Below are 176,608 nucleotides of genomic sequence, written 5' to 3'. Positions count from 1 at the left end.
CCCGCGCACACCACCATGGACTGCGCGTCGTGCGGAGCGAGAACCAAGCACGCACTGCCTCTTTCGGAACGTACCTACGCCTGCACCGCGTGCGCAGCCGTGTCCCCCAGGGACAAGAACTCCGCACGCGTGATGCTGGTCCGGGCTGGTCTCAACCCGGCTGGCGCTGAGGGCGCAAGACCCCCGGGAGCGCTGCTCCCGGAGGCAGCCTGAGCCAGGAATCCCCTCCCTTCAGGGAGGGGAGGATTCAAGGGTGACAATGGACCGCATGGACATGCGGCGCGCACAGGTGGCCGGCCCCGATCTGGCCTCCGTGGCGAAACTTCTGGCCGATGGCACGCGGGCAGGCATCTGTCTGGCCCTGCTCGACCGCCGGGCTTGGACAGCGACGGAACTGGCACGTCATGTGGGGGTGGCGCCCTCGACAGCGACTGAGCACCTGCACGCGCTCGTCCGGGGGAACCTGCTGGTCGAGGAACGGCAGGGTCGCCACCGCTACGTGCGCCTGGCTGGTCCGCACGTCGCCGAGCTGATCGAGAGCCTCGCCGCGATGGCACCCGAGCGCACCCCGGCACCCCGCTCCCTGTCGGCGGCTGGCCGCCGACAGGCCCTCGCCCACGCCCGCACCTGCTACGACCACCTCGCCGGGACCGTGGGGGTCGCGATCACCGATGCGATGCTCGAGCGGAGGCTGCTGGACCTGGAGCGCGGACTCGGGCTCACCAGCGCCGGAGCGACCTGGCTCGCAGACCTCGGCATCACCGTCCCGACCAGCACGCGCCGACCGGCGGTACGGCCATGCCTGGACTGGACCGAACGCCGCCCCCACCTGGCCGGTGCCGTCGGTGCCGCTCTGTGCCGTCACGCGTTCGACGCGGGTTGGATCACTCCCGTCGGTACCACGCGCGCCGTCGCCGTCACCACCGTCGGCCGACAGGCACTCCGCCGCCACCTCGGCATGTCCGAGGAGTGCCTGTCGCAGGAGTGAGTGGACCTGGGAGACCAGGACCACCGCCCGGGGGCATGCCGGACCTGTCCCTGATCGTCGTTCTTGCGGCCCCTCGCGGCACAGCCTTCGCGCAGTGCCCCGCGGGAGCGGCACGGGGCCGGCGCGCACCCCGCGCCGGCCCCGTGCCGTCAGAACAGGTGGACGATCAGAAGCGGCGCGTGATCAGGGCCCGCTTGACCTCCTGGATCGCCTTGGTGACCTCGATCCCCCGGGGGCAGGCGTCCGTGCAGTTGAAGGTGGTCCGGCAGCGCCACACCCCCTCCTGCTCGTTGAGGATCTCCAGGCGCTGCTCGCCGCCCTCGTCCCGGGAGTCGAAGATGAAGCGGTGCGCGTTGACGATCGCCGCCGGGCCGAAGTACTGCCCGTCGTTCCAGAAGACCGGGCAGGAACTGGTGCACGCCGCGCACAGGATGCACTTGGTGGTGTCGTCGAAGCGCTCCCGGTCCTTCGCCGACTGGCGGCGCTCCCGGGTGGGCTCGTTCCCCGTGGTGATCAGGAACGGCATCACGTCCCGGTACGCCTGGAAGAACGGCTCCATGTCCACCACGAGGTCCTTCAGGACCGTGAGGCCCTTTATCGGCTCGACGGTGATCGGCTTGTCCGGGTTGATGTCCTTGATCAAGGTCTTGCAGGCGAGCCGGTTGCGGCCGTTGATCCGCATGGCGTCGGAACCGCAGATGCCGTGCGCACAGGAGCGGCGGAAGGTCAGGGTGCCGTCGATCTCCCACTTGATCTTGTGCAGGGCGTCCAGGACCCGCTCCTTGGGGTCCATCTCGATCTGGTAGTCGACCCAGGCGGATTCCGCGGACACCTCGGGGTTGAACCGACGCACCCGCACCGTGATCGCGATCCGGTCGACGGAGGGGGCCGCCGCGGGGGCGGCGTCCGCCGGCTGGTCCACCGTTGCTGTGCTCATCAGTACTTACGCTCCATCGGCTGGTAGCGGGTCTGCACGACCGGTTTGTAGTCGAGTCGGATCGACACGGTCCCGTCGGCGCCCTCCTCGCGGTACGCCATGGTGTGCCGCATGAAGTTGACGTCGTCCCGGTTGGGGTGGTCCTCGCGGTAGTGACCGCCGCGGGACTCCTTGCGGGCGAGTGCGGACACCGCGAGGACCTCGGCGAGGTCGAGCAGGTTGCCCAGCTCCACCGCCTCCAGCAGGTCGGTGTTGTACCTGCGGCCCTTGTCCTGCACCGAGACCCGCTTGTAGCGCTCCTTGAGCTCGGCGATGTCGGCCACGGCCTGCTTCAGCGTCGCCTCGGTGCGGAAGACCATCGCGTTGACGTCCATGGTCTCCTGCAGCGCGGTGCGGATCTCGGAGACCCGCTCGCTGCCGGTGCTCTGGCGCAGGTCCTCCACCATGCGCACCACCTCGGACTCGGGGCTCTCGGGGAGCTCCACGTACTCGTGGGTGGCCGCGTACGCCGCGGCGGCGATGCCCGCCCTGCGGCCGAAGACGTTGATGTCCAGCAGCGAGTTGGTGCCCAGGCGGTTGGCGCCGTGCACGGAGACGCACGCCACCTCGCCGGCCGCGTACAGGCCGGGCACCACGTCGGTGTTGTTGGACAGGACCTCGCCCTCGACGTTGGTCGGGATGCCGCCCATGGTGTAGTGCGCGGTGGGCTGGATCGGGATCGGGTCCGTGTAGGGCTCGATGCCCAGGTAGGTGCGGGCGAACTCGGTGATGTCGGGGAGCTTGGCGTCCAACTGCTCGGGCGGCAGGTGGGTCAGGTCCAGGTAGACGTGGTCGCCGTCCGGCCCGCAGCCGCGGCCCTCGCGGATCTCGGTGTAGATCGCCCGGGAGACCACGTCACGGGAGGCCAGGTCCTTCATCACCGGCGCGTAGCGCTCCATGAAGCGCTCGCCGTCCTTGTTCCGCAGGATGCCGCCCTCACCCCGGGCACCCTCGGTGAGCAGGATGCCCATCCGCCAGATGCCCGTCGGGTGGAACTGGAAGAACTCCATGTCCTCCAGCGGCAGCCCCCGCCGGAACGCCACGGCCTGCCCGTCACCGGTCAGGGTGTGCGCGTTCGAGGTCACCTTGAAGAACTTGCCGCAGCCGCCGGAGGCGAACACGACGGCCTTCGCCTGGAAGATGTGGATCTCACCGGTGGCCAGCTCGTAGGCGACCACGCCGGCCGTCCGGCCCTCGTTGATGAGCAGGTCCAGGACGTAGAACTCGTTGAAGAACTCCACGCCCTCCTTGACGCAGTTCTGGTACAGCGTCTGGAGGATCATGTGACCCGTGCGGTCCGAGGCGTAGCACGAACGGCGTACCGCGGCCTCGCCGTGGTTGCGGGTGTGGCCTCCGAACCGACGCTGGTCGATGGTGCCGTCCGGGGTCCGGTTGAACGGCAGGCCCATCTTCTCCAGGTCCAGGACCGAGTCGATGGCCTCCTTCGCCAGGATCTCGGCGGCGTCCTGGTCGACCAGGTAGTCACCGCCCTTGATCGTGTCGAAGGTGTGCCACTCCCAGTTGTCCTCCTCGACGTTCGCCAGGGCGGCGGCCATGCCGCCCTGGGCGGCGCCGGTGTGGGAGCGGGTGGGGTAGAGCTTCGTCAGCACGGCGGTGCGGCTGCGCTTGGTGGCCTCGATCGCGGCGCGCATGCCGGCGCCGCCCGCGCCGACGATGATGGTCTCGTACTTGTGGATCTGCATGAGGTCGCGTCCCCTATCTAGAGCCAGGCAAGGGGGGTGGGCCCGGCCCTAGCGGATGTTCGGGTCGAAGGTGAAGATCACCAGGGTGCCTAGCAGGATGGTGAACACCGAGGCGGTGTACAGCAGCATCTTCAGCCAGAACCGGGTGTTGTCCCGCTCGGCGTAGTCGTTGATGACCGTCCGCATGCCGTTGGTGCCGTGGATCATGGCGAGCCACAGCATCAGCAGGTCCCAGACCTGCCAGAACGGCGATGCCCAACGGCCGGCCACGAAGGCGAAGCCGATCCGGGAGACGCCGCCGTCCAGCACGAGCTGGATCAGCAAGTGGCCGATGACCAGGACCACGAGGACGATGCCCGACAGCCGCATGAACAGCCAGGCGTGCATCTCGAAGTTGGTGCGCCGGTTGCGGGGCGTGCGCTTCGTCCGGGCCCGGGGCGGCTCGATGACCGGAGCCGGGTTGTCCGGGCCGTAGGCGGCGCTGGAGGCGGTCAGGTCCACCGAGGATTCCACCGACATGGTCGTCACTCCCCGAACAGGATTTCGGCGGCGTGGTGCAGGACCGGGTAGGCCGCACCAGCCATCAGCACGAGCCAGATGCCCATCACCGTCCACAGCATCTGGCGCTGGTACCTCGGGCCGTTGCCCCAGAAGTCAACGGCGATCAGCCGAAGACCGTTCAGCGCGTGAAACAGGACGGCCGCGACCAGCCCGTACTCCATCAGGGAGACGAGCGGTGTCTTGTAGCTGGCGATGACGGTGTCATAAGCCTCGGGGGAGACCCGAACCAGCGCGGTGTCGAGGACGTGCACAAACAGGAAGAAGAAGATGGTGACGCCGGTGACTCGATGAGCCACCCAGGACCACATGCCTTCCCGGCCGCGGTACAGCGTTCCAGCCGGCACGGAAATACCCTCCGGGTGCGGGGACAAGGGCCTGCCGGCTTCACTGTCGGTCGGGCCCGGCCGGATTACGGACCACCGGCCCCTGCCATCGTAGCGACGCGTCATCGCGTCAAGCCCTCGGGGTGGTCGAGGTGTGATCAACCCCGCACTCGCGGGTCAACTGGATCGTGCCGGGCGCGCCGGCCGTGGTCGGCGCGCCCGGGGCTCGGCGGGCGCCGGTGGTGCGGCGAACAGCCGATGGGTGGGGAACGTGAGGGTGGTCGGCGGTCGTGACCGTCGGGGCCGCCATCGGCGAAGCAATTCGTTCTGGTGTTCGAGTGGTTCCGGCGCCCGGAGGTGTCAGTCCTGTTCGGGATCGTTCGGGCGTTCCGGAGGCCGGCCGATCGGAGTTCGGCTCCGGAGGTCGGGGCCGTCCATGTGTGGGGGTCCGTGCCGGACGCCTGTGCGCGGGTCGCGCCGGGGGTGCCGGACCGCTGGGGGTGAGGGGATGCCTCGGTGGCGCCCGCGGCCGACCGGTGGGTCAGGTGGCGGGTGAGCCGCTGCCGGTCAGGGTGGGGGATGCGATCAGGTGCTCGAGGCGGTTCCGGGCGATCCGGTGCAGCTCTCGGGCGGCGACCGGGCGCTCCTGCTCGGGGGTGTGGTAGAGCCGGGTGTGCAGGGAGGTGAGGACCCGATCGAGTACCTCCTCCGGCGGGCAGCCGTCGAGGCTCACCACGAAGGCGTGCCCGAACCGGCTCTCGTAGGCGGCGTGCGCGGCGCGCAGTGCGGTGTGGGCGGCCTGGTTCCCGTGGAGGCGCAGGCCGGTCAGGGGCTGTGGGGCCTGGCTCTCGTCGGCGAGGGCCTCGCTGAGGTCGGCCTCGGTCATCGCGCGGGCCGCCTCGTCGGCGGTGACGAGGAGCGTGGCCATGTCCGGGTAGGGGCGGCGGTCGATGATGTGGGTGGCCCAGCGGCGCGAGCCGCAACAGCCGAGCAGGGCTGCCTCGGCGACACTCGGGGATGCGGTGTTGAAGCGGTGCAGCCCTGTGGGGGCGGGCACCGGTGTCGTGGGGATCAGCGGAACCTCCCGGGCTGGACGGGGTGGGAAGCAGGGCCGTGGGGACAACACGGCGCTGGGGGGAGGGAGTTGTGAGTTGGCTCACTCTAGTGTGCCTCAAGCACCCCCGGTTGGGGACCGTCTGAAATTCACCCGCTCGGGAATGTGTGATGTGTCGGACCGCGTTCCTTGGCGGAGGGCGTGACCCTCATCGGTCCTATAGTTGTGACTATGCTACGAAATGCCCTTCTGGCCCCTTCCCGTGCTCTCGCCATGGGAATGGTCAGTGGGCTGATGGTCCTGACGGCCGGTGCCTGCGACAGTTCCTCCTCGCCCACCCCCTCAGCCAGCTCCGCCGCCCCGTCCTCCCGGCCCCCGAGCCCCTCTCCCGAGCCCGCCCCGCCCACCACCGCGCCGCTGCCCCGGGGCACGGCCCCGCTGGCGACGATCCCGTCGGTGCGCTCGTTCACCGGCAGCGACTCCGGCCGTGGCTGGTGGCCGAGGCCCGGCACCCGGGTGATCGCCGGGTCCGCGGAACTGGTTGACGAGGCCCGGCTGCTCGCCGGCGAGCTGGACGTCACCGCGGCGGGGCCGGACGGGGGAACGCCGCCGCGGGAGGGCGACGTGCGCCTGGTCCTCGAAGCGGGCAGCGCCCCGCCCGAGGGCTACCGGATGGACAGCCGCCGTGGCCGCCTGGTCATCACCGGCAGCACCGACGCCGGCGTCTTCTACGGCACCAGGACCGCCCTGCAGGCCCTGCGCGCCCGCGGCCACGTCCCCCCGGGCGTGGCCGAGGACCACCCCGACCGTCCGCAGCGGGGCCTGTCCGTGGACATCGCCCGCAAGCACTTCACCGCCGCGTGGCTCAGGGCCCGGGTGCGCGAGATGGGCGACCTCAAGCTCAACCAGCTCCACCTGCACCTCTCCGACGACCAGGGATTCCGGGTGGAGAGCAGCAGCCACCCCGAGATCGTCTCGGCCCGGCACCTGACCAAGCGCGAGGTCCGGGGCATCGTCGCCCTCGCCCGCTCCCGGCACATCACCGTCGTTCCGGAGATCGACAGCCCCGGACACCTCGGTGCGGTGCTCAGGGCCCACCCCGAGCTCCAGCTCAGGGACGTGACGGGGACCCCGCTGCGCGGTGCGGTGGACATCTCCCAACCCGCGGCCGGCCGGCTGGTGGACGACCTGATCCGGGAGTACGCCGACCTGTTCCCCGGGCGCTACTGGCACCTGGGCGGGGACGAGTACCTGGCGCTGCGGGCCGAGGACCCGGAGCGCTCCTACCCGCAGCTCGCCGCCGACGCCCGCCGCCGCTTCGGGCCGGACGCCACGGTCGCCGACGCGGCCACCGGCTGGCTCAACGACCGGCAGGACACGGTCCGGGCGGTCGGCAAGCAGGCCAAGGCCTGGAACGACGGCTTCCACTCCGGGCCCCGGGTCGCCGCCGACCGGGACCGGGAGGTGGAGTACTGGACGGGCCGGGAGTTCGGGCAGCGGGAACCGCAGGAGTTCCTCCGCGCGGGGCGGCCCGTGGTCAACGTCAACGACGAGTTCCTCTACTACGTCCTCGGTGAGCCCAACAACTTCACGTATCCCACCGGTGAGCGGATCTACCGCCAGTGGTCGCCCGCGGTGCTGCGCGGCACCCGGCCCGTCCCCCGGGACCTGGCGGGACCGGACCAGGTGCTCGGCGGCCGGCTCGCCGTGTGGTGCGACTTCTCCGACGCCCAGACCGAGGCGCAGGTGGCCCGGGGCATCCGGATGCCGCTGCGCGCCCTCGCCCAGCGGGTGTGGGACCCGGAGCCGCCCTCGCTGCCGTGGACCTCCTTCGTCCGGCTCGCCGACCGGGTGGACGGCGACTGAGGGGCGGGACACGCCCGTCCTCCGCGCCCGTGCCGCGCCCCCCGCGCCGGTACCGTCAGTTCCGGGGCGGGCGTGGCGACGGACGGCGCCGCCCGGTGTGAGCAACGTCCCAGCCGGCCTCCCTCCACGGCCGAGACGTCGGGACTACAGTCCGCCCCGAGCGGTGGACGACCACACCGGCTCAGTGGTGCGCACGGGGAAACGGTGGATCACCGGAAACCGGCGGGTGCGCACGGGGAACGCGCGGCGACCGGCACGCGCGGCACGGAGACGAGTGGAAGGCTGGGATACCTATGACACACCAGTCGGAGTCGGGACTGCCCATCGAGCCCGTGTACGGCCCCGAGGCACTGACCGGCTGGGACCCGGCGGTCCAGTTGGGCGAGCCGGGGCAGTACCCGTTCACCCGCGGCGTCTACCCGACCATGTACACCGGACGGCCGTGGACGATGCGGCAGTACGCCGGGTTCGGCACCGCGGTGGAGTCCAACGCCCGGTACCAGCAGCTCATCGCCAACGGCACCATGGGCCTTTCCGTCGCCTTCGACCTGCCCACCCAGATGGGGCACGACTCCGACGCGCCGCTGGCCCACGGCGAGGTGGGCAAGGTCGGGGTGGCCATCGACTCGATCGAGGACATGCGGGTGCTGTTCCACGGCATCCCGCTGGACCAGGTCTCCACCTCGATGACGATCAACGCGCCGGCCGCGCTGCTCCTGCTGCTCTACCAACTCGTCGCCGAGGAGCAGGGCATCCCCGCCGGACGGCTCACCGGCACCATCCAGAACGACGTGCTCAAGGAGTACATCGCCCGCGGCACCTACATCTTCCCGCCCAAGCCCTCACTGCGGCTGATCGCCGACATATTCCAGTACTGCCGGGCCGAGGTCCCCAAGTGGAACACGATCTCGATCTCCGGCTACCACATGGCCGAGGCCGGCGCCAGCCCGGCCCAGGAGATCGCCTTCACCCTGGCCAACGGCATCGAGTACGTGCGCACCGCCCTCGCGGCGGGCATGGACGTCGACGACTTCGCACCCCGGCTGTCGTTCTTCTTCGTCTCCCGCACCACCATCCTCGAGGAGGTGGCCAAGTTCCGCGCCGCCCGCCGGATCTGGGCCCGGGTGATGAGGGAGGAGTTCGGGGCCCGCAACCCGAAGTCGCAGATGCTGCGCTTCCACACCCAGACCGCCGGGGTGGCGCTCACCGCCCAGCAGCCCGAGGTGAACCTGGTCCGGGTCGCCGTCCAGGGCCTGGCCGCGGTCCTCGGCGGCACCCAGTCCCTGCACACCAACTCCTTCGACGAGGCCATCGCGCTGCCCACCGACAAGGCCGCCCGGCTCGCCCTGCGCACCCAGCAGGTCCTGGCCTACGAGACCGACGTCACCGCCACCGTGGACCCGTTCGCCGGCTCCTACGTGATGGAACGGATGACCGACGAGGTGGAGGCCGCGGCGGTGGAGCTGATGGCCACCGTGGAGGAGCTCGGCGGCGCGGTCAACGCGATCGAACGGGGCTACCAGAAGAACGAGATCGAGCGGAATGCCTACCGCATCGCCCAGGAACAGGACTCCGGCGAACGCGTCGTGGTCGGTGTCAACCGGTTCACCCTGGACGAGGAGGAACCGTACGAGCCGCTGCGGGTCGATCCGGCCATCGAACGGCAGCAGGCCGACCGCCTCGCCAAACTCCGCGCCGACCGGGACAACGCCGCCGTCACCGGCGCCCTGGACGCCCTGCGCGCCGCCGCCCGCAGCACCGACAACGTCCTGCCGCCCATGAAGCGGGCGCTCGCCGCCAGGGCCACCGTCGGCGAGGTCTGCAACGCCCTGCGCGAGGTCTGGGGCACCTACGTCCCCTCGGAAGGAGTGTGATCGACATCAGTGGGACGCCGACCCCGGTCCTGCCCGTGGTGGTGGTGATGGGCGTGGCGGGGACGGGGAAGAGCACCGTGGGCCGGCTCCTCGCCGAGTTGCTCGCGGTGCCGTTCGCCGACGCCGACGACTTCCACCCGCCGGCGAACATCGCCAAGATGTCCGCGGGCAAGCCCCTGGACGACGCCGACCGGGAGCCCTGGCTGGACGCCGTCGGCGCGTGGACGGCCCACCGCGGGACCACCGGCGGGGTGGTCGGGTGCTCCGCGCTCAAGCGCTGCTACCGCGACCGGCTGCGGACGCACAACCCCGACGTGTTCTTCCTGTACCTGCACGGCGACCCCGACCTGATCGCCGCCAGACTCGACGGACGGCGCGGCCACTTCATGAAGACGGGGATGCTCCGGTCGCAGCTCCGCGACCTGCAACCCCTGGAGCCGGACGAACGCGGCACCGCCGAGGACGTCAGCCAGGCGCCCGCAGTGATCGCCGACCGCGTCGCCGCCGTGCTGCGCACCCGGTGAGGAGGGGCCGCCCGCCGTGTCGCCCGCCGCGGCGGTCCGGCTGCTGAGACGGTCAACTGATCCCACATCACCGGTGGCCGTCGCCGCGTTGTAGAGGTCGTGAACGCACCACGCACCAAGGCCCGGCGGCCCGCCGAGCCCTCTCCGGGGTCCCGTTTCAGTTGCCTCCCCGGCCTGCTCCTCGCCTACTTCATCCTCGCCGTCATCGCCGTCGGATGCGTGGCCCAGCAGGTACCCGACTGACGTCCCCGCGGGCCCCGCGGGCACACCCGCGGACCCGCTGACGCCCCCGGGGGGCGTTCCGCTCGTCGCGGCGTGCTGTTCATCGCGCGTACAGATGTCGTTGCACGGAGTATTGGAATCGCTTCCTACGCTCCGAGGCGTGCCAGCAAGCCCACCGAGCCCCACCGCGCAGCACGCCAGGGTCCTCGTCCTCGCCGACTCGGACACGCGCTGGAAGTGGGGAGCCCTGATCGCCAGACAGCTCGCCCCCGGAGCCGAGCTGCACGGCAGGCTGCTGCGCGGCCGGGCCACCCCCACCGTGCGGCAGTTGCGGGAGGTCGGCGTCGACCCCGCCTCGCTGGACGAGGTGACCACGGCCCGGTTCCTGCACGAGCTCGGCCCCGGGTCCGGGCCGCGGCCCGACGTGGTGGTGCTCTCCCTGGTCGGCGGCGCCGTCCAGGCGGTGCTGCACGGCCTCGGACGGGTCTGGCACGGGCAGGAGCAGCGGCCGGTGGTGGTCACCGGATACGTCGGCGTGGTCTACGAGAAGCTCACCGACGGGTTGCTGCTGCGCGCCGGTGCCGACCTGGTGCTCGCCAACGGCGCCCACGACGCCCAGCGCTTCCGCGCCGTCTACGCCGGTGTGGGCCTGGACCCCGACGCCGTAGTGGAGACGTCGCTGCCGTTCCTCGGCGGCCAGCCGTACGCGCCCGGCGACGACCGGCCGTTCACCGTGACGTTCGCGGTGCAGCCCAGCGTCCCCGGTGACCCCCGCGACCGGATGTACCTGCTGCGCCGCGCCGCGGACCACGCACGACGGCACCCGGACCGGGACGTGCTGGTCAAGCTGCGCAGCAAGCCGGGGGAGCACACCACGCACCTGGAGGAGAGCCCCTACCAGAAGCTGGTCCGCCGGCTCGCGGACCGCCCGGACAACCTGCGCCTGGTCTACGGGAACATGGGCGACGTCCTGGACCGCACGGACCTGATGGTGACCGTCAGCTCCACCGCCGCGCTGGAGTCGATGCACCGCGGCGTCCCCACCGCGGTCCTCGCCGACCTCGGGGTGCGCGAGGCCCTCGGCAACCACCACTTCCTCGGCTCCGGCTGCCTGACCTCCTGGGACCGGCTGGACCAGGGCCACGTCCCGCGGGCCGACCCGGACTGGCTCGCCCGGCACGGGGTCACCCCGGGCACGGACCCGTTCGCCGCCGCCAGGGAACGGGTGCGCCTGGTCGCCGGCACCAGGCCCGCCCCGGCCCTGCGCACCTACTACACCCCGGCCGTGGCCGGCGGTTACCTCCCCGGCCTCCTGGCGCGTTACGGCCTGGACCCCACCGGTGGGCCGCTGCGGGACCAGCCCGCCACGACCGCCCCCGCCGACCCCGGGCCGGTGCGCAGGGCCGTGCGCGGCGGCGCCCGCTGGGCCTACCGCTCCGGCGTGCAACGCGTCGCCCCGCTGATCCGCCGGGTGGGGGAGCTGTGACCCCCCTCGCCCGTCCCGCCGGGACGCGCGGCGTGCCCGCAGGGGCCGCCCGATCCGTGTCCTTCCCCCAGGAGCGAAGCCGATGAGTGCCGTGCTGGCCGTCATACCCGCCAGGGGCGGGTCCAAGGGAGTCCCCGGGAAGAACGTGCTGCCGGTCGGCGGCACGCCGCTGGTCGCGCGGGCCGTCCGGGCCTGTGTGGCCGCCCGACGGGCCACCCACGTGGTGGTCTCCACCGACGACGGGACGATCGCCGACGCCGCGCTCGGCGCCGGAGCGGAGGTGGTGCGGCGTCCCGCGCGGATCGCCGGGGACGGTGCGAGCAGCGAGTCCGCGCTGCTGCACGCCATGGACGAGTTCGCGGCACGGCACGGCGCCGACCCGGAGGTGGTGCTGCTGGTGCAGTGCACCAGCCCCTTCCTCACCGCCGCCGACGTGGACGGGGTCGCTGCCGCGGTGCTGGACGACGGAGCGGACACCGCCCTGACCGTCGCTCCGTTCCACGGGTTCCTCTGGCGCGCGGTGGACGGTGACGGACAGGGGGTCAACCACGACCGGACGGGCCGTCAGCTCCGCCAGGAACGGCCGCTCGACCTGCTGGAGACGGGTGCCGCCTACGCCATGCGCGCAGCGGGACTGCGCGCCGCCGGGCACCGCTTCTTCGGCAGGACCGCGCTGGTGCGGACCGATCCGGCGCGCGTACTGGAGATCGACGAACCCGCGGACCTGCACCGGGCCCGCGCGCTGGCCCCGCTGCTCGACACCGGGGGCGGCGGTGCCCTGCCCGGCCGGGGCGACATCGACGCCGTGGTCCTGGACTTCGACGGCACCCAGACCGACGACCGGGTGCTCGTGGACGCCGACGGGCGCGAGACCGTCGCGGTGCACCGCGGCGACGGGCTCGGCATCGCCGCGCTGCGCCGGGCCGGGCTGCCCGTCCTGATCCTGTCCAGCGAGCAGAACCCGGTGGTCGCCGCGCGGGCCCGCAAACTGCGCGTCCCCGTGGTGCACGGGGTGGACCGCAAGGACGTGGTGCTCAAACAGTGGTGCCAGGAGCAGGGCGTCGCTCCTGAACGGGTGCTCTACGTCGGCAACGACGTCAACGACCTGCCCTGCTTCGACCTCGTCGGCTGGCCGGTCGCGGTCGCCGACGCCCACGGCGTGGTCCGCGCCGCCGCCCGTTCGGTCACCGCCGCGTCCGGCGGACACGGGGCGATACGCGAGATCGCCTCCTGGATTCTCGGAAAGGACCTCCACTCATGACCAGCTCCCCGCAACGCCTGCGCACCCTGGGGCAGCGACTCGTCGGCACCGGCCGCCCGGTCTACGTCACCGGCGAGATAGGGATCAACCACAACGGCGACCTGGAGAACGCGTTCCGGCTGATCGACATCGCCGTCGAGGCCGGCTGTGACGCCGTCAAGTTCCAGAAACGCACCCCGGAGATCTGCACCCCGCGGGACCAGTGGGACGTCGAGCGGGACACCCCGTGGGGACGGATGACCTACATCGAGTACCGCCACCGCGTCGAGTTCGACGAACAGGGCTACGCCGCCATCGACGAGTACTGCCGCAAGCACGGCATCGACTGGTTCGCCTCGCCCTGGGACGTGCCCAGCGTGGAGTTCCTCGAGCGGTTCGACGTCCCGGCGTACAAGGTGGCCTCGGCCTCGCTCACCGACGACGAACTGCTGCGCGCCATGCGGGCCACCTCACGCACGGTCATCCTGTCCACCGGCATGTCCACCCCGCGGCAGATCAGGCACGCGGTCGAGGTCCTGGGCAGCGAGAACATCGTGCTCTGCCACGCCACGAGCACCTACCCGGCCCGGCCCGAGGAGCTCAACCTGCGGATGCTGCACACGCTCCAGCAGGAGTACCCCAACGTGCCGATCGGCTACTCGGGACACGAGGTGGGGTTGCAGACCACGCTGGCGGCGGTCGCGCTCGGGGCGGTCTTCGTGGAACGGCACATCACCCTGGACCGGGCCATGTGGGGGTCGGACCAGGCCGCGTCCGTGGAGCCCCAGGGGCTACAGCGGCTGGTCAGGGACATCCGCACCGTGGAGAAGTCGCTGGGCGACGGGGTGAAGCGGGTCTACGACAGCGAACTGGGCCCGATGCGCAAGCTGCGCCGGGTCCCCGGGGTCGTCGCCGAGACCGAGGCGCGGGAAGCGGGGTCCGGGGAGTCCGGGTCCGGGGAGTCCGGGCCCCGGGAGTCCGGGGCGCGGGGCGCCGCGGCCCGACAGGGTGCGGGCGTTCCGGCATGACCGGCACCCTGGCCCTGGTGGAGAGCCCGGTCCAGTTGCTCAACGTGCTGGAGTGGGCGCACCGGCGCCGCGACGGCGGTGCCGGAGGGGCGACCGTCCCCACCACACCGACGACGGGCCCGACCGGGCCCCGCACCCCGGGGCCCGAGGGGGCCACGGCCGCCCGCCGTCCCGAAGACCCCCCCGACGCCGAGGGCCGCGGGGAGGGGACGCTGCGGATCGCGGTGCTGCCGCCGAGCGACGCGGTCGGACGCGGTCAGTTGATCGCCATGGCCGGCCTCGCCAGGGCCGAGGGCCACCCCGTGCGTGGGTACCCGGCCCGGGGTTCGGCGTCGGCCCTCGCCCGTTGCCTGCTGGCGCTGGCCCCCGCGGTGGCCACGGCGCGGCACCTGGTGCTCGGTGACCCGTTCTCCGGTCTCGCCCAGACCCTGCTGCCGCTGGCCCGCGGCGCCCGGGAGATCACCGTGGTGGACGACGGCACCGCCACCATGGAGTTCGTCTCCCTGCTCGGGGCGGGCCGGCCCCTGGTGCGCTGGCACCACACCGGGGACGCCAGGTCCTCGGCGGCCCGGGCGACCCGGCTGCTCAGCCCGCGCCGCGGCCGGCGGATCGAGTTGTTCAGCTCGATGCCGGTCACCGCGCCCCCCGACGTCCTCCACACGGTCAACGCCTACGACTGGGCCCGGTCCCGCTACGGGCCGCCGCGGATCACCCCGGGCGTGGACATGGTGGGCAGTTCACTGGTGGAGACGGGGGTGGTGGACCGGGACCGCTACCTCGACGGCGTCGCCACCCTGGTCCGCACCCTGGGGGTGACCCGCTACCTGGCGCACCGCCGCGAGGACGACGACAAGTTGGCCGTGCTCGCCGGAAGGACCGGGGTGCGGGTCGTCCGCCCCGAGCTGCCCCTGGAGCTGGAGGCCAGGCGCGGGCCGACCGCCGCCAGGATCGTCAGCTTCCCCTCCACCGTGGTGCACACCCTGCCGGTGGCGCTGGCCGGCACGGGCGCCGCCGTGGAGGTCCTCGACGTGGACCCGGCCTGGTTGACCAGCACCGCGTCCGACCGGGCCAGGTCGTTCCTGGCCACGGTGGTCGGCACCGCCCGCGGCCCGCGGCGGCTCGACGCCGTCCGGGCGCCGACCCGGCTCCCGGCCACCTGATCCCGCCCTGCTCCGCTACGCGGGCGCCCTGGGGGGCCGCGGGACGCCCAGGGCGCCGTTCGGGGACGTCCGCTCCCCTTTCGGGTGAGTCCGGACGAGTGACTTTCGGGTCGTGGCGCCTGTCCCGTTGACGGTCCCCCCGCGGGCCGGGGCCCCGGCCCGCGGGGGGCCGGGCCGAGGTCGCCACCGTTCCAACGGGCAGTCAGCGCCGTGGTCGACGGGGAACGGGAGGGTGTGCGGTGGCCGCCGGGTCGGCCGTGACACCCCCTTCCGCGCGCCCTCGAGGGAGCTTCGAGACGCTCGGCTCACGGTGGAACGGCGGCACAGCGACGCTGGCGCGTTCGCCCCTGACGCGGGTGCCGCAGTAGTCTCAGAAGTACCGAGGACGCAAGCGGACCCAAAAGGCTTCCCTTACCCGTGCGTCATGTTTGATATGCCCCAAGCGGGCAACTTTTCTCACTCCCATGGCGCAAATTTTGTCGATCACCCAACTGGAGCGGTCATGCGGCCTAACCTGTCGGGGGTGAACCAGTCACTTCCCGGTGCGGCTGGTCGTCCAGAGGATGATCCGGCCGAGCAAGCCCGGGCGCAGTCCCAAGCGCCCGTCCCGTCCGAGGCGGCCCTGCCCGGCGTCCTGCCCGCGGAGCTCAACGCCGAACTGATCGAGTTCCGGCGTGACCTGCACATGAACCCCGAGCTGGGACGTGAGGAGTTCCGCACCACCATCTCCCTCAAGGCCCGCCTCGAGCTCGAGGGGCTGCGCCCGGTGGTCCTGCCCGGCGGCACCGGGCTGCTCTGTGACATCGACCCGGTGGACCCCTCCGCGGCGGACCGTCCCCGGATCGCGTTGCGCGCCGACATCGACGCCCTGCCGATCCCGGACACCAAGAACGTGCCCTACCGCTCCACCATCCCCGGGCGCGCCCACGCCTGTGGGCACGACGTGCACACCACCGTGGCGCTCGGCGCCGGCCTGGTGCTGGCCGGGCTGGCCCGCGACGGCGTGCTGAACCGGCCGGTGCGGTTGGTGTTCCAGCCGTCCGAGGAGCAGTTGCCCGGTGGCGCCCTGGACGTGATCAAGGCGAACGGCCTGGACGGTGTGAGCCGCATCCTCGCCCTGCACTGCGACCCCAAGGTGGAGGTCGGTCGCATCGGCATCCGTCCCGGTCCGATCACCTCGGCCTGTGACCGGCTGGTCATCGCCCTGGACGGACCCGGGGGGCACAGCGCCCGCCCGCACCTGACCACCGACCTGGTGACGGCGATGGCGAAGATGGCCACCGAGCTGCCGGCGGTGCTGGCGCGCAGGGTGGACCCCCGCAGCGGGCTCAGCCTGGTCTGGGGTCGGATCACCGGCGGCCACGCCTGCAACGTCATCCCCCAGCACGCCGAGCTCGAGGGCACCGTCCGCTGCCTGGACCACACCGCCTGGCAGGAGGCTCCCGACCTGGTGCACGAGGTGATCGACCAGATCGCCGCGATGTACCGGGCCAAGGTGGAGCTGACCTACCACCGCGGGGTTCCCCCGGTGGTCAACGACCCCGGCTCCGCGGAGCTGTTCCGGGACGCGATGACCGCCCGGGCCGGTGCGCACACCGTGGAGGACACCGAACAGAGCCTGGGCGGTGAGGACTTCTCCTGGTACCTGGAGCACGTGCCCGGTGCGCTGGCCCGGTTGGGGGTCCGTCCCGTCGGTGACACAACCCGTCGTGACCTGCACCAGGGCTCGTTCGACGTGGACGAGAAGGCGATCGAGGTCGGGGTGAACCTCCTCACCGCCGCCGTCCTCCTCGACGGCTGATGCCCACTCAGGGACCAAGCGAGTGAAGCTCGACTACGCGGTTGGGAGGATCCTCCCAACCGCGGTGGAGCGTTAACGTCGGGAAGACGACGATCCGATAACGGCGTGTGGGTTTCCCACCGGCAGCCCTTTCCCCTAGTTCTACGCGCGTTAAGCTGCGGCCGACCAGCGCCGCCACGGCGCGCTATGCACAGAGGGGGAAAACCCGTTGCGCCAGGTAACCAAGCTCGCCGCGGTGACGATCGCTGGGGCGCTCGCGCTCACCGCTACCGCCTGCGGCGGCAGCAGCTCCGACGACAGCGGCTCCAAGGACAAGGGCATAGGCCTGGCCTTCGACGTCGGAGGCCGCGGAGACAACTCCTTCAACGACGCCTCATACGCCGGTATGGAGAAGGCGATGAAGGAGTTCGACATCAAGGGCAAGGCCCTGACGCCCCGCGATGGCGAGTCCGAGGACGACAAGGTGCAGCGGCTGACGCAGCTCGCCAAGGAGGGGTACAACCCCGTCATCGGCGTCGGCGCCGTCTACTCCAAGTCCGTCAAGAAGGTGGCCGACCAGTTCCCCAAGACCAGCTTCGCGGTGGTGGACGCCTCGGACAACACCGGCGACAACATCGCCAACCTGGTCTTCACCGAGGAACAGAGCTCGTTCCTCGTCGGCATGGCGGCGGCGCTGGAGACCAAGACCGGAAAGGTCGGCTTCATCGGCGGGGTGAAGATGCCGCTGATCGAGAAGTTCGAGGCGGGGTACCGGCAGGGCGTGGAGTACGCCAAGCCGGGAACCAAGGTGCTGGTCAAGTACCTGGCGAGCCCGCCGAACTACAGCAAGGGCTTCGGTGACCCGGCTGAGGGCGCCAACGCGGCCAAGGGCCAGTTGGACAGCGGCGCGGACGTGATCTACTCCGCCGCGGGCGCCTCGGGGGACGGCGCGATCAAGACCATCTCCCAGGCCAAGAACAAGTGGGCCATCGGCGTGGACCAGGACCAGTACAACCAGAAGAGCCTGGCCGCCTACAAGAACGTCATCCTCACCTCGGCGACCAAGAACTGCTCAGGCGCCGTCTACGACTTCATCAAGAGCGTCGTGGAGGACAAGAAGCCGATGACCGGGGTGCACGAGTTCTCCCTGAAGGACGACGGTGTGGGCTTCTCCGTGTCCAACCCGGACTTCGCCGCCAAGAAGGAGACAGTGACGAAGATCGAGGCGGCCAAGGAGAAGATCATCTCCGGTGAGCTCAAGGTGAACGACAAGCCGTAGGCCCCAGGTGAGCCCGGGGCGCGACGCACCGCCACCTGCCCCGGGCACTCCGCACGGCTGACTTCGGCGTCACGGCGGCGGGCCCCCGCCGCACCCCCGGCACCCAGGACCGGCCCGGAGGAGCGGCGGTCCCCCTCCTCCGGGCCCCGGCGCACGCCCCGGCCCCGACCGGGAGACCGGCCGGGAACCCGGTCCCCTCGTGAACCACCGCCGTTCCCCAGACGGTTGACTCCACGTCCGCCGCTCGACTCCGGTCCGCCCGGGCGCCGGGGCCGGCGCTGCCCGGCCAAGGCACCCTGACCCGCCCCGTCCCGCCACCCCCTGGAGAGTGCGCCATCAAAGCCGACGGAGCCCACGCCGGCGGCCTCGCCGGCAGTCCGCCCACAGCCGTCGAACTGCACGGCATCACCAAGCGCTTCCCCGGCGTCGTCGCCAACCACGACATCGACATCACCGTCCGCCGCGGCACCGTGCACGCCATCGTCGGCGAGAACGGAGCCGGCAAGTCCACCCTGATGAAGATCCTCTACGGCATGCAACGGCCGGACGAGGGCACCATCGCCATCGACGGCGAGCAGGTCTCGCTCCACACCCCGAGCGACGCCATCGCCCGGGGCATCGGGATGGTCCACCAGCACTTCATGCTGGCCGACAACCTCACCGTGCTGGAGAACACCGTCCTGGGCGCGGAGAAACGGCACGGCATCCGCGACGCCGCGCGGGCCAGGATGCGGGAGATATCCGACGCCTACGGCCTCGGCATCCGGCCCGACGCCCTGGTCGAGGACCTCGGTGTGGCCGACCGGCAGCGGGTGGAGATCCTCAAGGTCCTCTACCGGGGGGCCCGCATCCTGATCCTGGACGAGCCCACCGCGGTCCTGGTCCCCCAGGAGGTGGACGCGCTCTTCGCGAACCTGCGGGAGCTGAAGTCCGAGGGACTCACCGTCATCTTCATCTCGCACAAGCTGGACGAGGTGCTGTCGGTCGCCGACGAGATCACCGTCATCCGGCGCGGCACCACCGTCGCCTCGGTGCTCCCCGGCGACGTCAACGCCCGCCAGCTCGCCGAGTTGATGGTGGGCAGCGAACTGCCGTCCCCGCAGACCCGCGAGTCCACCGTCACCGACACCCCGATGCTCACCGTCACCGAGCTGGGCCTGGGCGGCGACGAGAACGGACGCCGGCTGCTGGACGGCGTGTCCTTCACCATCCACCGTGGCGAGGTGCTCGGCATCGCCGGGGTGGAGGGCAACGGCCAGACGGAGCTGATCGACGTGCTGATCGGTGCCCGCCCGGCCGACGAGGGCACGGTGGTCCTCGGTGAGCAGGACGTGACCGCGTGGCCCACCCGGCGCCGGCGCGAGGGCGGCGTCGGCTACATCCCCGAGGACCGGCACCGGCACGGGCTGCTGCTCGAGTCCCCGCTGTGGGAGAACCGCATCCTGGGCCACGTCGGGGAGAGCCCCAACAGCAAGGGCCCCTGGCTCGACCCCAGGGCGGCCCGGGCGGACACCCGGCGCATCGTCGAGGAGTACGACGTGCGCACCCCGGGCATCGAGGTCACCGCGGCGTCGCTGTCCGGTGGCAACCAGCAGAAGCTGATCGTCGGCCGGGAGATGAGCCACCACCCCAGGCTGCTGATCGCCGCGCACCCGACCCGGGGCGTGGACGTCGGGGCGCAGGCCCAGATCTGGGACCAGATCCGGGCGGCGCGCCGCGAGGGCCTCGCGGTGCTGCTGATCTCCGCGGACCTCGACGAACTGATCGGCCTGTCCGACACCATCCGGGTGATGTACCGGGGACGGCTGGTCGCCGACGCCGACCCGGCCACCGTCACCTCCCAGGAACTGGGCAGCGCGATGACCGGGGCCGCCGCGGGCCACCTGGAACACCACGAGCCGGGCGACGCCGACACCGAAGGCGGCACGGCCCCCGAGGGCGCACCGCCCTCCGGTGGCACGGCCGCTCCCGGAAGCGGGGCCGGCGCCGACACGAGCCCCGACACGGGCCCTGACGCGGGCCCCGACACGAGCCCCGACGCGGGCCCCGACACGGGCCCAGACGCGGCCGCGGACACGGGGGAGGAGCGATGAAGCGGATCGACAAGGAGAAGCTGGTCCTCGCGCTCGCCGCCCCCGTTCTGGCGGTCGTGGTGGCCATGGCGCTCAGTTCGGGCATCGTGGCGGCCTCGGGCAAGGACCCGATCGAGGCGTTCCGGCTGATGCTCGAGTACTCGGCCAACGCCGACACCCAGGTGCTCATCCTCAACCGGGCCACCACCTACTACCTGGCGGCCGTCGCGGTGGCGATCGGCTTCCGGATGAACCTGTTCAACATCGGGGTGGACGGCCAGTACCGGATCGCCGCCATGCTGGCCGCGGCGGTCGGCGGCGCGGTCACCCTTCCCGGGCCGTTGCACATGACCCTGATCCTGGTCACCGCGATCCTGGTGGGCGCGGTCTGGTCCGGGGTGGCGGGCGTGCTGAAGACCCACCGCGGGGTCAGCGAGGTGGTCTCCACCATCATGCTGAACGCCGTGGCCACGGCGCTGATCGCCTATCTGATGCGGGACTCGCTGCTGGGCGTGCTGCCCCAGGGCAGCGACCAACTGACCACCGAGCCGCTGGCCGACTCGGCGGACTTCCCCGGCATCCCGGTGGACGTGGACGGCCGGACGATGGAGGTCTACGGCTTCATCTTCATCGCGGTCGCCGTCGGCATCGGCTTCCACTACCTGCTCAACCGCACCACCTTCGGGTTCGACCTGCGGGCCGCCGGCGCCTCGGAGTCCGCGGCGGTCGCCAGTGGCGTGGACACCAAACGCATGGTGCTGTACAGCATGCTGCTCTCCGGCGGCATCGCCGGGCTGATCGGCATGCCGCAGCTACTCGGCGAGAGCCACTCCTACGGCGTGGCGGACTTCCCGGCCGGTGTCGGTTTCACCGGCATCGCCATCGCCCTGCTCGGCCGCAACAACCCCCTGGGCATCGCCTTCGGCGCGCTGCTCTGGGCGTTCCTCGACCGTTCCGCGCCGAACCTGGACTTCAACGGGTTCGAGAAGGAGATCGCCACGATCATGCAGGGCCTGATCGTGATCTCCGTGGTGGTCGCCTACGAGCTGGTCCGCCGCTACGGACTGCGGCGCCAGCAACAGCGCGTGGGCGAGGAACTCGCCCAGGCCGCGCGGCGCAACGTTACGGAGGTGGCGGCGTGACCAGTACGCCGACGACCACGACCACCACGAGCCCCAAGGCTCCCAAGGCTCCCGCGGCTCCGACGGCGCGGAAGACGATCCGCCGCCAGATGAGCCTGCCCGTGGTGCTGCTGTTGGTGGCGGCCGGTCTTGTGCTGTTCTCCGCCGTCCGGGTGGTCACCGGGGCGCACGACCTGACCTCCGACGGGCAGGCCGCCGCCGCGCTGCAGCTCGCCGTCCCGGTCGGTCTCGCCGGCCTGGGCGGGCTGTGGGCCGAGCGCGCCGGTGTGGTCAACATCGGTCTCGAGGGCATGATGATCCTGGGCACCTGGTGTGGGGCCTGGGCCGGGTACCAGTGGGGCCCCTGGGTGGGCGTGCTGGTGGGCGTCCTCGGGGGCGCGCTCGGCGGCCTGACCCACGCGGTGGTCACCGTCACCTTCGGGGTGAACCACATCATCTCCGGTGTGGCCATCAACATCCTGGCCGGCGGGGCCACCCAGTACCTGTCCCGGCTGGCCTTCGACGGGGTCCAGGGCGGCACCCCGGTGCAGTCCCCGAACATCGACCCGCTGCCCCGCTGGACCGTGCCCCACCTCGCGGACTGGTTGACCGACATCAACCGCGAGCACTGGTTCCTCGTCTCCGACCTCGCGGGGCTCTGCGGCGGCCTGGTCAGGGACATCTCCGCGCTCACCGTGATCGCGGTGACGCTGGTCCCGTTGAGCTTCCTGGTGCTGTGGCGCACCCCGTTCGGCCTGCGGCTGCGGTCCTGCGGTGAGGCACCGGTCGCCGCGGAGAGCCTCGGCGTCAACGTCTACCTCTACAAGTACATCGGCGTGATCACGTCGGGGGCGCTGGCCGGCCTCGGCGGTGTCTTCCTGGCCGAGGTCACCGCGGACTTCTACCGGGAGGGGCAGACCAGCGGACGCGGCTACATCGGCCTCGCCGCGATGATCTTCGGTAACTGGCGGCCCGGTGGCCTGGCCATGGGCGCCGGCCTGTTCGGCTTCACCGACAGCCTCCGACTGCGGAACAACGACAACGTGCGGGCGCTGCTGCTGCTCCTGGCGGTGCTGCTGGTCCTGCTCGCCCTCTGGCAGCTCTACCGGCGCAGCTATCTGGCGGCATCGTTCAGCGTGGTCTTCGGAGCCGGCTCCGCGGTGTGGTACGTGCTGTCCGACGAGGTTCCCGCCGAGTTCATCCAGGCCGCGCCGTACCTCACCACGCTGCTGGTGCTCGCGTTCTCCTCGCAGCGACTACGGATGCCCAAGGCCGACGGCATCCCCTACAGACGTGGAGAGGGCACGTAGATGGACCAACGACCAACCGTCGACTGGGCCGGTCTGCGGGCGGCGGCGCGGGAGATGATGTCCCGCGCCTACGCCCCGTACTCGGGCTTCCCGGTGGGTGCCGCCGCCCTGGTGGACGACGGCAGGACCGTGGCGGGCTGCAACGTGGAGAACGCCGCCTACGGGGTGTCCCTCTGCGCCGAGTGCGGCCTGGTGTCCGAGCTGTACGCCACCGGGGGCGGCCGGCTGACCGCCTTCTGCTGCGTCAACGGCGACGGTGACCCGTTGATGCCGTGCGGCCGGTGCCGGCAGTTGCTCTGGGAGCACGGCGGGCCGGAGCTGCTGGTGGACACCCCGCGCGGCATCCGTCCGATGAGCGAGATCCTGCCCGACGCCTTCGGCACCGCCGACCTGGTGGCCGCCGACCACTCCAAGGCCCGCTGACGCCCCGACCGGGGCGCCCCGCCGGTGCCACCACGTGAGGAAAGCACACCGCATGGACGCCATCTCCGTCATCCGCACCAAGCGCGACCGCGGCCGGCTCAGCGACCAGCAGATCGACTGGGTGATCGACGCCTACACCCGGGGCGAGGTCGCCGACGAGCAGATGTCCGCGCTCGCCATGGCGATCCTGCTCAACGGGATGACCCGCCAGGAGATCGCCCGCTGGACCGCCGCCATGATCGCCTCCGGCGAGCGGATGGACTTCTCCGGGCTGCCGCTGCCCACCGTGGACAAGCACTCCACCGGCGGCGTCGGCGACAAGATCACCCTGCCGCTGGCCCCGCTGGTGGCGGCGTGCGGCGCCGCCGTCCCCCAGCTCTCCGGCCGCGGCCTGGGGCACACCGGTGGAACCCTCGACAAGCTGGAGTCCATCCCCGGCTGGCGGGCCTCCCTGTCCAACGAGGAGATGCTCGGCGTGCTCCGCGAGGCCGGGGCGGTGATCTGCGCCGCCGGGGAGGGCCTGGCCCCGGCGGACCGCAAGCTGTACGCGCTGCGGGACGTCACCGCCACGGTGGAGTCCATGCCGCTGATCGCCAGCTCGATCATGTCCAAGAAGATCGCGGAGGGGACCGGCGCGCTGGTGCTGGACGTCAAGGTGGGCTCCGGCGCGTTCATGAAGAACCTGTCCGACGCCCGGGAGCTCGCCCACACCATGGTCGGACTCGGCCACGACCACGGGCTGCCCACCGTGGCCCTGCTCACCGACATGTCCACCCCGCTCGGGCTGACCGCCGGCAACGCCCTGGAGGTCCGCGAGTCCGTGGAGGTCCTCTCCGGCGGCGGCCCCGACGACGTGGTGGCGCTCACCCTGGCCCTGGCCCGGGAGATGCTGGCCGCGGCGGGGGCCACCGGGAAGGACCCGGCCGACGCGCTGCGGGACGGCACGGCCATGGACCACTGGCGCCGCATGGTCACCGCCCAGGGCGGTGACCCGGACGCCCCGCTGCCCACCTCCCGGGAGCAGCACGTGCTCACCGCGGACCGGGACGGGGTGCTGACCACGCTGGACGCCTACGCGGTCGGTGTCGCCGCCTGGCGCCTGGGCGCCGGCCGGGCCCGCAAGGAGGACGCGGTCCAGCTCGCCGCCGGCGTCGAGCTCCATGCCAAGCCCGGCGCCGCGGTCCGTGCCGGGCAACCGCTGCTCACCCTGCACACCGACACCCCGGAGCGGTTCCCGCACGCCCTCGAGGCCCTCGCCGACGGGGTCGTGGTCTCCCCGCCCGGCACCGAGCACCAGCGGGGCGGGACGGTGCTCGAACGGATCGCCTGACCGGGCGGGCCCCCGAAGGGACGAACCCCCACCGTTGGGCCGGCCCGGGTCCGTTGGGCGTGCTTCGCTCGGTGACGCACCGAGCGAAGGGAACCCATGAGCGCACTCGCCGCCGAGCACCGGCTGGAGCACGGCCCCGGCTGGGAGGAGCTCGTCGGGGTCTGGGAGCGGACGGACGGGCCCGAGGGCTGGACGGTGGAGGTCGTCGAGGGGATCGTCACCATGGCACCGCCGCCCACCAACGACCGCGGTGCGACGGCTCAGCGACTCCAGCGGTCGTTGTACTCCGTCATCCCGGGGGACTGGGGCGCGTACCAGACGCTGGGTGTCTCCGTGCCCGGTCGTCAGGGGCTCTACGTCCCGGACCTCGTGGTGCTGCCGGAGACGGTGGTGGCGCGGCCGGGACACCACGTTCCGGCCAGTGAGGCCGAGCTCGTGGTGGAGATCACTTCCCCGGGCAACGCCCACAACGACCGGATCGCCAAGGTGCACGGCTACGCCCCGGCCGGCGTCCCGCTCTACCTGCTCCTCGATCCCTGCCGTTCCGGCTGCCCGGTCGCCACCCTCCACGGCGAGCCGGAGAACGGCACCTACCGCGTGCTGTCGAAGGTCGAGTACGGGGAGCGGATCACGCTGCCCGAACCGTTCGGGCTGGCCGTCGACACCGGTGAGTTCCCGCTCCCCTGACCGCCCTCAGGCCGTCCTGGCCACCCGTTGGGCCGCCACCGCCCGGCGGGTGGCGTAGAGGGTGATCCCCGCCGCCCCGGTCAGCGCCGTCAGGCCCATGGCGACCGTGCCGCTCCAGCCGGCGGCGTGGTAGGTGGAGGCGCCCAGGGTGCCGCCGATGCCGTTGCCCACGTAGTAGGCCGTCAGGTACAACGCCGTGGCCTGGGCCCGGCCGCGGACCACGGCCCGGCTCACCGAGGAGGAGGCGACGGTGTGCGCGGTGAAGAACCCCGCCGTGATCAGCACCAGGCCGAGTAGCACCGCGGCGAGGTGGTCGGTGACGCTGAGCAGCAGCCCGGCGGCGGCGGTCAGGATGCCGGTGTAGAGGGCGCCGCGGCGCCCCAGCCGGCCGGCCAGGCGCCCCGCCGCGGCCGAGCTGGCCGTGCCGACCAGGTAGACCAGGAACACCAGGCCCGCCACGCTCTCCGGCAGGCCGAACGGTTCGGCGAGCAGCCGGTAGCCGAGCACCGTGTAGACCCCGCCGAAGACCGTCATCAGCAGCAGCCCGATCGCGTACAGGCGGGTCAGCAGCGGGTTGGCGAGGTGCCCCCGCACGGTGTCCCACACGGCCCGGGGGTGCACCGGCGCCGGCTGGAACCGGGCGGCCGGGGGGATGAGCAGGCGGAACGCGACCGCGCACAGCAGGGACAGCACCCCGACGACCGCGACCGCGGCACGCCAGCCGTAGCCCTCGCAGACGGTCCCGGTGATGATCCTCGAGCTCATCCCGCCGACGCTGTTCCCGGCGACGTGGAGTCCGACGGCGGCGGTGATCGCCCGCGGGTGCAGTTCCTCGGCGAGGTAGGCCAGGGCGGTCGCCGGGAGCCCGGCCAGCGCCATCCCCTGCACGGCCCGCAGGACGACCAGGCTCGTCAGGTCGGGAGCGAACGGCACCAGCAGGGCCAGCACCGCCGCGGTGAACACCGACGCCGTCATCACCCTGGTCCTGCCCCACCGTTCGGACAGGGCGCTCAGCGGCAGCACCGCGACCGCCAGGCCGGTGGTGGTGGCGGAGACGGTCAGGCTGGCCCGGCCGGGGGACACCCCGAGGTCCGCGGAGATCGCGGGGAGCAGGGCCTGCGTCGCGTACACCAGGGCGAACGTGGCGACGCCCGCGGCGAACAGCGCCAGGTTGGCCCGGCGGTAGCCGCGGCTGCCGGGAAGGTGCCCGTCCTTCGGGGGCGCCGGGGTGGCGGCGGGAGCAGCCGCCCGGCGGACCGCCGGCGCCGCGGTGGTGGTGGACACCGGGGACGAGGTGCGCGGGAACGACGAGGTGGGGGCGCCCGTCGTGACGGGCGCCCCAGTACTGTCACTGGGCATGCCTCGACGGTAGGTGCGCCGATTGATGCGGTCCAATCCACCATTGACCAGTGATTCATGCATTAATGCATGAGTGCTCGTCAGGGGCGGTCACCGCGCGTCGATCCGAGGGAGAAGTCATGCACACCACACCCGTGGAACTGGCGTCCGGCTCGTGGGCGACGGTCCTCGCCCCCCAACTCGCCCAGTTCGTCGCCGTCGCCCGCACCGAGCACGTCTCCCGGGCCGCCGCGCTGCTCGGCATGCCCCAGCCCACCCTCAGCCGCTCCATCGCCCGTCTGGAGGCCGAGCTGGGGGTGGCGTTGCTGGCCAGGCACGGCCGTGCGGTGAGCCTCACCCGGGCCGGCCGCGAGCTGCTGGCCTCGGCGGAACGCGCGCTGGCCGAGGTGGAGCGGGGTGCGGAGGCCCTGCGTGCGGACGCCGACCCGGCCACCGGGCTGGTGTCGTTCGGCTTCCTGCACACCCTCGGCCCCGAGACGGTGCCGGGGCTGCTCCACGACTTCCGTGCGGCCAATCCCCGCATCCGCTTCCAGTTGGTGCAGGACCACGGTGCCGCGATGGTGGCCAGGCTGCTGGCGGGCGGCCTCGACCTGTGCCTGATCTCCCCGCTGCCGCAGGACCCCAGGGTGGCGGTGCGACGCCTGGACGAACAGCGGTTGAACCTGGTGGTCCCGGCCGGCCACCGGCTCGCCGGACGGCGGCGGGTACGGCTGGCAGAGGTGGCGAAGGACCCGTTCGTGGTGCTGGAGACCGGCTACGGACTGCGGCGGATCACCGACGAACTCTGCGCCAACGCCGGCTTCGCCCCCCGGATCGCGTTCGAGGGGGAGGAGACCGAGACCCTGCGCGGCCTGGTGGCGGTGGGCCTCGGGGTCGCCCTGCTGCCACCGCCGGTCCTGCCCCGGCCGAACGTGGTGGAACTCGCCGTCACCGCGCCCCGAGCGGTGCGGCAGATCGGACTCGCCTGGCGGGAGGGGCAGCCGGACACCCCTCCGGTCGCGACGTTCAAGCGGTTCCTGCTGGCCCGTCGCGGAAGCCTGCTGCCCGGGGAACCGGAACCGCCACCGGCGCGGTGACGACACGGTTCGGCCGGGGCGGGCCCAGCCGGGTCCGGGCGTTCCACCGGTCGCCAGGCGGACCGTTCAGACGGACGCGTCCGGGCGGACGCGTCCAGGCGGACGCTTTCAGGGGCGCAGACTGCGCCCGAAGCCGGAGGCGAGCGGCATCCTCAGACCCAGCGGCGGAGGCGCGGCCAGCGCGTCCGCCACCGGCCGGGACAGCCGCTGGGCGAAGAGCGTGCCCAGGAGGAAGTCCGAGGTCAACGCGAAGATCTCGGGCCGGTGCTGATAGAGCGTGTGACCGTCGGAGTGCACCTCGAACCGGCAGATGTCCGGGTTCACCTTCTTCACCCGCTGGGCGAAGCGGTAGGAGAGCTCGGGGTCGGCCTCGGCGTCCCTGGTGCCGTGGGCGATCAGCACCTTGCGGCCGGCAAGCTGCCTGACCGGATCGGGGTCCGGGACCACCGGCAGCCACGGCGCGAGCGCCACCACCGAGACGACCGCCTCGTGCCCGGCCACCCGCAGCGCGGCCCGCGCGCCCATCGCCATGCCCACCAGGCAGACGGGAACGTCGCCGTAGCGCCGCACGACCTCCTCCACGGCCCACGCCGCGTCCTGCGCCGGGTGGGCGCTGTCCCCGTTCCAGCCGCTGTGCCGGTAGTGCACGATGTGCCCGACCAGCCCCTCCTTCCTGCCCGCCCGGGCCAGGTACCGGCCCAGCGGCCACAGCGCCGCCGCGGCCAGCCCGGTGGGCCTGCGGGTGCCCATCACCTCACCGCCGGGCAGCAGGAGAACGGCACCGCGCACGGTGCCGGCCGGGGCACCGCCGACGGGTCTGCCCAGCCGTGCCCCTCGCGTGGGTAGCGTGTCGGATCCCATCAGTCCTTCTTTCCGGGGCAGCGGCGCCAGCTTCGGCTGGTGGGGGAATCGAGTCGCCGGTTGCCTGCGCACGGGCCCGGCCACCGGCGCGGGGAGCCCGCGCGTCCAGGTGCGGGTGGAGTCACCGGGTTCCTCCGGGGACGTCCCGGCCTCGAGGCCGGGGAGGAATCGGACCCTTGCGGAGCAGGGCGGGGAACGGCCGATCGCCGTCAGGGCGACGGGTCGTCCCCACCCGTCGGGCCGAGTGCGACCTCGAGCAGGTGGAGGATCCCGGAGTTGGGGGACCGCCGGTCGGTACCGGCTGCCCCGACGAGGCGTGCATGGAGGTCCGTTGGCAGGCGGGGAGAGATCCGCTTCTCGTCGTCCATGCTGGAATGATGCCGTGGCGGCACCGCGGCAGGCAGTGGGGGGTACGCGGATGACGGCCCGCCGCCGCCCCGCCCGCCGGCTCGGGCACCCCGCGCACACCACCAAGGGCCGCGCGTCGTGCGGAGCGAGGACCAAGCACGCCTACCTCTTTCGGAACGCACCCACACCTGCGCCACCTGCGGAACCGTGTCCCCCAGGGACAAGAACCCCGCACGACGCTCGCCCGGGCTGGTCCCACCCCGGCTGGTGCCCAGGGAACGAGACCTCCCGGAGCGCCGCTCCGGGAGGCAGCCCGAGCCAGGAAAGCCCCGCCCCCAGGCGGAGGAGCAGTCAAGGCAGCACTCTCCCAGGTGCGGACGGCAGGGTGAATCCCGGGTCGCGAGGCCCCGGCCGTCGCCCACCTCCGCAGGACAGCCACTCGGCGGGGCCCCCGTCAGGCGTCATGGCCGAGCCCACATCGGGTGCACCTTCCCCCTGGCCCGCCGCCGAATGAGAATCAACCATGACTGCGAACCAAGACCCGTCGGCGTCCCCTCCCACGGTGCTGCGCTACGCGGCCTTCACCGGCGACCCGGCCGGCGGCAACCCGGCCGGTGTGGTGCTCGACGCGACGGGGCTCGACGACGACGCGATGCTCGCCGTCGCGTCCCGCGTCGGCTATTCGGAGACGGCCTTCCTGACCGCGCGGCCCGAGGGTGCGGACGGCGCCGGAGTGGCCGGACGGACCTTCACCGTCCGGTACTTCAGCCCGAAGGCCGAGGTGTCGTTCTGCGGACACGCCACCGTGGCGTCCGCGGTCGCGCTGGCCGACCGCTCAGGACCCGGGGAGTTCCTCTTCGCCACACCGGTGGGCACGGTGCCGGTGTCGGTGGTCGCCCAGGACGGCTCCCTGCGGGCGACGCTGACCAGCGTCGAGCCGCACACCGAGGAGGTCGGCGCGCCGGAGCTGGCCGAGGCGCTCGCCGCCCTGCGCTGGTCCCCCGCGGAGCTGGACGGCGCCCTGCCGCCGCGCATCGCCTACGCAGGCGCCCGCCACCTGGTGGTCGCCGCGGCCACCCGGGACCGGCTGGCCGACCTCGACTACGACTTCGACCGGTTGGCCGCGTTGATGGCCTGGCTCGACCTGACCACGCTCCAACTGGTCTGGCGGGAGTCGGAGACCGTCTTCCACGTCCGGGACCCGTTCCCGGTGGGTGGGGTCGTGGAGGACCCGGCCACCGGCGCCGCTGCCGCGGCCCTCGGGGGCTACCTGCGCGAGTTGGGCCTCGTTCGCCCCGACGCCCGCCTCACCCTGCACCAGGGGCACGACATGGGGCGTCCCGGCGAGCTGACGGTCGAGCTGCGCCCCGGTGACCCGCGCGTGCGGGTGACCGGAACGGCGGTCCGCATCCCGGAGTAGTCGTCGGCCTGCTGGCCTGCTGGCCCCCGGTCTACGGCCCCCGGCCCCCGGTCTACGGCCCCCGCCCCGGCGCGCGGGTCGGGGACCGGGGGCCGGGCCCCGTTTTCCGGGGTGATGGAGGCGTTGCGGATGTGTGCTACGCGCGTAGGTACTACGTTTCAACAATGCAGAGCCATGACTCCACCACCACGTCCAGCGCCCCGGCCGAGGGCCCCCGCACCAAGCCCACCCCGGAGCAGGTCCGCCGGGCCCCCAAGGTGTTGCTCCACGACCACCTCGACGGTGGCCTGCGGCCCGCCACCATCGTGGAACTGGCCCCGGCCAACGGCTACCAGGCGCTGCCGGAGACCGATCCCGAGCGGCTCGGGGAGTGGTTCCGGGAGGCCGCCGACTCCGGGTCGCTCGAGCGGTACCTGGAGACCTTCTCGCACACCTGCGGGGTGATGCAGACCCGAGAGTCCCTGGTGCGGGTCGCGGCCGAGTGCGCCGAGGACCTCGCGGCCGACGGCGTCGTCTACGCCGAGGTCCGCTACGCCCCCGAGCAGCACCTGAACGGCGGCCTCACCCTGGAGGAGGTGGTCGAGGCGGTCAACGAGGGCTTCCGGGAAGGGGAGAGAACCGCGCGGGCCAGAGGCCACCGCATCCGGGTGGGCGCCCTGCTCACCGCGATGCGGCACGCCGCGCGCTCGCTGGAGATCGCCGAACTCGCCAACCGCTACCGGGACGTCGGGGTCGTCGGGTTCGACATCGCCGGCGCGGAGGCCGGGTTCCCGCCCACCCGCCACCTCGACGCCTTCGAGTACCTCAAGCGGGAGAACAACCACTTCACGATCCACGCCGGGGAGGGCTTCGGACTGCCCTCCATCTGGCAGGCGCTCCAGTGGTGCGGTGCGGACCGGCTGGGCCACGGCGTGCGGATCATCGATGACATCAAGGTCGCCGAGGACGGGGGGGTGACGCTGGGCCGGCTCGCCGCGTACGTCCGGGACAAGCGGGTTCCGCTGGAGTTGTGCCCCACCTCCAACCTCCAGACCGGCGCCGCCTCGTCGTACGCCGACCATCCCATCGGACTGCTCCGCCGGCTGCACTTCCGGGCCACCGTGAACACCGACAACCGGTTGATGAGCGGCACCAGCATGAGCGCCGAGTTCGAGCACCTGGTACGGACGTTCCACTACACGCTCGATGACATGCAGTGGTTCACCGTCAATGCGATGAAGTCGGCATTCATTCCTTTTGATGAACGTCTAGCGATGATCAACGATGTGATCAAGCCCGGGTACGCCGAGCTCAAGGCGGAGTGGTTGTTCCGCTGACCGCGGGCCGCCAGGGGTTCCGGAGGAGGGGCGGCCGCGGCGGGAGGGCGTGACGGTCGGTGTGGCCGCCCGCGCGTCGTCGTTGCGCAATGAGTAGCTGGATGACTACGTTGCGCAGTCACGACGGGTGGAACCGTGCCCGGCCGGCGCACCCAGCCGGACGGCCTGGTGACGCCCTGCCGAGCCGGAACCATCGAGGAGTACCACGGATGATGAAGCCGTCCCGCATGCTGAAGACCGCCGGTGCCGCCGTGCTCGGCATCGCCGTCGCCACCGGGTCCGCCGGTGTGGCCAGCGCCGCCACGCCGGCGGACCCGGCCGTCGCCGCCGTCCCCGCGCGCCACACGGCCCAGGCCTCACCGGGCATGGCCGAGTTGATGGCCGCCATCCAGCAGGCGCTCAACGACGGCTCGGCGAGGGTGGTCAGCCTGCCGAGCGCCAAGGGGCAGGCCCAGGGCCGTTCACACAAGGTGAGCAAGGGCAAGGCCGGCAAGGCGACCAAGGCCAGCAAGGTGAACCGGACGGGCAAGGGCAAGGTGGACGGGGCGGCCAGGGGCAAGGTGCTCCCGGTCGGGTCGGTGCACACCCTGCCGGCCGGGGACCCGGCCGAGGCGGCGCCCGCAGCCAGGGACGTGCACACCCTTCCGGCCTTCGACGGTCAGGCCCCGGACACGGCGGCCAAGACCCCCGCGGCACGGAACGACCTGGGAGTCCCGGGAGCGGCGGAGGGGCCGGTGGCCCAGGCTCCAGCCGGTCGCCAGGACCTGGCCGCCCAGGCTCCGGCCGCCCAGACCCCGACCGTCCGGCCCCCGGCCGCCCAGGCTCCCGCTGTTGATGCTCCGGCTGCGCAGGCCCCCGCCGCCCAGGCGCCTGCCGTCCGGCCCCCGGCTGCCCAGGCTCCGGCGGTGCAGGCCCCGGCGGGCCGGGACGACCTGGGTGCCCAGGCTCCGGCTGCCCAGACCCCGACCGTGACGACCCCGAGCGTCAAGAGGCCCGCCGTCACGGCTCCGGCTGCGCAGGCCCCCGCCGTCCAGATGCCCGCGGCCAAGACCCCGGCCGCCAAGACCCCGGCCATCAAGACCCCGGCCGCCAGGAACCCGGTGAAGGTGCCGGCGGTCCAGGCACCGGTCCAGGCACCGGTCCAGGTGCCGGCGGCCCAGACCTCCCCGGCCCAGGCCCCGGTCGCCAGGGCGCCGATGGCCCGGAACGACATGGACAACCGCGTCGCCCTGGCGCGGCACAAGCTGGAGGTGGCACGGGCCAAGGCAGCCGCCCACGCCACGATGACGCGGAACACGGCGGGCCAGATGGCTCCCGCCGCCCCGACGGCGCGGGGCCAGGCGATGACGGCGGGGCAGATCGGGAACCACGGCCCGCGTCTGCCGCGCGGCGCGGCCGGCTCGCTGCTGCCCGGCCTCGGTGGCCAGGGGCGCTGACGACGCTCCGTCGAGTCCTCGCTGACCGCCGGACCGCCGCGCTTCCGGAGCGGCGGTCCGGCGGTCAGCGGGTGTGGACCCCTGCCTGCCGGAGCCCAACGGTCTCGGTGCTGGCGTTGGTGCGGGCGCGGCGGCCCGCCGGCTCAGGGGACGGTCGCGCGGCGTTCGTCCGGCACCAGGATCCACAGCGCCAGGTAGACCAGTACCTGCGGTCCGGGCAGCAGGCACGAGACCAGGAACACCACCCGGACCGTGCTGGAAGAGACGTCGAAGCGCCTGGCGAGCGCGGCGCACACACCAGCGATCAGCCTGTCGTCGCGTGGACGGACCAGGGTGGACATGGGCACTCCTCGGTTGTGTCACGGCCGGCGCCGCGGCCCCGACGGCCGCTTGGCACCGTGGGCCCCGACGACGGACCCGGTCGTCAATCCGTCGGACGCGGTACCACACCGGTGAGGGAGACCGCGCGGTCCTGTCAGGGTTTCCCCGGATGCCCCGGCTATCCCCCGAGCGAGCGATCGACTGCGGGGCGCGTCCGGGTGGACCGCCGCGGTGGTCACATCCCGCGGTGCAGGTGGGCCGCGACCTCGTAGGAGATGGCGGGCGCACGCACGGCCAGGACGTCCTGGGACCCGGGCCGAGGCGGCGCGGCGACCGGGGTGGCCGCCGGGGCGGGCGCGAGGTCCCGCGGTACACGGTGGCGGGTGGTGCGCCGACGGCGCAGTCTCGACCTCGTTCCCGGCACCACCAGCAGGTGTGCGACCGCCACCCCCACGGCGTTGAGGATCACCGTGTCCACGTCGAAGACCCGCCCCGGGACCTGGGTCTGCCAGCATTCGATACCGAACGACACCGCGGCACCGCAGAACACCGTCCGGGTGAACGAGCCGAGCGCGGAGGCGTCGAGCCGCCCCGCCAGCAGGGGGAGCAGGACCCCCAGTGGCGCGAGCAGCAACAGTTCGGTGCCGATGGTGCGGCTGCCGGCGACGGGGTCGGTGAGCAGGATGCGGTCGATGGTGGCCAGCGGTCTGACGTTGGCGCTGTAGACCCAGGGCACCGAGAGCGGGCGGAGCATGAGCCAGGAGACCAGTGACAGGTGGAAGGCCAGCAGTGCGCCGCCGAGCACCCGCACCGCGGGTGCGGCGCGGTCGCTGTCCGTCCTTGATCCAGTACCGGCCCGTGTGCCGGACCCTCCACGTTGCACGCCGGGAAGGACGCCAGGTGCCGGCCTGTGGTTCCGTGTCGCCACGGACGGCCACGGTACGGGACGCCCAGTCACGCGTCACATCAAAGCGGAATGTCGCCTTCCGTTCCGGTTCCCGGCTCGGTGCGGATCTGCGTGTCGCAGGTGTACCGCAGCACCGGGGAGTCCGCCGTGCCACCGGCGAGCGGGACCGCACCGTCCCGCCACAGGTTCCGGGACAGGGTGCACACGATCTGTCCCAGGGCCAGGGGCCGGAGCCGGTCGGGCCGGTGGTTCAGCCGCACGGTGCCCACCGGGTCGCCCTCGCGTGCCGAGAGCAGCTCCAGGTCGGCGGGGACCTTGGTGGAGTAGCCCAGGTCGGCCTCGCTGCCGTTCGGGGTGAGCTTGAGCTGTTCGAGCAGCAGTCCGGCGACCGTGCGGTAGTCGCCCTGGAAGCTCCCCTCCCGCTGCACCCCGGCGACCTGCCCGTTGCAGACCAGGAAGACCTCCGCGTCGTGTACCTGGAAGTCGTCTTCTGGGCGGGTCGCGGGGGAGGACGCGGACGGCGAGGGCGACTTCTCCGGCTCCAGGCACCTGGACCTGCTGGGAGCGGGCCCGGCGTCCACCGGGACGCGGGTGGCCCGAATGCCGCAGCCCGACGCCAGCACCACACCCGCCACTGTCGCCGCCACCACGGCCGTACGCGGTCTCACGGCCGGTCACCTCCCCGCTGCCCCGGGCGGTCCGCGTTCCGTTCCTCCCCGCCCCGCGGCTCGGCCGCCCCGGGCTGTGGGGCACCGGGTTCCCGGTGCGCGCTCGCGCCACCCTCCGCGTGCTTCTCGACTGCGGACGGGGTGCCAGGGGTGGGGCCGCCGATGGGCAGCCGCACGGTGAAGACGGCACCGCCCGAAGGGGCGTTGGCCGCGCTGATCACTCCCCCGTGTATGTGGGCGTTCTCCATGGCGATGGACAGGCCGAGTCCACTGCCCTCGGACCGCGGCCGGGCGGTGTCCGCCTTGTAGAAGCGGTCGAACACGTGGGGCAGCACCTCCTCGGGGATGCCGGGCCCGCTGTCCGAGACCTCCACGACCAGCACCGCGTCCGCCGTCGCGAACGCCCCGTTGACGTCCTCGGGGTCCACCGGCTCGGTGCGCACGGTGATCCGCACCGGGGAGCCGCCGTGCTTGAGGGCGTTGCCGATGAGGTTGGCGAGGATCACGTCGAGGCGGCGCGGGTCGAGGCGGACCACGATGCCGCGCGGGGCGTCCACGTGCACCGCGTCCAGCCAGGCACGGGCGTCAATGCAGGCCAGGAGCATGTCGGCGACGTCCACGTCGTCCAGGACCAGTCGTGCCGTGCCGGCGTCGAACCTGGTGACCTCCATGAGGTTCTCCACCAGGTTGTTGAGCCGTCGGGTCTCGGTCACCACCAGGCGCACGGCTGGGGCGATCATCGGGTCGATGGTGTCCGCCTCCTCCTCGAGCACCTCCGTCACGGCGGTCATCGCGGTCAGTGGGGTGCGCAGCTCGTGCGACATGTCGGCGACGAACTGGCGGCTCGCCTGTTCCCGGGCGCTCAGCTCCTCGACCCGCTGTTGGAGGGCGGCGGCGGTCTGGTTGAAGGTGCGGGACAGCTCGGCCAGCTCGTCGGCGCCGGTCACCCGCAGCCGGGTGTCCAGGTGTCCCTCGCCGAGCCGGCGGGCCGCGTCGGCCAGCCGCTGCACCGGACGCAGCACCGTGGAGGACGCCGCCTGGGCCAGCAACGCGGCCCCGACCAGCGCGAGCACGGTGGCGATCCCCAGGGACCAGGCCAGTGACTCGATGTCGTCGCGCTCGGCGTCCAGGGACTTGAGCATGTACGCGGTGGGCCCGCCACCGATGATCCTGCTCCCGCCGACCAGGTAGGGCTGACCGTCGTGGACGGTCCGCTGCCAGTACAGGTGGTACGGGTAGTCGTTGCTCTGGTCCAGGGGGCGCTTCTTCTCCACCGCGTGCTGGAGTTGTTCGGGCACCCACTCCATGGAGAACGCGTCGGGGTCCGAGCTCTTGGCGCAGTCGTTGCCGTCCGGGTCCTGGTCGATCAGCAGGATCTCGTAGTCCTGGCTGCTGCGTTCGGCGAGCTGCCGCGCGGTCTCCTCCAGGGTGTAGCAGGGCGGATGCAGCGGAAGGTCGCCCACCCGCTCCTGGAGCGAGTCGCGGAAGTCGTTGAGCGCGGAGACCTGGGCCCGGCCGAGCACGGCGTCCCGGTTGAGCCAGTAGGCGATCCCGGAGGCGGCGACCGCCGCGGTCAGCGCCACCGCGCCGAAGACCACGACCAGCCGGATGCGCAGGCTGGTCAGCCGCAGTAGTCGGCTGGCCCATATCAGGGACCGGCTGCCCCGCCGCTCACTGGTGCTCGTCTCCTCGGTGTCCGCAACGCTCACTGGGGCGGGTCCAGCCGGTACCCGACCCCACGCACCGTACGGATCAACGAGGGCGACGACGGGATGTCCTCGATCTTGGCGCGTAGACGCTGCACGCACGCGTCCACCAGGCGGGAGTCGCCGAGGTAGTCGTGTTCCCACACCAGGCGCAGCAACTGCTGCCTGGACAGTGCCTGGCCGGGGCGGCGGCTCAGCTCGAGCAGCAGGCGCAGCTCGGTCGGGGTGAGCTGGAGGTCGTTGCCGTTCTTGGTGACCGTCATCGCGGACCGGTCGATGACGACGTTGCCGAACACGGCGGAGTCGGAACTGTCCCGTTCCCCACGGCGGAGCACCGCCCGGATCCTGGCGTCCAGCACCCTCGGCTGCACCGGCTTGACCACGTAGTCGTCAGCGCCGGACTCCAGGCCCACCACCACGTCGATGTCGTCGCTGAGGGCGGTCAGCAGGATGATCGGTAGCTGATCGGTCCGGCGGATTCGACGACACACCTCGAAACCGTCGATTCCGGGCAGCATCACATCAAGCACGATCAGGTCCGGACGCTGCTCGCGCAGCCGCTCCAGGCCGTCCTCGCCGGTGGCCGCGGCCACCACACGGTGGCCCTGGCGGCTCAGCGCGAATTCGAGGCCAGTGCGGATCGCGTCGTCGTCCTCGATGAGCAACAGGAAGGGCACGGGGCTCATTGTGTCCCACACCCATGGCTCGCTTCGACAGTTGGTCGAGAGCCGCCCCGCGAACACCCCGGCATATGCCAACAAACCGGCTGATCCCGCCCCTCGGAGGGTGGTGCGCCGACCCCGATGCCCCTGTGACGCGCCTGTGACAGTCGTCGGACAGCGCTATGAAACTGCTCCGACAGGCTTGTTGACCACGGCGGGGGACTGCCGGAAGGAAACACCCAGCACGGCCGTTGTGGGAGATCACTCGGCACCACCGGAACGGGGGCGCGTCATGAACGCACTGCAAGTAGGAAACACCGCCGCAGTCCGTCATGTGCGCGCCGCCCACGGACGGGCCGATGAGAAGTCCGGTGCCGCGGGCGGGCGGGGGTGCGCTCGTGGCACCGGACGGGTGCACAACCACGTGGTCCTCCCGGGCAAGCCCCGGGTGGTGCCGGGTGTCCAGGCGAGTGGTGCCGGCGGACGTCGGGGGGGCGCCGCCGGCACCACTGTCCGACCGCGTCGCATGGTCGCGCTGACCGGCGACGCCGAGCGCGGGGGGAGCAACGGGGGAAACGGGGGTAGCGCGGTTGCGTACGGGCAGGCAGCGCCCGCTCCGGGGGGAAACGGGCAGCGGTGCGGCGACGCCGAGGCGGACTTCACCGCCTACGTCGAGGAGCGCCGGGCCTCCCTGTACGCGACCGCCTACCACCTGACCGGTGACCGCCACGAGGCGGAGGACCTGCTCCAGACCGCGCTGTTCAGCACCTACCGTGCCTGGGACCGGATCAGTGACAAGGCCGCGGTCGGCGGCTACCTGCGCCGCACCATGACCAACCTGCACATATCGGCCTGGCGTCGGCGCAAGCTCAACGAGTACCCGACCGAGGAACTGCCCGAGACCGTGGGCGACTGCGACGCCATGCGCGGCACGGAACTGCGCGCGGTGCTCTGGCAGGCGCTGGCCAAACTGCCCGAGCCACAGCGCACCATGCTGGTGCTGCGCTACTACGAGGGCCGCACCGACCCCGAGATCGCCGACATACTCGGGATCAGCGTCGGCACGGTCAAGAGCAGCATCTGGCGTTCGCTGCGCCGGCTGCGCGACGACGAGCAGTTGAACCCCGGTGACGAGCAGAGGTCGTTCGGCGAGCTCGTCGCCTGACCGGACCCCGACCGGCGCTGTCGCCGGCGGTCACCGCGGTCAGGGCGCCGACGGCTGTGGGGTGGTGGAGGACGGCTGCGGGGCCGGCGCGGGAACCGTCGGCTGGGCGGCGTCGGGGAGTTCGGTGGTCGGACCCTCCACGTGCGGTCGGGACCCGTAGAGCGTCCAACGGCGCACCGCGGAGTCCACCCGGCGCAGCGCCTCCTCCCGGCCGCAGGGCCGCGCACCCAGCGCGGTCTGCCGGGCGACGATCGCCTCCTCGCCCCGCATCAGCATCCAGCCCCGGCGCAGCAGGAACGGTGCTGGCTTGCGCCGTTCGCGCAGGTCCCGCACGAGCCTGCGGCGGAACGTGGTGAACGGGCGCCCGCACAGGCACAGCGCGTCCGCGAGCACCCCCAACTCCCGGCAACGGTCAATGATCTCCGCAGCGAAGATGCCCTCGGCGACGAACACCGGCTGACCGCTCAGCTCCAGGGCCGTGCTCCCCACGCGGGCGCTGGCCGCGATGTCGTAGACCGGGACCTCCGCACGCCCGGTGCGGGCCAGGGCGCTGACCGCCGACACCGCGGCCCGGGCGTCCCACGACCTCGGGGAGTCCCAGTCAACGCCGCCGCCGGGCAACGACGGCAGGGTCGGATCGCCGCCGCACTTGTAGAAGTCGTCCAGCCGCAGCACCGGGAGACCGGTGCGCGCGGCGAGGGAGGTCTTGCCGGTGCCGGACGGGCCGGTCAGCAAAATCGCACGGGCGACGGGATGAAGGTTCACGGAACACCAGTGTGCAGTATCACCCTGCGTGGTGACCTGGTGAATTCTCCATGGATTCGCCCGTTCAATCGGACAGATCGTGTCGATAGCGGGCAAAAGGTCAAATCGCTGCCCCTGTAGTCCGGTAGCGCTCCATTACTCCTTCGGGGGAAATGGAGAGCGGTTGAGTGAGTGCGTGCAGTCGAACGGCTACTGTGAGTAGTCATTGAGTGTGGCAGTGTGCTCGACCGCTGAAAGCAGGAGGATATGTCCGTGTCCCAGGGCCGCCACGCCCAGCCTGGTAAGCCCGTTCTGCCCCGCGCCCTGGTGCGTGCCGCCATCGCGGTGTCCTCCGCCGGCGTCGCCCTGGCCGCCGGGCCCGCGGTCTGTGTCGCCGCGGTCCCCCCGCCGGTCGCGGCGTCCGCGCACCCGGCTCCCACCCCGGCCGGGGCCCCGCAAGCCCAAGAGCCAGCAATGCTGGGGCGGGTGTCGCCGAGCCAGGACGCAAGGGGTCAGGCACAGCAAGGCCAGGCACAGCAAGGCCAGGCACAGCAAGGCCAAGCACAGCGGGATCAGGTACGGCGGGATCAGGTACGGCGACGTCACGCGCGGGGAACGCAGAGGCACCGGGCGCCCTGGCACCCGGGGGCGCTGTACCGCGGTCCCGAGCTCCAGCGCGGCCCGGAGCTGGAATCCCCGGTGCGGACCGGCGGCGGGCCCGCCGCGCTCGCCGGTGTCGGTTCGGCTGCGGGTCCCACGGTCGCGCGGCAGGGCCCCCGGGAGCGTTCCGACGGGCACCCACCGGTTCCCCGGCGGGGTGGGGCGCGGGTCGCGCCGGCCGCTTCGACCGGCGTGGACGGGGCCAGCCGGGGGGTGCGCACCGGTGTGTCAGCGGCGCTTGCGCCGGTGGGCGGCCTCAAGCCCAACCCCTTGGCCGGGACGGGCGTCGATCCGCTGAGCAACTCCGTCGGGACCCGGGTGGGGGACCTGCCGCCGGTGAGCACCAGGCTGGTCACCGACCCGCTGACGCAGGGGGGTTCGCTGGGTCAGGTCGCGGCGAACGGGCCGCTCACCCCATCGGCCTGAGCGGCTCTCGGTGGCCCTGCTGCCGCCCGGTCCACGTGCCGCGGGGTGCGGCCAGGGCCGGTGGGGCGGCCGTTGCGGCCGGGCGCTCCTCCCGCACGGGCACGCCCTGGTGCGGGAGGAGCAGTGGGTCACACGCCGATCGGGTGCCAGACGGTCTTGGTCTCCAGGAACGCCAGCATGCGGTCAGGTCCGGGGTCCGCCGTCCAGTCGGTACCGGCGGGCCGCAGCACCCGCTTGAGGTTCTCCGCCGCTGCCGCCTCCAGCTCGGCGGCCCGCTGGCCAGCGGCTCCGGCAAGGTCGATGGCGTTGACGTCCTGGTGGCCGGCGAGGGGCGGGCCGACCTCGGCGACCCGGCCGGACAACACGTTCACCACGCCGCCCGGCAGATCGGAGGTGGCGAGCACCTCGGCCAGGGAGAGCGCCGGCAACGGGGCCGATTCGGCGGCGAGCACCACGGCCGTGTTCCCGGTCACCACCACCGGTGCGACCACCGAGACCAGTCCGAGGAACGACGAGTCCTGGGGCGCGAGCACCGCGACCACCCCGGTGGGTTCGGGGACGGAGAGGTTGAAGTAGGGGCCGGCGACCGGGTTAGCCGACCCGGCGACCTGGGCCACCTTGTCCGACCAGCCGGCGTACCAGACCCAGCGGTCCACGGCCGCGTCCACCACCGCCGCGGCCTTGGCCCTGGACAGGCCCTCGGCGTCCGCGACCTCGGCCGCGAACTGGTCGGCCCGGCCCTGCAACATCTCCGCGACCCGGTACAGGATCTGGCCGCGGTTGTAGGCGGTGGCACCGGACCAGCCGGGGAACGCCTTGCGAGCGGCCACCACCGCGTCCCGGGCGTCCTTGCGGGAGCCCAGCGGCGCGTTGGCCAACCAGGTGCCCTTGCTGTCGGTCACCTCGTACACCCGTCCGCTCTCGGATCGGGGGAACTTCCCCCCGATGAACAGCTTGTACGTCTTGAACACGCTGACCCGCTCGGGCACCGCCGTCTTCCCCGCCTTGTCGTCGCTGCTGGTCCTCCCGGTCCTGCCGGTCCCCGCCCTGTCGCCGCCGTTCCCGCCGGCTGCCCTGTCGCGGCTGCTGGTCCTGGCGCCCTTCCGGGACTTCTCAGACATCGAGGTACGCCTCCAGACCGTGTCGGCCGCCCTCGCGGCCGTAGCCCGACTCCTTGTACCCGCCGAACGGCGAGGAGGGATCGAACCGGTTGAACGTGTTGGCCCACACCACACCGGCGCGCAGCCGGTCGGCCATCCACAGGATGCGCGAGCCCTTCTCGGTCCACACGCCCGCGGAGAGCCCGTACGGCGTGTTGTTGGCCTTCTCCACGGCCTCGGCCGGGGTGCGGAAGGTGAGCACGGACAGCACCGGTCCGAAGATCTCCTCCCGGGCGATGCGGTGGGCCTGGGTGACGCCGGTGAACAGCGTCGGCGCGAACCAGAAGCCGGAACCCGGTAGCTCGCACGCCGGTGACCAGCGCTCGGCGCCCTCGGCCTCACCGGTGTCGGCGAGCGCCCGGATGCGGGCGAGTTGTTCGGCCGAGTTGATGGCCCCGATGTCGGTGTTCTTGTCCAGGGGGTCACCGACGCGCAGCGTGGCCATCCGCCGCTTCAGCGACTCCAGTACCTCCTCGGCCACCGACTCCTGCACCAGCAGCCGGGAGCCCGCGCAACACACGTGGCCCTGGTTGAAGAAGATGCCCGTGACGATGCCCTCCACCGCCTGGTCGATCGGGGCGTCGTCGAAGACCACGTTCGCCGCCTTGCCGCCGAGCTCGAGGGAGAGCCGGCGGTCGGTGCCGGCGACCGCGCGGGCGATGCCCTTGCCCACCGCGGTGGAGCCGGTGAACGCGATCTTGTTGATGTCGGGGTGCTCCACCAGGGCGCGACCGGTGGCGCCGTCCCCGGTGACGATGTTCACCACGCCCCTGGGCAGGCCAGCCTGGCGGCACACGTCCGCGAAGAACAACGCGGACAGGGGCGTGGTCTCCGCCGGCTTGAGCACCACCGTGTTGCCGGTGGCCAACGCCGGGGCGATCTTCCAGGCCAGCATCATCAGCGGGAAGTTCCACGGGATGATCTGCCCCGCCACCCCCAGCGGCCTGGGGTCGGGGCCGAACCCCGCGTACGGGAGCTTGTCCGCCCAGCCCGCGTAGTAGAAGAAGTGCGCCGCCACGGTCGGCAGGTCGAAGTCCCGGGTCTCCCGGATCGGCTTGCCGTTGTCCAGCGTCTCCAGCACCGCCAGTTCCCGCGAGCGCTCCTGCACGATCCGGGCGATCCGGAACAGGTACTTGGCGCGTTCCGCCCCGGGGAGCGCGGACCAGGCCGGGAAGGCCCGCCGGGCGGCGCGCACCGCACGGTCCACGTCCTCGGCGCCGGCCTGGGTGTACTCGGCGAGGACCTCCTCGCTCGCCGGGGAGATGGTCTTGCGCAGCTCACCGCTGGTGCCCTCGACGAACTCCCCGTCGATGAACAGGCCGTAGGAGGGGGCGATGTCCACGATCGCCCGGGACTGCGGCGCGGGTGCGTACTCGAATGCCATGTCGTCAGTCCACCGTCACGTAGTCGGGGCCGGAGTACCTGCCCGTGCTCAGTTTCTGCCGCTGCATCAGCAGGTCGTTCAGCAGGCTGGAGGCACCGAACCGGAACCAGTCGGCGGTCAGCCAGGCCTCACCCGCCGTCTCGTTCACCAGCACCAGGTACTTGATGGCGTCCTTGGCGGTGCGGATGCCTCCTGCCGGCTTCAGTCCCACCCGTACCCCGGTGGCGGCGTGGAAGTCGCGGACCGCTTCCAGCATCAGCAGGGTCACCGGTGGGGTGGCGTTGACCGCGACCTTGCCGGTCGAGGTCTTGATGAAGTCGGCGCCGGCCAGCATGGCGAGCCAGGAGGCGCGCCGCACGTTGTCGTAGGTGGACAGCTCCCCGGTCTCGAAGATGACCTTCAGGTGCGCCGAGGTGCCGTCGGGACGGCGGCAGGCCGCCTTGACCGCCTCGATCGTCTCGAAGACCTCGCGGTACCTGCCGGCGAGGAAGGCGCCGCGGTCGATCACCATGTCGATCTCGTCCGCTCCGGCGGACACGGCCTCGGCCGTGTCCGCCAGCTTGACCGGGAGCCCGGCCCGACCCGAGGGGAAGGCGGTGGCGACCGAGGCCACCTTGACCCCGGTGCCGTCCAGGGCCTTCCGGGCCACGGGCACCATGTCCGGATAGACACAGATGGCGGCGACCGAAGGGGCGGTCGGGTCGGTCGGGTCGGGGCGGACGCCCTTGGCGGACAGCGCCCGGACCTTCCCGGGGGTGTCCGCGCCTTCCAGGGTGGTCAGGTCGATCATGGAGATCGCCAGGTCAAGGGCGTACGCCTTGGCCGATGTCTTGATCGAACGGGTGCCGAGCGCAGCGGCGCGGGCCTGGAGGCCGACCGCGTCGACGCCGGGGAGCCCGTGCAGGAAGCGGCGCAGGGCGCTGTCCGAGGCGGTGACGTCCGCCATCTCGGCCAGCCGGCCGGCCGCGTCGGGGCCGTATGCGGGAACAGTGGGCATGCTCACCAGACGAGCATATCTACACGCGTAGCGGAAGGGGGAGGTCCGCGGCTACCGACCGTTCCCCGACCGGTTATCGATGCGGTACCGCAATGCCGTCGAGTCGGGGTCGCCGCCCGGGTTCAGGCACAATCGGATCTCATGACGAGCCCCGACAACCGTCCCGGGACGCCGACCCCGGAGCCCGTGTACGCGGCGCGCTCCTACCGTTCGACGTCCGGCATCATCACCGGCGTGCTGCTGCTCGCAGTCGGCGGCTGGCTGGTGGGCGACGCGGTGCTGCACGGGGAGGGCCGGGTGCCCTGGCTGGCGCTGGCGTCGCTGCTGATGATCGCGCCGGTCGTCGTCGCGTTCACCCTGCGACCCGCGGTGTTCGCGTCGGAGGAACGCATGGTGGTGCGGAACCCGTTCCGCACGATCACCCTGCCCTGGTCGGTCGTGGCCGACCTGCGCTCCGCGTACACCGTCGAGGCGTTGACCGAGGACCGCAAGTACCAGCTCTGGGCCGTCCCGGTCTCGATGCGCCAGCGCAAACGGGCCAGCCGCAACCAGGTCAGGGCCGCCACCGAGGACCCGTACGGAAGGACCACCACCTCGGCCTTCAGCCGGGGCGCGCTGCACAGCCCGACCAAGGCGTGGTCGGACACCGCGGTGGACGAGTTGCGGGAGACCCTGGAGCGGAACCGGGACCGACCGGAGGCCGCCGGCGAGGCGGTCGTCCGCTGGGCGTTCGAGGTCATCGGCCCGACCCTGGCCGGGGCCGCGGTCCTCGCGGTGCTGCTGGCCGCCACCTAGGTGGTCGGTTCCGGGGGCCAGTGATCACTGCGACTCACGGACCGCCTCCACCGCCTTCCGGACGCCCGGGTGCGGGTCGTCCGCGAGAGCGTCGAGCAGCGCGTTGACCCCGGGGGTTGACCAGCGGGCGACCGCCCACACCAGTTCTTCCCGCACGCCGGGGTCGGGATGGGCGGTGAGGCGGGCCAGCCGGGCGAGCGGGCCCCGTCGACGCATGCCGAACCAGTGCAACGCCTCGCGCAACACGGCTGGGTCTCCGGGATCACCGGCTGCCGCGACCCTGGCGAGCAGCACTCTGGCTGGAGGCGGCGGACCGTCCAGCGGATGCGGCAACCGCTCGCGCAGGCGGCGCGCACCGTACTCCCCGCGTACCCGGCATCCCATGCAGGTGCAGGGGCGCACGCCGTGGGCGTCAGGGTAGTACCGCCAGCCCACCACCTGCGGCACGGGCCGGATCCGGTGCACTTCGCGCGGCCGGATCGCCCGGGGTACGAACACCTCCCACCCCCGTGGGTCGTCCAGCGCGGCGATCCGCCGCACCGCCTCGGCCGCGGTGACCGTGGACTGGGCGCCCCGCGTGCGGTCCGTGTAACGCCCGACCAGCACGCGCTGGTCGTCGTCCAACCGCACGTGGACGGCCACCAGCCTTCCCCGGTGGCCGAAGCGGGCCAGTTCACGCAGCCACTGGTGGGTGAGGGTGTACGACGGCAGCACCGGGAAGCAGTACGCCCCGCGCGTGCCGCCCTGTCCGTGGCTGGCCGGCCGCACTCCGGACCGTCGGATCCGCGACGCGTTCGCCGCCGACGTCAGGTGCACGAACATCGCCATGCCTGGGAATGCTAGTTGAACCGTCTGCATCGACGGTCCGCCGCAGTCCTCCGAGGCCCGCTGGCTCCGGCCATGCGGGGCGGCGTCACGGTACCTCGGGGGCGGGGTCGGCGTGGTGTATCTCGGTGATGGTCACCGCGGTGTCGAAGCTGAGCACTGGGTCCGGGCGAGTGGAAAGCAGGCTCTCATAGAGCGGTCGGTAGTGGGCGATCTTCCGAGGCGTGCGGCCGTCATGGCCGTGCGTGGCGAGGAGCTGATTGCCCTGCGCGGCGAACCCGGTCATGGCGGTGTGATCAATCCACAGGTCAACGCCCGAGCGCCCGAAGGCAAGGGCGGTTTCCTTGCTGCTGGACCCGGTGAGCCAACTGGTTCGCAGCCTGGCGATACCCTCCGCGCCACGTGAGCGATAGGCGCAGGTACACCAGGCGCTCGCACCCTCGTCCCGAAACTGGGCAGAGGTCAGTGCGATGGGTTCCACGAAGCGAGCCAGCACGCTGAGCTGGTTCACGCCGGAGTCCATCCAACTGGAGACGTACGAGGTGAATGCTTGCTCGCCTCGCAGGACGTATGGATCGTAGAACGCTGAGGTGAGCGCAGTGACCGGCCCCCACTCAGGGTGCCGGTCTATCAGTTCGGCAGCCCAGCGCACCTCCGGAGAGAACGCGAAGTGGTGTGCGACGAAAAGGCGCTCGTCCACGCGCTCGGTGTCTCGCAGTGAGGACAGGTGGTGAAGCGAGTCCAGATCGTGCACCAACGGTTTCTCAACGAGGACCCGTGCCCCGGAGTGAGCCAATGCCTCAGCCGCCAGGACAGCGTGCATGGTGGTGGGGGTGGCGAGCACAATGAGATCTGGTTGGTGGTCGTCCAGAGCATCGACGAGATTCTTGTAGTGCGGTGGCTTTCTGTCACGGAATGCGGGTGGCTCCGCCACGTACGGATCGACTGTGAAATCCAGGTCCACACGGGGCAGGTCGGCCAGCACTTCGAGATGCGTCTCCGCGATGATGCCCAGCCCGACCAGCCCGACGCGCACAGCCTGAGTCATGGCAACCGTTCTCCCTTGCTCGCCGGGGCGCCCCACTACGCGGCCACCACCGCGACCCAACGACCGAGCGCAGCGTCGGCGCCGTCCACCCAGTCGATGGTGGGGTGCCAGGCGGCGGCTGATGCGAGGCCGTCGAGCCAGCTGGTGACGACGGACACCCAGTAGATGTTGCCGCCCGAGGCGCGGGTCCGTTCGTCCAGAGCGTCTCGAGTTCGTCGGGCGCCATCGTGGTCCCCGGTGGAGACGCCGATGAGGACCTGGGCCACGTCAGCAAGGTTGTGCCCGCCCCGGTAGCTGATGGCGTCTGCCAGTCGGCGGGTGTCGGCGACTGCTTCCCTGGCCTTGGCCAGTTCGTCGGCCATGGCCCAGCACACGGCCTCGGCAGAGCGGATCTTGACCAGCTCGACCGGATTGGGGACCAGGTCGAGCAGTTCCCTCCCCCGGGCCGCCGCGTTGGACACGGTGGCGGTGTCCCCAGACCAACACGCGGTCTGGGCGAGATTGGCCAGCGCCTTGGCTTCCGCCGCGGCAAGGTCCGCGTTACGGGCCAGAGTGATCGCCTCGTTGTAGGAGGCGGCGGCGTCATCGAAGCGGGCGTTGACCCTCAGGATGTGTCCGATGAGCCTGAGCCGCTCGCCCTCGTGCGCCACGTCGCCCGCACGCTGGTTCCTGAGGGTGGACAGCGCGGTGGTGAAGCGGCCGTTGAGGTAGTCGTAGTCACTGAGCCAGTAGTCCGCGTCGGTCGCGAACTCGCCACCGAGCAGTTGGCGGTAGATGCCCGCAGCCCGTGTGTAGTCGCCCTGGTTGCGTAGCGCATGGGCCAGGTGCAGTCGCACGAGCTGGCCCGGAAGGCTCTCCGGCGCCAGGTCCGCGTCGGCTCCGTCAAGCGCTTCGACCGCCTCGACCGCGCGACCGGTTCTGCGCAGCCACACCCCTTCGATCGCCGCGCGCATCGCACGGAACTCCGGGAGTTCCGCTGGACCGCCGTCGAGGTTCGTACCGATGGCTGTCCACTGTCCCGCCTCCACCAGATGTTGGGTGGCTCGGGCCATCCAGTCATCGAAGACCCCGTGGTCCCTCGACAGCTTGAGGCCGGATTCGAGGGCCTGGGCCACGGCGGCGCGCCCGGTCGCTGTCTGCGACCGCTCCCCGAGTCGGCGTAGCAACCGAGCGGCGACCTCGGCGCGATCGCGGTCCGACCAGCCGTCTGGGAGCCCACGGTCGGCCTCGCTGATGGCGGCTCGAAGCGCCCCGTGCAGGGCGTACGGGAGCTCGTAGGCGTCGTCATGGGTGAGGAAAGGTCTGCGGAGGAACCGTGCCACACTGCCGTCCGAGAGGGTGGGTTGCCCGGCCCGCAACAACGCGGCATCCACCCGGTCGACGAGTGCCGCGGTGCGGACCAGATCTCGTTCTTCCCTGGGGAGGTCCCTGATGGACCGCTTGGCGACGGCCGTGAACGTCCCACCGAAGTGTTCGACCGCGGGTTGACTGCCCCGCGCAAGCAGCTCGACGAAGTGCGACACGGACAGGTCCAGATAGAGCGGTAATCCCTGCCCGCCAGAGATGATTCGCGAGCGTACCTCGGGTGGGATGGCCGACGTGCCGTCCTGGGTCAGTGCTTCCTGCAGATAGCTGTCCGCGTCCGAGTCCGAAAGGTAACCGACGAGGTGTTGGCGCGGCTCGGCGGTCTGGTTGGAGAAGTGGAGGTTCGGCCAGCGCTCGGGGCCGGTGAAATCGAGTTCTCCGCTGGTACCACCGTCTGCCCAGTCCACCCGGTTCCGGCCGGTGATGACGAAGAGCACGTTCGGCATGAGGTAGACGCAACGCTGCACGTACCGCTCAGCCGTACGGTCACCTTGACCACCGAGTACCTCAAAGGTGTCAAGGAACACGCACATACGTGGGCGCTTGTTCCGACGGCGCACCTTGCGTTCCAGGTCCCAGGCCAACAGGTAGGGGAAGAACGACAGCGTCTCGTAGTCGGCCTCCGCCTCGATCAACTCGGCGAACAGCTCGCACTCGGACAGCAGCCTGCCCTCGCGGACCCGGTCTCTGATCGCTCGATACGTGCCCAGCGCCGCTCGCTGTGCCATCCCGGCCAGACCGCCGAAGTCCGAGGAAAGGGCCTGCGCGACATTACCCGCGATCTGTTCGCCGAGCCGGACCCCACGCGAGGCACGCCGTGTCGCTGGTGAGGCGTCAAGGAACTCCTGCAAGGCCTCGCCCGGGTGGGCTCGGACCCAGTACGACGCCAACGCCAGATCGAAGGCCGGCCACTCGTTGTCCAACTGCCCCAGCCCGGCGCGCAGCCGCAGCAACAGGTTCTCCAAGTCGGAGGCGCCTTCTTCTGAGACGTCGATACGCACGGAAACCGCTTCGCTCTGTTCCTCGTTTGCGACGTCGTCCAGACCCTCTCCTGCCAGGAGACGGCGTTCCAACTCGTGCGAGAGAGTGGTCTTGCCTATGCCTCCCACGCCGTAGAACGTCAGAACGTTGCGGCGTCCCTGAACTCGGTCCACCACAGGCGAGACCTCGGCCGTGTCCAGTGTCTGGTGCAACGCGACCAGTGAGCGGTTGAACGCGGCCGTCTCGTCCGTGCGATCAGTGAACACCTGTTGCGCGGTGATGGTCGATGTCACTCCACTCATGAACGCGGCACGCAGGTTCGCTCGGGCCATCCGCTCTCCTCTGGCGATGTTGCCGGGTCCCTCACTGGCCGGGCACCCACACATGTGGTGACCGTAGCGTGGTCACGCGCCGCGTGGAACAACGCGGAGTGGGTCGGTGACGCTCCGTGCCGGATCGGTTGGGCCCTGTTGCCTGACACGCATGCTCCTCCGCTGTCGCAGCCGAGCGGCGAGACGGTCGGTGTTCCCTGGCGCTCCCGCTGGCCAATCGCACGAAGGTGTGGGCCGGGCACCCCGCGCAGGTGGTGGCCGTGGGACAGGAGGGTGGCCCTCCGGTTCCGCTCCTCGTGGAGAGGGCACGTGGGCTGTCATTGAAACAATTCATTCCATGTGCTGTCCAGGCCTCAGGGTGGGGGTGGCGTCGTGGCTGAGACACCCGGTTGCGATGGTGGGAATGCCCCGGTTGGGAAGCTATCTCCGCGAGGGGGATGGGGAGTTCTTCGTGCAGGCATCTTGTGAGGCGTAGGTCCCGGGGTTATGTTTCCGGCCACTGAGACGTTTCAATTGCCGGTGATTCCCCGCCATCCGCTGGTCCACCACTCCCACTCTCCGACGCGAGGAGCCCACGTCCATGGCGCCCACCAGACGAACGAACCCCCTCCTGCGACGCACCTGGCCCACCGCCCTGGTCGGGTTCGCCGCGCTGACCGCGGTGGTCGCCGCGAGCACCCCGGGTGTCGCCTCCACCGCACCCGGAAGCACCGCCGCCGCCTGGCCGACCGTCACCGACGGGCGGTCCCCCGGCGCCGTCCTCGGGCTTCCCGGCATCTCCACCGCCGACCGGTACAACCTCGCGCCCTCCTCCCGGCAGGTGCTGCCGCGGCGTGCCGTCGAGGCGACCGTGGCCAACACGGACTTCGTCACCGCTTCCTCCCCCGGCTCGGAGACCGAAGGCCACGACCTCCGGGCGGGACAGAGCACGACGAGGAAGACCGACGGCGCGGTGGTCCGCCAGGCCGGCCCCAACGTCCCGGGTGCCGAGTTCGGCTACCGGATGCTGGCGCCGTCCGGAGACGGCGACGTCCGGCTGCGGATCGAGGAGGCCGGCAGCGCCACCGCCCACTACCAGGTCCTGGTCAACGGCGAGGTGGTGCACGAACGCCGGCCGGACACCGGGCAGAGCGGCGTGTGGCACGACATGGTCGGCCTGGTGCACTACGAGGTGACCGTGCCGCGGCAGGCGATCGGCTCCGCCGAGGACTTCCGGATCACCTTCCGCAACGCGGACGACCCGGGGCCCGGTGCCCGGATCGCCAACGTGTGGGTGCTCGGCGACGAGGCCAGCCAGGCCCCACCGGCCCCGTACGGCGGCTCCGTGCGCAATCCCAACGGGGCCTTCCGCGGCGGCACCACCTCCCTGCGGACCGACGTCCACGGCCGCCCCTACGTGGTCTACGACTTCGGCCAGGAGGTCGGTGGCACGGTCCAGGTCACCGCCCGCACCCGCAGTGGCGCCCCGACGCTGAACCTCGCCTTCAGCGAGAGCCAGCAGTTCATGACCACGGAGTCAGACTTCAGCCAGGACCCGCCGAACATCGCGACCGAAACCCACTCGTTCCCCCTGGAGCAGGGGACCAGGACCGTCTCCGACCCGGTGATCCGCGGTGGCTTCCGCTACCTGATGGTGTACCTCAGCGGCTCCGGCTCGGTGGACCTGTCCGACCTCGGGCTGCACTTCACCGCCGATCCGACCAACCCCGACCTGCGCGGCTACCGGGGCGCCTTCCTCTCCAGCGACCAGACGCTGAACCGGATGTGGTACGCCGGCGCGTACACCGTGCAGATGTCCACCATCGACCCGACCACCGGCCGCCCGTACCCGGCGCAGCCGGGACCGGTGACCAACGACGAGGTCATCGGCGAGGGGACGACGGTCATCAGCGACGGGGCCAAGCGGGACCGGATGATCTGGGGCGGTGACAACGCCGTGGCCAACGAGGTGTCGTACCTGACCACCGGCCAGTCGGACCCGTCCGCCAACGCCGTCAGCTTCATGGCCAAGGGCCAGTTCCCCTCGGGCCAGGTGCCCGGGTTGTACCTGCCGGGCACGGGCTACCACCCGGCGTGGGGGGAGTACGCGGCCTGGTGGATCCACAACCTGTGGCAGCACTACCTCTACACCGGTGACCGCGCCTTCCTCGACCGCTACTGGTCCACCCTGAAGAAGAACGTGGCGTGGTTCGAGTCGCTGGTCGCCGACGACGGCCTGCTGGTGGTCCCGGACGGGGCCTCGGGCCACTGGGGCTACGGCAACGCCGGCAAGGAGACCTACGACAACGCCGTCTACGTCCACGTGCTGAAGCTCGCCGCGCAGGCGGCGGCGGTGGAGGGCGACGAGGACCTGGCGCGCAGCTACCGGGCGGCGGCCGAGCGGACGGCCAAGGCCGTCAACGCCCAGCTCTGGGACGCCTCGGCCGGCGCCTACGTGACCGAGCCCGGCAGCTCCGCACACCCCCAGGACGGCAACGCCATGGCGGTGATGGCCGGGGTGGCCACGGGTGACCGCGCCGACGCGGTGCTGCGGTTCTTCAAGGAGGAACTCGCCGGGAAGTACGGGGACCTCACCAACGACGTCTCCGGTGACGTGGTGCCCCGGTACATCAGCCCGTTCGTCACCTCCCACGCGCTGCAGGCGTACGCCGACCAGAACAGCGACGCCGGCAACGACGCGGCGCTCGACCTGGTGAAGCGGACCTGGGGGCACATGCTGGGCGGCGACAACCCCGGCACCTTCTGGGAGAACGTCTCGCCGACCGGGGGCTTCCAACTCGGGTCCTACACGAGCCTGTCCCACGGCTGGGCGGCGGCCCCGACGTCGTTCCTCACCAACGAGGTGCTCGGAGTCACCCCGACCGCCGGGGGGTTCGAGTCCTTCTCCGTCCTGCCGCACCCCGGTGGTGACCTGCGCTGGGCCCAGGGCGTCGTGCCCACTCCGCACGGCGACATCGAAGCGGCCTGGAAGCTCACCGGCCACACCATGTCCCTCGTGGTCTCCGCGCCGACCGGCACCAGCGGAACCGCCGGGGTGCCCGCCGAGGACGTCACCGAGCTGCGGGTCAACGGCGAGGTCGTCTGGCGCGACGGCGAGGCGCTCAGCGACGGCGTCGAACTGCGTGACGGCTACCTCCGGGTGTCCGGCGTGACCGGTCACACCAGCCTTGCGGCCACCACCCGCTGAGCCACCGAACCGAGGAGGGTTCACCCGATGACGACATCCGCGAGATACCGCAGGACCAGACTGGCCACGATCACCAGCTCGGTGGCGCTGCTCGGCGTCCTCACCCCATTCGTCTGGGACGCGTCCGCCACGCCCCCGACCGCGACCGCGGCCACCGGCACCCAGTCCAGCAGCACGTTCGGCGCCGCCGCGGCCGGGGAGCAGTCGGGCCCCTGGGCTGAGGACGGGTACCGGCCGCGCCCCGGGCAGTGGCAGCCGTACGTCCTCGCCCCGACCGGACGCACCGTCAAGCCGGTGTCGGTGCTGTCCGCCGACCCGCGCGGCGGGGAGATCAAGGGCGACCCGAAGGCGGCCCTCGGCGGCGGGGACTCCCCGGTCAGGCTGGTGAGCAAGGGCGACCGCACCCTGTCCCCGCTGCTCACCCTGGACTTCGGCAAGAACGTCGGCGGCACCGTCAAGGTCCGGGTCTCCGGGGCCTCCGAGACACCGCCCGAGCTGCACGTCTGCTTCAGCGAGTCGCAGTTGTACGCCGCGTTCGACCCCGAGGACAACAACGGGCAGGCGGCCCACGCACCGGGCTGTGACACCGCCAACATCTGGAACGGGTACCCGGGCGTTCCCTACACCTACGACAACGACAGCCACACCCTGGAGATCGACCCGGCGAACCTGCCGGCCACGCTGACCGACACCCAACTGCGCGGCGCGTTCCGCTACGCCACCCTGTTCCTCGACGGGGAGGGCTGGGTGGACGTCGACGGCGTGTCGCTGGACTTCGGCGCCGTCCCCAAGGCGGAGAACCCCGCGGCCTACGACGGCTGGTTCCTGTCCAGCGACAACGAACTCAACAAGATCTGGTACGCCGGCGCCTACACCGTCCAGCTCAACACCTGGATGTCCAACACCGCCAAGAAGTGGCCGTACGAGCCGGGGGAGGCGGACCACGCGGACGCGCAGGTCCCGCACGCCGACCCGAACGAGGCGGTCATCTTCGACGGCGGCAAGCGCGACCGGATCGTCTGGCAGGGCGACCTCGCGGTGCAGGCCCCCGTCGCGTACCTGAGCACCGACGACGTCCCCGCGGTGGAGAACTCGCTGTCCTCGCTCGCCGCCCAGCAGCTCCCCGACGGCTACGTGCCCGCGGCCAGCCTGGTCGGCCAGCACAACCAGAACGAGCTGCGGGTGTACGGCGAGTACGTCACCTGGTTCATCCACAACCTGTACACGCACTGGCTGTACACCGGCGACCAGGAGTACGTCGAGCGGTGGTGGCCCCAGCTCACCAGGGCCACGGCCTGGCTGGAAGGGGTGCGCGCGGACGACCCGAAGGGCCTGATCTCGTTCCAGGAGGTCGGCTCCTGCGGCCACTACGGCTACAGCGACTGCGGACACGAGACGTACATCAACGCCCTCTACGCCCGGAACCTCGAGCAGATGGCGAGGCTCGCCCGGGTCACCGGCCACAAGGCCGACGCGTCCGGCTACGCCTCCCGGGCAGCCGCGGTGAAGGACGCCATCAACGAGGAGCTGTGGGACGAGGAGACCGGGGCGTACCGGCTCTCCCGGGAGATCCCCGGCGCCTACCCCCAGGACGCCAACGCCACCGCGGTGCTCACCGGTGTCGCCGACGACGAACAGGCGACGCGCGCACTGGACTACCTGCGGCGCAACAGTTGGGGTCCGTACGGCGCGTACACCGTGTCGCCCAGCACCCCCAACGCGTCCATCAGGCCGTTCTACGAGCCGCTGCCGAGCTGGTTCGAGACCAGCGCCCGCCTGGAGGCGACCGACTCCAGCGGCGAGGTGGACAACAGCGCCCTGGACCTGATGCGGACGTTCTGGGGCCACCAGCTCTCCCAGGACCCGGGCAGCACCTTCTGGGAGAAGGCCGACCCGTCGGGGAACCCGGGGATCAAGCAGTTCACCAGCCTGGCCCACGGCTGGGCGTCCGGCCCGACGGTTGCCCTGACTACCCAGGTGCTCGGGGTGCAGCCGACCGGACCCGGGTACTCGTCGTACGCGATCGTCCCGAACACCGGTGACCTGACCTGGGCCCAGGGCGAGGTGCCGACCCCGCACGGGAACATCAGCGCCTCCTGGCGGGCCGGCCGCGACGGTGTCGTCCTGAAGGCCACGGCCCCGAGCGGAACCGTCGGGCGGCTCGCCGTCCCGACCCGCGGCGAGCGGGTCAGCGTGACCCTCGACGGCCGCACCGTCTGGGACGGCTCCCGGGCGGTCGGTGGTGCCAGGGCCAGCAGCGACGGTGAGTTCGTCTACGTGGACGCGGTGGGGGCCGGCCACCACGTACTCCGCTCCCACCTGGGGTGACACCCGGGCCGACGCCTGGTGGGCGGGCGCGTCGTCTGGCGGCGCGCCCGCCCGTCGTCTGGTCCGTCCCCGGGGTGTCAGGCCGTGCCGGGGCGGCGGGTCCGGGTGTCCGTCAGATCCCGGCCGCGGTGGCCAGGTCCTCCTTGAGCGCGTCGAGCACCGACGTGGCCAGAACCCGGCACGGGGCCAGGACGTTGGCCGCGGTCACCGGGATCACCACCTCCAGGTAGCACTTCAGCTTGGGCTCGGTGCCGCTGGGCCGCACCACCACCCGCGCGGAGGACACCGCCGGTCCCTCACCCTCCCGCGTCAGCCGGTAGCGCAGTCCGTCGGTCGGGGGCAGGCCGAACGCCCCGGCGCGCAGGTCGTCGGCCGCGGTCACCCGCAGCCCCGCGAGCTCGGTCGGCGGGGACTCCCGCAGCCTGGTCATCGCCTTGGAGATGGTGGTCAGGTCCGCCACCCGCACGGAGAGCTGGTCGGTGGCGTGCAGCCCGTACTCCACCGCGATGTCGTCCAGCAGGTCGGTGAGGGTACGTCCCTGGTGCTTCAGGGCCGCGGCCAGCTCGGCGACCAGCAGCGCCGCGGTGATGCCGTCCTTGTCCCGCACCCCGCCGGGGTCCACGCAGTAGCCCAGTGCCTCCTCGTACCCGAAGGCCAACTCGGGCGTGCGGGCGATCCACTTGAAACCGGTCAGCGTCTCGGCGTACCCCAGGCCCGCGGCCGTGGCGATCCGGGCGAGCAGCGACGAGGAGACGATGGAGGTGGCGAACGTGCCCTCGACGTGCTTGCTCACCAGGTGCACCGCGAGCAGCGCCCCGACCTCGTCCCCCCGCAGCATGCGCCACTTCCGCCCCCCGCCCTCGTCGTGCGCCCCGGGCGGGACGGGCACGGCGACCGCGCACCGGTCGGCGTCCGGGTCGTTGGCGATCACGATGTCCGGCTCCGCCGACTCGGCGAGGGCGAACGCGAGGTCCATCGCCCCGGGCTCCTCCGGGTTGGGGAACGCCACGGTCGGGAAGTCCGGGTCGGGGGTCGCCTGCTCGGCCACCACCGCCGGCGCGGGGAAGCCGGCCCGGGTGAACGCGGAGGTGAGGACCTCACCACCCACCCCGTGCATGGGGGTGTAGACCACGGAGACGTCACGGGAGGAGCCGCCGTGCACCACGTCGGTGGCGCGGTCCAGGTACGCCTCGACCACGGCGTCGTCCAACGTCTCCCAGCCGGACTCGGCCAGCGGGACACCGGCGAGCGGGCCCACCGCCTCGATCGCGGCGGAGATCTGGGCGTCCGCGGGGGGCACGATCTGCATCCCGTCGCCGAGGTACACCTTGTACCCGTTGTCCTGCGGCGGGTTGTGGCTCGCCGTCACCATCACCCCCGCCGCGGCCCCGAGGTGCAGCACGGCGAACGCGAGCACCGGGGTGGGCAGCGGACGGGGCAGCAACGCGGCCCGCAGCCCGGCCCCGACCATCACCGCGACGGTGTCCCTGGCGAACTCCGCGGACCGGTGTCGGGCGTCGTAACCGACCACCACGAGCCCCGGCTCGCCGGCCGGTTCCGCCCGCTGCCGCAGGTACGCGGCGAGCCCGGCGGCGGCACGGATCACCACGACGCGGTTCATCCGGTTGGGGCCCGCGCCGAGTTCGCCGCGCAGTCCCGCCGTGCCGAACTGGAGGGTTCCCGCGAACCGGTCGGCCAGCTCCGCCTCGGCCCGGGCGTCGGGCGGGGAGCCGGTCGCGGCGGTGAGCAGCGCGCTCAGCTCGTCCCGGGTCCGCGGGTCGGGGTCCTCGGCCAACCAGGCCCGTGCCAGTTCTGCCAGATCGGTTCCCACCTGCGTCTCCTGTGTCCTGTGTGCTCTGGGCATGTGTTCTGGTTCGGGCACGTTCGTTGCCCCAGTGGTGTTCCGCGTGCGCCCGGTTGCACGGCGGTCACGGTCGGGACCGGGTGGACTCAGACGCGTTCCAGCACCCGTCCCAGCAGGGCACCCATCCGGGTGGCCGAGCCGCGCCCGGCCTCCAGCACCTCCTCGTGGCTCAGCGGCTCCCCGGTCATTCCCGCCGCGAGGTTGGTGACCAGGGAGATGCCGAGCACTTCGGCTCCGGCCTCGCGGGCGGCTATCGCCTCAAGGGTGGTGGACATGCCCACCAGATCGCCACCTATGGCGCGAACCATACTGATCTCTGCCGGGGTCTCGTACTGGGGGCCGCGGAACTGCACGTAGACCCCCTCGGCGAGGCTGGGGTCGACCTCCCGGCACAGGGCGCGCAGCCGGGGGGAGTACAGGTCGGTGAGGTCCACGAAGTTGGCGCCGACGATCGGTGACACGCCGGTGAGGTTGATGTGGTCGCTGATCAGGACGGGCTGTCCGGGGGAGAAGGTGTCCCGCAGTCCGCCGCAGCCGTTGGTGAGCACCACCGTCTTGCAGCCGGCGGCCACCGCGGTGCGCACTCCGTGGGCGACCGCGGCCACGCCGCGGCCCTCGTACAGGTGGGTGCGCCCGAGGAAGACCAGGGCCCGGGTGGAACCGAGGGCGACCGAACGGATGCGTCCGGCGTGTCCCTCCACCCCGGGCTTGGCGAAGCCGGGCAGGTCGGTCATCGGGAGGTCGTGGTCGGGAGCGCCGAGGCTGTCGGCGGCGGGGACCCAGCCGGAGCCCATGACCAGGGCGACGTCGTGGGACGCGGCACCGGTCAGCTCGCGGAGCCTGGCAGCGGCGGCATCGGCGGCGGCGTGGGGGTCGGAGAAGTCCTCCGAGTCAGCAGAAGCGTTCACGCCGCCGAGCCTAACCCGTTACTGCCTACGCGCGTAGAAGGAGGTGGTGGGTTGCCGCGCGGAGTCGCCGGAGCGCGGTGGCGCGCACGGGCGCGGACATGGTCGGGTGGCGGGCCGCGGAAGGGGTTCGCGGGCCGCGGAAGGCGCCCCCGGGGTGTGGTGTGCGGGACTGAATGGTGAAGTGGTCGCTTGACTGAGGGTTCGTCACTCGGCAAACTCAAGCATGTGCTTAACCAAAGCTGGTCGCTGGACCGCATACTCCAGGCGCTTGCGGACCCGACCCGGCGAGCCATGGTCGAACATCTGATAAAAGGCCCAGCGTCGGTGAGCGAGTTGGCCAGACCGCTGCCGATGTCGTTGGCAGCGGTGGTGCAGCACCTGAAGGTGCTGGAGTCCAGCGGGCTGGTCCACACCGAGAAGGTGGGCCGGGTCCGCACCTGCCGGATCGAGCCCGCGGCGCTCCGGTTCGCCGAGGACTGGATCGTCCGCCAGCGCACCACCTGGGAACACCGCCTCGACCGGCTCGGCGACCAGCTCGCCGAACGGTCCGGAGGCCCCCAGCGGTGACCGGCCACCCCCGGCTGGCCCCCGTCGGCCAGCCGGCACCCGGCACCCGGACAGCCGGCCGCGGCACGACGCGAGGAGCGCCCCTTGACCAACCGCCCTGTCACCCACGCCAGGTTCACCCTGGAGCGCCGCTACCCCGTCCCGCCCGACACGGTGTTCACCGCCTGGGCGGACCCGGGCGCCAAGGCGCGCTGGTTCAGCCGACCCGGCGACGAGCACCAACTCGACTTCCGGGTCGGCGGGTGCGAACGGGTCCGGGCGGTCCGGGAGGACGGTTCCACGCTCACCTTCGAGGCCCGCTACCAGGACGTCGTCGAGAACGAGCGGATCGTCTACTCCGGCACCCTCCACCAGGACCAGGCCCTGTGCACCATCTCGATCACCACCGTCTGCTTCCACCCCACGGCGGAGGGGACCCGGATCGTCCTCACCGAGCAGGGCACCTTCCTCGACGGCAGGGAGGAGCCGGCCTGGCGGGAGCGGGGTACCACCACCCAACTCGCCGCCCTGGAAACCGAGCTCAGGCAGCGGTCCCAGCACCCCTAAGGTCTGCTCGACACGTGACCGTCTGACAGGTGACCACCCGACACTCGGCCGCCTGACGCGTGACCTTCTGACGCGAGACCGTCTGACGTGTGACCACCTGACGCGTGACCGTCCGCCCCGTGGTGCCGTCCGCCCGGAGCGTCGACCGCGCCGTAGCGGGCGGCGAGCCCGGCCACGGTGTCCGCGACGGCGCGCCGCAGCTCCGGTGGGGCGAGCACCTCGGCCTCGGTGCCGAGGCGCAGCAGGTCCCCCACGGCGACGTTCGTGGTCTCCACGGCCATCGTCACCTCCACCCACCCCCCGTCGTCCGGCGTCCCCGCCGTGTCCAGGGCCCGGGTGCCGACGGCTCCGAAGCACATGGGCAGCAGCTTCTGCCCGCGGGGCGAGAGGCGGAGCCGTGCCGTGCCCCGGTACCGCGCGGCCCCGAGCCGCTGGGAGAACTCCTCCCAGTGGGCGGCGAGGTCGAAGCCAGCCGGCCGCTCGAAGGTGTCCCCCGTGGCCTCCACGGCCAGGAGCCGTGAGACCCGGTAGGTGCGGATGCCGCTGTCCCCCTGCGCGACCAGGTACCAGATCCCGCTCTTGAGGACCATGCCCAGGGGGTGCAGCTCCCGCCACCCCTCGCCCCGCCAGGCGCGGTAGTGGGTCCGCAGCACCCGCTGCTCCCACACCGCCTCGGCGACGGGCCCCAGGAAGGGCACCGGGTCGGCGTCCCGGAACCACCCCGGGGCATCCAGGTGGAAACGGTCCTGCACCTGTCGGGTCCGGTTCGCCAGCTCGGCCGGCAGGGCGGCCTGGAGCTTGAGCTGGGCGGTGGCCAACACCGTGTCCAGGCCCAGGTCGCGGGCCGGCCCCGAGGTCCCGGTGAGGAAGAGGGCGGCGGCCTCCGCGTCGGTGAGACCGGTGAGCCGGGTGCGGAAACCCTCGCGCAGCCGGTAGCCACCCTCCGGCCCCCGCTCGGCGTGCACCGGTATCCCGGACGCCCCCAACGCCTCGACGTCCCGGTAGACGGTGCGCACCGACACCTCCAGCTCCGAGGCCAGCTCGGGGGCGGTCATCCGGCCGCGGTTCTGGAGCAGCAGGAGCAGGGAGATCAGCCGGTCAGCGCGCACGACGACATTGTCCCGCATACCTGACAGGAGGTGTCAGGTACCGTCCCTAGGCTGGTCAGGCCCACGAGGACCGCACCGTGCGGCTGACGAAAGGACCACTCATGCCCACGCAGACCACAGGCGAGTTCACCTTCGCCAACTGGGAGGAGCGCCCGGTCGGCCCGGAGGAGGGGAGCCCCCGCCTCGCCCACGCGGCGGTCAGCAACACCTTCTCCGGCGGCGTGCGGGCCGTCGGCACCACCTGTGAGTACTCCATCCTGTACGTGACGGAGGCGACCGGGTCGTTCGCCGGCATGGAGGTGCTGACCGGCAGCGTGGACGGGCGGAAGGGAACCTTCGCCCTCTCCCAGCAGGGCTCGTTCGACGCCGGGGGAACGGTGCGCTGTACCTTCGAGGTCGTCCCCGGTTCGGGGACCGACGACCTCGTCGGGCTCCGCGGGAAGGGACACTTCACCGCGCGGCACGGCGTGTCCTCCACCCCGTACACCTTCGACTACGACCTGGACTGACCGTGGGGGCCACCGGACGGACCGACCGCCCCGGACCCGGCGAGGGGAGCGACGTGAGCCCCCGCTGGACCCTGATCGCCGTGTCGGCCGACTCCCCGGTCACCAGGAGCACCGTTCCGTTGCCCCGGGGCGGCGTGCCGACGGTGGCCGTCGTCCAGTACGAACTGCTCGTCGGCGCGCCGCACGTGCTGACCCAGGACGACGTGCTGTTCCTGTCCTGGCTCGAGCGGCAGCCCGACGCCGACCGGCTCACCGGGCCGGAGCGGACGGCGCTGCGCGACGAGTTCTTCGCCAGACCCAGGGCCTGCCTGCGAACCTCTCCGCTGCCGAAGAAGTACGGCTTCGGGCTCCTGCTCGACGAGCACGAACGGGTGGCGCTGTGCCCCGTGGAGTCCGCGGAGTACCGACGCCTGGTCGGGGGCGAGGGACCGGCGCGGGTGGTCAGGGCCATGCGCACCCGGCGGCCGTCCCGGGGGTAGGGCGCACGGCGTCGGCGGGGCCCCGGCCGCGGCACCCCCCGGGGCGCCTCACTCCGGGCCTCCCTCGACGAAGTACGTGTCGTGCCGGACCAGGAACTCCTCGAACTCCGGCCCTCCTCGCCGCGCCATCTCGGCGACCTGCTCGTGGTACTCCTCCCGGGGCGCGCCCGGAGCGTAGAGCAGCAGCAGCGAGGTCGGCTCCTCCGACTCGTTGCGGAACGCGTGCAGTCCGCCGACCGGGACGTACAGGAAGTCCCCGGAACGTGCGGTGATCCAGCGCTCCCCGTCGTACAGCCGGGTCTGCCCGGACAGGACGAAGAACGACTCCGAGATCGTGCGGTGGAAGTGCGTGCCGGGCCCCGGGGCCCCGGGGCCCAGATCCACCCGGTACAGGCCGAACTCCCCTCCGGTGGAGGCACTGGTGGCCAGGTAGTGGGTCCGGTTGCCGGCGGGGGAGGTGCGGTCGCTCGGGGTGTCGGCCGGTCGGAACCGGGCGTTGGTCTCGCCGGTGTCGCCCAGGTAACGGGGTTCGGGATAGGACATCGTCCGCTCCTTCGTTGTGTGGGGGCGCACCAGGAGTCCCCGGGCGGGCCGGGCACCGTCGGGTGCCGTGGCACCGTCACCGAGCGTGGTCCGCAGCGGGGCCCGGCAGCCGTTCCCAGGCGGACGGCGGACGGCCGACGGTGGGCCGCGGGGGTGGCGGGGCCGGCGTCCGGTCCGGCTCGCGGAACCCGGTGGCCAGGGCAACATCGTCAGCCGCGGCCCGGACGGGGACAAGGCGCACGCGTCCCGCGCGGGGAGGCGGACGTCTCCCGGCGCGTCGCGGGGCCGTGATCCGGGAGCGGGCCGGGGCTCGGCCCGCGGCACCCCGCGCGCCGACCGACGTGGCCCCCCGGCGTCAGCCCCCGGCCAGTTCGTCGAGGAGCGAGGCGAGTTCCCGGGGCTTGGTGATCATGGGCCAGTGTCCGGAGTCCAGGGTGACGACGTCGTGGCCGGGGAGGTGGGGCGGGTCGCCGGGGTCGCCGGTGCACGCGACCCAGGTGCGGGGGAGCCGCTGCACCGCGGCGAGGTCGTCGGGGGCCGGGTCCCGGTAGGTGTTGACCGGCTGGCCGACCGCCCGGGCGCGGAGCCACCGGCGGTCCTGCGGACTGAGGCCGTGCTCGCCGAACTGGGCGTCGATGATCTCGTCGCTCAGCACGGGGATCAGGCCGTCCCTGACGGTGCTGGTGACTGCTTCCTCGAAGCCGGGCGGGGCGGCCTCGAACAGCGTCCTGCCCGGCTGGGGGAGGACGGACGCGAGGTAGACGATCCGGGCGATGCGGTCGGGCACCCGGTTGGCGGCGATCGTCGCCGGCGCGCCGCCGTAGGAGTGGGCGACGAGGACCACGTCGCGCAGCTCGGCCACCTCGATCGCGGCGGCGATGTCGGTGGCGTGCGTGGTGAGCGTCGTCGCCGTGGAACCCAGGTGGGCGCGGTCGCCGAAACCGGTGAGGGTCAGCGGGTGTACGTCGTGGCCGGCGTCGACGAGGGCCGGGGTGACCCGTTCCCAGGCCCAGGCGCCGAGGAACGAGCCGCCGACGAGAACGATGGTGGACATGACCGGGATTCCTTCCGCTGGAGTGCGTCGGTCTCACGGTAGGAGCGATTGTGGACGGTTTCTGTCCGGATTAGGCTGTGGGGGGTGTCCCGTCCGACCACCCGTGTCCTGTCGCTGCTCGAGGTCCTCCAGGACCGCGGGCTGGTCCCCGCCGACGAACTCGCCCGACGGCTCGAGGTGGACACCCGCGCGGTGCGGCGCTACGTCACCGCGCTGCGCGAGCTCGGAGTCCCCGTCGAGTCGGTGCGCGGGCGGTACGGCGGGTACCGGCTGGCGCGCGGCGCCCGGCTGCCCCCGTTGATGCTCGCTGACGAGGAGGCCGTGGCCGTGGCCGCGGCGCTGGCCGTCGCCGGTGAGGGCGCGGGGGCCGGCGAGCCCTCCCCGGCCGACCGGGCGCTGATCAAGCTCAACCGGGTGCTGCCCGCGGCGCTCAGGCAACGGGTGGACACACTGGCCGCGGCGACCTCCGTGACCGGCCCGGCCGCGCTGACCCCCGACCCGGAACTGGCGTTGACCCTGGCCACGGCCGTGCGCGCACGTCGCACCGTGCGGATCGAGCACTCGACCGGGCCGCGCGAGGTGGACCCGTTCGGGCTCGTGGTGCACGCCCGCCGCTGGTACCTGGTCGGCCACGACCACCTGCGGGACGCCGTGCGCGTGTTCCGGCTCGACCGGGTGACCGGCGCCGCGGAACTGCCCCGCCCCTTCTCCCCACCGGAGGACTTCGACCCGGTGGCGCACGTGCTGCACGCGCTGACGTTCGGAGGGTGGGCCCACCGGACCGAGGTGTGGCTCGACACCGACCTGGACTCCGCCAGGGCCCGGCTGCCCGCCACCAGCGGGGAGCTGCGGCCCTGCCCGGACGGCGGGGTGCTGCTGGTCAGTGGGGTGGAACAGCTTCCCGGCATGGCCAGGTTGCTCGCCGGCCTGCCCTGGCGGTTCACCGTCCTCGGCCCGCCCGCGCTGGTCGACGCCCTCGACGCCCACGTCGCCTCGCTCACCGGGGCCCTCGCGCGCTCGCGCGGTGCCGGGCAGGGGCGGCCCGGGGACGAGGACCGGTCAGCAGGGACGTTTCCGTAGTTCCATGACATAGTCGTGCGGCGCACCCGCGGACTCCGCGGCGTCGGCGATGTCGCCCAGGTAGCGCGCGGAGGGCAGGCCGCCCTCGTAGTCGTTGAGGACGTAGATCCAGGCCGGGACGTCGCCGTCCAGCGTGTGCACCCGGACCCTGGTGCGGCGGTACAGCCCGAGCGGCACCCCCTCCCACCGGTCCAGGGACGGCTGGTCGAACGGGGCCACGTCGTACAGCGCCACGAAGACCTGGGAGAGCTCGTCCTCGACCAGGGTGGCCAGGGCCCCCTCCCAACCGAGCTGTTCGCCGCCGAAGGTGAGGCGCCAGCCGTTCAGCCAGCCCGTGCTGCGCAGCGGGGAGTGCGGGGCGCGGCGGGCCATCTGCCGGGCGTCGAGATTGCCGGCGTAGGCGGCGTAGAGCGACATGGGAACCAAGCGTAGCCAAGGGCTTTCTGGGGTTGTTCCAGGCCAGGCGCCGTCCGGGGGCTCGCCCTGCGGGGCGGTGGGGAGTCATCGGGCGGGTGCGGGACAATGGGGCATGTGACTCGGATCGTGATTGTCGGTGGCGGACCTGGCGGATACGAGGCGGCCCTGGTCGCCGCGCAGCTCGGCGCGGAGGTGACGGTCGTTGACTCCGACGGTCTTGGCGGCGCGTCGGTGCTCACCGACTGCGTTCCGTCCAAGACGTTGATCGCCACCGCTGAGGTGATGACGACGTTCGACTCCTCCTACGAGGAGCTCGGGATCATCGTTGCCGACGACACCCCGCCGATAGAGCAGTCCGCCCGGGTCGTCGGGGTGGATCTCGGCAAGGTCAACCGCAGGGTGAAGCGGTTGGCGCTGGCCCAGTCCCACGACATCACCCAGTCGGTGCTGCGGGCCGGTGGCCGGGTGGTGCGCGGGCACGGCCGGCTCGACGCGGGGCAGGAGCCGGACGGGACGCGCCGGGTGGTGGTGCGGGCGGCGGACGGTTCCACGCAGACGCTGCTCGCCGACGCCGTGCTGATCGCGACCGGTGCCCACCCCCGGGAGCTGCCGGACGCCCAGCCGGACGGGGAGCGCATCCTGACGTGGACCCAGGTCTACGACCTCGACGAGCTCCCGGCCGAGCTGATCGTGGTCGGCTCCGGCGTGACCGGCGCGGAGTTCGCCGGGGCGTACCAGGCCCTGGGCTCGAAGGTCACCCTGGTCTCCAGCAGGGACCGGGTGCTGCCGGGTGAGGACCCGGACGCCGCGGCGCTGCTCGAGGACGTGTTCCGGCGCCGGGGGATGAACGTGATGGCGCGCTCCCGGGCGCAGAGCGTGAAGCGGATCTCCGACTACGTGTCCCGGGAGGGACGCGCCCCCGGCGACGGCGTCGAGGTGACCCTGGCCGACGGCCGGGTGATCAGGGGCAGCCACTGCCTGATGGCCGTCGGCTCGATCCCCAACACGGCCGGGATCGGTCTGGAGGAAGCGGGCGTCAGGCTCAAGGAGTCCGGGCACGTCTGGACGGACCGGGTCTCGCGCACCACCGCGCAGGGGATCTACGCCGCGGGTGACTGCACCGGTGTGCTGATGCTGGCGTCGGTGGCGGCGATGCAGGGCCGGATCGCGATGTACCACATCCTCGGTGACGTGGTGGTGCCGCTCAACCTCAAGACCGTGGCGTCCAACGTGTTCACCGACCCGGAGATCGCCACGGTCGGCGCGAGCCAGGCCGACGTGGACTCCGGTCGCATCCGGGCGTCGGTGCTCAAGTTGCCGCTCCTGCGCAACCCGCGGGCCAAGATGCAGGGGATCAGGGACGGCTTCGTGAAGCTGTTCTGCCGGCCGGGCACCGGGATCGTGGTGGGCGGTGTGGTGGTGGCGCCGCGGGCCAGTGAGCTGATCCACCCGATCTCGATCGCCGTGGACAACAACCTGACGGTGGAGCAGGTGGCCAAGGCGTTCACGGTGTACCCCTCGCTGTCCGGCTCCATCGCCGAGGTGGCGCGGCAGTTGCACACCCGCAAGACGCAGGAGGAGCAGTTCTGACCGGTCACGGCCGTGGTGCGCCGGACGAACGGGCGCCGAGGACAACCCTCTGGCACGTATAGCACTTCTCGGCGGGCTCTGCGAACAACTTCCGGTAATAGGTGCAAACTGCTGAAAGTAGACGGTCACGCGAGTTACTGTCAGTTTCGTGTTCGCAGCAGAGCGTCGCCAATTGATCCTGGAAATGGTGCGGGCGAACGGAGCGGTGTCGCTCCGGGAGCTCGCCCGTGTCGTCCAGACCTCCGAAGTGACCGTACGGCGGGACGTGCGGGCGCTGGAGGCAGAAGGACTGCTCGACCGACGCCACGGGGGTGCCGTCCTGCCCGGTGGCTTCACTCGGGAGTCCGCGTATCCACAGAAGTCGCACCTGGCCGCCGCGGAGAAGACGGCCATCGCTGATCGGGCCGCGAGCCTCGTGGGGGAGGGCGAGGCGATCGTGGTGGGTGCGGGCACCACCACCCAGGAGCTGGCCCGTCGGCTCGCCCGGGTGCCCGGGCTGACCGTGGTTACCAACTCCCTGCTGGTGGCGCAGGCGCTGGCGCACGCCAACCGGGTGGAGGTGGTGATGACCGGCGGCACCCTGCGCGGGAGCAACTACGCACTGGTGGGCAGCGGCGCCGAGCAGTCCCTGCACGGGCTGCGGGTCAGCCGGGCGTTCCTCTCCGGGGCGGGGCTCACCGCCGAGCGCGGGCTCTCCACGTCCAACATGCTCTCGGCCAGCGTGGACCGGGCGTTGGTGCACGCCGCGGCCGAGGTGGTGGTGCTGGCCGACCACACCAAGCTGGGCACGGACACCATGTTCCAGACGGTGCCCACGGACGTGATCGCCCACCTGGTCACGGACGAGCCACCCCCGGGGCAGGACCGCGCCGCCGCCGAGTTGCAGGCCCTGATGGACCGCGGGGTGCGGGTCGAGGTGGCCGGGACGGTCTCGTCGGCGGTGGAGACCGCGGGTCGTCGCGGGGACCTGCCGGTGCCGGGACCGCGGCGGCAGCCCCTGCCCTCGCGTCGGCGCTGACCGGCCGGGCACCGCGGCCCCGCCACACGTCACCCGCCATCGTTCCAGCCACACGTCCCACAAGTCCCACACGTCACGGGCCCCGGCGCGCTCGGCGCCGGGGCCCGTGACGAACGGTGTGCCGCAGGCGTCAGTCCTTGATCTCGCAGAGCACCGCGCCGGCACTGACCGTGGCCCCGACCTCCGCGTTCAGCGCCATCACGGTGCCGGTGCGGTGGGCGTTCAGCGGCTGCTCCATCTTCATCGCCTCGAGGACGACCACCAGGTCCCCCTCGGCGACCTCCTGGCCCTCCTCGACGGCGACCTTGACGATGGTGCCCTGCATCGGGGAGGCCAGCGAGTCGCCGGACGCCGCGGCGCCCGCCTTCTTCGAGGCCTTGCGCTTGGGAGCCTTCTTCCCCGCGCCGGCGACCGGTGCCGCGGCGGCGCCCAGCCCCGCCGGCAGGGTGACCTCCAGGCGCTTGCCGCCGACCTCGACCACCACGGTCTCCCGCGCCTCGGCCTCCTCGCCGGAGTCGACACCGGTGGGGGCGTACGGTGCGATGGTGTTGTTGAACTCGGTCTCGATCCACCGGGTGTGCACCGCGAACGGCTCGTCGCCCTTGGGGGCGAACGCCGGGTCGCTGACCACCGCGCGGTGGAACGGCAGCGCCGTGGCCATGCCCTCGACCGAGAACTCGGACAGCGCGCGCCGGGCCCGCTGGAGCACCTCGTTGCGGTCCCGGCCGGAGACGATCAGCTTGGCCAGCAGGGAGTCCCAGGCCGGGCCGATGACCGAACCGGTCTCCACGCCGGCGTCCAACCGCACCCCGGGGCCGGACGGCGGGGACCAGACGGCGACGGTGCCGGGGGCCGGGAGGAAGTTGCGCCCCGGGTCCTCACCGTTGATCCGGAACTCCATCGAGTGGCCGCGGACCTCGGGATCGTCGTAGCCGAGTTCCTCGCCGTCGGCGATCCGGAACATCTCCCGCACCAGGTCGAGCCCGGTGACCTCCTCGGAGACCGGGTGTTCCACCTGGAGCCGGGTGTTCACCTCGAGGAACGAGATGGTGCCGTCCTGGCCCACGAGGAACTCGCAGGTGCCCGCGCCCACATAGCCGGCTTCCCGCAGGATCGCCTTGGAGGCCCGGTAGAGCTCGGCGTTCTGGGCGTCGGACAGGTAGGGGGCCGGGGCCTCCTCGACCAGCTTCTGGTGGCGGCGCTGCAGCGAGCAGTCACGGGTGGAGACCACCACCACGTTGCCGTGCTTGTCGGCCAGGCACTGCGTCTCCACGTGCCGGGGACGGTCCAGGTAGCGTTCGACGAAGCACTCGCCGCGGCCGAACGCCGCCACCGCCTCGCGCACCGCCGACTCGTACAGCTCGGGGATCTCCTCCAGGGAGCGCGCGACCTTGAGCCCGCGCCCACCACCGCCGAACGCCGCCTTGATGGCGATCGGCAGGCCGTGTTCGGTGGCGAACGCCACGACCTCGTCGGCACCCGAGACCGGGTCCGGAGTGCCGGCCACCAGCGGGGCGCCGGCCCGCTGGGCGATGTGCCGGGCGGCGACCTTGTCGCCGAGTGCCCGGATCGCGTCGGGCCCCGGGCCGATCCAGGTCAGACCTGCGTCCAGCACCGCCTGGGCGAACTCCGCGTTCTCCGACAAGAACCCGTACCCGGGGTGGATCGCGTCCGCCCCGGAGTCGGCTGCCGCCTTGAGGACCTTGGCGATGTCCAGATAGCTGGCCGCCGGGGTGTCCCCGCCCAGCGCGTAAGCTTCGTCGGCCACGCGGACGTGCAGCGCGTCCCGGTCCGGGTCCGCGTAGACAGCAACGCTGTGGATCCCGGCATCCCGACAGGCACGAGCGACGCGGACCGCGATCTCCCCGCGGTTGGCGATGAGCACCTTGCGCACGATGGCTCCCTTCTTGAACCTACGTGAGTTTAGGTACTGCCGACACGTGCTGCCGAGCCACCCGGGGAGGTGGCCTTGCCCACACGGTCGGCGACCCCGCGGGTGCACGAGCGCGCGGACGCCCTGTTTTGCCAGGATACGTCGGGCGTCATGACCCGCTTCTGCACGCCCCACGTCGCCGTAATGTCTAACGGACCGCTCTCGTGCATCCCTGGAATCTTTGTCGGCTTCCTACTGCTGGAGTCCGTAAAGTTTGCGGAGGAGGGCTGTGCGCGTGGGGTTCTGCGTGCACGACTCTTGTGACGTTCATTACCCGTTAGTAGGTTTCAGGGGTGTCCGAAAACGACTAGGCACCCAGGGGGTGGAGTGGTGCGCAGAGCGGTGATGATCGCGGCGGCGGTGCTGCTGGTGGTCGAGGGGCTCGGGATCGCCGGTCTGACCTGGGTGCTGGGGATCGTGGTGGATCGCCAGGACATGTCACTCGGGGGTTCCGACCCGGGAGTGATGTCGGTCGGCTCCTGGGTGCTCGGAGGGGCCACCGGGCTGTTCCTGGTGGGCGTCGCGGTGATGCTCGCGCGCGCGGCGCTGCGGGAGACCAGCCCTGGCCGGCTCGGGCAGGTGCTGACGGTCCTCACCGCCGTGGTGCACGGGCTGCTGGGGGCGATCGCGGTGGGCCTGGTCGGCTGGTTGGCGTTCACCGGGCTGATGCTGGTGCTCGGGACGCTGGTGCTCAGCATCATGTTCTTCGACGACGTCGACGCCGCACCCGGGAGCGCGGGGAAGGACGACGGGAGCCAGGGCCCCGACGGGCCCGGCGACTCCGGTGCCCACAGCCCCGGCGCGGTCAAGCCGAGTCCGGCGTGAGCCGCTGCCACAGATCGGTGATCCGCACGTCCAGCTCCGCCAGCAACCGGCGCAGCAGCGGCAGGGAGAGCCCGATCACGTTGCCGTGATCGCCCTCGATACCTTCGATGAACGGGCCTGAGTGCCCGTCCAGGGTGAACGCGCCCGCCACGCGCAGGGGTTCCCCGGTGGCCACGTAGGCGGCGATCTCCGCGTCGTCCGGGGTGCCGAAGTGCACCGTGGTGGCCGCGGTGCCCACCGCCCGCGCGCCGTTGGCCGTGTCGATCACGCAGTGGCCGGTGCGCAACACCCCGGACCTGCCGCGCATCTGCCGCCAACGGGCGACGGCCTCCGCCGCGTCAGCCGGCTTCCCCAGTGCCCGCCCGTCCAGGTCGAGCACCGAGTCGCACCCCAGCACCAGGGCACCCTCGGGTGCGCGTGCCGCCACCGCGGCGGCCTTCGCCTCGGCCAGCACCCCGGCCAATTCCCCCGGCGTCGCGGCCGAGTACGCGTCCTCGTCCACGTCGCTCACCATGACGTGGGGTGCCAGGCCCGCCGTGCGGAGCAGGGCGAGCCTGGCGGGGGACGCCGAGGCCAGGACGAGAACGCGTTGGTCGGTCATGCGATCAGGGTAGGGGCCGCCGTCACGGGCCGTGCCGCCGGGCGGGGCGCGGCCCGTGACGGACCCCGGAACCGCCCCGGGTCACCGGGGCCAGGCGGACGAGCGCCAGGCCGCGGGGCCCGGGTGCGGTACCGGGCGGATGTTGCGGGCGCGCTGGGCCCACACCGAGACGGGACCCCGGGCGGGGACCGCCGCGGCCCTGGCCCGGGCCGCGGCCACGACGGCCACCAGGGCCGCGAGTTCCTCCGGGGTCGGGTTGCCTCGCACGACGTTCATGAACACTCCTCGAAGGTACTCAGAGCGGGATGTTGCCGTGCTTCTTCGGCGGCAGCGACTCGCGCTTGTTGCGCAGCGTCCGCAGCGCCTTCACCAGGTGGCTCCGGGTCTCCGACGGCATGACCACCGCGTCCACGTAGCCGCGCTCCGCGGCCTCGTACGGGTTGAGCAGCGCGTCCTCGTACTCGGCGATCAACCGCTGGCGCAGTTCCTCGGCCTCCTCGGGGGTTCCGGCCTCGGCCAGGGTGCGACGGTGCAGGATGTTGACGGCACCCTGGGCGCCCATCACCGCGATCTGCGCCGTGGGCCAGGCCAGGTTGAGGTCGGCGCCGAGGTGCTTGGAGCCCATGACGTCGTAGGCGCCGCCGTACGCCTTGCGGGTGATCACCGTGATCAGCGGAACGGTGGCCTCCGCGTAGGCGTAGATGAGTTTGGCGCCGCGCCGGATGATGCCGTTCCACTCCTGGTCGGTGCCGGGCAGGAACCCCGGCACGTCCACCAGCGTGATCACCGGGACGTTGAAGCTGTCGCAGGTGCGGACGAAGCGGGCGGCCTTCTCCGAGGCGTCGATGTCCAGGGTGCCGGCGAACTGCATGGGCTGGTTGGCCACGATGCCCACCGGGTGCCCCTCGACCCGGCCGAAGCCGGTGATGATGTTGGGCGCGAAGAGCTCCTGGGTCTCCAGGAACTCGCCGTCGTCCAGGATCCGCTCGACCACCCGGTGCATGTCGTAGGGCTGGTTCGGCGAGTCGGGGATGAGCGCGTCGAGGTCCAGGTCCTCCGCCAGCACCTCGAGCGGCGCCTCGTCGGGGAACGCCGGCGGCTCCTCGAGGTTGTTGGACGGCAGGTAGGACAGCAGCGCCTTGACGAACTCCACCGCCTCCTTCTCGTCGGCGGCCAGGTGGTGGGCGTTGCCCGAGGTGGCGTTGTGGGTGCGGGCGCCACCGAGCTCCTCGAAGCCGACGTCCTCACCGGTGACGGTCTTGATCACGTCCGGCCCCGTGATGAACATGTGGGACGTCTGGTCCACCATCACCACGAAGTCGGTGATGGCCGGCGAGTACACCGCGCCGCCCGCGCACGGGCCCATGATCAGGGAGATCTGGGGGACCACCCCGGAGGCCAGGGTGTTCCGGCGGAAGATCTCGCCGAAGAGACCCAGCGCCACCACGCCCTCCTGGATGCGGGCGCCACCACCGTCGTTGATGCCGATGATCGGGCGGCCGGTCTTCAACGCGAAGTCCATCACCTTGACGATCTTCTCGCCGTAGACCTCGCCGAGGGACCCGCCGAAGACCGTGAAGTCCTGCGAGTACACGCACACCGGGCGGCCGTCGACGGTGCCGTAACCGGTCACCACACCGTCGCCGTAGGGGCGGTTCCGCTCGATCCCGAAGTTGGTGGAACGGTGCCTGGCGAACTCGTCGAGCTCGACGAACGACCCCTCGTCCAACAGCAGCGCCACCCGCTCCCGGGCGGTCATCTTCCCCTTGGCGTGCTGTTTCTCGACGGCGCGTGCGGAACCGGCATGGGTGGCCTCTTCGATCCGCCGTCGCAGGTCCGCGATCTTGCCCGCGGTGGTGTGGATGCCCGGCTGGTGGGGGGCGGTCTCCGACTCGGCCATCGTGGCGACTCTCCTGCTCTGTCAGGGTGCTGTCCGACGGGCGCCGCCGGTGGGCGGCGGGGAACGGGCACTCTGCGTAGCGTATCCGTGCAGGTGTGCGGGGCGCTGCGGCGTCCGCCACAGTCGCGGGTGCGCCGCGCGACGAGAACGCGCCACCCTCCCCCTAGGCTTGGGCGGGTGGCCACTCCGAACGACCCCCACCCGCGCTCCCGCTGGTCCGACCTGGACCGGCCGCCGCTGGACCAGGCGTTGCTGCGCCGCCGACTCCTCCACCCGACAGCCCTGTGGACCAGCGTCGACGTGGTCGCGACCACCGGCTCCACCAACACCGACCTGGTCGACCGGGTCCGTGCCGGCACCGTGGGGGAGGGCGCGGTGTTGGTCGCCGAGGAGCAGTCGGCGGGGCGCGGACGCCTCGACCGGCGGTGGACCGCCCCGGCGCGCTCCGGCCTGTTCTTCTCCGTGGTGTTGCGGCCCGAGCCGGTCCCGGCGGAGCGCTGGGGCTGGCTGCCGCTGCTCGCCGGGGTGGCCACGGCCACCGCCCTGGCCCGCGCCGCCGGGGTGGACACCGCCCTGAAGTGGCCCAACGACCTGCTGGTCACCGTGGACGGCGAGCCACGCAAGGTCGGCGGCATCCTCGCCGAGCGGGTGGACGGCCACTCCGTGGTGCTCGGCATCGGGATCAACGTGAGCCTGCGGGCCGAGGAACTGCCGATGTCCACGGCCGCCTCCCTGGCCCTCGCCGGCGCCCCGGTCACCGACCGCGACCCGCTGCTGCGCGCCGTGCTGCGCCGCCTCGCCGAGTGGTACGTCCAGTGGCGGGAACAGGACGGCGACCCGACCCGGTCCCGGCTGCACGAGGCCTACGTCGCGGGTTGCGCCACCCTGGGGCAGGTGGTCAGGGCCGAGCTGCCCGGCGGTGACTCCCTGGTCGGCGAGGCCGTGGCGGTGGACGGGGACGGCCGGCTGGTGCTCTCCACCGACGAGGGGCAGCGGGTGGTGGGTGCCGGTGACATCGTGCACCTGCGCCCGAGCCGCTGAGCCCGCGGGCCGTCGGCGGCCGCGGTTCCGCCGTGGGCCGGGAACGCGCGACGCGCCTGGGTGGGCTCCCGGGGCCTGGCGGAGTCGCGGTCCCGCCGTCCGGGACCGCGGCCCGGGCTCGTGCCCCGCTCGGACCGCGCTCGCGCGCCCGCCCGTGGTCCCCTCCCCGCCTGCCGTTCCCCCATGTCACGGGCGGGGCCACGGCGGTGGACGCCCACCCGGCCGGCACGGGCGGCGACACCCGTCAAGAGTGAGCTGGGGCACATCTGCCGTATCGTTGAGGCGCACCCGCGGCGACGTCCGGCGCCGGTCTCGGCGACCTTCCCGGCGGTGGCCGAGCTGGCCGGAGGAGGAGCGCTGACATGGTCTTTCGCACCGGTTCCGGGGGCGGGCGGGACGTCGTCGGCACGCGGCCGGCCGGTCGCCCCGCGGCGGTGCCGGTCGGTTCCGGGCGGTGGGAGGGGCCGCGAGGTGTCCTCGGCGAGGGCCGACGGAGCCTCCCGCCGGCTTCGGTTCGCCCGCCGGCCCGGGGGCGCGGACCGGACCGTGGGAACGACAGGAACGACGGGGACGCAGTGCGGAAGCCGGACGCAGGGAGCGGGCGGTGACAGCGGAGAACGCGGGGACCGGGGCGGTGCCGCCCGGCGGCGACGGGGGGCCCGCGGGACAGGACCCCACCGGGCGCCGGCACGGCGACGTCCGGCCGGTGGATGACCCGCGTCCCGCGGGTGACCGACCGTCGGACCGTACGGGTGGCCCGGGGGGCGGCCCGGACCGGACCGCCGACGGGGACGGGGGCCACGGCGAGCGCGAGACCGGCGCCCGTCCCGGCAGCTCCCCCACCCGGGGCGACGCCCCGCACGACGACCCGACCCCCGACGTGGTCGATGAGGGCGGCCCCCTCCCGGCCGACCCGTCGCAGGGGCACCCGCCGGCGGAGGACCAGCCCGAGGACGACCCGATCGCGCTCCGCCTGGAGCAGCTCATCCTCGGTGCCCCGCGCCACTACACGCCGTTCCAGGCGGCCCGCGCCGCCGGGGTGCCGATGGAGCTGGCCTCCCGCTTCTGGCGAGCGATGGGGTTTGCCGACATCGGGCAGGCACGGGCGCTCACCGAGGCGGACGTGATCGCGCTGCGCCGACTGGCGGGGCTGGTGGAGGCCGGGCTGCTCAGCGAACCGATGGCGATCCAGGTGGCCCGTTCCACCGGCCAGACCACCGCCCGGCTGGCCGAGTGGCAGATCGACTCCTTCCTGGTCGGCCTCACCGACCCCAGCGAGCTCGGACTGAGCCGCGCCGAGATGGCGTACCCCCTGGTCGAGCTGCTGCTGCCGGAGCTCGAGCAGTTCCTGGTCTACGTGTGGCGACGGCAGTTGGCCGCGGTGACCGGGCGGGTGGTGCAGGCCACGGACGACGACGAGACGGTCAACCGGAGCCTGGCCGTGGCGTTCGCCGACCTGGTCGGCTTCACCCGGCTCTCCAAGCGGCTCGAGGAGGAGGAGCTGGGCGAGCTGGTCGAGGCGTTCGAGACCACGGCGGCCGACCTGGTGGCGGCGCACGGCGGACGCCTGATCAAGACCCTCGGCGACGAGGTGCTGTTCGTCGCCGACGACGCCGGTGTCGCCGGTGACATCGCGCTGCGGTTGATCGAGACGATGAGCAACGACGAGACGATGCCGGCGCTCCGCGTGGGGATGGCCTTCGGCACCGTGACCACCCGGATGGGCGATGTCTTCGGCACCACCGTCAACCTGGCCAGCCGGCTCACCTCGATAGCCCCCAAGGACAACATCCTGGTGGACGCCGAGATGGTGGCCGCGCTGGGCCGCGGGGGTGACGCCCCGGTGGGCGAGGCCGAGGGGGACAGGGGGCGGGCGGAGGGCGACAGCGGCTACCGGTTCTCGGTCCAGCCCATGTGGCGGCGTCCGGTGCGCGGGCTCGGCCTGGTCGAACCCTGGCTGCTCACCCGGCGCAAGCAGGCCTGAAAGGGGCGTCCCGGTTCCGCTTCGGGGCCAGGCCGGAAACCTTCCGGGCCCGGGTCCATCGACGCGCAAGTCCGTTGGGCGGAAGTCCCTCTAGGCTGCGGATCATCGTGAATCGGCTGCACTTCGCTGGGGGGTGGCGACCCCGCCGGCCCAGCGGGTGCCTGACGGCGGAGGCGTCGCGGATGAGTGATCCGACGAGCGGGGCTCCTGGTGCTGAGGACCGCTTCGGTGAGTGGGTGGTGGTGCGCAGGCACGGCACCGTGGCGGAGCTGTTGCTGGACCGCACGGGGGCGATGAACGCGATCTCCACCGCGATGGCCCAGGCGCTGGCGGACGCCACACGCGCGCTGGCCGCGGACCGCGAGGTGCGCGTGGTGGTGCTGACCTCCTCGCACGAGAGGGCCTTCTGCGTCGGCGCGGACCTGAAGGAACGCAACGGGTTCAGCGACGCGGACCTGTCCCGTCAGCGTCCGGTCGCCCGCGCCGCCTACACCGGGGTGCTGGAGCTGCCCGTGCCCACGGTGGCGGCCGTGCACGGTTTCGCGCTGGGCGGGGGGTTCGAGCTGGCCCTGTCCTGCGACGTGATCGTGGCGGACCGCACGGCCGTGGTGGGACTGCCCGAGGTGTCGGTGGGGGTGATCCCGGGAGGCGGCGGAACCCAGTTGCTCCCCCGCCGGGTGGGCGCGGCCCGCGCGGCAGAGCTGATCTTCACCGCCCGTCGGGTGGAGGCGGCCGAGGCGCACGCCCTGGGTCTGGTGGACGTGCTGGTGGACGCGGGCCAGGACGTCCCGGAGGCCCTGGCCCTGGGACGGAGGATCGCCGCCAACTCCCCGGTCGGCCTGCGCGCGGCCAAGCGGGCGCTGCGCCTGGGGCATGGCCTGGACCTGCGGACCGGACTCGACGTGGAGGACGCGGCCTGGCGCACCACCGCGTTCTCCGGCGACCGCAGGGAGGGCGTGGCCGCGTTCAACGAGAAGCGCCGCCCCGACTGGCCGGGGGAGTAGCCCGGCCGGCGTATCCGACCCCGTTTGCCGCGTCGGGTCCGGGCGGGCCGCCGGCCAGGTGGCGTGCGGTGCCCGCGCGCCCCGGCGCCCGCCCCCGTACGCTGGCGCGACCGTTGCCAGGGGAAGGAGGCGAACCGTCGCTCGGAAGAACACAAGGCGAAATATGGTCATCCTTCCTAGCCTTAGGGTGAGCGGGAGATCCTCGGAGGAGCGAGAGGGCACCACCAGTGGGCGACGCCATCGACCACGGGCACGAGAACGGGGCGCGTGCCCGGATACCTGCGGACGAGCGGCTCCAGGCCGTTGCGGAGCTGGCGCGCGCCCTGGCGGGGGTCCGGGACCCGTTGCAGGCGGTGCTGGCCGCGGTGGAGCGGGTGCGGTTGGCGCTCGGCGGGTCGATGGCCGCCATATCCCGTTGGGAGCGTGAACGGGGTCGTCTGCGGGTGTTGGTGAACAGCGGCGACCTCGCCTGGGACGAGGAGGAGGTGCCGCCCGACGAGACCTACCCGATCGGCGACTTCCCCGATGTCGTGCGCTTCCTGCGGCAACGGTGGAGCGAGGGCGCGGAGCCGCGTGCCTGGGTGGAGACGGCCGACGGGGCCGGCCGGGCCCCGGGCCCGTACACCCACCAGCGGATCGCCTCCCTGCGGCGGCGGGGACGCTCGAGCTGCCTGGTCGCGCCCATCCTGCTGCACGGTTTCGCCTGGGGGGAGCTCTATGTGGCGCGGGGGCCCACCCAGCCGGTGTTCGACGGGGCCGACGAGGAGTTCGCCACCGCGCTGGCGTCCCTGATAGCGGCCGGCATCGCGCAGACGGAGCACCTGGCGGAGGTCCGCAGGCTGGCCTTCACCGACCCGCTGACCGGCCTGGCCAACCGCCGCGCCGTGGACGTCCGGCTGGACGAGGCGCTGCGCCGGCACGAGGCGGACGGCACCGTGGTGACGCTGGGGATGTGCGACGTCAACGGGCTGAAGACGGTCAACGACGAGTTCGGCCACGAGACCGGGGACGAGCTGCTGGCCAGCTTCGCCCACGAACTGTCCCTGTGCGCGGCCAAGCTCACCGGGTGCGTGGTGGCGCGGCTCGGCGGGGACGAGTTCTGCCTGGTCGCCGAGGGGCACTCGCCCGACGAGGTGTTGCGGGTGGCGGACGAGGTGTGCCGCAGGGCACGGCTGCTGCCCTACGCCGACGGCGTCGCCTGCGGCGTGGCCTCCACCGCGGACGTGGGCCCGGTGTCCGGCCCCGGGGAACTGTTCCGGCTGGCCGACGCCGCGCAGTACCTCGCCAAGAAGGCCCGCTCCGCCCACCCGGTGAGGGCGGGGCGGGACACCAGCGTGCGGGACCTGCCCGAGCCCGCACCGGGACGCCCCGAACGGGAGCGCCGCCGCTACCGGGACGCGCCACGGGTGTGACCCCCGTCCGCCGGTCAGCACGGCTGATGACATTAGACGATTCACTGTTTAGGGTGCTGAATATGAATCTGCACAGTGTGCTGGTCGGTCACTCGGGCGTCACCGCGGACGAGGTACTGGCCGTCGCCAGGGGCGGGGCCAAGGTCACCCTCACCGCCGCCGCCCTGGACGAGATCGCCGCCTCCCGGGAGACCGTCGACGCCCTCGCGGCCAGGCCCGAGCCGGTCTACGGGGTCTCCACCGGCTTCGGGGCGCTGGCCGTGCGCCACATCAGCGCCCCCATGCGCACCCGGCTCCAGCACTCGCTGATCCGTTCCCACGCCGCGGGCATGGGGCCCACCGTGGAACGCGAGGTGGTGCGCGCCCTGATGTTCCTGCGGCTGAAGACCCTCGCCTCCGGCCGGACCGGGGTGCGGCCCGTGGTGGCGCAGACCATGGCCGAGGTGCTCAACGCGGGCATCACCCCGGTGGTGCACGAGTACGGCTCGCTCGGCTGCTCGGGCGACCTGGCGCCGTTGGCCCACTGTGCCCTGGTGCTGACCGGTGAGGGCCGGGCCGAGGGCCCTGACGGAACGGTTCGCCAGGCGGCCGAGCTGCTGGCCGAGGCGGGGATCGCCCCGGTGGCGCTGCGGGAGAAGGAAGGGCTGGCGCTGATCAACGGCACCGACGGCATGCTCGGAATGCTGATCATGGCCTGTGCCGACCTGGCCCGGCTGTTCACCAGCGCCGACATCACCGCGGCGCTCACCCTGGAGGCGCTGCTCGGCACCGACCGGGTGCTCGCCCCCGAACTCCACGCCATACGCCCGCACCCCGGGCAGGCGGCGAGCGCGGAGAACATGCGGCGGGTGCTCGACGGCTCCGCGCTGACCGGCCATCACCAGGTCGGCTTCGACGGGGTGGCTCCCGCGCCCCGCGTGCAGGACGCCTACTCGGTCCGCTGCGCCCCCCAGGTCGCCGGCGCGGGCAGGGACACCCTGGCCCACGCTCGACTGGTCGCGGAACGCGAGCTGGCCGCCGCCGTCGACAACCCGGTGGTGCTGCCCGACGGGAGGGTGGAGTCCAACGGGAACTTCCACGGCGCGCCGGTCGGCTACGTCCTGGACTTCCTGGCCATCGCCGTGGCCGACCTCGGGTCGATCGCCGAACGCCGCACCGACCGCCTGCTCGACAAGGACCGCTCGCACGGCCTGCCGCCGTTCCTCGCCGACGACCCCGGGGTGGACTCGGGACTGATGATCGCCCAGTACACGCAGGCGGCCCTGGTCTCCGAGAACAAGCGGCTCGCCGTACCCGCCTCGGTGGACTCCATCCCGTCCTCCGCCATGCAGGAGGACCACGTGTCGATGGGGTGGTCGGCGGCCCGCAAGCTGCGCACCGCCGCCGACAACCTGACCCGGATACTCGCGGTGGAGCTGGTCGCCGCCGCGCGGGCCCTGGAGCTTCGGGAGCAGGCGGCGCCCCGTGCCTCCGCCCCGGCATCCCGCGCCGTCCGCGAGGCGCTGCTCGCGGCCGGGGGCGGCGGGGCCGGGCCGGACCGCTTCCTCGCCCCTGACCTGGCCGCGGCGGAGGAGTTCGTACGCTCCGGTGCCCTGGTCCTGGCCGCCGAGTCGGTCACGGGACCGTTGGCCTGAGCCGGGCCCACCGCGTTGGTGGGTCCGGTCCCGCTCGGCGCGGTCCCGCTCGGCGGGTGTGCGCGTGGGCGGGGGGTTCGCGGGTGGGGCCCGCGCTGGTGGGCGTGCGCGGCCCTGCGGTCAGCCGCTGGTCAGAGGTCGCCGAACTGCCGGCGACGGGCGAACAGCACCAGGATCGCCCCGACCCCGATGAAGGCGGTACCGCCCCACAGGTAGGGGTCGGTGTCGATGCTGCCGGTGTCCGCGAGGTTGAGGTCGGAGTCGGTCCTGCCGGTGCCAGTGTCCGCGGCGTCGGTGCTGACAGCGGCGCCGTCCGGAGTCTCCGAGATGGTCCGAGAGGAGGACTGTGAGGTCGCCGCCGCGCGCTGGACCTGTGAGGGTTCGTCGTCGGCGGCCGACGCGGACGGGACGAACGTCAGGGCGACCAGCAACGAGGAGGCCGCTGCGGCGGTGAGCGGGCGGCGCAGTTCCAAGGGAATCCCCCTGCCGACACGGGAGTTGGCGCCCGGCCCGCGGACCGGAGGCAGCCAGGTCGATGTGCGTTCCGATGGTACTGATCAGGTTGTCGTGGGGGAAAGCGGGTGTGTGGGTTCCCGTCGGTTCGGTGGCGATCCGCGCGCGTCGCGGTGGTCGGCCCCGGACTCGGTGATCTTCACCATCCCGAGCCTGGGCAATCTCAGGAAATCGGAAGGACCCTCTTCAGTCTTGTCACTCAGAGTGATAAGCTGTGACGTAAGGTCATTGGCCAGGGGTTGTGGGCGTGATGTTTACCACAATGTCCGGAGCGGTGGAACCGCAGTGGAATACCGCGAGTTCCTCATGACAGAGATGTGTCCACCGCGGTCCGAGGGTCTACGGCATTGAGGTGCCGTACGCGAGGACGGGCGTGAGGCTCAGGGGCATGAAGAAGTGGGGGAGTTAGTGAAGGTCGCGAGCACTGTGGTCGCGGACGGCAAGGTCGGCGGCGCACGGACCGTCCGGGTACGGCCGGCCCGCAAGGTGTTGATCGGGGCTGCGCTGCTGATGAGCGGGGTTCTCGCCCTCACGGGCTGTAGCAGCAGCGATGACGACGACTCCGGGTCGTCCGCCGCCGCGGCCCAGGACAAGGCGGACGCGGCGGCGGCCAAGCAGAAGTCGCAGGCCGCGATCACCATCACCCCCAAGGACGGCGCGGACCACGTCGCCACCAGCGGCGACATCAAGGTTCAGGTGAAGCGGGGCACGCTCGCCTCCGTCAGCCTCACCGCCGCGGACTCCGGCAAGACCGTGGCCGGCGAGCTGTCCGCGGACAAGACGAGCTGGGAGCCGGTCGATGAGCTCTCGGAGGCCACCAAGTACCAGCTCACCGCGATAGCCAAGGACTCCGAGGGCCGCGACGAAACCAGGAACACCACCTTCACCACCCTGTCCGCGGCCAACACGGTCTACGGCATATTCACCCCGGAGGACGGCTCCACCGTCGGCGTGGGCATGCCCGTGTCGATCAACTTCACCAAGCCGGTGGCCAACCGCGCGGAGGTGGAGAAGGGGATCACCGTCACCTCGAGCAGCGGCCAGGAGGTGGTGGGGCACTGGTTCAACGACAGTCGCCTGGACCTCCGCCCCCAGGAGTACTGGAAGTCCGGTTCCCAGGTCACCCTCAAGCTGCGGCTGAAGGGCGTCGAGGCGTCGGAGGGGGTCTACGGGGCCCAGTCCAAGGACGTCAGCTTCACCGTCGGCCGCAGCCAGGTCAGCACGGTGGACGTCGCCACCAAGCAGATGAAGGTGATGCGCGACGGCAAGCTGCTGCGCACCATCCCGATCTCCGCGGGCAGCCCCGAGAACCCGACCTACAACGGCGAGATGGTCATCTCCCAGAAGTTCGAAGAAACCCGCATGAACGGCGACACGGTGGGCTTCGAGGGTGAGTACGACATACCCGACGTGCCCCACGCCATGCGGCTCAGCACCTCGGGGACCTTCATCCACGGCAACTACTGGGGCAGGGGCGTCTTCGGCAACACCAACACCAGCCACGGTTGCGTCGGCCTGGAGGACGTCAAGGGCGCCGGCGACCCCAACACCGCGGGTGCCTGGTTCTACAGCCAGTCGATGATCGGGGACGTGGTGAAGGTCGTCAATTCCCCAGACAAGACCATCGCCCCGGACAACGGCCTCAACGGGTGGAACATGTCCTGGGCTGACTGGCAGGCGGGCAGCGCGCTCTAATTCTTGTGTTCGCTCGCCTCCGGCTGCCTTTTGGTGTTCGCTCGCCTCCGGCCGCTTTGGGGTGCCCCTGCCGGCGTTCCTCGTCGTGCGGTCGCTCGTTCCTCGCGACCTTCTCCTCGTCTCTTCGGCAGGGGCAGCGGCCTTTGGCTCGCTCACGTCTGCGCGTCGTCGGGGTGAAGGTGCACGACACTGCGGCCCCTTGTTGGGGTTCGCTCGCCGCCGGCCGCTTTGGGGTGCCCCTGCCGGCGTTCCTCAGCCNGCTCCCTCGTTCCTCGGTCGCTGGCTTCGTCTCTTGGCAGGGGCAGCGGCCTTTGGCTCGCTCACGTCCCCGCGTCGTCTGGGTGAAGGTGCACGACGCTGCGGCTCGCTCACGGTTCGCCGGGGCGGGGGTGCACGACGCTGGGGCTGGCTCATGGTTCGCCGGGGCCGGGGCCGGGGCCGGGGCCGGGGCCGGGGCGGGCGACACTGTGCCTTACACCGGGGGGTCGTCGAGGACGGCGTGGATGACGCTGTGGGCGGCGCCGAGGAGGGGGCCGTTGCGGCCGAGGGAGGACACGGCGAGGCACTCCGGGCGCCACTGCCGGTCGGTGACCCGGAGGTGGAGTTCCCGGTCAAGGGCCGGCAGCAGCCATGGCGCCAGGTCCGCCAGTGCCCCGCCGAGGACGACGCTCTGCGGGTCGAGCAGGTTGACCGCCCCGGACAGGGCTATCCCCAGGGCGGAGCCGGCCCCGTTCAGTGCCCGTTGAACGCGGGGGTCCCCGTCCTCGGCGAGTTTGGCGAGGAGGCGCATCCGGCCGGCGGGGCCTGGGTGGTCGATGGCCGCCCGGGCCGGGTCGATGCCGGCGGCACGGAGCACCGCCTCTTCGCCGGCGTACCGCTCGAGGCAGCCGCGTGCCCCGCAGGAGCAGGGGGGTCCTTCGGGGTGCACTGGAACGTGCCCCAGTTCGCCGGCGAAGCCGCGGGCGCCCCGGAAGAGCTGCCCGCCGATCACCAGGGCCGAGCCGACGCCGATCTCCGCGGAGACGTGCACGAAGTCGCCGAGGCTCGGGTGACCACCGAGCCACAGCTCGGCGAGCGCCCCCAGGTTGGCCTCGTTCTCCATCCGGATGGGGAGTTCCGCGGCTGAGCCGGGCGGGGTCCCCTCGGTGGGGGCGGCCCCCTCTGCTGCCGGTGTTCCCGGCGTGAGGAGCGCCCGCCGCAGCAGGTCGGCGGCGGAGACGCAGAACCAGCCGAGGTTGGGGACGCGCTCCACGGTGCCGTGGTCGGGGGCGACCAGCCCCGGCACGGCGACGGTGAGTCCTGCGGGGGTCAGTCCGGCCGCCCGGACCTCGGCCTCGGTGGCGCGTACCAGGGCCGCCAGGTCGGTCATTACCTGTTCCGGGGCGCGCCCGCGGTTGCGGGAGTCGATCTCGACCCTGGCCCTGGTCTGCCCGCGCAGGTCCACGGCGCACGCCGCGAGGTGGTCCACGCCGACCTCGGCCCCGAGCCCGGCCAGCCCGTGGTCGTTGAGGCCGAGTGCCAGCCCCGGGCGGCCCACCGTACCGGGCCTGGTGACACCGAGTTCGACGAGCAGCCCGGCGGTGAGGAGCTCTTCCACCAGGGTGGAGACGGTCGCCTTGGTCAACTTGACCTCGGTGGCCACCGCGGCTCGGGAGATCTGCCCGCGGGCGGCCACGGTGCGCAGGACCAGGGACAGGTTGCGGCGGCGGACCGCCGCCTGGTTCGCGGGCCCGGTCAAGACTCCTCGCAACCGTTGGAGGGGGCCGGCCGGGCGCCGGTGAGCAGGGGACCGGCCGCCCGCAGGGTGTCGGTGAGCCGTTCCAGGGTCCGCTGGTCCCGTGGCACCGGGGCGTGGTCCGGGCCGCGGTCGGTGCCCCAGCGGCGGGCCACGGCCGCCGGGTCCTCCCCGGTGAGCAGCGCGGCGGCCTGCGCCGCGGCGCCCAGCGCGACCAGGTCCCCGGTGACCGGGACCCGGACCGGGCGGCCGGAGAGCCGGCGCACCGTCTCCCGCCAGGCGACGCCGCGGGCGCCCCCGCCGATCAGCAGCACCGGTGCGTCGGACGCCGCGCCGCCGCCCGCGGCGAGCACCTCGTCGAGCGCGGTGAGCAGGGCGAACGCCGCCCCGTCGTAGGCGGCCTGGAGGATCTGCCCCGGGGTGGTGTCCTGACGGAGCCCGGTCAGCACACCGGAAGCGCCGGGCAGGTTGGGGGTGCGTTCGCCGTCGAGGAACGGCAGCAGCACGACGTCGCCGCCGGGTTCCACCGCCTCACGGTCCCTCCCGAGCAGGGCGGCGACCCGGTCCACCGCGAGGGTGCAGTTCAGGGTGCAGGCCAACGGGAGCCAGCCACCGTGTGCGGCGGCGAACCCGGCGACGACACCGGTGGGGTCGGCGGGGCGCCGGGCGGAGACGGTGTAGACCGTCCCCGAGGTGCCCAGGCTCAGCGCCGGCTGGCCGGGCAGCAACCCGAGACCCAGTGCGGCGGCCATGTTGTCGCCGGTGCCGCTGGCCACCAGCGTCCCGGCGGCCAGCGGCAGGCCGTCGGCGGCCCGGACCGTGCCCGCGGCCTCGCCCGGGGCCAGCACCCTGGGGAGCAGCGACGAGTCCATCTGGAGGGTGTCCAGCACCCCGGTGTCGTACTCCTCCCGGGCCGTGGACCACCAGCCGGTGCCCGAGACGTCGCCGCGGTCGGTGGTGCCACCGTCCGGCTCCCCGGTGAGTCGCCCGGTCAGGTAGTCGTGGGGCAGCCGGACGGCCGCGGTGGCGTCGGCCGCGGCCGGCTCGTGCCTGCGCAGCCACGCCCACTTGGGGGCGGTGAAACTGGCCGTGAGGACGCTGCCCACCCGTTCCGCGCTGGCCGCGGGGCCGCCCAGCGCGGTGACCAGGGCGGCGGCTTCGACGGCAGAGCGCACGTCGTTCCACAGCAGCGCGGGCCGCACCGGTCGCCGCTGGCGGTCCAGGGTGACCAGGCCGTGCTGCTGACCGGCCACGGACACCGCCGCGGCGCGGTGGGCGAGCCCGGTCTCCCGCAGCGCCTGGCACATCGCGTCCCACCACTGGTCGGGGTCGCTCTCCCGGGCCTTGCCGGTGCTCACCCGGTGCGGGGCCTGCCCCCGGGCCAGTACCTCGCCGGTGTCCGCGGCGACGACCAGCGCGGTGGCCGACTGCGTCGAGCTGTCCACGCCGATGACGAGTGGTCGTGTGCCCATGCGGTGCTCCTCGGGTCTGGCGTCCGGCGTCCGCGTGTTCGCGTGGCCCCTTGTCCGGTGTGCGCCCGCATACTAATTTGTTCGGCGCCCTGACGAATAGGAGTGGCCACATGAACTTCCAGCCGACCCCGGACGATCACTTCACCTTCGGCCTGTGGACGGTCGGCTGGCAGGGCCGCGACCCGTTCGGCGACGCCACCCGCGCTCCGCTCGACCCGACCGAGACGGTCCGCCGTCTCGCCGAACTCGGCGCCTACGGGGTGACGTTCCACGACGACGACCTGGTCCCGTTCGGCTCCTCGGACGCCGAGCGGGCCACGCACGTCAAGCGGTTCCGGCAGGCACTCGACGCCACCGGGATGAAGGTGCCCATGGTCACCACCAACCTGTTCACCCACCCGGTGTTCAAGGACGGCGCGTTCACCGCCAACGACCGTGACGTGCGCCGCTACGCCCTGCGCAAGACCCTGCGGAACATCGACCTCGCCGTGGACCTGGGCGCCAGGACCTTCGTCGCCTGGGGCGGTCGGGAGGGCGCGGAGTCCGGCGCGGCCAAGGACGTGCGGGCCGCCCTCGACCGGCTCAAGGAGGCCTTCGACCTGCTCGGGCAGTACGTCCTCGACCAGGGCTACGACCTGCGGTTCGCCGTGGAACCCAAGCCCAACGAGCCGCGCGGCGACATCCTGCTGCCGACCGTGGGCCACGCCCTGGCCTTCATCGACCGGCTGGAACACCCCGAACTCGTCGGCGTCAACCCGGAGGTCGGTCACGAGCAGATGGCCGGTCTGAACTTCCCGCACGGCGTCGCCCAGGCGCTGTGGTCGGGCAAGCTGTTCCACATCGACCTCAACGGCCAGTCCGGGATCAAGTACGACCAGGACCTGCGGTTCGGCGCCGGTGACGTGCGGCAGGCGTTCTGGCTCGTTGACCTGCTGGAATCGGCGAACTGGGCCGGGCCGCGGCACTTCGACTTCAAGCCGCCGCGCACCGAGGACACGGACGGGGTGTGGGCGTCGGCCGCCGGCTGCATGCGCAACTACCTGATCCTCAAGGAGCGGGCGGCGGCCTTCCGCGCCGACCCCGAGGTGCGGGAGGCACTGCGGGCCGCCCGCCTCGACCAGCTCGCGACCCCGACCCTGGCCCCTGGCGAGACCCTGGACGACCTGCTGGCCGACCGGTCCTCCTTCGAGGACTTCGACGTGACCGCGGCGGCGCGCCGCGGCATGGCGTTCGAGCGCCTCGACCAGCTCGCCATGGACCACCTGCTGGGCGCCCGCGGCTGAGACCCCCACCGCCCGGTCGGTGTCGTGGACCCGGCCGACCGGGCGTTCTCATCCGCCTCTCATCCGGAGCTCAGTGGCCTCCCAGATCGGTTGCCTAGGTTCCGGCGCATGTTCCTCATCTACCTCCGGCGCGAGCTGCGCCGGCGCAGACGGGCCGCGTTGCTGGTCGCCTCCGGGCTCGCCGTCGGGATCGCCCTGGTCATCACCGTGTCCTCGGTTGCCACCGGCATGCGGGACGCCCAGGACGAGGTCCTGAAGTCCCTGTACGGGGTGGGCACCGACCTCGCCGTGAAGAAGGAGGGCCAGGAGAACGACCGGCCCGAGCCACCGGCGTTCCGGTTCGAGCAGAAGGGCGAGGGCGAGAAGACCCAGAGCAAAGAGTTCGTCAGGCCCACGGGTGGCCTCGGGTCCATGGACGAGTCCGCGGTGCGGACGGTCGCCGGCAGGGACGGGGTGGCCGCCGCCGTCGGCGGACTCGACCTGCACGTGGACAAGCTCAACGGCAAGTTCGCGCTCGATCCCGGGGAGGGGCCGTCCCAGCAGGGCCCCGGCGGCCCCATGATCCAGGGCAGGCCCGGCTCCGGGACCTCCGAGGTCGAGGTGGACGGCTACTCCCTGTTCGGGGTGGACACCAGCGACGTGACCGTCGGCCCGATGAGCTCCTCGGAGATCACCAAGGGGAAGGGCTTCACCTCCGCGCAGGCCGACGCCAAGGTCGCCGTGGTGGACAGCGGGTACGCCCGCCAGGAGAAGATCGAGGTCGGCGACACCTTCACCATCAGTGGTACCAAGTTCGAGGTCATCGGCATCGCCACCGCCGACACCGGCGAGGCGGCGGCCAACGTCTACGTCCCCCTGGAGCGCGCCCAGGACCTGTCCGCCGTGGACATGAAGGACAAGGTCAGCGCCGTCTACGTCAAGGCCACCGACGCCGACCAGGTGGACACGGTCAAGGCCGCCATCGAGAAGGAACTCGCCGGAACCACCGTCACCAGCTCCTCCGACCTCGCCGACCAGGTCTCCGGTTCCCTGTCCACCGTCTCCGACCTGGCCACCAGCATCGGCAGGTGGCTCTCGGTGACCGTGCTCGCCGCGGCCTTCCTCGTGGCCGGCCTGCTCACCAGTTCCGCGGTCAACCGCCGGGTGCGGGAGTTCGGCACCCTCAAGGCCATCGGCTGGCGCAGCGGACGGGTCATCCGCCAGATCGCCGGGGAGGCGTTCGCCCACGGGGTTCTCGGTGGCCTGCTCGGCATCGCCCTGGGCATCGCCGGGGCCCTGGCCGTCACCGCCGCGGCCCCGACCCTCACCGCGAGCATGGGCAGCAACCAACCCGCGGGCGGGGGCGGCATGCTCATCAGCCCCCCGAGGGAAGCCGCGAGCAAGAGCGTCGAGGTGGCGCTTGGCGCACCGCTCACCGCGACGACCATCGCCCTGGCCGTGGCGCTGGCCGTCGCCGGCGGGCTCGTCGCCGGGGCGTTCGGCGGCTGGCGCGCGGCGCGGCTGCGCCCCGCGGACGCGTTGCGCCGGGTCGAGTGACCCCGCCCCCACACCCTTCGTTCGTTCCCCCCAAGGCGCCAGGAGTGACGCATGTACAGACTCAGCGGTGTGGTCAAGCGCTACCGGCGCGGCCGGGCCACCATCGACGCCCTCGCCGGAGTGGACCTGACCATCGAGGACGGTGACCAACTGGTCATCAAAGGGCCAACGGGAGGCGGCAAGTCCACCCTCCTGCAGATGCTCGGAGGCCTGGACCGGCCCACCTCCGGCACGGTGGAACTCGACGGCACCGACCTCGCGAGGCTCAGCGAGGCCAAGCTGACCAGGGTGCGGGCCGCCACCGTCGGCTTCGTGTTCCAGAACTTCAACCTGATACCCACCCTCAACGCCCAGGAGAACGTCGAGGCCGCCCTGGTCCCGCTCGGCACCAGGGCGGCCGAACGCCGCCGCCGCGCCGCGGAGGCCCTGGAGTCGGTGGGCCTGGCCGAACGCCGTGCCCACCTGCCGAGCGAACTCTCCGGCGGCCAGCAGCAGCGGGTCGCCATCGCCCGGGCCCTGGTCAAACAGCCCAAGGTGCTGCTCGCCGACGAGCCCACGGGGAACCTCGACGAGAACATGCGGGACGAGATCGTCGGGCTGCTGGAGAAGATGTGGCGGGAGCACGGGCTGACCTACGTGGTCGTCACCCATGACACCGCCATAGCCCGCCGCGCCTCCCGGGTGGCCACCATCAGGAAGGGCCACGTCAAGGTGGCGGAGAACTGACCCACGGCGCCACACTGTCGTCCGGACCCGACACAATGGGGCGCCATGGACTGGGAGCGTCGGGCCGGGGAGCTCCGCCGGTGGACCAGGGCCGGACAACGGGCCCCACACAAGCCCCTGTTGATGCTGTACGCACTCGGGTGCTTCCAGCGTGACGCCGACGCCGCCCTGCGGTACAGCGACGTCGAACGGGACCTGGACCGGCTGCTCGACGAGTTCGGCCCGCCCCGGCCCACCTCCTCGGCGTACCCGTTCCACCACCTGGTCAGCGACGGCGTGTGGGAGGTCCGCACGACCACCGGGCAGGGCAGTCCCGGCGCCACCAAACGGGACCTGCGGTCCAGCGGGGCGGCCGGCCGGCTCGTCCCGGAACTGCGGCTGGCGTTGACCCGCGACCCCGGGTTGCTGGCCAGGATGGCGCGGGTGCTGCTGGACGCCAACTTCCCCCCGTCGCTGCATCCGACGATCTGCGCCGCGGCCGGCCTGGAACTGGAGCTCGCCGAGGTCCCGGTGAGCACCCGACTGCGGCGCCGGGACCCCAGGGCGCGGCGGCGGATACTCGTCGCCTACGAGTACCGGTGCGCCTTCTGCGGCTACGCCGGGATGATGGACCGCACCTCCGTCGGCCTGGAGGCGGCCCACGTCCGGTGGTGGGCCGAGGACGGACCCGACACCGTGGACAACGGGCTGTGCCTGTGCTCGTTGCACCACAAGCTGTTCGACCTCGGAGCGCTGGGGATCGACCGGGACCACCGCGTCCTGGTCTCCCAGCACTTCGTCGCCAATGACGACACCGCCCGCCGCCAGGTCCTGGACCTGGTGGGGCGCCGGGTGCTCGGCCCCCAGCCGGGCAGCGCCCCGGTGGCCGGGGAGCACATCGACTGGCACCGCTCCGAGGTCTTCCGCGGGGACGCCCGGGTGGCGGCCTGACACGCTGACGCGCGGGGACGCGGACCCGGCCCCGCTGGACGGCGCTACTCATCAGACAGGACCTGGGGGGAGGTCCCCGCGCCCACCCGGTCGAAGATGCCGCTGTACGCGTCGTAGACCCAGCGCCCGCTGCTCAACTCGTCGCGGTAGTGCCGGAGGTACTCCTCGAACGACGGCGCCAGCGGCCGCGTCGGGCCCCCGTGGACCTCCCAGGCGATGACCTGGCCCCGGGCGCCCGCGCGGGGCGGGTCCAGGTCCACGCAGTAGAGGTTCCCCCCGCCGTCCTGGGCGAACGGCAGCCAGCCGGGACTCCACCAGACCGAAAGGACCCGCTCGTCCCCGGCGAGCTCGCGGGGAACGAACCCGTCGAACACGCCCTGCGCGAGCAGGTTCCCCAACCCGCGCCACCGGCGGGCAGCGCCCTCCACGGACAGCCCGCTGTACTCGAAGAACGCCACGCCGCCCGTGCCTCCGTGGCGCAGGAAGTGGGCCCGCACGTCGTCCGGGAGCGTCTCGCCCACCGTGACCTCGAGGGCGTCCACCGCTGACGGCTCCGCGCCACGCGAGGCGACCAACTGCTCCTGGCAGGGCGGGGCGTGCACGGCGAACCACCCCGCGATGGTCTCCCAGTAACCGGTCATACGTTCCGCGCAGCGGCTCACCTCGTCCATGGCCGCACGGTAGTGGGGGAGTACGACACACGGGCCGGAAGTACCGGACGCGCGCGCGGCCAACCGGAAACCCCCGACACCGCGACAACCTTTCGCGTCCGCTGACGACTGAGACCGGTTGGAAGCAGTTGATCGGACCGGGTCGGTCGGATCGACGAACCGGTGAGAGTTACGGGAGGACCCCGGATTGTCAGAGCAATCGGGATTCGACGCGTATGTCACCCGGAGATCGCCGTGGCTGATGCGTACCGCCTACCTGCTGACCGGGCAGTTGGCGTCGGCGGAAGACCTGGTGCAGACGACGCTGGCCAAGGCCTGGTCGGTGTGGTCCCGCATCGAGGACGACCCAGACCCGTACGTGCGCACGGTCATGGTCAACACCCACCGCAGGTGGTGGCGCCGCCTGTGGCGGGGCGAACTGCCCACCGGTGAGTTCCCGGACCGGGCCGGGCACGGCGACGCCATGACCGCGGTGGACGAACGGGACGTGCTGTGGCAGGCGCTGCGGCGGTTGCCCCGGGGGCAGCGCACGGTGCTGGTCCTGCGGTACTTCGAGGACCTCACCGAGGCCGAGACGGCCCGGGTCATGGGGTGCTCGGTCGGCACGGTGAAGAAGCAGGCCAGCAAGGCGCTGAGCCGGTTGCGCGGCGACGCCTCGGTGATGGGGACCGCGCCGGTCAAACCCAGTGTGACAGCGACAAGGAGCTAGATACCATGCCCATGATTGAAGACGAACTCCGGCAGGTGTTCGAGGAGCGCTCGGCGTTCGCGGACCAGCCGTTGCGCCCCGAGGACGTCCACGTTCGGGTCCGGCGGACGCGGCGACGTCGTGCCGGTGCCACGGCCGGGGTCGCCGCGCTCGCGGTCGCCGCCACCATGGGGGGCGTGCTCGCCGCGGGCGACCCCCAGGGCCAGCCCTCGGCCGCGCACGATGGCAACCCCCAGGGCGCGGGTTCCCACAAGGCGATGACTTTGGGTGACCTCGAGACCGTCGGGTACCAGGTCAAGACGTCCCCCGACAGTGGTGGTCCCATCAGCATCACCCTCAAGCAGAGGTTTGACAGCCAGAAGCTGATCAGCGACCTCAAAGCGGCCGGTGTCAACGCCGTGCCGATGAAGGAGGGCTGCCCCGATCCCGGTGAGGCGGTCAGCAACGCCGCCGCCGCGAAGGCGTGGACCTGGGTGGGCAACGACCCGTCCCTCAACGAGGGCAAGGCGTCCAGGGACGGCGTGGTGAACCGGCTGTGGCCCAACCGGGTGGACAACGGCTACACCATGCTGGTGGGCGCGTGGTCCCAGAGCGACGTTCAGGGTGGAGAGTCGACGATGCGGGTCACCGCCCACCGCACCGGCACCGAGGCACCGACCTGCCTTCCCCTCGCTGAGGTGGACAAGGGACCCGAGATCCGGTGACTCCCGCCGTGAGGTGGTGACGGAGGCACCTGGCTCGGGCGACGAGTCCGCGTGAGGAAGCCCCGACTGCCCGTAGCGGAACGGGGAAGGCCTCGGTCGGGGCTCGCGTGCGGAAGGTCCCCGTTGACCGGAACGGTTCACCGGCCCCCGGTTTCCGTAGGCGCAACGGGGCCCCGGCCGGCCCCTCCATACCGGAGGGGCCGGCCGGAACGGGATCGGGGATCAGTGCCCCTCCGTGTCCGCCGCGGCGCCGGGGAGGTCGCGGCCCGGGGCGGCGGGTGGCACCACCCGGCCGCGGCGCTGGGTGGACAGGAGGTACCGCCGGTGGGTGGGGTTGGCGCGGGTGTGCCCGATCGCCCACGCCCTGACCGACCGGGGGTCGCCGTCGGCCCATGCCCGAGGGGTGATCAGGGCGAACAGCATGTCCGCACCCACTGTGGATGTGAATGCGCTGGTCGAGGTGCGGATGGCGCGGCAGTCGGTGTTGACAGGACCCAACCCGCCGCGGTTGCGGGTGATTGTTCACGAGGCCGCGATGTTGGCCAGCGCCCCGGAGAAAGGTGTCATACGGGACCAACTCCAGCGCCTGCTCGACGTCACCAGCTACTCACACATCACCGTGCAGGTCCTCACACTGGACGCCGAGTTGCACCCCGGAGTGACCGGTGGGTTCACTGTTTTTGATTTCGAACAACCGGGCTTCGATATGGTCCTGTTGGAGAACTTGGAGAGCAGCCTCTACGTCGAGGAACCCGAGAGTGTGGCGCGCTACGTCGAAGCGTTCGAGCGGCTGACCGCGGCAGCGCTGTCGTTCAGCAAGTCGCGCGCCCTCATCGCCGAACTGAAGGAACGGACAAGGTGACCATAGCTGTTCGCAATTCTTCCCGCCTCAACGTCGCGTGGTTTGCTTCCAGTTGCAGCGCCAGTAGTAACTGCGTGGAGATGGGTGCACTGGAGGCAAGCGTCGCCGCGCGACAGCAAGGACCCCCAGGGTCCCGCGTTGGTTTTCTCGGTCGGCGGTTGGGCGTCGTTCGTCTCGGCCGTCAAGCGGGGGGAGTTCCTCCCCGGCTGAGGCCCCCGTCCGGGTGCCCGGCGCCCGTGGTCGCCGGGCGCACGCCGGCGTGGGCCGGAAGTGTTCCTGGTGGGTTGGCTGAGGCGTATCGCAGCGAACTATCCAAGGACTGTACGGCGTACCTCAGCTTCGAGTTGACGCGTGAAAGATTTGCGACGACGAGTCAGCCATTCTAATTCAGTGCCGGGGCGCACGCAGGTATGCCCGGCTCGTTCGTCCTGATGGGTTTCGCTGATTCGGTGGATCCTGAGATCGTCTACTTGGACAGCATGGCCGGAGACCTCTTCCTTGAGGCGGAGGTCGAGGTACGCAGGTACGACGCGATGTTCGACAACCTGCGTGCCCAGGCACTGAGCCCTGACGACACACTGGATCTGATCACCACACTGATCAACGAGATGCGGTAGAGGGCGGTTGGTGAAGATGCGCAACGCAGAGAACAGCGGCGCCATATGGAGGAAGAGTTCCCACAGCAGTGGCAATGGCCAGTGCGTGGAGATCGCGTTCCTCGATGAGGCGGTGACGACGCGCGACAGCAAGGACCCCCAGGGCCCCGTGTTGGTGTTCTCCGTGGGCGGTTGGGCGTCGTTCGTCTCGGCCGTCAAGCGGGGGGAGTTCCTCCCCGGCTGAGGCCCCGTCCGGGTGGCCGGCGCCCGTGGTGGCCGGCGCACGCCGGCGCACGCCCGGGTGGGCCGGGGTGTTCGGGGGCGACCCGGCCCCGGCCCTGCCCTGGTCCGGGGTCCCGGGGTGTGGAAGAGTTCATACGACGGAACGACAGTCTCATATGTGATCGGACTCGATGTCGTATGACCGACACCCCACACAGACCGCACGCGCCCCGCCGAGCCCGTGGTTCCCAGGGGCGCCGACTGCCCTTCCTGATGGACATGGTCCACGCCAACCCCGGCGAGCCGATGACCGTCTCCCGCTACAACGACCCGGCGACGCTCGCCGCCCTCGACTACGACGGGCAGGTCATCAACGAGTTCCGGCCGCCGCAGACCGCCGTCACCTTCGACACCTTCGACGAGCGGATCTTCCCGGCCGGGTCCGAGGCCCGGGCCTGGGTCGAGGAGAACGTCCGCCGCGTGGACGAGCACATCCGCCGCGCCCACGCCGCCGGCGTCGCCGCGTACTTCTTCACCGACGTCATCGTGCTGCCCAGGCGACTGGTGGAGCTCCACGCTGAGGAGATCCTCGACCAGGAGGGCAGGATCAACCTGCACCGCCCGCTCACCCAGCACGTCCACCGGCTGATGCTGCGCGAGGTCTTCGCCCGCTTCCCCGACATGGACGGGTTGGTGATCCGCACGGGTGAGACCTACCTCCAGAACACCCCGTTCCACACCGGCAACAACCCGATCACCGACGCGGCGGCCAGCCACCGACTGCTGATCGAGCTGTTGCGCGAGGAGGTGTGCGTCCGGGCGGGGAAGGAGCTCTTCTACCGCACCTGGTCGCTGGGCAGCGGGGGCGGGGACCGGCTCCGTTACGACCCGGCGTTCTACCGGGAGGTCACCGACCGGATCGAGCCGCACGAAAGGCTGCTGTTCTCCATCAAGCACACCGCCGACGACTACTGGCGGACGGTGCCGTTCAACGAGACGCTGGGCACCGGCCGGCACCGGCAGATCGTCGAGGTGCAGTGCCAGCGCGAGTACGAGGCCAAGGGGGCCTGCCCGGACTACATCGGCGACGGGGTGGTCAACGGCTTCGAGGAGTACCCGGAGGGACCCGCGCCCCGGGGCCTGGCGGACCTGGTGGACAACCCGCTCTTCGCGGGCGTCTGGACCTGGTCCCGCGGAGGCGGCTGGCGCGGCCCCTACATCACCAACGAGCTGTGGTGTGACCTCAACGTCTCGGTGGTGGCCCGCTGGACGCGGGACACGGCCCTGGGGGAGGAGGGTGCGTTCGCCGCCCACGCCCGGGAGGCGGGCCTGGACGGCGAGGGGACGCGGTCGTTCCGCCGGCTGGCGCTGCTGTCCGCCGCGGGGACGCTGCGCGGTCACTACTCCGCCCGGTTCCCGGTCGAGGCGCTGACGTGGACCCGGGACCAGTTCCTCGGGGGTTGTGACCGGGACCTGGTCAACGACTACGACGCGATCCTGGACCGGGGCCTGGTGGACGTCGCCCTGGCGGAGAAGGAGCAGGCGGCGCGGATCTGGCAGGAGATCACCGAGCTCGCCGACCGGATTCCGTTGCGGAATCCCGCCGACCGCGCCTACCTGCGGGTCTCCGCCCGCTACGGGAAGTACCTGTACGCGGTGGTCCACCACGGCTGGGAGGTGATGCTGCGCGGTTTCGCGGGTGACCGTGACGGGCGCTACGACAACGACGCCATCGCCGCTCACCTCCGTGCCTACGACGACGCCTGGCGGGGCTGGCGTCGGCTGGAGGCCCGGGAGCCGTCCTGCGGCACGCTGTACCAGGCGCACAGCTTCGGGCCGATGGACGCCAACGGGGTGCACTCGGCCGACCCGGACCACGGGATGGGGCCGTCCGTCGAGCGGTACCGCGGGCTGCTCGCCCGCTGAGGGCCGGTGCCGCCCGGCGGTGTGCTGCCGGCGGCACCGGCCCCCCAGGGAGGCACCCGCGGGGCGCGGCCGGTGCGCACGCCCCGCGGGGGTCGGGGGACGCGCTCGTCCCCCGACAGCGGTTACTTCAGACCGTTGTCGATCGCGGTCATCAGTTCACCGTTGCTGGTGTCACCGCTGAGCTCCCAGACGAACGCACCGCCGAGACCCTGGTTCTTCAGCCAGGTCATCTTTCCGGCGATGGTCTGCGGGGTGTCGTAGCTCCACCACTGGCCGCCGCAGTAGGCGTAGGCGGTGCCGGCCACGGTCCCGTTGGCCGGGCAGCGGGTCTTGAGCACCTTGTAGTCCTCGATGCCCTGCTCGTAGGTGCCGGGGGCGGGGCCGGTGGCGGTGCCGCCGGGGGCGGCCTGGGTGACGCCGGTCCAGCCGCGGCCGTAGAAGCCGAGGCCGAGGTTCAGCTTGGCCGCCGGGATGCCCTTGGCCTTCAGCTTGGCGATGGCGTCGGCGGAGGTGAACTTCTCCCGCGGGATGCCGTTGTACGAGGTGAGCGGGGAGTGCGGGGCGGTCGGGCCCTGCGCGTCCCAGGCGCCGAAGAAGTCGTACGTCATGACGTTGTAGAAGTCGAGGTACTGGGCGGCGCCGGCGTAGTTGGCCGCGTCGATCTTGCCGCCGTCGGTGGCGTCGGCGGTGATGGCCGCGGTGACGAGGTTGTTGGAGCCGAACTTGGCGCGCAGGGCCTGCATGAGGTTGCGGAACGCGTCGGGGCCGCTGGTGTCGCAGGTCAGGCCGCAGGCGTTGGGGTACTCCCAGTCGATGTCGATGCCGTCGAAGACGTCGGCCCAGCGCGGGTCCTCAACGAGGTCGTAGCAGGACTGGGCGAAGGCGGTCGGGTTGGCCGCGGCCTGGCCGAAGCCGCCGGACCAGGTCCAGCCGCCGAAGGACCAGATCACCTTGATGTTGGGGTACATCTTCTTGAGCTTGCGGAGCTGGTTGAAGTTGCCGCGCAGCGCTCCGGCGTCCCAACTGTCGGAGGTGCCGTCAACGCTGGCGTCGGCGCCGTAGAACTTGTCGTAGTCGGCGTAGGCGTCGCCGATGGCGCACCTGCCGCCGGTGACGTTGCCGAACGCGTAGTTGATGTGCGTGATCTTGCCGGCGGTGCCGCTGGTCACCAGGTTCTTGACGTGGTAATTGCGCTGGTAGACGCCCCAGTTGGTGAAGTAGCCGAGCTTGACCTCGCCGCCGCCGGGCCCGCCGGTGCCGCCGGAGGTGGTGACGGTGAGCGTGCCGCTGGACGGCCCGACCTGGTTGGCCGTGTCCCGCGCCTTGACGCTGTAGCTGTAGGTGGTGCCGGCGGTCAGCCCCGAGTCGGCGTAGCTGGTGCCGGTGACCGTGGCGACCTTGCTGGAGCCGCGGTAGACGTCGTAGTTCTGCACGCCCTTGTCGTCGGTGGCCGCGGTCCAGTTGAGGGTCAGGCCGGTGTCACCGACGTTGCTCGCGGTGGGGGTGCCGGGGGCGGACGGCGGGGCGTCCCCGGGCTGGCTGCCGCCGTCACAGGCGGCGCCGTTGACCGTGCAGTTGCTGGGCGAGCCGCTTCCCGTGCCGTTGAAGCCGAAGGACACGCTGGCGCCGGGGGACAGGGTGCCGTTGTAGCTCTTGTTCTTGGCGGTCCAGTGGTTGTCCACGTGGGTGACGTCGGCGTCCCAGGCCGAGGTCACCGCGGTTCCGGAGGGGAAGTCCCACTCGATGGTCCAGTTGGTGATCGTGGCGGTTCCGGTGTTCTTCACCGTCCACTTGCCCTCGAACCCGGTGCCCCAGTCGGACGCCTTGGTGTAGGTCGCCGTCGCCTCGGCCGCCTGGGCGGGGGAGGCCCCGGCCACGATGGCCAGTGGCAGCAGCAGCGCGGCGAGGGCCGTCGCGATCCCGGGGACCTTGAACCTGCGGTGTCTGCGTTTCGTCGTTCCAGTACTCACGAGTGCTCCTGGAATGGGGGACGGGCTTGAGGCACGGCGCCGCCCGGTGGGGGGTTCGGTGGCATGTCATGGCCACCACATTGAGCCGAGGGTAGAAAGGTCTGGACCAAGCGGTCAAGAGGTCTACACCAAAGTCGGGTTGTGGCCATCGGGACCCGATCGCGGGCCGGTCGGGCCGAGTCTGTCGCCGGTGCCCTCCCGGGTTGCCCCCGCCCCTCGGGGTGGCCGCTGGTCTCGCCGCAGAACGTGAGGCATGACACAACATCTGGGATGGTTTCATGATCGTGGCTCAACATGTAGTGTTAGTCGTGCTGGTGGTTCGCGAGGTACTCAGGTGCCTTGCGAGACAACAGGGAACCCGGTGTAACTCCGGGACTGCCCCGCAGCGGTGAGTGGGAACGACCACCGTTCCGTGCCCTTCCGGCCTCGACGAAACGAGGCTCCCCGGGTGGCGGTCACGGCACTGGACGCGCACAACGGCGTCTGGGAAGCCACGGTCAGTAGGTGCGTCGGCGTGTTGCCGGCGTGTGCCCACGAGTCCGAAGACCTGCCACCGGTGCGCGCGCCGGTGGGCGTGCGCGCTCCGAGGTCCCGAGGGGAGGCCGCGTGGCAGGTCGGTGGCCGGCGCCGTCTTCGCCGAGCCACCCGGTGCCGCACCGCCTCCTCCCGGCGCCCCGGACGATCCACACGTCAGGTCAGGGACGCCCCGTGCCGCACGGGACCGCCCAGGACCCCCACGGGTACGAGCGCGAGGAGAAGGCATGACATCCACCATGGGACCGGTAGCGGAGGCCGAGGAAGCCGGGGTGCCCGACCGCGGCACCCGGGGGCCCGCGTCGAACACCGGCCCCGCCCCGATCACCGTGCGCGGCCCGTCAGGCCCCGCGCCGCTGGACGAGGAGCGCCTGCTGCGGGTGGTCACCGAGGCCTGTGCGGGCCTGCCGGACGCCTCGCCCGAGCCGGTGCTCGCCGAGGTGCGGCGCAACCTCTACGACCAGATCACGGCCGAGGAACTGGCGCTCGCCCTGGTCATGGCGGCCCGCACCCAGGTGGAGCACGAGCCGCAGTACTCCCGGGTGGCAGCGAGGCTGCTGCTGGACGGCCTGCGCGCCGAGGCCGTGACCGAGCTGTCCGGCCAGGCACGGCAACCCGACCACCGGACGATGGCCGCCGAGTACCCGCGGTACTTCGCCGCGTTCGTCGAGCGCGGGATCGCCGCCGAACTCCTCGACGAGGAGCTGGCGTCGTTCGACCTGGCCCGTCTCGGCGCGGCCCTGCGGCCGGAACGCGACCTGGACTTCCAGTTCCTCGGGCTGAAGACGCTCCACGACCGCTACCTGACGCACCTGGGGGGCACGCGCATCGAGTTGCCGCAGGCGGCCTTCATGCGGGTCGCCATGGGCCTCGCCCTGCGCGAGGACGACCGGGAGCGGCGTGCCATCGAGTTCTACGAACTCCTGTCGTCGTTCGACTTCATGTGCTCAACCCCCACGCTGTTCAACTCCGGTACCCGCCGTCCCCAGTTGTCGTCGTGCTTCCTGACCACCGTCCAGGACGACCTCGAACAGATCTTCCTGTCCCTGCGGAACAACGCCCTGCTGTCGAAGTACGCCGGCGGCCTGGGCAACGACTGGACCCCGGTGCGCGGGATGGGCGCCCACATCAAGGGCACCAACGGCCGGTCCCAGGGCGTCGTCCCCTTCCTGAAGATCGCCAACGACACGGCCATCGCGGTCAACCAGGGCGGCAAGCGCAAGGGCGCCGCGTGCGCGTACCTGGAGACCTGGCACATCGACATCGAGGAGTTCCTCGACCTGCGCAAGAACACCGGCGACGACCGGCGCCGCACCCACGACATGAACACCGCCAACTGGGTGCCCGACCTCTTCCTCCAGCGGGTGGAGGCCGACGCGCAGTGGACGCTGTTCTCCCCGGACGAGGTCCCCGACCTGCACGACCTGTACGGGCCCGAGTTCGCCGCCCGCTACGAGGAGTACGAGGCGGCGGCCGACCGGGGGGAGGTCCGGGTGCACCGGCGGCTGCGCGCCGTCGACCTGTGGCGCCGCATGCTCACCATGCTCTTCGAGACCGGCCATCCGTGGATCACCTTCAAGGACCCGTGCAACCTGCGTTCCCCGCAGCGCCACACCGGGGTGGTGCACTCCTCCAACCTGTGCACCGAGATCACCCTCAACACCTCCGCCGACGAGGTGGCCGTCTGCAACCTGGGTTCGGTCAACCTCGCCCGGCACGTCGGCCCCGACGGCATCGACTCCGCCCGGCTCAGGCGCACCGTGGACACCGCCGTGCGGATGCTCGACAACGTCATTGACGTCAACCACTACACGATCCCCGAGGCCCGACGCTCCAACCAGCGCCACCGGCCCGTCGGACTGGGGCTGATGGGCTACCAGGACGCCCTGTTCACCCTGCGCCTGCCGGTGTCCTCCCCCGAGGCCGTGGAGTTCGCCGACCGCAGCATGGAGGAGATCAGCTACTACGCGATCTCCGCCTCCGCCGACCTGGCCGCCGAGCGCGGCCGGTACGCCACCTTCGAGGGCTCCCTGTGGTCCCGGGGCGTCCTGCCCATCGACTCCGTCGCCCTGCTGGCCCGGGCCCGCTCCGGAGACCTGACCATGGACACCGGCAGGACACTGGACTGGGAGGCGCTGCGCGAACGGGTGCGCACCGTCGGCGTGCGCAACTCCAACATCATGGCCATCGCCCCCACCGCGACCATCGCCAACATCACGGGGGTCAACCAGTCCATCGAGCCCCTGTTCCGCAACCTGTTCGTGAAGGCGAACATGTCCGGCGACTTCACCGTCGTCAACCCCCACCTGGTGCGCGACCTGAAGGAACGCGGCCTCTGGGACGACGAGATGATCAGTGACCTGAAGTACCACGACGGCAGCCTCGGGCCCATCGCCAGGGTGCCGGCCGACCTCAGGGCGCTCTACGCGACGGCGTTCGAGATCGAACCCGGATGGTTGGTCCGGGCCGCCTCCCGCCGGCAGAAGTGGATCGACCAGGCGCAGTCCCTGAACCTGTACCTCGTCGCACCCAGCGGCCGGGCACTGGACCAGCTCTACCGCGACGCCTGGCGGTCCGGTCTGAAGACCACCTACTACCTGCGCGCCCTCAGCGCCACCCATGTGGAGAAGAGCACCCTGGCCACCACCGACGGCAAGCTCAACGCCGTTCCGGTCCCGCCGCCCCCGACCGGGAACGCACCCGTGGCCTGCTCGGTCGACGAACCGGACTGCGAAGCCTGCCAGTAGGCCGGCGGCCCGGCCCCTCCCACCCCTCCACGAACAGCGAACCCCAACGTCACCGAGGAACGACCGTGACCACTCACCCCGACGTCGCCACCCCCCGTCAGGCCACCGCCCCCCAGGTGGACCCCACCGGCCTCGGCGCCATCGACCGCTCGGCCGCCCGGGTCAACGTCGAGGACAAGGCGATGATCAACGCCCGTGCCGACGTCAACCAGCTCCTGCCGCTGAAATACACCTGGGCCTGGGAGAAGTACCTCGCCGGCTGCAACAACCACTGGATGCCCACCGAGGTGTCCATGCAGGCCGACCTCGCCCTGTGGAAGTCCCCGGACGGGCTGACCGCGGACGAGCGGCACGCGATCAAGCGCAACCTGGGCTTCTTCGCCACGTCGGAGTCCCTCGTCGCCAACAACCTCGTCCTCGCCGTCTACCGCCACCTCACCAACCCCGAGTGCCGCCAGTACCTGCTGCGCCAGGCGTTCGAGGAGGCCGTGCACACCCACACCTTCGAGTACATCTGCGAGAGCCTCGGACTGGATGAGGGCGAGATGTTCAACATGTACCGCGAGGTGCCGTCCATCACGGACAAGGCGGCGTGGGCCCTGCAGTTCACCGAGCACCTCGCCGACCCGGAGTTCACGACCGGCACGCCCGACAACGACCGCCAGTTCCTGCGCGACCTCATCGCCTTCTACGTGGTCTTCGAGGGCATGTGGTTCTACACCGGGTTCGCCCAGATCCTGTCCTTCGGGCGCCGGGACAAAATGGTGGGCATCGCCGAGCAGTACCAGTACATCCTGCGCGACGAGTCCATCCACCTGAACTTCGGAATCGACTGCATCAACCAGATCAAGATCGAGAACCCCCACCTGTGGACCGACCGGTTCCAGGCCGAGGCCCGCACCATGCTCGCCGAGGGGTGTGAACTGGAGATCGCCTACGGCCGGGACGTGATGCCCCGCGGCATCCTCGGCCTCAACAGCGACCTGTGCGACCAGTACATGCGGTTCGTCACCAACCGCCGCTGCGGCCAACTCGGACTCGCCCCCGTCTTCCCGCACACGGAGAACCCGTTCCCGTGGATGAGCGAGGCCATGGACCTGAAGAAGGAGAAGAACTTCTTCGAGACCCGGGTCATCGAGTACCAGAACGGCGGGACGCTGGACTGGGACTGACCACCCCCAGTTGCTCTCCCGACCCCTGGGCACCCGTCACGTATCGCCGCCGCGCCGCGGTGAACCGGACCGCCGGCCCCGGCACGCCGAGCCGGGGCCGTTCGCGGCCCGCCCGCGCCGCCCGCCCGCGCCGCCCGGTCGTGGGCCGCCCGGCGTGGGCCGCGCGCCCGGGGCCCGCCCGCGCCCGTCGTCCCACCGCCTCCGGAGTCCGCCATGACCCAGGTGGAGCCCGTTCCCCGCTCCCGTTCCGTGCCCGGCAGCCGGCTGCTCCCGCTGGGCCCGGCCTTCGTCGCGTCCGTCGCCTACGTCGATCCCGGCAACATCGCCACCAACACCAGCGCGGGCGCACACCACGGCTACCTCCTGCTGTGGGTCGTGGTCGCGGCCAACCTCGTCGCCGTCCTCGTCCAGTACCTGGCGGCCAAGCTCGGCCTGGTCACCGGGGAGTCCCTGCCGCAACTCCTCGGCCGCCGGCTTCCCGGCCCCGCGCGGCTCGCCTACTGGGCGCAGGCCGAGGCCGTCGTGATGGCCACCGACGTCGCCGAGGTCATCGGCGGTGCCGTCGCCCTGCACCTGCTGTTCGACCTGCCCCTGGTGTGGGGCGGCCTGGTGACCGGACTGGTGTCCACCGCGCTGCTGCTGGTCAGGGACCGGCGCGGCCAAAGGGCCTTCGAGCACCTGGTGCTGTCCTTCCTCGCGGTGGTCACCGTCGGGTTCGCCGCCGGACTGGTCCTCGAGCCACCGCCGGCCGCGGCCGTCTCCGGGTTGGCACCCGCCTTCGACGGCACGGACAGCGTGCTGCTCGGGGCCGGCATCCTCGGCGCCACCGTGATGCCGCACGCCGTCCACCTGCACTCCGCCCTGGCCCGGGACCGGCACGGCCCCCTGCGCGAGCACCCGCGGCGCCACCTCCTGCTGCGCACCACCCGGTGGGACGTGGGCCTGTCCATGCTCATGGCGGGCGGGGTCAACGCCGCCATGCTGCTGGTCGCCGCGGGGAACCTGGGCGGCCTGCCGGACACCGACACGCTGGCCGGGGCACACGCCGCCGTCACCTCCAGCCTCGGCGCGGCCGTCGGAGCGCTGTTCGCCGTGGCCGTCCTCGGCTCGGGTCTGGTCTCCACCAGCGTCGGCTGCCACGCCGGGGCGGTGGTCATGGAGGGTCTGCTGCGGCGCCCCGTTCCGCTGCTGCCGCGACGCCTGCTCACCCTGGTGCCCGCGGTGCTGCTCCTGGCGAGCGGCGCCGACCCCACCTGGTGCCTGGTGGTGTCCCAGGTGCTGCTGTCCTTCGGCATCCCGTTCGCGCTGGTCCCGCTGGCCGTCCTGACCTCGCGCCGCTCGGTGATGGGGGCCGACGTGAACGGTGCCGCCACCGCGGTGGCGGCGTTCGCGGCCACCGGGACCGTGGTGACGCTGAACGGCGTGCTGCTGTGGTTGATCGCCACGGGGCGGGGATGAGGGGGCCCGGCCGGCCGACCAGCCGACGGCCGCGCCCGCCGGTGCCGGCGACCGCGCCCGGCCGCCGGGGGATTGCGGTGCCCCCGACCGGCCTCCGCTTACGGGGGAAAAGCGGTCAGCCGGTCGGGGGCTGTGCCCATACTAATTCCTGACATGAGGAATTCCGCTGGGTGGCATGTCGTGTCACGCTCGAGGCCGGACAGTGCACGGAGTGTCAATAGGGCGGAGCCAAGCTCAACGGTGTCACTCGTTCGGATGATCCGGTTGGCGCTCCCGCAGAAGGAAAATCGATTCCCCCCGTCAGGAGCCACTGCGAGGGTGTGCTGATGACCGATCTCGAGATCCGCCACCACGCCTACTCCCACCTGGATTTCAACTCCCCGCTCTCCGACTTCCGAGCCGATTCCCTGCTCGACTCGCTGCGCCCGCTGGCCGGTGCCCGGGTGGTGGACCTCGGCTGTGGTTGGGCCGAGTTGCTGTTGCGGCTGCTCGCCGCTGAGCCGACGGCCAGCGGGGTCGGCGTGGACCGCGACGCCCGCGTGCTGGACCGGGCCCGGGTCAACGCCGAGGCACGTGGTCTGTCGGACCGGCTGCGTCTGGAACGGGCCGAGGCGGCGACCTGGACCGGCGGGCCGGCCGACGTGGTCATCGTCATCGGCGCCAGCCACGCCTTCGGCGGCACCCGGCAGGCCCTGCGTGCCGTGTCCCCGTTGCTGGCCGAGGGCGGGCGGGTGCTCCTCGGCGAGGGGTTCTGGCAACACCCCCCCACCCCGGAGGCGCTGGCCGCACTGGAGGCCGGACCCGACGACTTCGGCTCGCTGTCCGAGCTGGTCGGGCTGGCCGCGGAGAGCGGGTACCGGCCGTTGGAGTTCAGCGTGGCCAGCGAGGAGGAGTGGGACACCTTCGAGTCCCGTTGGTGCGGCGGCCTCGAGCGGTGGGCACGGGAACACCCGGAGGACCCCGGGGCGGGGCCGGCCCGGGAGTTGGCCGACGAGCACCGCACCCAGTACCTCGCCGGGTACCGCGGTGTCTTCGGCCTCGCCTACCTCACCCTGGTTGCCGAACCCTCCGGGCGCTGACCCGCGGCCACACAGCCCCCGCACCCGAGCGCGCTGGAGGCTCCGGTGCCCCGTGCACAGTGCCCCGTGCCCCGGGGCGTGTCCCTGCCTCACCACAGCAGCCGAGCCGCGAGCACGGTGACCAGCACACTGGAGGCCAGGGCCGTGCCCAACCGCCCCCGACGGCCGGTCAACAGCCGCCCCACCAGTCGGCCGCTCCCGGCGAGCAACAACTGCCAGCTCGCCGAGGCCGCGAACGCGGCCCCGACGAAGACGGGTCCGTTGGACGGCTGGTCCCCCAGGACCAGCGCGCCGAAGTACACCACGGTGGCCGGGTTGAGCAGGGTCAGCCCCAGCAGGGCGGCATAGGCCCGGCCGGGAGAGCTCAGCCTGGGCCGGACAGGTGTGGTCCCATGGCCGTCCGACGGGCTGCGGTGGGCCCGTACCGCGGTGAAGGCGGTGTGGGCCGCCCAGCCCAGCAGGACGACCGCCCCCAGCAAGGTCATCGGCCGCGCCACCGGTTCGACCCACTGCTTCACCGCCCTGCCCCCGGCGACCACCAGCAGGCAGAACAACCCGTCGGCGGTGGCCACCCCGAGTGCCGCGGCGGCGCCGACGCGGAACGACGTGCGGGCCGTGAGGCTGATCAGCAGCGGGGCTATCGCACCCACCGGCACGGCGATGCCGTACCCCGCCGCCAGCCCCGCGACCAGGGCGCCGGTCACCTGGGTCGAGAGGCTGGCCGTCCTTCCCGGGAACCGCCCCGCTGCTGTCGCCACGCGGCATCGGACGACACGGCGGGCGGCGACACGAGGAAGTGGCAGGGCGTCATGGCGGCGATCCTGGTGAGGCACCCGCCCCGGAGCAAGCGAATTACCGACGCCGCCCGTCGGTGCACCCGGTGCCAGCCTCCCGGGCGCGCTCGTGCTCGCGCCGGGTCCCGTGCAGCTCGAGCACCACACCGTGGTGGCCGCTCCTCGCCGTGGCGACGTGCGCCGACCGGGCCGAAGGGTACTCCGGCGGCGGCGCCAGGTCCGGCACGTCGCCGCAGCCCCAGCACGCCCTCCGGGCGCACCGGGCGCAGACGGCGACCGGTGTGGGCAGGTCGCCCGCTATACCGGGCCCGTCCCCCGTGCGGCGGTTCGCGGCGAACCGGACGATGACCAGCTTCCCGCCGGCCGCGGTACGCGTCCATCCCAGCTCGTCGGCGAGGGTTCGCACGATGGATAACCCCCGTCCGCACTGCGCCAACTCGTCGTCGTCCGCCATCGGCTCGGACTCCCCGGGGAACCGGGGATCGTCGTCCCCGACCTCCAGGACCACTTCCCAGGGGCGTCGGTAGCGCGCCGCCACGGTCACCGTCCGGTCCCGCGGCCTGGCCGACGCCGGGCCGACCGCGTGCTGCACCGCGTTGATCACCAGCTCGTTGACGCAGTACACCGCGTCGTCCAGCAGGGGCAGCAGCCGCCAGTCGGCGAGGGCCGCACCCACCAGGAGCCGGGCGTTCCGCGGCGTGTTCGGCGAACCGAGGGGGAAGTGGTCCCCCCGGTACCACGGAGCGTCCCTTTCTGGTGGCCGCCCTCCGGGGCGGGGCTGCGCGCTCCCGCGGTGCTCCGTCAGGGGCCGCACCGGCCCGGTCTCCTCGTTCGTCCCCCGTACGTACATGTGATCAACCCCGTTGGATTTGCCACGCCTAGCAGTCTGCCGATTACCGATGGTGCCGGTGTGTATCGGTTCTGCACAGGAGCCAGACAGGGGGCCATGAGGGGGGCCAGAATGGACTTCCAGGCCAACGGGGGGGCCAGTAGTGAGTGAGAAAAGAAAGAAGTTCGGGCAGTTTCTCGCGCGTCTTCGGCTCGACGCCCACATGAGTCAGCGCGACCTCGCCGACGAGCTGTGCAGGCTGTCCGGGACGCAGTCACTGACCCGCAACGAGGTCAGCAGGTGGGAGCGCGGCGCCCGCACTCCGGACACCTGGCTGCCGTTCATCGCCGACGCGCTCAACGTACCGCTCGGCGAGCTGAAACGGGCCGCCTTTCCGGTCAGACGAACCACGAGGTGCGAGGACGACGCGCAGGTCAACGGGCTCGCCGAGCTCCCGCTCGAGGACCCGCCCCAGGTCGTCCCGCTCAGCCGCGTCGGGCGCCGCGTGGGCATGGAGACCGTCGAGCACCTCGCCCGCCGGGCCCACGGGCTACGGCTCGCCGACGACGTCCTGGCGGGCGGGGACCTGTTGCGCCCCGCCTACCGGGAACTGAACTCGGCGGTCCGGCTCTACCGGGACGGGTGTTACACGGAATGGGTGGGCCGGCGGCTCCTGACCGTCATCGGGGAACTCGCGCAGATCACCGGATGGATAGCGTCGGACGCGGGAAAACACGCCGAGGCGGCACGGATATACCACGTTGGTCTTTCCGCGGCACGCGGTGCCGCGGACCCCACATTGGTGGGTAACGTTCTCGGGTCGCTCGCCTATCAGGTGACCAATGTCGGCGACCCCAGAGAAGGGGTGGCGATGGCCAGGGCTGCCGTGGAGCACTCCTGCGGCACGGCGCCGCCGAAGGCGGCCGCGCTCTACTGGGACCGCCTGGCCTGGGCACACGTGCAGGCGAAGGAGACGCAGCCGGCGCTGTTCGCACTGGGACAGGCCGCCGAGGCCATGGCCCGGTGCGAGCCGGGCGACGAGGAGCCCGAGTACCTGTACTGGATGGACCACAAGGAGCTCCAGATCATGGAGGCCCGGGCCTACACCGAGCTGCGCCGCCCGCTGCGGGCCGTGCCGATCCTCAGCGAGGTGCTCACCCGGTACGACGCCACCCACGCCCGGGAGCTGGCCCTGTACCTGTCGTGGTTGGCCATCGCCTACGCCGACGCCAACGAGCCGGAGAAGGCAGCGAGCGTCGCCGCCCGGATGCTCGAGCTCGGCGCGGACGTCCCGTCGGAGCGCACCGCCGCCCGCTTCCGGGTGGTGCTGCACAGGCTGGACGAGTACCGGGACGTCCCGGAGGTGCGGGCACTGCTGGACGAGTACGAAGGCGTCCTGCGCCCCACCACCGCGGACGAGTCGTGGGCCGACTGCTGCGAACTGTGGGAGGAGTCCAACCCGGCCTGACACCGGTGCTTGTGCCGGCCGGGCCCGTCACGATCGGAACAGGTGACGTTCGCCATGGTGTTTGAGGTCGATCACGTCTAGCGTGCACCACTGTGCTGAGACACATACCTTTTGGACAGTTGCACAACTTCCGTGACCTGGGCGGTTACCCGACCGGGGACGGCCACGCGGTGCGTTGGGGGAGGTTGTTCCGCTCCGACTCGCTGAGCAAGGCGCGGGGACAGGACTGGGAACGGTTCCTCGCGCTCGGGATCAGCACCGTGATCGACCTGCGGTACCCCTGGGAGATCGAGGCCAAGGGCCGCGTCCCGGAGGACCCGTCGTTCGCCTACCACAACCTCAGCATCGAGCACCGCCCCTACGACCAGGCACGGCTCGGTCCGGAGGCGGAGACGGGTGCCTTCCTCGCCGAGCGGTACATGGAGGTCGCCCACGACGGCGTCGAGGAGCTGCGCCAGGCCCTGCGGGTGATCGCCGCCACGGAGGACGGCGGTGTCGTGTTCCACTGCGCGTCGGGGAAGGACCGCACCGGCCTGCTGGCCGCGCTGGTCCTGTCGCTGCTGGGCGTCTCCGAGACCGACATCGTCGAGGACTTCGCGTTGACCGGGCTCGCCACCGAGCGCCTCCTCGCCGACTGGCGGGCCGACCACGCGGGGCAGGAGCCCGCCTGGCCCGGGTTCGGCCAAGCGCCCCCCGACGTGATGCGCCTGTTCCTCTCCGCCCTGACCGAGCGACACGGTTCCGTGCGCGCCTACTGCGCCGACCTGCTTGACGTCGACGACGACCTGGTCGCCGCGCTCCGCCGCAACCTCCTCGAACCGGCTCCCGAGGCCGGGGCCACGGCCCGCGGGTGACGGCTTCCGCTGGTCCTGCCGACCGCGACTCGACGGACGTTCGGCGGGTGCCCAGTACCCCCCACGCGTCGCAGCCGAAGCCAGAGCCACGCCCCGCGCAGCGCTCTCACCACGGCGCACCCCGGGCACAGGCACCGGTGGCGAGGCGCCACCAGCAGCGGACAACGGCATGTGGGCGCTCCCCGGCGGCGCCACGGAGCTGGGAGGGTCGCTGGCTGACCGCGCGATCCGGGAGACGAGGGAGGGGACGGGCCTCACCGTCGAGATCACCGGCGTCGTCGGCACCTACAGCGACCCCACGCACGCGTTCGCCCACGACGACGGCGAGGTTCGGCAGGAGTTCTCCGCCTGCCTGCCTGCCTGCTCGCCCGGCCGGTCAGCGGCACTCCGGCCGCGTCGAACGAGCCGCACGAGGTGCGCTGGTTCCGCCCGGAGGAACTGGACGCCCTCCCGATGGTGAACGCGCTGCGCAAGCGCGTGGACGACTGGCGCCACGGGGCCGCGCCGGCCGTTCGCTGACGGCGGCCCGGGCCGTTCCGGCGTGCCGGCGCAGGAACGGCGTGTCGTGCCGGCGTTTCGTCCCCGCGCGCCGCCCCGGCGGCCGGCACGCGAGGTCCGGGTGGTGGGCGGACCCCGTTCAGGAGTCGGTGGAGGCGATCCCCACCGGGCAGGACATCCCGGTGCCGCCCAGGCCGCAGTAGCCGCCCGGGTTCTTCTCCAAGTACTGCTGGTGATAGTCCTCAGCCGGGTGGAAGGGGCCGGCGGGGAGGATCTCGGTGGTGATCTCGCGGTATCCGGCGTCGGTGAGGACCGACTGGAACAGGTCCCGGGATGCCGTCGCGGTCTCCTGCTGGGCGGGGGAGTGGGTGTAGACCGCCGAACGGTACTGGGTGCCGACGTCGTGGCCCTGGCGGAAGCCCTGGGTGGGGTCGTGGGTCTCCCAGAACACCTTCAGGAGCTGCTCGTAGCTGACCTTCGCCGGGTCGAACACCACCCGGACGGCCTCCGTGTGGCCGGTCATGCCGCTGCACACCTCCTCGTAGGTGGGGTGCGGGGTGTGACCGCCCTGGTAGCCGACGAGGGTGGTCCAGACGCCGGGGACCTTCCAGAACGCCCGCTCGGCGCCCCAGAAGCAGCCGAGGCCGAAGTCGGCGACCTCCAGGCCCTCGGGATAGGGCCCGAGGAGCGGGGTGCCGAGCACGGCGTGGCGCTCCGGGACCCGGTAGGGGCGCTCCGTGCGGCCCGGCAGGGCCTCCTCCTTGCTCGGGAGGTGTGACTTGAAGCGGTTGAAGAGCATTCTGGGCTCCCGCGGTCAAAAGGTACGGACGGTGTCATGAGAGCACTGGCTATGGGGGGAACGCTCGACTGGGGGTGGATGCTTCCGCCGTCCCGGGGAGGAGGCCGGAAACGTTCGGCCGTCCGGGGGACGGGCGGGGGCTAGGCTCGGTTCATGAGTCACGACCACCTCAGCAGCTACTCGTTCGAGACGCTGGCCATCCACGCCGGGAACCAGGCGGATCCGCTGACCGGGGCCGTGGTGCCGCCGATCTACCAGGTGTCCACCTACAAGCAGGACGGTGTTGGGGGCCTGCGCAACGGCTATGAGTACAGCCGTTCCGCGAATCCCACTCGGTCCGCACTCGAGGAGAACCTGGCCGCCCTGGAGGCGGGGCGTCGGGCACTCGCCTTCGCCTCGGGTCTCGCCGCGGAGGACTGTCTGTTGCGGACGGTCTGCGCGCCGGGTGACCACGTCGTGATCCCCAACGACGCCTACGGCGGGACCTTCCGCCTGTTCAGCAAGGTGATGGAACGCTGGGGCGTGGAGTGGGGAGTCGCCGACACCACGGACCCGGCGTCGGTGCGGGCAGCGGTGCGGGACACCACCAAGCTGATCTGGGTGGAGACGCCGTCCAACCCCCTGCTCGGCATCGCCGACATCGCGGCGCTCGCCGAGGTGGCGCGGGAGAAGGGGACGCGTCTGGTGGTGGACAACACCTTCGCCAGCCCCTACCTCCAACAGCCGCTGACCCTGGGCGCGGACGTGGTGGTGCACTCGACGACGAAGTACATGGGCGGCCACTCCGACGTGGTCGGAGGCGCCCTGGTCACCAGCGACGAGGCCCTCGGCGACGAGCTCGCCTTCCACCAGAACGCGATGGGAGCGGTCGCCGGGCCGTTCGACGCGTGGCTGGTGCTGCGCGGGGCCAAGACCCTGGGCGTCAGGATGGACCGGCACTGCCAGAACGCCACCGCCGTCGCGGAGTTCCTCGCCGGTCACCCCAGGGTCGCGCAGGTGTACTACCCGGGGCTGCCGGACCACCCCGGGCACGACGTGGCCGCCAAGCAGATGCGGGCGTTCGGCGGGATGGTGTCGTTCCGGGCAGCCGGCGGCATGGAGGCCGCGGTGGAGGTCTGCAACCGGGCGGAGCTGTTCACTCTCGGTGAGTCCCTGGGCGGGGTGGAGTCGCTGATCGAGCACCCGGGCCGGATGACCCACGCCTCGGCGGCCGGGTCGGCGCTGGAGGTGCCGGCGGACCTGGTGCGGCTCTCGGTGGGCATCGAGTCGGCGGACGACCTGATCGCGGACCTGAAGCGGGCGCTGGGGTAGGCGCGACACGGTCCGGGCCGGCCGGGGGCGCGACCGCTCCCCCGGCCGGCCCGGGGAGCAGCGGCCCGGGGACCAGCGGCCCGGGCGGGGCGGTCGCCCCCGGGCGCGTGGGCTCAGCCGCTCACCGGCGGCGGGGTGGCCGGGGGCCCGGACGGGGTGTCCCCGGGCCAGGTGACGACCGCGAGCACCACCAGCGCCACCACCGCCAGCGTCGCGGTCACCAGCAGCAGCCGGCGCAGCAGCAGTCGGCGGTGGAGCATCCGGCGGCCCTGGCTCGCGGCCCGGGCCGTCAGGTCGGCCGGGACCGGTGGGTAGGGGCTCTCGAGTATCCACCGGACCTGCTCGTGCTTGCGGTCAGGCGCCGACGACGTCCAGTCGTCAACCGTGCAACGGCTCATCACTCACCTCCCGCTGGCCGGTGCGGCGCGGCCGGCGAACGACGCGGCCGGGGCCTGGGCCCCGCCCCGCAGGAGGACGCAGGCCCGGGTGCACAGCGCGGTCACCCGGTCAGGCGCGATCCCGAGGAGCGCCGCCACCTGCTCGTCCTCGACGCCTTCGAACAGCCGCAGCACCACGATCACCCGCTCCTGGGGGGTGAGCCCGGCCAGCCGGCCGGTCTCCTCCCTGCGGCGGGGGTGCAGCCAGCCCACACCCGCACGCCGGGCATAGCTGGTGACCAGTTCCTGGCGGGCGTAGGCGTAGGGGTCCTCGCCGCGCAGCCGGTCCCAGCGCAGGTAGGTGCGGGCCAGCGCGTGACACAGGAGTCGATCCGCGGCCTTGGCGTCGTCACAGGTCAGCAGGGTGGCGACATGCAGGAGCCGGCCCGCCGCGCCTCCGGCGAAGGCCTCGAACTCGTGGGCGCGGCGAACACGTGCCGCCTCCTTGTCGCCGCGCAACGCACGCCCCCTTCATGCTTCGCCGCCGGCTGAGGTGCCCGACCGGCGCGCGACGCCGATCAGCCCTGTAGGGCCATGGGACGGCATGCCGTCCGAGAGGTCAAGCTCCGGGCCGACACGGTTCGCTCACGGTTCGTCCCGATCACCGGTGCGCTGGTGGAACGTGGCGTGGTGCTTGGTGAGCGCGTCGTTGAACCGGCAGAGCAAGTCGCAGAACACCTCGCGCTCGTGCTCCGTCCAGTCCTGGGTGACCAGGGTCATCAACTGCCGCCGTGACTGGCGCACCTCCTCGAGCCGTTGCAGCCCACGGGTGGTCAACTCCAGGACCACGGCCCGCCCGTCCTCCGGGTGCGAGGCCCGTTCGACCAGGCCGGACTCCACCAGCGGAGCCACCTGGCGGGTCACCGTCGAGGAGTCGATGCCCATGCTCTCGGCGAGTGCCTTCACGCCCATCGGACCCTGGAGGTCGAGCCGGTTCAACAGCAGGTACGCGGCGCGGTCCATGGAGTTGCGCGCCTTCCCCACGCCACCGAGGCGGGTCTGCTCCGCGCGACGGGCGAACAGCGCCACCTGGTGCTGGAGGCGGTCGTACAGGCTGGGTTCGTCAGCGGGGTCCGCCGCCGAGTCCCGGATGACCGTGTCTGGAGTGGGCATGGCCGAAATGCTCGCGTTCTGTCGGTCGGATCGGCGTTGGCGCACAGCCTAGCGGTGGCTCCTGCCCTGGTGGGCGGTTCCAACGCGGCGCCGGGCGCAGCGTGGGTGAGACTGTACGCATGACTGAGTTCGCCATCACCCTGGAGGACGTCCAGGACGCGCAGAAGACGCTCGCCGGGGTGGCTCGGATGACCGCCATGGAGGGCAGTCGCCACCTGTCCTCGCTGGTCGGCGCGCCGGTGCAGTTGAAGTGCGAGAACCTGCAACGGACCGGCTCGTTCAAGCTGCGCGGGGCCTATGTGCGGATCGCCGGGCTCGATCCGGAGGAACGGGCGGCCGGGGTGGTGGCGGCCAGCGCGGGCAACCACGCCCAGGGGGTGGCCCTGGCCGCGTCGCTGCTGGGCGTGCGCTCCACCGTGTTCATGCCGGTGGGGGCGCCGCTGCCCAAGATCGCGGCGACCCGTGACTACGGTGCCGAGGTGCGGTTGCACGGGCAGGTGGTGGACGAGACGTTGCGGGCGGCCCGGGAGCACGCCGAGGAGACCGGGGCGGTGTTCATACACCCTTTTGACCATCCGCACGTGGTGGCCGGCCAGGGCACCGTCGGCCTGGAGGTCCTGGAGCAGTGTCCGGAGGTGCGCACCATCGTGGTCGGGGTGGGCGGTGGTGGGCTCGCCGCGGGGATCGCGGTCGCGGTCAAGACGCTCCGTCCGGACGTGAGGGTGATCGGGGTGCAGGCGGAGGGCGCCGCCGCCTACCCGCCGTCGCTGGTGGCGGGCCGTCCGGTGGCGCTGGACTCGGTCTCCACCATGGCCGACGGGATCAAGGTGGGCCGTCCCGGGGACGTGCCCTTCAAAATCATTGGCGCACTGGTGGACGAGGTCCGTACTGTCAGCGAGGACGCGCTTTCCAGCGCTCTGCTGCTGTGCCTGGAACGGGCCAAGCTGGTGGTCGAGCCGGCCGGGGCCAGTCCGGTCGCGGCGTTGCTGAGCGACCCCGAGGCGTTTCCGGGTCCCGTGGTGGCGGTCCTCTCCGGCGGCAACGTCGATCCGCTGCTGATGCAGCGGGTGCTGCGGCACGGCATGGCCGCGGCGGGCCGATACCTGTCGCTGCGACTGCGCCTGTCGGACCGGCCGGGGGCACTGGCGACCCTGTTGTCGGTGCTCTCCCGGGCGCAGGCCAACGTCCTCGACGTGGGCCACATGCGTACCGACGCCCGGTTGAAGGTGACCGAGGCGGAGGTGGAGGTGCACCTGGAGACGGAGGGCGCCGACCACTGCTCGTCGGTGGTCATGGCGCTGCGGGAGGCCGGCTACACGGTGTTGTAGAGGTCGGCCCGACGGGTCCCGACCGGTTGCCGCCCCTGGGTGACGGCTTGCGGGAACGTTTCTTCGGTCGCCCGGCGGTGGGCGCCGGTAGGTGCGTCGGGCCCGGGTTGTCAGTGGTCTTCGGCATGCTGGGACGCGGCCCGCGTCGGGCCGGCGGGGGCAGGCGCGGAACGAGCCGGGACGGACCCCATGTGTCGACGACCCTGCGACATATCGCCTTTGGGCAAACACGATGTATCGTGTTGCCCTCGGTGTTCTGCTGGCTCGCGCCGTGCCTGTCGGAGGCAGGTCGTGGGTCCGCGGGACGCGGGCAGAGACGATCGGGGACACCAATCGACTGCGGGCCCCGTGCGGCGAACGTCCGGCGCGGGTCCCATCCAGCACCCATGACAAGACCAGCGGGAGACGTAAAATGCCGGGTGCCATATACGCCGAGGGTCTGGTCAAGACCTTCGGCGAGGTGAGGGCTCTGGACGGGGTGGACCTGGACGTGCCCGAGGGCAGCGTCCTCGGGCTCCTGGGGCCCAACGGCGCGGGCAAGACCACCACCGTCCGCGTGCTCACCACCCTCTTGCGGCCGGACGCCGGGCGAGCGGTCGTCGCCGGCCACGACGTGGTCGCGGAACCCGACGCCGTCCGCCACAACATCGGGCTCTCCGGACAGTTCGCCGCCGTGGACGAGTACCTCACCGGCCGGGAGAACCTCCAGATGGTGGGCGAGCTGTACCAGATGAGCTCCCGCGCGGCGCGGGCCAGGGCCGTCGAGCTGCTCGAGCAGTTCGACCTCGCGGACGCCGGCGACCGCCCGACCAAGACCTACTCCGGCGGGATGCGCCGCCGGCTCGACCTGGCCGCCGCCCTGGTGGTGAAACCACCGGTGATGTTCATGGACGAGCCGACCACCGGTCTCGACCCCCGGAACCGGATGCTGCTGTGGGAGGTCATCGAGAGCCTGGTGGCCGGCGGTACCACTCTGCTGCTGACCACGCAGTACCTGGAGGAAGCCGACCGGCTCGCCCATGACATCGCCGTGGTGGACCACGGCCGGGTGATCGCTCGGGGCACCGCCGACCAGCTCAAGGCGCAGACCGGCGGCGAGCGGGTCGAGGTGGTGGTGCACGACCGCGACCTGCTGGGTACCGCGACCGAGGTGCTGCACGGGTTCAGCAAGGGCGAGAGCACCGTGGACCAGCACACCAGGAAGATCACTGTGCCGGTCAGCGGCGGCGCCAAGCTGCTCGCCGAGGTGATCCGGGAGCTCGACGGCCGGGGGGTCGAGATCGACGACATCGGCCTGCGCCGCCCCACCCTCGATGACGTGTTCCTGTCCCTGACCGGGCACGTCGCCGAGGAGAAGAGCGAAGCGCAGGACGAGGCGGAGCCCCGTGGCGCCGCCGGGGGCAAGGGGAAGAAGGAGCGCGGGTGATGACGGCGACGATGACGAAACCGCAGGTCGCGGGTGGTGACGGACAGGCCAGGGGGGCTCTGGCCCGGTCCGTGCGGGACTCGTTGGTGGTGGCCAGGCGCAATCTCGTCCGGATGCTCAGGATTCCCGAAGTGGTGATCTTCGGCATCATCCAACCGGTGATGTTCGTCCTGTTGTTCGCCTACGTCTTCGGTGGGGCGATCAGCATCCCCGGCGCGGCGGCAGCCGACCGGAGCGCCTACCGCGAGTTCATGATGGCCGGTGTCTTCGCCCAGACCGTGACCTTCGCCACGGCGGGCGCGAGCGCGGGGATCGCCGACGACATGCACAAGGGCCTGATCGACAGGTTCCGGGCGCTGCCGATGGCCCGGGGCGCGGTGCTCACCGGACGCACCCTGGCCGACCTGGTGCAGAGCGCGGTGACCGTGCTGGTGCTGATGGGGTGCGCGCTGGTGGTCGGCTGGCGGATTCACGAGGGCCTGCCGAAGGCCCTCGCCGCCTTCGGGCTGCTGCTCCTGCTCGGCTACGGCTTCTCCTGGATCGGCGCGCTGATCGGCCTGTCCGTGCGCACCCCGGAGGCGGCCACCTCTGCCGGCCTGGTCTGGCTGTTCCCGCTGACGTTCATGTCCAACGCGTTCGTGCCGACCAACAACATGCCGACCGTGGTGCGGCACATCGCCGACTGGAACCCCTTCAGCACCACCGTGCAGGCTTCCAGGGAGCTGTTCGGGAACCAGTTCCAGCCGGTGGCGTCCGACGCCTGGCCGATGCAGCACCCGGTGCTGGCCTCGCTGCTGTGGTCACTGTTGATCACTGTGGTCTTCCGCACCCTGGCGGTGCGCAAGTACCGTTCGGCCACCGTCTGAGCCGCCCGCCCGGCGGACCGACGGGGCAAAGCCGCGGCCCGGCCCCCAGCGACGGGGCCGGGCCGCGGTCCGGTCAGCCCTGGTAGGGCTTGACCTCGAGCACCTGCACCGAGGCGGTACCGCCGTTCGGCAGTTCGTACTCGGCGTCCTCCCCGACCTTCTTGCCGAGGACCGCCGAGCCCAGCGGGGACTGCGGGGAGTAGATCTCCAGGTCGGACGTCACGTACTCACGCGATCCGAGCAGGAAGGTGATGGTGTCGTCCGGGTCGCCGTCGAAGGCGATCGTGACGACCATTCCGGGGGCCACCACGCCGGTGTCGGCGGGGGCCACGCCCACCTTCGCGTGCTCGAGCAACTGCGTGAGCTGCCGGATACGGGCCTCCTGCTTGCCCTGTTCCTCCTTGGCCGCGTGGTAGCCCGCGTTCTCCTTGAGGTCGCCCTCCTGTCGGGCTTCCTCAATCTTGGTGGCGATCGCAATGCGGCCAGGCCCCGACAGTTGGTCCAGCTCGGCCTTGAGCTGGTCGTACGCCTCCTGGGTGAGCCAGGTGACGTTGTCGCTGGTCTGGGTCACAGGTGCTCCTCGGATCAATGACACGGAATGGCTGTGCTTCGGTGTTGTGCGGCAGGCCGCTGTGGATAAACGAACGCCCACCTCGGGACAGTGCCTCGAGGACGGGCGAAACCACGAGCCTAACAATTCCCTCTCCCGAACGGGAGCAGATTAACCCTCGGCAAAGTCTCAGTCGGCTGGTTGACAGCGCACGAGCTCGGCGGTAGTGGCCCTGGCCGTCGTCCTCAGCTCCACCACCGTGTTCACGACCTCGGACCGCTCGGCGATCCGGACGTCCTTCAGGCCCACCTCGGCGCCGTCCTCGCCGCGGGACCGCAGCGTGCACACGCCGTCCTGGTCCTTGGGCTTGTGGACCTCCAGGTGCACCTCGACCCGGCTGTCGGAGACCACCTTGAATCGAACGAGTTGCCCGGAGATGTCCTGCTTGTCGACATATGCCCAGCCGAACCAGCCGATCACGGCGACGCCGGCGACCGCGAGCACCATGCCCACCCGGCGCAACCGCCGCACCGATGACTCCGCGGTGGTGCGCCCGTACCGCCCTGCCGGCGGTCCGCTGAGGGTCGCACTCATCCTCGTTCCCTTCGAGGTCCGATCGGGGGTCCATCGGTGGGACTAAACGCGCCCCGTTGTCCGTCACTATAGAAGGCGTTGTTTCACGTCTTCGGCCCAGGTGGCTCGGGTCGGAAGGCACTGATTCTAAGGATCATGCGTTGACTGAGCAGTTGCGACTGATGGCGGTGCACGCCCATCCTGACGACGAGTCGAGCAAGGGTGCGGCGGCCATGGCCAAGTACGTGGCCGAAGGCGTGGACGTGCTGGTGGCCACGTGCACCGGCGGTGAGCGGGGATCCATCCTCAACCCCAAGCTCCAGGGTGACACGTACATCGAAGAGAACATGCACGAGGTGCGGGCCAAGGAGATGGCCGAGGCCCGGGAGATCCTCGGGGTGCGGCAGGCGTGGCTCGGCTTCGTCGACTCCGGGCTCCCGGAGGGCGACCCGCTGCCCCCGCTGCCCGAGGGGTGCTTCGCGCTGTGCGACGTGGACGAGGCGGCCGGTGCGCTGGTGAAGCTGATCCGGGAGTTCCGGCCGCACGTGATCACCACGTACGACGAGAACGGCGGGTACCCGCACCCCGACCACATCATGACCCACAAGATCAGCATGGTGGCGTTCGAGGCGGCCGGCGACCCGGCCCGGTACCCGGGCACCGGCGAGCCGTGGCAGCCACTGAAGCTGTACTACAACCAGGGCTTCAACCGGCCCAGGATCGAGACCATGCACCAGGCGATGCTGGACCTGGGCCTGGAGTCCCCCTACGGTGACTGGCTCAAGCGTTGGGACGAGAGCGACTACCCCGAGCGCACCCTGACCACCCGGGTGCCGTGCGGGGAGTACTTCCCGGTGCGGGACAAGGCCCTGATCGCCCACGCCACCCAGATCGACCCGGACGGTCCGTGGTTCCGCATCCCGATCGAGGTGCAGCAGGAGGTGTGGCCCACGGAGGACTTCGAGCTGGCCAAGTCACTGGTGGACACCACACTGCCGGAGGACGACCTGTTCGCCGGGGTTCGCTGAGCGCCGTCGGCGGTGGGGCTCCCCGGGGCCCCACCGGCCGTCCGGAGGGGCTGGCCGGGGGGCCGGCCCGGGGGAGTGGAGAATGGGAGGCATGAATGCCTCGATGGCCAACCTCGTCCCACTCGCCGAGCAACTGGACAAGAACAAGGTCACGCCCGGTGTGCTGGGCTTCCTGGTGGTCGCCGCCATGGGCGTGGCGCTGTGGTTCCTGCTGAAGAACATGAACAAGCAGTTCGGCAAGGTCAACTTCACTGAGGAGCCCGAGCCGGGGGAGGAACGCGGAACGGAGCGGACGCCCGGCACCCAGAGCGGCTCCGCCAAGCCGGCCTGAGCGGCGGGCACCTCCCGTCCTCTCTCCCTTCCACCGGCCGGACGGCACCCCCTCGTCCAGATTCCGGATTCCAGGCCGAGGCCCTGGCCCTGGGCAAAGTCCATCCAGCAGCCGACCTGACCCGTGCCGGACAGCGAGCGGCAGCCGGCAGGGCGGCGCTCACCCCCTGATCGGCGTGCCCATGACGTCGCGCGCGCCGCGGGAGGGGGTCAGGCCCAGGCGCCACACCGGCCAGGGCCCGTCACCGTGGGTCTCCAGCCAGGGCCCGTCCATCCAGCGGCGGGCGTGCTCCCGCACCGTCGGGTGACAGCCGGGGGCCTCGAGTAGTCCCGCCAGCGTCTCGTGGGCCGTGCGCAGCCCGTCGTCCGACGTCAGCGGGGCCAGCGTGCAGAGCAGGAACGTCGCCCAGGAGGCACCCCTGCCGTCCCGCAGCCCGTCGAAGAGCTCGCGGGCGTCCTGGAGCACGTCCACCGCCCGGGAGATCCGGCCGCACCCCGCGTCGACCACCGCGAGCTCCACGCACGACCACGCCTCACCGTGGGGCAGTCCCACTGCCCGGAAGTCCTGCCGGGCCTCGTGCAGCAACTGGCGGGCGAAGCCGGTGTTCCGCAACGACCCCGACCGTCCGGCGAGACGGTCCCTGGTGACCCGCCCGAAGTGGTGCCGGGCACAGGCGTGCCCGTACCGGTCGCCCATCGTGCTGAACATGTGCCGGGCCCGACTCAGCGCGTCCTCCGCGCGGTCGAGCCGCCCCGCGTCCTCGAGCGCCTGCCCCAGGTAGTAGAGGGTCCACGCCTCGCCACGGGCGTCCTCCTGTTCCCTGTGCCGCGTCCTGGCCCCGTTCAGCTCGAGCACCGCCCGCTCGGCCTCACCGCGCAGCAGCCGGGCCCGGCCGAGCTGGGTCAGCGCCCACGCCTCGCCGCGGGCGTCCCGGGTCATGCGGTACAGCTCCTGGCTCAGCCAGAGCTGCTCCTCCGCCTCGGCCACCTCGCCGATCCGCAGGTGCACCTGGCCGAGTTGCAGGCAGGTCCACGCCTGCCCGTGCAGGCTCTCCGTCTCCTCGTGCAGCCGCTGCGCCTCGTGCAGCAGCCGCCACGCCTCGTCCAGCTCCCCCCGGTCGCGCAACACCGCTCCCAGCGCGTGCAGGGTCCAGGCCCGGTCGCCGCGCTGGTCCTCCGGCTGCTGGAGCTCCAGGGCCTCACGCAGCTTGGCGGTGGCCTCCGGGAGGTTGCCCCGGTGGTGCAGGGTGATGCCGAGGCTGCACAGCGCCCGGGCGGCTCCTGCCTCGTTGTGCCCCTCCCGGTACACGCTCACCAGGGAGCTGAGCGTGGTCCTCGCCCGGTCGAGCTGCCCGAGCTGCCGGGCGGCGATCCCGGTGCGCAGCCGCACCGAGCGGACCACCGGCTCACCCAGCCCCCGGGCCAGCTCGGCGATCTCCCCCAACCGGTACAGGTCCCCGCGCAGCAGGCAGTAGTCGCACAGCGCCTCGACCAGCCGTTGCACCGCTGCCGGGTCCACGTCGTCGGCCTGCCGCAACGCGGCGGTGATCAGACCGCTCTCCTCGTCGAGCCAGTTCAACGCCGCGGGCAGCCCCTCGTCGCCCCGCCGGAAGGGCACCCGCGAGGCGCCCGGGGCGGAACGCAGCATCGAGCGCACCGTGCGGGCGGACGACGCGCCCTCCACCCGGTGGATGACCCGCTCCGCCAGTTCCGCGTAGTCCCTGACCAGCCGTTCCTGGGCGGCGGAGCGCTGCTGCGCGGAGTCCTCCTCGGCCAGTTGCCGAAGGGCGAAGGCACGGAGCATGTCGGGCAGCCGGAACCGGCCGCCCGACACCTCCTCCACCATCCGGGCCCGACACAGCGCGTCCAGGTGGGTGGCCGCCGCCCGCTGCGTGGCCTTGCCGCCCGCGGCCGGGGAATCGTCCGGGTCGAGCAGCGCGGCGGCCGCGGCCGCTCCGAGGGTGCCCGAGCCGATCAGGGCCAACCGGCGGAAGAGCTGCTGGGCGACCGGCTCCAGAGTGAGGTAGCCGTACCGCAGCACGGCCTGCGGGTCCTCGGGGCCCCCGAACGGGTCACCGGCTCCTGCTCCCCGGGCCACCGCGGCACCCGCCATGCACAGTGCGAGCGGCAGGCCCTGTGCGGCCCGCAGCAGCGCCCGGTCCCCGGCCGAACCCGGCTCCCGACCCGCGACGGCGGCGAACAGCTCCTCGGCCTCGGCGTCCGTGAGGGCGCCCACGGCCAGTCGGTGGGTGGTGAACTGGTCACCGAGGTCGAGTGGCTCCCGGCTGGTGATCAGCACCAGGCTCGGGGAGCGGACCGGGACCAGCGGCCGTACCTGGGCCGCGTCCGCCGCGTCGTCGAGGATCAGTACCGCGGGCTGGTGGGTCAGGTGCTCCTGGTACTGCTGACGGAGCCGCCGCACATGGGTGTCCCGGGAGGCGGGATCGCGGAAGAGCAGGTCCTGCTTGGGCGCCCCGAGCTGGTTCAGCAGCCGTAGCAGCGCGTCGCGGGTGGACAGCGGAGCAGCGGCGTCGTCCCCCGCTTCGGCGCCCCCGCCCCGCAGGCTGACCAGGCAGCGGCTGTGGTACCGCTCGCCCAGCAGCTCCGCGGCGGCCACCGCGAGAGCGGTCCGGCCGGCACCGGGAGGGCCGTGCAGCACCACGACGCACGGTGACGGCAGTCCTCCGGGGGCACCGTCCGGCCGGGCCCAGCCGCTGACGCGTGCGAGGGCGGAGTCCCGGCCGAGGAACGGGCCCCGGCGGACGGGGAGGTGGAGGGAGGCCGAGGTGGGGGTGCGGTCACGGCGGGGGAGGGGCAACCGGCGGGACGACGCCGGAGGGGCGTCGGGCGCCCCTTCCCCGGAGGGACCGCCGGGCACCTCCTCGGGGGTGCCTGTCCCGTGGGCCGCACCGCCCTCGGGAGCGACGTCACCCGAAGGCGACATGCCGTTCGGGTGTTCGGATGCTGGCTCGGGTCCTCCGGTGCTCGACGGACGTCCACCGGTCACGGTGGCGTGGGGCCCCACCCGGGGGTCACCCCCGCGCGCCGGTGGGCTGTGGAGCCGTGACGCGGCCCCGGCCTCGGGCAACGCCTCGGGGTCGGCGGTGTCGTGGGGCGCGGCCGAGGGGCCGGAGTGGTCCTGGCCGGCGGTGGTGTCCGGCGTCTCAGCATGCGGCGGGGTCTCGAACAGCGCTTGACCCTCGCTGAACTGCTCCTTGAGGGTGCGCTCCATCGCGGCGAGCCAGATCCGTCGCCGCTCCCGCGCCGTGCGCTCCGCCGCAGCGCGGCGGACGTGGCGCGGCTGGTGCAGCAACGCGCCGCCGACGGCGGCCACCGACACCAGCGCCCCCATGCCGACCGCCATCGCAGGACCGGCCCCGGACGCCAGCTCCACGGTCAGCCCCACGGCGCCGAAACCGGCCCCGGCCACGCTCGCGGTCCTGGCCGGGAACCGCCCGAGCGCACGCCCCTCGGCCACCGAGCGCAGATAGGCGGCGTACTCGGCGCGGGTCCCCGTGGCGACCCTCTCCGCGGCGGCGTGGGCGTGCCGGCGCGCGGCGGGGTCGTTGGTGGCCCGCTCCACCAGTCGTCGGAACGCGTGGAGGTCCTCGGGCCGGGCGAACGGAGCGCCACCGCCCCGTTCGGTCCCCCGGCCCCCGTCGGGCCCCTCTCGCGGGACGCCGCCCACCGCGGCCCCCCGGGCGGCCTCCTCGCCGCTGACCTGCTGCTTCGCAGCATGATCGGTCAACGCCACGGGGCGCGTCCCGTCCGCCGCGCCATTCGTTGTGCCCTGGTCCGTCCCGGTGTCGCGCCACTGGTTCTCGGGACCCGGGTGCTCACCACCCTGCCGCCGCCCGGACATCTGGCCTCCTCCGTGTCCTGGGCAGCTCGCGTCCGGTGCGGCCCGCGCCCGCTGGACGCGGTCGGTGCCGCCGCCGCGCGACGCGGGGGACGGGCTACCCACTCACCAGGACGCGCCGGCGTTGAGTGCCCGTTCCGGTCCCTGCCAGGTGAAGTTCCATCCCCTCAACTCCGCCCGCTGCAAGGCCCCCCGGCAGACCTCGACGGCCGCGTCCTCCGCGGCCTCGGCGCCGTTCGCATGCATGAACAGAACCGCATAGACCCCGAAAGGGGTTGCTTCCGTGTAGATATGCTCAAGACCATTGTGTGGAGCCGCGGTTGACTGCACATGATGGGCGATGTCCGGAGCCGCCTCCGCTCCATCGTATGAGTGGAATCGGGCGGTAAAGGCGTACATGGAGGTCATCTCCCGGAATGTGAGATGGCGGAGTCTTAGGACCGAATGCGTACTGGGCAGCGGACGAGCGGGGAGCCTACGATGCCAAGACCTCGGAGTCGTCCGGCATGAGGTTCAGGAGGCCTAAGTGCTGCACGTGTTCGGGATAAGCGACCGGGCGGAGGCGGTGTACCGCGTGATGCTCTCCGACCCGAGTCTCGGCGTGTCCGACCTCGCAGGGCGCCTGTCGATCACACCCGAGGACGTGCGCTCGGCCTTCGACGAGCTGGCACGGGCCGCGTTGCTGCGCCCCTCGCTGACCACCCCGGACCAGTGGCGGGCGGTGAGCCCGGAGGCCGGGCTCGAAGCCGTGCTCGCCCGTCAGGAAGCGGAGTTGGTGGCCCAGCGCAACCGCATCGAGGAGGCGCGGGCCGCGGCGGCGGCGCTGATGGCGGAGTACACCAAGCTCAGGCCCGGCTGGCAGTACGCCGAGGTGGAGCAGCTCATCGGGGTGGCGGCGGTCCGCGAGCGGATCGGCGAGCTCGCGCCCACGGTGGGCAGCGAGGTGCTCAACTTCCAACCCGGTGGCGGTCAGTCGCAGGACAGCCTGGACGCCAGCAGCCCGCACGACGAGCACATGCTCCAGCGTGGTGTGCGGCTCCGTTACGTCTACCTGGACAGCGTGCGCAACGACCCCCGGACGTTGAGTTACGTCCGCTGGTTGACCGAGCTCGGCGGCGAGATCCGCACCGTCCCGGCACTGCCCATGCGCATGATCGTCTACGACCGGAAGCTCGGCATCGTGCCGATCGACATGGACGACAGCCGGGCCGGGGGCGTGCTGATCCACGGGCCCGGCATGATCACCGCGCTCACGGCGCTCTTCGAGCACGTGTGGATGAACGCGGTACCGCTCGGCGACCAGCGCCGGCACCGGGCCAAGGGCACCGCGGAGGAGCCGAGCAGCCAGGAACGGGAGATGCTGCGCCTGTTGGCCCAGGGGCTGACGGATGAGCTGGTCGCCCGGAAGCTGGGCGTGTCCGTGCGGACCATGCGCCGGGTTGCCGCGGCCCTGATGGAACGCCTCGGTGCGCGCAGTCGCTTCCAGGCGGGTGCGCTCGCTGCCTCCAAGGGGTGGATCGACCTCGACTAACGCGGCGGTGACCGACGGGCGTCGGGCAGCTCGGGTGGAGGGGGACGGTGCCCTGACAGACCCCATTCAGGCCATCCTTCGCTTCCCCCGGCTCTCCTCGGGTGCCCGGAGCTGAGTGACCTGCGCCGTTCCGGTCTCGTCGCCGCGCAGCAGGTTGACCGCCTCGACGACCTCCCTGACCGCCTCGGTGAGCTGTCGGACGATCAGCTCCCGGTCGTCGGTCCAGGGCACCTCGCGCAGGAACGCGTCCAGCCTCCCGCGCGCCCGCCACGCCTTGTGCCTGGCGAAGTCCACGTACCGGCACAGCCTCTCCACCTGCGTCTCCGGGTCGAAGAGGTGGTCGGTGTCGGTCTCGTCGGGGAAGTAGGTGCGGTTGGGGGCGGTGTGCTCCGGGTCCGGGCTGTCGTAGCAGGAACCCAGGGTGTACCGCTCGCCCGGTGTCCACAGCGGCTCGTCCCGGTGGACCAGGGCGGAGCCCTGCATCAGCACCGCGTACCCGGGACCCGGCAGCACCGGGGAGACCACCCGGTCGGCGGGCAGGCACAGGCGGTTGCGGGCGTACCCGGCCGCCTCCTGCCGGGTGCCGTGGAAGTACTGGAAGCGGCCCCCGTCCAGGTGGCTGGGGTCGTGGACCACGAGCAGCATGGACAGGCCGGTGTCGTCGTGGTGCCAGCCCTCGATGGCCTGCTCCGGTTGGGGGTGGACGTAGTTGATCTGCGCCAGGTTGAACGGCAGGGCCGTGGGCACCAGGTCGGTCCCGGCGATCTCACTGAAGAACGCCGCCACCTCGGGGGAGAGCGACAGGTCGCGCAGGAAGCGGGAACGGTACACCGCGCCGTGCAGCACCGGGGCGACGCGGGGGTCGGGGCTGTGCACCGCGTGTGGCAACAGCCGTTTGATGACCTTGCGGGTCTTCTCCACCCCGGTGTCGGACAGCACCCGCAGCGCTGAGGTGACCGCGAGGGGGGAGGGGAAGTCGATCTCGAACCCCGTGTCGTACCCCAGGTCACGCAGGTTGGTCAGCTCCTGTGGAGGCTCGAGCTGAAGGTCGGTCCGCGGGTCGAACTCGGGCTCGTCTTCCAGGTACGAGTAGCCGGGCGGCGCCTCGCCCGGGAAGAAGTGCGGCTCGGTCAGCATGGAGGGGGACTCTCCTTCGCTTGAGCAAATGGCAGGAGCGGGGCCGGCGGGTGGCACGCCGGCCCCGCTCCTGGGCGCAGGGTCCTGCCGTGACACACACGGTTGCCCTGCGGCCCCCTGCACTCTTTCCGCCGGCCACGGCCACGTTGGGTGTCGGGTCGTAGGAACCTCCGCTACGGAGGATCTCGAGCGGGCGTTGCGTCAGTGCCCGCAGCACATGCGGGGGAAGCGGCGGAGCGCTGACGCTGAGCGCGGGGAAGCTGCTCGGTGGGGTGTCGATCGGGACTCGGATCTGCCCGGCGCCGACAGGGTGGAGGCTGTCGTCCGCGGCGCCGTGTCAAGAGGCACGTCAAAGGTGCGGCGCACACGCCATGCCTGCACGCCGCCCGGTGACCTGCGCGGATGAGGGGTGAGGAGTCAGTCCCAGCCGTTGCCGTTGGTGCTGAGGCTGTCCCAGCCGTTGCCGTTCATGCTGTCCCAGCCGTTGGCGGCGACGACGCTGTCCCAGCCGTTGCCGTTGGGCGAGGTGGGTGTGGTCGCGGCCTGGGCGGCAGTGGAGAGTCCGGCGCCCACGGCGATGGCAGCAGCGAAGGTGACAGCCACACGCTTGACGAGCTTGGTGGACATCGGTGGAGCCTCCTGTACGCAAATATGTTCATGCATCCGTCCGACCCCCGTGGCCATAAACTTTCGTCGTTCGAGCGAGTTCTGTCATCCTTGCGGGCTGTCAGTCTCCTGCACGGCAGGAGACTGACAGGATGGGGTGATGTCCAACCGACTGGCCCAAGCAACCTCCCCCTACCTGCTGCAACACGCCGACAACCCGGTCGACTGGTGGCCCTGGTCCGCGGAGGCGTTCGCGGAGGCCGAGCGGCGCGGGGTACCGGTTTTCCTGAGCGTCGGGTACGCGGCCTGCCACTGGTGCCACGTGATGGCGCACGAGTCGTTCGAGGACGAGACGATCGCCGCCTACCTGAACGAGCACTTCGTGTCGGTGAAGGTGGACCGCGAGGAACGGCCCGATGTGGACGCGGTCTACATGGAGGCGGTGCAGGCCGCCACCGGGCAGGGCGGGTGGCCGATGACCGTGTTCCTGATGCCCGGCGGCGAGCCGTTCTACTTCGGCACCTACTTCCCGCCGGCGCCGCGCAGTGGGCTGCCGTCGTTCCGGCACGTCATCGAGGGCGTGGCCACCGCCTGGCAGTACCGCAGGGACGAGATCGCCGAGATGGCGGAACAGGTGGTGTCCACCCTCGCCGGGCGCGCCCTCGCGTATGACCAGGGGACACCCGTGCCGGGCCCGGACGACCTGCACACCGCGCTGCTCACGCTGACCCGGGAGTTCGACGGGACCCACGGCGGTTTCGGCACGGAGCCCAAGTTCCCGCCGTCGATGGTGCTGGAGTTCCTGTTGCGGCACCATGCGCGCACCGGTGCCCCGGCCGCGTTGGAGATGGTGGAGCGCACCTGTGCCGCGATGGCCAGGGGAGGCATCTACGACCAGCTCGGAGGGGGGTTCGCCCGGTACTCGGTGGACGCCGAGTGGCGCGTGCCACACTTCGAAAAGATGCTCTATGACAACGCGTTGCTGCTGCGGGTGTACACCCACCTGTGGCGGGCCACCGGATCGGGCCTCGCCCGCCGGGTCGCGTTGGAGACCGCTGACTTCATGGTCCGGGAGCTGCGCACGGACCACGGCGGGTTCGCCTCGGCGCTCGACGCGGACAGCCCGGATGCCAAGGGGCACCCCTCGGAGGGCGCCTACTACGTGTGGACCAGGAAGCAGTTGGCCGAGGCGCTGGGTCCGCAGGAGGGCGCGTGGGCGGCCGAGCGGTACGGGGTCACCGAGCGGGGCACCTTCGAACCCGGAACCTCGGTGCTGACGCTGGCGGAGGGGGACCCCGACCCCCGGACGCGGGCGGCGCTGCTCGAGGCCCGGGGCAGGCGGGAACGCCCGGCCCGCGACGACAAGGTGGTGGCCGCCTGGAACGGGCTGGCCATCGCGGCGCTGGCGGAGGCCGGTGCGCTGTTCGACCGGCCCGACCTGACGGCGTGCGCAGTGGCAGCCGCCGACCTGCTGGTCAGCGTGCACCTGGGAGCCGGGATGGACGCGGCGGGACGGCCCGAGCCGGTCCGTCTGGTGCGGACCTCAAGGGACGGGCGGGCCGGGGAGAGCGCCGGGGTGCTCGAGGACTACGGCGACGTGGCCGAGGGGTTCCTGACCCTGCACGCGGTCACCGGGGACACCGCCTGGCTGACCTTCGCCGGACTGCTGTTGGACACCGTGCTGGACCGGTTCGCAGCCCCGGACGGCACCCTGTTCGACACGGCCGACGACGCCGAACCGTTGATCCGCCGCCCCCAGGACCCCACCGACAACGCCACCCCCTCCGGCTGGACGGCCGCGGCGGGCGCCCTGCTCAGCTACGCGGCCCTCACCGGCTCGGCCCGGCACCGGCAGGCCGCGGAACGGGCCCTCGGGGTGGTGCGGCTGCTGGCCGACAGGGCACCGAGGTTCGTCGGCTGGGGCCTGGCCGTGGCCGAGGCGTGGCAGGACGGACCGCGCGAGATCGCGGTGGTGGGCCCCGCGGGCGATCCGGCCACCCTCGCCCTGCACCGCGCCGCGCTGGCCGGAACGGCCCCCGGAGCGGTGGTCGCGGTGGGCGAGCCGGGCGCCGAGGACGCCGCGCCGGTACTACTCGACCGCACCCTGCTCAACGGCCGTCCAGCGGCCTACGTGTGCCGGAACTTCACCTGCGACCTGCCCACGGTGGACCCGCGGGCGCTGACCGAGCGGCTGAGCCACTGAGGGACGCCGGTCCGCCGCGACCGGTGGCGGGGCCGGCCGGATCACGGGGCCAGGCCCCGGGCGAGCACGTCGAGCGCGCGGTCGATGTCGTCCAGGAGCTGGGTGCTCGTCCCGTCCTCGGGCCAGCCGAAGCACGCCTCGTTGACGGCGGCGAGCAGCGCCCCGCAGACCACCCGGACCTCCAGACTGGTCTCCGGGAGCCCGGTGCGTTCCGCCATGATCTCGCGGAGCATCGCCAGCGACTCCTCCAGGCACTGGGCCATCCGGAACCGCAGCGCCGGGACCTCGCGGAACAGCCGGGTGCGGACGCGGGCCTCGGTGTCGTAGCGCTCGAGGTACGCACCGAACAACGCCCGGGTCACCGTGCGGACGGACTCGATGACCGGCTCGTCGGGGGGTCTGGCCCGCAGCGCGTCCTTGATCAGGACGTCGTACTCGGCGGTGAGGACGACGTCCTCCTTGGAGGGGAAGTAGCGGAAGAAGGTGCTGAGGGAGACCTCCGCGGCGGCGCAGACCTGTTCCACGGTGGTGGCCTCGAAACCCTGTTCCTGGAAGAGCCGGTAGGCCTCCCGGCGGATGGCCAGCCGAGTCCTGGTCTTCTTGCGCTCCCGCAGGCCGGAGCCCGTGCGGGAGGGGGTGGGCGCGGTCATGGGGACTCCTCCGTGGGCACCCCGGGGACGGGGAGGAACGGGTTCTGCAGGGAGGGGAGCGGCGAGAGGCGTCGTCGGGGCGCACCGCCGTCCACCCGCGGCGCGGGACGGGTGCCTGCCGGATTTGGCGTAACTACGACGGGTGTTCGAGCAGGATTGTCGGTGGGGTCTGTCACTGTGGGTTTGGCAGCGGTATGCCATGAGTGACGGAAACTGGAGTTGGCGGACGGCAGTCGGACGAAGGGGGATGGTATGAAAGCGAATCTCCGTCTTGGGGCCGGTGTGGGCGCGGGGTTGCTCGCGGTCGGCTACCTCCTCGGTGGGGGTCCGGCCGTACTGGGCCTGATGCTCGTCGGGACCGCCGTGGCAGCCGGTTACGCGTCCTCGCCCTCCAGGGCCACGCACCGGGCGGTGCGCACGGCCCTGGTAGCCGGCGACTGCCCGCGCTGTCACCGCTTGGGGGGCGACCGCTGGGTGGCCCACTGGCACGGCGGCTTCGGGCAGTCGGCGCGGAGTTGGTCACGCTTGCGAGTAGGCCACCAGGGAGATGCCCACATAGTGGGTGATGAACGCCGCCAGGGTGAAGGAGTGGAACACCTCGTGGAAGCCGAACCACCGAGGTGACGGGTTCGGTCGCTTGATGCCGTAGATGACCCCGCCGGCGCTGTAGAGCAGCCCGCCGACGACCACGAGCACCAGGACGGTGATGCCACCGGTCCGCAGGAAGTCGGGCAGGAAGAACACCGCGGCCCAGCCCAGTGCGATGTAGCACGGGGTGTAGAGCCAGCGGGGCGCGCCGACCCACAGCACCCGGAAGGCGATGCCGGCCAGTGCTCCCATCCACACCAGCCACAGCAGCAGCTTCCCGCGGCCGTTGGGCATCAGCAGGATGGTCAGCGGGGTGTAGGTGCCCGCGATGATCAGGAAGATGTTGGCGTGGTCGAGTCGGCGCAGTATGGCGTTGCCCCGCGGCCCCCAGCGCCCCCGGTGGTACAGGGCGCTGACGCCGAACAGCAGGCAGGCGGTCACCGCGTAGACGGAGCAGGCGGCGCGGGCCCGGGTGGATTCCGCCAGGGCGATCAGGACGCTTCCGGCGACGACCGACGCGGGGAACATGCCGGCGTGCAGCCAGCCGCGCAGCTTGGGCTTGGTCACGGCCAACGTGGCCTGGACCGGCGCGGGCCCCGGGATCGTTCCGGTGGTGGGGGCGGTGGGGGCGTCCGACGCAGCCGGTGCGTCGGGCGAGGTCTCCTCGGCTGTCATAGGGAAACTTTAACTACGCCGCCTCGGACACCTGCTCGGTCATTGGGGTGAGCGCTCCTCCTCGTGCCCGCCGGGCCGCGGTGGACGGCGGACGTCGACCGGCGCGTTCCCCCGTCCGGCGTCCACCGGACGGGGCGTTGGACGGGGCGGTCGGACGGGCGGGCGGCAGGTCGGCGCACTGCGGGCGCGTTCCTGGTGGGCGCCGTCCCCCGGGCGCCGCGCCCCATGCCCTTGTGGACAGGCGGTCCGGTCCCCTTGAATGCTGATCGACGAGCATGGTTGATACCGGACGGAAGCCATGAAGCGCCCGGGTCGACGCCCCCAAGGGGTTTGTTCCACCATGCGGACACAAGCGGTAGCATCCGCAAAACCCTCAAATTCTGTCGCCGATTCGTGCGGAATCGGCGGAACGGAGCAATCGTGGCGCGCAATATTGCGGCTCCCACCAACAGTGCGACCCCGCCGGAGGCCACCTCCGGCGGCGACCCCACCCTCCCCGGTCCTGCCCACACCAACGGCACCCGTACCGCCGGCGACGCCGGCTCCCCCGGGGGCACCAGCCGTGCCGCACACCCGGCGCCGACCCGCCACCAGGGACTGCTCGACTGGGTCCGGGAGATCGCCGCACTCACCGAACCCGACGAGGTGGTCTGGTGCGACGGTTCGGAGGAGGAGTACCAGCGACTGTGCGACCTGCTGGTCGACAGGGGCACCTTCCGGCGGCTGGACCCGGTGCGGCGGCCGAACTCCTTCCACGCCGCGTCGGACCCGTCCGACGTGGCCAGGGTCGAGGACCGGACGTTCATCTGCTCGCAGCGGCAGGAGGACGCGGGGCCGACCAACAACTGGAAGCACCCCGACGAGATGCGGGAGATCTTCGCGGACATCTTCAAGGGCGCGATGCGGGGCCGGACCATGTACGTGGTCCCGTTCTGCATGGGGCCGCTGGGCTCCCCCCTGTCCGCGCTCGGGGTGGAGATCACCGATTCCCCGTACGTGGCGGTCTCCATGCGCACCATGACCCGGATGGGCGCCCCGGTGCTCGAGCAGCTCGGCGACGACGGGCAGTTCGTCCGCGCGGTGCACTCCCTCGGCGCCCCGCTGGAGCCCGGTCAGGCCGACGTGCCCTGGCCGTGCAACACCACCAAGTACATCTCGCACTTCCCGGAGACCCGGGAGATCTGGTCCTACGGGTCCGGCTACGGCGGCAATGCCCTGCTGGGCAAGAAGTGCTACGCCCTGCGCATCGCCTCGGTGATGGCCCGGGACGAGGGGTGGCTGGCGGAGCACATGCTGGTGCTCAAGCTCACCCCGCCCCAGGGCGAGCCGCGGTACGTGGCCGCCGCCTTCCCCTCCGCGTGCGGCAAGACCAACCTGGCCATGCTGGAGCCCACCATCAGCGGCTGGACGGTCGAGACCATCGGCGACGACATCGCCTGGATGCGCTTCGACGAGGAGGGCAGGCTACGGGCGATCAACCCGGAGGCGGGCTTCTTCGGGGTGGCCCCCGGCACCGGTGAGCGCACCAACGCCAACGCCATGAAGACCCTGTTCGGCAACGCGGTCTTCACCAACGTCGCGCTGACCGACGACGGCGACGTCTGGTGGGAGGGCATGACCGACGAGGCCCCGGACCACCTCACCGACTGGAAGGGCCAGGACTGGACGCCGGGCACCGGCACCCCCGCCGCGCACCCCAACGCCCGGTTCACCGTGCCCGCCGCCCAGTGCCCCACCATCGCGCCGGAGTGGGAGGACCCCCGGGGCGTACCCATCTCGGCCATCCTGTTCGGTGGGCGCAGGGCGAGCGCGGTGCCGCTGGTCACCGAGTCGTTCGACTGGCAGCACGGTGTCTTCCTCGGTGCCAACGTGGCCAGTGAGAAGACGGCCGCGGCCGAGGGCAAGGTGGGTGAGCTCCGCCGGGACCCGTTCGCCATGCTGCCGTTCTGCGGCTACAACATGGGCGACTACTTCGCGCACTGGCTGCGCATGGGTGAGCGCACCGATCCCGCCGCGTTGCCGAGGATCTACTACGTCAACTGGTTCCGCAAGGACGCGGACGGCCGGTTCCTGTGGCCGGGCTTCGGCGAGAACAGCCGGGTGCTGAAGTGGATCGTGGAGCGGCTCAACGGCCAGGCCGAGGGCGTGCGCACCGCGATCGGCACCCTGCCGACCACAAAGGCCCTGGACACCGAGGGCCTGGACATCGCCGCCGACGACCTCGACCTGCTGCTCTCGGTCGATCCCGAGGTGTGGCGCGAGGAGGCGGCGCTGATCCCCGACCACCTGAACACCTTCGGCGAGCACACCCCGCCGGAGCTCTGGGAGGAGTACCGCAACCTCGTCGAGCGCCTCGCCTGAGCATCCGGGGCCGCCCGCCCGGGCGGCCCCGGGCCGGACTAGCGGAGCGCCTGCGGTCAGGCGGCCGTGGGCACCGCCTTGAGGGCCGCCGCGTGGGCGTCCATGCGGCGGCAGGCGAGCATGGCGGTGGTGGTGTCCTGCCGGGAGGCGGCGACCAGCAGCACCCGCCCGGCGATGGTGTGCGCCTGGCGGTGCAGTGCGGCGAGCACCGCCACGGGGCCTCCGGCCGGGCGGCTGCCCTCCCAGATCCGCACCGGTGAGGTCTCCGGGCTGAGCTCGTTGATCCGCTGGGCGATCTGGTGCGCGGCCTCGTCCAGTTCGGGGGAGCCACCGTCCTCGCGGAGCTCGTCGGTGACGGCGAGCAGCGCGGCCAGGTGGCCGGCGAGCTGGACGCGCAGGTGTTCGGCGCGCGGCTGGCGGGGCACCGCGGCCCCGGCCAGCGGCCCACCCCGGTCCGAGGGCAAGCCCGGGGAGTGCACCGGCCTTGTGCGAATCGGTTCGTACACGGTGACCTCCGACGACGGGGAGAGCCTGGGCGCGGCTTCCTATCGACACCATCCTAACTTGGACATGGTCTAAAAGGGAGTCGAACGGGGGCGCGTGTGGCGCCCCCGCCCCCTCGCCGGTGTGCCACCCGACGCCGCGGGGGGGAGGGCAGACGCCGGTGGCCGTCCTGCCGGCGGCAGCCGGGACTCAGTGCTGGCTGTACCCGTCGAGGAACCGGCCGATCCGGGTCATCGCGTCCACCAGCTCCTCGGCGCGGGGGAGGGTGACGATGCGGACGTGGTCGGGCTCCGGCCAGTTGAAGCCGGTGCCGTGCACGATCATGATCTTCTCGGCCCGGAGCAGGTCGAGCACCATCTGCCGGTCGTCCTTGATCTTGTACACGGCGGGGTCCAACCGCGGGAAGAGGTACAGCGCCCCCTTGGGGCGCACACAGGTGACCCCGGGGATCTGGGTGAGCAGGTCGTAGGCGGCGTCCCGCTGGGCGAGCAGCCGGCCGCCGGGCAGCACCAGGTTCTTGATGGACTGGTGTCCGCCGAGCGCGGTGGCGATCGCGTGCTGTGCCGGCATGTTGGCGCACAACCGCATGTTGGCCAGGATGGTCAGGCCCTCGATGTAGCTGGCGGCGTGCGCCTTGGGGCCGCAGACCGCCATCCAGCCCGAGCGGTACCCGGCGACCCGGTACGCCTTGGACAGGCCGTTGAAGGTCAGGGTCAGCAGGTCGGGAGCGACGGCGGCGGTCGGGGTGTGGGTGGCGCCGTCGTACAGGATCTTGTCGTAGATCTCGTCGGAGCAGACGATCAGCCGGTGCCGGCGGGCGATGTCGGTGAGGTCGCGCAGCAACGCGTCGTCGTAGACCGCGCCGGTGGGGTTGTTCGGGTTGATGACCACGATCGCCTTGGTGCGGTCGGTCACCTTGCGCTCGATGTCGGCCAGGTCCGGCATCCAGTCGGACTGTTCGTCGCAGCGGTAGTGCACCGCGGTGCCCCCGGCCAGGGAGACCGAGGCGGTCCACAGCGGGTAGTCGGGCGCCGGGACCAGCACCTCGTCGCCGTCGTCGAGCAGCGCCTGCATGGACATCTGGATCAGCTCGGAGACCCCGTTGCCCAGGTAGACGTCCTCCACCTCGAGGGTGACCCCCTGGGTCTGGTAGTGCTGGACCACGGCGCGGCGGGCGGACAGCAGCCCCTTGGCGTCGCCGTAGCCGTGGGCGTCCCCGAGGTTCCGGAGCATGTCCTCCAGGATCTCCGGTGGGCACTCGAACCCGAACGGCGCGGGGTTCCCGGTGTTGAGCTTGAGGATGCGGTGCCCCTCTGCCTCGAGCCGCATCGCCTCCTCGAGCACCGGACCGCGGATCTCGTAGCAGACATTTGCGAGCTTCGTGGACTGGATCACCTGCATGTCCGTACCTTACGACCGCGTCGCCGCGCCGGTGCACGTGTTTTTTCCCACTGATGGCCCAATCCGCGGCATTTCAGCAGGTCAGCAGGTCGGGGTGCGGCGAACGGAGCGCCCGGCCAGCACGTCCGTCCGGCGTCCGTCTCGCATGACGAAACAGCCGTCGACCAGCACGTGCGGAACCCCGGTCGGCGGGGTGCGGGGTGCGGCGAACGTCGATCCCGCGCCCACCGTCGCCGGATCGAACAGCACCAGGTCCGCCCGGTACCCGGGACGGACCAGCCCGCGGTCGGGCAGTCGCAGCCGGGCCGCGGGGCGGGAGGTCAGGTGGGCGACGCACTCCTCGAGCCCGAGCACCCCCAGCTCCCGCACGTAGGTCCCCAGGTAGCGGGGGAAGGTGCCGTACGCCCTCGGGTGCGGCTTGGCGCCCACCAGCAGCCCGTCGCTGCCCCCGGTGTGCACCCGGTGCCTCATGATCGTCCGAACGTTCTCCTCGTGCCCCACGTGCTGGAGGATGGTGGTGCCCAGCCGGTCCCGGAGCAGCAGGGTGCGGGCCAGCTCGAACGGTGGGGTCCCCGCGCGCTCCGCCGACTCGCGCACGGTCAGGCCGGTGTACCGGGACAGCGCGGGGTCGGCCACCCCGGAGATCTCGATGGTGTCCCAGTCGATGGGCACCCCGTGGCAGCCGTCGGACCCGTCCACCTCCATCACCCGCCTGATCCGTTCACTGACCGCGCCGTCGCGGAGCCTGGCGAGGGTGGCGCCCGGCCCGCCCTCGGTGGCCCAGCCCGGCAGCATCGCCGCGAGGGTGGTGCAGCCCGGCAGGTAGGGATAGGTGTCCAGGGAGATGTCGGCGCCGTCGTCGAGGGCGGCGTCCAGCAGGGCCAGCAGCTCCGGCGCACGCCCCCGGTTGACGTCGAAGTTCATCGTGGCGTGGGCCAGGTGCAGGGCACACCCGGAGGACCGGGCGACCCGGACCATCTCGGCGTACGCCGCCAGGGCCCCGGCCCCGTACGACCGGTGGTGCGGACAGTGGTAGCCGCCGTACCGGGCCACCACCCGGCACAGCTCGGTCAGCTCGGACTCGTCCGCGTACGCCCCCGGGGTGTAGGTGAGGCCGGACGACAGGCCCACGGCGCCCTCGGCCAGCCCCCGGGCGACGAGCTGGCGCATCCGGCGCAGCTCGGCGGCGGTGGCCGGGCGGTCCTCCCAGCCCACGGCGAGCATGCGCACCGTGCCGTGGGGGACGAGGTAGGCGGCGTTGACCGCGATCCCGCGGTCCAGGCGGTCCAGGTACTCCCCGACGGACCGCCAGTCCCAGTCAAGGCCGGGCGGGTCCCCGTTCCAGCCGGTGATCTGCTCCCGCACCTGGGCCAGGGTGCGGTCGTCCACCGGGGCGTAGGACAGGCCGTCCTGGCCGACCACCTCTAGGGTGACCCCCTGGGCGGCCTTCGCCTCGTGACCGGGGTCGGTGAGCAGGGCCAGGTCGGAGTGGGCGTGCATGTCGATGAACCCCGGGGCGAGCACCAGGCCGTCGCAGTCCAGGGTGGAACGCCCGCCCAGCCGGCCCTCGCCGGCGCGGGCGAGCTCGGCGATCCGACCTCCGACGAGGCCGACGTCGGCCCGGAACGAGGGCGCTCCCGAGCCGTCCACCACCCGGGCGCCGCGCAGTACCAGATCCATGGCAGGACCCTTTCCGCTCCAGTGTGGGCAGGGGCTGACCGCGCCGACGGCGTGCCCGGGCGGGTATTGGCGACCACCGTCGGCACGCCTCAGAAGAAGGTGCGGATCAGGTCGGTGACCGTGCCGTCCTCCGCGACCAGCGGGATGAGCTGCCACTTGTCGAAGGTGGTGCACGGGTGGGAGAGACCGAGGCCGACCCAGTCCCCGACCTCCAGGGCGGTCCCCTCGGCGACCTCCACGAACGTGTGCTGGTCCGCCAGCGCGGTCACCACGAGGCCGGACGCCTCACGGACCACCCCGTCGGCGCCCCGGACCACCCGGGCCTGCGGCAGGTGCAGGTCGTGAGGGGCGTCGCGCTTCCCGGCGTTGAGGAAGGCCCGACCCGGTTCCGGGCGGGAGACGACCTGGGCCCACAGTCGGAACGCCGCGGTCAGCGCGTCGTTGCCGGGGAGCCGGTTGAACGGGGTGACCTGGCGGTAGTGCCCGTCGTCGTGCGTGACGTAGGCGCCCGACCGCAGCAGTCGCAGCACCGGCCGGGACAGGGCGGGAACGGTGGAGAAGACGTCGGCGACCGCGTCGAACCAGGCGCTCCCACCGGCGCTGAGGACGATGGTTCCGGTGTCCGCGAACCGGCCGGCCGCGTCGAACCGCTCGGCGAGCGCCACGAGCCGCCCCAGCCACTCCCGCACCGACTGGGGGGTCCTGACCCGCAACTCGCCCTCGTAGCCGGCCACCCCGACCAACCGCAGCGAGGAGGTCCGCCGCACCGCGTCGGCGACGGCGTCCGCGGTCTGCTGGTCGCGGACACCGGTGCGCCCGCCCGGGCAACCGAACTCCACCACCACGTCAAGACGCCGCTTCACCCCTGCCGCCCGCAGCGCCGTCTCCATCAGCTCGACCCCGCGGACGGAGTCCACGTAGACGACGCAGACGAAGTCGGGATCGGCGTCGAGCTCCGCGCCGAGCCAGGCCAGGGCCGCGGGGTCCACCACCTCGTTGGCCAGGAACACCCGCGGCACACCGAACGCCCGGCACACCCGCACCTGGCTGGGCACGGCGACGGTGATGCCCCACGCCCCGCCGGCGAGCTGGCGGGCGAAGAGCTGCGGGGCCATGGAGGTCTTGCCGTGCGGGGCGAACGCCAGGCCCCGCTCGGCCGACCACCGGCGCATCAGGGCCAGGTTGTGCTCGAGCGCGGGCTCGGACAGCGTCAGCACCGGGGTGGTGAAACCACCGGTGAACAGCGGCCTGCGTTCGGCTGCGAGCTCCCTGACGGTGAGTCCTTGCGCCTGCGGCGGCATCCCCTTGAACCGCCAGTCCACCCGTTCGTCGGCCAGTGCCCGGACCGGATCCATGCCGCCTCCTGCCGCCGTCCGCAACCGCTGCCCCGCTGGAGTCCGTTGCATTTTGTGCAACAGGCATTGCGGTGCATGCTTCATGGTGTCTAGCATCCGGCCCACCGGACGGTCAACGGTGCCGCCCCGGACCGTGCCCAGCGAGACGAGGACGCACACCCACGTGACCACGCCCACCACCGGAACCGCCCCCGCCGCCGTCGATGCGGTGTGCCTGGGGGAGTCGATGGTCACGTTCGTCCCCGAGCACACCGGGCCCCTCGCCGACGCACCCACCTTCCACCGGGGCGTCGGCGGCGCCGAGTCCAACGTCGCCTGCTACCTCGCCCTCAGCGGCCACTCGACCCGCTGGATCAGCCGGGTCGGCGCCGACGGCTTCGGCGACCACCTGGTCGCCGAGATCGCCGCCGCCGGGGTGGACGTGGACTGGGTGCGGCGCGACCCCACGCGGCCCACCGGCATCTACTTCAAGGAACGGCTGCCGGGGCGCACCGCGGTGACCTACTACCGTGCGGGGTCCGCCGCCACCGTCATGTCACCGGAGCTGGTCCCCCGACAACTGGCCTGGTCGGGGCGGGTGCTCCACCTCAGCGGGATCACCGCGGCGCTCTCCGCGTCCTGCCGCGAACTGGTGCGGGAACTCACCCGGCGCGCCGCCGGCCGCCCCCTGGTGTCGTTCGACGTCAACTACCGCCCGTCGCTGTGGAAGGGGCCCCGGCACCCGGGGGAACTGCTGGAGCTCGCCCGCGGCTGCGACATCGTCTTCGTCGGTGAGGACGAGGCGGAGGCCGCCTGGGGCACGACCGGGGCCGCCGAGCTGCGCGCCGCGCTGCCAGAACCGGGCACCCTGGTGGTCAAGCAGGGCGCCACCGGGGCGGTGGCCCACGTCCGGCGCCCCGACGGCACCGACGACCGGCACTTCGAACCCGCGCTCCACGTCGACGTGGTGGAGCCGGTCGGGGCCGGCGACGCGTTCGCCGCGGGGTTCCTGTCCGCGGCGCTGCGCGGACTGCCTCCCGCCGCGCGGCTGCGGCACGGCCACGTGCTGGCCGCCGTCTCCCTCACCGTCCCCGCCGACCTGGGCCGCCCGCCGTCGCGAGCCGTCGCCGACCGGCTGGCCGCCATGGACGAGGATGCCTGGAGGGCCCTGCGGCTCGGCCCGGGGTGGGCCGAGCGGCCCGGCACGGTGGAGGACCGTTCATGAGCCAGACCGTCGACCGCGCGCTGCGCATCCTTCCGCTGCTCGCGGAGGGGCCCGCCAACCTGGAGCAGGTGGCGAACCGTCTGGGTGTGCACAAGTCAACCGCGCTGCGGCTGCTGCGCACCCTGCACGAGCACGGTCTGGTCTACCGGCAGGACGACCAGCGGTACCGCCTTGGGGCGCGCCTGTTCGCCCTCGCCCAGCAGGCGATGGAGAGCCTCGACGTCCGCGAGGTCGCCCACCCCCACCTGGTCGGGCTCAACGAGGCCTGCGGACATACCGTCCACCTCGCCGTCCACGAGGAGGGTGAGGTCGTGTACATCGACAAGGTGGACAGCCGCTACCCGGTGCGGATGTACTCGCGCATCGGCAAACCGGTCGCCATCACCGTCGCCGCGGTGGCCAAGCTGCTCCTGGCCGACCTGCCCGACGACGAGCGGCGCAGGCTGGCCGCCACCCTGGACTTCCCCCGCTACACGGCCCGTTCGATCACCGACCCGGAGGCGTTCCTCGCCGAGCTGGCAACGGTGCGTGAACAGGGTTGGGCCACCGACCTGGGCGGTCACGAGGAATCGATCAACTGCGTCGCGGCGCCCATCCGCGGCACCGACGGCCGGGTGATCGCCGCGATGTCCGTCTCCGCGCCCACCGTGGTGGTCAGCGCCGAGGAACTGCTCACGCTGCTCCCCCTGGTGCGCAGGACCGCCGAAGCGGTCAGCCGTGAGTACGTGGGACAGCACGCCTGACCGGAGCCGGACGACGGAAGGAGGAGGCCCCCCCGGGCACCAACCAGCGACACGAACCACGGGAAACGAACCACGAGGAACGAACCACGAGGAACGAACCACGGGAAACGAACCACGAGGAACGAACCGCAGGAAGCCGACGACACGAAGGAAACGCCGATGAGTGAAAAGACCGCGGTCGTCACCGACCGGGCACCGCGCCCTCCCGCCTCCTTCTCCCAGGGCGTGCGCAAGGGGAACCTCCTCCAGGTCGCCGGTCAGGTCGGGTTCGACCCGGCCAGCGGCGTGGTGGCGGGCACCGGCCTGGTCGAGCAGGCCGAGCAGACCCTGCGCAACGTGCAGGCGGTCCTGGAGGAGGGCGGGGCCTCCTGGACGGACGTGGTCATGATGCGGGTCTACCTGACCGACACCAGCCACTTCGCCGAACTCAACCGGGTCTACGACGAGTGGTTCTCCCGCGTCGCCGGCCCGCACCCGGCCCGGACCACCGTCTACGTGGGGCTGCCCGCCGGCCTCCTCGTCGAGATCGACGCGCTGGCGGTGCTGGACTGACGCGCCGTCGCCCGCCGGACCCGGGTCCGGCGGGCGACCTCCCGGTCCACCTCGCAACCGGCCGGCCCGCCGCCGGGCCCACGTGACCAGGGCCGCCCGGCCGCCGGCCCGCAGACCGCCGCCGGGACACCGAAGGACGAGCCCGTCGCCCCACCGCGGACGCCCCGGCACCGCGCGCTCCGCCGCACACCACCCGTCACCCCGTCACCCCGTGCACCGCGGTGCCCCCTCGCGCACCCACGCGCACGGGTGACCCGCGGCCGGGCACCCGTGACGGCCCGCCCCTCACCGCCCCCGACCCGCACGCTCCGCGGGGCGGTCCCGACCGGTGGCGCCCCGCGCCCCCCCGCCCCACCACGCCCAAGGAGTCCTCATGGAACCAACCCCGCACACCGGTGGCCTGCTCCTGCTGATATCGGGCACACCAGGTCTGCTCACCATCGCGGTCCTCGGCATCGCGCTGCTCCTCTACCTGATCATGAAGGTCCGGCTCCAGCCGTTCGTCGCCCTGCTGGGGGTCAGCTTCGCGGTCGCCTTAGGCGCGGGCATCAGCGTGGAGGAACTGTTCGGCACCGTCCAGCGCAGCGAGGTCGTCGGTCTGACCCAGTCGGGATTCGGCGGCATCCTGGGCAGCGTCGCCATCGTGGTGGGGCTCGGCACCCTGCTCGGCGCCATCCTGGAGGTTTCCGGCGGGGCCGAGGTGTTGTCCTCGCGGCTGTTGGGAGTCTTCGGGGAACGCCGGGCGCCGCTGGCCATGGGGCTGACCGGCTTGGTCTTCGGCATCCCCGTCTTCTTCGACGTCGGCATCTTCGTGCTCGCCCCGCTGGTGTACGCGGCGGCCAAGCGCAGCGGCAAGTCGTTGCTGCTGTACGCGCTGCCCCTGCTGGCCGGCCTGTCGGTGACGCACGCCTTCCTGCCGCCGCACCCCGGCCCGGTGGCCGCGGCAGGACTGCTCGGCGTGGACCTGGGCTGGATGATCCTGATGGGTTCGGTGTGCGCCGTGCCGGCGGTGCTCGCGGCGTGGGTGTTCGCCGACTGGGTGGGGAAGCGGATCTTCGTTCCCGTCCCCCAGGACATGGTGGACGCCACGGAGGAGGCCAGGGCCGCGGTGGCGGCCGAACTGGAGCGGACCGTCACCAAGGGCCGGGGACGCCGGAACGGCGGGGACGGGGGTGAAGGCCCGGCGGCCACCGAGGACCCGGTGCCGCTGAGCACCGTGCTGTTCATCATCGGCACCCCGCTGCTGCTCATCCTGATGGCGACCTTCTCGTCGATCACCATGGACAAGGGCGACGTGCGGTCGGTGCTCGAGTTCGTCGGCGACCCGTTCGTCGCGCTGACCGTGGCCCTGCTGCTCGCCTACTACCTGCTGGGCATCCGCCGGGGCTGGAGCCGGCAGAGCCTGGAGGCGGTCACCTCGGCGTCGTTGAAGCCCGTCGGCTCCATCCTGCTGGTGATCGGCGCCGGCGGGGTGTTCGGCAAGGTGCTCAGCGCCAGCGGCGTCGCCCAGGCCCTCGCCGACGCCTTCCAGGACGCCGGGCTCCCGGTGATCGTGCTGGCGTACCTGATCTCGTCCGTGATCCGGGTGGCCCAGGGCTCGGCGACGGTGGCCATCATCACCACCGCGGCCATCGTCGAGCCCCTGCTCGCGGCGGGCGACCACTCCCAGGCACACCTCGCGCTGGTCATCGTCGCCATCTCGTCCGGCTCGATCATCGCCTCGCACGTCAACGACGGCGGGTTCTGGATCGTGTCGAAGTACTTCGGCATCTCCGAACGGGACACCCTGCGCACCTGGACCGTGCTGGAGACGGTGCTCTCGGTGGCCGGTTTCGTCACGGCCGCGCTGCTGAGCCTGCTCATCTAGCCCCGCGCCGCGTGAAACTGACGACCACTCCGGTCACCGCGTCACCGTCGCGGGTACGGACCGAACGCACGGCCGCTCGCCCGCCGAGTGGCATGCCTTTGGGCCGTTCGCCTGGTTAAGCTGGCCCTGGGGGTGTTCCGCGGGGGCGAGTCATCAGGCGAACTGGGGGTCGGGTGCCAACTGCCATAGCCGTGACCAGCGCGGACCTGATCCTTCCGGTGCCGGAGGGGCAAGCGCCCGCCGCCGTGGTCCTGCACCGTCCCGACGACCGGGCGGCAACGGAGCGGTCACATCCGCTCGACGAACAGTTGACCAGAGTCAGCGCGGCGCTGGACAGCTTCGGGTACTTAGTGGCGCTCGTTCCGGCCACGCTGCCGGCGCAGGAGCGCCGCCGGCTGCACACGGTCCGCGCGGTCCTGGAGAGCGACCGGATCGCGCTGGTGGACGTCGATCTCCCGCCGCTGGCCGCCGCGCTGCTGGCCCGTCAGCTCACCCTGCTGTGCGGCACCGACCTCGCACCCGGGGTGCTCGCCGGGGCCGCCCGGCTGCTGCCCTACTACCTGCACACCGGAGCCGTGCTCAACAGCATCGCCCGGCTCGACCGGGTCGAGGTGAACCTCAGGTCACACCTGCGCTCCTGGGTCCCCGGGTCCCAGTTCGCCGTGGTCGCCAACCCCCAGGCGCACCTGGCGGAGCTGACCGGCTCCGCCAGGCTCCCCGGGCCCGACTTCGCCACCCACCTCGCCGTGGGGGAGCACGGGTTGGCGTCCGACTGGGTCAGCGGTGACCTGGCCCGTCAGTGGCGGTGCCAGCGGGTGTGCCAGGTGCCGCTGCCCGCGGCGTCCACCCAGTGGTGGGGCAACCAGAAGCTGGTCGAGTTCGCCGCGTACATCCCCGACGTGGCGGTGCTCCACCAACTCGTCCGTTCCGTCCGCCGCGACGCCTGCGGCTGGTGCGGACTGGAGACCATCGGCGACCGGTGCCTGTTCTGCTCCGCCCGCGTCGAACCCACGGCACCCACCCGCCCCGCCGCCGTCACCCCGGGGTCCGCCGCCACCCCGGCGGGCACCTCACGGCGTCCCGGGCCCGGGGCAGGAGCCGGGACCGTCAGCCGAACCGAGACCGACAGCAGATACCAGATTGGTCCCACACGTCGATGAACTCACGTCAACGGCGCGGCGTCATCCTGATCGTCCTCTCCGTCGTCTGCGCCGTCGCCGCCTTCGCGGGCGTGCTCGCGGTCGTCAACGACGTGGAGTCCAAGGTCGGCCAGGAGACCACCGCGTACGAGCTCAAGCAGGACATCCCCGCCTACCAGGAGCTGACCCCCAGCCAGTTCCGCCGGGTGAAGGTGCCCGAGCGCTGGCTCCCCGACACCGCGGTGCGGGACCTCGACGAGATCGACGACAAGATCGCCCCCATCGCGCTGCACGAGGGCTCGCTCCTCCAGCGGGAGATGGCCGTGGACCGCCCGGCCCTGGAGCCGGGGCAGCGGGAGATCGCCATCATGATCGACGCCGCCACGGGGGTGGCCGGGAAGATCGACCCCGGGGCCCGGGTGGACATCTTCGCCACGTTCGAAGCCGAGGACCGCGGCAAGTCGCCCGCCTCCTCGCAGATCATCGTCTCCGCGGCCAAGGTCATCGACGTCGGCGAACTGGAGGTGCTGGACGCCGACCGGGACGACGACGGCTCCGGTGACGAGGCCGTGCCGATCACGTTCGCGCTCTCCCCGAGCGACGCGCAACGCCTCGCCTACGCCGAGTCGTTCGCCACCCACGTGCGGCTCGCCCTGGTTGCGCCGGGCGACGAGACGGCGCTCACCCCCGGTGAGCGCACCTACACCCTCGACGAGGACCGGGAACGGTGAGACGCGCGTGATCATTCGTGTGCTCTGTGGGATCGGCGACACCGACACCGCGCGGGCCCTCGCCACGGTGCTGAACCAGGTCCCCGGGGCGGAGCTGGCGCCGGTCGCGGCCGACTCCGCGGCGCTCCTCACCACCCTGGACCGGCTCGCCGACGAGTCGGTGGACGGGCTGCCCGAGGTGGTCCTGGTCCACGAGCGGATCGGCCCGATGCCGGCGTTCGAGCTGGTCCGGGAGGTCGCCATGCGGTTCCCCGCGGTCGGGGTGGTGCTGATGTCCCAGTCCCCGAACCCGGACCTGTACGCGGCGGCCATGGACGTCGGCGCCCGCGGCGTGGTCGGGTTGCCGCTGTCCCACGACGAACTGGCCATGCGGGTGCAGACCGCCGCCGCCTGGGCGACCGGGGTGCGCCGACACCTGGCCCCCGCCCCCGAGGCCCCGTCGGGCAGGACCGGGACCCTGGTCACGGTCGCCGGGGCCAAGGGCGGGGTCGGCAGCACCGTCGCCGCCATCGAACTCGCGCTGGCCGCCCGCGCCGCCGGCCGGGCCACCGCGCTGGTCGACATGGACCTCCAGTCCGGGGACCTGGCGTCCTACCTCGAGGTGCAGTTCCGGCGTTCCCTCGCCGACCTCGCCGACATCAACGACATCTCCCCCCGGGTGCTCCAGGAGGCGATGTTCGACCACCCCACGGGGCTCGCCCTGCTGCTCGCCCCCGCCGAGGGCGAGCGCGCCGAGGAGGTCACCGACCGCGCGGCCCGTCAGGTGCTCACCGCCCTGCGCTCCCGTTTCGACGTGGTGGTGGTGGACTGCGGCAGCCAGGTGAACGGGGCCAACGCCGTCGCCGTGGAACTCGCCGACACCGCCGTCCTGCTGACCACCCCCGACGTGGTCGCGGTGCGGGCCGCCAAGCGGATGGTGCGCCTGTGGGACCGCCTCCAGGTGCGCAAGGCGGAGGACACCGTCGTGGTCCTCAACCGGCACACCCGCGGGACCGAGATCCAGCCGGTCCTGGTGCAACGGATCACCGGCACCCGCGGCGCCAGGACGGTGATCCCGGCGGCCTACCGGGAACTCCAACCGTTCGTGGACGCCGGCCGGTTGCAGGACCTCGACGCGCGCTCCACGGTCAAGCAGGCACTGTGGGCGCTCGCCGGCGAACTCGACCTGCTCCAGACCGCGGAGCCGGGCGACCCCGGGCGCCGCGCGGGGCGCCAGCACGCCCGGGGCCGCTCCGGCAGGAAGCGCGGGCCCGGCAGGTTCGGGGACCGGGGGCAGGCCAGCCTCGAGTTCCTCGGCATGGTCCCGACGATCCTGGTGGTGCTCGCGCTGGTCTGGCAGTGCGTCCTCATCGGCTACACCTTCACCCTCGCCGGCAACGCCGCGGACAAGGCGGCACGGTCCGCCGCCACCGGCCACTCCTGTGCCGGCGGCGGCACCGAGGACCTGCCGGGCGCCTGGCAGGACGGCGCCGACATCACCTGCGCCGAGTCGGACGGGATGGTCACGGCGTCGGTCAACCTCCGGGTTCCCGCGCTCTTCCCCGGAGTGGCCTCGTTCCCGCTGACGCTCTCCGCGAGCGCGGGCGCGGCGAAGGAGAGCGACGATGGGTAGCCGGACCGGCGTCGGCGCCCCGGACCGGTCCGCCCCGGGACGGTCGGTCAGGTCGCGCGACGACCGTGGTCAGGCGGCCCTCGAACTCCTCGGGGCCATCCCGGTGCTGTTGCTGGTCGCGCTGGTCGGCATCCAACTCGGCATCGTCGCGCACGCCGCCTCCCAGGCCGGAACGGCGGCCAGGGCCGCCGCCCGCACCGCCTCCCAGGACGTGCCGGGACGCTCCCCGCAGGCCGCGGGAACCGCCGCGGTCAGCGACTGGCTCCGGGACGACGTCACCGTGGACGTCGAAACGGGGGAGGAGTCGGTGACCGCCACCGCCAGCATCGACATCCCGTCGGTCATCCCGGGCATCGGCGGGTTCGGCCCGGTCCACCGCACCGCACACCTGCCCAAGGAGTGATGCGGCCGTGAGTCTGCGCGCCCGGCTGGCGTCCGAGGACAACGCCCCGCAGCACCAGGAGAGCCACCTGGTCGAGGTGTACCGCGCCAAGCTGCTCAAGGAGATCGACCTCGCCGAGATGTCGGCCCTGTCGGCCTCCGAGCGCCGTTCCCGCCTGGAACGGGTGCTGAGCCACATCATCAGCCGCGAGGGCCCCGTGCTGTCCAACGCGGAACGGGCCACCCTGGTGCGCCGCGTGGTGGACGAGGCACTGGGGCTCGGCGTGCTGGAGCCGCTGCTCGAGGACCCGTCCATCACCGAGATCATGGTCAACGGCCCGGACCGGATCTACGTGGAACGGGCCGGGCGGGTGGAACTGCTCCCGACACGCTTCGCCAGCAGCGAGCAGCTCATGCAGACGATCGAGCGGATCGTGTCCACCGTGAACCGCCGGGTGGACGAGTCCAACCCCATGGTGGACGCCCGGCTGCCCACCGGCGAGCGCGTCAACGTGATCATCCCGCCGCTGGCGCTGACCGGGCCGACCCTCACCATCCGCCGCTTCCCCCGCGCCTACACCCTCCAGGAGCTGCTCGAGCTCGGAACCCTGGACGAGTCCATGGTGCTGCTGCTGGCCTCGTTGATCCGGGCCAAGTTCAACGTGATCGTCTCCGGTGCCACGGGTGCCGGCAAGACCACCCTGCTCAACGCCCTTTCCGGACTGATCCCCGAGGGCGAACGGATCATCACCGTGGAGGACGCCGCCGAGTTGCAGCTCCAGCAGAACCACGTCATCCGCCTGGAGTCCCGCCCGCCCAACGTCGAGGGCCGGGGCCAGATCACCATCCGCGACCTGGTCCGCAACTCGCTGCGGATGCGGCCCGACCGGATCATCGTCGGCGAGGTGCGCGGCGGGGAAACCCTGGACATGCTCCAGGCGATGTCCACGGGCCACGACGGCTCACTGGCCACCGTGCACGCCAACTCCGCCGAGGACGGCATCATGCGGTTGCAGACGCTGGCCTCGATGAGCGAGGTGAAGATCCCGTTCGAGGCGCTCCGCGACCAGATCAACAGCGCGGTGGACGTGGTGGTCCAGCTCACCAGGCACGTGGACGGCAGCCGACGGGTCACCGAGATCGCCATGCTGTCCTCGCGGGGACGGATGGTCTTCCAGCTCACCAGCGTCTGCCGGTTCCGGGCCCAGCCGATGGACGCCGACCGCGTCGTCCGCGGCCACTACGAGCACCACCCACTGCCCAGGTCGGTGGCGCAGCGGCTGTACCTCGCCGGTGAACCGGTGCCCCCGAGGTTCGGGGTGGCCGCCTCCGACGACGAACTCGAGATCAGGGAGGCCCGGTAGCGGTGTGGGGTACCTCGTCGCTCGTCGTCCTCGGTGTGACGCTGCTGGCCTGCGTCCTCGCCGTGTGGGGGGTGCTGACCTGGTCGGCCGGGCAGGCCCAGCGGCAGGCACTGGTGGAACGGCTGGCGATCACCGCGGGGGGCCAGGAGGCCCCCCCGGAACGGCCCCAGCGGTTCGCCCGGCTCGACGCCCGCGTCCGGCGCAGCAGGTACGGCCCGCGCCTGGAACAGCGGATCGCCACCACCGGCCTTCGACTGACGCCGGGGGAGTTCACCGCGGCCATGCTGGGCGTGGTCGGTGGACTGTGGGCCCTGGCACACGCCCTGCTCGCCCCGTTCTTCGGCCCGATCGCCGGCCTGGTGGGCGTCTGGGCCTCGTTCGCCTTCCTCAACTGGCGCCGCCAACTGCGGATCGAACGCTTCATCAACCAGCTCCCCGAGCTGTCCCGGGTACTCGCCAACGCCACCCAGGCCGGCCTGGCGCTGCGCACCGCCGTCTCCATGGCCGCCGAGGAACTGCCGGCCCCCGCCGGGGAGGAGCTGACCAAGGTGGCCAACGCCCTGGCCGTCGGCCACTCGCTCAACGACGCGCTGGGCGACCTCCAGCGCCGGCTGCCGTCCCGGGAGCTCGCGGTCCTGGTGACCACCCTCGTCCTGTCCGCCCGCACGGGCGGCTCACTCGTCGGCTCGCTGCGGAACCTCACCAACACGCTGGAGGAACGCAAGGAGACCCGGCGCGAGGTGCGCACCCAGCTCGCCCAGATCCGGGTCACCGCCTACGCGGTCCCGGTCATCGGCGTCGGCGCCCTGCTGATGATCGACCAGATCACCCCCGGCGCGCTGGCCGAGATGACCGGCGGCGGCATCGGCCGGGTGGCCGTGCTGGTCTCCCTCGGCCTGTACGCGCTGGGCTTCTTCCTCATCCACCGCATGTCCCGCATCGAGGTCTGAGATGGCGCTGTTGCTCGCCGCTGTCACGGCGCTGTCCGTACTGGGCGTCGCCTACGGCGTGGCCCTGTACCGACGGGACGCCCGGCTTCCCAGCGACCTCAGCCTGGCGCTGGAGGTCGGCTCCACCCGCACGACCGCGGTCGGATCCCTGCTGGACCGCCTCGGCATGCGCTACGCCCCCCTGGTGCTACGGCTGATGGGCCCGGTCCGGGTGGCCAGGGCCAGGGACCGCATCGACCACGCGGGCAACCCCCGGGGGCTGACCGTCCAGCGCTACGCCGCCCGCCGCGCGGTCTACGGTGCCCTCGGCGGGACCGCCACCCTGGTCTTCCTGGTCCGCGGGCAGATCGTGGTCGCGCTGATCTGCGCGGCGTTCGCCTGGTGGTGGGCGGACGTCGGCATCTGGGCGGCCGTGCGGGCCCGTCGCGAGGAGATCGAGCGGACCCTGCCGGACTTCCTCGACGTGCTGTCCGTGGTGGTGACCGCCGGACTGGGTTTCCGCCAGGCGCTCGAGCGGGTGTCCACGATGTACCAGGGACCCTGGTCTGACGAGATCCGGATCAGCCTGCGGCAGATGGAGATGGGCATGAGCCGCCGGCAGGCGTTCGAGGAACTCCGTCGCCGCAACGACTCCGAGCAGGTGGGCCAGTTCGTCACGGCCCTCCAGCAGGGCGAGGACCTCGGTGCCCCCATCGCGGAGACGCTGATGCAGATCGCCCAGGACATGCGCCGCGCCGACGCCCAGAACGCCCGCAGGAAGGCGGCCCGCACGGTGCCCCGCGCCACCGGTGTGGTGACCATGCTCATGGTCCCGGCCACGCTGATCCTGCTGGTCACCAGCCTGCTGTTGGGTTCCGACATCGACATGGACGCATTCCTTGACGGATAGGGCAACCGCCGCGGGGGGAAGGCGTCCTCCGATGCCCACTGGCGGAAATCGCATTCGGCTCTACCTTGTGCATAGCGACGAGAACCGAGGAGGGGGCGCGACTATGGACCGCGTGATCAAGGCAGCGGTCGCGGCACGGATCGCCGTGCGCGACTGGGCGGTTGACCGTGTCGCGGCGACACGGTCAGGACGGGGAGACAGGGGACAGACAGCGATTGAGTATCTGGGGATCGCGGTGATCGTCGCGGCGATCATCCTCGCGCTGAACGGCACGGACATCGGTAACAAGATCAAGAATGGAATCACCGGCGCGATCAACGACGTCATCGGTGATTCGTGATCCGACGTCTCCGACGTGACGACGGGCAGACCATCCCGCTCCACCTGATGGCGGGGGTCGGCCTGCTCTTCGTCGCGCTGGCCTTCTTCGCCGTGGGACAGGCCGAGGACTCGCGCAACGGCACCCAGACGGCGGCCGACGCGGCGGCCTTGGGTGCGGCCAAGGACGCCCGGGACGGGATGGGCCCCCAGTTCCTCGACGCCCTGCGCGCGGGCGACCTCGAGCTGATCCAGGACCTGCTGGACGGCAAGGAGCTCCGCTCCGGTCACTGCGCCGCCGCGTCCAGCTACGCCGAGCGCAACGGGGCCCGGGTACAGGAATGCGTCCGGGTACATGATCCCGCGGGCTACCGGGTTGATGTGAGGTCCGAGGACAGCATCGGCGATTCGGTGATCGACGGCACCGAGGACAAGCACGCGGTGGCCACCGCAACGGCCGTCATCGAGCCCCGCTGCGCGCTGAGTCCCCGACAGGAGGACCCGACCGAGGAGCCTGACGGTGACCCCAGTTCTCCGGCCGACGAAGAGGACGAGGACGAGGGTGACAGCGAGGAGGAACCGGGACCGGTGACGTTCGACTGCGACGAGGGCGGACTGTCCCTGGACCCGGGGGACCCGGAGCTTGACCTGGACCTCGGGGATCTCTTCGTGATCCGGCTCACCAAGTGACGAGTGGAACGACGAGCGAAGGAAACGAGCAACGATGACCACCCAGCGCAGAACGCAGGTTCGGGTCCGGCTGGCCGCTGCCACCCTGGCCATCGGCCTGTCGTTCGCCGTGGCCGGTTGTGGCGGGGACAACGGTGACAAGGAGGCCGACAAGGCGGACCCGAAGGCGTCGAACACCCAGGGATCCGACGTGTCAACCAGTTCCTCGAAACCGAAGGAGGAACCGGCGCCGGCCCAGACGCTGGCAGAGGTCAAGGGGGAGAAGGGAGTGGTGCTGGCCATCACGGAGGCGACCCGGGACGCCGGCGGCTTCGTCACCGTCAAGGGCGAGATCACCAACACCGGCGACGAGATCTTCGACGCCACCCAGTGGGTGGGGACCGAACAGGAAGTGCAGAAGTCGGGGTACTCGGTGGCCGGCGCGGTCCTGGTGGACCCCGAGGCCAAGAAGCGCTACTACGTGTTGCGGGACACCGAGGGCATGTGCCTGTGCACCATGCAACTGAGTGACGTCAAGCCCGATGAGACCCGCCCCATCTACGCCCAGTTCCCCGCTCCCGCCGAGGACGTGACCGACGTCGAGTTCCAGCTCCCGACCATGCCGCCCGCCAAGATCAAGATTTCGGGGTGAGGGTGCCCATGCAGCTCAGACCGTTCCGGCTGGCGGCCACGGCCGCGCTCGCCACGGGCCTGGTGTTCGTCGGTGCGCCGACAGGACACGCGGAGGGGCCGGACCCGACCGGCACCCCGTCCGCCCCCGTGGAGATCGACGCGAACGACCCGCAGCTCCTGCTCGCTGAGGGAGCGGAGTTGGCGGAGCCCAAGGTGCTCGACATCAAGACGGTGGTGGAGGACGGCAAGGGAGAGGAGCGTCGCGAGGAGACCAACGAGAACGTGACGTTCGCCCTCCAGGCGGAGGTGCTGTTCGGCAGGGACAGCGCGGAGCTGTCCCCGACCGCGCGGGGCCGAATCCGGACCATCGCCGACGAGATAGACGACCAGGAGACGCACTACGTCCGGATCTTCGGCTTCACCGACGACCTCGGCAGCGAAGGCCACGGGGACGTGCTGTCCCAGAAGCGCGCCGAGGCCGTGCACCAGGTGCTGAAGGACCTGCTCAGCCCGGAGGTCAACTACGACGTGCGGGGCTTCGGCGAGGACTACCCCATCTCCGACAACTCCACGGAGGAGGGGCGGCGGAAGAACCGCCGGGTGGAGATCACCTTCCCCAAGCTCGAGGACTGACCCGCCGGTGGGCGCGGCCGGGCTCAGTCCGCGTCGAACTGCACTGCCACGCCCGGGCGCAGCCCCCACCGGCCCATGGCGCCGGCCTCGGACTCCAGGACGCGGCGGGCCCGCAGGCGCACCCTTCCGAGCCGTCCGGGAGGCATGGTGCGGACGGCCAGCACGGTGTCGTGACGGTCGAGGTAGGCGACGTCGATGGCGAAGCGCATGCCGATGGTGTGCACGCTGGCCGCCGGGGTGAGCAGCAGTGCGCCGTCGATCCCGGTGCGGCCCAGGAGCCCGCGGGTGCGGGCCCGGTAGGAGGCGGCGATCTCCAGGGGGAGCGGCGGTGTTCCGGGAATGCGTAGAGTGCCGTGACCGTCGTGCCAGCGACGGGCCATCGCCTGCCTCCTTCGTCGGTGGGTGGTGCCGGTCCGGGGGGTTGAGGTGCCGTTGAACCTGCCGCTTGTCGTCGTCGCCGTCGGGTACGGCGGGCTGGTGGGGGCGCTGTTGCCGGGACCGGCCTACCGGTTGAGTGTGGCCCCGGGGGAGCCGTGGCGTGAACTCTGCCCGGAGGGGCACCGGTTGCCGCTGCTGAGCCGGTGCCGCCGGTGCGCCACCCGGTACGGGCCCGGGGCGTGGCTCACCGGCACGGTCACCGCGGTGGTGTGCGGGCTGCTCGCCGTGGCGGGCGGGGTGCGGCCGGAGACGGCGGTGTGGCTCCTGTTCGCCCCGGTGGGGGTGTTGCTCGGGGCGGTGGACCTGGCGGTCAGGCGGCTTCCCGACCTGTTGACGCTGCCGATGGCGGGCGGGACCGCCGCGCTGCTCGGGGGTGCGGCGCTGCTGCCCGGGGCTGAGGGGGCGTGGGTGCGGGCGTTGCTGGGCGCGGTGGCCCTGACGGCGTTCCTCTTCCTGCTGTTCCTGGTGAGCCCCGACGGCATGGGGTTCGGTGACGTCAAGCTGTCGTTGACGGTCGGTCTCGTCCTGGGGTGGTACGGCTGGGACGTGCTGGTGCTGGGGGCGTTCACCGGTTTCCTGCTGGGTGCGGCGGTGGGCTTCGCGCGGGTCGCCGCGCGGCGGGCCCACCGCCGTACCGGGCTGCCCTTCGGTCCCTTCCTGCTGCTCGGTGCCTTGGCGGGGGTGCTGGTGGGCGCCGGGTAGTCGTCAGGTCGGGAGCGGTGTGGGAGCCGGATCACTCCCCTGGGCGCTCAGCCCTCGCTGCTGCGGGCCCAGATGTTGACGCCCGGCCGTTCCACGGCGTGCTGGTCGATCTCGGCGATCTCCTCCGCGGTGAGCGGCGGCGCGCTGACCGCGCCGAGGTTCGCCTCGAGCTGTGCCACGGAGGAGGCACCGATCAGTGCGGAGGTCATCCGCGGGTCGCGGAGCACCCAGCTCAGCGCGAGCTGGGCCAGGGACTGGCCGCGGCGCCGGGCGACGGCGTCCAGGGCCCGCAGCCGGGTCACCGTGTTCTCGTTGATCAGCTCGGGGTCCAGCGAGGTGCCCCGGGCGGCCCTCGAGTCCGACGGGATGCCGTCGAGGTACCGGTCGGTCAGCAGTCCCTGGGCCAGCGGCGCGAAGCCGATGCAGCCCATGCCCTCTTCGTCCAGCACGTCGAGGAGTCCGGTGTCCTCCACCCAACGGTTGATCATCGAGTAGGACGGCTGGTGGATGAGCGCGGGGACACCCATCTGCCGCAACAGTCCCGCGGCCTCGCGCGTGCGCTCGGCGCCGTAGGACGAGACCCCGACGTACAGGGCCTTGCCCTGCTGCACGGCGGAGGCCAGCGCACCCATGGTCTCCTCGAGCGGGGTGTGCGGGTCGAACCGGTGGGAGTAGAAGATGTCGACGTAGTCGAGGCCCATCCGGCGCAGCGAGGCGTCGAGCGAGGAGAGCAGGTACTTGCGGGAGCCCCAGTCGCCGTAGGGGCCGGGCTGCATGTCGTAGCCCGCCTTGGTGGAGATGATGAGTTCGTCCCGGTACGGGTACAGGTCCTGCGCGAAGATCCGCCCGAAGTTGGATTCCGCGGAGCCGGGTAGGGGCCCGTAGTTGTTGGCCAGGTCGAAGTGGGTGACCCCCAGGTCGAAGGCGCGCCGGAGGATGTCGCGCTGGGTCTGCAGCGGGCGGTCGTCGCCGAAGTTGTGCCACAGTCCCAGGGAGATGGCCGGCAGTTTCAAGCCGCTTCGCCCGCAGCGCCGGTACTCCATGGAGTCGTACCGGGTGTCATCGGCGCGGTAGAGATAGGGCGAGGTGAGGGGCTGGTATGAAGGTGGTGTAGTCACTCTTGAGTCCTATCATGCTGATTCGTTCAATAGGCTGACAAACTCAAACGGCTGTCCGATCGGCTTGAACATGAAAGCCGATTACGGCACCGCGCCGGACGCGGAGTAACCTGCCTCGGCGGGTACGGGACGCGGAAGGGCTGGACCACGATGAAGTTGCGCAACCTGGTGTATCGCCTGTATGCGCGCAGGGTGGAGTCCAAGCTCGACGTCGGGCAGGGTCCCAAGCACATCGGAGTGATCCTGGACGGGAACCGCCGGTGGGCGCGTGCCTCGGGCGGCACCACCGAGCAGGGCCACCAGGCCGGCGCTGACAAGATCAAGGAGCTCCTCGGCTGGTGTGAGGAGACCGATGTCCAGGTGGTCACCCTGTGGCTGCTGTCCACCGACAACCTCAACCGCCCCGCGGCCGAGCTGGAGCCGCTGCTGAAGATCATTGAGGGAGCGGTGAGCGGGCTGGCCGCGGCGCGCCGGTGGAAGGTCCATCCGGTCGGCACCCTCGACCTGCTGCCGGCGCAGACCCAGCAGGTGCTGAAGAGCGCCAAGGAGGACACCGACGACGTGCGCGGCCTGCTGGTGAACGTCGCCGTGGGCTACGGCGGCCGGCAGGAGATCGCCGACGCGGTGCGCTCGCTGCTCACCGAGCACGCCGAGCGGGGCACCTCCATCGAGGAGCTCGCCGAGATCCTCGACGTGGAGCACATCTCCGAGCACCTCTACACCCGCGGTCAGCCCGACCCGGACCTGGTCATCCGCACCTCCGGCGAGCAACGCCTGTCCGGTTTCATGCTCTGGCAGAGCGCGCATTCGGAGTACTACTTCTGCGAGGCGTTCTGGCCCGCCTTCCGCAAGGTGGACTTCCTGCGGGCGATCCGCAACTACGCCGAGCGGCACCGTCGGTACGGGGTCTGACCGCCGGGGGCCCCGCACGCCGTGGCCGGCCCCGGACGGCGTCCGCCCCGGGGGCGCCCCCCCGAGTCGCCCTCCCGCGGGGCGCGGCGTCTCCCGGAGGCCAGCACGGACGGGTCGGCCGTGACTCGCTGACCGGGCACAACGCCACTCGAGACTTCCTCCACCCCGGGTGTCACCTGATGGGACGTCTCCTCCGGTACGGCATGTGTGTCCCTCGGAAGGGGAATACCCCCAGCAGATCGGTGCCCGGTCACGGTCGCCGACGACCAGCGGGTGGTATCGGGCCACCCGCCCGGGAGGCCCTTTGCGAGGGAACGTGCCGTTGCTCCGGCAGAACCGGTGTCCCCGGGGAGTCCGGCAGGGCCGTGCCGCGCTGAGCGAAAGGGCCGGCACCCGGCCCTCGGGCACGTCCCGGTACCGTCCCGCGCGACGTCGCAGCGTCCCTGGCTCGTTGACGGTGTTCCGTTGCGCTAAACCGTCCGGGGCGCCGGTGCGCGCCCCGCGAGGGGGTACGTCAACAGGTGGTGGCAACCAAGAACCGCCGGACCCATGACCGGCGCACCTATGTACTGGACACCAGTGTGCTGCTGGCCGACCCGGTCGCCCTGACCCGCTTCGAGGAGCACGAGGTGGTGCTCCCCGTCGTCGTCGTGACCGAGCTGGAAGCCAAGCGGCACCATCCCGAGTTGGGCTATTTCGCCCGCCAGGCGCTGCGGCTGCTCGACGAGTACCGGATCAAGTACGGCCGGCTCGACGCCCCGATCCCGATCGGGGAGCTGGGTGGCACGATCAGGGTGGAGCTCAACCACAGCGACCCCGGCCTCCTGCCGCCCGCCCTGCTGCCCAGGGACCGGGGCCGGCTGGGTGACAACGACTCCCGCATCCTGGCCGTGGCGCGGAACCTCCAGGCGGAGGGGTACGACGTCACGGTTGTCTCCAAGGACCTGCCGCTGCGGGTGAAGGCGTCCTCGGTGGGGCTGCTGGCGGAGGAGTACCGGGCTGAGCTGGCGGTCACGTCGGGCTGGACCGGCATGGCCGAACTCCACGTCTCGGCGGAGGACGTGGACGCGCTGTTCAGCCAGGACACCTGTGCGCTCACGGAGGCCCGGGAGCTGCCGGTGCACACGGGTCTGGTGCTCCAGTCCCCGCGGGGCAAGGCGTTGGGACGGGTCACCCCGGACGGTCGGGTGCGACTGGTGCGCGGGGACCGCGAGGTCTTCGGCATCCACGGGCGCAGCGCCGAGCAGCGCATCGCCCTCGATCTGCTGCTCGACCCGGACGTGGGGATCATCTCGCTGGGTGGCAGGGCCGGCACCGGGAAGTCGGCGCTCGCGCTGTGCGCCGGGCTGGAGTCGGTCCTGGAACGCCGGCAGCACCGCAAGGTGATGGTGTTCCGCCCGCTGTACGCGGTGGGTGGCCAGGACCTCGGCTACCTGCCGGGTACCGAGTCCGAGAAGATGAGCCCGTGGGCGCAGGCGGTGTTTGACACCCTCTCGGCGGTGACCTCGGCGGAGGTCATCGAGGAGGTCGTGGAACGGGGCATGCTCGAGGTGCTGCCGCTGACCCACATCCGGGGCAGGTCCCTCCATGACGCGTTCGTCATCGTGGACGAGGCACAGTCACTGGAACGCAATGTGCTGCTGACCGTGCTCTCCCGCGTGGGCACGGGCTCCCGTGTGGTGCTCACCCACGACGTCGCCCAGCGGGACAACCTCCGGGTCGGGCGGTACGACGGAGTGGTCGCGGTGGTCGAGAAGCTCAAGGGCCACCCGTTGTTCGCCCACGTGACCCTCAACCGGTCGGAGCGCTCCCCCATCGCGGCGCTGGTCACCGAGATGCTGGAAGAGGGACACATCTGATCGAACCCGGTCGACGCCATGGAAAGAGGACGGGACGGTTCCACCGCTCCCGTCCTCGGCGTTGCCGTCCCTCGGGTCCGGAGGCTCGGAGGGCGTCCCTTTGTCAAGCGCCCTGACGTGCCTTCTGCCCCGATATGTCAAAGAGGCTTCGAACTGTCGTTCCATCAGTTCTCTGAGCCGAAAAGACGTCACTCTAATGGCGGTGGCGAACAAACGGATGCGATCGAGGGAACCCGTGGCGTCTGGGGCATGTGAGCTTTCCCACGCAACGGATAATTGCGCCCGTCCGTCCGTCTGGGGCAGGGTGTGGTTTCTGTCAGGCCCCGCGTACGGCAGTGACGACGGTGTCCCCAGGACGCCAGAGCACCACGGCAGAGCAGCACAGCCCAGAACTGAACAGTGATGCGCCGTACGCCGCCCGAAGCAGCACCAGCGAACCCGTCCGGGGAGCGCGGGCCCGTGCCTTCCGTGACCAGTCGCCAAGGGAAGGCCAGCGCCAGGGGCACGATTGCGTCCGCGCGGTCACCACGCGGACGATGCTGGAAGGAACGCATGTGACTCGGATCTCGGTCCGGGGATTCGCCGTGGCATCCGCCACCGCGGTCACCGCTGTCGGTGCCGTCGTCGGTGTTGCCTCGGGCAGTGAGCAGGGAGAGACCGCACAGGCGGGCGATCCCCTGGGCTCCACCCTGCTCGCCGACATACCCAGCGGAGACCAGGCCCAGCAGGTCGTTTCCGTGAACCTCACCCAGCAGGCCCAGGCCCAGGCCGACGTGGCCGACGCCGCGGCCAAGCGGTCCGCTGAGGAGTCCGCCCGCAAGCACGCCGCCAACCAGGCGGCGGCGAAGAAGGCCGCGGCCGAGGAGGCCGCAGCCAAGAAGCGGGCCGAGGAACTCGCGGCGAAGCGGGCGGAGGAGCAGGAGGCCGCCAGCCGCTCCGCCGAGCGGGCGACGTTCCCCACCAAGAGCTCCTACACGGTCGCCGAGGTCCAGGAGATGGCCAGGCAGATCGTCGGTGGAGACCAGTTCCAGTGCTTCAGCAACATCGTTGACCACGAGAGTGGCTGGAACTACCAGGCCGTCAACCCCTCCTCCGGTGCCTACGGACTGGTGCAGGCGCTGCCGGGTTCGAAGATGGCCTCCGCGGGCGCGGACTGGCAGACCAACCCGGCCACCCAGATCAAGTGGGGCCTCAGCTACATGAACGAGCGCTACGGCAGCCCCTGCGGCGCCTGGTCGTTCTGGCAGGCCAACCACTGGTACTAGACCGGCCGGGTGACCGGCCCCGGGCCGCCGCTTGTGCGCGGTGGCCCGGGGTTACGGCGCACCGGTGCCGGAGCAGTGCAACGAAGTAGCCCCCGTCGGCGTCCTCACCGATCGGGGGCTACTTGGTGTCCCCGGGTGGAACGACGCGCTGCGGTAGCGTCTAGGCCGTTGCGGGTCTGACATCTCGCCCGACCCCGGGGGTGGAGGAAGGTTCATGTCGCGATTGCAGAAGTGGGGGGCGGGATGGAAGACCATCCGGTCCCGGGTCTCCGCCCGGCTGGCGGCCGGGCGGGCTGAGCGCCGCCGTGCCGCACGCGGCGAACCCGGGACCACCGAGCCCCTGGACACCGCGCCGACGCCCCCCACTCCCGCGCCCGAACCCGTCCCCACCCCCGCACCCCCCGCCGCCTCCGCCGCCCCCGCAGCGCCCCCGCCGTTGCCCAACCCGGTCGCCGTGGTGCCCTGGGGGATGCGGGTCGCCGCCGAGGTGAGCTGGCGGCTGCTGGTCCTGGCCGCGTCCGTCTGGGTGCTGATGCGGGTGATCAGCGAGGTGCGACTCGTGGTGCTCGCCTTCTCGGCGGCACTGCTGATCACCGCGCTGCTCCAGCCCACGGTGGCCCGGTTGATGCGCTGGGGGCTGCCCCGGGGGCTCGCCACCGCGGCCACCTTCATCACTGGTTTCGTCATATTGGGCCTGGCCGGGTGGTTCGTGGTCTGGCAGGTCATGGAGAACGCGGACAACCTGTCCACCTCGGTCCAGGACGGCATCGAGGAGATGAAGCGCTGGGCCCTGGACAGCCCGTTCCACGTCACCGAGAAACAGATCAACGACATCGCGGACAAGCTCACGGAGACGGTGGGCAACAACAGCGAGGAGTTGACCTCGCGCGGCCTCGAGGGCGTCACGTTCATCATCGAGGCGCTGACCGGCATGCTGCTCTGCGCCTTCTGCACCCTGTTCCTGCTCTACGACGGTCGGCGGATCTGGTACTGGGTCCTGAAGCTGTTCCCGCAGGACGCCCGGGAGGCGCTGGAGGGCGCGGGCCCGCGGGTCTGGGTCACCCTGACCGGGTACGTACGGGGCACGGTGATAGTCGCCCTGATCGACGCGGTGTTCATCGGTACCGGGATCGCCCTGCTCGGCGTGCCGATGCCGGTACCCCTCGCGGTGATCATCTTCCTGGGGGCGTTCATCCCGCTGGTCGGAGCGGCTGCCTCGGGAGCGCTGGCCATGCTGGTGGCGCTGGTCACCGAGGGTCCGTTCACGGCACTGATGGTGTTGATCGTGGTGCTCGCGGTCCAGCAGATCGAGGGGCACGTGCTGCAACCGTTCATCCTGGGCCGGGCGGTGCGGGTGCACCCACTGGGCGTGGTGCTCTCCGTGGCCTGCGGATCGCTGATCGCCGGGATCGGCGGCGCGGTGGTGGCGGTTCCCCTCGTCGCGGTGGCCAACACCCTCGTGACCTACCTGAGCGAACGCAGCCGCGAGATGGCCAAGCAACAGGCGGCGGCCACCGCGGGCCAGGCGGGTCAGGGCCAGGTCGTCGCGGCGGCCGTGGCGGGTCAGGCCACCGGCGCGGCGGCCGTGGCGGTCACCGGGCCGGCGGAACCGCACGACCAGCCCCCGGGGGGCGAAGCCAAGCAGACGTGATCCCGCGGCTACCGAGGACCTCGGACGGGGCAGGAGGGGACGGGCTCAGTCCTTCGAGGGAAGTGACTGCTCGAACCAGACGACCTTGCCGGTGCTCAGCCGGGTCGCGCCCCAGCGCTTGGCCAGCCGGCTCACCACGGCCAGCCCACGGCCGTCCTCGTCGCAGGGCTGGGCCTGGCGTCTGCGGGGGAGCTGCGGGCAGTCGTCACCGACCTCGCAGCGCAGGTTGTCGGTGCACAGCAGGCGCAGCGTCACCGGCCGGTCGGCGTACCGCACCGCGTTGGTCACCACCTCGCTGACCAGCAGCTCGGTGGTGTCGATCAGCTCCGGCAGGTTCCAGCGCCGCAGTGCCCTGCGGACCAGGCGGCGGGCCCGGCCCGGGGTCTGTGGGTGCGGCTCCAGGAACCAGTAGGCCACGTTCTGCGGCGGAATCCCGTCGAACCGCGCGGCCAGCAGGGCCACGTCGTCGTCGCGGTCCCCCGGACCGAGGACGTCCAACGCCTCGTCGCACAGCGGCTCGAGCGGCGGGGAGCTGATGGCCTGGCCCGCGGCGGCGAGCCGCTCCCGCAACTGCTCCACCCCCGCGCCGACGTCCCTGACCCGCGACTCGACCAGGCCGTCGGTGTACAGCAGCAGGGTGGCCCCCGCCGGGGCGGGCAACTCCACGGACTCGAACGAGATCCCGCCCACCCCGATCGGCGCCCCGGTCGGCAGCCGCAGCACCTCCGCGCGCCCGTCCCGGTGCAGCAGCAGCGGGGGCACATGACCGGCGTTGGCCAGCACCAGGCGGTGTGCGATCGGGTCGTAGACCGCGTACAGACAGGTCGCCATCCGGTCGTCACCGAGCCGCTGGGCCTGCTCGTCGAGGTGGTAGAGCACCTCCTCCGGGGGCAGGTCGAGCATGGCCAGCGTCTGCACGGTGGTGCGCAACTGCCCCATGATCGCGGCTGAGGTCATGGAGTGGCCCATCACGTCGCCCACCACCAGGGCGACCCGGTTCCCCGGCAGCGGAATGGAGTCGTACCAGTCCCCGCCCACCCGGGCGGTCTGCGCCGCGGGCAGGTAACGGTGCGCCAGCCGCACCCCCGTCGGCTGGGGCAACGAGGTGGGGAGCATCGCCCGTTGCAGTGCGTCCGCTATGTACGCCTCGCGTCCGTACAGCAGTGCCTTGTCCACACCGAGGGCGGTGTGCGTCGCGAGCTGGGCGGCCACCAGCAGGTCGTCCGACTCGAACGGGGGCCGCTCCGCGCCGCGCAACAGCACCACCGTGCCCAGCACGCTGCGCCGTCCGCGCAGCGGGGCCAGGATGACCCGGGCGCCCTGGGGCAGGGTCGCGGCGAGCGCTGACCCCAGGAGCTCCCGCAGGGCACCGGTGCCCCGGGCGTCGTCGGTGAACACCGGACGGCCCTCGCGCAGGATCTCGGTCAGCACCCCCCGGCTGGCCAGGCGCACCGGCTCGACCGGCTCGGCCTCGACGGGGAAGCCCGGGGCGGCGGGGAAGTCGGCGGACGGCTTGAAGCGGTAGCGCTTGCCCTGGTGGCCGTAACCGATCTGGTCGCTGTGGCGCAGGTGCAGCACCACCGGGCCGACCACCTTGTGCTCGCCGACCGGCAGCGGCTCCCGCAGGTAGATCATGGTGGCGTCGGCGAAGACCGGGACGCAGGCACGGCACAGGCCCTGGAGCGTCTCGTCGAGTTCCAGGCCGCGCCCGATGCGCCGGGCGGCGGCGTCCAGGTAGCGCAGCCGGTCCCGTTCGCGGCTCTGCGCGGGGTGCTCGGCCGGTCGTTCCGGCGGGCGCTCGATGGGCAGGTTCACCGGCCGGTCCTTCCCGCCCTCGTGGGTGCGCTCCTGCGGTGGCCGTTCGGCCGGTCGTTGACCGGGGCCGTCCGTGGCCGGGCAGCCCGCGACCTCCTCGCGGGCGCGTGGGGGCGTCGCCCCGACGTCGTTCCTGCCGCCGTGCGTCCACGCGCGTAAGGCGAGCCTGGCAGGGTGCTCATGAGGGGTGTCGTGCTGCTCCGTCACGGCTGTGTCGATCCATCCGCTGGTGCGCTGCCCGCAACCGCACTACTTGCGAGCGCAGTGCAGAAAGAGCTGTTCTTCTGGTGGCACGTCGGTGCTCGCCGGCGCGTAGGTGTACGACGATTCCGCCACCACCTCGAACCCGGCTTCCTCCACCTGGGCGCGCAGGTCCTCACGGAGGAAACCCGTCACCCGGATGGCGTTTCCGAGGAATGGCAGTGGAACGTCGTCGAGGTCCGCCTCGACCATGGAGAGGGCGAAGAGCCCGCCGGGACGAAGCAGGTCATGGCACAGGTGTAAGGCGCCGGGTATCTCCGCCCTGGGAAGCATCAGCAGGGAGAAGAACGCGGCGACCGCGTCGAACCGTCCGAGGTCACGGGTGCCCGCCGGGGACAGGTCGGCGATGTCCAGGCAGTGGAAGCTGCCGGAGGGAACGTTGGCCCGGGCGCGGGCCAGCATGCCGGGCGACAGGTCCACGCCCACCACCTGGTGTCCCCCCTCGGCGAGCTGGGCCGCCGTGGGCAGCCCGGTGCCGCAGCCGAGGTCGAGCACCCGGGAGCCCGGCGCCATGGACTTCAGCAGCCACTCACCGGCGGCGATCTGGCCGTCCTTGTGCGGGAACGCTTCGTCATACCGGTCCCCGATGGCGTCGAACGCCTCCGCCTGACCGGCGCGGTCACCCCTGTGCCCGTAGTGGCTCACCCGCCCGCCGTCCTTTCGTCCGGCCTGTCCCGACCGCCGCCGCTCCGTCGCCGGGACGGGGAGCGGTAGCGGACGGTGATGGCAGTCGATGGTCCGTCTGTTGTTCCCATACCCACCGTGACCCTGCTGGCCTACCTGGGTAGCCGAGGTTGCGGATGGGCCGGGAAAGAAGAATGAGCACGGCGCGCCGTGCACAGTGGCTGAAAATATACTCTGCTAAGGGAGTTGACTACTAGTCATACGAATTCGACGCTGGTGGAGTTCCCCCCTCCTCCCCGCCCATGAGGTCGGCCGGGTCACGGTCCCAGTCGGCAGGAAGCGCCGGGACGCCCCAGGCGGGGTCGGGCCGCCAGTCCTCCCAGTGGTCGCGGAACGGCCAACCCCAGCCCTCGATCTCCCGCAGCGCGGCCCGGCCCGCCGCCCGGATGGTCGCGGCCTTCCGCGTCCCTATCAGCCCGGCCTCCTGCGCGGCGACGAACTCGTCCTCGTCCTTCCACTCCCAGGAACGGTCCGGGTAGACCGCGATGTCCAGCACGTGGTCCTCGGAGTCCACGCCGCCGGCCCAGCGGGCCCTGGGCTCCTCGAGGTTGACGTACCAGTTCCGCAGCCGCCAGTCCCGGTCCCAGAAGAGCCACACCGACCACGGGTCACCGGCCCTGGCCAGTTTCAGCACCCCGGTGCCGAACCAGGTGGACCTCCGCGGCGCACGGGGCTTGCGGAACCGGGTGTCCAGGGGCTCCCGGGCGATCTCCGAACCGTCCGCCAGCACCGGTCGCACGCATGTGGTTCCCGGGGCCAGCCAGACGGCGAGCAGATCGGGGCCGTCGTGCACCACGGTGACCGGCCGGCAGATGTGGAGCTGCTCACTCGCGTTGCCCCGGTACCGCCACAGCACCGTGTCACCAGGCGTCCACCACTCCCCGGCCGCCCCGTCCGAATCCTGGGGACCCACCGTCTCAGCCGTCATGGAGAGATGGTAGGCGCAGCGCGCTCCGCGCACCGGAGTATGCGACTGCTGCTGTCGAATGTGGCGCGTGTGGGTCAGGGGGTGGGGGGCGGGGTACGCGGTGGGGTCCCGCTGGTGGGGTCGGCGGGCGGGCGGGCCATGGTGAGGATGTCCAGGGCCTCGTCGAGCTGGGACTCGGTGAGGGTGCCCCGCTCGAGGTGGCCGCGGGCGACGACCACCTCGCGGATGGTGCGGCGTTCGGCCAGGGACTGCTTGGCCACCTCGGCGGCCTCCTCGTACCCCAGGTACCGGTTGAGCGGGGTGACCACCGCGGGGGACGACTCGGCGTACTCGCGGGCCCGTTCGACGTTGGCGGTGATCCCGTCCACGGCGCGGTCGGCCAGCAGCCCGCAGGCGTTGGCGAGCAGCCGGACCGACTCCAGGACGTTGTGGGCCAGCACCGGCAGCATCACGTTGAGCTCGAAGGAGCCCGAGGCGCCGGCGAACGCGATGGCCGCGTCGTTCCCGATGACCTGGGCCGCCACCATCAGCGTCGCCTCGGGGATGACCGGGTTGACCTTCCCCGGCATGATCGACGATCCGGGCTGGAGGTCGGGCAGGGTGATCTCGGCGAGGCCGGCCCGCGGGCCGGAGCCCATCCACCGCAGGTCGTTGCAGATCTTGGTGAGGCTGACCGCGACGGTGCGGAGCTGACCGGAGAGCTCCACCAGGGAGTCCTGGGCCCCCTGGGCCTCGAAGTGGTTGGGGGCCTCGACCAGCGGCAGGCCGGTGGCGGCGGCGAGTTCGGCGACCACCGCGGCGGCGAACCCGTGGGGCGTGTTGACGCCGGTGCCGACGGCGGTCCCGCCGAGGGCCAGCTCCGCCAGTCGGGGCAGACAGTCGGACAGGCGCCGCGTCCCGTTCCTCACCTGGGCCGCGTAGCCACCGAACTCCTGCCCGAGGGTGACCGGGGTGGCGTCCATCAGGTGGGTGCGGCCGGCCTTGACCACGTCGGCGAACTCCGTGGCCTTGCGCTCGAGCGAGCCGGCGAGCCGTTCCAGGGCCGGCAGCAGGTCGTTGACCACCGCGTGCGAGGCGGCCAGGTGGATGGACGAGGGGAACACGTCGTTGGACGACTGGCTCGCGTTGACCTGGTCGTTGGGGTGCACCGGGCGGCCGAGGCGCTCGCTGGCGAGGGTGGCGAGCACCTCGTTCATGTTCATGTTGGACGAGGTGCCGGAGCCCGTCTGGAACACGTCGATCGGGAACTGGTCGTCCCAGCGCCCGGTCACCACCTCCTCCGCGGCCCCGGCGATGGCCTCGGCGACGTCCGGCTCCAGCACGCCCAGCCTGGCGTTGACCACGGCCGCGGCGGCCTTGATCCGGGCCAGTGCCCGGATGTGCGCGCCCTGCAGGCGCTGGCCGGAGATCGGGAAGTTCTCCACGGCCCGCTGGGTCTGGGCCCGCCACTTGGCCGCGGCGGGCACCAGGACCTCTCCCATGGAGTCGTGTTCGACGCGTCGGTCGGTCATGGCCGCCTGCCTCCGTGTTCCCGTGGTGCGTGGTTCCGGTGGTGCGTGGTTCCCGTGGTCCCGGGTGTGTTGCGGGTACCCGCACGCCCGGTGTGCACCGGTCCCAACGGCGGGTCGGCCGGGCGGGTCACGCCCCGGAGCGCACCGGGATGCCGGTCACGAACGGGGTGGACGGGGCCAGCGAGGCGAAGAAGTCGTTGCCCTTGTCGTCCACCACGACGAACGCCGGGAAGTCCATCACCTCGATCTTCCACACCGCCTCCATGCCCAGCTCCGGGTACTCCAGGACCTCCACGGAACGGATGCAGTCCTGGGCCAGCCGGGCCGCGGGACCGCCGATGGAACCGAGGTAGAAGCCGCCGTGCGCGGCGCAGGCATCGGTGACCTGCCGGGACCGGTTGCCCTTCGCCAGCATCACCAGGGAGCCGCCGGCCGCCTGGAACTGCTCGACGTAGCTGTCCATCCGGCCCGCGGTGGTCGGTCCGAACGACCCGGAGGCGTACCCCTCGGGCGTCTTGGCCGGGCCCGCGTAGTACACCGCGTGGTCCCGCAGGTACGCGGGCATCGGCTCGCCCGCGTCCAGGCGCTCCTTGATCTTCGCGTGCGCGATGTCCCTGGCCACCACCAGCGGCCCGGTCAGCGACAGCCGGGTCTTGACCGGGTACCTGGTCAGCTCGGCGCGGATCTCGTCCATCGGCCGGTTCAGGTCGATCCGCACCACCTGGTCGCCGGAGAGGTCCTCGTCGGTGGTCTCCGGGAGGTAATGGGCCGGGTCCTGCTCCAACTGCTCGAGGAAGACGCCCTCCGCAGTGATCTTGCCGAGCGCCTGGCGGTCCGCGGAGCAGGACACCGCGATGGCGACCGGGCAGGAGGCGCCGTGCCGGGGGAGCCGGACCACCCGCACGTCGTGGCAGAAGTACTTGCCGCCGAACTGGGCGCCGATCCCGATCCGCTGCGTCAGCTCGAACACCCGCTGCTCCAGCTCCGGGTCGCGGAAGCCGTGGCCGGAGGGCGAGCCGGAGGTGGGCAGGGCGTCCAGGTAGTGCGCCGAGGCGTACTTGGCCGTTTTCAGCGCGTACTCGGCCGAGGTGCCGCCGACGACGATGGCCAGGTGGTACGGGGGGCAGGCGGCGGTGCCGAGGGAGCGCAGCTTCTCCTCGAGGAAGCGCATCATGGAGGCCTCGTTGAGCACGGCCTTGGTCTCCTGGTACAGGAACGACTTGTTGGCCGAGCCACCGCCCTTGGCCATGAACAGGAACTTGTAGGCGTCCCCGTCGGTGGCGTACAGCTCGATCTGCGCCGGCAGGTTGCTGCCGGTGTTCCTCTCCTCCCACATGGTCAACGGGGCCATCTGGGAGTACCGCAGGTTCAGCTTGGTGTAGGCGTCGAAGACGCCGTGGGAGAGGGCCTCCTCGTCGCGGCCCGCGGTGAGCACCTGCTGGCCGCGCTTGCCCATGACGATGGCGGTGCCGGTGTCCTGGCACATGGGCAGCACCCCGGCCGCCGCGATGTTGGCGTTGCGAAGCAGGTCGAGGGCGACGAAGCGGTCGTTGGGGCTGGCCTCGGGGTCGTCCAGGATGCGCCGGAGCTGGGCCAGGTGCGCCGGCCGCAGGAAGTGCGCGATGTCGTGCATGGCCTCGGCGGCGAGCAGGCGCAGCGCCTCGGGCCGCACGCTGAGGAAACGGCGCCCGGCGGCCTCGAAGGTGCTCACGCCCTCGGTGGTGAGCAGACGGTACGGGGTGGGGTCGTCACCGACGGGAAGCAGGTCCGTGTAGGTGAATTCGGGCATCGAAGGCAACCTCACTCATCGACTCGTCGGCAGCGTCAACCAGAACCCCACCAGCGTAGAACGCCGTGCCGGGGCGGCACGGGGTGACCTTGGCCGCGGGGCCCGCCGGTGGCGGTGGAGGCCGTGCCGCCGCGTCCCTCGCACTGGTCACGATCTATCGCGTTTCGTTATCGTGTTGCCGTGGACGAGCCCCAGCTTGAGAAGCGAGACCAGCCGCCCGCAGTGATACCGCGCCCGGTGCCGGGTCCGGTGCCGGCGGCCCAACTCCGAGCGTCGGACGCGGATCGGGACCGGGTGGCCGACATGCTGGGCGACGCGCTCGCCGAGGGCCGGCTGACCACTGAGGAGCACGCCGAACGTCTCGACGCGCTCTACCGGGCCAAGACCATGGGCGAGCTGGAGCCACTCACCCGCGACCTCCCGGCGCACTACGCCGGGGCCGCCCCCTCAGCCCGGCCCGTGCCGATGACACCGCAGGCACCGGCCAGGGCCGAACCGCCGGCCCTGGTGGCGATCTTCGGTGGGGTCACCCGCAAGGGCCGCTGGCGGGTGGGCAGCGAGTTGCGCGCGGTCGCGGTGTTCGGGGGCGTCGAGATCGACCTCACCGAGGCGGTCTTCGAACACCCCGAGGTGGTGATCAACGTCACGGCGATCTTCGGTGGCGTGGACATCAAGGTGCCGGAGAACATCACGGTGCGCAACGGTGGCGGGACCGGGATCTTCGGCGGCTTCGACGTCAAGGGGTACGAGTCCCCGGAGCCCGACGCCCCGGTGGTCCAGATCGGCGGAGCCGCGGTGTTCGGCGGCATCGAGGTCAAACGCAAGAAGGGCAAGCGACTGCGCGAGTGGGCGCGCAAACGGCTCGAGGGCTGAGGCCCGGGGGCGCCAGGACCGACGGGTCGGGGTGGTGAACGGCGCGCGCGCCGTCCCCGCGGTTCGATATCCGGTGCACGGGGAAGGACGGCGGCGGGACGGGGGACGGATTCGCCGGGAGCCGAGGGCGTTCTGGAGGCCCTTGTGACCTGCCTCTTGACACGGTGTGCATGAAGCCCGCCACAGCGGGTAGGGCTTGCTTCATCGTCTCTCGTATGGCTGCGCCCGAAATGTGGACAGTGCAGTGCGGTGCGGACAGCCGTGCGCAGTTGGACGGTCAAGCTCGAAATCGCCGCCGAGCCGTCGTCGTCAGGAGTACACCGTGCTGCAATCGACCGAGTCCGCGAAGGATGCCGCCCTTCCGGGCCAGCGCACTTCCGGACGTCTTGTGCAAGCCGAGGCCGAGTCGGGGGACCTGCGTGGCCCCTGGCACTCGGGGGCCGCCTGCCGCCGGGACGAGGCGGGTCTGTTCTTCGCCCCCTCCAAGGAACCCACGGCGGCGCGGCTGGCCCGGGAGGAGGCCGCGAAGCGGGTCTGCGCGCGGTGCCCGGTCCTGTTGGAGTGCCGCGAACACGCGCTGATGCAGCCCGAGCCCTACGGGGTGTGGGGCGGGCTGACCGCCGCGGAGCGCCGGGTGGTCCTGGCCCGCCGGCGGCGCCGGGAGGCCGAGTTGAAGTCCGCGGCCGGACACCGGGGACGGATAGCAGCCGTGGGCTGAGGGAGTACCCAAGAGTTCCACCCGACGGGGGCGAGCGGGAACGAGCAACGGGGGCGGAGCACCGCGAGGTGCTCCGCCCTCAGTCATGCCGCCTCCCGCCCTCCCCCGCACCGCCGCCACCGAGAGGTGGGCCGACGGCGCCGCGGGGCCGTGCCGGTGGGGTCGGTGCGGGTGGGCCCCACCGGGGTGGCGGGGCCGGGGGTCAGTGGGCCCGGTCGAAGTTGACCGCGCTGTAGGCCCGCAGCTTGGCGAGTCGGTGGGTGGAGTCGATCTGCCGGATGGTGCCGCTCTTGGAGCGCATCACCAGCGACTCGGTGAGCGCGGTGTCGGCGCGGTACCGCACCCCCCTCAGCAGTTCGCCGTCGGTGATGCCGGTGGCGACGAAGAACACGTTCTCGCCCCAGACCAGGTCGTCCGTGGTCAACACCCGGTCCAGGTCGTGACCCGCGTCCAGGGCGCGTCGGCGCTCCGCCTCGTCCCTGGGCCAAAGCCGGCCCTGGATGGTTCCGCCCAGGCACTTCATCGCGCAGGCGGTGATGATGCCCTCCGGGGTGCCGCCGATGCCCAGCAGCAGGTCGATCCCGGTGTCCTCGCTGGCCGCCATGATGGCGCCGGCCACGTCGCCGTCGGCGATGAACTTGATCCGGGCGCCGGTCTCCCGGATCTCCCGGACCATGTCCTGGTGCCTGGGGCGGTCCAGGATGACCACGGTCACGTCGTCCGCCGAGGAGCGCTTGGCCCTGGCGACCCGGCGGATGTTCTCCGCGATGGGTGCGGAGATGTCCACGCTGTCGGCGGCCTCGGGGCCGGTGGCCAGCTTCTCCATGTAGAAGACCGCGGAGGGATCGAACATGGTGCCGCGTTCGGCCACGGCGAGGACCGAGAGCGCGTTGCTCATGCCCTTGGCGGTGAGGGTGGTGCCGTCGATCGGGTCCACCGCGACGTCGCACTCCGCACCGGTGCCGTCGCCGACGTGTTCCCCGTTGAACAGCATCGGGGCCTCGTCCTTCTCGCCTTCCCCGATCACCACCACGCCGTTCATCGACACGGTGGAGACCAGGGCGCGCATGGCCCGGACCGCGGCGCCGTCGGCACCGTTCTTGTCGCCGCGGCCGACCCACCGGCCAGCCGCCATCGCGGCGGCCTCGGTGACCCGCACCAGTTCCAGGGCGAGGTTGCGGTCGGGTGCTTCAGGGGCCACCTCGAGTTGGGGCGGCAGGTTCTGCTCGGTCATCTGTCCGTACCTTTCTGTACGTCGACGGCCGTTATGAGGGTTGATGCGACTGTATCCAGCGGACCCGGTCGCGCAGCAGGGGGCCCGAACCGGCCGGGCTGGCTCACCTGCGACCATGGGAGGGTGGCAGCGAACAGGCGTGGCAAGCAGACGGCACGAGACATGATCTTGTCGATGGCGGTGATCGGCGTGGCCGCCGCCATCGTCTACTTCTTCGTGCCGCACTCCGAGGGCGATCCGGTGCGGACCGTTGACTACCGGGTCGAGGTGCTGTCGGCGCGACGGGCCGCGCCCTTCCCGGTGCTGGCCCCCGACGGCCTGTCCAAGGACTGGAGGGCGACCTCGGTGTCCTACCGCCACCTGGACCCCGAGGCCGAGGGCGCCGTGTGGCACCTGGGCTTCATCAACCCGCAGGATGAGTACGCGGCGGTGGAGCAGAGCAACGGTCCGGCCGAGGCGTTCATCGCGGACAAGAGCAAGTCGGCGGAGCGCTCCGGGACCACGGTGGTGCGGGGGAAGACCTGGGAGCGGTACTCGGGACCGAAGTACAACGCGTTGGTGCGGCAGGAGAAGGACGTGACCACCGTGGTGACCGGCACCGCCCCGCACCGGCAGCTCGCGGTGCTCGCCGCGGCGCTGAGCTCGTCCGCGTCCCCCGCCCCGGCGGACCCCTCCAACTGAGGAACCCCCGCCCCCTCACCCGCCGGCGTCGCCCGGGGCGGGGGCCGGTCCGTCGGGTGACGCCTGGAGGGCGGCGTCCAACCGGGCCCGGGCGCCGTCGAGCCACCGCCGGCAGACCGCGGCCAGCATCTCCCCGCGCTCCCAGAGCGCCAGGGACTCCTCCAGGGACGCCCCACCGGCCTCCAGCCGCCGCACCACGTCGATCAGCTCGTCCCGGGCCTGCTCGTAGCCGAGTGACGAGGTCGGGTCGGTGTCGTTGTCAGCCATGCCCTCACCCTAGGGGGTGGCGCCGGTCGCCCGGACGGCGAAGTCGCCGTCCGCGACCCGGGCCCGCAGCGGCTCGTCGGGCTTCACCTCACCCGCGGAGCGCACCACCGTGCCGTCCTCGTGCTGGAGCACGGCGTAGCCGCGGCGCAGGGTGGCGGCCGGGGACAGCGCCACACAGCGGGCCAGGGTGTGGGTCAGGTCCCCGTCGGCCTGGTCGAGCCGGTGCCGCAGGCACCTCCTTGACCGGTCCAGCAGCGCGGTGACCTCGGCGGCGCGCTCGTCCACCATCCGCAGCGGCGCGGCCATCGCCGGACGGCTCAGCGCGGCGGCTAGGTCCCGTTCGGCCCGGTCCAGCCTCCCCGTGACCGCCCGCAGCGCCCGCTCCCGGAGCTGCTGCACCCGGTGCTGCTCCTCGCCGACGTCCGGCACCACCTTCTTGGCGGCGTCGGTCGGTGTGGACGCCCTCAGGTCGGCGACCAGGTCGAGCAGCGGGCTGTCCGGCTCGTGCCCGATGGCGCTGACCACCGGGGTGCGGCAGGCCGCAACCGCGCGGATGAGCTGCTCGTCGGAGAACGGCAGCAGGTCCTCCACGCTGCCGCCGCCCCGCGCCACCACGATGACGTCCACCGACGGGTCCTGGTCGAGTTCCCGGACCGCGTCGATCACCTGCGGCACCGCGTGCACGCCCTGCACCGCCACGTTGCGCACCGCGAACCGGACCGCGGGCCAGCGCAGCCTCGCGTTCTCCAGCACGTCCCGCTCCGCGGCCGAGGCCCGGCCGCAGACCAGGCCGATCCGCCCGGGGAGGAAGGGCAGCCTGCGCTTGCGCCCGGCGGCGAAGAGCCCCTCCGCGGCGAGCTCCCGCTTCAGCCGTTCCAGCCGCGCCAGCAGCTCCCCGATCCCCACCGGGCGGATCTCCGCGGCCCGCAGCGACAGGGTGCCGCGGGGGGTGTACCACTCCGGTTTCGCGTGCACCACCACCCGGGCGCCCTCCGCCACGGTGTCCGCGACCGCGTCGAAGACCCGCCGGAGGCAGGTCACGGAGAGCGACACGTTCGCCGAGGGGTCACGCAGGGTCAGGAACACCACTCCGGTGCCCGGCCGCCTGCTCAACTGGGTGATCTGTCCCTCCACCCAGACCGGGCCGAGCCGGTCGATCCAGCCGCCGATCAGCCGGGACACCTCGCCGACCGGGATGGGGGCCTCAACGGAGGTCTGTAGCGCCATGTCACGAGGGTAACGACCGCTGCCGGCGCCGAGCCGGGCCGTGGCCCGTCAACCCCTGGACCAGCAGCACCAGCAGCCCCACCACCAGCCAGCCCAGCGCCACCCACTGCGCGGTCCGGCTCGCCTCGACGATCACGGTCACGGTGATCGCGGCGCCGAGGACCGGGACCACCAGGTGCGGCAGCGGGGCGAAGGACTCCCGGTGCCGCACCGCGTACCAACCGAGCACCGACAGGTGCAGCAGGGTGAACGCGCTGAGCGCGCCGACGTTCACCACGGAGACCAGCCGGTCCAGCCCGTCGGCGCGCCGGGCCGCCGCCACCGCCGCCAGCAGCGTGATCACCGCGGAGGTGAGCAGCGCCAGGCGCGGCACCCCGGACTCCCGGTCCACCCGGGACAGCACCCCGGGCAGCCGCCGCCCCCGGCCCATCGCGAACAGCAGCCGCCCGGCCGCCGCCTGACCGGCCAGCGCCGCGAAGGCCGCTCCGATCGCCTTGCTCGCCGCCACCAGGGTGTGCAGCCACCGACCGACCGACGCGTCAACGGTGTCGTAGAACGCGGGCCCCTGGGCCTCCGGGTGGTCCGCGAGGTGCGCGGAGGAGTCCGGCTCGAGGAGCCCCGCCAGGGCCGTCTGGACGAAGAACAGCACTCCGGCCAGGGCCAGGCAGAACAGGACCGCGCGCCCGACCCGGTTCCCCACCGCGCGCCGGTCGTCCTGCCCCGCCACCTCGTCCCCCGCCCAGGGGTCCCGGGTCCCGGCGTCCCGGGTCCCGGCGTCCCGGGTCCCGGCGTCCCGGTCGCCGGTCCGTTCCGTCCCAGGGTGGTCGCCGTCCCGTTCGGTCTCCTCGGCGAACGAGGCGATGGCGTCGAACCCGAGGAAGGACAGCACCGCCACCGACACCGCGCCCAGCAGCGCCCCGAAGGCGAAGGTGTGGTCCCCGGTGAGCGGGCTCCACCAGCCCCGCTGCGGCCCGTCCACCGCCAGCACCACCGCGGCGGCGACCACGAACACCACCAGCACCACGATCTCCATCACCAGCACCACGAGCCCGGCCACGGCGGCCACCCGAACACCCATCAGGTTCAACGTGGTGGTCACCACCACCGCCGCCGCCGTCCACACCCACCGGTCCACCGACGGAACCAGGGCGTTCATCGCGATCCCGGAGAAGAGGTAGGCCACCGCGGGGATCAACAGGTAGTCGAGCATCGCCAGCCACCCGGCGACGAATCCCGGAGCCTCGCCGAGCCCCGCTCTGGCGTAGGCGAACACGGACCCGGCCTGGGGGACGACCCGCAGCATCTGGGCGTAGGACAGCGCGGTGAACGCCATCGCCGCGGTCGCCACCAGGTAGACCAGGGCCACCGCGCCGTGGCTGCGCGCGTCGAGCACCCCGAAGACACCCACCGGGGCCATCGGCGCGATGAAGAGCAGTCCGTACACCACGAGGTCCCGGAAGCGCAGGGTGCGGTGGAGACGGGGCGGGGCCGGGGTGGTGACGGGCGCTTCCTTGGACATGGTGCCCTTCGTCCGGTGTCGTGCTGTTCGTTTGCTTTCCGTGTGGTGTGGTGCCCCCACCTCAGATTGGACCACCGCGCGGCACTGATCGCCGCTCAGCAACGACCCGTACGATGGAGCAATGACTGCGCCTGCCGCTTCCCGCCGTGTCCTGCTCGCCGCGCCCCGTGGCTACTGCGCGGGCGTGGACCGCGCCGTGATCGCCGTGGAGAAGGCCCTCGAGCGCTACGGGCCGCCGATCTACGTCCGCAAGGAGATCGTCCACAACAAGTACGTGGTCAGGACGCTCGAGAAGCAGGGCGCGATCTTCGTTGAGGAGACCGAGGAGGTCCCGGAGGGGTCCATCGTGATCTTCTCCGCGCACGGGGTCGCCCCGGTGGTGCACCAGGAGGCGGCCGAGCGCCGCCTCGCCACCATCGACGCCACCTGCCCCCTGGTGACCAAGGTGCACAAGGAAGCCGTCCGCTTCGCCAACGACGACTACGACATCCTCCTGATCGGCCACGAGGGCCACGAGGAGGTCGTGGGCACGATGGGTGAGGCCCCCGACCGCATCCACCTGGTCGACGGCCCCGACGACGTGGCGAACGTGTCCGTCCGCGACGAGGACAAGGTGGTGTGGCTCTCCCAGACCACCCTGTCGGTGGACGAGACGATGGCCACCGTGGACCGACTGAAGGAACGCTTCCCCGCGCTGCTCTCCCCGCCGAGCGACGACATCTGCTACGCCACCCAGAACCGCCAGACGGCGGTCAAGGAGATCGCGGCCGAGGCCGAGCTGGTCATCGTCGTCGGCTCACGGAACTCCTCCAACTCCCAACGGCTCGTGGACGTCGCCCTGGAGGCGGGCGCCGGGGCGTCCTACCTGGTGGACGGTGCCGACGAGATCGACCCGGCCTGGCTGGACGGCGTCACCACGGTCGGCGTGACCTCGGGGGCCTCGGTGCCCGAGGTGCTCGTCGAGGGCGTCGTGGACTGGCTGGCCGAGCGGGACTACCGCGACGTCGAGGTGATCCGTTCCGCCGAGGAACGGATCCAGTTCTCCCTGCCCAAGGAGCTCCGCCGCGACCTGCGGGCACAGCTCGCCGGGGTCGGCGAGACCGAAGGACAGTAACCCGCCCGGCACCGGCAGGTCGCCGGTACCGGTTGGGAACACCGGGAGACGGGCACCCGGGTGAGGACGCCGGGCGGCGTCGAGCGGGCGTGTGGACACGACGGGAGGAGTGCGGGCCCCGTGGACTTCTTCGGTGTGGACGTGGGCGGCTCCGGGATCAAGGGCGCGCCCGTGGACCTGGTGCACGGCGCCCTGGCACAGGAGCGGCACAAGGTGCTCACCCCGCAGCCCTCCAGACCCGGCCCCGTGGCCGCCGCGGTCAAGCAGGTCGTGGACCACTTCGGCTGGACAGGACCGGTCGGGATCACCTTCCCCGGCGTGGTCACCGACGGGATCATCCGCACGGCGGCCAACGTGGACCGGGAGTGGGTGGACCTGCCGGCGCGCGAGCTGTTCGAACGTACGTTGGAACGCCCGGTGACGGTGGTGAACGACGCCGACGCCGCGGGGATCGCGGAGGTCGCCTTCGGCGCGGCACACGGCCGTCCCGGAGTGGTCCTGGTGCTGACCTTCGGCACCGGCATCGGCAGCGCCCTGTTCGTGGACGGCACCCTGGTCCCCAACACCGAGCTCGGGCACCTCGAGCTCGACGGCGGGGACGCGGAGAAGCGGGCCTCCTCCGCCGCCCGGGAGGTGGAGGACCTGAGCTGGCCGGCCTGGGCCGAACGGGTCGGCGCCTACCTGCGCCACGTGGAGATGCTCTTCAGCCCCGACCTGCTGGTGATCGGCGGCGGGATCAGCCGCAAGTCGGCGAAGTTCCTGCCGCTGATCACGGGGGTGCGCGCCCCCGTCGTCCCCGCGGCACTGCACAACAACGCCGGGATCGTGGGCGCGGCGATGGCCTGCGCCCCGCACTGAGGGACACCGCTCGGCGTCGGCCGACCCCGAGCAGCCCGGACGGACCCCCACCCGCGGCCGGCCGGCCCCGGGTGGGTGCCGAGGATCAGGCCCGGCGTCGGCCGCCCTGCCCGGCCCGCTGTTCCTGTCCGGCCCTGCGGCCCTGGGGGGCGCTCCGCCTCTCCTGCCTGTCCCGCCGGTTCCCGGCGAGGTGCCGCAGCAGCGCCAGCGCCACGGCCACCGCCGTCCCCGCGTACAGCCAGTCCGCGTTCACCGCCAGGTCCGTGGCGACGGTCACCGCCCGTTGGAGGAGACCCTCGTCGTCGGAGGGCGTGGTGACCGCCAGCGCCACGGCATACGCCAAGGGCGCGCACACCGGTGCGGCGACCACGTCAGACCGGCGCACCCACACCGTCGTGACCAGGCACGCCGCCACGAAACCAACCCCGAAGAGGAAACCGTAGTCGTCTCCGGTCTGGGCGTCGGCGACGCCGGCGGCCAGGCTGAGGAGCAGGAGGACGACCCCGGTGCCCGCGGAGGTCAACCGGGCCCGTCCGCCCGTTGACCGGCCGCTCCCGGAACCGCGCGAACCACTCCTCGACCTGCTCGCGGTGTCGCTCGCCGAACCGTTCCCCGCCTCGCCCCCGCCGGACCGCGCGGACCGGCCGCCGCCCGACCGGCCCGCGTCACCCGGGTGGCCGCGGTGACCGCGCCGGGACCCGCCGTGTCCCGACGGGTGGGTCGGCCGGGGGCCGGGCAGCCCCCGCGTCGGATCGTTGCCGTCCTGGTCTGCTGGGGAAGAGGTGGCCGGGTAGACGGTCCTGTGGTCCCGCCGGCCGGGACGTGCGCTTTCTCGTTCCACCGCACCAACCTAGGCGGTAACCGCCGGTTCAGCGACGACTAGACACGCCTTTTTGACCAGGCTTGTATAACGTGTTCACGTCAATGGCAGTGATCAGTCCAGCGTGGGACCTCGGGAGGGCGCCATGGGACACGGCCGGATCAGTCGCAGAACGGTGGTCGGGGCGGGCGCCGGAGCCGTCACCCTGGCCGCCGCTCCCCGGCCCGCCGCCGGGGCCGGCAGGGCCGGCCGCCAGGAGCCGACGCCCGCGGCGGACCAGGACGTCCACGACGAGCTGCTGGGCCGTTGGCGGGAGGTCCTGGTCGGAGGAGCGGTGCCGGCCGACGCCACCGACTACGCCACCGCGGTGGCCGCCCAGGACCGCACGGCCCAGCGCCACCTCGCGTCCCTGCGCACCGACCCCGGCCGCACCACGCCCTGGGACGACCTGCCGCTGGGCAGCGCCTCCGCCAACGTCACCTCCGTCGCCAACCGGTTGCGCACCATCGCCCTGTGCTGCGCCACCCCGGCGTCCACGCTCCACGGCGACCAGGACGCGGCCCGGGCGGTCGCCGCCGGCCTCGGCGTCCTGCACGCCTCGGCGTACCGGGCCGGGCAGGAGTCCTACGGCAACTGGTGGGACTGGGAGATCGGCACGTCGAAGTCGGTCGGCGACAGCGCCGTGCTGCTCGGCGCGGCGCTGCCGGCCGGGACCAGGGACGGGCTGCTCGCCGCGATCGACCACTTCGTCCCCGACCCCAGGCGGATGCTTCGCGACACCCTGGAGTCCACCGGCGCCAACCGGGTGGACCTGTGCCGCGCCGTGGCGGTGCGCGGAGCCCTGGGCCGGGACCCCGAACGCCTCCGCCTGGCCTCGACGTCCCTCACCGGGGTGCTGGACCCGGTGCTCGTCGGCGACGGGTTCCACCCCGACGGCTCGTTCGTCATGCACACCTGCGTGGCCTACCCGGGCACCTACGGCGAGGTGCTGGTCCGCGGCATGGCCGAGCTGATGCGGCTGCTCGCCGGGACCGAGTGGGACGTCGCCGCCCACGAGCGGGAACGCACCGTCGCCGCCGTGCGGGACACCTTCCTGCCGCTGGTGCACGGCGGGCTGATGGCCGACTCGGTCCGCGGCCGGGCCATCGCCAGGACGACGGCCCGGGACGCCGACGACGGCTTCCTGCTCACCGTCGACCTCGTGAGCCTCGCCGGGGCGCTGCCACCAGCACAGGCGGAGACCGCGCTGCGGCTCAGGGCCGTGGCCAGGGACTGGCTGCGCCGCAACACCTGGCGCCCCCTGTCATCCCGCCAACCCGTGCAGATCGCCACCGTGGCCGCGGTACTCGCCGACGACACCCTCCCCGACGCACCCGGGCTGCACGGACACTTCGCCTACCCGGACATGGAGCGGTTCGTCCACCGCCGGCCGGGCTGGAGCTGCTCACTGGCCCTGAACTCGGACCGGATCGCCCGCTACGAGTACATGAACGGGGAGAACGCCAAGGGCTGGCACACCGGCGACGGCATGCTCCAGCTCCACCTGGACACCGACCTGTTCCACTACACCGAGGACTACTGGCCGACCGTGGACGCCAAGCGCCTGCCCGGCACCACGGTGGACACCGCGCCCCTGCCGGTGGGCGCCGGCGGGGACAACGACCACCAGCCGCTCACCGGGACCCGCTGGTCCGGCGGCGTGCGCCTGGACGACGTCGGGTTCGCCTCGGTGGACCTGCGGGGCACCGACTCCCCGCTGAGGGCCCGCAAGTCCTGGCTGTTCCTCGACGACGCGGTGCTGTGCGCCGGCTCCGGCATCAGGTCGGGCCCGGGCCGCGGCGTCGAGACCGTGGTGGAGAACCGCCGCACCGACGCCCGGCTCACCATCGACGGGCAGGCCCCGACCGGCCCGTCCGCCCCGGCCCGCTGGGCACACCTGGCCGGCGTCGGCGGATACGTCTTCCTGAGCCACCCCCCGGAGCTGCACGCCCTGCGCGAGGAGCGCACCGGACGCTGGCGGGACCTGCACGCCACGGGCCCCACCACACCGCTCACCCAGCCCTACACCACCCTGTGGCTGGACCACGGCGCGGACCCGGACGACGCCGCCTACGCCTACCTCCAGCTCCCCGGCGCGTCCTTCGCAGCCACCGCCGCCCGGGCGTCCTACCCCGGCGTCCGAGTCACCGCCCTCACCCCCGAGCTGCACGCCTTCAGCTCCCTGCCCGGACACGGGCCGCGCCTCACCGCGATCACCTTCTTCGCCCCCGGCACCCACGACGGGATCACCGTGGACGCCCCCTGCTCGGTGCTGCTCACCGAGGAGCCGGGCACCGCGCTGCGCGTCGCGGTGGCCGACCCTTCCCGCAGCGCGGCCACCGTCACCGTGGAACTCGACCGGCACCGCTCCGTCTTCCCAGCGGTGACCTCGGCGGACGAGGGGCTGCACGTGCTGGACACCTCGCCCCTGAGGCTGCTCGCCGAACCCGGCGCCCGGCACGGCGCCTCCCTGCGGGCCGAGCTGCGCCCCGGCCGGCCGCCCCGGCGCCAGCACGCCCGCACGCTGGTCGCCGCCGCGGACGCCACCGTGCGCGGTGGGGTCCACGCCGACGACAACGCCGGCACGGGACCACTGCTGACCGTGTGGACCGCCGAGACCGCCGACGACACGCACCGGGCGTACCTCGCGTTCGACCTGTCCACGGTCCGGAGCAGGGTCCACCGGGCCGTGCTGTGGCTGTACGGCAGCATCCCCAACGACCCCGCCACCCGCGCTGACGACCTGCTGGCCACCGGGCTGCGGGCGTACGCGGTCCCTCCCGGCTCGTGGACGGAGTCCGACCTCACCTGGCGCACCGCGCCCCCGCCGGGCGCCGCGCTGGG

The 176,608-nt window shown here is 72.0% G+C and carries 159 protein-coding genes, 1 pseudogene and 1 riboswitch (1 of these 161 cut by a window edge); of the genes and pseudogenes, 94 read left to right on the top strand and 66 right to left on the bottom strand.

Annotated elements, in window-relative coordinates:
- Both A3IG_RS32260 and A3IG_RS0102615 read left to right on the top strand, forming a co-directional pair.
- On the top strand, positions 1-213 hold a 213-nt coding region (locus A3IG_RS32260), incomplete at its 5' end, for a zinc ribbon domain-containing protein (RefSeq protein ID WP_158676897.1).
- Positions 214-259: 46 nt separating this feature from the next.
- Positions 260-988, top strand: coding sequence for an ArsR/SmtB family transcription factor (locus A3IG_RS0102615; protein ID WP_018381994.1), 729 nt, complete (start codon positions 260-262; stop codon positions 986-988).
- A 166-nt stretch (positions 989-1,154) separates the two neighbouring features.
- On the opposite strand, the gene A3IG_RS0102610 is transcribed toward A3IG_RS0102615, so the two are convergent.
- The 5 genes from A3IG_RS0102610 to A3IG_RS28335 form a co-directional block, all read right to left on the bottom strand.
- Positions 1,155-1,925, bottom strand: coding sequence for a succinate dehydrogenase iron-sulfur subunit (locus A3IG_RS0102610; protein ID WP_026219825.1), 771 nt, complete (start codon positions 1,923-1,925; stop codon positions 1,155-1,157).
- On the bottom strand, positions 1,925-3,667 hold the full coding sequence (gene sdhA / locus A3IG_RS0102605) for a succinate dehydrogenase flavoprotein subunit (RefSeq protein ID WP_018381992.1): 1,743 nt from the start codon (positions 3,665-3,667) through the stop codon (positions 1,925-1,927). Before sdhA ends, A3IG_RS0102610 begins: the two co-directional genes overlap by 1 nt.
- A gap of 48 nt (positions 3,668-3,715) precedes the next feature.
- Entirely contained in the window at positions 3,716-4,186 is a 471-nt protein-coding gene (locus tag A3IG_RS0102600) for a succinate dehydrogenase hydrophobic membrane anchor subunit (protein WP_018381991.1), read from the bottom strand.
- A gap of 5 nt (positions 4,187-4,191) precedes the next feature.
- Positions 4,192-4,677: a succinate dehydrogenase, cytochrome b556 subunit gene (gene sdhC / locus A3IG_RS0102595; protein ID WP_078499950.1), complete on the bottom strand. Its 486-nt coding sequence runs from the start codon at positions 4,675-4,677 to the stop codon at positions 4,192-4,194.
- Positions 4,678-5,092: 415 nt separating this feature from the next.
- Positions 5,093-5,608, bottom strand: a complete 516-nt coding sequence (locus tag A3IG_RS28335) for a 2-oxo-4-hydroxy-4-carboxy-5-ureidoimidazoline decarboxylase (protein ID WP_018381989.1) — start codon at positions 5,606-5,608, stop codon at positions 5,093-5,095.
- Positions 5,609-5,899: 291 nt separating this feature from the next.
- Between A3IG_RS28335 and A3IG_RS28330 the strand changes: the two genes are divergently transcribed.
- From A3IG_RS28330 to A3IG_RS0102505, 16 genes are all read left to right on the top strand, one after another.
- Positions 5,900-7,471 (top strand): beta-N-acetylhexosaminidase, encoded by a 1,572-nt coding sequence (locus A3IG_RS28330; RefSeq protein ID WP_018381988.1) that lies wholly within the window; start codon positions 5,900-5,902, stop codon positions 7,469-7,471.
- 293 nt (positions 7,472-7,764) lie between these two features.
- Positions 7,765-9,345 (top strand): acyl-CoA mutase large subunit family protein, encoded by a 1,581-nt coding sequence (locus A3IG_RS0102575; protein ID WP_018381987.1) that lies wholly within the window; start codon positions 7,765-7,767, stop codon positions 9,343-9,345.
- Complete coding sequence (locus A3IG_RS0102570; RefSeq protein ID WP_020557893.1) at positions 9,342-9,869, top strand: gluconokinase; 528 nt, start codon at positions 9,342-9,344, stop codon at positions 9,867-9,869. Before A3IG_RS0102575 ends, A3IG_RS0102570 begins: the two co-directional genes overlap by 4 nt.
- A 99-nt stretch (positions 9,870-9,968) precedes the next feature.
- Positions 9,969-10,112 (top strand): hypothetical protein, encoded by a 144-nt coding sequence (locus tag A3IG_RS34060; protein ID WP_157862346.1) that lies wholly within the window; start codon positions 9,969-9,971, stop codon positions 10,110-10,112.
- Positions 10,113-10,206: 94 nt separating this feature from the next.
- Complete coding sequence (locus tag A3IG_RS0102565; RefSeq protein WP_407701004.1) at positions 10,207-11,577, top strand: DUF6716 putative glycosyltransferase; 1,371 nt, start codon at positions 10,207-10,209, stop codon at positions 11,575-11,577.
- Between the two features lie 82 nt (positions 11,578-11,659).
- Positions 11,660-12,838, top strand: coding sequence for an acylneuraminate cytidylyltransferase (locus tag A3IG_RS0102560; protein WP_018381985.1), 1,179 nt, complete (start codon positions 11,660-11,662; stop codon positions 12,836-12,838).
- The gene (locus A3IG_RS0102555) at positions 12,835-13,845 is read left to right on the top strand and encodes an N-acetylneuraminate synthase family protein (protein ID WP_018381984.1); all 1,011 of its coding nucleotides are present in this window, start codon (positions 12,835-12,837) and stop codon (positions 13,843-13,845) included. Before A3IG_RS0102560 ends, A3IG_RS0102555 begins: the two co-directional genes overlap by 4 nt.
- Positions 13,842-15,005 carry a hypothetical protein gene (locus tag A3IG_RS0102550; protein WP_018381983.1) on the top strand — a complete coding sequence of 388 codons (1,164 nt, stop codon included), beginning with the start codon at positions 13,842-13,844 and terminating at the stop codon, positions 15,003-15,005. Before A3IG_RS0102555 ends, A3IG_RS0102550 begins: the two co-directional genes overlap by 4 nt.
- Before the next feature lie 523 nt (positions 15,006-15,528).
- Entirely contained in the window at positions 15,529-16,806 is a 1,278-nt protein-coding gene (locus A3IG_RS0102540) for an amidohydrolase (protein WP_407701003.1), read from the top strand.
- 208 nt (positions 16,807-17,014) lie between these two features.
- Positions 17,015-18,064 (top strand): BMP family lipoprotein, encoded by a 1,050-nt coding sequence (locus tag A3IG_RS0102535; RefSeq protein WP_018381980.1) that lies wholly within the window; start codon positions 17,015-17,017, stop codon positions 18,062-18,064.
- Positions 18,065-18,399: 335 nt separating this feature from the next.
- Entirely contained in the window at positions 18,400-20,157 is a 1,758-nt protein-coding gene (locus tag A3IG_RS0102530; protein ID WP_078499946.1) for an ABC transporter ATP-binding protein, read from the top strand.
- On the top strand, positions 20,154-21,278 hold the full coding sequence (locus A3IG_RS0102525) for an ABC transporter permease (RefSeq protein WP_018381978.1): 1,125 nt from the start codon (positions 20,154-20,156) through the stop codon (positions 21,276-21,278). The genes A3IG_RS0102530 and A3IG_RS0102525 overlap by 4 nt, the downstream gene beginning before the upstream one ends.
- Before the next feature lie 89 nt (positions 21,279-21,367).
- Entirely contained in the window at positions 21,368-22,567 is a 1,200-nt protein-coding gene (locus A3IG_RS0102520; protein ID WP_018381977.1) for an ABC transporter permease, read from the top strand.
- Positions 22,568-22,990 (top strand): cytidine deaminase, encoded by a 423-nt coding sequence (locus A3IG_RS0102515; protein ID WP_018381976.1) that lies wholly within the window; start codon positions 22,568-22,570, stop codon positions 22,988-22,990.
- A 52-nt stretch (positions 22,991-23,042) separates the two neighbouring features.
- The gene (locus tag A3IG_RS0102510) at positions 23,043-24,320 is read left to right on the top strand and encodes a thymidine phosphorylase (RefSeq protein ID WP_018381975.1); all 1,278 of its coding nucleotides are present in this window, start codon (positions 23,043-23,045) and stop codon (positions 24,318-24,320) included.
- Positions 24,321-24,416: 96 nt separating this feature from the next.
- Positions 24,417-25,007, top strand: a complete 591-nt coding sequence (locus tag A3IG_RS0102505; protein ID WP_018381974.1) for a Uma2 family endonuclease — start codon at positions 24,417-24,419, stop codon at positions 25,005-25,007.
- A 6-nt stretch (positions 25,008-25,013) separates the two neighbouring features.
- Here the strand turns inward: A3IG_RS0102505 and A3IG_RS0102500 are convergent, their stop codons facing one another.
- Positions 25,014-26,366 (bottom strand): MFS transporter, encoded by a 1,353-nt coding sequence (locus A3IG_RS0102500; protein ID WP_026219823.1) that lies wholly within the window; start codon positions 26,364-26,366, stop codon positions 25,014-25,016.
- Between the two features lie 119 nt (positions 26,367-26,485).
- On the opposite strand from A3IG_RS0102500, the gene A3IG_RS0102495 reads away from it, so the two are divergent.
- Entirely contained in the window at positions 26,486-27,442 is a 957-nt protein-coding gene (locus tag A3IG_RS0102495) for a LysR family transcriptional regulator (protein ID WP_018381972.1), read from the top strand.
- Between the two features lie 108 nt (positions 27,443-27,550).
- Here the strand turns inward: A3IG_RS0102495 and A3IG_RS0102490 are convergent, their stop codons facing one another.
- Together A3IG_RS0102490 and A3IG_RS32255 are read right to left on the bottom strand one after the other, a co-directional pair.
- Entirely contained in the window at positions 27,551-28,303 is a 753-nt protein-coding gene (locus tag A3IG_RS0102490) for an alpha/beta hydrolase (protein WP_018381971.1), read from the bottom strand.
- Between the two features lie 209 nt (positions 28,304-28,512).
- A complete protein-coding gene (locus tag A3IG_RS32255; RefSeq protein WP_058032955.1) occupies positions 28,513-28,671 on the bottom strand; it encodes a hypothetical protein in 159 nt (52 codons plus the stop codon).
- Between the two features lie 503 nt (positions 28,672-29,174).
- On the opposite strand from A3IG_RS32255, the gene A3IG_RS0102485 reads away from it, so the two are divergent.
- From A3IG_RS0102485 to A3IG_RS35630, 3 genes are all read left to right on the top strand, one after another.
- Positions 29,175-30,071, top strand: a complete 897-nt coding sequence (locus tag A3IG_RS0102485) for a PhzF family phenazine biosynthesis protein (protein ID WP_026219822.1) — start codon at positions 29,175-29,177, stop codon at positions 30,069-30,071.
- Positions 30,072-30,235: 164 nt separating this feature from the next.
- Positions 30,236-31,387 (top strand): adenosine deaminase, encoded by a 1,152-nt coding sequence (locus A3IG_RS28325; protein WP_018381969.1) that lies wholly within the window; start codon positions 30,236-30,238, stop codon positions 31,385-31,387.
- A 209-nt stretch (positions 31,388-31,596) separates the two neighbouring features.
- Complete coding sequence (locus tag A3IG_RS35630) at positions 31,597-32,823, top strand: hypothetical protein (protein ID WP_018381968.1); 1,227 nt, start codon at positions 31,597-31,599, stop codon at positions 32,821-32,823.
- Between the two features lie 143 nt (positions 32,824-32,966).
- Here A3IG_RS35630 and A3IG_RS0102470 read toward each other — a convergent pair whose 3' ends face one another.
- From A3IG_RS0102470 to A3IG_RS0102450, 5 genes are all read right to left on the bottom strand, one after another.
- Complete coding sequence (locus A3IG_RS0102470) at positions 32,967-33,164, bottom strand: PspC domain-containing protein (protein WP_018381967.1); 198 nt, start codon at positions 33,162-33,164, stop codon at positions 32,967-32,969.
- A gap of 215 nt (positions 33,165-33,379) precedes the next feature.
- Complete coding sequence (locus A3IG_RS28320) at positions 33,380-34,027, bottom strand: VanZ family protein (RefSeq protein WP_322887980.1); 648 nt, start codon at positions 34,025-34,027, stop codon at positions 33,380-33,382.
- An 83-nt stretch (positions 34,028-34,110) separates the two neighbouring features.
- Complete coding sequence (locus A3IG_RS28315; protein WP_040910683.1) at positions 34,111-34,719, bottom strand: hypothetical protein; 609 nt, start codon at positions 34,717-34,719, stop codon at positions 34,111-34,113.
- Entirely contained in the window at positions 34,716-36,428 is a 1,713-nt protein-coding gene (locus A3IG_RS0102455) for a sensor histidine kinase (RefSeq protein ID WP_018381964.1), read from the bottom strand. The genes A3IG_RS28315 and A3IG_RS0102455 overlap by 4 nt, the downstream gene beginning before the upstream one ends.
- A complete protein-coding gene (locus A3IG_RS0102450; RefSeq protein ID WP_018381963.1) occupies positions 36,425-37,102 on the bottom strand; it encodes a response regulator transcription factor in 678 nt (225 codons plus the stop codon). The genes A3IG_RS0102455 and A3IG_RS0102450 overlap by 4 nt, the downstream gene beginning before the upstream one ends.
- A gap of 277 nt (positions 37,103-37,379) precedes the next feature.
- Here A3IG_RS0102450 and A3IG_RS0102445 point away from each other — a divergent pair, with 277 nt between their 5' ends.
- Positions 37,380-38,252, top strand: a complete 873-nt coding sequence (locus tag A3IG_RS0102445; RefSeq protein ID WP_026219820.1) for a SigE family RNA polymerase sigma factor — start codon at positions 37,380-37,382, stop codon at positions 38,250-38,252.
- A 39-nt stretch (positions 38,253-38,291) separates the two neighbouring features.
- Here the strand turns inward: A3IG_RS0102445 and A3IG_RS28310 are convergent, their stop codons facing one another.
- Entirely contained in the window at positions 38,292-39,017 is a 726-nt protein-coding gene (locus A3IG_RS28310) for a uridine kinase family protein (RefSeq protein WP_236719270.1), read from the bottom strand.
- Positions 39,018-39,881: 864 nt separating this feature from the next.
- Here A3IG_RS28310 and A3IG_RS34055 point away from each other — a divergent pair.
- Complete coding sequence (locus tag A3IG_RS34055) at positions 39,882-40,082, top strand: hypothetical protein (protein ID WP_157862347.1); 201 nt, start codon at positions 39,882-39,884, stop codon at positions 40,080-40,082.
- Positions 40,083-40,210: 128 nt separating this feature from the next.
- Here the strand turns inward: A3IG_RS34055 and A3IG_RS0102425 are convergent, their stop codons facing one another.
- The 3 genes from A3IG_RS0102425 to deoC form a co-directional block, all read right to left on the bottom strand.
- Positions 40,211-41,071 (bottom strand): aldehyde dehydrogenase family protein, encoded by an 861-nt coding sequence (locus A3IG_RS0102425; RefSeq protein ID WP_026219819.1) that lies wholly within the window; start codon positions 41,069-41,071, stop codon positions 40,211-40,213.
- 124 nt (positions 41,072-41,195) lie between these two features.
- A complete protein-coding gene (locus A3IG_RS0102420; RefSeq protein WP_018381957.1) occupies positions 41,196-42,626 on the bottom strand; it encodes an aldehyde dehydrogenase family protein in 1,431 nt (476 codons plus the stop codon).
- 4 nt (positions 42,627-42,630) lie between these two features.
- Positions 42,631-43,623: a deoxyribose-phosphate aldolase gene (gene deoC / locus A3IG_RS0102415; protein WP_018381956.1), complete on the bottom strand. Its 993-nt coding sequence runs from the start codon at positions 43,621-43,623 to the stop codon at positions 42,631-42,633.
- Between the two features lie 141 nt (positions 43,624-43,764).
- Here deoC and A3IG_RS0102410 point away from each other — a divergent pair, with 141 nt between their 5' ends.
- A complete protein-coding gene (locus A3IG_RS0102410) occupies positions 43,765-44,418 on the top strand; it encodes a PH domain-containing protein (protein ID WP_026219818.1) in 654 nt (217 codons plus the stop codon).
- 24 nt (positions 44,419-44,442) lie between these two features.
- Here the strand turns inward: A3IG_RS0102410 and A3IG_RS0102405 are convergent, their stop codons facing one another.
- The 3 genes from A3IG_RS0102405 to A3IG_RS0102395 form a co-directional block, all read right to left on the bottom strand.
- Positions 44,443-45,246 carry a HEAT repeat domain-containing protein gene (locus tag A3IG_RS0102405; RefSeq protein ID WP_018381954.1) on the bottom strand — a complete coding sequence of 268 codons (804 nt, stop codon included), beginning with the start codon at positions 45,244-45,246 and terminating at the stop codon, positions 44,443-44,445.
- A gap of 85 nt (positions 45,247-45,331) precedes the next feature.
- A complete protein-coding gene (locus A3IG_RS0102400; protein ID WP_018381953.1) occupies positions 45,332-46,291 on the bottom strand; it encodes a Gfo/Idh/MocA family protein in 960 nt (319 codons plus the stop codon).
- A gap of 35 nt (positions 46,292-46,326) precedes the next feature.
- Entirely contained in the window at positions 46,327-48,969 is a 2,643-nt protein-coding gene (locus tag A3IG_RS0102395; protein WP_018381952.1) for a hypothetical protein, read from the bottom strand.
- 580 nt (positions 48,970-49,549) lie between these two features.
- Here A3IG_RS0102395 and A3IG_RS35625 point away from each other — a divergent pair.
- Entirely contained in the window at positions 49,550-52,156 is a 2,607-nt protein-coding gene (locus A3IG_RS35625; RefSeq protein WP_018381951.1) for an alpha-L-rhamnosidase-related protein, read from the top strand.
- A gap of 27 nt (positions 52,157-52,183) precedes the next feature.
- Positions 52,184-54,484 carry an alpha-L-rhamnosidase-related protein gene (locus tag A3IG_RS0102380; RefSeq protein WP_078499941.1) on the top strand — a complete coding sequence of 767 codons (2,301 nt, stop codon included), beginning with the start codon at positions 52,184-52,186 and terminating at the stop codon, positions 54,482-54,484.
- Between the two features lie 112 nt (positions 54,485-54,596).
- On the opposite strand, the gene A3IG_RS0102375 is transcribed toward A3IG_RS0102380, so the two are convergent.
- Complete coding sequence (locus tag A3IG_RS0102375) at positions 54,597-56,315, bottom strand: phospho-sugar mutase (protein WP_018381949.1); 1,719 nt, start codon at positions 56,313-56,315, stop codon at positions 54,597-54,599.
- 119 nt (positions 56,316-56,434) lie between these two features.
- Complete coding sequence (locus A3IG_RS0102370; protein WP_018381948.1) at positions 56,435-57,256, bottom strand: purine-nucleoside phosphorylase; 822 nt, start codon at positions 57,254-57,256, stop codon at positions 56,435-56,437.
- A gap of 225 nt (positions 57,257-57,481) precedes the next feature.
- Between A3IG_RS0102370 and A3IG_RS0102365 the strand changes: the two genes are divergently transcribed.
- Together A3IG_RS0102365 and A3IG_RS0102360 are read left to right on the top strand one after the other, a co-directional pair.
- Positions 57,482-57,823, top strand: a complete 342-nt coding sequence (locus tag A3IG_RS0102365) for an ArsR/SmtB family transcription factor (RefSeq protein WP_026219817.1) — start codon at positions 57,482-57,484, stop codon at positions 57,821-57,823.
- An 84-nt stretch (positions 57,824-57,907) separates the two neighbouring features.
- Positions 57,908-58,369: an SRPBCC family protein gene (locus A3IG_RS0102360; protein ID WP_018381946.1), complete on the top strand. Its 462-nt coding sequence runs from the start codon at positions 57,908-57,910 to the stop codon at positions 58,367-58,369.
- On the opposite strand, the gene A3IG_RS0102355 is transcribed toward A3IG_RS0102360, so the two are convergent.
- Positions 58,366-59,478 (bottom strand): helix-turn-helix transcriptional regulator, encoded by a 1,113-nt coding sequence (locus tag A3IG_RS0102355; protein ID WP_201787539.1) that lies wholly within the window; start codon positions 59,476-59,478, stop codon positions 58,366-58,368. The two genes, A3IG_RS0102360 and A3IG_RS0102355, sit on opposite strands and share 4 nt — an antisense overlap.
- A gap of 101 nt (positions 59,479-59,579) precedes the next feature.
- On the opposite strand from A3IG_RS0102355, the gene A3IG_RS0102350 reads away from it, so the two are divergent.
- Together A3IG_RS0102350 and A3IG_RS0102345 are read left to right on the top strand one after the other, a co-directional pair.
- Positions 59,580-59,987, top strand: a complete 408-nt coding sequence (locus tag A3IG_RS0102350; protein ID WP_018381944.1) for a DUF3224 domain-containing protein — start codon at positions 59,580-59,582, stop codon at positions 59,985-59,987.
- Between the two features lie 53 nt (positions 59,988-60,040).
- Positions 60,041-60,466 carry a DUF6157 family protein gene (locus A3IG_RS0102345; RefSeq protein ID WP_026219816.1) on the top strand — a complete coding sequence of 142 codons (426 nt, stop codon included), beginning with the start codon at positions 60,041-60,043 and terminating at the stop codon, positions 60,464-60,466.
- A 48-nt stretch (positions 60,467-60,514) separates the two neighbouring features.
- On the opposite strand, the gene A3IG_RS0102340 is transcribed toward A3IG_RS0102345, so the two are convergent.
- Entirely contained in the window at positions 60,515-61,009 is a 495-nt protein-coding gene (locus A3IG_RS0102340) for a cupin domain-containing protein (RefSeq protein WP_018381942.1), read from the bottom strand.
- 355 nt (positions 61,010-61,364) lie between these two features.
- On the bottom strand, positions 61,365-62,063 hold the full coding sequence (locus tag A3IG_RS0102335; protein WP_018381941.1) for an alpha/beta fold hydrolase: 699 nt from the start codon (positions 62,061-62,063) through the stop codon (positions 61,365-61,367).
- Positions 62,064-62,147: 84 nt separating this feature from the next.
- Here A3IG_RS0102335 and A3IG_RS28300 point away from each other — a divergent pair, with 84 nt between their 5' ends.
- Positions 62,148-63,143: a helix-turn-helix transcriptional regulator gene (locus A3IG_RS28300; RefSeq protein WP_018381940.1), complete on the top strand. Its 996-nt coding sequence runs from the start codon at positions 62,148-62,150 to the stop codon at positions 63,141-63,143.
- Here the strand turns inward: A3IG_RS28300 and A3IG_RS0102325 are convergent.
- Positions 63,123-63,560 carry a gamma-glutamylcyclotransferase gene (locus A3IG_RS0102325; protein WP_018381939.1) on the bottom strand — a complete coding sequence of 146 codons (438 nt, stop codon included), beginning with the start codon at positions 63,558-63,560 and terminating at the stop codon, positions 63,123-63,125. The genes A3IG_RS28300 and A3IG_RS0102325 overlap by 21 nt on opposite strands.
- A gap of 105 nt (positions 63,561-63,665) precedes the next feature.
- Between A3IG_RS0102325 and A3IG_RS0102320 the strand changes: the two genes are divergently transcribed.
- Both A3IG_RS0102320 and A3IG_RS28295 read left to right on the top strand, forming a co-directional pair.
- On the top strand, positions 63,666-65,150 hold the full coding sequence (locus tag A3IG_RS0102320; RefSeq protein WP_026219815.1) for an NAD(P)H-quinone dehydrogenase: 1,485 nt from the start codon (positions 63,666-63,668) through the stop codon (positions 65,148-65,150).
- A 148-nt stretch (positions 65,151-65,298) separates the two neighbouring features.
- Positions 65,299-66,168 carry a DeoR/GlpR family DNA-binding transcription regulator gene (locus A3IG_RS28295; RefSeq protein WP_078499939.1) on the top strand — a complete coding sequence of 290 codons (870 nt, stop codon included), beginning with the start codon at positions 65,299-65,301 and terminating at the stop codon, positions 66,166-66,168.
- 130 nt (positions 66,169-66,298) lie between these two features.
- Here A3IG_RS28295 and A3IG_RS0102310 read toward each other — a convergent pair whose 3' ends face one another.
- Complete coding sequence (locus tag A3IG_RS0102310; RefSeq protein ID WP_018381936.1) at positions 66,299-68,062, bottom strand: acetyl/propionyl/methylcrotonyl-CoA carboxylase subunit alpha; 1,764 nt, start codon at positions 68,060-68,062, stop codon at positions 66,299-66,301.
- Between the two features lie 366 nt (positions 68,063-68,428).
- Here A3IG_RS0102310 and A3IG_RS28290 point away from each other — a divergent pair, with 366 nt between their 5' ends.
- The gene (locus tag A3IG_RS28290) at positions 68,429-68,926 is read left to right on the top strand and encodes a hypothetical protein (protein WP_236719272.1); all 498 of its coding nucleotides are present in this window, start codon (positions 68,429-68,431) and stop codon (positions 68,924-68,926) included.
- On the opposite strand, the gene A3IG_RS0102300 is transcribed toward A3IG_RS28290, so the two are convergent.
- The 3 genes from A3IG_RS0102300 to A3IG_RS0102290 form a co-directional block, all read right to left on the bottom strand.
- Entirely contained in the window at positions 68,907-69,527 is a 621-nt protein-coding gene (locus A3IG_RS0102300) for a nucleoside triphosphate pyrophosphatase (RefSeq protein WP_018381934.1), read from the bottom strand. The genes A3IG_RS28290 and A3IG_RS0102300 overlap by 20 nt on opposite strands.
- 81 nt (positions 69,528-69,608) lie before the next feature.
- Complete coding sequence (locus A3IG_RS0102295) at positions 69,609-69,803, bottom strand: acyl-CoA carboxylase epsilon subunit (RefSeq protein WP_018381933.1); 195 nt, start codon at positions 69,801-69,803, stop codon at positions 69,609-69,611.
- A 19-nt stretch (positions 69,804-69,822) separates the two neighbouring features.
- A complete protein-coding gene (locus A3IG_RS0102290; RefSeq protein WP_018381932.1) occupies positions 69,823-71,427 on the bottom strand; it encodes an acyl-CoA carboxylase subunit beta in 1,605 nt (534 codons plus the stop codon).
- A 177-nt stretch (positions 71,428-71,604) separates the two neighbouring features.
- Here A3IG_RS0102290 and A3IG_RS0102285 point away from each other — a divergent pair, with 177 nt between their 5' ends.
- From A3IG_RS0102285 to hutH, 5 genes are all read left to right on the top strand, one after another.
- Complete coding sequence (locus tag A3IG_RS0102285) at positions 71,605-72,468, top strand: biotin--[acetyl-CoA-carboxylase] ligase (RefSeq protein ID WP_018381931.1); 864 nt, start codon at positions 71,605-71,607, stop codon at positions 72,466-72,468.
- A 604-nt stretch (positions 72,469-73,072) separates the two neighbouring features.
- Positions 73,073-74,452, top strand: a complete 1,380-nt coding sequence (locus tag A3IG_RS28285; protein ID WP_018381930.1) for an adenylate/guanylate cyclase domain-containing protein — start codon at positions 73,073-73,075, stop codon at positions 74,450-74,452.
- Between the two features lie 182 nt (positions 74,453-74,634).
- The gene (locus A3IG_RS0102275; RefSeq protein ID WP_026219814.1) at positions 74,635-75,456 is read left to right on the top strand and encodes an enoyl-CoA hydratase/isomerase family protein; all 822 of its coding nucleotides are present in this window, start codon (positions 74,635-74,637) and stop codon (positions 75,454-75,456) included.
- A gap of 227 nt (positions 75,457-75,683) precedes the next feature.
- Positions 75,684-76,868: a GGDEF domain-containing protein gene (locus A3IG_RS0102270; RefSeq protein ID WP_018381928.1), complete on the top strand. Its 1,185-nt coding sequence runs from the start codon at positions 75,684-75,686 to the stop codon at positions 76,866-76,868.
- Between the two features lie 68 nt (positions 76,869-76,936).
- Positions 76,937-78,502, top strand: coding sequence for a histidine ammonia-lyase (gene hutH, locus A3IG_RS0102265; protein ID WP_026219812.1), 1,566 nt, complete (start codon positions 76,937-76,939; stop codon positions 78,500-78,502).
- A 131-nt stretch (positions 78,503-78,633) separates the two neighbouring features.
- On the opposite strand, the gene A3IG_RS0102260 is transcribed toward hutH, so the two are convergent.
- On the bottom strand, positions 78,634-78,975 hold the full coding sequence (locus A3IG_RS0102260) for an LPXTG cell wall anchor domain-containing protein (protein ID WP_018381926.1): 342 nt from the start codon (positions 78,973-78,975) through the stop codon (positions 78,634-78,636).
- A gap of 448 nt (positions 78,976-79,423) precedes the next feature.
- Between A3IG_RS0102260 and A3IG_RS0102255 the strand changes: the two genes are divergently transcribed.
- Positions 79,424-80,710 (top strand): L,D-transpeptidase, encoded by a 1,287-nt coding sequence (locus tag A3IG_RS0102255; RefSeq protein ID WP_018381925.1) that lies wholly within the window; start codon positions 79,424-79,426, stop codon positions 80,708-80,710.
- 472 nt (positions 80,711-81,182) lie between these two features.
- On the opposite strand, the gene A3IG_RS0102250 is transcribed toward A3IG_RS0102255, so the two are convergent.
- Positions 81,183-82,448: an ROK family protein gene (locus tag A3IG_RS0102250; RefSeq protein ID WP_018381924.1), complete on the bottom strand. Its 1,266-nt coding sequence runs from the start codon at positions 82,446-82,448 to the stop codon at positions 81,183-81,185.
- Entirely contained in the window at positions 82,445-83,917 is a 1,473-nt protein-coding gene (gene xylB, locus A3IG_RS0102245; RefSeq protein ID WP_018381923.1) for a xylulokinase, read from the bottom strand. The genes A3IG_RS0102250 and xylB overlap by 4 nt, the downstream gene beginning before the upstream one ends.
- Before the next feature lie 110 nt (positions 83,918-84,027).
- Between xylB and xylA the strand changes: the two genes are divergently transcribed.
- The 4 genes from xylA to A3IG_RS0102225 all read left to right on the top strand — a co-directional run bounded on the left by xylA (position 84,028) and on the right by A3IG_RS0102225 (position 88,392).
- Positions 84,028-85,200, top strand: coding sequence for a xylose isomerase (gene xylA, locus A3IG_RS0102240; RefSeq protein WP_018381922.1), 1,173 nt, complete (start codon positions 84,028-84,030; stop codon positions 85,198-85,200).
- A 108-nt stretch (positions 85,201-85,308) separates the two neighbouring features.
- A complete protein-coding gene (locus A3IG_RS0102235; protein ID WP_018381921.1) occupies positions 85,309-86,736 on the top strand; it encodes an ABC transporter permease in 1,428 nt (475 codons plus the stop codon).
- 51 nt (positions 86,737-86,787) lie between these two features.
- Positions 86,788-87,462, top strand: a complete 675-nt coding sequence (locus tag A3IG_RS0102230; RefSeq protein WP_018381920.1) for an ABC transporter ATP-binding protein — start codon at positions 86,788-86,790, stop codon at positions 87,460-87,462.
- 45 nt (positions 87,463-87,507) lie between these two features.
- Positions 87,508-88,392, top strand: a complete 885-nt coding sequence (locus tag A3IG_RS0102225; RefSeq protein WP_018381919.1) for a phosphorothioated DNA-binding restriction endonuclease — start codon at positions 87,508-87,510, stop codon at positions 88,390-88,392.
- Between the two features lie 44 nt (positions 88,393-88,436).
- Here the strand turns inward: A3IG_RS0102225 and A3IG_RS31690 are convergent, their stop codons facing one another.
- Entirely contained in the window at positions 88,437-89,063 is a 627-nt protein-coding gene (locus A3IG_RS31690; RefSeq protein WP_078499938.1) for an SMI1/KNR4 family protein, read from the bottom strand.
- A gap of 187 nt (positions 89,064-89,250) precedes the next feature.
- Between A3IG_RS31690 and A3IG_RS28275 the strand changes: the two genes are divergently transcribed.
- Complete coding sequence (locus A3IG_RS28275) at positions 89,251-89,772, top strand: SigE family RNA polymerase sigma factor (protein WP_078499936.1); 522 nt, start codon at positions 89,251-89,253, stop codon at positions 89,770-89,772.
- A gap of 5 nt (positions 89,773-89,777) precedes the next feature.
- The gene (locus tag A3IG_RS0102210) at positions 89,778-90,476 is read left to right on the top strand and encodes a hypothetical protein (RefSeq protein ID WP_018381916.1); all 699 of its coding nucleotides are present in this window, start codon (positions 89,778-89,780) and stop codon (positions 90,474-90,476) included.
- Positions 90,477-90,698: 222 nt separating this feature from the next.
- Here the strand turns inward: A3IG_RS0102210 and A3IG_RS31685 are convergent, their stop codons facing one another.
- A complete protein-coding gene (locus A3IG_RS31685; protein WP_018381915.1) occupies positions 90,699-90,899 on the bottom strand; it encodes a DUF7848 domain-containing protein in 201 nt (66 codons plus the stop codon).
- Between A3IG_RS31685 and A3IG_RS28270 the strand changes: the two genes are divergently transcribed.
- The 5 genes and pseudogenes from A3IG_RS28270 (at position 90,898) to A3IG_RS34050 (ending at position 94,082) form a co-directional block, all read left to right on the top strand.
- Positions 90,898-91,338, top strand: a complete 441-nt coding sequence (locus tag A3IG_RS28270) for a DUF5753 domain-containing protein (protein WP_157862348.1) — start codon at positions 90,898-90,900, stop codon at positions 91,336-91,338. The genes A3IG_RS31685 and A3IG_RS28270 overlap by 2 nt on opposite strands.
- Positions 91,339-91,422: 84 nt before the next feature.
- Positions 91,423-91,548 carry a DUF397 domain-containing protein gene (locus A3IG_RS34895; protein WP_018381913.1) on the top strand — a complete coding sequence of 42 codons (126 nt, stop codon included), beginning with the start codon at positions 91,423-91,425 and terminating at the stop codon, positions 91,546-91,548.
- A 188-nt stretch (positions 91,549-91,736) separates the two neighbouring features.
- Positions 91,737-91,955, top strand: a pseudogene (locus tag A3IG_RS0102195) (Scr1 family TA system antitoxin-like transcriptional regulator); the annotation flags it as partial.
- Between the two features lie 16 nt (positions 91,956-91,971).
- Positions 91,972-92,178 carry a DUF397 domain-containing protein gene (locus tag A3IG_RS0102190; RefSeq protein WP_026219809.1) on the top strand — a complete coding sequence of 69 codons (207 nt, stop codon included), beginning with the start codon at positions 91,972-91,974 and terminating at the stop codon, positions 92,176-92,178.
- A 176-nt stretch (positions 92,179-92,354) separates the two neighbouring features.
- Positions 92,355-94,082 carry a hypothetical protein gene (locus A3IG_RS34050; RefSeq protein ID WP_157862349.1) on the top strand — a complete coding sequence of 576 codons (1,728 nt, stop codon included), beginning with the start codon at positions 92,355-92,357 and terminating at the stop codon, positions 94,080-94,082.
- A 122-nt stretch (positions 94,083-94,204) separates the two neighbouring features.
- On the opposite strand, the gene A3IG_RS0102180 is transcribed toward A3IG_RS34050, so the two are convergent.
- A complete protein-coding gene (locus tag A3IG_RS0102180) occupies positions 94,205-96,052 on the bottom strand; it encodes a glycoside hydrolase family 18 chitinase (RefSeq protein ID WP_018381909.1) in 1,848 nt (615 codons plus the stop codon).
- A gap of 298 nt (positions 96,053-96,350) precedes the next feature.
- Positions 96,351-96,621, top strand: a riboswitch (cobalamin riboswitch).
- Positions 96,622-96,813: 192 nt separating this feature from the next.
- Here A3IG_RS0102180 and A3IG_RS0102175 point away from each other — a divergent pair.
- From A3IG_RS0102175 to A3IG_RS0102160, 4 genes are all read left to right on the top strand, one after another.
- Entirely contained in the window at positions 96,814-99,333 is a 2,520-nt protein-coding gene (locus tag A3IG_RS0102175) for a ribonucleoside-diphosphate reductase subunit alpha (RefSeq protein WP_018381908.1), read from the top strand.
- Positions 99,334-99,398: 65 nt separating this feature from the next.
- A complete protein-coding gene (locus A3IG_RS0102170) occupies positions 99,399-100,505 on the top strand; it encodes a ribonucleotide-diphosphate reductase subunit beta (RefSeq protein ID WP_018381907.1) in 1,107 nt (368 codons plus the stop codon).
- A gap of 213 nt (positions 100,506-100,718) precedes the next feature.
- Positions 100,719-101,963, top strand: coding sequence for an Nramp family divalent metal transporter (locus A3IG_RS0102165; protein WP_018381906.1), 1,245 nt, complete (start codon positions 100,719-100,721; stop codon positions 101,961-101,963).
- 326 nt (positions 101,964-102,289) lie between these two features.
- Entirely contained in the window at positions 102,290-103,042 is a 753-nt protein-coding gene (locus tag A3IG_RS0102160) for a methyltransferase (RefSeq protein WP_040910715.1), read from the top strand.
- Positions 103,043-103,131: 89 nt separating this feature from the next.
- Here the strand turns inward: A3IG_RS0102160 and A3IG_RS0102155 are convergent, their stop codons facing one another.
- Both A3IG_RS0102155 and A3IG_RS32235 read right to left on the bottom strand, forming a co-directional pair.
- On the bottom strand, positions 103,132-103,746 hold the full coding sequence (locus A3IG_RS0102155; RefSeq protein ID WP_018381904.1) for a LysE/ArgO family amino acid transporter: 615 nt from the start codon (positions 103,744-103,746) through the stop codon (positions 103,132-103,134).
- Positions 103,747-103,894: 148 nt separating this feature from the next.
- Complete coding sequence (locus tag A3IG_RS32235) at positions 103,895-104,650, bottom strand: ATP-binding protein (protein WP_157862350.1); 756 nt, start codon at positions 104,648-104,650, stop codon at positions 103,895-103,897.
- 178 nt (positions 104,651-104,828) lie between these two features.
- On the opposite strand from A3IG_RS32235, the gene A3IG_RS0102145 reads away from it, so the two are divergent.
- From A3IG_RS0102145 to A3IG_RS34045, 3 genes are all read left to right on the top strand, one after another.
- Positions 104,829-106,133, top strand: coding sequence for a helix-turn-helix domain-containing protein (locus A3IG_RS0102145; RefSeq protein ID WP_265736644.1), 1,305 nt, complete (start codon positions 104,829-104,831; stop codon positions 106,131-106,133).
- 119 nt (positions 106,134-106,252) lie between these two features.
- Positions 106,253-106,987, top strand: coding sequence for a tyrosine-protein phosphatase (locus A3IG_RS0102140; RefSeq protein ID WP_018381901.1), 735 nt, complete (start codon positions 106,253-106,255; stop codon positions 106,985-106,987).
- 169 nt (positions 106,988-107,156) lie between these two features.
- Positions 107,157-107,447 carry an NUDIX domain-containing protein gene (locus A3IG_RS34045; RefSeq protein WP_322887979.1) on the top strand — a complete coding sequence of 97 codons (291 nt, stop codon included), beginning with the start codon at positions 107,157-107,159 and terminating at the stop codon, positions 107,445-107,447.
- Positions 107,448-107,624: 177 nt separating this feature from the next.
- On the opposite strand, the gene msrA is transcribed toward A3IG_RS34045, so the two are convergent.
- On the bottom strand, positions 107,625-108,284 hold the full coding sequence (gene msrA, locus A3IG_RS0102130) for a peptide-methionine (S)-S-oxide reductase MsrA (protein ID WP_018381899.1): 660 nt from the start codon (positions 108,282-108,284) through the stop codon (positions 107,625-107,627).
- Between the two features lie 153 nt (positions 108,285-108,437).
- Here msrA and A3IG_RS0102125 point away from each other — a divergent pair, with 153 nt between their 5' ends.
- Positions 108,438-109,595, top strand: a complete 1,158-nt coding sequence (locus A3IG_RS0102125) for a cystathionine gamma-synthase (RefSeq protein WP_018381898.1) — start codon at positions 108,438-108,440, stop codon at positions 109,593-109,595.
- A gap of 113 nt (positions 109,596-109,708) precedes the next feature.
- Here A3IG_RS0102125 and A3IG_RS0102120 read toward each other — a convergent pair whose 3' ends face one another.
- From A3IG_RS0102120 to A3IG_RS0102110, 3 genes are all read right to left on the bottom strand, one after another.
- Entirely contained in the window at positions 109,709-109,993 is a 285-nt protein-coding gene (locus A3IG_RS0102120) for a hypothetical protein (protein WP_018381897.1), read from the bottom strand.
- A gap of 3 nt (positions 109,994-109,996) precedes the next feature.
- Positions 109,997-110,491, bottom strand: a complete 495-nt coding sequence (locus A3IG_RS0102115; protein WP_018381896.1) for a SigE family RNA polymerase sigma factor — start codon at positions 110,489-110,491, stop codon at positions 109,997-109,999.
- A gap of 126 nt (positions 110,492-110,617) precedes the next feature.
- Entirely contained in the window at positions 110,618-111,145 is a 528-nt protein-coding gene (locus tag A3IG_RS0102110) for a MarR family winged helix-turn-helix transcriptional regulator (RefSeq protein WP_018381895.1), read from the bottom strand.
- Positions 111,146-111,264: 119 nt separating this feature from the next.
- Here A3IG_RS0102110 and ilvA point away from each other — a divergent pair, with 119 nt between their 5' ends.
- The 3 genes from ilvA (at position 111,265) to A3IG_RS0102095 (ending at position 114,765) form a co-directional block, all read left to right on the top strand.
- Positions 111,265-112,473, top strand: a complete 1,209-nt coding sequence (ilvA, locus tag A3IG_RS0102105; RefSeq protein ID WP_018381894.1) for a threonine ammonia-lyase — start codon at positions 111,265-111,267, stop codon at positions 112,471-112,473.
- A 412-nt stretch (positions 112,474-112,885) separates the two neighbouring features.
- On the top strand, positions 112,886-113,899 hold the full coding sequence (locus A3IG_RS0102100) for a daunorubicin resistance protein DrrA family ABC transporter ATP-binding protein (protein ID WP_018381893.1): 1,014 nt from the start codon (positions 112,886-112,888) through the stop codon (positions 113,897-113,899).
- Positions 113,899-114,765, top strand: a complete 867-nt coding sequence (locus A3IG_RS0102095; RefSeq protein WP_018381892.1) for an ABC transporter permease — start codon at positions 113,899-113,901, stop codon at positions 114,763-114,765. The genes A3IG_RS0102100 and A3IG_RS0102095 overlap by 1 nt, the downstream gene beginning before the upstream one ends.
- A 73-nt stretch (positions 114,766-114,838) precedes the next feature.
- Here A3IG_RS0102095 and greA read toward each other — a convergent pair whose 3' ends face one another.
- Positions 114,839-115,336: a transcription elongation factor GreA gene (greA, locus tag A3IG_RS0102090; RefSeq protein WP_018381891.1), complete on the bottom strand. Its 498-nt coding sequence runs from the start codon at positions 115,334-115,336 to the stop codon at positions 114,839-114,841.
- A 168-nt stretch (positions 115,337-115,504) separates the two neighbouring features.
- On the bottom strand, positions 115,505-115,909 hold the full coding sequence (locus A3IG_RS0102085) for a DUF4307 domain-containing protein (protein WP_018381890.1): 405 nt from the start codon (positions 115,907-115,909) through the stop codon (positions 115,505-115,507).
- Positions 115,910-116,049: 140 nt separating this feature from the next.
- Here A3IG_RS0102085 and mca point away from each other — a divergent pair, with 140 nt between their 5' ends.
- A complete protein-coding gene (gene mca / locus A3IG_RS0102080; protein WP_026219807.1) occupies positions 116,050-116,916 on the top strand; it encodes a mycothiol conjugate amidase Mca in 867 nt (288 codons plus the stop codon).
- Between the two features lie 82 nt (positions 116,917-116,998).
- Entirely contained in the window at positions 116,999-117,247 is a 249-nt protein-coding gene (locus A3IG_RS0102075) for a hypothetical protein (RefSeq protein ID WP_407701002.1), read from the top strand.
- A 159-nt stretch (positions 117,248-117,406) separates the two neighbouring features.
- On the opposite strand, the gene A3IG_RS28255 is transcribed toward A3IG_RS0102075, so the two are convergent.
- Both A3IG_RS28255 and A3IG_RS34040 read right to left on the bottom strand, forming a co-directional pair.
- Positions 117,407-120,994 (bottom strand): tetratricopeptide repeat protein, encoded by a 3,588-nt coding sequence (locus A3IG_RS28255; protein WP_244885031.1) that lies wholly within the window; start codon positions 120,992-120,994, stop codon positions 117,407-117,409.
- 216 nt (positions 120,995-121,210) lie between these two features.
- A complete protein-coding gene (locus A3IG_RS34040) occupies positions 121,211-121,513 on the bottom strand; it encodes a hypothetical protein (protein ID WP_157862351.1) in 303 nt (100 codons plus the stop codon).
- Positions 121,514-121,631: 118 nt separating this feature from the next.
- On the opposite strand from A3IG_RS34040, the gene A3IG_RS0102060 reads away from it, so the two are divergent.
- Positions 121,632-122,636 (top strand): helix-turn-helix domain-containing protein, encoded by a 1,005-nt coding sequence (locus tag A3IG_RS0102060; RefSeq protein WP_018381885.1) that lies wholly within the window; start codon positions 121,632-121,634, stop codon positions 122,634-122,636.
- A gap of 66 nt (positions 122,637-122,702) precedes the next feature.
- Here the strand turns inward: A3IG_RS0102060 and A3IG_RS0102055 are convergent, their stop codons facing one another.
- The gene (locus A3IG_RS0102055) at positions 122,703-123,773 is read right to left on the bottom strand and encodes a HalD/BesD family halogenase (RefSeq protein WP_018381884.1); all 1,071 of its coding nucleotides are present in this window, start codon (positions 123,771-123,773) and stop codon (positions 122,703-122,705) included.
- 417 nt (positions 123,774-124,190) lie between these two features.
- On the bottom strand, positions 124,191-124,400 hold the full coding sequence (locus A3IG_RS0102050) for a hypothetical protein (RefSeq protein WP_018381883.1): 210 nt from the start codon (positions 124,398-124,400) through the stop codon (positions 124,191-124,193).
- A gap of 139 nt (positions 124,401-124,539) precedes the next feature.
- Here A3IG_RS0102050 and A3IG_RS0102045 point away from each other — a divergent pair, with 139 nt between their 5' ends.
- Entirely contained in the window at positions 124,540-126,582 is a 2,043-nt protein-coding gene (locus tag A3IG_RS0102045; RefSeq protein WP_018381882.1) for a thioredoxin domain-containing protein, read from the top strand.
- A gap of 41 nt (positions 126,583-126,623) precedes the next feature.
- Here the strand turns inward: A3IG_RS0102045 and A3IG_RS0102040 are convergent, their stop codons facing one another.
- Both A3IG_RS0102040 and trhA read right to left on the bottom strand, forming a co-directional pair.
- Positions 126,624-127,232, bottom strand: coding sequence for an acyl-CoA-like ligand-binding transcription factor (locus tag A3IG_RS0102040; protein ID WP_018381881.1), 609 nt, complete (start codon positions 127,230-127,232; stop codon positions 126,624-126,626).
- 519 nt (positions 127,233-127,751) lie between these two features.
- The gene (trhA, locus tag A3IG_RS0102035) at positions 127,752-128,495 is read right to left on the bottom strand and encodes a PAQR family membrane homeostasis protein TrhA (RefSeq protein ID WP_018381880.1); all 744 of its coding nucleotides are present in this window, start codon (positions 128,493-128,495) and stop codon (positions 127,752-127,754) included.
- 420 nt (positions 128,496-128,915) lie between these two features.
- On the opposite strand from trhA, the gene A3IG_RS0102030 reads away from it, so the two are divergent.
- Positions 128,916-130,856: a phosphoenolpyruvate carboxykinase (GTP) gene (locus A3IG_RS0102030; RefSeq protein WP_018381879.1), complete on the top strand. Its 1,941-nt coding sequence runs from the start codon at positions 128,916-128,918 to the stop codon at positions 130,854-130,856.
- A 56-nt stretch (positions 130,857-130,912) separates the two neighbouring features.
- Here A3IG_RS0102030 and A3IG_RS0102025 read toward each other — a convergent pair whose 3' ends face one another.
- The 4 genes from A3IG_RS0102025 to A3IG_RS0102010 form a co-directional block, all read right to left on the bottom strand.
- Positions 130,913-131,362, bottom strand: a complete 450-nt coding sequence (locus tag A3IG_RS0102025; RefSeq protein WP_026219804.1) for an SCO4983 family protein — start codon at positions 131,360-131,362, stop codon at positions 130,913-130,915.
- A gap of 187 nt (positions 131,363-131,549) precedes the next feature.
- Positions 131,550-132,761, bottom strand: coding sequence for a pyridoxal phosphate-dependent aminotransferase (locus A3IG_RS0102020; protein WP_018381877.1), 1,212 nt, complete (start codon positions 132,759-132,761; stop codon positions 131,550-131,552).
- A gap of 81 nt (positions 132,762-132,842) precedes the next feature.
- Positions 132,843-134,441 carry an N-acyl-D-amino-acid deacylase family protein gene (locus A3IG_RS0102015; protein ID WP_018381876.1) on the bottom strand — a complete coding sequence of 533 codons (1,599 nt, stop codon included), beginning with the start codon at positions 134,439-134,441 and terminating at the stop codon, positions 132,843-132,845.
- Positions 134,442-134,530: 89 nt separating this feature from the next.
- A complete protein-coding gene (locus tag A3IG_RS0102010) occupies positions 134,531-135,796 on the bottom strand; it encodes an alanine racemase (protein WP_018381875.1) in 1,266 nt (421 codons plus the stop codon).
- Positions 135,797-135,959: 163 nt separating this feature from the next.
- On the opposite strand from A3IG_RS0102010, the gene A3IG_RS0102005 reads away from it, so the two are divergent.
- The 15 genes from A3IG_RS0102005 to A3IG_RS0101935 all read left to right on the top strand — a co-directional run bounded on the left by A3IG_RS0102005 (position 135,960) and on the right by A3IG_RS0101935 (position 149,481).
- Positions 135,960-137,000: a sugar kinase gene (locus A3IG_RS0102005; protein ID WP_018381874.1), complete on the top strand. Its 1,041-nt coding sequence runs from the start codon at positions 135,960-135,962 to the stop codon at positions 136,998-137,000.
- The gene (locus A3IG_RS0102000; RefSeq protein ID WP_018381873.1) at positions 136,997-137,743 is read left to right on the top strand and encodes an IclR family transcriptional regulator; all 747 of its coding nucleotides are present in this window, start codon (positions 136,997-136,999) and stop codon (positions 137,741-137,743) included. The genes A3IG_RS0102005 and A3IG_RS0102000 overlap by 4 nt, the downstream gene beginning before the upstream one ends.
- A 159-nt stretch (positions 137,744-137,902) precedes the next feature.
- Positions 137,903-138,295, top strand: a complete 393-nt coding sequence (locus tag A3IG_RS0101995) for a RidA family protein (RefSeq protein WP_018381872.1) — start codon at positions 137,903-137,905, stop codon at positions 138,293-138,295.
- A gap of 373 nt (positions 138,296-138,668) precedes the next feature.
- Entirely contained in the window at positions 138,669-140,162 is a 1,494-nt protein-coding gene (locus tag A3IG_RS0101990; protein WP_018381871.1) for a GntP family permease, read from the top strand.
- 191 nt (positions 140,163-140,353) lie between these two features.
- Positions 140,354-141,322, top strand: a complete 969-nt coding sequence (locus A3IG_RS0101985) for a hypothetical protein (protein WP_018381870.1) — start codon at positions 140,354-140,356, stop codon at positions 141,320-141,322.
- A complete protein-coding gene (gene cpaB, locus A3IG_RS0101980) occupies positions 141,319-142,032 on the top strand; it encodes a Flp pilus assembly protein CpaB (protein WP_018381869.1) in 714 nt (237 codons plus the stop codon). The genes A3IG_RS0101985 and cpaB overlap by 4 nt, the downstream gene beginning before the upstream one ends.
- Before the next feature lie 7 nt (positions 142,033-142,039).
- Complete coding sequence (locus A3IG_RS0101975; RefSeq protein WP_026219803.1) at positions 142,040-143,644, top strand: AAA family ATPase; 1,605 nt, start codon at positions 142,040-142,042, stop codon at positions 143,642-143,644.
- Entirely contained in the window at positions 143,637-144,047 is a 411-nt protein-coding gene (locus A3IG_RS28250) for a TadE/TadG family type IV pilus assembly protein (RefSeq protein ID WP_018381867.1), read from the top strand. The genes A3IG_RS0101975 and A3IG_RS28250 overlap by 8 nt, the downstream gene beginning before the upstream one ends.
- 7 nt (positions 144,048-144,054) lie before the next feature.
- Positions 144,055-145,389, top strand: coding sequence for a CpaF family protein (locus A3IG_RS0101965; protein ID WP_018381866.1), 1,335 nt, complete (start codon positions 144,055-144,057; stop codon positions 145,387-145,389).
- 2 nt (positions 145,390-145,391) lie between these two features.
- The gene (locus A3IG_RS0101960; protein WP_018381865.1) at positions 145,392-146,339 is read left to right on the top strand and encodes a type II secretion system F family protein; all 948 of its coding nucleotides are present in this window, start codon (positions 145,392-145,394) and stop codon (positions 146,337-146,339) included.
- A gap of 1 nt (position 146,340) precedes the next feature.
- Entirely contained in the window at positions 146,341-147,228 is an 888-nt protein-coding gene (locus A3IG_RS0101955) for a DUF5936 domain-containing protein (protein WP_018381864.1), read from the top strand.
- A gap of 103 nt (positions 147,229-147,331) precedes the next feature.
- On the top strand, positions 147,332-147,568 hold the full coding sequence (locus A3IG_RS0101950) for a hypothetical protein (protein WP_018381863.1): 237 nt from the start codon (positions 147,332-147,334) through the stop codon (positions 147,566-147,568).
- Complete coding sequence (locus A3IG_RS0101945) at positions 147,565-148,236, top strand: pilus assembly protein TadG-related protein (protein WP_018381862.1); 672 nt, start codon at positions 147,565-147,567, stop codon at positions 148,234-148,236. The genes A3IG_RS0101950 and A3IG_RS0101945 overlap by 4 nt, the downstream gene beginning before the upstream one ends.
- A gap of 34 nt (positions 148,237-148,270) precedes the next feature.
- Positions 148,271-148,867 (top strand): hypothetical protein, encoded by a 597-nt coding sequence (locus tag A3IG_RS0101940; RefSeq protein WP_018381861.1) that lies wholly within the window; start codon positions 148,271-148,273, stop codon positions 148,865-148,867.
- 8 nt (positions 148,868-148,875) lie between these two features.
- Positions 148,876-149,481 carry an OmpA family protein gene (locus A3IG_RS0101935; protein ID WP_018381860.1) on the top strand — a complete coding sequence of 202 codons (606 nt, stop codon included), beginning with the start codon at positions 148,876-148,878 and terminating at the stop codon, positions 149,479-149,481.
- Between the two features lie 23 nt (positions 149,482-149,504).
- Here the strand turns inward: A3IG_RS0101935 and A3IG_RS0101930 are convergent, their stop codons facing one another.
- Positions 149,505-149,861, bottom strand: a complete 357-nt coding sequence (locus A3IG_RS0101930; RefSeq protein ID WP_018381859.1) for a DUF192 domain-containing protein — start codon at positions 149,859-149,861, stop codon at positions 149,505-149,507.
- A gap of 52 nt (positions 149,862-149,913) precedes the next feature.
- Here A3IG_RS0101930 and A3IG_RS0101925 point away from each other — a divergent pair, with 52 nt between their 5' ends.
- Positions 149,914-150,621: a prepilin peptidase gene (locus tag A3IG_RS0101925; RefSeq protein WP_104530639.1), complete on the top strand. Its 708-nt coding sequence runs from the start codon at positions 149,914-149,916 to the stop codon at positions 150,619-150,621.
- Between the two features lie 47 nt (positions 150,622-150,668).
- Here A3IG_RS0101925 and mgrA read toward each other — a convergent pair whose 3' ends face one another.
- On the bottom strand, positions 150,669-151,739 hold the full coding sequence (gene mgrA / locus A3IG_RS0101920; protein ID WP_078499923.1) for an L-glyceraldehyde 3-phosphate reductase: 1,071 nt from the start codon (positions 151,737-151,739) through the stop codon (positions 150,669-150,671).
- A 150-nt stretch (positions 151,740-151,889) separates the two neighbouring features.
- Between mgrA and A3IG_RS0101915 the strand changes: the two genes are divergently transcribed.
- The 4 genes from A3IG_RS0101915 to A3IG_RS0101900 all read left to right on the top strand — a co-directional run bounded on the left by A3IG_RS0101915 (position 151,890) and on the right by A3IG_RS0101900 (position 157,426).
- Complete coding sequence (locus A3IG_RS0101915) at positions 151,890-152,651, top strand: isoprenyl transferase (protein WP_018381856.1); 762 nt, start codon at positions 151,890-151,892, stop codon at positions 152,649-152,651.
- Between the two features lie 521 nt (positions 152,652-153,172).
- A complete protein-coding gene (locus tag A3IG_RS0101910) occupies positions 153,173-154,510 on the top strand; it encodes a PhoH family protein (protein ID WP_018381855.1) in 1,338 nt (445 codons plus the stop codon).
- A 554-nt stretch (positions 154,511-155,064) separates the two neighbouring features.
- On the top strand, positions 155,065-155,775 hold the full coding sequence (locus A3IG_RS0101905; RefSeq protein ID WP_018381854.1) for an aggregation-promoting factor C-terminal-like domain-containing protein: 711 nt from the start codon (positions 155,065-155,067) through the stop codon (positions 155,773-155,775).
- A 214-nt stretch (positions 155,776-155,989) separates the two neighbouring features.
- Positions 155,990-157,426, top strand: coding sequence for an AI-2E family transporter (locus A3IG_RS0101900; protein WP_040910679.1), 1,437 nt, complete (start codon positions 155,990-155,992; stop codon positions 157,424-157,426).
- Between the two features lie 45 nt (positions 157,427-157,471).
- On the opposite strand, the gene A3IG_RS28245 is transcribed toward A3IG_RS0101900, so the two are convergent.
- From A3IG_RS28245 to A3IG_RS0101875, 5 genes are all read right to left on the bottom strand, one after another.
- Positions 157,472-159,448 (bottom strand): SpoIIE family protein phosphatase, encoded by a 1,977-nt coding sequence (locus A3IG_RS28245; protein ID WP_104530629.1) that lies wholly within the window; start codon positions 159,446-159,448, stop codon positions 157,472-157,474.
- A 42-nt stretch (positions 159,449-159,490) separates the two neighbouring features.
- Entirely contained in the window at positions 159,491-160,147 is a 657-nt protein-coding gene (locus A3IG_RS0101890; protein WP_018381851.1) for a class I SAM-dependent DNA methyltransferase, read from the bottom strand.
- 232 nt (positions 160,148-160,379) lie between these two features.
- Entirely contained in the window at positions 160,380-161,114 is a 735-nt protein-coding gene (gene fomD / locus A3IG_RS0101885) for a cytidylyl-2-hydroxypropylphosphonate hydrolase (RefSeq protein ID WP_018381850.1), read from the bottom strand.
- A gap of 74 nt (positions 161,115-161,188) precedes the next feature.
- Entirely contained in the window at positions 161,189-162,625 is a 1,437-nt protein-coding gene (locus A3IG_RS28240) for a class II fumarate hydratase (protein WP_018381849.1), read from the bottom strand.
- A gap of 127 nt (positions 162,626-162,752) precedes the next feature.
- Positions 162,753-164,414, bottom strand: coding sequence for a fumarate hydratase (locus tag A3IG_RS0101875; protein ID WP_018381848.1), 1,662 nt, complete (start codon positions 164,412-164,414; stop codon positions 162,753-162,755).
- A gap of 180 nt (positions 164,415-164,594) precedes the next feature.
- On the opposite strand from A3IG_RS0101875, the gene A3IG_RS0101870 reads away from it, so the two are divergent.
- Positions 164,595-165,287 (top strand): DUF1707 SHOCT-like domain-containing protein, encoded by a 693-nt coding sequence (locus tag A3IG_RS0101870; protein WP_026219801.1) that lies wholly within the window; start codon positions 164,595-164,597, stop codon positions 165,285-165,287.
- A gap of 322 nt (positions 165,288-165,609) precedes the next feature.
- A complete protein-coding gene (locus A3IG_RS0101865; protein WP_026219800.1) occupies positions 165,610-166,005 on the top strand; it encodes a WhiB family transcriptional regulator in 396 nt (131 codons plus the stop codon).
- 202 nt (positions 166,006-166,207) lie between these two features.
- On the opposite strand, the gene glpX is transcribed toward A3IG_RS0101865, so the two are convergent.
- Positions 166,208-167,239 (bottom strand): class II fructose-bisphosphatase, encoded by a 1,032-nt coding sequence (gene glpX, locus A3IG_RS0101860; protein ID WP_018381845.1) that lies wholly within the window; start codon positions 167,237-167,239, stop codon positions 166,208-166,210.
- 123 nt (positions 167,240-167,362) lie between these two features.
- Between glpX and A3IG_RS0101855 the strand changes: the two genes are divergently transcribed.
- Positions 167,363-167,920: a DUF4245 domain-containing protein gene (locus A3IG_RS0101855; protein ID WP_265736643.1), complete on the top strand. Its 558-nt coding sequence runs from the start codon at positions 167,363-167,365 to the stop codon at positions 167,918-167,920.
- 15 nt (positions 167,921-167,935) lie between these two features.
- On the opposite strand, the gene A3IG_RS0101850 is transcribed toward A3IG_RS0101855, so the two are convergent.
- Genes A3IG_RS0101850 through A3IG_RS0101840 form a run of 3 tightly spaced genes read right to left on the bottom strand, consistent with a single transcriptional unit; the run spans position 167,936 to position 170,933 of the window.
- Positions 167,936-168,187: an exodeoxyribonuclease VII small subunit gene (locus tag A3IG_RS0101850; RefSeq protein ID WP_018381843.1), complete on the bottom strand. Its 252-nt coding sequence runs from the start codon at positions 168,185-168,187 to the stop codon at positions 167,936-167,938.
- Between the two features lie 9 nt (positions 168,188-168,196).
- On the bottom strand, positions 168,197-169,414 hold the full coding sequence (gene xseA / locus A3IG_RS0101845) for an exodeoxyribonuclease VII large subunit (RefSeq protein WP_018381842.1): 1,218 nt from the start codon (positions 169,412-169,414) through the stop codon (positions 168,197-168,199).
- 1 nt (position 169,415) lies between these two features.
- On the bottom strand, positions 169,416-170,933 hold the full coding sequence (locus A3IG_RS0101840) for an APC family permease (RefSeq protein WP_018381841.1): 1,518 nt from the start codon (positions 170,931-170,933) through the stop codon (positions 169,416-169,418).
- Positions 170,934-171,054: 121 nt separating this feature from the next.
- Here A3IG_RS0101840 and A3IG_RS0101835 point away from each other — a divergent pair, with 121 nt between their 5' ends.
- Together A3IG_RS0101835 and ppgK are read left to right on the top strand one after the other, a co-directional pair.
- Positions 171,055-172,047 (top strand): 4-hydroxy-3-methylbut-2-enyl diphosphate reductase, encoded by a 993-nt coding sequence (locus A3IG_RS0101835; protein WP_078499916.1) that lies wholly within the window; start codon positions 171,055-171,057, stop codon positions 172,045-172,047.
- A gap of 120 nt (positions 172,048-172,167) precedes the next feature.
- On the top strand, positions 172,168-172,905 hold the full coding sequence (ppgK, locus tag A3IG_RS0101830; protein WP_018381839.1) for a polyphosphate--glucose phosphotransferase: 738 nt from the start codon (positions 172,168-172,170) through the stop codon (positions 172,903-172,905).
- An 85-nt stretch (positions 172,906-172,990) separates the two neighbouring features.
- Here ppgK and A3IG_RS28235 read toward each other — a convergent pair whose 3' ends face one another.
- On the bottom strand, positions 172,991-173,428 hold the full coding sequence (locus A3IG_RS28235) for a DUF6542 domain-containing protein (RefSeq protein ID WP_018381838.1): 438 nt from the start codon (positions 173,426-173,428) through the stop codon (positions 172,991-172,993).
- 442 nt (positions 173,429-173,870) lie between these two features.
- On the opposite strand from A3IG_RS28235, the gene A3IG_RS34035 reads away from it, so the two are divergent.
- A protein-coding gene (locus A3IG_RS34035; RefSeq protein WP_018381836.1) for a polysaccharide lyase family 8 super-sandwich domain-containing protein crosses the window boundary here: on the top strand, positions 173,871-176,608 show its 5' portion. The gene runs 181 nt beyond the window's last position; the window shows 2,738 of its 2,919 coding nt (coding positions 1-2,738); its start codon is at positions 173,871-173,873; its stop codon lies beyond the right edge, outside the window.

It is taken from the genome of Wenjunlia vitaminophila DSM 41686, assembly GCF_000380165.1.
Classification (GTDB): Bacteria; Actinomycetota; Actinomycetes; order Streptomycetales; family Streptomycetaceae; genus Wenjunlia; species Wenjunlia vitaminophila.
The sequence above is the reverse complement of the archived record's forward strand: the minus strand, read 5'-3'. Positions and strand labels throughout refer to the sequence as shown.

What these genes read in the sequence shown, in the direction of transcription:
- A3IG_RS0102615 (WP_018381994.1), top strand. Translation starts at nt 260, where the DNA reads ATGGACCGCATGGACATGCGGCGCGCACAGGTGGCCGGCCCCGATCTG.
- A3IG_RS0102610 (WP_026219825.1), bottom strand. Translation starts at nt 1,925, where the DNA reads ATGAGCACAGCAACGGTGGACCAGCCGGCGGACGCCGCCCCCGCGGCG.
- sdhA (WP_018381992.1), bottom strand. Translation starts at nt 3,667, where the DNA reads ATGCAGATCCACAAGTACGAGACCATCATCGTCGGCGCGGGCGGCGCC.
- A3IG_RS0102600 (WP_018381991.1), bottom strand. Translation starts at nt 4,186, where the DNA reads ATGTCGGTGGAATCCTCGGTGGACCTGACCGCCTCCAGCGCCGCCTAC.
- sdhC (WP_078499950.1), bottom strand. Translation starts at nt 4,677, where the DNA reads ATGACGCGTCGCTACGATGGCAGGGGCCGGTGGTCCGTAATCCGGCCG.
- A3IG_RS28330 (WP_018381988.1), top strand. Translation starts at nt 5,900, where the DNA reads ATGGTCCTGACGGCCGGTGCCTGCGACAGTTCCTCCTCGCCCACCCCC.
- A3IG_RS0102575 (WP_018381987.1), top strand. Translation starts at nt 7,765, where the DNA reads ATGACACACCAGTCGGAGTCGGGACTGCCCATCGAGCCCGTGTACGGC.
- A3IG_RS0102565 (WP_407701004.1), top strand. Translation starts at nt 10,207, where the DNA reads ATGTCGTTGCACGGAGTATTGGAATCGCTTCCTACGCTCCGAGGCGTG.
- A3IG_RS0102560 (WP_018381985.1), top strand. Translation starts at nt 11,660, where the DNA reads ATGAGTGCCGTGCTGGCCGTCATACCCGCCAGGGGCGGGTCCAAGGGA.
- A3IG_RS0102555 (WP_018381984.1), top strand. Translation starts at nt 12,835, where the DNA reads ATGACCAGCTCCCCGCAACGCCTGCGCACCCTGGGGCAGCGACTCGTC.
- A3IG_RS0102550 (WP_018381983.1), top strand. Translation starts at nt 13,842, where the DNA reads ATGACCGGCACCCTGGCCCTGGTGGAGAGCCCGGTCCAGTTGCTCAAC.
- A3IG_RS0102525 (WP_018381978.1), top strand. Translation starts at nt 20,154, where the DNA reads ATGAAGCGGATCGACAAGGAGAAGCTGGTCCTCGCGCTCGCCGCCCCC.
- A3IG_RS0102520 (WP_018381977.1), top strand. Translation starts at nt 21,368, where the DNA reads ATGAGCCTGCCCGTGGTGCTGCTGTTGGTGGCGGCCGGTCTTGTGCTG.
- A3IG_RS0102515 (WP_018381976.1), top strand. Translation starts at nt 22,568, where the DNA reads ATGGACCAACGACCAACCGTCGACTGGGCCGGTCTGCGGGCGGCGGCG.
- A3IG_RS0102510 (WP_018381975.1), top strand. Translation starts at nt 23,043, where the DNA reads ATGGACGCCATCTCCGTCATCCGCACCAAGCGCGACCGCGGCCGGCTC.
- A3IG_RS0102505 (WP_018381974.1), top strand. Translation starts at nt 24,417, where the DNA reads ATGAGCGCACTCGCCGCCGAGCACCGGCTGGAGCACGGCCCCGGCTGG.
- A3IG_RS0102500 (WP_026219823.1), bottom strand. Translation starts at nt 26,366, where the DNA reads ATGCCCAGTGACAGTACTGGGGCGCCCGTCACGACGGGCGCCCCCACC.
- A3IG_RS0102495 (WP_018381972.1), top strand. Translation starts at nt 26,486, where the DNA reads ATGCACACCACACCCGTGGAACTGGCGTCCGGCTCGTGGGCGACGGTC.
- A3IG_RS0102490 (WP_018381971.1), bottom strand. Translation starts at nt 28,303, where the DNA reads ATGGGATCCGACACGCTACCCACGCGAGGGGCACGGCTGGGCAGACCC.
- A3IG_RS32255 (WP_058032955.1), bottom strand. Translation starts at nt 28,671, where the DNA reads ATGGACGACGAGAAGCGGATCTCTCCCCGCCTGCCAACGGACCTCCAT.
- A3IG_RS0102485 (WP_026219822.1), top strand. Translation starts at nt 29,175, where the DNA reads ATGACTGCGAACCAAGACCCGTCGGCGTCCCCTCCCACGGTGCTGCGC.
- A3IG_RS28325 (WP_018381969.1), top strand. Translation starts at nt 30,236, where the DNA reads ATGCAGAGCCATGACTCCACCACCACGTCCAGCGCCCCGGCCGAGGGC.
- A3IG_RS35630 (WP_018381968.1), top strand. Translation starts at nt 31,597, where the DNA reads ATGATGAAGCCGTCCCGCATGCTGAAGACCGCCGGTGCCGCCGTGCTC.
- A3IG_RS0102470 (WP_018381967.1), bottom strand. Translation starts at nt 33,164, where the DNA reads ATGTCCACCCTGGTCCGTCCACGCGACGACAGGCTGATCGCTGGTGTG.
- A3IG_RS0102445 (WP_026219820.1), top strand. Translation starts at nt 37,380, where the DNA reads ATGAACGCACTGCAAGTAGGAAACACCGCCGCAGTCCGTCATGTGCGC.
- A3IG_RS0102420 (WP_018381957.1), bottom strand. Translation starts at nt 42,626, where the DNA reads ATGGCATTCGAGTACGCACCCGCGCCGCAGTCCCGGGCGATCGTGGAC.
- deoC (WP_018381956.1), bottom strand. Translation starts at nt 43,623, where the DNA reads ATGCCCACTGTTCCCGCATACGGCCCCGACGCGGCCGGCCGGCTGGCC.
- A3IG_RS0102410 (WP_026219818.1), top strand. Translation starts at nt 43,765, where the DNA reads ATGACGAGCCCCGACAACCGTCCCGGGACGCCGACCCCGGAGCCCGTG.
- A3IG_RS0102405 (WP_018381954.1), bottom strand. Translation starts at nt 45,246, where the DNA reads ATGGCGATGTTCGTGCACCTGACGTCGGCGGCGAACGCGTCGCGGATC.
- A3IG_RS0102400 (WP_018381953.1), bottom strand. Translation starts at nt 46,291, where the DNA reads ATGACTCAGGCTGTGCGCGTCGGGCTGGTCGGGCTGGGCATCATCGCG.
- A3IG_RS0102395 (WP_018381952.1), bottom strand. Translation starts at nt 48,969, where the DNA reads ATGGCCCGAGCGAACCTGCGTGCCGCGTTCATGAGTGGAGTGACATCG.
- A3IG_RS35625 (WP_018381951.1), top strand. Translation starts at nt 49,550, where the DNA reads ATGGCGCCCACCAGACGAACGAACCCCCTCCTGCGACGCACCTGGCCC.
- A3IG_RS0102380 (WP_078499941.1), top strand. Translation starts at nt 52,184, where the DNA reads ATGACGACATCCGCGAGATACCGCAGGACCAGACTGGCCACGATCACC.
- A3IG_RS0102350 (WP_018381944.1), top strand. Translation starts at nt 59,580, where the DNA reads ATGCCCACGCAGACCACAGGCGAGTTCACCTTCGCCAACTGGGAGGAG.
- A3IG_RS0102340 (WP_018381942.1), bottom strand. Translation starts at nt 61,009, where the DNA reads ATGTCCTATCCCGAACCCCGTTACCTGGGCGACACCGGCGAGACCAAC.
- A3IG_RS0102335 (WP_018381941.1), bottom strand. Translation starts at nt 62,063, where the DNA reads ATGTCCACCATCGTTCTCGTCGGCGGCTCGTTCCTCGGCGCCTGGGCC.
- A3IG_RS0102325 (WP_018381939.1), bottom strand. Translation starts at nt 63,560, where the DNA reads ATGTCGCTCTACGCCGCCTACGCCGGCAATCTCGACGCCCGGCAGATG.
- A3IG_RS0102320 (WP_026219815.1), top strand. Translation starts at nt 63,666, where the DNA reads ATGGGGCATGTGACTCGGATCGTGATTGTCGGTGGCGGACCTGGCGGA.
- A3IG_RS0102300 (WP_018381934.1), bottom strand. Translation starts at nt 69,527, where the DNA reads ATGACCGACCAACGCGTTCTCGTCCTGGCCTCGGCGTCCCCCGCCAGG.
- A3IG_RS0102295 (WP_018381933.1), bottom strand. Translation starts at nt 69,803, where the DNA reads ATGAACGTCGTGCGAGGCAACCCGACCCCGGAGGAACTCGCGGCCCTG.
- A3IG_RS0102290 (WP_018381932.1), bottom strand. Translation starts at nt 71,427, where the DNA reads ATGGCCGAGTCGGAGACCGCCCCCCACCAGCCGGGCATCCACACCACC.
- A3IG_RS0102275 (WP_026219814.1), top strand. Translation starts at nt 74,635, where the DNA reads ATGAGTGATCCGACGAGCGGGGCTCCTGGTGCTGAGGACCGCTTCGGT.
- xylB (WP_018381923.1), bottom strand. Translation starts at nt 83,917, where the DNA reads ATGGGCACACGACCACTCGTCATCGGCGTGGACAGCTCGACGCAGTCG.
- xylA (WP_018381922.1), top strand. Translation starts at nt 84,028, where the DNA reads ATGAACTTCCAGCCGACCCCGGACGATCACTTCACCTTCGGCCTGTGG.
- A3IG_RS0102235 (WP_018381921.1), top strand. Translation starts at nt 85,309, where the DNA reads ATGTTCCTCATCTACCTCCGGCGCGAGCTGCGCCGGCGCAGACGGGCC.
- A3IG_RS0102230 (WP_018381920.1), top strand. Translation starts at nt 86,788, where the DNA reads ATGTACAGACTCAGCGGTGTGGTCAAGCGCTACCGGCGCGGCCGGGCC.
- A3IG_RS0102225 (WP_018381919.1), top strand. Translation starts at nt 87,508, where the DNA reads ATGGACTGGGAGCGTCGGGCCGGGGAGCTCCGCCGGTGGACCAGGGCC.
- A3IG_RS31690 (WP_078499938.1), bottom strand. Translation starts at nt 89,063, where the DNA reads ATGGACGAGGTGAGCCGCTGCGCGGAACGTATGACCGGTTACTGGGAG.
- A3IG_RS0102210 (WP_018381916.1), top strand. Translation starts at nt 89,778, where the DNA reads ATGCCCATGATTGAAGACGAACTCCGGCAGGTGTTCGAGGAGCGCTCG.
- A3IG_RS28270 (WP_157862348.1), top strand. Translation starts at nt 90,898, where the DNA reads ATGTCCGCACCCACTGTGGATGTGAATGCGCTGGTCGAGGTGCGGATG.
- A3IG_RS31685 (WP_018381915.1), bottom strand. Translation starts at nt 90,899, where the DNA reads ATGCTGTTCGCCCTGATCACCCCTCGGGCATGGGCCGACGGCGACCCC.
- A3IG_RS0102190 (WP_026219809.1), top strand. Translation starts at nt 91,972, where the DNA reads ATGCGCAACGCAGAGAACAGCGGCGCCATATGGAGGAAGAGTTCCCAC.
- A3IG_RS34050 (WP_157862349.1), top strand. Translation starts at nt 92,355, where the DNA reads ATGACCGACACCCCACACAGACCGCACGCGCCCCGCCGAGCCCGTGGT.
- A3IG_RS0102175 (WP_018381908.1), top strand. Translation starts at nt 96,814, where the DNA reads ATGACATCCACCATGGGACCGGTAGCGGAGGCCGAGGAAGCCGGGGTG.
- A3IG_RS0102165 (WP_018381906.1), top strand. Translation starts at nt 100,719, where the DNA reads ATGACCCAGGTGGAGCCCGTTCCCCGCTCCCGTTCCGTGCCCGGCAGC.
- A3IG_RS0102160 (WP_040910715.1), top strand. Translation starts at nt 102,290, where the DNA reads ATGACCGATCTCGAGATCCGCCACCACGCCTACTCCCACCTGGATTTC.
- A3IG_RS34045 (WP_322887979.1), top strand. Translation starts at nt 107,157, where the DNA reads ATGTGGGCGCTCCCCGGCGGCGCCACGGAGCTGGGAGGGTCGCTGGCT.
- msrA (WP_018381899.1), bottom strand. Translation starts at nt 108,284, where the DNA reads ATGCTCTTCAACCGCTTCAAGTCACACCTCCCGAGCAAGGAGGAGGCC.
- A3IG_RS0102125 (WP_018381898.1), top strand. Translation starts at nt 108,438, where the DNA reads ATGAGTCACGACCACCTCAGCAGCTACTCGTTCGAGACGCTGGCCATC.
- A3IG_RS0102120 (WP_018381897.1), bottom strand. Translation starts at nt 109,993, where the DNA reads ATGAGCCGTTGCACGGTTGACGACTGGACGTCGTCGGCGCCTGACCGC.
- A3IG_RS0102110 (WP_018381895.1), bottom strand. Translation starts at nt 111,145, where the DNA reads ATGCCCACTCCAGACACGGTCATCCGGGACTCGGCGGCGGACCCCGCT.
- ilvA (WP_018381894.1), top strand. Translation starts at nt 111,265, where the DNA reads ATGACTGAGTTCGCCATCACCCTGGAGGACGTCCAGGACGCGCAGAAG.
- A3IG_RS0102100 (WP_018381893.1), top strand. Translation starts at nt 112,886, where the DNA reads ATGCCGGGTGCCATATACGCCGAGGGTCTGGTCAAGACCTTCGGCGAG.
- A3IG_RS0102095 (WP_018381892.1), top strand. Translation starts at nt 113,899, where the DNA reads ATGACGGCGACGATGACGAAACCGCAGGTCGCGGGTGGTGACGGACAG.
- A3IG_RS0102085 (WP_018381890.1), bottom strand. Translation starts at nt 115,909, where the DNA reads ATGAGTGCGACCCTCAGCGGACCGCCGGCAGGGCGGTACGGGCGCACC.
- A3IG_RS0102075 (WP_407701002.1), top strand. Translation starts at nt 116,999, where the DNA reads ATGGGAGGCATGAATGCCTCGATGGCCAACCTCGTCCCACTCGCCGAG.
- A3IG_RS34040 (WP_157862351.1), bottom strand. Translation starts at nt 121,513, where the DNA reads ATGACCTCCATGTACGCCTTTACCGCCCGATTCCACTCATACGATGGA.
- A3IG_RS0102055 (WP_018381884.1), bottom strand. Translation starts at nt 123,773, where the DNA reads ATGCTGACCGAGCCGCACTTCTTCCCGGGCGAGGCGCCGCCCGGCTAC.
- A3IG_RS0102050 (WP_018381883.1), bottom strand. Translation starts at nt 124,400, where the DNA reads ATGTCCACCAAGCTCGTCAAGCGTGTGGCTGTCACCTTCGCTGCTGCC.
- A3IG_RS0102045 (WP_018381882.1), top strand. Translation starts at nt 124,540, where the DNA reads ATGTCCAACCGACTGGCCCAAGCAACCTCCCCCTACCTGCTGCAACAC.
- A3IG_RS0102040 (WP_018381881.1), bottom strand. Translation starts at nt 127,232, where the DNA reads ATGACCGCGCCCACCCCCTCCCGCACGGGCTCCGGCCTGCGGGAGCGC.
- trhA (WP_018381880.1), bottom strand. Translation starts at nt 128,495, where the DNA reads ATGACAGCCGAGGAGACCTCGCCCGACGCACCGGCTGCGTCGGACGCC.
- A3IG_RS0102020 (WP_018381877.1), bottom strand. Translation starts at nt 132,761, where the DNA reads ATGCAGGTGATCCAGTCCACGAAGCTCGCAAATGTCTGCTACGAGATC.
- A3IG_RS0102015 (WP_018381876.1), bottom strand. Translation starts at nt 134,441, where the DNA reads ATGGATCTGGTACTGCGCGGCGCCCGGGTGGTGGACGGCTCGGGAGCG.
- A3IG_RS0102010 (WP_018381875.1), bottom strand. Translation starts at nt 135,796, where the DNA reads ATGGATCCGGTCCGGGCACTGGCCGACGAACGGGTGGACTGGCGGTTC.
- A3IG_RS0102000 (WP_018381873.1), top strand. Translation starts at nt 136,997, where the DNA reads ATGAGCCAGACCGTCGACCGCGCGCTGCGCATCCTTCCGCTGCTCGCG.
- A3IG_RS0101995 (WP_018381872.1), top strand. Translation starts at nt 137,903, where the DNA reads ATGAGTGAAAAGACCGCGGTCGTCACCGACCGGGCACCGCGCCCTCCC.
- A3IG_RS0101990 (WP_018381871.1), top strand. Translation starts at nt 138,669, where the DNA reads ATGGAACCAACCCCGCACACCGGTGGCCTGCTCCTGCTGATATCGGGC.
- cpaB (WP_018381869.1), top strand. Translation starts at nt 141,319, where the DNA reads ATGAACTCACGTCAACGGCGCGGCGTCATCCTGATCGTCCTCTCCGTC.
- A3IG_RS28250 (WP_018381867.1), top strand. Translation starts at nt 143,637, where the DNA reads ATGGGTAGCCGGACCGGCGTCGGCGCCCCGGACCGGTCCGCCCCGGGA.
- A3IG_RS0101955 (WP_018381864.1), top strand. Translation starts at nt 146,341, where the DNA reads ATGGCGCTGTTGCTCGCCGCTGTCACGGCGCTGTCCGTACTGGGCGTC.
- A3IG_RS0101950 (WP_018381863.1), top strand. Translation starts at nt 147,332, where the DNA reads ATGGACCGCGTGATCAAGGCAGCGGTCGCGGCACGGATCGCCGTGCGC.
- A3IG_RS0101940 (WP_018381861.1), top strand. Translation starts at nt 148,271, where the DNA reads ATGACCACCCAGCGCAGAACGCAGGTTCGGGTCCGGCTGGCCGCTGCC.
- A3IG_RS0101935 (WP_018381860.1), top strand. Translation starts at nt 148,876, where the DNA reads ATGCAGCTCAGACCGTTCCGGCTGGCGGCCACGGCCGCGCTCGCCACG.
- A3IG_RS0101930 (WP_018381859.1), bottom strand. Translation starts at nt 149,861, where the DNA reads ATGGCCCGTCGCTGGCACGACGGTCACGGCACTCTACGCATTCCCGGA.
- A3IG_RS0101915 (WP_018381856.1), top strand. Translation starts at nt 151,890, where the DNA reads ATGAAGTTGCGCAACCTGGTGTATCGCCTGTATGCGCGCAGGGTGGAG.
- A3IG_RS0101900 (WP_040910679.1), top strand. Translation starts at nt 155,990, where the DNA reads ATGTCGCGATTGCAGAAGTGGGGGGCGGGATGGAAGACCATCCGGTCC.
- fomD (WP_018381850.1), bottom strand. Translation starts at nt 161,114, where the DNA reads ATGACGGCTGAGACGGTGGGTCCCCAGGATTCGGACGGGGCGGCCGGG.
- A3IG_RS28240 (WP_018381849.1), bottom strand. Translation starts at nt 162,625, where the DNA reads ATGACCGACCGACGCGTCGAACACGACTCCATGGGAGAGGTCCTGGTG.
- A3IG_RS0101875 (WP_018381848.1), bottom strand. Translation starts at nt 164,414, where the DNA reads ATGCCCGAATTCACCTACACGGACCTGCTTCCCGTCGGTGACGACCCC.
- glpX (WP_018381845.1), bottom strand. Translation starts at nt 167,239, where the DNA reads ATGACCGAGCAGAACCTGCCGCCCCAACTCGAGGTGGCCCCTGAAGCA.
- A3IG_RS0101850 (WP_018381843.1), bottom strand. Translation starts at nt 168,187, where the DNA reads ATGGCTGACAACGACACCGACCCGACCTCGTCACTCGGCTACGAGCAG.
- xseA (WP_018381842.1), bottom strand. Translation starts at nt 169,414, where the DNA reads ATGGCGCTACAGACCTCCGTTGAGGCCCCCATCCCGGTCGGCGAGGTG.
- A3IG_RS0101840 (WP_018381841.1), bottom strand. Translation starts at nt 170,933, where the DNA reads ATGTCCAAGGAAGCGCCCGTCACCACCCCGGCCCCGCCCCGTCTCCAC.
- A3IG_RS0101835 (WP_078499916.1), top strand. Translation starts at nt 171,055, where the DNA reads ATGACTGCGCCTGCCGCTTCCCGCCGTGTCCTGCTCGCCGCGCCCCGT.